The sequence below is a fragment of the Leifsonia sp. NPDC058248 genome, assembly GCF_042881905.1.
In the GTDB taxonomy this organism is placed as follows: Bacteria; Actinomycetota; Actinomycetes; order Actinomycetales; family Microbacteriaceae; genus Leifsonia.
The window spans coordinates 1-185,282 of the sequence record NZ_JBHVXB010000006.1 but is presented as its reverse complement, the minus strand read 5'-3'; the positions used below and the strand labels follow the sequence as shown (position 1 = coordinate 185,282).

Sequence of the window (185,282 nt, the reverse complement as noted above, 5' to 3'; positions counted from 1 at the left end):
GCTCACCGCCCGCGCCGCGCGCCGCGCTAGGCTCGAGCCGCGCGGTCTCGGCGATGGGGCGCCGCGCCCGGGCCCATGTCGTGTTCCGGGGACTCCTCTCCAACCTGCCCGAGGACGCGCTTCGCGTTCGTGCGGTACACGCGCTCGAGCAGCTCCGGATCGAGGTCGAGCGCCGAGACGTTCCACCGCCCCTGGCCGGGGATCTCGCTCCCGGGGTCGTACGAGAAGCCTTCGTCGGCGGTTTCGAAGAACCGGTAGTTCAGCCGGTACGCGTCGGCGTCGGCCGGATAGGCGTCCGTTCCGAACAGCACCTGCTCCGGATGCGCGGCCAGCAGTCGCGCGAATCGGCGCGGCTGCCGTCCGAGCTCGGCCATCCGGCCCGCCGTGTCGATCGTGTAGTTCGGTGCCGCCGCGAGCAGACGTTCGACGCGGTCGAGGTCTTCGGCCGCGCATCCGGCGTGCGCCCCGATGAAGGTCGTGCCGGGGCAGGCCAGCACCAGGGCGGCGTGCGCGTCGAGCAGGGCGTCGAAGGTCGGGTACCGCTCGGTGTCGCCGAACCACCATTCAGGGACTCCGGTGAGCTCGTCCAGCCGCTCGTTGCGGCGGTCCGCCGGCGCGAAGAACGCGATCGGGTCCGCGGTGTGGATGAGCACCGGAAGCCCGAGCCCGCCCGCGTGCCGCAGCACCGAGATCACCCGGGGGTCGTCCGGAGCGATGAGGCTGCCGTCGGAGTCGCGGACCGTGAGCCCGAGGTCCTTCCACACCTTCACGCCCCGCGCGCCCCGCGCTGCGCTGTCGTCGAGGGACGCCCGGAGCGCGTCGGCCCCGCCCGGTTCGCCGAGTCTCGCCCAGTCCACGTGGCAGAACGTGACGAAACGCCCCGGATGCGCGCGGTCGTAGCGGTCGACGTTGGCCGTGACCTCGTCTCCCCAGAGCCCGTCGAGATTGACGATCGTCTCGACGCCGCACTCATCCATCATCGCGACGAGCGCCGCGACGTCGTCGAACATCCACTCGCCGTCGTTCAGCCACCGCCCGAGGTGGTTGTGCACATCGATCACGGGGGCGAGGGGCCGTTCGACCACGGTCTGCGTCACCCGCAGCTCGCTTCGCGGAGCCCAGTCGGCGAGGCGGAGTTCCGCGAGCAGTGACCAGTCGGGATCGGGCATCTGTAACCTCTCTGTAACAAACAATCAGTAAGACTGAGCGAACTGGACATTTTTGTTGTCAAACGCTCACTGTGCGCCAATGATAAGTCCAACGCGCGGAGCAGCGCGCCTCATGGACCGACCACAGGAGCATCCCCTCGTGACACTGACCTCCCGCGAAATCACCAGTCAGCCAGCGATCTGGCGGGAGGCCCTCGCCGGGCATTCCGAGCGCGCGACCGCGCTGCTCACCCTGCCGGGCTCACGGGTGCTCGTCCTCGGCTGCGGCACCTCGGCGTTCGTCGCCGAGTCGTTCGCGGCGCTGCGTGAGGCCGCCGGCTTCGGCGAGACCGACGCGGCCTACGCCTCCGAGCCCTGGCCGTGGCGCAACTACGACGCCGTGATCGTGCTCAGCCGCTCCGGCACCACGACCGAGGCGATCGACGCGCTCGACCGCGTTCCGGCCGGTGTGCGCACCATCGCCGTCACCGGCGTCGCCGACTCGCCGGTCGCCGAGCGGGCGGGCGACGTGCTCCTGCTCGACTTCGCCGACGAGGAGTCGGTCGTCCAGACGCGCTTCCCCACCACCTTCCTGCTCCTCGCCCGCGCCGCCTTCGGCGAAGACGTCAGCGCCCTGCCCGACCAGGCGGAGGCGGCGCTCAGCCGACCCCTCGGCATCGACGTCGCCTCGTTCTCGCACTTCGTCTACCTCGGCAGCGGATGGACGTACGGGCTCGCGCAGGAAGCCGCCCTGAAGATCCGCGAGGCCGCACAAGCGTGGGCCGAGTCGTACCCGCTGCTCGACTACCGCCACGGACCGCTCGCCGTCGCCGATTCGCGCTCGCTGGTCTGGATCATCGGCCGTGTCGAGCCCAGCCTCGTCGACGACATCGAGTACACCGGCGCGACGGTCGTGTCGGGCTCCCGCGACCCCTTGGTCGAACTGGCGGATGCTCAGCGCCTCGCCGTCGCCATCGCAGAGCTCCGCGGGCTCGATCCCGACGCCCCGCGCAACCTCACCCGCTCGATCGTCCTCAGCTGACCCGAGTCTCCACAGCACCGAGAGAGGAACCGAAGATGTCACTCCCACTCAGAACCAGCACGAAGGCCAGGAGGGCGTTGCGCCTCACCGGCGTGATCGCCGTCGCGGCAGCCGCTGTCGCCCTCTCCGGTTGCAGCGGATCGCAGGGGTCCACCACGCTCGACACCAAGGCGAAGGTGAAGATCGAGGTGTGGTCGGGCCAGGTCGACGCCGCCCAGACGGCGATCGAGGGCCTCGCCCACGAGTTCGAGAAGGCGCACCCCAACGTCACCATCGACCTCTCGCCCGGCGCCTCGTCGACCGACCAGCTGCTGCAGAAGCTCTCGGCCGGCTTCGCCGGCAATCAGTACCCGGACATGTCGTACGCGTTCGGTTCGTGGGCCGGCCAGCTGGAGGCATCCGGCCGCACGCTCGACCTCTCGAGCGACGTGAAGAAGCCCGAGGTGAAGTGGGACGAGTTCACCGCCGCGGCACGCGGGACCGCCCAGCCGACCGGCAAGAAGGTCATCGGCTTCCCGGCGGTGGTCGACAACATCGGCCTCCTCTACAACAAGACCCTGTTCGACAAGGCCGGTCTCGCATACCCGACCGCCGACTGGACCTGGGACGACTTCCGCGCCGCAGCGAAGAAGCTGACGGACTCCGCCAACCACATCTACGGCTACGGCTACTCCGTCTCCGGCAGCGAGGAGACGACCTGGCAGTTCTGGCCGCACCTGTGGCAGAACGGCGGCTCCATCCTCTCGAGCGACGGCACCAAGTCGGAGTTCGCATCGCCCGCGGGCGTCGACGCCCTGACCTTCCTCCAGTCGATGGCCGTCGATGACAAGAGCGTCTACCTCGACCAGACCGACACGAAGTTCGGTCAGCTGTTCGTCAGCAACCGCATCGGCATGATCACCTCGGGTCCGTGGCAGCTGTCCGACCTCAAGATCGGCGGCACCAAGTACGGAGTCGTGCCGCTGCCCGGCACGAACGGCGACCACCAGACGGTCTCCGGGCCGGACATCTGGGCGCTGTTCGACCACAAGGATGCCAACCGCGCTTACTGGACGACCCAGTTCGCCCAGTGGCTGACCTCGGCCGAGCAGGACGAGCGCTTCAACGTCGCCGTGGGCAACCTGCCGCTGCGATCGTCGGAGGCGACGTCGGACGCCGTCATGAAGGAGGCGGCGACCTATCCGGGCTACGACGTGTTCGTCGCCAACTCGAAGAACGTCAAGGAGACGCGGCCGACGACCAAGGGCTACGCCGACCTCTCGGTGGCGATCGGCAAGGCGATCTCGTCGGTCCTCCAGGGCCAGGGCGAACCGCAGCCCGCGCTCGAGCAGGCCGCCAAGACCGCCGACAGTGAGATGACGAAGTAGGAGTGGGCGGGAACACACTGATGGCCGACACCGCCGCTCCCACGATCGGGAGAGAAAATGCACCGGATGCGACGGGGTCGCGTCGCGTCCGGCGCCGGCAGGGGCTCAAGGCGGCGCTGACCGGATGGGGGTTCGTCGCTCCCGCGACCATCATCATCCTGGGCCTGTCGATCTTCCCCGCGGTGTGGGCGTTCATCCTGTCGCTGCAGAGCTGGGACGGTTTCAGCCCGGCGACCTGGGTGGGCGCCGCGAACTACGTGCAGCTCATCAGCGACGCCGACTTCTGGAACGCGGTGCGCAACACGCTCGGGTTCACCGTGCTGTTCGTACCCGCCTCGGTGCTGCTGGGGCTCTTCCTCGCGGTGGCGCTCAATCGGCGCATCCGGTGGATGGGGTTCTATCGCACCGCGATCTTCGTGCCGTTCGTCGCGTCGGCTGCGTCGACGGGCATCCTGTCGACCTACCTGTTCAGCCCGCAGTTCGGGCTCGTGAACAACGTCCTGCGGGTGCTGCACCTGCCCCAGCAGGGCTGGCTCGACGATCCGCACCAGGCGATGCTCGTGATCGCGATCATGTCGCTCTGGGGATCGGCCGCATTCACCACGGTGATCTACCTGGCCGCGCTGCAGGACGTGCCGGCGGACCTGATCGAAGCGGCTCGGATCGACGGCGCCAACCCCTGGCAGACCTTCTGGCGGATCGTCTGGCCACAGCTCGCGCCGGTGACCGTGTTCGTGACCATCTGGCAGACGATCCAGGCGATCCAGCTGTTCGACCTCGTCTACACGACCACGCGCGGCGGCCCGCTGGATGCGACCAAGACCATCGTCTACTTCCTGTACGACAAGGCGTTCCGCTCCCTCCAGTTCGGCTACGGATCGGCGGCGGCGTACGTCTTGTTCGCGGCCACCCTTCTCATCACCATCTTCATCGTCGTGTATTCGCGGCGTAAGGGTTCGGAGGCGTTCTGATGACCACGGTTCTGGATGAGGTGGCGACGTCGTCCCTCGACGTGGCGGCCAGTGTGGGCGCGACGCCCGGACGCCGCAGGCGGCGGTTGAGCGGCTGGCACTTCGTGCTGTTCCCGATCGCGATCCTGTTCCTCGTGCCGTTCGTGCAGATGGCGCTCGCGTCGTTCTCGCCGGCGAAGGAGCTGGTCGCGTTCCCGCCGCCGTTCATCCCGTCGCACTTCACGATCGACGGCTATGTGAAGCTGTTCGGCCAGACGGACATCCTGCTCTGGCTCGGAAACACGATCCTGGTCTCCGGCACGGCGATCCTCTCCAACCTGGTGCTGTGCTCGCTGGCCGGCTACGGGTTCGCCCGCCTGAAGTTCGCCGGCCGCAATTTCGGGTTCCTGATGATTCTCGCGACGATCATGATCCCCACCCAGCTGCTCATGATCCCCACCTACATCCTCTTCGCCACCCTCGGGCTCCTGAACGGATTGGGAGCCGCGATCGTGCCGTGGCTGGCGACGGCGTTCGGGATCTTCCTGATGCGGCAGTTCTTCCTCTCGCTGCCGGCCGAGCTCGAAGAGGCCGGGGCGATCGACGGCTGCAACCGGTGGCAGATCTTCTTCCGCATCGTTCTGCCGCTGGCACGTCCGGCGCTGGCGACGCTCGCGATCTTCACTCTGCTCGGAGCGTGGAACGACCTGGTCTGGCCCCTCATCGCGATCAACAACCAGCAGTCCTTCACTCTGCAGCTCGGCATCGCGAACTTCCAGGGCGCGCACCAGACGGACTGGAGCCTGATCATGGCGGGCAACGTCATCGCGACGCTCCCGCTCATCCTGTTCTTCCTCTTCGCGCAGCGTCAGTTCATCGCGACCATGACGTTCTCCGGCCTCAAGGGATGAGCGGGGTCGACGTCCTCGTCGTCGGCGACGCCAACCCCGACCTGCTGCTCACCGGCGACACCGTCCCACGGTTCGGGCAAGTGGAGCAGCTGCTCGACGGCGCGGACCTGCTGCTCGGCGGCAGCGCGGCGATCGTCGCTAGCGGTCTCGCCCGGCTGGGCGTGCGGACGGCGCTGGCGGCGGTGGTCGGCGCGGACCAGTTCGGCCGGTTCGTGCTCGACCGCCTCGAGGAGCGCGGGGTCGACACGTCGGCGGTCATGGTGTCGGGCGACACTCCGACCGGGCTGTCGGTGATCCTCTCCGAACCGCACGACCGCGCGATCCTCACCCTGCCGGGTACGATCCCGGAGCTCACCGTGGACGCCGTGCGGGCTGCGGTCGAACAGCTCGCACCGAATCACGTGCACGTCGCCTCCTACTTTCTGCAGCCGACCCTGGCCGACCGGATGCCCGAGCTGTTCGTGTGGCTCCGTGCGCGCGGGGTGACGATCAGCCTCGACACGAACTGGGACCCGGCAGGGCACTGGACCGGGCTGGAGGAGCTGCTGCCGCTGGTGAGCGTGTTCCTGCCGAACGCCGAGGAGGCGCTGGCGGTCGCCGCAGCCGTCACGCGGGAGCCCGCGGACGGGATCGAGAAAGCGGGGGCCGCGCTCTCCGCTCTCGGCTGCCGCGTCGTGGTCAAGGCCGGTGCCGAGGGCGGTGTCGCGTTCGAGCGCGGTGTGTTCGCGGGGCGGGCATCCGGACTCGTGGTGGACGTGGTCGACACGACGGGCGCGGGCGACAGCTTCGACGCCGGATACCTCGCGGCCCTGATGGGCGATGCGACGACCGAGCGGGAGCGCCTGCGGTGGGCGGCCGCGGCGGGATCGCTCTCGGTGCGCGGCCGTGGGGGAACGGCGACGCAGGCCACCGAGTCGGAACTGGCCGCGGTGCTGTCGCCGGCACCTGCACCGGCGCGCACGCGCTGATCAGCCCGCAGAGCCGTCGGTGAGCAGGGCGGGGCACGTTCCGGAGGCGTCGGCGGCGAGCTCGAAATGCCAGGACTCATTGGCGTAGATCTGGCAGAGGCCGTACTCGGCCCCGAAGCGCACGAGCCAGTCCATCGCGTCGGCTGTCGCGATGTCGACCGCCGCGCCGTGCACGTGCTTCGACTGGTCGGCGGGTTTCACCCAGCGACTCGCCTCCTGCGCGCTCCCGTACTGGGCGACGGCCTGGTCGAACAGGTACTGCTGATAGCGCGTGCTGCGCCAGCCGTCGGCGATGGTGAAGGCGACGTGGCGCTCGGCCGCCGCAGCGGCGGCACGACCCAGCGCATCCCGGAGGCGGCCGTCGAGGCGGGTGACCGCGGGCACGTCGTCGGTCAGCGCCACGCTGCCTCCCGTGGGAATGTACCCGTCCTGCGGCCCGAGCCGGCCGGCGTCCGAGACGTGAGGCACGGATGCCGCGGCGGAGCCCTGCGCATCGAGGGGCGTGCATCCGGCGAGAGCGGTGATGAGGATGCCCGCCGCAAGGGAGGCGAGGATGGTTCGGAGGCGCACGGCTGGTCCTTTCGGGTCGGAGTCCAGCCTGTTCGACCAGGGGGACGTCGCGAATCCGCTCAGCGATGCATCCGCCTCGGTCGCTCGGATGACCATCGGCCTGCCTGCCGCGGAGGCCGGCACGGCGTAGCTTTGCGTTATGAGTCGCATTCCAGGTCGTCTGCGCTTCAACCACGCGCACGTCGTCACCACTCGCGAGAAGCTCGACCAGGGCCGGGCGGCGCGGGCGACGGTGCCCCGTACCTCCCATGCCCGCTACCAACCGGATGCTCACCGCGATCCCCTGGGCGTGCTCGAGCGTCAGAACGAGAAGCGCCTGCCCGACCTGGTGCCGCTGCGGATGTCCCGGATGCTGCAGGATCCGTTCGCCTTCTATCGCGGAACCGCTGCCATCCAGGCGGCCGACCTCGCAGGCGGGCCGAACACGGGCGCGACCGTGGCGATCTGCGGCGACGCGCACATCGGCAACTTCGGGCTGTTCGCCTCACCGGAACGGTCGATGGTGTTCGACCTCAACGATTTCGACGAGGCGACCCTCGGGCCGTGGGAGTGGGACGTGAAGCGGCTGGTGACGAGCGTCGTGATCGCCGCTCGCGCGCGCGGCGCCGGCACGGAGGAGGTGCGCGAGGCCGCCTCGCGAGCCGCTGCCGCCTACCGCAACGGTCTGCGCGAAGCGCTCCGGGTGGATGTCGTCGAACGGTTCTTCCGTGCCGCCGTCGTGAACGACGGACACCAGTTCGGCAAGGCCAGCCGGGTGGTCGTGCAGGCCGCGATGAAGGCGGCCGACAAGCGGACCGCGAAACGCCTCATCGCGCGCATCACCGAGACAGCCGAGGACGGCTCGGTGCGGGTGATCGAGAGCCCGCCGAGGCTCACCCACGTCGGGCCGGCCATCGAACGGCGGGTGAGCGAGGTGATCGAGCGGTATCGCACGACGGTCACCTCCGACATCTCGCTGCTGCTCGCACAGCACACGATCACCGACGCCGCCCGCCGCGTCGTCGGCGTGGGCAGTGTCGGCACGCAGTGCTACATCGTCGTGCTCACCGGACCGGCGGGCGAACCCCTCGTGCTGCAGGTGAAGGAAGCGACGGACTCGGTGATCCACGAGTTCGGCCACGTTCCCGTCGGCACGGTCGACGGCGTCGACCCCGTCATCCTGGCAGCGAACCCCGGCTACCGCGTCACGGCTCACCAGCGCATCCTGCAGGCCGTCTCCGACCCCTTCCTCGGTTACCTGACGGTCGCGGGGATCGGCTTCTACGTCCGCCAGTTCCGCGACAAGAACGTCTCCTTCCCGATCGCCGCCATGCCCGCCGAGGCGTTCACCGAGTATGTGACCGCGTGCTCGACCATCCTCGCCCGCGCCCACTCCCGCAGCCCCGACGGCGCCTTCATCGCCGGCTACATCGGCACGGGCTCGGCGTTCGCGGACGCGGTCGTCGACTGGTCGCACGCATACGCAGACCAGTCACTTCTCGATTTCGAGGCGCTCCAGGAAGCCGTCGACGCCGGGCGATTCACGGTCGCGCCGCGACCGTAGCGGCGGGGCCGCCGATCCGCCACCGATGCTGGACGGGACGGCATCCGGGCTGGTAGCGTCCTGAAGTCCGTGAAACCTGCGAGGAGGTGAGACCCATGAACGCTGTATCCCTTGGGTGCTCCCCGTCCTCTTCACGGCTGGGCGATTGACGTAGTTGTCGCCGGGAGCGCCTCGACAGGCACTCCCGAAAGGTAACAACTATGCATTTCACTGCACAGACATCGTCGAACGGTGTCATCGAACGCGATTTCACACTGGATGACGTGACCGGCGTCTTCTGGTCGCCCGCATCCGGCTCCGATCATGCGCCGCTGGTGCTGCTGGGCCACGGTGGCGGGCTGCACAAGAGGGCTCCGGGGCTCGTGGCACGTGCCCAGCACCTGGTGACGACCGGCGGCTACGCCGTGGCCACCATCGACGCACCGGGGCACGGCGACCGGACGCGATCGGCCCAGGACCGACGGTGGGTCGCCGCCATGCTGCGGGCTCGGGCCGAGGGCGAGCCGATCGGGCCGATCGTCGCCGACTACAACAGCGCCCTGGCAGAGCGTGCCGTACCGGAATGGCGGATGGTCCTGGATGCTCTCCAGGGGCTGCCTGAGGTCGGCGCGGATGGAGGGGTCGGCTACAGCGGCATGACGTTGGCCTCCGCCATCGGATTGCCGCTCACTGTGATCGAACCCCGGATCACCGCCGCGATCTTCGGCGGGGTCCTGGTGTACGAGTCGCTGGTCGAGGCGGCGAGGCGGATAACCGTGCCGATCCAGTTCCTGCTCCCGTGGGACGACGCGGAGATCGACCGTCAGTCCGGCCTGGAGCTGTTCGACGCCTTCGGCTCGACGGAGAAGACGTTGCACGCCAACCCGGGCGGGCATCACCAGGTCCCGTGGTTCGAGGCCGAGGACTCGATCGGGTTCTTCGCGCGGCATCTCGGCTCGGCCCGTTTGACGCTCGCCTGAGCCGGCGCGGCATCGGCGTCCGGCGCATCAGCCGGGCGCCGGTGCCCTCGGGGGCACGGAGCTAGCGTCCGGGCATGACGCTGCACAGCAGGTCGAGCGCTCCCTCCCAGGCACTGTCGGAGATGGCCGAGTAGTTGATGACGAGACCGTCGTCGACCGTCGACGGGTCGAGCGCTTCGTGGCGGTACTCCGCCATTCCGCTCACGATCAGCCCGCTGGCGGCCGCCGCTCGGAGAACCGCGCCCTCCGTTCCGGCCGGGAGTTCGAGAACGGCCTGCAGCCCAGCCGCCATGCCTCTCACCCGCACGTCGGGCGCGCGGCGCGCCAGGGCGGCGATCAGCTGGTCGCGGCGTCGCCGGTAGTTCTGCCGTCGCGAGCGGACATGGCGGTCGAATGCGCCGGACGCGATGAACTCCGCGAGGGTGAGCTGGTCGAGCACGCTGACCGTCTCGACGCGCCCCTTGGCCGCCAGCACGTCCCGGAGAAGGCTCTCCGGAAGCACCATCCAGGCAACGCGGAGTGCCGGTGCCAACGACTTGCTGGCCGTGCCGAAGTAGACGACGCGCTCGGGGTCCAGGCCTTGGAGTGCGCCCACCGGCTTGCGGTCGTAGCGGAACTCGCCGTCGTAGTCGTCTTCGAGGATGAAGCCATCGGTGCTGCGTGCCCAGTCGAGCACAGCAGCACGGCGTTCCGGGGACAACGCGACACCCGTCGGGAACTGGTGGGCGGGGGTCAGCAGCACGGCGCCGACCTCGAGGTCGCGGAGCTCCCGGATGCGCGCACCCTGATCGTCGACGGTCAGCGGCGGGATGCGAAGGCCGGCTTCCGAGAGGAGGGCGCGGTAGAGGTCGAGACCGTAGCTTTCGACCGCGATCGCCTGTGCGCCTCTGCCCGCGAGCGCCTCCGCGACCAGCGCCAGACCGTGGTGGAATCCCGAGCAGATGACGATGCGCTCCGCCTCCGTCTGCACCCCGCGAACGCGAGAGAGGTAGCCGGCGAGAGCAGTGCGCAGTTCCATCCGGCCGGCCGGGTCGCCGTACCCGAACGCGCTGTAGGGGGCGGCTGCGAGGGCGCGCCGGGCGGCGGCGAGCCACTGCTGGCGGGGAAACTCGGCGAAGTCCGCCGAGCCGGGCACGAGCCCCTGGATGGCTCTGCGGTCATCCGGGCCGGTCACTGCCGCTGCTGTCGGCTCGGTGAGCGGACGCACCAGGGTCGCGACGCGTGTGCCCGATCCCTGTTGCGCCGTGAGCCAGCCTTCGGCGACCAGTTCTGCGTAGCATTCGGTCACCGTGCTTCGTGCGATGCCGAGGTCGGTGGCGAGCACCCGGGACGCGGGCAGACGAGTGCCGGCGACCAGGCGTCCCGATCGCACCGCGTCACGGAGCGCGTCGGTCAGACTTGCCCGCAGCCGGGGGCCCGTGACGTCGACGAGAAGGTCCAGCCCAGCACGCGATCTCGGACTATCCGCTGAAGTGGTCTGCGTTTTCGACATGATAGTGGACCATACTCCCATACCGCTTGGTGCGTACAGTCGAGTCATCATCCTCGAATCCACCACGAAAGCAGGTACTTCCCGTGTCCAGAATCTTCCTCGCCGGCGCATCCGGTGTCATCGGTACGCGTCTCATCCCCCTGTTCGTCGACGAGGGCCACGTCGTCGGCGGCATGACCCGATCGGCCGGCAAGGCTGACCGACTGGCCCAGCTGGGCGCAGAGCCGATCGTGGTCGACGTCTTCGACCGCGAGGCGCTCATCCGGGCGGTCGTGGACTTCGAGCCCGACGTCATCGTGAACGAGCTCACGGATCTGCCCGACGACGTGACGAAGATCGGCGATCACGCCCAGCTGAACGCTCGGATCCGAACCGAGGGCAACCAGAACCTGATCGAAGCAGCCCGCGCGAGCGGCGCGCCGAGGATTCTGGCCCAGACCGTCGCCTGGCAGCTGCCCGACGGCCCGGATGCTCTGGCTGTCGCCGAACTGGAGCGAGCGATTCTCGCCGAAGGCGGCGTGGTCCTGAGCTACGGCCAGTTCTACGGACCCGGAACCTACAACGAGCAGCAGGTCCCCGCCGAGCCCCGCGTGCACATCGACCGCGCAGCGGAACGGACTGTGGAGCTCTTGGACAGCCAGTCCGGCGTCGTCGTCATCACCGACTGACGCTGCCGGCTCAGGAGCATCCCATGTCCACAACACCCGGTCTCGACCAGACCCCGGCGCCTCGCCGGTTCACGCTTCCCCGTCAGCCGGCGTTCGTCGGCACGGCGCTCGGGTTCACCAGCCTCTATCTGGCGGCCGGCGTCCTCACTCCTTTGCTCGTCGTCTACCGAGAGCAGTGGGGATTCCCGCCCTCGATGCTGACGGTCGCGTTCGCCGCCTACGCGATCGGCTTCCTGGCCGCGGTCCTCACGTTCGGATCGCTGTCCGACCACGTCGGTCGACGGCCTGTGCTCATCGGTGCGCTTCTCGTGCAGGTCGCGGCAACGGTGATCTTCCTCGTCGCTCCCGACATCGGCTGGGTGATCGCCGGCCGGATCGTCCAGGGTGTCGCAAGCGGCGCGGCGACCGCCGCCTTCACGGCCGCACTGGTCGAACTGTCGCCGCCGGCGCGGAGGTCGCTCGGCGCGACTCTCGGCAGTGTCGGGCTCACGGGCGGCCTGGCCGTCGGCTCGCTCATCGCCGGGGTGGCGATCCAGTTCATCCCGGATGCCAACACCGTCATCTTCACCGGCCTGCTGGTGCTGACGATCATCGCAGTGGGGGTGGCGCTGTTCTCGCCCGAGACCGCACGGCGCACCCCCGGGGCCGTCCGATCGCTGATCCCACGCGTCTCGGTCCCGCGCACGGCGCGCCGAGAATTCGTTGCGGCGGCTCCCGTCGTGGCGGCGGTGTGGATGCTCGCAGGACTTTCCGGCGGGCTCGCACCCAGCATGGTCCGCAGTGTGTTCCACCTCGACAGCGGCGTCCTGAACGGCGTCGCCGGCTTCATCACCCCGGCCGTCTCCGTCATCACGGGCTTCGCCCTCGCGCGGGTGGCCCCGCGACGAGCGATGACGATCGGCATCATCGCAGCGATCGCCGGGTCGCTCGGGATCATCGGCGGCGTCTTCGCGGGAAGCCTGGCGCTCATGTTCATCGGCCAAGCCATCGCCGGCGTCGCGTTCGGTGCATCCTTCACCGCGGCGCTCGGGCTGATCATTCCGCTCGTCGCGCCCCAGCAGCGGGCGGGGGTCGTCGCCGCGATCTATGTGGTGTCGTACACCGCCTTCGGGGTGCCGATCATCGTCGAGGGCCAGCTGGTCGGTGTCGTCGGCGAGGTGCCCGCCGTCGTGGGCTATGCGGCGCTGACGATCCTGCTGGCCGTGATAAGCCTGTTCGCTCAGGCCGTCACGGGCCGACGAACTGCGGCGGACTCGAGCGGTGGGCGCACCGCCGGCTCCGTGGATGCCCGCCCGGCCTCGGCCGCTCCGACGCGCTGACGCGAGTGGTGCCGACGCCGAGTCAGTCGACCAGCAGCACGAGCTTGCCGCGCACCCGGCCGGCTTCGCCGACGCGGCCGTAGGCGACAGGGTCGACGCCGAGCTGGTCGAGCGCACGTGCCGCCGTCTCGACCGCGGCCGGCAGTGCGGCTGCGCCGGCGAAGTCCAGCGAGGGCGGGATCGGAGCGTAGGAGGACAGCACGGCCCATTCCGCCTGGGCCGCCCAATACGGGTAGGCGCCGAAAACGCGATCGCCGAGGGCAGCATCCGTCACCCCCTCACCGAGTTCGTCGACGACACCCGCCGCCTCGTAACCCATGGTCTGCGGGAGTTCCTGGTCCAGCAGACCCTGGCGCTTCATCCAGTCGCTCGCGTTGATGCCGGCGGCGCGCACCGCGATCCGGATTTCGCCGGGGCCCGGATGCGGGTCCGGAAGGTCCACGAGCTCGAGCACCTCCGGGCCGCCGAAGCGGCTGAAACGCGCTGCTTCACCGACCTCTCCCTCGCCGTCAGATCTCGACGTCGCTGCCCATTGTGACGGTGCGGAGCGGCGGAAGCCCGAAGCGGGCGGCCGGGTCCGCCGCGTTGTGCGCGAGCGCGATGAACAGTGATCGGCGCCACCGGACCATGCCCCCTTTCCGGCTGGTCCGGATCGCCCCTCGGGAGATGAAGTACGACGCGTATTTGAAGTCGGTGGCCTTGAGCGGGAGGACGCCGGCATGACAGGCGGCGCGGAGCGCACGGGGGATGTCCGGCTCGTCCGAGAAGCCGAAGCGGATGCTCAGATGGTCGATGCCGTCGTCCGAAAAGCCGAGATCGTCGTAGGCGAACGCCTCCAATACCGGCACGTGCGGTATCGACGCTGTCGTCACCGACACGATGATGACGTGCTCGTGGAGAACGTGGTTGTGCTTCACGTTCGCGCGCAGGGCCAGCGGCGTGCTGTCCTTGTTCGGATGCGGGAAGATCGCTATCCCGGGAACCCTCGGCAGGTGTTGGGCACGGACGTCCTCGATGAACTCGGAGAGGGCACCCTCCTTCGTCTTCCGATCGTTCAGAACGAGCAAACGGCCCCGGCGCCACGTCGTCATGACGGTGATGACGGCGGCGGCGATGAGCAGGGGCACCCACCCTCCGTTGAAGATCTTGGGGAGGTTGCCTGCGAGGAACGCCAGTTCCAGCCCGCCGAAGACGACGGCCGCGGCGACGATCTTCCAGGGTTCCCACTGCCACAGGGGGCGTGCGACGAGCAGGAGCAGCAACGTGTCGACGACGAGCGCTCCCGTCACGGAGATGCCGTAGGCGGTGGACAGCCGATCGGAGGAGCCGAATGCGAGCATCACGGCCATGACGCCGATGAACAGCAGCGCGTTGACGGCGGGCAGATAGATCTGGCCGCCTTCGCGCTTGGACGTCTGCCGGACGGTGAGCGGCGGGAGCAGACCGAGCTGTACGGCCTGCCGAGTGAGTGAGAAGGCTCCGGAGATGACGGCCTGGCTCGCGATCACGGTCGCGGCGGTCGCCAAGATCACCACCGGGAGTCGCCCCCACTCCGGGATCAGCAGGAAGAACGGGTTGGCCTTCGCAGCGGGATCGTGCAGGATGAGCGCGGCCTGGCCCAGGTAGTTGATCGTGAGCGCCGGGAAGACGAGGAAGAACCAGGCGCGGCGAATCGGCGAGCGACCGAAGTGTCCCATGTCGGCGTAGAGCGCCTCGGCTCCCGTGATGACGAGGACCACCGCTCCCAGTGCGATGAACGAGATCGCCGGATGCGCGACGATGAAGACGACCGCGTAGGTCGGCGACAGACCGAGCAGAACCGCCGGATCCTTGATCACCATGGCCAGGCCGGCCACGGCCATGACGACGAACCACAGCACCATGATCGGGCCGAAGAGCACGCCCACCTTGCCCGTCCCGAAGCGCTGAACGGCGAAAAGGCCGACCAGGATCACGGCTGCGATCGGAATCACCAGCTGCCCGATGGCCGGCACCGTGACGTGGAGGCCCTCCACTGCGGAGAGAACACTGATCGCCGGCGTGATGATCGAGTCGCCGTAGAACAGGGACACGCCGACGATGCCGATCACGAGGAGTATCCCGGCGCGCCCGGCGCGTTTGGCGTACAGCCGCTGGGCGAGCGCCGCCAGCGCCATCACGCCGCCCTCGCCGTCGTTGTCCGCGCGCATCAGGATGCCGAGGTATTTGATGGAGACGATGATCGTGATGCTCCAGAACATCAGCGAGATGACGCCGAACACGTCTTCCTGGTTGGCGCGAACGGCGCCGTTGTCGAGCTGGAAGACCGTCTTCAGCGCGTACAGCGGGCTGGTGCCGATGTCGCCGAACACGACGCCCAACGCGGCGATCGCGGTCGCCACCAGCGCCCTCGAGCCGTGGTGGACGACGTGGGGCGCCCCCGGCGTCTCTTTCTTGGCGGCATCGGCGCCGCCCGGTCCGGCCGAAACCGTCACTGGACTCCTCTGTCGACTGCGATGGGTCGGGTCATGCGACCCGGTGGAACGATGTGCCCCGCATTCGCGCAACGTTACCCCTGCTCCGCCCGACCACCCCGGCGCGTCGCGAGATTCCGCGCGGGACGGCGAAGTGCGGCGCATCGCGGGATCGGCGTATGTTCGGGGCGTGGACCATCGAAGCCGACCAGCCCTCGTCCGCCCGTGAGCACGCCCTTCGTCGCGTTGCTGCGCGGGATCAACGTGGGCGGCAAGAACCTCATCGGCATGGCCGACCTCGCCGACTGCTTCCGTGACGCGGGCTACCAGGATGTGCGCACCTACAGCCAGAGCGGCAACGTGCTGTTCGCTGCCGATCGCGCGGTCGGGCCGCAGCTCGAGGATGCCGTCGAGCGGATGCTCGGAGCGCGCTTCGAGGTCCCGATCCTCGTCGTGGCGCGGTCGCGGGACGAGCTCGCTGCGACGATCGCCGCGGCGCCCCCGGACCACGGATCCGACCGGCTGCGCAGCGAGGTGTTCTTCCTGAAGCATCCGCTGACATCGGCGGAGGTGTGCGCCGAACTGCCGGAGTTGCGCGAAGGGGTCGACTCGATCGCCCCGGGTCCTGGCGCGCTCTACTTCTCGCGCGTGGCGGCGCAGGCGAGGAAGACCCGGATCACCCGTCTCATGGCGATGCCCGTCTTCCGGCAGATGACCGTGCGCAGCTGGCGGACGAGCACACGGCTCCTCGAGCTGCTGGATGCCGGCTGACGTGCCGGTGCACCGACCACCCCCTTGACACCGATGGCTAATGGTATTAGCTTTACGGCTATGAACACTTTCACCGACAGCCAGGTCCGCTTCCTTCAGCGCCCGGAAGGGCGCGTGAGCTACACCGTCGAGGGCTCCGGCCCGCTCGTCGTCGCCGTCCCCGGAATGGGCGACCTCCGCTCCACCTACCGCGAGCTGGTCGGCCCGCTGGTGGCCGCCGGCTACCGGGTGGCCGTCACCGACCTCCGGGCGCACGGCGAGAGCGACACCACCTTCCGCGATTTCGGCGACATCGCCACCGGGGGAGACCTGATCGCACTGATCGACGAGCTCGGCGGCCCCGCGGTCGCGCTCGGCAACTCGATGGGCGCCGCCTCCGCCGCCTGGGCCGCAGCCGAGCGTCCGGATGCCGTGGCCGGCCTGGTGCTCTACGGCCCGCTCCTGCGCGAGCCGGCCACGAGCGGCTTCGTCCGAGCATCCGTGCACCTGCTGTTCCGCGCGCTGTTCGCCGGTCCGTGGGGCGCCGGATTCTGGGCCGGCTACTACGACAAGAACCTCAACAAGGGACACCGCGCACCTTGGCTCGGCGAGCACGTGGCCGCCATCAAGGCGAACCTCAAGGAGCCCGGCCGCCTGCGCTCGTTCCGCCACCTGGTCCTGCAGCTGACGCACACGGTCGTCGAGCCCCGGCTGGGCGACGTCCGCGCGCCGATGATCACCTTCGTCGGCGAACTCGACCCCGACTTCACGGACCCGGCCGCCGAGAGCGAGTGGCTCGGCACGCTCGGAGCCCAGACCGTCTTCCTCTCCGACTGCGGTCACTACCCGCAGGGTCAGCGTCCCGACATCGCGGTCCCCGCCACCCTCGACTTCGTGAACGCCCTGCGGGACGCGGCCCCGACCGGCGACGACCTGGTCGCTGCAGCCTGGGCCGCGCGTGCCTAGGGCCGGCCTCACCCGTGGCGCGGTGACCGACGTCGCGATCGACGTGGTCGACGCGGGGGGCGCATCCGGATTCGATCGCCTCACGCTCGCCGCGGTGGCCGGAAGCGCCGGCGTCGCCGTGCCCAGCCTCTACAAGCACGTGTCGTCGCTCGACGACCTCCGACGTCTCGTCGCGACGGTCTCGATCAGCGAGCTGACGCGGGTGATCGCGGGGGCGACCATCGGGCGTTCCGGCGCAGAGGCGCTGCGCGAGGCGGCGGATGCGGTGCGAGCCTGGGCTCACGAGCATCCGGGGCGCTACGCGGCCACCCAGGTGTCGCCCGACCGCTCCGATCCCGCCGACGCCGAGCTGGCCGAACGGGCCGCGGAGACCATCGCCGTGCTGAGCGGCGCGCTCCGCGGCTTCGATTTGGCCGAGTCGAAGACCGTCGACGCGATCCGGATGCTCCGCAGCGCGATCCACGGTTTCGTCATGCTCGAGTTGAGCGGAGGGTTCGGCCTGCCCGACGACCTCGACCAGAGCTTCCGGCTGCTGATCGACGGGGTCATCGCCGCCATCGCGCGGCTCTAGCGTCGCGCGTCGCCCGTCGCCCGTCGCGCCCGGACCGCGACCCTGGCGCGCCCATTCATGCAAAAAGTGCGGTTCAGCCGGGGCGGAACCGCACTTTTCGTACGAAAGGTGTGCTGGGGAAGATCCTCAGCCGCGGGCGCGACGCGAGCCGTTGCCGCGGCCGGTGCCTCCACCGACGAGGCTGCCGACGCGGATTCCGCCGCCGTTGCCGGTGCCGGAGCCGCCCGAGCGCTGTCCGCCGGAGCGCTGTCCGCCGGAGCGCTGAGCGCCCGTCCCGGCCTGAGCCGGAGCACCGTGAGCAGCTGCGCCGCCGGCCGATCCACCGTGGCCGGACGCCGGGCGACCCGAGCGGTCGCGACGCGGACGTCCCTCGGCCGAGTCGGCACGAGCGCCGTCGCGACCGCCACCGGCGTTGCCGCCCGCAGCGCCACCGCGACCGCCACGGCCACCGCCGTTGCCGCCGTTCTCGGGGCGACCGTCGCGGCCGGCGCGCTTGCGGCGCGCGTTGGCGCCCTGCGACTGTCCGCCGCCACCGCCGCCACGCGGGTTCTCCTCACGGGGAACCGGCTTCACGAACGCGGCCACCTCGCCGACCAGCTTCACCACGGCGGGCGAGGTCGCCTCGACCGTCTGCGGCTGGACGTTGATCTCGGCCTTGCGGAGAAGGGTCTTCACGTCGGACTTCTGCGAGGTCATCATGACGGTGACCACGTCGCCCGAGCTGCCGGCACGAGCCGTGCGGCCCGAGCGGTGCAGGTACGCCTTGTGCTCCATGGGCGGGTCGACGTGGACGACGAGCTCGACGTTGTCGACGTGCACACCGCGGGCGGCGACGTCGGTCGCGACCAGGACGCGCACATCCCCGGCGCCGAACGCGGCCAGGTTGCGGTCACGGGCCACCTGCGAGAGGTTGCCGTGCAGGTCGACGGACGGGATGCCCGACGCGGTGAGCTGCTTGGCCAGCTTCTTGGCGTGGTGCTTGGTGCGGGTGAAGAGGATGCGGCGGCCCGTTCCGGAGGCGAGCTTCTCGACGAGGTCCTTCTTGGCCTCGGCGGTGGTCACCTCGAAGACGTGGTGGGTCATCGCGTCGACGTGGCTGGTGGCCTCGTCGACCGAGTGCAGCACCTCGTTGTGGAGGAAGCGCTTGACGATCTTGTCCACGCCGTTGTCGAGGGTGGCCGAGAACAGGAGGCGCTGGCCGCTGTTCGGGGTCTTGTCGAGGATGCGCGTGACGACGGGCAGGAAGCCGAGGTCGGCCATGTGGTCGGCCTCGTCGAGCACGGTGATCTCGACTGCGTCGAGGGTGACGAAGCCCTGCTTCATGAGGTCTTCGAGGCGGCCGGGGCACGCGACGACGATGTCGACGCCGTCCCGGAGGGCCGCGACCTGGCGCTGCTGGGAGACGCCGCCGAAGATGGTGGTCGACTTCAGTCCGTACGCGTCGGCGAGCGGCTGCATGACGGCCGAGATCTGGGTGGCGAGCTCGCGGGTGGGGGCGAGCACCAGGCCGAGGGGACGACCCGAGCGGCGACGGCCGCCGGCGAGCTTGCCGCCGAGGCGCGCGACCATGGGCAGCGCGAACGCGATGGTCTTGCCGGAGCCGGTCTTGCCGCGGCCCAGCACGTCGCGTCCCGCGAGCGTGTCGGGCAGGGTGTCGGCCTGGATGGGGAACGGCTCGCTCTTGCCGTCGGCCGCGAGAACGGCGACGAGCGGCGCGGGAACGCCGAGCGAGGAGAAGGAGTTTTCAGACAAAGGTGGTGCCTTTCCGGCATCAGGACCCGCACGTCGCCTGCCCGCAGTTCGGGTGGCGCGACGGTGGGGATGAATGGCGAAGGTGCCGAGCGGCACGATCGTTCGCCGTAGAAAGAAGTCGACGCTCACGGGGCGGTTGCCCGGCGCGGCGCGTGGTGCGTTCTGCGACGCAGGGAGTCCATCGTGGACTCGCAAGTGATCACAGTCTACAGGATCGGGCTCTGAGCGTCTTCCAGGCTGGAGGAAGTAGACTTTCGGCCCGAATCGAGAGGTGGTCTGCGTGCAGGAATCGGAGCTCGAACGCGAGCGTGCAATCGTCGCCGACCTGTACGTCCGCCTCGATGAACTGCGTTCCGAAACCGAGGAACGGCTGACCCGCGTTCGGCGGGAGAGTGTCGGCGGAAACCATCAGGCGCGCAGCGAGCGCGACGCCTTCGCTCGCCTCTACGAGGACCAGCTCGCGCAGTTGCGCGACGTCGACGCCCGGCTCGTCTTCGGCCGCCTGCTGCTCGACGAGCCCCCCGACGGCGACGCCCACCGCTACATCGGCCGCGTCGGACTGCGCGACGACGACCAGCACTCTCTTCTGATCGACTGGCGTGCACAGCAGGCCAGCGCGTTCTACCAGGCCACGGCGAGCGAGCGGATGGGCGTGCGCGCACGCAGGCATCTCACGATGAGCGGCCGCCAGGTCACGCGCATCGACGACGAGGTCTTCGACGAGGCACTGCTCGACGGCAGCGCAGCGGGCAGCGAGGTCGTGCAGGGCGAGGGCGCGCTGCTGGCCGCGCTCACCGCACAGCGCACGGGCCGGATGCACGACATCGTCGCGACCATCCAGGCAGAACAGGACCGCATCATCCGCTCCGACCTGCGCGGGGCACTCGTCGTGCAGGGCGGTCCCGGCACCGGCAAGACCGCTGTCGCTCTGCACCGGGCCGCCTACCTGCTGTACGCGAACCGCCAGCGGCTGAGCACATCCGGAGTTCTCGTCGTCGGGCCGTCGACCGCGTTCCTCCGTTACATCGAGGCCGTGCTGCCGTCGCTCGGCGAGACAGGCGTCGTCATGCAGACCCTCGGCGAGCTGTACCCGGGGGTGGAGGCGGCCGTCGACGACGAGCCGGCTGCGGCGAAGCTCAAGGGCTCGGCGCAGATGGCGCGGCTGCTGTCGCGGGCCGTGCGGTCCCGGCAGAAGGTTCCCGCAGAATCGCAGACCGTCGACATCGACGGCGAGCGTCTCGTGGTCGAGCCCGACCTGATCGCCCGCGCGATCGCCAAGGCGCAGCGCGGCGGCAAGCCGCACAACCTCGCGCGGGTCGTCTTCGTCAAGCAGGCGCTCGGCGAGCTGACCGAGAAGCTCGCCTCGCAGCTGCGCGCGAGCGGGTCCACCATCGACGAAGCCGACCTGAAGGTGCTCCGCGAAGACCTGCGAACCTCCTACGACGTGCGCGTGCTGCTGAACACGGCCTGGCTTCCGCTCACGCCGGAGAAGTTCATCCAGGACCTGTACGCGCGTCCGTCGTGGTTCGCCGAGCTCACCCCGCGCTGGACTCCGGCCCAGCGTGCCGCACTCGCCCGCGAGCGGTCGGCGCCGTTCACGGTCAGCGACGTCCCGCTCCTCGACGAGGCGGCCGAGCTCCTCGGCGCGTTCCCGGGCAGACCGGATGCCGGAGCGCGCGAACGGGACCGCCAGCGCAAGCGCGACCTCGAGAACGCGCGGGCGGCCATCCGGAACATGGGCGTCGAAGGACTCGTGCGCGCCGAGCAGCTGGCCGACGGCTTCGCCGAGCGCGTCGACTTCGGGACCACCGCGGAGCGCGCCGCCGCCGACCGCACCTGGACGTACGGGCATGTCGTCGTCGACGAGGCGCAGGAGCTGTCTCCGATGCAGTGGCGCCTGCTGGTGAGGCGCTGCCCGATGAAGTCGTTCACGATCGTCGGCGACATCGCCCAGGTGGCGTCGCCGGCCGGCGCGACCAGCTGGCAGTCGGCGCTCACGCTGTCGTTCAAAGACGCCTGGCGGCTGGAGGAGCTGACGGTCAACTACCGCACCCCGGCGCAGATCACCCGCGAGGCGGAGCGGCTGGCCGAGTCGGCGGGACTGCCGATCACGCCGACCCGCGCCGTGCGCGAAGGCGACTGGCCGATCCGCCGGGTCTCGGCGAACGGGAGCGGGCTGGGGGAGTCGGTGGCAGAGGCGGTCGCGGCCGACCGGGCGATCGACTCGGCGGGGACGGTGGCCGTGATCGCCGCGGCGGCGGCAGTGGATGCGGTGGGCGCGGCCGTCGAGCGGCGTTTCGGCACCCAGGCGGCACGCGGGGCGGCCGGTCTCTCCCGTCCGATCGCGGTGCTCACCGGATTCGAGGCGAAGGGGCTGGAGTTCGACGCTGTCGTGCTGGCCGATCCGGATGCCCTGGTCGCGGAGTCCCCGCGCGGCGCCGCCTCCCTCTACGTGGCGATGACGCGGCCGACGCAGCGCCTCACGCTCGTCACGCGCTGAGCTCCATCCGCTGTCTCGCCGCTGTCTCGCGTTGTCTCGCTGTTGTCTCCCGGTTGGTAACGACGGAGATTCCGCGGCCGAACGGCCGGAATCTCGTCGCCTGCCTCTGCTGACCGGCGTGTCGCCCGAGATCTCCGTCTTTACCAACCGAATCCCGCCTGTTCTCAGGAGCCGGCGGTCGGCACAGGCCGGAAACTCCTGTATTCAGGAGCGTGGCGATGGGGTCAGTAGATGCCGGAGTAGCGCTCGCCGACGGGGATCTCGATCGGGAGCGTGTTGCCCGCCTGGGCGAGCGGGCACGCCCACGCCGGGTCGTACGCGCAGCTCGGGTTGTACGCGAAGTTGAAGTCGAGCACCAGAGTGGCCTCGCCGTCGGAGGCGTCGATGCCGAGGTCCGCGCCCTTCACCGTGTCGATGAGGTAGCGGCCGCCGCCGTAGGTGCCGCCGTGTTTGCCGGCCAGGGCGTCCTTGATCGGCACGAACAGCCCGCCGCTGTACGAGGTGAGCCGCCACACATCCAGCGTTCCCGCGAACGGGACCCGCACGGTGCCGAGCAGTTCGAACGGCACGACCCCGTCCGTTCCGGTCTCGACGTCCATCCGCCGGGGTTCTCCGGCGGGCACGATCGGCAGCTCGAACCGCCACTCCGGGTCGTACGGCATCACGGGCAGTCCGGTGAACTGGTCGCGGTCCTCGGGGAGGAGCGGGGTGGCCGGATGCGACGAGAAGAGGTCGTTGCGGCAGGAGATCCAGTGCGCGTGGGCGGCCACGGGGTCGGTCGCCGCCAGCTGGCGCACCGACGAGTAGAGCCCGAACACCCGGCGTCGCCAGTCGGCGATGTGCACTGCGGTGACGGCGCGGGCCGCCATCTCGGGGGATCCGATCTCGGCGTCGGTCATGGTGTGTGCTCCTCGGGTTCGGGTTCGGGTTCGGGTTGTGGGGGATCGTAGGCCCAGGTCGGCGCCAGCCGGCGGAGGCGGAGCCCGCGCCACTGCCAGAAGGCCCAGAGCGTGTACCAGGCCACCGGGGTGAGCACACCGGCGCGCACGATGAGCTGGTCGCGGTAGAGGGTCCGCATCCGGCCGTCGGCGTCGGGTCCGGCCGGGTCCGGCGCGATCGCCATCCTGTGGTCGAGGTGCGGGATGGCCGAGAGCAGCCCTCCGGTGCCGCCGCCGGTGTCGCGCAGGATGCGCACCCCCGGTTCGCGCGCGCCGCCCGTCGTGAGCCGGATCGCCTGCGTGCCGACCGTGAAAGCGCCGAGTGCACGCACGCTCACGCGGTGCTCCCCGCCGCCCCACACGGTCGGGAAACCGCCCGGGTCCTCCGAGCGGAAGTCGAGCCAGGGCAGCGCCACCTCACGGAAAGCGGTCGGGCTCTGCAGAGCGCGCCAGGCCGCATCCGGATCGCAATCCAGCGTGAACTTGAGGAGAACGCGCATGCACCAAGTGTCGCCCATCCGGAACGCCGGAGCACCGTCGCGCCGCCGATTCGCTGCTCGCGAACGTCGACGGCTGACCGGATCGGTCGCCGGACCCGTCGACGGCCGACCGGATCAGCAGGCCGCGGCCCGCTCCAGCAGAAGGGTGCGCTCGCGCTGGTTGGACGTGAGCGCGGCCGCCCGCTCGAACTCCTGCCGGGCTTCGGCGGTTCGTCCGAGCCGCACCAGCAGGTCGGCGCGCACGCTCGGCAGCAGGTGGTATTCCGAGAGGGCCCCGTCGATCACGAGCCGGTCGACCACCTCGAGCCCGGCCTCCGGACCGTACGCCATCGACAGCGCGACCGCCCGGTTGAGCTCGACCACGGCCGACGGATTCAGCTCGGCGAGGGCGCTGTAGAGCGCGACGATCTCCTCCCAATCCGTCGCGTCGGCGGTCGGCGCCGTGGCGTGGCAGGCGGCGATGGCGGCCTGGAGCGCATACGGCCCGCGACCTCGGGCCAGCTTCTCGGAGCGCGCGAGCGCGTCCACGCCGCGACGGATCAGGATGCGGTCCCAGCGTCCGCGATCCTGGTCCTGCAGCAGAACGGGCTCGCCCGACGCGGTGGTGCGGGCTCCCAGGCGGGAGGCCTGGAACTCCATGAGCGCGACCAGCCCGTGCACCTCGGGCTCCCGCGGCGTGAGCTCGGCGAGGACGCGGCCGAGCCGCAGCGCCTCCTGGCAGAGTGCGGGGCGCATCCAGTCGTCGCCGGCCGTGGCCGAGTACCCCTCGTTGAAGATCAGATAGACGACCTCGAGCACCGACCCGAGGCGGGCTGGGAACTCCGCGCGGTCGGGCACCTCGAACGGCACACGCGCGGCCGTCAGTGTGCGCTTGGCCCGCACGATGCGCTGCGCGATCGTCGAGACGGGGGCGAGGAACGCCCGGGCGATCTCCTCCGTCGAGAGGCCGCCGAGCAGCTTCAGCGTGAGGGCGACCCGCGACGGCTTCGTGAGCACGGGGTGGCAGGAGATGAAGACGAGACGGAGGAGGTCGTCGTCGATCGTCTCCTCGGCGGCGAGGGCGGGATCGTCGGCGCCCTTCTCGATCTCCAGGTCGTGCGCGAGCTGCGCGTACCGCTCGCCGAGGCGTTCCTGCCGCCGCCAGCCGTCGATGGCGCGTCGTTTGGCGACCGCGGTGAGCCAGGCTCCGGCATTGCGGGGCACCCCCGAGTCCGGCCACTGTTCGAGGGCGGCGACGAGGGCATCCTGCGCCAGCTCTTCGGCCACGCCGACGTCGCCGACGAGGCGGGCGAGCACCGCGATGAGCTTGCCCGACTCGATGCGCCAGACCGCCTCGATCGTGCGCTGCGTCTCGGCCGCGTGCATCCGGATGCCCGCGCCCGCCTCCTCGTCCGGGCTCACGCCGTGCGCGACTCGCCGTGCTCCTCGCGCCACGCCTTCTCCTTCTGGACGTACTCGTTGTCCTGGTCGAACTCCGAGACGTCGAAGACGCGGCGCACCTCGACGCGTCCGTCGGAGAGCGGGATGCGGCGCGCCCACTCGAGCGCCTCCTCCTTGGTCGCGGCCTGGATGATCCAGAAACCGGCGACGAGCTCTTTCGTCTCGGTGAACGGGCCGTCGGTGACCACGCGGTCGTCGCCGGCGTACTCGACCCTGGCGCCCGCCGAGCTGGGGTGCAGTCCCTCGCCGGCGAGCAGGACGCCGGCCTTGATCAGCTCGTCGTTGTACGCGCCCATCTTGTCGAGGTCTTCGCTCGACGCGGCTCCGGTGGCGTTCTCGGTCTCCTCGGTCGCGTTGAGGATGAGCATGTACTTCATGGTGATCGTCTCCTTGTCGTGGTGGAGGGCTGACCCGCCCTCTACCATCACGTCGAACGGGCGAGGCCGTTTTCGACATCGCCGGCGGAATCGCGTGGGTCCAGTCTGACGGCGTGACGGTGGCATGCGCTAGAACTGGACCATGGCGATCCGGTACTGGCTGGGAGTCGTGCAGCGCGATCACGTGCTGCGCGGTGTGGCCGCGGGCATCGCCCAGGTCAACCACGGGGCGAAGGCGCCACTCGAGCGGATGCACGCGTCCGACGGTTTCGTGTACTACTCGCCGAAGACGTCGTATCCCGACGGCGAGCCGCTCAAGGAGTTCACGGCGATCGGCCGCATCGCCGACGACGAGGTGTACCAGCTCACCCAGGGGCCCACGATGCGCGGCCCCGCGGGGGACTTCCGCCCCTGGCGCCGGCGGGTGGAGTTCGAGCACGAGGCCGTCTCGGCGCCGATCCGGCCGTTGCTGCCCGTGCTCGAGTTCACACGCGAGAACCCGAACTGGGGCTATCAGCTCCGTCTGGGCCTGATCGAGATCTCGCGGCACGACTTCGACCTGATCCGCCGGCAGATGCGCCGCCCGTCACCCGACGAAACGCAGCGGGGCGCCCGCTCGCGCCGGGCTACGATGGCCCGGTGACCCAGCACGCCACCGATCAGCACGCCAGCTCGCAGCACGCCGCCACGCCGGCCGTCCCGGCCTCCCGCACCCAGGCGAAGTACCAGCTCCGGTTCGACTGGGGCGCCGACGGCGCGGCGGCGATCGCGCCCGATGCCGACGTCGTGGTGTGGGTGGATGTGCTCGCGCCGGCCCCGGGGTCGGACGACGCCGTCGCCGTGACCGACCCGCTCGCGCTGCCCGGCATCCCCGCCGCCGCGGCCGTCGTCGCGGGCGGGCTCACCACCGCCTCCGCCGTGGCTGGCTGGGTCCTCGACGAGCAGGTGGCCCTCGGACGCCGCGCGCTGATCTCGATCGTGGCCGCAGGCGGCAGCAGCGCATCCGGAGCCCTTCGCTTCGCTGTGGAGGACCAGCTCGCCGCCGGAGCGATCATCGACGCGCTGGCCGCCGTCGGCATCGACTACTCGTCCCCGGAGGCCGCCGCCGCGTGCGCCGCCTTCACCGGCCTGCGCGGCGCCGTCGCGCATCTGCTCACAGCGTCCGTCTCCGGCCAGGAGCACATCGCCGCCGGGCTCACCCCCGCCGAGGTGGCGCCGTTCGGGCGGCTCGACTCGGAGTCGGCTGTGACGATCCTGCGAGGCGTGACACGCGCGGAATGATCGGTCCACCTCTCGCGTTCCGGCACGCAGGAGGTATTACCCATGAAAGCTGTTCTGAACGACACCGTCATCGCTGAAGCCCCGAAGTCGGAACTCATCCACATCGAAGGAAACTGGTACTTTCCGCCGTCGAGCGTGAACACCGACCTTCTCGAGCACAGTGCCACGCCCTACACCTGTCCCTGGAAGGGAGAGGCTCAGTACTTCTCCGTGAAGAACGGCGAGGCGCTGCTTCAGGATCGCGCGTGGAGCTATCCCACGCCGTATCCGAGCTCTTTCGACCGCGTCGGCAAGGACTACAGCAACTACGTCGCGTTCTGGAAGGACGTGCAGGTCGTCGAGTAGACGCCCCCGCACCGTCCCTCACCGAGAAACCCCTCCCGATCGGGAGGGGTTTCTCGCGTCGGGGTTACGATTCCACCACGGTCCACGCAGTCACGAGGGAGGCGGCGACATGGTGCGAGTCACGACTGTGCGGGTCCGCGTCGCGGCGACGACCGTCGTGGCCGCCGTGACCGCGATCGCCGTGCTGGCCGGATGCTCCGCGCCGACGCCGACGCCGCGCGTGACGAACACCGCGACGCCGACACCGCGCCCCACACCGACCAGCACCGCGATCGCCATCCCGGCCATCCCGTGGCAGCCCGGCGATCAGACGACGACGCTGTCGAGCGGCCTGCAGGCGCCCTGGTCGATCGTGCCCCTGGCCAGCGGCTCGACGCTGATCAGCCAGCGTGACGACGGCACCGTGCTCGAGCGGATGCCGCAGGGCGAGCTGCGGACCGCGGGCACCGTCCCGGGTGTGGTTCACGACGGAGAGGGCGGCCTGCTCGGCCTGGCCGTGCAGAAGGTGTCAGCGCCCCCGTTCCTCTACGCATACGAGACGACCGAGAACGATAATCGCGTGGTGAGGATGCCGCTGACCGGTGTTCCCGGGAGTTACGAGCTCGGCGCCCCGGAGGACGTGATCACGGGCATCCCGAAGGCCTTCAACCACGACGGGGGCCGTCTCGCGTTCGGTCCGGACGGCATGCTCTACATCACCGCAGGCGACGCCGGCGACTCGGCGAACGCGCAGAATGTCTCGTCGCTCGCGGGCAAGATCCTGCGGGTAACGGCCGAGGGCGGCGTCCCGGCCGGCAACCCGTTCCCCGGCTCCCCGGTGTGGTCGTACGGGCACCGGAACCCGCAGGGCATCGGCTGGGACTCGCGCGGCACGATGTGGGCGAGCGAGTTCGGGCAGAACACCTGGGACGAGCTGAACATCATCACGCCGGGCTCCAACTATGGCTGGCCCGACGTGGAGGGCATCGGGCACGACCCGAAGTACACGGACCCCGTCTACCAGTGGCCGACCGACCAGGCGAGTCCGAGCGGTCTCGCGGTGGTGGGCGACACGATCTTCCTGGCCGCCCTGCGCGGGGAGCGGCTGTGGACGGTCTGGTCGACGGCCGGGCATGCCCCAGTGACGGTGAAGGCCTTCTTCGACGGCACGTTCGGGCGGCTGCGCGACGTGGTGAGTCATGGCGACTCGCTCTGGATCCTGACGAACAACACCGATGGGCGCGGCAACCCGCGCGACGGCGACGACAAGCTCATTCAGGTTCCGCTGGTCGCGGCGCAGTCGTTCAAGCGCCCCGGATGACGGAAGGGCGGACGAGTCCGCCGACGCGGCGCACAGACGGCCGGGCATCCAGGGATGCGGGTTAGTCTGGGGGCCAACCACGATCTGGAGCAGAACCCTGAGCATCATCCTCGGATACGATCCGTCCACCCTCCGCGAGCGCGTCGACCTGCGTGCGGCCGGCCTGCGACTCGACGAGCTGGGGAGCATGCGCAGCCTGAGCGCGCTGAACGAGAAGGCTGTGCTGCTGCGCCTGCTCAACCGGCTGGACGAGGCGATGGTCGTGGCCAACGAGGCCGTGCGGCAGGCGCGCTTCACCGGCGATCGCGAGCAGCTGCTGGGGGCTCGCGTGCGCCGTGCGCAGGTGCTGCAGTTCCAGGGCAAGATCGACGAGGCCATCACCGAGCTCACCGGCTGCGTGGACGAGGCGCGCGCCCACGAGTGGACCGCCCTCGAGGCGTTCGCGGTGCAGAACCGCGGCAAAGCCCATTTCGACGCCAAAGACTACGAGAACGCTCTCGCCGACGTGACCGCAGCCGTGTTCCTGCGCGAGAAGATGGGCGCCTCGCCGAGCGACATCGAGAGCTCGCTGATCGCCGTTGCCGTCGTCCAGTCGTTCCTCGACGAGAGCAGGGCGGAAGGGTCCCCGGAATCCGATCGCGATGCCGACTGATCCCGTTCTGTCGTGCGCGGGCTCTGGAAGGCCGGTGACGTCAACGCGTAGTATGCGGGACATGATGGAACCCGTCGGCGCCCTCCCGCACTGTGGTGGAGAACGCTGATGGCCGAACTCGATCGGGTGCGACGGTGGGCGAATGCCCTGATCGCGCTGCATCTCGACCAGACCGTGTGGGCGTTCGACTTCGACAACGCCAAGACGCGCGCCGGGCTCTGCAACTACACCGCCAAGCGCATCACGGTCTCGCGCTACCTGGCCTCGCGCTACGACGACGACGAGATCCACCAGATCCTCCTGCACGAGGTGGCGCACGCGCTCGCCGGGTCGCGGGCCGGGCACGGTCCTCGCTGGCGTTCCATCGCCCTGCAGCTCGGCTACGAGGGCAAGCGGCTGCACGGCGGCGCCATCGCGGACGACCTGGCGCCGTGGGTGGGCACCTGCCCCAACGGCCACACGCATTACCGCTATCGCAAGCCGGCCCGCGCCCTCGCCTGCGGTGCCTGCTCACGTCGTTTCGACGCCGCCAATCTCATCTCGTGGCAGCACCGCGAAGTGACGTCGGCGCAGCGGCGCATGGCGGCCTCCGCCGCGAGCGAGGGCGACGACCTGGAGCGCCGCCGGGCCTGAGCCGTCCGGTCTGGGCCGCCGGCTCCAGCGAATCAGGCGACCGGCGCCGCCAGTCGTGCGTCGAGGTTCGCCCGCACGGCCGGCCATTCCTCCCGGAGCACCGAGAACACCGCGGTGTCGCGCCAGCTGCCGTCGGCACGTCGTTGCGTGTGCCGCAGCACGCCTTCCGGCGTGGCCCCGAGACGCCGGATGGCCGCCTGGGACCGCTCGTTGAGCACGTCGGCCTGCAGTCTCACGCGCTCGAACCCGTGGTCGAACGCCGTTCCGAGCAGCTGTCGTTTCGTCTCGGCGTTGACGCGCGTCCCCCAGACCTCGGGGGCGTAGGCCGTCCATCCGATGTGGGCCGCCCCGTTCGCCAGGTCGAAGTCGCCGAGCGTCGTCGTCCCGACCACTCGGTCCGCGTGATCGCGGAGGCACACGACGTACACGTTGCCTGCGCCCCACTGCAGGTAGCCGAGGATGAACTCGTGCCATTCCTCGTAGGTGTCGCGGTAGGCGGCGGTTCCGCCTCCCCAGCCGCCCGCGAAGACCTCCGGATGCCCGATCGCGTCGAACAGCTCGGGAAGGTCTTCGCGTTCGAGGGCGCGCAGGCGAACGGTCGCACCGTCGAGCGGACGCGAGGGGTCGGGGCGGGTCGCGATCATCCGCTCATTATGGCTCAGGCGAGCTCGGCTTCGAGCCGGTCGAGCACGGCGTGCCAGTGCGCGAGCAGCTCGGTGCGCTCGGCCTCGGATGCGAGCCGTTCCTGGTGGATGCCGATGGTGGTGCCGCTCGCGGCGGCGACCACAGTGAGCTGCAGCGTGCTGTCGTGGGTCCAGCCGTCGGGCCTCCAGGTGAGGCGGAGCCGCCGCTCGGGGGTGAAGACGCGCAGCTCGCCGATGGTCCCGTCGGCCGTGCGATAGGACGCCTTGGGCTCGTGGGGCAGCGTCGCGTCTCCCAGCCAGGTGGGGAGGCCCGCGCCGATGAGGTGGCTCCAGACCGCTCCGAGCGGCGCCGCGACCGTTCGGCGGGCTCCGAGTTCCCAGCCGGTGTCGCGGGTGAGTCCGACAGGGGTGATTTCTGTCTCGATCATGTAACCGACTATATTGGTTACATGGCGACGGAAGCGATACTCCCCCGAGGTACCGGGCAATGGTTCGACTCGGACGACGGCCAGCACTGGTGGTTCGACTCGGGCTCGCTCGCCCTCGACTTCGCGTACACCGGCGGTCTCGACCGCACCGGGCGCGAGTGGGAGACGGTCCATGATGCCAGAGAACTGAACGAGTGGCTGACCGAGCGCTTCCCCGACGTGGCCCCGACGGCCGGCGGGCGCGAGTTCACCGACGCCAGCACCCTCCGCTCCGCGATCGGGCGGCTCGCCCGGCAGTCCAGCGTGGGCGAGACGCTCGCGCCCGACGACGTCGACATCGTCAACCTCTTCGCCGCCACCCCAGACATCCCGCCCGTGCTCTCCGGCGGCGCGCGCCAGGCCGGCCGCACCAACGCCCGTCCGCATCAAGCACTCGGAACCATCGCGCGCGACGCCGTGCGCCTGTTCGGCTCCGAGGGGGGAGGCCGCATCCGGGAGTGTTCGGCCGACGACTGCCGGCTCGTCTACCTCGACACGTCGCGCAGCGGCAACCGTCGCTGGTGCTCGATGCAGCGCTGCGGCAACCGGGCGAAGGTGCGTGCGCACCGCGCGCGGGCGGCGGCCGAGTAGACCACCGCCCGCCCGCGGCTCACGCGGCGACGACCGACTCCTCCTCGTCGGCCGTGACGGCGACCGTTTCGTCGGCGATGCGACGGCGGCGCACGCTGAGCAGGTGGCTGACACCGATCAGCAGGATGCCCGCCGTCGCCCACAGTGCCAGGCGGAGCCCGTCGAACCCGAACGACTGGCCGGGGAAGTAGGTCAGCGCGCGCGCAGCATCCAGCCAGGCGGCGCCGTTCCAGAACGTGTTGAGCCCGGCGAAGAACGCCGGCTGCATGGCCTGGGGGAAGATTCCGCCACAGGTGGTGACGTTGAGCATGACGAAGAGCAGGGTCAGCGCCGGCGTCGTCCACTTGCCGATGATCGGGTGGAGGCCCACGCCGATCGTGACGATGCCGAAGACGTAGAGCGAGGCCAGCAGCCAGATGCTCCACTCGTTGCCGTCGAGCACCTGGAAGATCGGACCGGCGACGATCGCACCGATGCCGGCGATCACGAAGGAGACGGCGGCGCAGACGGCCACGCGCCAGCCGATGCGGAGCCGTGCCGTGACGGCCGAGATCGCGATCGCGCTGGCATACGATCCCACGCTCAGTGCGACCATCAGGAAGAAGAGGCCCTGGCCGGTCAGGTCGTGCTCTCCCACGGGTCGCACGTCGTCGACGGTCACCGGCAGCTGCTGCTCGTACGCGATGGGCAGGAAGATCTTCTCAGCCGCCGACGCCATCGTCTCGGAGGAGGCGGACGAGACGATGATCGTCGCGTGCGTCGCATCCACCTCGTAGGCGGCGGCGAGCTTCTGGTGCTCGACCTGATCGCGCGCCTGCGCCGCGGTCGAGACCGTCGTGACGTCGAGGGCGGCCGGCGCCTTGTCGTTCAGGGTCTGGGCGAACACCTGCGCCGCGGGTCCCTGGCCGACGATGGCGACGGGGAGGTCGTGCAGTTCGGGCTGGTGGAAGGCTCCGAGGTAGGCGAGCGCCATTCCGGCCGCCAAGAAGACGGGGATCAGGAGGTGGGAGCCGAGGGACTTCCACAGGTTCGCCGACGGCCAGAACCGGGGGCGCTGAACCGGGGGGAGCAGGGGTGAGACGCGGTGAGCGGACATGCAGGTCCTGTCTGGGGAGAGAAGGCGGAGGGCGCAGAGTTGCGCAATGCAACCTACAACCCTATGTTGCGCAATGCAACCTGAGCGCTAGGCTGGGGCCATGAACGCCGCCAGCCGCGACACGTCGATCGCCCGGGTCCAGGAGGAGCTCACCACGATCGCCCGGCGGGGAACCGCCCGGGTGCGCCGCGAGAATGAGGCCCTGTCGTTCGTCGACCAGTCGCTCCTCAGCTACATCGCGGCCAACCCCGGCTGTCGAGCCGTCGAGATCGCCGCCCACTTCCGGCTCAACCGCTCCACCGTGTCGCGACAGCTCGGCGCGCTCGCCGAATTCGGGCTCATCGCCACCGCCGACGCCGGCGCGCCCGGACGGGGACGTGGGCAGGCGCTCCACCTCACCGCAGCAGGCGAGAGCGCGATGCGGGATTCCTCCGACACCGTGCTCGCCGCCCTCACGGAGCGGCTCTCCGGCTGGGCCGCCTCCGACATCGAGAACTTCGCACGGATGCTCGAGCGGTACAACGACATCGGCGACGACTGACCGGCGCAACGCGCCCGCGTTCGGCACAATGGAGGCGTGGACCGTTCCATCGACCTCAACAGCGACCTCGGTGAGTCGTTCGGCGCCTGGACGATGGGCGACGACGCCGCGATGCTCCGGCTCGTGACCAGCGCGAACATCGCCTGCGGCTTCCACGCCGGCGACGCCTCCACCATGCTCGCCACCTGCCGGCTCGCGGCCGAGAACGGCGTCACGGTCGGCGCGCATGTCTCGTACCGCGATCTCGCCGGCTTCGGGCGCCGGGCGATGGATGTCCCGGGCGACGAGCTCTACGGCGAAGTCCTCTACCAGCTGGCCGCTCTGAGCGGGATCGCCCGGGTCGCCGGAACACGCGTCGCCTACGTGAAGCCGCACGGGGCGCTCTACAACCGCATCGTCGCCGACCGTGCGCAGGCCGGCGCCGTCGTGCGCGCCGTCGCCGACTTCGATCCGGCGCTGCCGCTGCTCGGCCTCGCGGGCTCCGCCGTGGCCGACGAGGCGCAGGATGCCGGGCTCCGTTTCGTGCGCGAAGCCTTCGTCGATCGGGGCTACCTCGCCGACGGGACACTGGTGCCCCGGGGACGCCCGGGCGCCGTCCTCTCCGGTGACGCCGAGATCGCGGTGCGCGCGGTCCGCCTCGTGGTCGACGGCTCCGTCGCCGCCGCCGACGGCACCGAGATCGGGGTCGAGGTCGACTCGCTGTGCGTTCACGGGGACACCCCCGGCGCGGTGACGATGGCCGCTGCGGTCCGCTCGGCCCTCGCCGCCGCGGGAGTGCGGGTGGAGGCGTTCTGATGCCGGATGGCCGCCGCATCCTGACGTACGGAGCCGGTGCGCTGCTCGTCGAGCTCGCCCGGATGGACGAGGTGCTCGCCCTCTACGAGGAGCTCGCGCGCACGCGGCCGGCCGGCGTGGTCGACCTCGTGCCCGCCGCGCGCACCATCGGTGTCACCGTCGACCCCGCCGTGCTCCCGCTCAGCGCCGCCCACAGCTGGATCGCCGCCGCGACCCCGGACGGGCCGTCGTCCGCTGCGGATCGGCCGGCGGTCGACATCCCCGTGCGCTACGACGGCGAGGATCTCGGCGCCGTCGCCGCCCTGCTCGGGATGCCGGAAGCCGACCTGATCGCGCTGCACACCGCATCCGTCTGGCGCGTCGCCTTCTGCGGGTTCGCGCCCGGCTTCGGTTACCTCGTCACCGACCACGACCGCCTGGTGGTGCCGCGACGGGCGACGCCGCGCACCGCGGTCCCCGCAGGTTCCGTGGCGCTGGCCGGAGAGTTCAGCGGAGTCTATCCGCGCTCCAGCCCCGGCGGCTGGCAGCTGATCGGCACGACGGATGCCGTGCTCTGGAACGCGGACGCCGCGCCCTCCGAGCATCCCGCCCTCCTCACCCCCGGAACGACGGTGCGCTTCGTGGAGGCGACGTGAGCGTGCGCATCCTCGACCCCGGCCCGCTCGCGGTGATCGAAGACCTCGGCCGGCCCGGGCTGGCCGACATCGGCGTCAGCCCGTCCGGCGCACTGGACCGCGGGGCACTGCGCCTGGGCAACCGGCTGCTCGGCAACGACGAGGGATGCGCGGGGATCGAGATCCTGCTCGGCGGTTTCGCCGCGCGGTTCGAGGCGCCCGCCTGGTTCGCGGTCACCGGCGCCCTCGGAGTGCTCGAGCTCGACGGACGCCCGGTCGATCCCCATGACGCCGTCTCTGCCGAGGCGGGCACGACTCTGCGGATCGGCTTGCCGGTCTCGGGGGTCCGCAGCTACCTCACGGTGCGGGGAGGAGTCGACGTTCCGCGCTCGCTCGGGTCGCGCTCAGCGGATGTGCTGTCGGCGCTCGGGCCCGGCCGGCTGCAGGCGGGCGACGTCGTGCCGGTCGGCGAGCATCCGGCCGTGCCTGTGCCGCTGCTCGACTTCGTCCCCGTCGCACCGCTGCCCGAGGGGGTCGTCGAGGTTCGCGCCCACCGGGGACCGCGCGCCGACTGGTTCCTGCCGTCGGCGATCGAGGCGTTCTACGGGCGCGAATGGGAGCTGAGCGCCGAGGGCAACCGGGTGGGGGCGCGGCTCGATCCGGTGCGTGTTCCGGCACACCGGGCGGGCGCCGAGCCCCGGCCGTCGCCCGCGCTCGAGCGGGCCATCCTGAGCGAGCTGCCCAGCGAGGCCATGATCACCGGAGCGGTGCAGGTGTCGCCGGATGGGCGTCCGACCGTGCTGCTCGCCGACCATCCGGTGACCGGCGGCTACCCGGTGATCGCCGTCGTGACCGACGCGTCGCTCGACCTCTTCGCGCAGCTGCGCCCCGGCCAGCGCGTCGCCTTCCGCCACGCCTGACCCGGGCGCGGTCAGTCGCGGCGCGTGCCGGACTGGAAGATGCTGCGCGCGGGCGGCGGAGAGGGCACGCTGGTCGCGTCCGTCACCACGGGCGCGCCGGCGGCGAACGCCTTCAGCTCGGCGCCGGCGACGGCCTTGGCGGGATGCGGGCCACCCGCCAGCAGCCGCGGCAGCCAGTCGAGGGGGAGCGACGCATTCGAGCCCACCAGCACCACATTGCCGAACCGGCGGCCCTTGAGCACCTGGGTCTCGGCCAGGGCTGCCACATTCTCGACGACCGCGCCGAGCGTCGCCACCTGGCTGCGGGCGAAGGTGAGCGGCGGCCCGTCCGCGACGTTCACCAGGACGATTCCGCCGGGCGCGAGGAGCGACACCGCCGAGCGGTAGAACTCGACACTCGTCACGTGGGCGGGCGTGCGGGCCCCGCTGAAGATGTCGATCACGAGCAGATCGACCGAGCCGCGCAGTCCGCCGGGCAGCTTGCCCACCACCTCGCGGGCGTCGCCGTGCCGGATGCGCACCTGCGCGTACCGCGGCAAGGGGAGGTTCTCACGGACGAGGTCGACGAGATTGCTCTCGAGCTCGACCACTTGCTGGCGCGAGCCCGGACGGGTGTAGGCGATGTAGCGCGGCAGGGTGAGTGCGCCGGCCCCGAGGTGCACCGCCGTGATCGGCTGTCCGGGCTCGCCGATCAGGTCGATGACATTGCCCATGCGCTGGATGTACTCGAAGAACAGCTGCGTCGGGTCGTCCAGGTTCACATGCGATTGAGGCGTGCCGTCGACCACCAGCTGGAACGACCCGGGCACGAAGCGATCCGGCTCGATCACGGCGCGGTATCCGCTCTCCTTCAGGACGACCGACGGATTCTCTGCCACGGAGTCAGCCTAGTCTCCACCCGCGTCTCCACCCGCGGGTGGTGCCGCCGCCGGCCCGCTGTCGCGAGACTCGAAGAGCGCCGGCAGTCCCGGCCCGACGACTTCGAAAGGCACCAGTCCCATGACGCTCCAAATGCTCGGAAACGCGCTCCTCATCATTGTGCTGATCGGGTGGATCGGGTTCCGCCAGCTGACCTGGCATCCCGTCTCCATCGCCCGGATGTGGCGGGTGCCGGCCATCATGGCCCTGGTCGCGATCGTGATGCTCGCCGACACGGTGAAACCGACGTCTCTGACCCCGCTCGACCTGTCGGTCCTGGTCGTCGAGGTCGCCATCTCACTCGGCATCGGTGCCTGGATGGGCGCGATCGCGCACTTCCGCCGCCTGCCGGAGCCGGTCGCCACCGGCCGGGACGGACGCGACCTCGCCACCTACGAGTCGCGCACCGGCGGCTGGGGGCTGATGCTCTGGGTCCTGGTGATCCTGGTACGCATCGGCATCGATGTGGCAGCGGGCATGGCCGGTTCGCATCTGGCCGCCTCCACCGGCGTCATCCTGCTGATGCTCGCCGCCAACCGTGCCGCCCGCACGGTCGTCTTCGCGAGCCGACTCGATCGGCACGCCGCTGTCACAGCATGATGGAGGCGTGAACACTTCGACGTCGCCGAACTGGTTGGCCTTCGCGCTCAACCTGGTCGGCGGTGTCGTCGTCGGCTACTCGCTCATCGTCGATGACACCGAGGGCCGGCCGACCTGGGTGCTCGTCGTCGCCCTCGTCTCGGTCGCAGCGTGGATCGCCCGCGGGATCGTCGTGCTCCTGTCCGGTGCCGGCCGGACCGCCGTCGCACTGAGCGTCGTCGCCGCGCTCGCCGGCGGCCTGGTCGCCGCTCCGACCAACGGGGTCGCGGTGGTGCCGGCAGCGGTGGGGGTGCTCGCGGTCGTCAGTTCGGTCGGCACGCCGATCGTGATCGGCTTCGGGCTCTCGCTGGTGACGATCGCGCTGATCGCAGTAGGAGCGGTGCCGTTCGGCTCGTCCGTCGCCGCGGTGCTGGCGATGATGGGCGGGGTCCTCCTGGCCATGTTCGCCGGGCTAAGCCGCCGGCAGTTCCGGCAGTCGGAGGCGCAGGCCGCCGAACTGCGCGAACAGGAGGTCGCCCTGCGGGAGGAGGCGTCGCGGGTGGCGATCGCGCGGGACCTGCACGACGTGCTCGCCCACAGCCTCGGCGGTCTGGTCATCCAGCTCGATGCCGTGGAGGCCCTGCTCGAGTCGGGCGATGTCGGCGAGGCCGGCAGGAGGGTGACGGATGCCCGGGGCCTGGCAGCCTCGGGGTTGAGCGAGGCCCGCCGTGCCGTCGCGGCGCTGCGCGGCCCGGACGGTGCGCCCGCGGGCGAACCCGTCTCACCCGACGACTTCGCGGCCTCCGTCGCCGAGCTGCTCGCCGCCCACCGGTCGCTCGGAGCCGTCGCCGATCTGACGGTCGCGGGGGAGCCGGTGCCGCTCTCCGATGCTCAGGCCTCCGCCCTGGAACGCGCCCTGCAGGAGGCCTTGAGCAACGCCCGCAAGCACGCGCCCGGCGAGCCGATCCGGGTGGCGCTCGACTGGCTCGCTCCGCAGCGGGGGCAGGACGGCCGGGTGCGCCTCACCGTCTCCAATCCTCTCGCCGACGGAGCGCACCCGTCTCTGGGCCGGACGGGCGGCGGCCACGGTCTCGACGGGATGCGCGAGCGGTTCGCGTCCCTCCCGCTCGGCGGCACGGCTTCGGCCGGCGTCCGCGGCGACCGGTTCGTCGTGACCGCGGAGGCCGCGCTGTGAGCGCCGAGCGGGGTGGCGCCGGGCCGGCGGGTGCCGCCGAGCCGGTCATCCGGGTGGTGGTCGCCGACGATCAGGCGATCATCCGCGACGGTCTGGCGACGGTGCTCTCCCTGCTGCCCGACATCGAGATCGTGGGGGAGGCGGCCGACGGCGAGCAGGCGGTCGCGCTCGCCGTGGCGGAGCATCCGGATGTCGTGCTCATGGATCTCCGGATGCCCGTGCTCGACGGTGTCGGAGCGACCGAGCGCATCGTCCGCGAAGTGCCGGGCACGGCGATCCTCGTGCTCACGACCTTCGCCGACGACGACTCGATCCTCGGAGCGCTCCGCGCCGGGGCCCGCGGCTACCTCACCAAGGATGCCGGCCGCGCCGAGCTGGCCGCCGCCGTGCGGGCCGTCGCCCGCGGCCAGTCGACCTTCGCGCCCGAAGTCGGCGCCCTGCTCGTGAGCAGTCTCACCTCCGTCGCAGTCCACCCGCCGACGACGCCCGCGGATGCCCTGGTCGGGCGGTTCCCGCAGTTGACCCCGCGCGAGGCCGACGTGCTCTCGCTGGTCGGCGACGGCCTGAGCAACGGCGAGATCGCCGCGACTCTCTTCGTCAGCGTCGCCACGGTCAAGACCCACATCAACGCGATCTTCGCCAAGCTGGCCGTGCGCGACCGGGCTCAGGCCATCGCACTCGTCCGCTCCTAGGCCGAGCGCTCGTGTCGGGCGGCGCGCTCAGGAGGCACGAGCGCAGCGCATGAGAGCACTGTGCGAGCACGGTGCGTGTCGGCAGCGAATCGCCGGCGGGCGATGGTGCAGGAGAGCCGGGCGGGGGATGATCGGGGAATGGCGCAACGTGTGTTGGTGACCGGCGGTTCCGGGTTCGTGGGGGCGCATTGCGTTCTCGCGCTGTTGCAGGCGGGCTATGAGGTGCGCACGACCATCCGGACCCCGGCCCGCGCCGCGGACGTGCGGTCGCAGCTCGCGACCGGCGGCCTCGACGACGCCGGCGACGCGCTCACGTTCGCGGTGGCCGACCTGACCTCTGACGACGGCTGGGCGGAGGCGGTGGCCGGCTGCGACTCCGTGCTGCACGTGGCCTCCCCGTTCCCGACGATGCAGCCGAAGGACGAGAACGAGCTCATCGTGCCGGCCCGCGAGGGAGCGCTGCGCGTGCTCCGGGCGGCTCGGGATGCCCGGGTGAAGCGCGTGGTGCTCACCTCGTCGTTCGCCGCGATCGGCTACGGGCACCCGCCGACCGAGCGGACCTTCACCGAGGAGGACTGGACCGACCTCGGCAGCGGCATCCCGGTGAGCGCGTACGTGAAGTCGAAGACGCTCGCCGAGCGCGCGGCGTGGGACTTCATCGCCCGCGAGGGGAACGGGCTCGAACTGGCGACGGTGAACCCGGTGGGCATCCTGGGCCCTGCGCTCGGCCGCGACTACTCGTCATCGGTGCAGCTCGTCAAGTCGATCGTGGACGGCCGGCTCCCGCGCCTGCCGCGCGTCTCGTTCGGCATCGTCGACGTGCGCGACGTCGCGTCGCTGCACCTGCTGGCGATGACGCGTCCCGAAGCGGCGGGGGAGCGGTTCCTCGCGATCGCCTGCGACGTGATGAGCGCGCCCGAGGTCGCCCTGCTGATCCGCGGGCACCTCGGCACCGCCGGCCAGAGGATCACCACCAAGGTCATGCCCGACTGGGTGCTGAAGTCGCTGGCGCCGTTCAGCCGCACCGTCCGGGGAGCGCTTCCCGACATCGGGGCGGTCCGCCGGGCATCCGGAGCCAAGGCCCAGCGGATGCTCGGCTGGTCGCCGCGCTCTCGCGAGGACGCGATCTTCGGGACCGTCGACTCCCTCGCCGCCCAGTCGCGGCAGGGGGCCTGACCGCGCCTGACCGGGGATTTTGCACGGGAACAGCGAGTCGGCGACGGAGGAATAACCGGGAAGAAGTTGGGGTTATACAGGAGTCGGCGCGCATGGTCAAGAAAATAACTGGACACGGCGCGTCAATTTGACATATAGTGGTTCTTTGCGCTCCCTGACAAACATCTGCCTTCATATTGCGGTCGGCTCTGCTATTCGGATGTGCGCGCCTGGGCTCCAGAAGGAGTCAGATAGGCGCCGACACGCATCCCTGGGAGTTCTCGTTCACACACACTACTCACTGGACCGACAGTAACTGAGGCCCGACGGGGCCCACGGAGGTTATTTCCTTGGCTGCTGCGCGCAACGCAACCAATAACGACAAGACACCCAAGAACGGACGAAACGCATCTCGTCTCTCGTTCGCAAAGATCACAGACACCCTCACCGTTCCCGACCTGCTCGCACTGCAGACCGAGAGCTTCGACTGGCTCGTCGGAAACGACGCCTGGAAGGCTCGCGTCGCCGAGGCTGAAGCTCAGGGTCGTCAGGACCTGCCCGGAAACACGGGTCTCGAGGAGATCTTCGAAGAGATCTCTCCCATCGAAGACCTCGGTGAGACGATGCAGCTCTCCTTCACGAACCCCTTCCTCGAAGAGAAGAAGTACTCGATCGACGAGTGCAAGGAGAAGGGCAAGACCTACTCCGCTCCTCTCTACGTCGAGGCCGAGTTCATGAATCACCTCACCGGTGAGATCAAGACGCAGACCGTCTTCATGGGCGACTTCCCCCTCATGACCGAGAAGGGCACCTTCGTCATCAACGGCACCGAGCGTGTCGTGGTGTCGCAGCTCGTCCGCAGCCCGGGCGTCTACTTCGAGCGCACGCCCGAGAAGACGTCGGACAAGGACATCTACTCGGCTCGCATCATCCCGAGCCGCGGTGCCTGGCTCGAGTTCGAGATCGACAAGCGCGACCAGGTCGGCGTTCGCATCGACCGCAAGCGCAAGCAGTCCGTCACCGTGTTCCTCAAGGCACTCGGTCTGACGAGCGAGGAGATCCTCTCCGAGTTCAAGGGCTACCAGTCGATCGAGCTCACCCTCGAGAAGGACGCCATCCTCACGAAGGAAGAGGCGCTCAAGGACATCTACCGCAAGCTGCGTCCGGGCGAGCAGGTCGCTGCCGAGGCTGCGCGTGCGCTCCTCGACAACTTCTACTTCAACCCCAAGCGGTACGACCTGGCGAAGGTCGGTCGCTACAAGATCAACCGCAAGCTCGGTATCGACGCCCCGCTGACCGACTCGGTCCTGACCGTGAGCGACATCATCGCCACGATCAAGTACCTCGTCGCGCTGCACGACAACCAGACCACGTTCTCGGGTGTCCGCGATGGCAAGGCCGTCGAGATCCGTCTCGACGTCGACGACATCGACCACTTCGGCAACCGTCGCATCCGTGCCGTCGGCGAGCTCATCCAGAACCAGGTCCGCACCGGTCTGTCGCGCATGGAGCGCGTCGTCCGCGAGCGCATGACCACGCAGGACATCGAGGCGATCACGCCGCAGACCCTGATCAACGTGCGCCCCGTCGTCGCCGCGATCAAGGAGTTCTTCGGAACCAGCCAGCTGTCGCAGTTCATGGACCAGAACAACCCGCTCGCGGGTCTGACGCACAAGCGCCGCCTCTCGGCCCTCGGCCCGGGTGGTCTGAGCCGTGAGCGCGCCGGCGTCGAGGTCCGTGACGTCCACCCGTCGCACTACGGCCGCATGTGCCCGATCGAGACCCCGGAAGGCCCGAACATCGGCCTGATCGGTTCGCTCGCATCGTTCGCGCGGATCAACTCGTTCGGTTTCATCGAGACCCCGTACCGTCGCGTCGTCAAGGGCAAGGTCACCGAGACCATCGACTACCTCACGGCGAGCGAGGAGGACGACTTCATCGTCGCCCAGGCCAACGCTCCGCTGACCGCTGACAGCCACTTCGCAGAAGACCGCGTCCTGGCCCGTCAGAAGGGCGGCGAGGTCGACCTGGTCCCCGCCGAGGAGATCGGCTACATGGATGTCTCGCCGCGCCAGATGGTGTCGGTTGCGACCTCGCTGATCCCGTTCCTCGAGCACGACGACGCCAACCGCGCTCTCATGGGTGCGAACATGCAGCGCCAGGCGGTGCCGCTCGTCCGCAGCGAGAGCCCGCTGGTCGGAACCGGTATGGAGGGCTACGCAGCCATCGACGCCGGCGACGTGCTCATCAACGACAAGGCCGGTGTGGTCTCCGAGGTCTCGGCAGACGCCGTCACCATCCAGCTCGACGAGGGCGGGACGAAGACCTACTACCTGCGCAAGTTCGACCGCTCCAACCAGGGCACGTCGTACAACCACCGCGTGATCGTCAGCGAAGGCGACCGGATCGAGGAGGGTGAGGTCATCGCCGATGGCCCCGCCACCGAGAACGGCGAGCTCGCACTCGGAAAGAACCTGCTCGTGGCGTTCATGCCGTGGGAGGGTCACAACTACGAGGACGCGATCATCCTCAGCCAGAACCTGGTGAAGGACGACACCCTCTCCTCGATCCACATCGAGGAGTACGAGGTGGATGCCCGCGACACCAAGCTGGGCAAGGAAGAGATCACCCGAGACCTGCCGAACGTCAGCCCGGACCTCCTGGCCGACCTCGACGAGCGTGGAATCATCCGCATCGGCGCCGAGGTCCGCCCCGGCGACATCCTCGTCGGCAAGGTCACGCCGAAGGGCGAGACCGAGCTGAGCGCCGAGGAGCGTCTGCTCCGCGCGATCTTCAACGAGAAGAGCCGCGAGGTCCGCGACACGTCGCTCAAGGTCCCCCACGGCGAAGAGGGCACCATCATCGGTGTCAAGGTCTTCGACTCGCAGGACGGCGACGACGAGCTCGGCTCGGGCGTCAACCAGCGCGTCGTGGTCTACATCGCCCAGAAGCGCAAGATCACCGCGGGTGACAAGCTCGCCGGCCGCCACGGCAACAAGGGTGTCATCTCCAAGATCCTTCCGGTCGAAGACATGCCCTTCCTCGCCGACGGCACGCCGGTCGACGTCATCCTCAACCCGCTGGGCGTGCCCGGACGAATGAACTTCGGCCAGGTGCTCGAGATCCACCTCGGGTGGATCGCCAAGCAGGGCTGGGAAGTCAAGGGCAAGCCGAAGTGGGCAGCTCGCCTCCCCGAGGCCGCTCACAGCGCCGCCCCGAACACCAAGGTCGCGACCCCGGTGTTCGACGGTGCTGCGGAGGAGGAGATCGCCGGTCTGCTCGACTCGACCACCGTCACCCGTGACGGCGACCGTCTCATCGGTTCCACCGGTAAGACGCAGCTGTTCGACGGTCGTTCGGGAGAGCCGTATCCGGACCCCGTCTCGGTCGGCTACATGTACATCCTGAAGCTGCACCACCTGGTCGACGACAAGATCCACGCGCGTTCGACCGGTCCGTACTCGATGATCACCCAGCAGCCGCTCGGTGGTAAGGCGCAGTTCGGTGGACAGCGATTCGGTGAGATGGAGGTGTGGGCACTCGAGGCGTATGGCGCCGCGTATGCACTGCAGGAGCTCCTGACCATCAAGTCGGATGACATTCTCGGCCGCGTGAAGGTCTACGAGGCCATCGTCAAGGGTGAGAACATCCAGGAGCCGGGCATCCCGGAGTCCTTCAAGGTGCTCATCAAGGAAATGCAGTCGCTCTGCCTGAACGTCGAGGTCCTCTCGGCCGACGGCCAGACGGTCAGCCTGCGCGACGCGGACGACGAAGCGTTCCGTGCCGCTGAAGAGCTCGGCATCAACATTTCCTCGCGCTTCGAGTCTTCGTCCATCGACGAGATTTGAGCCAGACCATTACTGACGAAACTTTTTCCAAGAAAGAGGGAAAATTGCTCGACGCAACAACTTTTGATGAGCTGCGTATTGGCCTGGCCACCGCTGACGACATCCGTCGCTGGTCCTACGGTGAGGTCAAGAAGCCCGAGACGATCAACTACCGCACCCTGAAGCCCGAGAAGGATGGTCTGTTCGGTGAGCAGATCTTCGGCCCGAGCCGTGACTGGGAGTGTTCGTGCGGCAAGTACAAGCGTGTCCGATTCAAGGGCATCGTCTGTGAGCGCTGTGGCGTGGAGGTCACCAAGTCCTCCGTGCGCCGCGAGCGCATGGGCCACATCGAGCTCGCCGCTCCCGTGACCCACATCTGGTACTTCAAGGGTGTCCCCAGCCGTCTCGGCTACCTGCTCGACATGGCGCCGAAGGACCTCGAGAAGGTCATCTACTTCGCCGCCTACATGGTGATCGAGGTGGATGAGGAGGGCCGTCACGCCGACATGCCCGGCCTTGAGAACGAGCTGCGTCTCGAGATCAAGACCCTCTCCGACCAGCGCGACAGCCGCATCGCCGACCGTCTCCAGCGTCTCGAGACCGATCTCGCCGCGCTCGAGGAGGAAGGCGCCAAGGCCGACCAGAAGCGTCGCGTCAAGGACACGGCCGAGAAGGAAATGGGCCAGATCCGCAAGTCCTACGACGAGGACATCGCCCGTCTCGAGCGTGTGTGGGAGTCCTTCCGCACCCTCAAGGTCGGCGACCTCAAGCCGGAGGACGCGGACTTCAACGAGCTCGTCGACCGTTTCGGCCTGTACTTCGAGGCCTACATGGGCGCCGAGGCGATCAAGCGTCGCCTGCTGGCGTTCGACCTGGCCGCCGAAGCCGAGCTTCTGCGCGACCAGATCGCGAACGGCAAGGGACAGAAGAAGATCCGCGCGATCAAGCGTCTGCGCGTCGTCTCCTCGTTCCTCGCCACCGGCAACTCGCCGGCCGCGATGGTGCTCGACGTCGTCCCGGTGATCCCGCCGGAGCTGCGCCCGATGGTGCAGCTCGACGGTGGCCGCTTCGCGACGAGCGACCTGAACGACCTGTACCGCCGCGTGATCAACCGCAACAACCGTCTGCGCCGCCTGCTCGACCTCGGGGCTCCCGAGATCATCGTGAACAACGAGAAGCGCATGCTGCAGGAGGCCGTCGACGCGCTGTTCGACAACGGCCGCCGCGGCCGCCCCGTGACGGGTACCGGCAACCGCGCCCTGAAGTCCCTGAGCGACATGCTCAAGGGAAAGCAGGGTCGTTTCCGCCAGAACCTGCTCGGAAAGCGCGTGGACTACTCGGGCCGTTCGGTCATCATCGTGGGTCCGCAGCTCAAGCTGCACCAGTGCGGTCTGCCCAAGCAGATGGCTCTGGAGCTGTTCAAGCCGTTCGTGATCAAGCGCCTGATCGACCTGAGCCACGCTCAGAACATCAAGGCCGCCAAGCGCATGGTGGAGCGTTCGCGCCCGCAGGTGTGGGACGTGCTCGAGGAGATCATCCGCGAGCGCCCCGTTCTGCTGAACCGCGCACCCACCCTGCACCGCCTCGGCATCCAGGCCTTCGAGCCTCAGCTCGTGGAGGGCAAGGCCATCCAGCTGCACCCGCTCGTCTGTGCTGCGTTCAACGCGGACTTCGACGGCGACCAGATGGCTGTCCACCTTCCGCTGTCGGTCGAGGCCCAGGCAGAGGCGCGCATCCTGATGCTCGCTTCGAACAACATCCTGAAGCCGTCCGACGGCCGCCCGGTGACCCTGCCCACCCAGGACATGATCATCGGTCTGCACCACCTCACCACCATCCGTGAGGGTGCCGAGGGTGAAGGCCGCGCGTTCTCGTCGGTGTCCGAGGCGATCCTCGCCAAGGACCAGGGTTCGCTGCACCTCAACTCCAAGGTGAAGATCCGTCTGCAGGACTACGTTCCTTCGGATGCGGCCGACACCGGCGTCGAGGGCGTCACCGCCATCGTCGAGACGACCCTCGGTCGCGCCCTCTTCAACGAGGCGCTGCCGGCGGACTACCCGTACGTCGAAGAGGTCGCGGACAAGGGCGTCATCTCCGGCATCGTGAACGCTCTCGCCGAGCGTTACCCGAAGGTGGAGGTCGCCGCGACCCTCGACCGGATCAAGGACGCCGGTTTCTACTGGGCGACCCGTTCCGGTGTGACCGTCGCGCTGAGCGACATCCTCACGCCGCCGAACAAGCCGCAGATCGTGGCCGGCTACGAGAAGAAGGCCGCCAAGGTCACCGCCGAGTTCGAGAAGGGTCTCACGACCGACCTCGAGCGTCGTCAGGAACTGGTGAAGATCTGGACCGAAGCGACCAACGAGGTCGCCGAGGCCATGCGCGCCAACTTCCCGGCCGACAACACCATCAACCGGATGGTCACGTCGGGCGCCCGTGGTAACTGGCTGCAGGTGCGCAACATCGCCGGTATGCGAGGGCTCGTGAACAACCCGAAGGGTGAGATCATCCCCCGTCCGATCATTTCCTCGTACCGCGAGGGTCTGTCGGTGGCGGAGTACTTCATCGCGACGCACGGTGCCCGTAAGGGTCTGGCCGACACGGCCCTCCGTACCGCCGACTCGGGCTACCTGACCCGTCGTCTGGTGGACGTCTCGCAGGACGTCATCATCCGTGAGGACGACTGCGGCACCACCAAGGGCCTCGATCTGCCGATCGCAGCCCCGGGTGCCGACGGAGTGCTCGTCCGCGACGCCAACGTCGAGAACTCGGTGTTCGCCCGTACCCTGGCCTCCGATGCCGTGTCCCCCGAGGGCACCGTCGTGGCGAAGGCCGGCGACGACGTCGGAGACGTGCTCATCGACAAGCTGGTCGCTGCCGGTGTCACCGACATCAAGGTCCGTTCGGTGCTCACCTGTGAGTCCGCGGTCGGTGTCTGTGCTGCCTGCTACGGCCGCTCGCTCGCGACCGGAAAGCTCGTCGACATCGGCGAGGCCGTCGGCATCATCGCGGCCCAGTCGATCGGTGAGCCGGGAACCCAGCTGACCATGCGTACCTTCCACACCGGTGGTTCCGCATCCGCTGACGACATCACGCAGGGTCTGCCCCGCGTGCAGGAGCTCTTCGAGGCCCGTACCCCCAAGGGTGCGTCGCCGATCGCAGAGGCAGCCGGACGCATCACCATCGAGGACACGGAGCGTAGCCGCAAGGTCATCCTGACCCCCGACAGCGGTGACGAGCCGCACGTCTACCCGGTGCTCAAGCGCTCGACCCTCCTCGTCGAGGACGGTCAGCACGTCGAGCTCGGCCAGCAGATCATCGTCGGCGCCGTCGACCCGAAGGAAGTTCTTCGCGTCAAGGGCGTCCGTGAGGTGCAGAAGCACCTCGTCGGTGGTGTGCAGGGCGTCTACCGCTCGCAGGGTGTTCCGATCCACGACAAGCACATCGAGGTCATCGTCCGCCAGATGCTGCGCAAGGTCACCGTCGTCGAGCACGGCGACACCGACCTCCTGCCCGGCGAGCTGGTCGACCGCTCGAAGTACAACGAGCTCAACCGTGCTGCTCTGACCGCCGGGAAGAAGACCGCTTCTGCCCGCCAGGAGGTCATGGGTATCACCAAGGCGTCGCTCGCAACCGAGTCGTGGCTGTCGGCCGCGTCCTTCCAGGAGACCACCCGCGTCCTGACGCAGGCGGCCATGGAGGGCAAGTCCGACCCGCTGATCGGTCTGAAGGAGAACGTGATCATCGGAAAGCTGATCCCGGCCGGTACCGGTCTGGCTCGCTACCGCAACGTCACGGTCGAGGCCACCGAGGAGGCGAAGGCGGAGCGTTACCCGAACCGCATCTTCGCCGACGACTCGGCCTTCAGCGAGAACGACCTGAGCTTCGTCGACTTCGACAGCTTCAGTTCGGACGACTACACCCCCGGAACCTACAACTAAGCGTTCCGCACGACGGACGGCCCCCGGTGCTTCGGCACCGGGGGCCGTCCTCGTTAAGGGTCGGGACGTCGTGCGCCGCGATGCGAGAATGGGAGCATGTGGCGGCAGCTTCTCGAATACACGGACACCATCGGACGCGCGATGGTCGGTGTCGCGGGAGTGCTGCTCGTCGTCGCCGTGCTGAGTTTCGTCGCCGGCATCGTGCAGGCCTCGACCGGTCACGCCGCCGCCACCCTGCCGTTCTGGCTCACCACGATGGGCTGCGCCATCATCGCCGGCATCCTCGTGTACCTCGCGAGCCGGCGCGGCGACTTCCGGCGCCGCTGACCCGGGGGCGGCTCGCCGCCCACTTGCGCCATAGCACACCTGACCCCCGCAAGCGTGGCACCACTACGCGGGTCTGTTGTCCACGGGACTCCTGCGAATAGTGTGACAACGCTTCACCCCGACCGAAGCACCGAGTGCCCCGGCACTCACATCGCCGCACTCTGCCGAGGAACCCGAACCTCTCCGGCAGCGTCCTTGAACAAGGAGGCATCCGTGGCGTCAATGACGGAGATCCTGATTCTCCATGGCCATCTGCCGATCGAGTACCTGGACTCGGTCACGAGCGAGCCCGCAGCCGACGAGGCCGCCGTGCGCTTCCTGCTCGAACGCGGCGCCATCAGCGAACTTCAGCTCACCAAAGCCCGAGCCGCCCAGGCGGGCCTCCCGTTCGTCGAGCTCGTCGACTACGCCGTCGACCGCACGGCCGTCGCCCTGATCAGCGGAGCCATCTGCCGCCGCCACTCGGTGCTGCCGATCGCGGTGACCGACGGCACGCTCATCCTGGCCATGTCCGACCCCGGCAACGTGTTCGCCGTCGACGACGTGCGAGCAGCGGCCCGGATGCGCGTCGCGCCCGTCGTCGCAGAGCAGTCCGACCTGCTTGCAGCCATCGACCGGTACATCCGCGCCGACGACGAGCTCAGCGACCTCACGACGACGCTCGAAGAGGAGAACGCCCCCGCCGACGACCTGTCGTCGAGCATCGGCGACGCCTCCGAGGACGACGCGCCGATCGTTCGCTTCGTGAACCTGCTGGTCAGTCAGGCGATCCAGGACCACGCCTCCGACATCCACATCGAGCCCGCAGAGCACGACGTGCGGGTGCGCTACCGCATCGACGGTGTGCTCCACGCCATGCAGAGCGCTCCGAAGAGCATCCAGAACGGTGTCATCTCGCGTCTGAAGATCATGAGCGACATCGACATCGCCGAGCGCCGCAAACCGCAGGACGGCCGCATGTCGGTCGTGCACGGCGGTCGCCAGATCGACCTGCGCGTCGCCACCCTGCCGACGGTGTGGGGCGAGAAGGTCGTCATGCGAATCCTCGACAACACCAACACCGGCATGACGCTGCGCGACCTCAACCTGCTCGAGCGCAACGCCGAGACGTACAAGAAGTCGTACTCCAAGCCCTACGGGATGATCCTGGTCACCGGTCCGACCGGGTCCGGCAAGTCGACCACCCTCTACACGACGCTCAACGCGGTCGCCCGCCCCGAGATCAACGTGATCACGGTCGAAGACCCCGTCGAGTACCGGATGCCCGGGATCAACCAGGTGCAGGTGAATCCCAAGGCCGGCCTCACCTTCGCCAGCGCGCTGCGCTCCATCCTGCGAAGCGACCCGGATGTCGTGCTCCTCGGTGAGATCCGCGACCACGAGACCGCCCAGATCGCCATCGAGGCGTCGCTCACCGGCCACCTCGTGCTCTCGACCCTGCACACCAACGACGCGCCGAGCGCGGTCACCCGCCTCACCGAGATGGAGATCGAGCCGTTCCTGGTCGGCTCGGCGCTCGACTGCGTGGTCGCCCAGCGACTCGCACGCCGACTCTGCGATCGCTGCAAGCAGCCTGCCCAGTACACGGCCGACGACCTGCGCGCACTCCGCTTCGGCGTTCAGCCGGACGAGCAGCCGCCCGTCGTCTACGCACCCGTCGGCTGCGCCACGTGCTCGAACACGGGCTACCGCGGTCGCATCGCCGTGCACGAGGTGATGGCAGTGAGCGAGGAGATCGAACGTCTCGCCGTCGCCAGGGCCTCGAGCGCCGAGATCGGCCGCGCCGCGCGGGAGCAGGGGATGCTCACCCTGCGCGAGGACGGCTGGGAGAAAGCCAAGCTCGGACTGACGTCCGTCGAAGAGATCTTGAGGGTGGTCGCTTAGTGAATGAATCAGAGTGGGGAGAGCCCATGAGCCAGCCGATCTACGAGATCCCGGTGACTCCGCCCGGCCAGGACGCCGACGGCTGGCATCCGGGCACTCCGGTGCCACTGCCGGAGACGTCCGTGGGGGCGCCGCCGTCGGCGTTCGATGCGCTGCTCGGGCTGACGCCGCCTAGCGCTCCTCCGGTCGCTCCTCCCGTGTTCGACGGGCCGCAGCCGATGGCTCCGGTGTTCGACGTGTCGCCGCCGGTCGCCGCCCCCGTCTTCGACGTGCCGCCGCCGATCGCGGCTGCCCCGATCGCGGCTGTGGCGCCTGTCTCGGCCGTGCCGCCGGTGATCGGCGCCCCGCCCGCGACCCTGCCGCTCCCGATGGCCGCACCGGTGGGCTTTCCGCCTCCCGTCACCGAACCGATCCCGGCGCCGGCGCCGGCCGCTGTGCCCGTCGCATCGGCTCCCGTCTTCGCACCGCCGGCATCCTGGTCTCTCACATCCGAGCAGACCCTACCCGCCGCTCAACGCCTCGTGCCCGCGGGCCGCCGCGCCGCCGAGCCCGCGCCGGAGCCGATGTCGGACGCCGCCGCTCATCCGCGGGAGCCGGAACCCATCGACGAGAAGCTCACCACGGCCGAGCGTGAGGCGCTCGAGCGTGCCGACCGCGAGCTCGTCGCCGCGCTGCACGAAGTCGTCTACCAGCGGGCATCCGACCTGCACATCACTGTGGGAGCCCCGCCGACCATCCGCGTCGACGGTGCCCTGCGCCCCGCCGCCGGCACCGAGCCGTGGAACAACGACCGCACCATGAAGGCCCTCACGAGCCTGCTCAGCGAGCGCCAGCTCGAGATCTTCCAGCGCGAGCTCGAGCTGGACTTCGCCTTCACGGTCTCGGCGAACGCCCGTTTCCGTGTGAACTTCTACCAGCAGCGCGGATCGGTGGGTGCGGCCTTCCGTCTCATCCCGACCGAGATCAAGCAGCTCAAAGAGCTCGGCATCCCCGAGAGCATCGGCGGCTTCTCGCAGCTTCCTCGTGGTCTCGTGCTGGTGACCGGCCCGACCGGTTCGGGCAAGTCGACGACGCTCGCCGCGCTGGTCGACCTGGTCAACAGCACCCGCGCCGACCACATCGTGACGGTCGAGGACCCGATCGAGTTCATGCACGTGCACAAGATGGCGATCGTCAACCAGCGCGAGGTCGGCCACGACACGCACAGCTTCAACAACGCCCTCAAGCACGTGCTGCGCCAGGACCCGGATGTCATCCTCATCGGCGAGCTCCGCGACCTCGAGACCATCTCGGTGGCCCTCACCGCCGCCGAGACCGGCCACCTCGTCTTCGCCACGCTGCACACCCAGGATGCCGCCCAGACCATCGACCGTGTGATCGACGTCTTCCCGCCGCACCAGCAGGATCAGGTGCGCGCGCAGCTGGCCGGAACCCTCCAGGGCGTCGTCTGCCAGACCCTCGTCAAGCGCGCAAACGGCCGAGGCCGCGCTGTCGCCACCGAGGTCCTGATGATGACCCCGGCTATCGCCAACCTCATCCGCGAGGGCAAGACCTACCAGATCGCCTCGATGATGCAGGCCGGCCGCGACTCAGGGATGCACACCATGGACCAGCACCTGGCCGACCTGGTCAACAGCGGCATCATCACGCGCAAGGCGGCCCTCGAGAAGGCGCACGACGTCGAGGGCATCCACCGGCTCATCCAGCGCGTCGAGTCGCCCACAGAGGCGTCTGCGCGCGCGATCGCCGCCAGCGGGCCCGACTTCGGAGACAACTTCTCCGGGATGGTGAGGTAATCGTGGCAGGTGCAACCGCGTACGCGTACAAGGGACGCGACGCCGCAGGCAAGATCGTCAAGGGGCGGGTGGATGCCCCCGGAGAGGCCGCGGTGGCCTCGCGATTGCGAACCATGGGTCTGTCCCCGATCTCGATCGAAGAGGCGCCGGAAGGCACCGGACTGAACCGCGAGATCAGCATCGGGTTCGGCAGCGGGGTGAAGCTCAAGGACCTCGCGATCATGAGCCGTCAGATGGCGACCATGATCGGTTCCGGGCTCTCGTTGCTCCGAACACTGAACATCATCGCCGAGCAGACCGAGAACAAGAAGCTCGCGACGATCATGGGCCACTTGCGCGATGAAGTCGAGACGGGGGTCTCGATCTCGGACGCCATGCGCAAGCACGCTGAGGTGTTCCCTCCGCTCATGATCAATATGGTGCGCGCGGGCGAGACCGGCGGCTTCCTGGATGCCGCCCTCGAAGCGATCGCCACGAACTTCGAGAAGGAGGTCAAGCTCCGCGGCACGATCAAGTCGGCGCTGACCTATCCTGTGATCGTCCTCATCATGTCGCTGGTGGCGGTGGTCGCCATGCTGTTGTTCATCGTGCCGGTCTTCGAGGCCATGTTCAAAGGGTTGGGTGGACAACTGCCCCTGCCGACCATGGTGCTCGTCGAGCTCTCGCACGCGATGGTGTGGGTCGCGCCGGTGCTGATCATCGGCGGAGTCGTGGGCGGCATCTGGTGGTCGCGCAACAAGCACACCGAAAAGGTTCGGATGCGCGTCGACCCGATCAAACTGAAGCTGCCGGTGTTCGGGCCCCTGCTCAAGAAGATCGCAGTCGCCAGATTCAGTCGCAACTTCTCTAACATGATCGGCGCGGGCGTGCCCATTCTGCAGGCCCTCAAGATCGTGGGGGAGACGAGCGGCAACTGGGTGATAGAGAACGCGCTCGTGAAGGTCGCCGATTCCGTGCGACAGGGAGAGTCCATCGCCGCCCCGCTCTCGGAGCAGCCGGTCTTTCCTGCCATGGTGACTCAGATGATCGCCGTGGGGGAGGACTCAGGCTCGCTGGAGACGATGCTCGACAAGATCGCGGACTTCTACGACCAGGAGGTCGAGTCCGCCACCGAACAGCTCACCGCCATGATCGAACCTCTCATGATCGCGTTCCTCGGAGTGGTGATCGGCGGCATGGTCATCGCGCTCTACATGCCCATCTTCCAAATTTCCAGCCTAGTCAAATAGGACCCCCCAACTGGGAGCCGCCTCACCGTTTTCTCCCCCTTACTGGGGTAAAAACTGAGGGAAATTCCCCCCTTTCGTGGGATTCTGCCGGGAGTTTTCTCCCAAATAGCATCAAGCCAACGGACGGGACTCGCCCCATCCGACCCCGCATTCCCGACCGAATGGACACCGCAATGTACTTCCGAATCATGGGCAAGCTGAACGCCCGTCGCAAGGGCCTCCTCGAAGAGAACGAAAAGGGCTTCACGCTCATCGAACTCCTCGTGGTGGTCATCATCATCGGCATCCTCGCCGCGATCGCCATCCCCGTGTACCTCGGCATCCAGGACAACGCGAAGGACTCGGCAGTCAAGTCCGACATCACCAACGGCAAGACCGCGGTGATCGCGTGGATGAACGACAACCCGGGCAAGACCTACGCTGACGCCGGCACCGCGCTGTTCACCGGCACGGGGCTCAATGCCACCAACGCCGCGAAGTACGGGGCGACTCAGAGCACCAACACCACGTCGCTCGCCTTCACGTCGCCCGGCAGCACGTTCTGCATCGTCGGAGTCAGTGCAAGCTCAGGTACCACCAGCTACAACGTCACCGACACCACAGGCGCTCTCAAGGGCGCGACCTGCGGTGTGAACACTCCATAACCCCACTCCCGTGAAAACGGGGCGTCGCGGACTGCGACGCCCCGTTTTCGCAGCAAGACACGATCCACCATCCACCATCCCAACCCGACAAAGGGAGGTGAACCATGAAAGCACTGCGCGCCAGCCTTCGCACCGCACGCGACCCCGAAGCCGGAGTCAGCCTCATCGAAGTGATCGTCGCAATGATGATCTTCGCGATCATCTCCGTCGGCGTCGCGTACGCCCTGCTCTCGTCGTTCGCCATCACCAACGACTCCCGCTCCCGCGCCGTCGCCACCAACCTGGCCGCGCAAGAGATCGACCTCGATCGATCGGCCGCGGACATCTTCGCGCTCCAATCGACGCTCGACACTGCGCCGAAGACCGTGCAAGTGCCAAGCGGCGCCGGCATCACCTACTCGATCGAGCGGGACGTGAGTTGGGTCTACAACTCCGGCAGCGACGTCGACTGCAACGCGTCCGCAGCGAGTTCGCTGCTCTACAAGCGCATCCACGTATCCATCACATGGCCCAAGATGGTCGGCGCCCCCGTCGTCGCGGACACTCTCTTCGCTCCGTCGTCGAAGATCAGCGTGGACACTCTCGGCACTATCCTCGTCTCGACCAAGTCGGCGACCGGCGCTCCGGTGTCAGGCGTATCCGTGTCGGTCTCGCCCAATCCAGGTTCCACACCCGTTGCGACCGACATCATGGGCTGCAGCTACGTCGTCAAGGTGCCGGCCGGTACGTACACGGTCAGCATCTCCAAGGCGGGATTCATCGACCCACTGCAGAAGCTTGCGCCGTCCCGCACCGTGACAGTCACAGCCGGAACCAGCACCTCGGCCGGCTTCACCTACGATCAGGCGGGAACGGTCGGTCTGACGTATCCCAGCGGGGGTGTCCAGATCCCCAACAATCTGATTGACACATTCTCGAGCTCGAACGGTGTGTATAGCAGCCCGGCGACCACCCCGAGCTCACTCCAACTTTTTCCGTCCACGCAATACGACGCTTTCGCCGGCGCGTTCGTGGCGAAGACCGACACCAACGCCGGCTGCATCTCTCCGGACTCCGGTCAGTGGCCCGACACGACCGACGGCCTTGGCCACACCCTCAGCGCGCCTGCGCCGCAGACGATCTCCTTCGATGCCGGGGCGAACATTTCGGCGCAACGATTCCCCATGGGCACCGTCACCGTGACGAATGTCGCGGGCACCCTGAACAACCTGTTCCTCGTTGCGACGAGCGCTGCGCCGTTCGTGGCCGGGGACCCCGGCTGCACGGGCAAGCCGCAGTCGTTGGCGTTCACTACGACGCTCGGAAAATCGAAGGGCAGTAATCTCACGCTGGCGCTGCCGTACGGCGCCTGGACGCTCGCATGGGGAACGAGTGCGAACCCGACAACGGTCGTTCCCTCTTCGAATCTGTCAGCTCCGAGCGGTGCGACAGGAACGAAGATCGGACTGGCCGGGGCTTTCACTCTCGACCCGCGGGTGGTGGTCCCGTGAGCATCCGCGGCCGCTGGGGCCGGTTGCGCGACGACGAAGCCGGCATCAGCCTCATCGAGTGGATCGTCGCGATGTTCGTCTTCGGCATAGTCATCACGCTCATCGCGAATCTCTACGTGAGCACAGTCAATGCTCTCGGCACCGCGCAGAACACCAACCAGAACACCCGCTCGGCGACCAATGCGATGAACGAGGCGGCTCGCATGGTCCGCGCCGGCACCGACAACCCCATTCTGGGCACTGGAGTCGGAACACCACCTCCGAACGACCCGGCGTTCGTCTATGCGCGGAACGAATCCGTCCTCTTCTACGCCTTCATCAACCTGACGGGCACCGCACAGAAGCCGATCATGGTGCGTCTGCGCGTCGAATCGGGCACTCGGAAGTTCACCGAGACCATCTGGCCCGCGACCGACCTGGGCAACGGCTACTGGTCATTTCCATCCGAGTCCACAGCGCCTCAGTCGACGCGCATCCTTGCCGACGCGATTGCCACACGGGGTACAGGCAAGCCGTGGACCTTCACCTACCTCGACGCGACCAATACTCCGATTGCGATGTCGTCGGCGACGGTGGCGACGGGCGAGATCACCAGCGCGGCGGCTCGTGCCACGATCGCGTCCGTTCAGGTCACGCTCACCGTGCAGTCCAGCCTGACGGACGCCACTCACACTGTCACCTTGCAGAACACGGTCGGCCTACCCAACCTCGGACTGAACAGGACGATCTCATGATGACCCGTATCGCAGGTTGGTTCCGGGCGATCCGCGATGGGCGCGATGACGGCATGGCCCTCATCACCGTGGTCATCTTCGGAACGGTCCTGGTGATGCTCGTAGCGACCGCGGCGGCCTTCGCTTCGAGCGGCGCGATCAACTCGCGCACCCAGGACGACTGGAACGCTGCGATGTCGGCCGCGTATGCCGGCGTCGAGGATTACAAGAGCCGCCTCGCCAACGACACCACCTACGTGCAGTACCGCAATTCCGCGTCGACGTTCAGTGCGAGCAGTACGGGCGGCCTCCCTCCGACGACCAATCCGGCATTCGGCGTGGGGACGGGCGGCAGCTGGGCTAATGTCTCCTCGGGAACCCCCGGCACCCTCACCCGATCGTATTTCCGGTACGAGGTCGACAACTCACAGTATTCCGCGTCCGGCACAGTGAAGCTCCGCTCTACGGGCAAGGTCGGCAACGAAGTTCGGTCGATCGTCGTGAATGTGCGCCAGCAAGGCTTCATCGACTTCCTCTACTTCACCGACTTCGAAGTGAAGGATCCAGCGCAGTCCAGCCTGGCTTGCAACACCTCGAGCGGTAAGCCCAACTACGCCTGGTTCTACTCGACCAACGTTCACGACAGCGACTGTACCGAGATCCAATTCGGCCCCAATGACGTCATCAACGGGCCGTTGCACTCGAATGACACCCTGTTGATCTGCGGCGCGACCTTCATCGGGCCCGTCACGACGTCGAATCCGAAGAGTCCCTTCTACAGGAAGGTCAGCGGCTGCAACAACCCGACGTGGAGCACCATGTACGGGCCCCCAACGCTGGACGCGACGATCGGCATGCCGCAGACCAACCTCCAGATGAAATCGGAGACTCGGACCGACCTCGATTCGGTCAAACGGCCCGGTTGCCTGTACACGGGCCCAACGGTCATCACCTTCCTCACAGGCGGCAAGATGAACGTCAAGTCGCCGTTCAGTAAATGGATGCAGGTCCACGGCGACCCGCCGACCGGAGGGGATCCCGCGCCGATGTGCGGCACGGCAGGCAACGTTGCGAACGGCCTCGGCTCCAAGGCTGGAGCGACCATCGACGTCATCCCGCAGAACCTGATCTACGTTCAGGATGTCCCGAGCACCTCGGATCCCAACGCCACGGCCGTCGGGACCTGGCCGGCCAACTTCACCTGCCTCAACACGACGAGCAAGACCGGCTGGCAGATCGACACGACCCGCTTCCCGCTGGCGACGGAGACGGTGCCCTCCGCGTCCCCCTCGCACTACGGCTGTCGCAGCGGCGATGTGTACGTGCAAGGAGTGGAGCACGGGCAAGTCACCGTCGCGGCCCAGAACTACGTGTACATCACGGGAGACATCACGTACCAGGACAAGACCAAGGACATGCTGGGGATCGTGGGAAACAACGCGGTGTGGGTATGGAATCCGTTCAATGACACCACTCCGCTTCTCGCAAAGGACCGCACGATCTACGCCGCCATCCTCTCCGTTGGCCACACCTTCATGGTGCAGAACTACGACCAGGGGAACTCGAGCGGCCGCGGCTCTCTGAACATCTACGGCGCGATCGCTCAGGAGTTCCGTGGGACGGTGGGTACCGCCGGCGGTCAGGGGTACATCAAGAACTACAATTATGACTCACGGTTCAAGTACACGGCGCCCCCGAAGTTCCTGTCACCGGTGTCCACGACCTATGGCGTCAGCACCTTGGTGGAGGTACCGAAAGCCTTCAAGGCGGACGGGAGCGTGGCCGGATGACCATTGAACAGAGTGGGTTCTGGCTCGTCGCGCTCGCCGCCGTAGGCGGGATCCTGGGTCTCGCGATCGGATCGTTCCTCAATGTCGTCGCCTATCGTGTTCCGGCAGGACTGTCCGTGGTGTCCCCGCCCAGCGCCTGCCCCGACTGCGGGACGGAGATCCGCCCGTATGACAACATCCCCGTGATCTCGTGGCTCGTCCTCCGTGGTCGCTGTCGCGATTGCCGTGGACGCATCAGCGCCCGCTATCCCGTCGTGGAGGCGATCACGGGAGTGTTCTTCGTGTTCGTGGCGGTTGGCTTCGTGCCGGCTGTCGAGGCGGCAGCCGCACCTGCAGCGCTCGTGGGAGCGGCCCTCGAACTCATCGCCTTCCTCTATCTCGCGGCGATTAGCGTCGCTCTGGCAGCTATCGATCTCGACGTCCACACCCTGCCGAACAAGATCGTGCTGCCCGCCTATCTCGTGGGCGGCGGACTCCTGGCCGGTGCCGGACTGTTCACGGGCCGTCTCGACGCTCTTCTGGGAGCGCTCGTCGGTCTCGTCGCGCTCTTCGTCCTCTACCTCGTACTCGCGCTGGCACGACCGGGGGGAATGGGTTTCGGCGACGTCAAGCTGGCCGGAGTTCTCGGTCTGTACCTCGGCTATCTCGGCTGGGGGCCACTGGTTGTCGGCGCCTTCGGCGCGTTCGTGCTCGGTGGACTGTTCGGAATCGCGCTACTCGTCGTGCGACGCGCTCGACGTGGTAGCGGCATCCCTTTCGGACCGTGGATGCTCGCGGGCGCTTGGACAGGGATCTTTTTCGGCGAGACGCTCTGGAACGGCTACCTCGCACTCGTCGGACTCGCGTAGCGGTACAGGGAACAAGGAGGAACACATGGGATCGAGCGTCGTCGGGGTCGACATCGGAAGCGCGGCAATACGCGCGGTCGAGGTGAGCGACCCGGGAAAGCCCAAGCCGACACTTGTGCGCCATCACGAAGTTCTCCTGCCGGAAGGCGCTGTCAGCCGGGGCGAGGTGCTCGAACCGAACACCGTGGCTGCTGCGCTCAAGAGCTTGTGGAGCCAGGGCGGATTCAAGAGCAAGAACGTCGTGCTCGGGATGGGGAACCAGCGGGTGCTGGCCCGCGACCTCACCGTGCCCAAGATGTCTCAGTCACGGATCCGCGAGAGCCTGCCGTTTCATGTTCAGGAGTTGCTCCCCGTGCCCGTCGCGGAGGCACTCCTTGACTTCTACCCCGTATCCGAGTCGATGAGCGACTCCGGACCGGTTGTCAATGGCCTGCTGGTCGCAGCAGTCAAGGACGCTGTGCTCGGAAACGTCAAGGCCACTCAGCTCGCCGGACTCACGACCGTCGACGTCGATCTCATCCCCTTCGCACTCACCCGTGTCCTCGTCGGTCGTGCGAACGCCACAGGCAACGTCGCGCTCATCGAGATCGGCGCAAACACCACCAGCGTCGTCATCGCCGCTGGGGGAGTCCCCCAGTTCGTCCGCATCATCCCGACCGGCGGAGCCGACCTCACGCAGGCTTTGCAGTCGGAGCTCGAAATCGAATTCGGGGAGGCGGAGCGCCTCAAGGCGGCGGTCGGACTGGCGAAGCAGGTCTCGACGATCGAGGAGCATCGCGCGGTCGAAATCATCTACCGCGTGACCAGCGACCTCTTGACCAGCCTGCGCAACACCGTCAGCTATTTCGTGAACACTCACCCGGCGATGCCGGTGGGTGAACTCGTCGTGACCGGAGGAGGGGCTCATCTTCCCGGTCTGATCGATGCGCTGGGTGAGATGACGCGACTGCCTGTCGCGCTGGGAGATCCGTTCCGAACCGTGTCACTTTCGCGTTCCCTCAACGCCGAGGTGCTCCGGCATAGCAGGTCCAGATTAGCCGTCGCCCTCGGGCTGGCACTAGGGAGCGCAGCATGAGCATCACGGTGAGGCGTCCGTCCGATGCCGAAACGGACGAACTCGAGACGCCTGCTACGACGAAGAAGTCGAAGGGCGGGGCGAGACGGGACGGCGCGAAGGCGTTGAAGGCTGGCAAGAAGCCGAAAGGAGTGCCGAAGGAGTCCAAGCCATCGTCGGCGGCGGTGAAGCCGACGACGCCTCGCGGAGAGGTTCTCGTCGTAGGTGGCCAACCGCGCGTCGATCTTCTTCCTCCTGAGGTCCGGGCTGCGCGCAAAGCCAAACGCACGCGGCGGGCACTCGGATACGGAGTCCTCAGCACGGTGATCGTCATGGTTCTGGCAGCCGGCGCTGCCTTCGCCTTCAACGTCGCAGCTCAGGCTCGCATGCTGATTGCCCAGTCGGAGACAGCCTCGATCCTCGCTCAGCAGCAGGAGTTCGTCGTGGTGCGTGCGGTTCAAAGCCAGTTGGGAATCGCGCAGGCGGCCCAGCAGGTCGGCGCCTCGACAGAGATTGACTGGAAGTCCTATCTCAGCCGTGTGCAGGCCACGCTGCCGGGCGATGTCTCGATGCAGAAAGTGACGGTCGACTCCTCGACTCCCCTCGCGATCTACACGCAGGCGACAGCGCCGCTGCAGCCGTCGCGAGTCGCCACACTCACCTTCTCGGCGTCGAGCCCGAACCTCCCGCAGGTGCCGACTTGGCTTCGGTCCCTGGCGAAACTCCCGGGGTACGCCGACGCGACACCCGGGACCATCACGCTGGACAAGACGACGAACCAATACACCGTGAACATCACGATGCATATCAACGATGCGGCGTTCGACAAGCGCTTCCAGCCGAAGGGAAAGTAGCGATGGACAAGACACGTATCTGGATCATCGGAGCGGCGGTTGTGATGGTCGTCATCGTCGCACTGGGATGGGTCGTCGCGATCCAGCCGCAGCTGGACTCGGCGTCCGCAGCCGACACGCAGACCGCGTCGATCGCGAAAACGAATGCACAGAGCGCGGCGGCGCTCGAACAGTTGAAGAAGGACTACAAGAACCTTCCGGCCCTGCAGTCCAAGCTCGCGACTCTGCAGAAATCGGTGCCTTCGGACCAGTCGATCCCGTCGTTCGTCGATGAGCTGTACGGGATCGCAGCGAAGAACGGCCTCACAATCACCAACTGGACCGCCGCTGACGCGCAGGCTTACAAGCCTGTCCAACCGGTGGCCGGGAGCGCTCCGTCTGCGACTCCGTCGCCGTCGGCGACGCCGACCCCGGCTCCGTCCGTAGCACCCACTCCGGCGGTGGCCGGCCCGACCGCGGGCGTCCCTCCGGTGGTCAACTCGCTCATCACTGCCGCGAATTTCGCAGCCGTGCCCGTCACTGTGTCTGTGAACGGACCGTACGCAAACATTCTGGAGTTTCTTCACGGGACGCAGACCGGTGATCGCCTGTTCCTGGTTACGGCCTTCTCATCCGCTCCCTCGACCAGCGGGCCGGGTTTCGACGGTACGGTCAGCGGTCTTATCTACGTACTCACCCAGCCGGAGGCCGCCGCGGCCAAGAAATAGGGAGAGCGCCCGCGCCGAACACCCTCCCTGGACTTCGACCGCCTCGTTGCTACAGTGGGCACCACTGACGGACGCCCGACCGGGCCGATCGAGGAGTGGCACATGAGCAACACGACGCCGGAAGCACCGAACGCAGGTTCGGGCGACGCCGCCGCGCAGGCCGACTCGGCGACGGGCGAGGTGGTCGCGCCCGCGACGGCGCCGGCCGAAACCGCGGCTGCCGCGCCCGCTGCAGCCGCGCCCACCTCTGCGAAGGATGCCGCAGCGGAGCCGCACGACACGGATCCGGGTGTCGTCGACCCGCCGTCCAAGCCTGTCTCCGCACGCGGCCACGTCAACCACCCGGAGGACGGCAGCCCGGCCACCCCGGCCGCCCCGAAGACGCGAGCCTCGGCGAAGTCGCGCACCGCGGCCCCGACGCCGGTCGAACCCGAGCCCGTGGTCACCACGAACGACGATGTCGCCGCCGCCGTCGCGCGCACCAACACCGGCGACGTCGAGGCGACACCTGCTGCTGCCGCCGGATCCGCGACCATCGACACCGCCTCGCCCGCCGAGTCGGCCACCCCGGTGATCGTCGCAGCGGAAGCTGCCACGGCCGCCACGGCAGCCGCTGCAGTCACGCCATCCGCCGCAACGACGGCGACCGCCGCAGCAGCGACGACCGCTCCCGCCGCATCCGCCCCCGAAGCAGCCTGGGCGGCCGGGTCCGCCGCGGCTCCGACCGCCGCGTACGCGCAGCAGGTCACTCCTATTTATGTTCAGCGCCCCGAGCCGCCGAAGAAGAAGAGCAACCGCGGCTTCGGCATCCTGTACGCCCTCGTCGGCACGCTCGCGTTCGCCATCCTCTGGGCGGCCGCGGTGGTCATCGTCGGCAACATCTTCACGCCCGGCGCCGAGCTGGTAGACAACCTGCTCCTCTTCGTCCGCTCGTGGCAGGGGTGGACGCCGGTCGTCGTCTTCTTCGTCGGCATGGTCGTCCTCATCCAGATCCTCAACCGCGCACGCTGGTGGGCGTACATCCTCGGCGGCCTCGTCGTCGCCGTGCTGGTCTACTTCTCCTTCGTCGGCGCCGCTCTGATGGACAACGACATCACCAAGCTCACGCCGAACGAGGCCGGGGTGCTCGTGAGCCGTCTCTGGGTCAACCCGTTCGCCGTGCTCGCCGGCGTGATCGCCCGCGAGGTCACCATCTGGACCGGAGCGTGGCTCGCCGCGCGCGGACGCAAGCTGAAGATCCGCAACGCCGAAGCGCAGGCCGACTACGACCAGCGACTGGCCGACGCACAGAACCAGGCGGTCGCCGCCTACGCCACGCCCGCGCAGAACGGGTACTGATCCACGGAGCGCCATGCGTGACGATCGCGCGTACGCCGCCGCGGTGGCGGCCTTCGCCACGTTCCTCTATCTGGCGATCGTCGTGGCGGCGTTCGGCCTGATCTCCCTCGCCACGAACACCGAGGTGATCGCCGACCCTTCGGTCGGAACGCTGGTCGGGCCGATCATGACCGGTGCGGCCACGCTGACCGTGTTCGCCTGCCTGCTCTCCACCGGGATGCGCGTCCCGGCCGACCAGCAGCGGATCCGGCCTCTCCTCGCGCTCGCCGTCGGGCTCGCCGCCTACTTCGTGTTCGCAGCAGCCGGCGGTATCGCAGGGGCGATCGGCGCCCCGGCCCAGCCGCTCCACTACTTCCTCTTCTTCTTCGCGCAACTGGGCAGTTGGTCCTCCTTCACGGTCGGCATCGCCGCCGTCTTCGTCACGCTCCTCTACCAGCTGGTGCTCGTCGGGCGTTTCCGCCAGCGCGGCCGCCCGCGCTGGCCCTGGGAGAGGGACGACGAGGAATAGCCCGCGGACTGCGAGCACTCAGCCCACGCGCACCTACTCTCCGTATGCTGTTCCGGTGCTCTCGGCGCGCCGGTGAGCCGCGCATCCATTTGACCGCAAAGGTCGCGGGAGCTAAGATTTATCGGGTGTGCGCTCTGTCGCGCGCTCGTTCGGTGCCCAGAAATGGGCACGGCGAGTGAGCTGGCACGTACTCATCCGATGGGCCGGAACAACCGCACGGTAGTTCCACGCCCCCACGGCATATCGATGACCATCACGAACCATTCTGCCCGGTCGTCGATTTTCCCCGAGAATCCAGTCGAACCCTCACGGGCTCAGTCCGGCTCGGAAACAGAAACACCTGTCACCGTGCAGTCCATATAAGGAGAAGTTCAGTGCCAACCATTCAGCAGTTGGTTCGGAAGGGCCGTAGCCCCAAGGTCACGAAGACCAAGGCTCCCGCCCTGAAGTCCAACCCCCAGCAGCGCGGCGTCTGCACCCGCGTCTACACCACCACGCCCAAGAAGCCGAACTCGGCTCTGCGCAAGGTGGCTCGCGTCAAGCTCTCGAACGGTACCGAGGTCACGGCCTACATCCCCGGTGAGGGCCACAACCTGCAGGAGCACTCGATGGTGCTCGTCCGTGGCGGTCGTGTGAAAGACCTCCCCGGTGTCCGTTACAAGATCGTTCGCGGCGCCCTCGACACCCAGGCTGTCAAGAACCGCAAGCAGGCTCGCAGCCGCTACGGCGCGAAGATGGAGAAGAAGTAATGCCTCGCAAGGGACCGGCTCCTAAGCGCCCCGTCGTCGCAGACCCCGTCTACGGCGCCCCGATCGTCAGCCAGCTCGTCAACAAGATCCTGCTCGACGGCAAGAAGGGCATCGCTGAGCGCATCGTCTACGACGCGCTCGAAGGCGTCGCCGCCAAGAACGGCCAGGATGCTGTCGCGACCCTCAAGAAGGCGCTCGACAACGTGCGCCCCACCCTCGAGGTCCGCAGCCGCCGCGTCGGCGGCTCGACCTACCAGGTGCCGGTCGAGGTCAAGCCTCACCGCGCCAACACCCTCGCGCTGCGCTGGCTCACCAGCTACGCCAAGGGTCGTCGTGAGAAGACCATGACCGAGCGTCTGACCAACGAGATCCTGGATGCGTCCAACGGTCTCGGCGCCGCCGTCAAGCGTCGTGAAGACACGCACAAGATGGCCGAGTCGAACAAGGCCTTCGCGCACTACCGCTGGTAACACCGGCTTAGGCAATACAGCGCCGGTCCCGGTTGTTGTACCCCAATGGGGCGCGACACCCGGAACCGGCGCCCCTTCCACTTTCTAATCTTCGGAGGAACCCTGTGGCACAGGACGTGCTCACTGACCTGAACAAGGTCCGCAACATCGGCATCATGGCCCACATCGATGCCGGCAAGACCACTACGACCGAGCGCATCCTGTTCTACACGGGCGTCAACCACAAGATCGGTGAGACGCACGACGGCGCCTCGACGACCGACTGGATGGAGCAGGAGAAGGAGCGCGGCATCACCATCACGTCCGCGGCCGTGACCTGTTTCTGGAACAAGAACCAGATCAACATCATCGACACCCCGGGCCACGTCGACTTCACCGTCGAGGTGGAGCGTTCGCTCCGCGTGCTCGACGGCGCTGTCGCGGTGTTCGACGGCAAGGAGGGCGTCGAGCCCCAGTCCGAGACCGTCTGGCGCCAGGCCGACAAGTACAACGTCCCGCGCATCTGCTTCGTCAACAAGATGGACAAGCTCGGCGCCGACTTCTACTACACGGTCGACACCATCGTCAGCCGCCTGGGCGCGAAGCCGCTCGTGCTGCAGCTGCCGATCGGCTCGGAGTCCAACTTCGAGGGTGTCGTCGACCTCGTCGAGATGCGTGCCCTGACCTGGCGCGGTGACGCCAAGGGTGATGTCCAGATGGGCGCCAAGTACGCCATCGAGGAGATCCCCGCCGACCTCGTCGAGAAGGCGCAGGAGTACCGTCAGGCCCTCCTCGAGACCGTCGCCGAGACCGACGACGCGCTGCTCGAGAAGTACTTCGGCGGTGAGGAGCTCACGGTCGCCGAGGTCAAGGGCGCCATCCGCAAGCTCACCGTCAACAGCGAGATCTACCCGGTGCTCTGCGGCTCGGCCTTCAAGAACCGTGGCGTTCAGCCGATGCTCGACGCCGTGATCGACTACCTCCCGTCGCCGCTCGACGTGCCCGCCATCGAGGCGCACGACCCGCGCGACGAAGAGAAGGTCATCCTGCGTCACGCCGACGCGTCGGAGCCGTTCTCGGCTCTCGCGTTCAAGGTCGCGGTTCACCCGTTCTTCGGTCGTCTCACCTACGTTCGTGTCTACTCCGGTCACGTCAACAGCGGCGCCGGTGTCGTGAACTCGACCAAGGGCAAGAAGGAGCGCATCGGAAAGATCTTCCAGATGCACGCCAACAAGGAGAACCCGGTCGACTTCGTCACCGCGGGCAACATCTACGCCGTGATCGGCCTCAAGGACACCACCACCGGTGACACCCTGTGCGACCCGGACAACCAGGTCGTCCTCGAGTCGATGACGTTCCCGGAGCCCGTGATCGAGGTCGCGATCGAGCCGAAGACCAAGGCCGACCAGGAGAAGCTGGGCACCGCGATCCAGAAGCTCGCCGAAGAGGACCCGACGTTCCGCACCGAGCAGAACCAGGAGACCGGTCAGACCGTCATCAAGGGAATGGGCGAGCTCCACCTCGACATCCTGGTCGACCGCATGAAGCGCGAGTTCAACGTCGAGGCGAACGTCGGCAAGCCCCAGGTGGCCTACCGCGAGACGATCCGCCGCGCCGTCGAGAAGTACGACTACACGCACAAGAAGCAGACCGGTGGTTCTGGCCAGTTCGCCAAGATCCAGATCACGATCGAGCCGATGGACGTCACCCCCGAGACGAGCTACGAGTTCGTGAATGCCGTCTCCGGTGGTCGCGTTCCCCGCGAGTACATCCCGTCGGTCGACCACGGCATCCAGGACGCCATGCAGGTCGGCGTCCTCGCCGGCTTCCCGACGGTGGGCGTCAAGGCGACCCTCGTCGACGGCGCTTCGCACGACGTCGACTCCTCGGAGATGGCGTTCAAGATCGCCGGCTCGATGGCCTACAAAGAGGCCGCGCGCAAGGCGAACCCTGTGCTCCTCGAGCCGCTCATGGCGGTCGAGGTCCGCACGCCGGAAGAGTACATGGGCGATGTGATCGGTGACCTCAACTCACGACGAGGCCAGATCCAGTCGATGGAGGACGCGAGCGGGGTCAAAGTCATCCGCGCGAACGTTCCGCTCTCGGAGATGTTCGGATACATCGGTGACCTGCGGTCGAAGACCTCGGGCCGCGCGGTCTACTCGATGAGCTTCGACAGCTACGCGGAGGTCCCGAAGGCTGTGGCCGACGAGATCGTCCAGAAGAACAAGGGCGAGTAGTAGCAGAGCCCCTGACAGATTTGGGATGCCGGAGCGCTGGCCTACCAGCGTTCCGGTATCCCGGATCGACCAAGTAACATAGGTAAACAATCCCGTAGAGTTGCCGGTCGGAAACCATCGACCGGGGTTTCTACACGAGAGTCCTGAGGAGGACCCAGTGGCTAAGGCCAAGTTCGAGCGGACTAAGCCGCACGTCAACATCGGAACCATCGGTCACGTCGACCACGGAAAGACCACGCTCACGGCGGCTATCTCGAAGGTGCTTGCTGACAAGTACCCGTCGGCCACCAACGTGCAGCGCGACTTCGCGTCGATCGACTCGGCTCCGGAAGAGCGGCAGCGTGGTATCACGATCAACATCTCGCACGTCGAGTACGAGACCCCGAAGCGCCACTACGCGCACGTTGACGCCCCTGGGCACGCCGACTACATCAAGAACATGATCACCGGTGCCGCTCAGATGGACGGCGCGATCCTCGTGGTCGCCGCCACCGACGGCCCGATGGCTCAGACCCGTGAGCACGTTCTGCTCGCCAAGCAGGTCGGCGTTCCGTACCTGCTCGTCGCGCTGAACAAGTCCGACATGGTCGACGACGAGGAGATCCTGGAGCTCGTCGAGCTCGAGGTCCGCGAACTGCTCTCCAGCCAGAACTTCGATGGCGACAACGCCCCCGTCGTGCGCGTCTCGGGCCTCAAGGCGCTCGAGGGCGACGAGAAGTGGGTCGAGTCGATCGTCGAGCTCATGGATGCCGTCGACAACTCCATCCCCGACCCCGTGCGCGACAAGGACAAGCCGTTCCTGATGCCGATCGAGGACGTCTTCACGATCACCGGTCGTGGAACCGTCGTCACCGGCCGCGCCGAGCGTGGAACCCTCGCCATCAACTCCGAGGTCGAGATCGTCGGCATCCGCCCGACGCAGAAGACCACGGTCACCGGTATCGAGATGTTCCACAAGCAGCTCGACGAGGCATGGGCCGGCGAGAACTGTGGTCTGCTCCTCCGTGGCACCAAGCGCGAAGACGTCGAGCGCGGCCAGGTCGTCGTCAAGCCGGGTTCGGTCACGCCGCACACCGACTTCGAGGGCACCGCCTACATCCTGTCCAAGGATGAGGGTGGCCGTCACAACCCGTTCTACGCGAACTACCGTCCGCAGTTCTACTTCCGTACCACCGACGTCACCGGCGTCATCACGCTGCCCGAGGGCACCGAGATGGTCATGCCCGGCGACACCACCGACATGACGGTCGCGCTGATCCAGCCGATCGCCATGGAAGAGGGCCTCGGCTTCGCCATCCGTGAGGGTGGCCGCACCGTGGGTGCTGGTACCGTCACGAAGATCGTCAAGTAGTCTTCTTCGACTGACCAGAAAAGGGGTCGGGCCTTCGGGCCCGGCCCCTTTTCTCATGCCCGGGGGATATCGGCTCGCACATGCCGAATGTAAAATGTATGGTGGAAGAGTACGGGATGACCGGGGATCATCCGCCACCCACTCTTAGAGGAGACTCTTCGTGCGTCCTCGTCGTCTTGTTCCCGGAGCCCTCGTCGGCGCCCTGATCCTCGCTGTCGTGGTCGCCCCGTCGGCCTCCGCGTCGCCTGGGCAGGCGGTGAACGACAAGACCTCCATCGCCCTCGAGGAGATCGTCTCGACGCTCGCGGGCCCGGGGGTCAGCGTGTCGAACGTGTCCTACGCGGGTGACGACCGCGCCGTCGGCATCTTCGCGGGAATGTCCTCTATCGGAATCGAAGGGGGAGTGGTTCTGTCCACGGGAACGGCCACGAGCGCGCTTCCCGGGCCGAACACCGATCCGAGGGGCACGACCCGATTCGATACGCCGGGTGACGCGGAACTCGACGCCCTCATCGGCGACGCCACGGTCGATGCGAGCGCCATCGAGTTCGATTTCGTCCCCCGCTCCGACTCGGTGTCGATCGACTACGTCTTCGGGTCGGAGGAGTACAACATGTTCGTCGGCTCCGCATACAACGATGCATTCGCTCTGTTCGTCAACGGACAGAACTGCGCTGTGATCGATGGCGCTCCCGTCTCGATCAACACGATCAATGGCACTGCGCGGCCCGACCTCTTCGTCGACAACACGGACGCGTCGGTCGACACGGCGCTCAACGGCTTCACGCGCCCGCTCAGGTGCACGACCCCGGTGCGTCAAGGGGTGGTGAACCACGCCAAGCTCGTCATCGGCGACGTCGCCGATTCCAGGTATGACTCGACGGTGCTCATCGCCGGCGGCGGGTTCTACTCCAACAGGGCTCCGACGGCGGGCGACCTGAGCTTCACCATGACGTCGGGCGCGACCGCATCGGTTGCCTTCCCGGGCGCCGACGACGAGGAGGACGAGCTCACCTACTCGATCGATTCCGCTCCGGCGCACGGCGAGGTCGAGTCCACCGAGGACGGTGTGACCTACACTCCAGCCGCCGGCTTCGTCGGCACGGACACGTTCACCTTCACGGTGAGCGACGGTGTCACGGTCTCCGATCCGTACACGGTGACCATCGTTGTGAGTCCACCGGTGCCCGCCGACTCCGCCCCGGTCAACTCCGCACCCGTCGTGGCCCACGTGACCTACACCGTGGTGCAGGGCGAGCAGTCGTCCGTTCCTGTAGTCGCGATCGATGCCGACGGCGACGAGTTGACCTATGAGATCGTCGAACCCACCGCTCACGGAACGCTCAGCGGCAAGGGGCGCGCCTTCAGCTACCGGTCGGCAGAGGACTTCGTCGGGGTCGACGGGTTCACCGTCCGCGTTGTGGATTCGGCGGAGGCATCCGGTGTCGGGCACGTGACGCTCGACGTGGTCGCGCGGCCCGTGCCGCCCATCGTCTCGGGCGCGATGCCGGTCTTCCCGAACGGAGCCCGCGCTTCTCTCGGGACGTTGCCCTCGACGGGCGTGGACGCGGGTCCGGCCATCGTCTCCGCTCTTGTGCTCGTCGGGGCTGGCGCCGGGTTGATCGCGCTCACGCGCATCCGGAGGCGCGCACGACGCTCGTGACCCGATCGGGCCTCGGCGGTGAGGTGGCAGCGCAGAGAAGTCGACCTTCGACCTCGCGAAACTTTTGTGCAGGTGTATCGTAAATTGAGAAAACCTCAATATCTCTTCCGAGGGATGACTCGCGCTTGCCAAGGGGGTATGACCATGCGACGTCACAACAACCACTCCGTCCCTTCCGGTCTTCGGAAAGAACCCGATCTCCGGTCGCCGTTGACCATCGCCGGCACCTGGGCAGCGCGCATCGTCGCACCAGCCATCGTGCTCGCCCTCGCCGTCACCGGCTTCACTGCGCCCGCGTACGCCGACGACGCGCCTCCCGCCGACCAGACGACGGCGACCGCCCCCGCCGATCAGGCGGCAGCGGCGCCGGCGCCGGCGCCCGCGGACCCTGCACCTGCTCCGGACCCGGCCCCTGCGCCTGACCCGGCACCGGCACCAGCGCCCGACCCGGCCCCAGCGCCTGACCCTGCGCCGGCTCCCGCGCAGGACCCCGCACCCGCGCCGGAGGCTGCGCCCGCGCCCGCGACGGACCCGGCCCCGGCGGCCGATCCGGCCCCGGCGACCGACGGCACAGCCTCCACTCCGGCCTCACACCCGTCGGCGCCGCTGACCGCCCCACGAGCCGTCGTCGCGGCCGCGACGACGAATGCCACGCTCACCATCGTCAAGAACATCGAGAACGCGTCCGGAGCACTGGTCGACGCGACGCCGGCCGGCTGGAAGTTCACCGCCGAAAGCACGGCGCTGACTCCCAGCCCGCAGTCCCTCACCACCACCGACGCGACAGGCGCCGTCACCTACAACCTCACCGTCCCGGCCGGAGCGCCGGCGTCGGTGACGGTCACGGAGACGCAGCAGGCCGGTTTCGAGCTGGCGCCGCAGGACGGGGCCAATGCGGTCTGCGTCTATGCGAACGGCGTGGTCGTCAACGTCGGGACCACGGGATTCACGGTCCAGGTGGCCGCCGGCATGACGGCGCGCTGCGTCGTGGTCAACAGGCAGGTCCCCGTCGTACCGCACTGGACGCTCACCAAGACCGCCGACCCGGCGAGCGGCACCGTCGTGCATCCGGGCCAGACCATCACCTACACGCTGACCGCCACCAATGACTCGGGTGCGATCGTCACGGGCGCATCCGCGCTCGAGAAGCTGGGGAACGTACTCGACCACGCCACATTGAGCGGTGTGCTGCCTTCAGCCCTCAGCCTTGCCGGTACCGACGGGACGTGGCAGGTGCCGACGCTGGCGCCGGGAGAGACGAGGACGGTCTCCTTCAGCGTGGTCGTCGACGCGAACGCGGGCGGGGCGATCATCGACAACGTCGTGACGCCGGGCCCGGGTGGCACGTGCGTGCCGTACGGCCCGGAGAACGGCCCGGGTTGCGAGACGACGCACCGGGTCCCGCTGGTGAACCTCGCGATCGTCAAGACGCACTCCACCGCTGACGGCGGCCCGGGCGGCGTGGTCGACTCCGGCAAGGGCGACCTGATCGACTACCTGCTCACCGTCAGCAATGCCGGTCCGGATGACGCGACCGGTGTCACCGTCAGCGACCCGCTTCCCGCGGGTGTCACCTATGTCGACGGTTCGCTCTCCGGTCCGGCCGGCTGGACGGGATCGGTCACCGACGGCGTGCTCACGATCGTCTTCGCAGGCACGCTCAACACGGGCGACAAGGTCGACCTCACCTTCCAGGCCACCGTGGGGACGCTCACCCGCCCCGGCAACGACTCGCCCTATCCCGACCTGGAGAACAGCGCCTGCGTGACGAGCGCCGAGTACGACTCCGACACGTCGGACAACTGCTCGACCGACATGACGAAGGTGAAGGCCATCGCCGTGACGACGCAGTCGCTCTGCGTGAACGACGCGCCCGTCGTCTCCTACTCGCTGACGCCGTTCAACATCACGTCGACTCCGACGATCGCGCTCATCTGGTGGACGACCGCCGGCTACGCCGCGCATGATCCGAGCATCCCGGCGGCAGACGAGGCGGCATTGCTCGCCGACGGCGCGCAGCAGGTCGACTACATACCGGTTCCCGCCGGATGGATGAACGGCCAGACGATCAGCGGCACCCAGCTCTGGCCGGGGGCGAGCGTCGATGCGAACGGCCGCGGCAACGGCTGGCCGGGATGGCGGCAGCTCGGCGACGGCACGTGGGTGCTCGACCCGGCCGCACCGTTCTACGATCTGCGCAACGACGCGGTCGTCGAGGTGAGGATCAACCCCACGACCGCCGCCACGGTGGCCTACCCGCCGGCGTCGACGCATTGCACGCCGACCTCGGTCACGACAACGACCACCGCCACGACGGGAACGACCACCGTCGGGCTCGCCGCGACCGGTAGCGACGTGGGGGGCCCGGCACTCGCGGCCCTCGCGCTGATCGGTCTCGGAGCCGCCGTCCTGTTCCGGATGCGCCGCAGAAGCGGAGACCAGCGCTAGGGGGTTTACCTCTCCGTGATACGGACGCACAATGTATGGACCGTTCATTCCGGACGGACCGCCGACGAAGGGAGCGCGTATGGGTATCCACAACCTCGCAAACCAGGCCAAGCCGCTGACAGGGCCTCGGGCGGAAAGTTCGGGCACCGCGTGAGCGGATCCAATGGCATCAGAAGGGAGTGACGGCGCGAGGCGTCACTCGAGCGGGACCGGCGGAGAACGCCCGGTCCCGCTCCTTCTTTTTGTGCGGATGCGGCACCCGATTCGGGCGCTCACGGCGTGGCGCGACACGCCCGGGTTGCAGCGGAGCCAAGAGTCTGGCAAACTTGTCTAGTTCAACATTTCGGAACGAGTGCTCATACGTGTGCTCCGAACGGATCACTGCCAGGCAGTGCATAGCCCACCGCGAGGTCGTCAATTCGACCGGCGGCAGATGGTTAGGCCGCGGGTAGAAGAACAAAGCTTAATCGATCACCTTCGGGAACATGGGTCATCCATGTCTCCGATTCGGGCGACACGCCCGAGCGCGGGGGTCGGTGAGTTGACAGAAGAAAAGTGTTGCAAGAGCAGCGGCGTAACGCCTGGCGTTCGTCACCCGCGTCCAATGCGAGGCCGGTTCCTTCGGGTATCGGGCTCGTACGACGCCATAACAAGAGAGTGAGTCAGACATGGCGGGACAGAAGATCCGCATTCGGCTTAAGTCGTATGACCACGAGGTCATCGACACCTCGGCGCGCAAGATCGTCGACACCGTGACCCGCGCGGGCGCGACCGTGGTCGGCCCCGTGCCGCTTCCCACCGAGAAGAACGTGGTGTGCGTCATCCGTTCGCCCCACAAGTACAAGGACAGCCGCGAGCACTTCGAGATGCGCACGCACAAGCGCCTCATCGACATCATCGACCCGACGCCCAAGGCCGTCGACTCGCTCATGCGTCTCGACCTGCCGGCCGACGTCAACATCGAGATCAAGCTCTAGGGGGGATCATGTCTGCTATCGAGACCAAGATTTCCAGGGGCCTGCTCGGCAAGAAGCTCGGCATGACCCAGGTGTGGGACGAGAACAACAAGCTCATCCCCGTGACCGTGATCGAGATCACCCCGAACGTGGTCACCCAGATCCGCACCCCCGAGGTCGACGGCTACAACGCTGTGCAGATCGCGTTCGGCCAGATCGACCCGCGCAAGGTCACCAAGCCGTCCGCCGGTCACTTCGACAAGGCCGGTGTCACCCCCCGTCGTCACCTCACCGAGGTCCGCACCGCCGACGCCGCCGACTACGCGGCCGGCCAGGAGCTGACCGTCGACGCGACCTTCGAAGCCGGCCAGCTGGTCGACGTCGTCGGAACGTCGAAGGGCAAGGGCTTCGCCGGTGTCATGAAGCGACACAACTTCAAGGGTGTCTCCTCTTCGCACGGTTCGCACCGCAACCACCGCAAGCCGGGTTCCATCGGCGCCTCTTCGACCCCGAGCCGTGTCTTCAAGGGCATGCGCATGGCCGGTCGTATGGGTGGCGAGCGCGTGACCGTCCTGAACCTCAAGGTCCAGGCCGTCGACGCCGAGAAGGGCCTCCTGCTGGTCAAGGGCGCCGTTCCCGGCGCACGCGGCCGCATCGTTTTCGTCCGCAACGCAGTGAAGGGGGCCTAGTCGTATGGCTACCTCGATTGACGTCCTCGATGTCAAGGGCAAGAAGGCGGGCTCCGTCGAGCTGCCCGCCGACCTGTTCGACGTCCAGACCAACATCCCGCTGATCCACCAGGTGGTCGTCGCCCAGCTCGCCGCAGCGCGCCAGGGCACCCACAAGACCAAGCGTCGTGGTGAGGTCTCCGGTGCCGGCCGCAAGCCGTTCAAGCAGAAGGGAACCGGTCGCGCTCGTCAGGGCTCGATCCGCGCCCCTCAGATGACCGGTGGTGGCATCGTCCACGGACCGGTGCCCCGCAGCTACGCGCAGCGCACCCCCAAGAAGATGATCGCCGCCGCTCTGCTCGGTGCACTCAGCGACCGCGCCCGCGGCAGCCGTCTGCACGCTGTGGAGTCGCTCGCTCTCGGTGAGACCCCGTCGACCAAGGCCGTGGTGGAGTACCTCACCGGTGTCGCCACCTCCAAGCACGTCCTGATCGTGCTCGAGCGCGACGACGCTGTGAGCGCCAAGAGCGTCCGCAACATCCCCACCGTGCACACGCTGCACTACGACCAGCTGAACGCCTACGACGTCCTGGTGAGCGACGACATCGTCTTCACCAAGGGCGCCCTCGAGGCCTTCATCGCTTCGAAAACAGCAAGCACAGCGACCAAGAAGGAAGAGGTGGACGCGTAATGGCCGTCAACAAAGACCCGCGCGACGTCATCATCGCTCCGGTCGTCTCTGAGAAGAGCTACGGACTCATCGACGAAGGCAAGTACACCTTCCTCGTCGACCCGCGTTCGAACAAGACCGAGATCAAGCTCGCCATCGAGAAGATCTTCAAGGTCGAGGTCGCGTCGATCAACACCCTGAACCGTCAGGGCAAGACCCGCCGCACCAAGTTCGGTGCCGGCAAGCGCAAGGACACGAAGCGTGCGATCGTCACGCTGAAGTCCGGTTCCATCGACATCTTCACGGCAGTTGGCTAAGGCCGGGATCTAGAGGAAAACAGACATGGCTATTCGTAAGTACAAGCCCACGACCCCCGGTCGTCGCGGTTCGAGCGTTGCCGATTTCGCTGAGATCACCCGGTCGACGCCTGAGAAGTCGCTGCTTCGCCCGCTCTCCAAGACCGGTGGCCGCAACAACCAGGGCCGCATCACCACCCGCCACATCGGCGGTGGGCACAAGCGTCAGTACCGCGTCATCGACTTCCGTCGTAACGACAAGGACGGCGTCAACGCCAAGGTCGCTCACATCGAGTACGACCCCAACCGCACCGCACGTATCGCGCTGCTCCACTACGTGGACGGCACCAAGCGCTACATCCTGGCCCCGAACAAGCTGTCGCAGGGCGACATCGTCGAGTCGGGTGCAGGCGCGGACATCAAGCCGGGCAACAACCTGCCGCTGCGCAACATCCCGACCGGTACCGTGATCCACGCGATCGAGCTCAAGCCGGGCGGCGGCGCCAAGATGGCCCGCTCCGCCGGAGCTTCGGTTCGTCTCGTCGCCAAGGACGGCCCCTACGCGCAGCTCCGCCTGCCGTCGGGTGAGATCCGCAACGTGGATGCCCGCTGCCGCGCCACCATCGGCGAGGTCGGCAACGCCGAGCAGTCGAACATCAACTGGGGCAAGGCCGGCCGTATGCGCTGGAAGGGCGTCCGTCCGACCGTCCGTGGTGTTGCCATGAACCCGATCGACCACCCGCACGGTGGTGGTGAGGGCAAGACCTCCGGTGGACGTCACCCGGTCAGCCCGTGGGGCCAGAAGGAAGGCCGCACCCGCCACCCGAACAAGGAAAGCGACAAGCTCATCGTTCGTCGTCGTACCGCCGGCAAGAAGCGTAAGTAGGAGTAGAAGATGCCACGCAGTCTCAAAAAGGGCCCCTTCGTCGACGACCACCTGCTTCGCAAGGTCGTCACGGCGAACGAAGCCAACAGCAAGAACGTGATCAAGACCTGGTCGCGCCGCTCGATGATCGTCCCGGCCATGCTGGGTCACACCATCGCGGTGCACGACGGTCGCAAGCACATCCCGGTGTTCGTCACCGAGACCATGGTTGGGCACAAGCTCGGAGAGTTTGCTCCCACCCGCACCTTCCGTGGACACGTGAAGGACGACAAGAAGGGTCGTCGCCGCTAACGCGGTGGCGTAAGGAGGAGAGAAATGGTGGAGTCGATCGCACGCGTGCGTCACATCCGCGTGACCCCCCAGAAAGCTCGTCGCGTCGTCAACCTGATTCGCGGCAAGCAGGCACAGGAGGCCCTGGCCATCCTGAAGTTCGCACCGCAGGGTGCGAGCGAGCCGGTGTACAAGCTCGTCGCCTCGGCGATCGCCAACGCGCGAGTCAAGGCCGACGCTTCGAACACCTACCTGGACGAGCAGGACCTCTACGTGAGCAGCGCATTCGTTGACGAGGGCACGACCCTCAAGCGTTTCCAGCCGCGCGCTCAGGGGCGGGCCTTCCGCATCAACAAGCGCACCAGCCACATCACGGTCGTCCTCGCGACGCCGGACGAGGTCCAGGCTGCCAAGTCAAAGGCCAGCACTTCGAAGAAGGCGAGCAAGTAATGGGTCAGAAAGTCAATCCATACGGCTTCCGTCTGGGAATCACCACCGACCACGTGTCGCGTTGGTTCTCCGACAGCACCAAGCCGGGCCAGCGTTACAGCGACTACGTCGCAGAGGACGTCAAGATCCGTCGTCTGCTTCAGACGTCGCTCGACCGCGCGGGAGTCTCGCGCATCGAGATCGAGCGCACCCGTGACCGTGTCCGCGTCGACATCCACACCGCCCGTCCGGGCATCGTGATCGGTCGCCGTGGCGCCGAGGCCGAGCGCATCCGCGCCGACCTCGAGAAGCTCACGAAGAAGCAGATCCAGCTGAACATCCTCGAGGTGAAGAACCCCGAGGCCGACGCTCAGCTCGTCGCTCAGGGCATCGCCGAGCAGCTCTCCGCACGTGTGGCCTTCCGCCGCGCGATGCGCAAGGGTCTGCAGGGCGCCCAGCGCGCCGGCGCCAAGGGTGTCCGCATCCAGGTGTCCGGCCGTCTCGGCGGCGCTGAGATGAGCCGCTCGGAGTTCTACCGCGAGGGCCGCGTGCCCCTGCACACGCTCCGCGCCAACATCGACTACGGCTTCTACGAGGCCAAGACCACGTTCGGTCGCATCGGTGTCAAGGTGTGGATCTACAAGGGCGACATCACGAACAAGGAACTCGCTCGCGAGCAGGCGAACACCAAGTCGACCCGCCCCGAGCGCAACGACCGTCCGCGTCGCGGCGGACGGGGCAACGCCCCGGCCGAGACCGCGCCGGCGGCGGCAGGAGTTGAGGCATAACCATGTTGATCCCACGTAGAGTCAAGCACCGCAAGCAGCACCACCCCGGCCGTTCCGGCCAGGCCACTGGTGGCACCAAGGTGTCGTTCGGTGAGTTCGGCATCCAGGCCCTGACCCCCGCGTATGTGACGAACCGTCAGATCGAGTCCGCTCGTATCGCGATGACCCGTCACATCAAGCGTGGTGGAAAGGTGTGGATCAACATCTACCCCGACCGTCCGCTCACGAAGAAGCCTGCCGAGACCCGCATGGGTTCCGGTAAGGGTTCGCCCGAGTGGTGGGTCGCCAACGTCAAGCCGGGCCGGGTCCTCTTCGAGGTCTCGGGCGTCAACGAGGAACTTGCTCGTGAGGCGATGACCCGTGCAATTCACAAGCTGCCCCTCAAGGCACGCATCATCAAGCGCGAGGAGGGCGACGCGTAATGGCGATCGGATCCAAGGAGCTCGCATCCGTCGAGCTCGACACTTTCGAAGACGAGCGACTCGTCGACGAGCTGAAGAAGGCTAAGGAAGAGCTGTTCAACCTGCGCTTCCAGTCGGCCACCGGCCAGCTCGAGAGCCACGGCCGCCTGCGTGCGGTCAAGCGCGACATCGCTCGTATCTACACGGTCATCCGTGAGCGTGAGCTCGGCATCCGGGCCACCCCGGCCCCCGCCGAGGTCGCTCCCAAGGCCGAGAAGAAGACCACCAAGGCCAAGAAGGAGGCGGCTCCGGCCGCCGCCGAGGCCGAGACTGAGACTGAGGAGGCCAAGTAATGGCTGAGACCACCAAGGCTGCGGCCGCGGAGTCGGCGGCCGACGAGGCCCTCGCTCGCGGTTACCGCAAGGCCCGCCGCGGTTACGTGACCAGCGACAAGATGGACAAGACCATCGTCGTCGAGGTCGAAGACCGCGTGAAGCACCCCCTGTACGGCAAGGTCATCCGCCGCACCTCCAAGGTGAAGGCGCACGATGAGAACAACACCGCCGGCATCGGCGACCTCGTCCTCATCAACGAGACCCGTCCGCTGAGCGCCTCCAAGCGGTGGCGCCTGGTTGAGATTCTGGAGAAGGCCAAGTGATTCAGCAGGAGTCCCGACTCAAGGTCGCCGACAACACGGGAGCGAAAGAGCTGCTCACCATCCGTGTTCTCGGTGGCTCGGGTCGCCGTTACGCCGGCCTGGGCGACACGATCGTCGCCACGGTCAAGGACGCGATCCCCGGCGGCAACGTCAAGAAGGGCGACGTCGTCAAGGCTGTCATCGTGCGCGTGGTCAAGCAGACCCGTCGTGCCGACGGCTCGTACATCAAGTTCGATGAGAACGCCGCAGTGATCTTGAAGAACGACGGTGACCCCCGCGGCACCCGTATCTTCGGACCGGTCGGTCGCGAGCTTCGCGACAAGAAGTTCATGAAGATCATCTCGCTGGCACCGGAGGTTATCTAAGTCATGGCGAAGAACATCAAAAAGGGTGACCTCGTCCAGGTGATCTCGGGCGCGAGCCAGGCTCGCGGCGGAGACAAGGGCAAGCAGGGTCGCGTCATCGAGGTGCAGGTCGAGAAGAACCGCGTCATCGTCGAAGGTGTCAACTTCGTCACCAAGCACGTGCGCGTCGGCCAGACGCAGCGTGGCACGAAGACCGGCGGCATTGAGACGCACGAGGCTCCGATCCACGTTTCGAACGTGGCGCTCGTCGACCCCGACACCAAGAAGCCGACCCGCGTCGGCTTCCGCTCCGAGACCGTGACGAAGGACGGCGTCTCCAAGACGGTCCGCGTTCGTTACGCCAAGAAGTCAGGTAAGGACCTGTAATGACCGACACTGCAACCGCTGCTGGCAAAATCCAGCCGCGTCTCAAGCAGAAGTACAAAGACGAGATCTCGGCTCAGCTGAGCAAGGACCTCGGCTTCACCAACCCGCACCAGGTGCCGGGCCTCGTGAAGATCGTCGTCAACATGGGTGTCGGCGAGGCAGCTCGCGACGGCAAGATCATCGACGGCGCGGTCACCGACCTCACCAAGATCACCGGCCAGAAGCCGCAGGTCACCAAGGCTCGCAAGTCCATCGCGCAGTTCAAGCTGCGCGAGGGTCAGCCGATCGGTGCACACGTCACGCTGCGCGGCGACCGGATGTGGGAGTTCCTCGACCGGCTGCTGTCGCTCGCGCTTCCCCGTATCCGCGACTTCCGCGGTCTCTCGGACAAGCAGTTCGACGGCACCGGCAACTACACCTTCGGTCTCACGGAGCAGGCGATGTTCCACGAGATCGACCAGGACCGGATCGACCGTGTTCGCGGAATGGACATCACTGTGGTGACCACCGCGAAGAACGACGAAGCGGGTCGCGCGCTGCTCAAGGCGCTGGGCTTCCCCTTCCGTTCGAACGAGACCGTCTAGTTCTCACCCTGTCGGGCCGGCCGATCCGGCCGGCCCGCTTCCACCACAGGTCGTCAGTCGTGTAACGGCTGAACGAAACCTGGTGAACAAAGGAAACACCGAAATGACAATGACAGATCCGGTCGCAGACATGCTGACCAGACTGCGCAACGCGAACTCGGCGCACCACGACACCGTGTCGATGCCGCACTCGAAGCTCAAGGCGCACATCGCCGACATCCTCAAGGCCGAAGGTTACATCGCCGGCTGGGAGGTCTCGGATGCACGCGTGGGACAGACTCTGACCCTGAGCCTCAAGTTCGGACCGAACCGCGAGCGTTCCATCGCCGGAATCAAGCGCGTCTCGAAGCCCGGCCTTCGCGTCTACGCGAAGTCGACTGAGCTCCCCAAGGTGCTCGGCGGGCTCGGCGTCGCCATCCTGTCCACCTCCTCCGGTCTTCTGACCGACCGGCAGGCTGAGAAGAAGGGCGTGGGTGGGGAAGTCCTCGCCTACGTGTGGTAGTTCGTCATGTCGCGTATTGGAAGACTCCCCATCGACATCCCCAGCGGTGTCGATGTGAACATCGACGGCCAGGCCGTCACCGTCAAGGGCCCGAAGGGTGAGCTCTCGCTCACCGTCGCGAGCCCGATCGAGGTCAAGCTGGAAGAGGGCAAGGTGCTCGTCACCCGTCCCGACGACGAGCGCGCATCGCGTTCGCTCCACGGCCTGACCCGCACCCTGATCAACAACCAGATCATCGGCGTCACCGAGGGCTACTCCAAGGGACTCGAGATCGTCGGCACCGGCTACCGCGTCGCGCAGAAGGGTGCGGGCGTCGAGTTCGCGCTCGGTTTCTCGCACCCGGTGAACGTCGAGCCGCCCGCGGGCATCACCTTCACCGTGGAGGGCAACAACAAGCTCACCGTCAGCGGCATCGACAAGCAGGCCGTCGGTGAGGTCGCCGCCAACATCCGCAAGATCCGCAAGCCCGAGCCCTACAAGGGCAAGGGTGTGCGCTACGCCGGCGAGGTTGTCCGTCGCAAGGCCGGAAAGGCTGGTAAGTAACCATGGCTCTCGGAACCAGAGGAAAGAGCAAGTCCGCAGCGCGTGACCGTCGTCATGCCCGGCTTCGCAAGAAGGTCGAGGGCACCGCGGTCCGTCCGCGTCTGGTCGTCAACCGTTCGGCCCGTCACGTCTTCGTGCAGGTCGTGGACGACGCCCAGGGTCACACCCTCGCGTCGGCGTCGACCATGGAGGCGGACCTCCGCAGCTTCGACGGTGACAAGACCGCCAAGGCGCGCAAGGTCGGCGAGCTCGTCGCCGAGCGCGCGAAGAGCGCGGGCATCGAGGCCGTCGTATTCGACCGTGGTGGCAGCAAGTACGCGGGTCGCGTCGCTGCTGTCGCCGAGGGAGCTCGAGAGGGTGGATTGAACCTGTGAGCGAAGCAGAGAACAACAAGGAGCAGACTGTGGCCGCAGAGGCGCCGGTGGAGACCGCCGCATCCACGACCAGCACCCAGAACGAGCCTCGTGAGGCTCGTCGTGGTGGCCGTGAGCGCAACCCCAACCGTGATCGCGGTAGCCGCGACCAGGACAAGAGCCAGTTCCTCGAGCGCGTTGTGACCATCAACCGCGTCTCGAAGGTCGTCAAGGGTGGTCGTCGCTTCAGCTTCACCGCTCTGGTGGTCGTCGGAGACGGCAACGGACTGGTCGGCGTCGGCTACGGCAAGGCCCGTGAGGTCCCGCTGGCGATCTCGAAGGGCGTCGAAGAGGCGAAGAAGAACTTCTTCCGCGTCCCCCGCGTCGGAAACACCATCCCGCACCCCGTGCAGGGTGAGGCCGCTGCCGGTGTGGTGCTCCTGCGCCCCGCCGCCGCCGGTACCGGTGTTATCGCCGGTGGCCCCGTGCGCGCCGTGCTCGAGTGCGCCGGCATCCACGATGTCCTCAGCAAGTCGCTCGGCTCGTCGAACACGATCAACATCGTGCACGCGACCGTCGCGGCCCTGCAGCAGCTCGAGGAGCCTCGCGCTGTCGCTGCGCGCCGTGGACTCGACTACGACCAGGTCGCCCCCGCGCGTCTGCTTCGTACCGAGGCAGCGCTGGCCGAGGCCGCCGCTACCGCGAAGGCAGGTGCCTGATGGCTGCTCGTCTGAAGATCACGCAGATCAAGTCCAAAGTAAGTGAGAAGCAGTACCAGCGCGACACGCTTCGCAGTCTGGGACTCAAGCGCATCGGTGATGTCGTCGTTCGTGAGGACAACTCGCAGAACCGCGGGTACGTCAACACCGTCGCTCACCTGGTGAAGGTCGAGGAGATTGACTAATGGCTGACGATAAGGAAGCAACCACGAAGGCTGCTGCTAAGCCGGCCGCCGAGAAGAAGGCTCCGGCCAAGGCCGCTGCCGCGAAGGCTCCGGCCAAGGCCGCTGCTGCGAAGGCGCCGGCCAAGGCCGCCGCCGACAAGCCCGCTGCCGTGAAGAAGGCGCCCGCCAAGGCCGCCTCCTCGTCCAAGGCCGCGGCTTCGAAGGACGAGACCACCGCGGCCAAGGCTGAGAAGCCCGCCGCCAAGGCTCCCGCCAAGAAGGCCGATGCCCCGGAGACTCGCGAGCACGTGCTCAAGGTCCACCACCTGCGCCCCGCAGCCGGTTCCAAGAAGGACCGGACCCGCGTCGGACGTGGTGAGGGCTCCAAGGGTAAGACGGCCGGCCGCGGTACCAAGGGAACCAAAGCGCGCTACTCGGTGCGCCCCGGTTTCCAGGGTGGCCAGCTGCCGTTCTACATGCGGGCTCCGAAGCTTCGCGGCTTCAAGAACCCGTTCCGCGTCGAGTACCAGGTCGTGAACCTGGAGAAGCTCGCCGAGCTCTACCCGTCGGGTGGTGACGTCACCGTCACCGATCTCGTCGCTAAGGGCGCCGTTCGCAAGAACGAGAAGGTCAAGGTTCTCGGCAATGGCGACATTGCGGTTAAGCTGAACGTTGCGGTCGACAAGGTCTCCGGCTCCGCCGAGCAGAAGATCGTCGCCGCAGGTGGTTCCGTCAAGTAACCACCAGGATCGCTGGAACCGCCGGTTCCGAGCGACCCCGTAAAGTAGTGCAGTCGGGTGACCAGGTCATCTGGTCACCCGGCTGACTCCTTACAGGAAAGCAGGACGCAACTTGTTTAGCGCCGTCGCGCGGATATTCCGCACGCCAGATCTTCGCCGGAAGATCGCCTTCACTCTGGGCATCATCGCCCTGTTCCGTCTGGGATCGTTCATCCCGGCACCGTTCGTCGACTTCGGCAACGTACAGGCCTGTCTCGCAGCCAACCAGGACACCTCCGGTCTCTACTCGCTCGTCAACCTGTTCTCGGGTGGCGCGCTCCTCAAACTCTCGATCTTCGCGCTCGGCATCATGCCGTACATCACCGCGTCGATCATCGTGCAGCTCCTGCGCGTGGTCATCCCACGGTTCGAGACCCTCTACAAGGAGGGCCAGGCCGGCCAGGCCAAGCTCACGCAGTACACGCGTTACCTCACGATCGCGCTCGGTGTGCTCCAGTCCACCACGCTGATCACGGTGGCCCGCAGCGGCGCCCTGTTCGGCACGACCGCCGTCTCGCAGTGCACCCAGCTGATCACGGACGACTCCTGGTACGCGATCATGCTCATGGTCGTCACCATGACCGCCGGCACCGGCCTCATCATGTGGATGGGCGAGCTCGTCACCGAGCGCGGCATCGGCAACGGCATGTCGCTGCTCATCTTCACGTCGATCGCCGCTCAGTTCCCCAGCTCGCTCTGGGCCATCGCGCAGTCGCAGAACGTCGAGACCCTGATCGTCGTGCTCGCCATCGGGTTGCTGATCGTGATGGCGGTGGTGTTCGTCGAACAGTCGCAGCGGCGCATCCCTGTGCAATACGCAAAACGGATGGTCGGCCGGCGCACGTACGGCGGAAACAACACCTACATCCCGATCAAGGTCAACATGGCCGGCGTCGTGCCCGTGATCTTCGCGTCCTCGCTGTTGTACCTACCGGCGCTGATCGCGCAGTTCAACCAGCCGGCCGCCGGCAAGGCGCCCGCACCCTGGGTGACCTGGATCACGAACTACCTCACCAAGGGCGACCACCCGCTCTACATGCTGCTGTACTTCCTCCTCATCGTGGGCTTCACGTACTTCTACGTGGCCATCACGTTCAACCCGGAAGAAGTGGCCGACAACATGAAGAAGTACGGCGGATTCATCCCGGGCATCCGTGCCGGCCGACCCACCGCCGAGTATCTCGACTACGTGCTCACCCGCGTGACGCTCCCCGGAGCGATCTACCTGGGGTTGATCGCGCTGATACCTCTGATCGCCTTCGCGGTGCTGGGCGCCAGCCAGAACTTCATGTTCGGGGGTACGTCAATCCTGATCATCGTCGGTGTCGGTCTCGAGACGGTCAAGCAGATCGACTCGCAGCTCCAGCAGCGGCACTATGAAGGGCTCCTGCGATGACCCGGATGCTGATCGTAGGACCTCCCGGAGCAGGCAAGGGAACGCAGGCGTCGCGCATCACGGCCACCTACGGGATCCCCGACATCTCCACAGGCGACATCTTCCGCGAGAACATCAAGAACGAGACGCCGCTCGGCGTTCAGGTCAAGAACATCGTGGATGCCGGCGACTACGTTCCCGACAGTCTCACCAACGAGCTCATCACCAACCGTCTGATGGAGGACGACGCCCGCAACGGCTTCCTCCTCGACGGCTACCCGCGCACGCCGGAGCAGGTCCACTACCTCGACGCGCTGCTGCAGAGCAACGACCAGAAGCTCGACGCTGTGATCCAGCTCGTGGCCGACCAGGACGAGATCGTCTCCCGCCTCACCAAGCGTGCGCAGGAGCAGGGTCGCGCCGACGATTCGGAGGAGGCCATCCGGCATCGCCAGCAGGTCTACCTGCGCGAGACTTCCCCTCTGGTCGACGTCTACCGCGACCGTGGCCTGCTGGTCGAGGTCGACGGCCTCGGCAACGTCGACGAGGTGGCGGAGCGCATCAAGTCGGCGCTGTCCGCGCGCGGCATCATGCCCGTCGCCGAGCGCGACGAGTCGGTGGCGTAGGAGCGTTGGTCTTCAAGCGTTCGATCTACAAGTCGCCCGCGCAGCTCCGGCTGATGGTGGCGCCCGGTCTGGCGACCGCAGCCTCCCTCGACGCCGTGCAGAATGCGGTGTCGGCCGGAATGTCGACGCTCGAGCTCGACGAGCTCGCCGAGCAGGCGATCCTCGCGGCCGGCGGGAAGCCGAACTTCAAACTGGAGCACGGCTACCACCACACGATCTGCTCCTCGGTCAACGACGAGGTGGTCCACGGGATCCCGGGTTCGCGCATCCTGCAGCCCGGCGACATCGTCTCGATCGACAGCGGCGCGATCCTCGGCGGCTGGAACGGCGACGCGGCGCGCAGCTTCGTGCTCCCCGACCCGGCCCGTCCGGCGGTGGTCGCTCAGCGGCGGACGCTCTCCGACGTGACCGAGCAGTCGCTCTGGCAGGGCATCGCGCGTCTCGCGACCGCCTCTCACCTCAACGAGGTGGGGGAGGCCGTCGAGGACTACATCCTCTCGCAGGGCGAGTACGGCATCCTGACCGACTACATCGGCCACGGCATCGGGCGCCGGATGCACGAGGACCCGCCCGTCTTCAACTACCGTGTGCGGGCGAAGGGCCCGGAGGTCAAGCCCGGGCTCGTCGTCGCCATCGAGCCCATGGTCGTGCTCGGTGCGCCGGACACCTACGTGAAGGATGACGGCTGGACCGTCGCCACGGAGGACGGCAAGCCGGCCGCGCACTGGGAGCACAGCGTCGCGGTGCATGACGACGGCATCTGGGTGCTCACGGCGGCCGACGGCGGGGCGGCCGGTCTGGCGCCCTTCGGCATCGTTCCGACAGCGATCGCGTAGTGCGCTCGCGCAGGGCGAACGCGGATCATACACAAGGATTCGCCAAACGCCAGTTAATCCCATAAGATTGATTCTTGGTGTCTTGGGCGCGCTTTTGTGTGCCCGACACCACTATCAACGCATGACCAGCAATCAATACTTTTAGCGACAGTGAGGCTATGGCCAAAAAAGACGGTGTCATCGAGATCGAAGGATCTGTTGTCGAAGCGCTGCCCAACGCGATGTTCCGCGTCGAGCTGACGAACGGCCACAAGGTTCTTGCCCACATCTCCGGCAAGATGCGTCAGCACTACATCCGAATCCTCCCCGAGGACCGGGTGATCGTGGAGCTGAGTCCATACGATCTGACCCGCGGCCGGATCGTCTACCGCTACAAGTAACGACTGCTGTAAGTAACGGCCGCGCCACCGGGTAGCCCCTGGCGCGGTACGAGGACAGCGAACAAAGGTACACAACAACATGAAGGTCAAGCCTTCCGTCAAACGAATCTGCGACAAGTGCAAGGTCATCCGTCGCAACGGACGGGTCATGGTCATCTGCGAGAACCCGCGCCACAAGCAGCGCCAGGGTTGATCGCGGTTCGGCCGGCGGGATCCGTCCCGCCGGCCGCCACAACTCAACAGCCACAACTCAATTCAGATAGAAGGCAACTCCAGATCCCACTTCGGTGGGGGACACCCTCGGTCGGAGGCCGGGGCACCCGAGTTGCTGCAGACCTCCACCCACTCACAGGAGAAAGCCACAATGGCACGTCTAGCAGGCGTTGACATCCCGCGCGAGAAGCGCGTGGAAGTCGCACTCACTTACATTTACGGCGTCGGCCGCACGCGGGCTCTGAAGACCCTCGCCGACACCGAGATCGACGGCAACATCCGCGTCAAAGATCTGAGCGACGAGCAGCTCGTCGCGCTCCGCGACTACATCGAAGGCAACTTCAAGGTCGAGGGTGACCTCCGCCGCGAGGTGGCAGCCGACATCCGCCGCAAGGTCGAGATCGGCAGCTACGAAGGTATCCGCCACCGCAAGGGCCTCCCGGTCCGCGGTCAGCGCACCAAGACCAACGCTCGTACCCGCAAGGGACCGAAGCGCACCGTGGCCGGCAAGAAGAAGGCTCGCTAGGCCTTAGCCAGCAGCCTCGCCTTTAGGATTCAGGAGAAATCATGGCAGCACCCAAGTCGGCCGTTCGCAAGCCGCGCAAGAAAGAAAAGAAGAACATCGCTGTGGGCCAGGCCCACATCAAGAGCACGTTCAACAACACGATCGTCTCGATCACCGACACCACCGGTGCGGTCATCAGCTGGGCGTCCTCGGGTGGCGTCGGCTTCAAGGGCTCGCGCAAGTCGACCCCGTTCGCCGCGCAGCTCGCTGCCGAGTCGGCCGCGCGCCAGGCTCAGGAGCACGGCATGAAGAAGGTCGACGTCTTCGTCAAGGGCCCGGGTTCGGGTCGCGAGACGGCGATCCGCTCGCTTCAGGCCGCGGGCCTCGAGGTCGGTTCGATCAACGACGTCACCCCGCAGGCGCACAACGGCTGCCGCCCGCCGAAGCGTCGTCGCGTCTAAGCTGTGCATCCTTTCGCGCAAGCGAGCGGCGGCGGCCGGTAGAACCGGCCGTCGCCGCTCGTGCGCGACACAACTCAATACCTACATCACGCAAGTGTCATATAGCGGACACTTAGCCGAAAGGAATCAACAGTGCTGATTGCACAGCGTCCTACGCTCGCCGAAGAGAACATCTCCGAGTTCCGCTCGCGGTTCGTGATCGAGCCCCTCGAGCCGGGCTTCGGTTACACCCTCGGCAACTCGCTTCGCCGCACCCTCCTCTCCTCGATCCCCGGCGCTGCCGTGACGAGCATCCGCATCGACGGTGTGCTGCACGAGTTCAGCACCGTCCCGGGTGTGAAGGAAGACGTCACCGAGATCATCCTGAACATCAAGGGTCTCGTCGTCTCGAGCGAGCACGACGAGCCGATCACGGCCTACCTGCGCAAGACCGGCTCCGGCCAGGTCACGGCGGCCGACATCTCCGCACCCGCGGGCGTGGAGATCCACAACCCCGAGCTCGTCATCGCGACGCTCAACGACAAGGCCAAGTTCGAGGTCGAGCTCACGATCGAGCGTGGCCGTGGCTACGTCTCGGCGACCCAGAACCGCAACGAGTACAGCGAGGCCGGTCAGATCCCGATCGACTCGATCTACTCGCCCGTGCTCAAGGTCACGTACCGCGTCGAGGCCACCCGTGCCGGCGAGCGCACCGACTTCGACCGCCTCGTGGTCGACGTCGAGACCAAGCCCGCGATCACCCCTCGCGACGCCATCGCCTCGGCCGGTCGCACCCTGACCGAGCTGTTCGGCCTCGCCCGCGAGCTGAACACCGCCGCTGAGGGCATCGAGATCGGCCCGGCTCCGGTCGACGCCGTGCTCAGCTCCGAGCTGTCGATGCCGATCGAAGACCTCGACCTCTCTGTGCGCTCGTACAACTGCCTCAAGCGCGAGGGCATCAACACGGTGAGCGAGCTCGTGTCGCTCTCGGAGACGCAGCTGATGAACATCCGCAACTTCGGCCAGAAGTCGGTGGATGAGGTCAAGGACAAGCTGACCGAGATGGGTCTTTCGCTCAAGGATTCGGTCCCCGGCTTCGACGGCGCCCACTTCTACAGCGGGTACGAAGAAGACGAGACCACCATCTGAGGCTTGTCTTCTCGACGACCCCGATGACACATCAACACTGCCGACTTTCAACACTGGAGATAACCGATCATGCCTAAGCCCACCAAGGGCCCCCGCCTCGGAGGCGGCCCCGCGCACGAGCGCCTGATGCTCGCCAACCTGGCTGCCGCGCTCTTCACGCACAAGAGCATCAAGACCACCGAGACCAAGGCGAAGCGCCTGCGTCCGCTGGCAGAGCGTCTCATCACGTTCGCCAAGCGCGGCGACCTGCACGCCCGCCGTCGCGTGCTCGCCACCATCCACGACAAGTCCGTGGTGCACGAGCTCTTCACCGAGATTGCTCCGCTCGTCGCCGAGCGCGAGGGCGGCTACACCCGCATCACCAAGCTGGGCTTCCGCAAGGGTGACAACGCCTCGATGGTGCAGATCGAGCTCGTTCTCGAGCCGGTCACCCCGAAGGTGAAGTCGACCAAGTCGAGCACCACCGCCGCCCCGAAGGCTGCCCCGGCCGCCGAGGAGGCTCCGGTGGAGGAGACCTCGACCGAGACCGAGGCCGCTGAGGCCGAGGTCGTCGAAGAGACCACGGCTGACGCCGAGGTCGCCGAGACCGAGACCACCTCCGAGGCCGAGGCCGAGAAGGCCTAGTCTTCTCACGGGTTCACAAAGGGCCCCGCATCCGATTCGGATGCGGGGCCCTTGGCTGTTCGACGCTCACCTCCCCCGGCGAATAGGCTGTCGGAATGGCTGAGAAGATCGCCGATCTGAAACCGGTGCGCGAGAGGATGCGGGCCCCGGCCACCCACACGCCCCGGCATCCGCTCATCGTCGAGTGGCGCCCTCTCACCGAAGGCGATCTCGAGGTCGCGCTCGCCCTCCAGCAGGCGATCGACGCGGCGGACCACCCGAACTACCTGACCACCCGCGAGGAGCTCGAGGAGGAGCTGACGTTCTCGTTCGTCGACCTCGAGCAGGATTCGCTGATCGCATTCACCGCGGACGGCCGCGCGGTCGCTGCGACCATCGTGGTGATGCCACCGCTGCAGGAGACCCTGGTGCGCTCGTTCCTGAACGGCGGCGTGCATCCCGAATTCCGTGGCCGGGGGATCGGACGCGAGCTGCTGGCGTGGCAGCAGACGCGTGCTCAACAGCAGCTCGCAGGCTCTGACAAGGCCCTGCCCGCCTGGATGCTCGCCTACGCCGACGAGCGCGCACCGCAGAACGTGCGCCTGCTGAAGCGTGCCGGGTTCGAAGTGGCCCGCTACTTCGTGGCGCTCGAACGGGAGCTGAGCGAACCCGTTCCGGAGGTGGAACCGGCCCAGGGCATCCGGATCGTGCCGTATTCACCCGAGCGGTCGGCGGCGACGCTCGCCGCCCGCACCGACTCGTTCCGCGACCATTGGGCCAGCCAGCCGCTGAGCGAGGAGCAGTGGACGTCGTGGCTCGCCGGATCCTTTCGACCGGACATCTCGTTCCTCGCCGTCACCGACGGTCCGAGCGGCGAGGAGGTCGTCGGCTTCGTGCTCTGCCAGGTGGTCGAGGACGACTGGGAGAGCCAAGGGTTCACCGGCGCCTACATCGGGATGGTCGGAACCACGCGGGCATGGCGAGGCAAGCGGATCGCGCCTGCGCTGCTCGGGCGCACACTGCAGGCCTGCGCCGACCTGGGCTGGGACAAGGTCACGCTCGACGTGGACGCCGAGAACCCGTCCGGGGCTTTCGGGCTCTACATGCGGATGGGCTTCACGCAGACCAACTCGGAGACCTGCCTGATCCGCGAGTTCTGAGGTCTGCCTAGAATTGTCTGCGTGACGAACGAGCCCAAGACCCGATTCCGGCTCGACATCGCCTACCAGGGCACGGACTTCAACGGCTGGGCGGTGCAGCCGGGCCTGCGAACGGTGCAGGGCGAGCTCGAGTCGGCCATCGCCACGATCTTCCGCCGCTACGGGGCGGTGCCCGCCCTGATCGTTGCCGGGCGAACCGATGCGGGGGTCCATGCCGTCGGCCAGGTCGCGCACGTCGACTTGACCGGACAGCAGGTCGCCGCGCTGCTCAAACCGAGAGGCAAGGCGGTGGTGACGGATGCGGCGACAGCGCTCGCACGTCGGATCAACGGCATCCTGGGTCCCGTCCCCGACATCGTTCTGACGGCGGTGACGCAGGCGCCGGAAGGCTTCGACGCACGATTCTCGGCGATGTGGCGCCGCTATGAGTACCGTGTCGCCGACAGCCTCTCGCTGCGCGATCCGCTCCAGCGGCATCGCACGTCGTGGTTGCCGACCGAATTGGATGTGGAGTCCATGGACGCCGCGGCGATGAGCCTGCTCGGACTCCACGACTTCGCCAGCTACTGCAAGCCCAGGGACGGCTCGACGACCATCCGGACCCTCCAAGGTTTCGGCTGGCGCCGCGACCCCGATGGTGTGCTCGTGGCGGACGTCAAGGCGGACGCGTTCTGCCACAGCATGGTGCGCGCTCTGGTCGGCGGCTGCGTGACCGTGGGGGAGGGCAAGCTGCGGGTGGAGGACCTGGTCACGCTCCGCGACGAACGCGCTCGCACCAGTGCGTTCCGGGTGATGCCCGCCCGCGGTCTCACTCTGATGCAGGTCGGCTATCCGGAGGACGTCGGGATGGCGATCCGTGCGGCACAGACCAGGGCGATGCGGTCGCTCTGAGCTCGGCCCTGGGCTCAGCCCTGAGGCGTCGAGGTCTCCGCCCCGCGAATCGCCCGCAGCACGCGGCGGGTGAAACGCTTCGTCCCTCGGATCGGGGTGCCGATTGCGAGCGCTCTCGCGCCCAGACCGCTCCGGTCGTCGGCACCGAGCGCGATCCTGCGTTCCCAGGAGCGGCGGAGCGCGCCGCCGCGGTTCCGTCGCACGACAGCGCGCCGGGGGAGCTCGCCACGATCCCGGAGTGCGATGAGCCCGGCCGCCCGCGCCGCCCAATCGTCGGATGACGCCGGGTGGAAGTAGTTGTCGTCCAGCAAACGCTAGGATCGCCGAGCGTCCGCGAGCTTGCCGAGCGGAGAATGCCAGGCGACTCGTGGGCGAACCGGACGAGACCGGGTTTGACGGCGGTCCGCCCGCTCGCGTACTATTGATCTTTGGTGTCCGCGCCCTGGTGGCGTGACACACGAACGTGAGCCCTCCGAAGGTTCGGTTTCCGTCTGATCAAGCCGGAAACCGTCATGGAGCGGGATTCACGAACACCTCCGTTCGATACAGAAAGCAGCCACTACTGTGACGCGCACTTACACCCCGAAGGCAGACGAGATCCAGCGCGACTGGGTCGTCATCGACGCGACTGACGTCGTGCTCGGCCGTCTCGCCAGCCACACCGCCGCTCTCCTCCGTGGAAAGCACAAGCCGACGTTCGCTCCGCACATGGACAGCGGCGACTTCGTCATCATCGTGAACGCCGACAAGGTCGCCCTCACCGGCGCCAAGGCGGCTCAGAAGAAGGCCTACCGTCACTCCGGTTACCCGGGTGGCCTCTCGGCCGTGACCTACGCGGAACTCCTCGAGAAGAACCCGATCCGCGCTGTGGAGAAGGCCGTCCGCGGCATGCTCCCCAAGAACTCGATCGGCCGCGCCCAGCTCCGCAAGCTGAAGGTCTACACCGGCAGCGAGCACCCGCACGCCGCCCAGCAGCCGAAGCCGTACACCCTCGGCCAGGTCGCTCAGTAGCGACCAACAGACCCTTCAGACTTAGAGACAAAGGATTATCACCATCGTGGCGAAGATCGCAGACAGCATCGAGTCGGCTCCGGCCGACAACGTCGAGTCCTACTCGACCGAGACCCCGGCAGGCGAGGCCCCCCAGGCCCAGCGTCCCGTCCTCACCGTTCCCGGTGCGGCCGTCGGCCGCCGCAAGGAGGCCATCGCCCGCGCGCGCCTGGTTCCCGGCTCCGGCACCATCACGGTCAACGGCCGTGAGTTCGCCGACTACTTCCCGAACAAGCTGCACCAGCAGCTGATCACGGACCCGTTCAAGGTTCTCGACCTCATCGGCGGCTACGACGTCGTCGCCCGCATCACCGGCGGCGGCCCCTCGGGTCAGGCCGGCGCTCTGCGCCTGGCGATCGCTCGTGCGCTCAACGAGATCGACCGCGAGAACAACCGTGCCATCCTGAAGAAGGCCGGCTTCCTCACTCGTGACGCTCGCGTCATCGAGCGCAAGAAGGCCGGTCTCAAGAAGGCCCGTAAGGCGTCGCAGTTCTCCAAGCGCTAAGCGTTTCGAGCGCTTAGGCTTCGGATTCATGCCACGCCTTTTCGGAACCGACGGAGTCCGCGGACTCGCGAACGGTAGCCTCACAGCCGACCTCGCGCTCGGCCTTGCTCAGGCAGCTGCTGCTGTCCTGACGCAAGGCCGCAGCGCGGAGGCGCGGCGTGCCGCCGGCAGACGACCGGTCGCCATCGTCGCCCGCGACCCTCGTGTCTCGGGCGAATTCATCTCCGCCGCTGTCGCGGCGGGCCTCGCCAGCTCGGGCATCGACGTGCTCGACGCCGGCGTCATCCCCACCCCTGCGGCGGCGTTCCTGATCGCCGACATCGACGCCGACTTCGGCGTCATGGTGTCCGCGTCGCACAATCCGGCTCCCGACAACGGGATCAAGATCTTCGCCCGGGGCGGCACCAAGCTTCCGGATGTGGTCGAGGACCGCATCGAGGAACACCTCTCGCTGGAGAAGCTCGCGCCCACCGGCGCCGCTGTCGGACGCATCCGCCGCTTCGCGGACGCCGAAGACCGCTACGTCGTGCACCTGCTCGCGAGCCTCCCGCACCGCCTCGACGGCATCCATGTCGTGCTCGACTGCGCCCACGGCGCGGCGGCCGGCGTCTCGCCCGAGGTCTTCACGGATGCGGGCGCCCGCGTCACCGTCATCGGCGATTCGCCCGACGGCATGAACATCAACGACGGTGTGGGCTCCACGCACCTCGACAACCTCGCCAAGGCGGTCCTCGCCGCCGGCGCCGATGTCGGCATCGCGCACGACGGCGACGCCGACCGCTGCCTGGCCATCGACGCCAACGGCAACGTCGTCGACGGCGACCAGATCATGGCGATCCTCGCGCTCGGCATGGCGGAGCGCGGGAAGCTGCGCGACAACACTCTCGTGGCGACCGTGATGAGCAACCTCGGTCTCAAGCTCGCGATGCGCGAGCACGGCATCCGGGTGGTGGAGACCTCGGTCGGCGACCGTTATGTGCTCGAGGAGATGAACGAGCACGACTTCTCCCTCGGCGGCGAGCAGTCGGGCCACGTGATCATGCGCGAGTTCGCGACGACGGGCGACGGAATCCTCACCGGACTCCACCTGCTCAGCGAGATGGCGCGCCAGCGCAAGTCGCTGGCCGAACTCGCCCAGGCGATGACGGTGTACCCGCAGGTGATGGTGAACGTCAAGAACGTCGACCACCACGCGGTGCACACCGATGAGCCGCTGCAGGAGGCCGTGCGGGCTGTGGCGGAGACCCTCGGGGACTCCGGCCGCGTGCTCCTGCGTCCGTCGGGCACCGAGCCGCTGGTCCGCGTGATGGTGGAGGCTGCGGATCAGTACACCGCCGAGCGCCTCGCGCACGAGCTCGCCGACGTGGTGCGCGAACGCCTGGGCCTCTGACCGGATCCCGCCGGGATCGTCAGCGCGTCTTCGGACGCGCCGGCTTCTCGCCCGACTTCTCCGCGGCCTTCTGCGCTGCGACGAAGTCGGCGACCGAGAAGGCGTGCTCGCGATCTGGCAGCATGTCGCCGCCGTAGAGCCCGGCGAGCAGCTCGGCCGGGTCGACGTTGAGAGCGGTGGCCAGGCGCACGATCGTGTGCAACTCCGAGTTCGCCTCGCCGCGCTCGACCCGCCCGTAGTTCGTCACGTGCATGTCGGCGAGGTGCGCGATGGTCTCCTGGCTCATCCCGAGCGCCACCCGCGCCTCGCGGACGCGCGCGCCGAAGAGCTCGGCAGCACGGGAACGGGGAGCGGGCATACCTCATGACTACGGCACCCTGGTGCAACAGACCAGAGTCGTGACACCTGTGGTCTAACGACCCCAGGTGCAGGAGTCAGAGCTTGCGCAACAGGACTGAGCTCACCGTGTGGTCGGCGTCCTTTCGCAGCACCAGCTTGGCGCGCGAGCGGGTGGGCCGGATGTTCTGCGTGAGGTTGGGCTCGTTGATGCTCGTCCAGATGCCGGCGGCGCGCTCACGGGCCTGCTCGTCGGTGAGCGAGGCGTAGCGGTGGAAGTACGACTTCGGGTTGGCGAAGGCTCCGCGCTGCAGCTTGAGGAAGCGCTCCTCGTACCAGCGCGCGATGTCGCGCGTGCGAGCATCCACGTAGACGCTGAAGTCGAAGAGGTCGCTCACGGCCAGCCGGTTGCCGCCACCGGCCGGCTGCAGCACGTTGAGGCCCTCGACGATGAGCACATCGGGGCGCCGGACGACGATCTCGGCATCCGGGACGATGTCGTAGCTGAGGTGCGAATAGAACGGCGCGCGCACCTCGGCCGCGCCGCTCTTCACCGCGGTCACGAAGCGGAGCAGCGCGCGGCGATCGTAGGACTCCGGGAATCCCTTGCGTTCCATCAGGCCGCGGCGCTGCAGTTCGGCGTTGGGGAGGAGGAAGCCGTCGGTCGTGACCAGTTCGACGCGGGGCGTGTCGTCCCAGCGGGAGAGGAGCTCGCGCAGCAGGCGGGCGATGGTCGACTTGCCGACCGCCACCGAACCGGCGACGCCGATCACGAACGGTGTGCTGGCCGACCGCTCGCCGAGGAACTCGCTGGTGACGCGATGCAGCTGCTTGGCGCCGCCGACATAGAGGTTGAGCAGCCGGCTCAAGGGCAGGTACACCTCTTCGACCTCGCGCATGTCGAGGGGATCGCCGAGGCCGCGGAGCTGCACGATCTCGGTCTCTTTGAGGGGTAGACGGGTGCTCTGGGCGAGCTCTGCCCAGTCGGCGCGGCCGAGTTCGACGAACGGGGACGAATCGCCATTCCCTGTGGATCCGCCTTGTGCTGCGCCGTTCACCGCCATAGGCGACAAGTCTAGGGTGTGCGCCCAGGCTAAAATCGGGTGCATGTGTGGAATCGTCGGGTACGTCGGTACTGATAAGAGCCTCGAGGTACTCCTCGGCGGACTGAAGCGTTTGGAGTACCGCGGATACGACTCCGCCGGTATCGCGGTCATCGCGCCCGATGGCGCCCTGAACACCGCGAAGAAGGCCGGGAAGCTCTCGGTGCTGGTCGACGACCTGAACGAGCACCCCATCCCGAACGGCGGAACGGGCATCGGGCACACCCGGTGGGCGACCCACGGCGGCCCGACCGACCGCAACGCGCACCCGCACCTGGGAGACGAAGGCCGGCTGGCCGTCATCCACAACGGCATCATCGAGAACTTCGCGACCCTGAAAGACGAGCTGCTCGACGAGGGGTTCGCTTTCGAGTCCGAGACGGACACCGAGGTCGCCGCGGCGCTCCTCGGCCGCGAGTACCGCACGACGGGCGACCTCAACGAGGCGTTCCGCCGGGTCGTGTCGCGTCTCGAGGGCGCCTTCACCCTCCTCGCCCTGCACCAGGACTCGCCGCACGTCGTCGTCGGCGCCCGCCGCAACTCGCCGCTCGTGATCGGGCTGGGCGACGGCGAGAACTTCCTGGGCTCCGACGTCGCCGCGTTCGTCGAGCACACCCGCAACGCCGTCGCCATCGGCCAGGACCAGATCGTCACCATCACGCCCGACAGCGTCACGGTCACCGACTTCGCCGGCAACCCGGTCGAGGTCGAGCCGTTCGAGGTGGCCTGGGACGCGTCCGCCGCCGAGAAGGGCGGCTGGTCCAGCTTCATGGCGAAGGAGATCGCCGAAGAGCCGGATGCCGTGGCCAACACCCTGCGAGGCCGCCTCGTCGACGGCGCCGTGCACATCCCGGAGCTCGAAGCGCTCGGCGATGACGTGCTCGCCTCCATCGACCGCATCACGATCATCGCGTGCGGCACCGCGGCTTACGCCGGCATGGTCGGCTCGTACGCCATCGAGAAGTGGTCGCGCGTTCCCGTCTCGGTTGAGCTCAGCCACGAGTTCCGCTACCGCGAGCCGGTCATCACCGACCGCACCCTCGTCATCTCGATCAGCCAGTCCGGCGAGACCATGGACACACTGATGGCCGTCAAGTACGCCCGCGAGGCAGGGGCCAAGGCCCTCTCGGTGTGCAACACGCAGGGTGCGACCATCCCGCGCGAATCCGATGCCGCTCTCTACACGCACGCGGGCCCCGAGGTCGCGGTCGCGTCGACCAAGGCCTTCGTCGCGCAGATCACGGCGCTCTACCTGTTCGGCCTCCACCTGTCCCGGGTGCGCGGCACGCTCAGCGACGCCGCGCAGCGCGACGCGATCGCAGAGCTCGCCGCCGTGCCCGACAAGATCGCCACCGTGCTCGAGTCGCACGACACCATCGCGCAGCTCGCCCGCTGGATGTCCGACACGCGTTCCGTGCTGTTCCTCGGCCGCCACGTCGGCTACCCGATCGCCCTCGAAGGCGCGCTCAAGCTCAAGGAGCTCGCCTACATCCACGCCGAGGGCTTCGCGGCCGGCGAGCTCAAGCACGGCCCCATCGCTCTGATCGAGCCGGGCCAGCCGGTGTTCGTCGTCGTGCCCAGCCCGCGCTGGTCCGACGAGATGCACAAGAAGGTCGTCTCCAACATCCAGGAGATCCGTGCCCGCGGCGCCCGGGTGATCGCGATCGCCGAGGCCGGCGACGCCTCGGTGCTTCCGTTCGCCGACGAGGTCATCCGCATCCCGCTCGCCGAGCCGCTGTTCGAGCCGCTGCTCGCCGTCGTGCCGCTGCAGATCTTCGCCATGGAGCTCTCCGCGGCCAAGGGTCTCGACGTCGACCAGCCTCGCAACCTGGCCAAGTCGGTCACGGTCGAATAGCGCGGTGCAGCTGTGATCGCCGGTATCGGGGTCGATGTCGTCGACCTGCAGAGGTTCACCCGGGCGGTCGAGCGCACGCCGCGCCTGCGCGAGCGACTGTTCGCGGAGGCCGAACGTGCCCTGCCGGTGCACTCTCTGGCGGCGCGTTTCGCCGCCAAGGAGGCCCTCATCAAGGCGCTCGGCGGATCCGAGGGCGTGCGCTGGCACGATATGGAGATCGTCGCCGACGAGGAGCGCAACCCCGGCTTCCTGCTGCACAACGTGGTCGAACGCGACGTGCGGGAGCGCGGCATCACGCGCATCCACGTGTCGATGAGCCATGACGCCGGAGTCGCGATGGCGTTCGTGGTGACCGAGAAGGACGAACGTGCCTGAGACCCCCGAGTTCCGCGAGGCAGTGATCGATCTGGGCGCGCTGACCGCGAACGTGGAGCACCTCCGCGACGTGATCGGCACCGAGCACGTGATGGCCGTCGTCAAGGCCAACGCCTACGGGCACGGCGCGGTCGAATGCGCTCGTGCCGCACTGGCGGGCGGCGCCGACTGGCTCGGAGTCGCGGACGTGAGCGAAGCACTGCAGCTGCGCGACGCCGGCATCGACGCGCCCGTGCTGGCCTGGCTGCACGATCCGGATGCCGACTTCCGTCCTGCGATCGAGGCCGGCGTCGACCTCGGGGTGTCGTCGGTGACGCAGCTCGACGCTGTTGCCGTGGCGCGACGCGCTCTCGTCGAAGCGGGCCGGCTGCACGGTCAGGCCTTCGTGCAACTCAAGCTGGAGACCGGCCTCAGCCGCAACGGCATCTCCGAGCCCGACTGGGCGGCCGCGTTCGCCCGCGCCCGGGAGCTCGAGCGGGCCGGGGAGATCGTGGTGCGCGGCGTGTTCAGCCATGTCTCGAACGCCTCGCCCGACGACGACGCCGAGGCGGTCGCCGTCTTCACCCGCGGTCTCGCCGAAGCGGAGGCCGCGGGCCTCACCCCGGAGTTGCGGCACCTCGCGGCGTCGGCGGCCGCGCTGAGCATCCCGGATGCCCGTTTCAACCTGGTCCGGCTCGGCATCAGCATCTACGGACTGTCGCCGTTCGCCGGTCGCACCAGCGCCGAGCTCGGACTCTCCCCAGTCATGACGCTGCGCGGTCGGGTGGCGGCCGTGCGCCGGGTTCCCGGCGGCACCGGGGTCTCGTACGACTACACGTATCGCACGAAGGGCGAGTCGACGCTCGCGCTGGTCCCGCTCGGGTACGCCGAGGGCATCCCGCGTCACGCCTCCAGCCGTGCGACCGTGTCGATCCGCGGTGAGCGGTTCCGGATCAGCGGGCGCGTCGCGATGGACCAGTTCGTCATCGACGTGGACGACCACGACGTTCAGGTGGGCGACGAGGTCGTGCTGTTCGGCGACCCGTCGACCGGCGTGCCGTCAGCGGACGACTGGGCGGAGGCCGCCGGCACCATCAACTACGAGATCGTGACCAGGATCGGCGCTCGCGTGCGCCGCACGTTCGTGGGACGGCCGTGACCGGCTACCTCTGGCCGCCGGCCTCGCGCGTCGTGCCCACCTCCGCGGAGATGCACACGCTCGGCATCGAGCTCGCCGCGATCCTCCGCCCGGGCGACCTGGTGGTGCTGAGCGGCCCGCTCGGCGCCGGCAAGACGACGCTGACGCGCGGGATCGGCGACGGCCTCCAGGTGCGCGGGCCGGTGACCAGCCCGACCTTCGTCCTCGCCCGCACGCACCCGAGCCTGGTCGGTGGCGCCCCTTTGGTGCACGTCGACGCGTACCGGCTCGGCAGCGCTCTCGAGCTCGACGACCTCGACATCGACTTCGTGCGATCGATCGTCGTGGTCGAGTGGGGGAGCGGGATGCTCGAGGGCGTCGCCGAGTCGTGGCTGGAGGTCGACATCGTCCGGCCCACCGGAGCCGCCGGCGCCGGCGCTGCCGCGGTTCCGGACGCCGACCTGCCCGGTGGCGAGGCGCCCCCGCGCGCCGACGACGACGATCCGGCCGAAGACGCCGACATCGAAGACGCGAGCGACGACGAACTCGACGCCGACGAGCCCCGGCAGGTCACCGTGACCGGCTACGGTCCGCGCTGGAAGCCCGCCGCGCGCCCCTAGCCCTCCCGGCCGTCCCGTCCCCGTCCCGCCCCCGTTCCCGTCCCAACGGCCGCCGTTTGCCACTAGCTGTCGCCAACACGCCCGGGATGACGACGACAAGTGGCGAACGACGCACACCACCCGGCGCACACGCACAGCACCGGCCGAGCGGCCCGCTCGCTTAGGCTGGAACCATGCTTCTCGCGATCGACACGTCCGCCGGCACCAGCGTCGCCGTCGTCGACCGCGACGGGGGAGTGCTCGCCGAGCGGTCGCAGTCCGACACGATGCGGCACGCCGAAGTGATCGGCGATCTCATTCAGGCCGTGCTGCGCGAATCCGGGGTGGCGGTGTCGTCGCTCTCCGGGGTGGCCGCCGGAATGGGACCGGGCCCGTTCACCGGGCTGCGCGTCGGAATCGCTGCCGCCAAGGCCTTCGCCTTCGGGGCACGAAAGCCCCTCGTTCCCGTGGTCAGTCACGACGCCGTGGCGTTCGAGCGCTACGGCGCCGGTCACGAGGGCGGGCTTCTGGTGGTGACGGATGCACGCCGCCGCGAGCTCTACTGGACGGCCTACGTGGGTGTCGACGAGGCTGGCCTGCCGATCCGCGAAGACGGCCCCGGGCTCAGCAGACCCGACGCTCTGCCGCATCCGGCCCTGCACCGGTTCGACGCCCAGGTCGTCTCCGCCGGCGCCCTCGGGATGCTCGCCGAGCAGCTCTACGCGAACGGCCGCCGGTTCGCGGCCGACGAACCCCTGTACCTCCGCTCTCCCGACGTCACGCTCTCGAACGGCCCGAAGCGGGTGAGCGCGTGACCGCCTGGCAGCTCCGGCGGGCCACCCGCGACGACGTCTCGGCGATCATGGAGCTCGAGCGGGCGACCTTCACCACCGATGCCTGGTCCGAGCGATCGATGCGGTCGGAGGTGGGCAGCGAGCACACCTACTATCTGGTGGCGTTCGAGCCCGAGCATCCGGAGCGCATCGACGGCTACGCCGGACTGCTGGCCCCCGACGGCGCCGCCGAAGGCGACATCCAGACCATCGCGGTCGCACCGGATGCACGCAGGCACGGGCTGGGCCGCACCCTGATGCTCGCCCTGGTCGGCGAGGCGCGCAAGCGCGGTGCACGCGAGGTCTTCCTCGAGGTGAGGGCCGACAACCCCGGCGCCCAGACGCTCTACCGGTCGCTCGGATTCGAGCAGATCGGCGTGCGCCCGCGCTACTACCAGCCCGACGACGTGGACGCGATCGTGATGCGCCTCACCGTCCCGACCCCGGAGACGACCATCGCATGAACCGCGAGAACCCTCTCGTCCTCGGCATCGAGACCTCCTGCGACGAGACCGGCATCGGGATCGTCCGGGGAACGACCCTGCTGTCGAACACCATCGCCTCGTCGATGGACGAGCATGCGCGTTACGGCGGTGTGGTGCCCGAAGTGGCGGCGCGGGCGCACCTGGAGGCGCTCACACCCACGCTGCGCACCGCCGTCGCCGACGCGGGCATCGACCTCGCCGACGTCGACGCGGTGGCGGTGACCAGCGGACCGGGACTGTCGGGGGCGCTGATGGTCGGCGTCGGCGCGGCGAAGGCGCTCGCCCTCTCGATCGGCAAGCCGATCTACGCGGTGAATCACCTCGTCGGCCACGTCGGCGCCGATCTGCTCGACGCGGCCGGCGGCCCCGGGCATCCGGTCGAGCTGCCCACGATCGCCCTGCTCGTCTCGGGCGGCCACACGTCGCTGCTGCTGGTGCGCGACCTCGTCACCGATGTCGAGCTGCTCGGGGAGACCATCGACGACGCCGCCGGCGAGGCCTTCGACAAGGTGGCGCGGGTCCTCGGCCTGCCCTACCCCGGCGGCCCGCAGATCGACCGCGTCGCGGCCGGCGGCGACCCCAAGGCCATCCGTTTCCCGCGTGGCCTCACGAAGCCCAAAGACCTCGAAGCGCACCGCTACGACTTCTCGTTCTCCGGGCTGAAGACCGCGGTCGCCCGATGGGTCGAGCAGCGCCAGGATGCGGGGGAGCCTGTGCCCGTCGCCGACGTCGCCGCGAGCTTCCGTGAGGCGGTCGTCGACGTGCTGCTGACCAAGGCGCTCGCCGCCTGCCGCGACTACGGGGTTCCGCGGCTGCTGCTCGGCGGCGGCGTGGTGGCGAACGCTCGTGTGCGCGAGGTGGCCGCAGAACGGACGGCCGCCGCGGGAGTCGCGCTGCGCATCCCGGCCCTGTCGTTGTGCACCGACAACGGGGCGATGATCGCAGCGCTCGGAGCCCAGCTCATCATGGCCGGCCGCGAGCCGAGCGAGCTCTCGTTCGGGGCTGATTCGACGCTGCCGGTCACGGAGATCCAGGTCGCTCGCTGACACGTCGTACCAGGGTCCCCAATTGGAGTGACGACCGGTTCCGGATGCCCTCAGCGCCGTAGTCTGGAGGCACAGCGCGCGTCGGGGGAGTCCGTTGACACCCTTGGGGCCGCCTGCCACTATGGCTGCGATACAGCTACTTCTCAGAATTCTAAGGAGATTGGCCCCATGACCGATCCGAACGTGCCCGCCGAGCCGACGGAACCCGACGCCCAGAACGGCGCCGTTCCGCCCGCTCCTGCGGATGACACCACCGGCGCCGTTCCGCCCGCGCCCGCGGCGTCGGGACCCGCTGCCCCGGGCGCCCCGGCCGACGGTGCTCCCGCCGCCCCGGTCCCGCCTGCTCCGCCCGCTCCGCCCGCTCCGCCTGTCGCGCCCGGCTACTACGGCCAGCAGCCCGGCTACGGTCAGCCGCCCGCCGCCCCGGCCTACGGTCAGCAGCAGCCGTACGGGCAGCAGCCGTACGGCCAGCAGCCCTACGGCCAGCAGCCGCCGTATGGTCAGCAGCAGCCCTACGGCGCGCCGGCCTACGGTCAGCCGGCCCCCGGCTACGCGCAGCCCTACGCTCCCCAGGCCAAGTCGCCGATCCTGAGCATCCTGTCGATGGTCGGCGGCATCATCGGCATCGTCCTCGGCTGGGTCTACGGCCTCGGTTTCCCCTTCGGCGTGGCCGCCGTGATCCTGGGCTTCATCGGCCGCAAGAAGGAGCCGGCGGCCAAGGGCTTCTGGCTCACCGGCATCATCACCGGTTTCGTCAGCATCGTCATCGCGCTGGTCGTCTGGGCGGTTCTGATCGTCGCGCTGATCGCGCTGTCGGCGTACCGCACGAACCTCCAGTACTGATTCGGGGACTCGTCCTCGAACGCAGGCCGGCCGGCGCTCAGCGCCGGCCGGCTTCTGCTGTTCCAGGAGCCGGAATGCGGTTCGCCCTCAGCCGTCGAGACGCTCGACGAGCAAAGCGGTGTGCTTGCCGCCGACCCGGGTGAGCACGATGGTCGCGGACTCCCCGCCGCTCAGCGACAGCCGCTTGCGCAGGGCGGCGGGGTCGACATCCACCCCCCGCTTCTTGATCTCGAGGGTGCCGATGCCGCGCTCCTTGAGGGCCCGTTTGAGGTCGCGCTCCTGGAACGGGAGCTGCTCGAGCACACGGAATCCCGCGGCGAACGGCGTCTGCGCGGGGGCATCCGTGGTGAAATAGGCGATCCCGTCGCTCACCATGCGGGCGTCGAGCGAGCGGGCGAGGTCGCCGATGAGCCGGGCCCGGATGACCGCCCCGTTCGGCTCGTACAGGTACGCGCCGAGGGTGCCGGTCTCCACATCGTCGCTGTCGGACGCCGCCGTCAGCTCGTGCGCCTCGTCGCCGTGGAGCACCAGAGCAGCGCGCCGGATGCCCGGCCGGGCGAGCGCGCCGAACCAGAGGCCCATCTCGACGAGCTGGCCGTCGACGGAGATCCACTGGGCCTCGGCTGTCGACGGGATGAGGTCGCGGTCGAGTCCGGGCCCGAGCTTCACGCCGACCGAGCGCCCCGTTGCCAGCTCGAAAGCGAAGCCGAGGCTCGGCGAGTACTCGTCGGGGTCGGTGAGACGCGACGTCTGCCCGTGACCGGCCGTGCGGCGCGCGGGGTCGAGGAACACGCCGTCGACGCTCCGCAGGTCGGCGTCTTCGGCACGGCCGAGCTGAACGGTGGCGTTCGGGAAGGGCGCCAGGTTGAAGCTGGCGATCGCGGCGGTGACCTCGTCGGCCTCCACCGCCGTCACCTCGAGCTCGAGCGCGGCGAGAGCCATCGCGTCCCCGCCGATCCCGCAGCCGAGGTCGGCGACATGGTCGAGCTGGGCGGCCGCGAAGCGGCCCGCGTGCCGGGCGGCCACAGACAGGCGGGTGGCCTGCTCGAGCCCGGCCTCGGTGAACAGCATCCGGTCGGCGAACGGACCGAACTTGACCCGCGCCCTGGCGCGCAGCTTGGACTGCGTGAGCACGGCGGCGACGAGGCCCGGCGGGTGGCCCGCTTTGCGTAGATCGCTCACCAGGCGGAGCACGTCGGCCTTCGAGGTGTACGGCGGAAGGGAATCGAGCAGTCGCAGACCTTCGGCCGACAACAGCTCCAGCAGTTCCGACCGTTCCATGCCTTCACGCTACCCTCTTGGCACTCACGTTGCGTGACTGCTAACGAACCCTCTAAACTCGTGTTAGCACTCTCAGTGCGAGTGTGCTAACTCCAGTCTTAGTTCAAGCCAGTGTTTAGTTGAAGAAAGAGGTCAACCGTGTCGGTCTCCATCAAGCCGCTCGAGGATCGCATCGTTATCAAGCAGGTCGAGGCTGAGCAGACCACTGCTTCCGGTCTCGTCATTCCCGACACCGCCAAGGAGAAGCCGCAGGAGGGCGAGGTCATCGCTGTCGGCCCCGGCCGCATCGACGACAACGGCAACCGCGTCCCGATCGACGTCGTCGTCGGCGACAAGGTCCTCTACTCCAAGTACGGCGGAACCGAGGTCGCCTTCTCCGGCGACACGTACCTCGTGCTCTCCGCTCGCGACGTTCTGGCCGTCGTCGTCCGCTGACGACTCGGCTCTGAAGGGCCCGGATGCTTCGGCATCCGGGCCCTTCGTCGTCTCGCGGATGCCGGCCGGCCGTCTGCGCGGTGCGTAGACTCACAGGAATGTCCCAGAGCGAAACCGAATCGGCAGCCGTCACGGCCGCACCGTTGTCCGAGCACCGTCGCTCCGGGATGATCTACGCCATCTCGGCGTATGTGCTGTGGGGCATCCTGCCCATCTACTTCCTGTCGCTCGTGCCCGCCAGCGCGTTCGAGATCGTGGCGTGGCGGGTGCTGTTCTCGCTGGTGTTCTGCGCGATCCTGCTCACGGTCACGCGAAAGTGGCGCGCGTTCGGCGTCCTGCTGCTCAACAAGCGCGTCGTGTTCACGATGGGCGTCGCGGGCGCCCTCATCTACGTCAACTGGCAGACCTATGTGCTCGCCACGGTCTCCGGGCACGTGGTCGAAGCAGCGCTCGGGTACTTCATCAACCCGATCGTCACCGTCTTCCTCGGCGTGCTCGTGCAGCGCGAGAAGCTCCGCGTGGCGCAGTGGGTCGCGGTCGGGGTCAGCGTGGTCGCGGTGATCGTGCTCGCGGTCGGGTACGGGTCGATGCCGTGGATCGCCCTCATCCTGGCCTTCTCCTTCGGGTTGTACGGGCTGATCAAGAAGCGGGTCGGCGGCTCGGTCGACGCCGTCTCCGGCCTCACTCTCGAGACCATCTGGCTCAGCCCGGTGGCCATCGTCCAGCTCATCGTCGTGGGCGCCACCGTCGGAATCACGATCGGCACCATCAGCCCCTGGCACACCGTCGCCATGATCGGCACCGGCGTCATCACCGCCGTTCCGCTGCTGTTCTTCGCCGCCGCCTCCCGACGACTGCCGCTGATCTACATGGGATTCATCCAGTACTTCGCGCCGTTCATCCAGTTCCTGGTCGGTGTCGTGCTGCTGCACGAAGCCATGCCGCCGGAACGCTGGGTCGGGTTCAGCATCGTGTGGCTGGCCCTGCTCATCCTCACCGTCGACATGATCTTCGCCGCGCGCTCCAACCGGCGGGCAGCCGAACTCGACATCGCGACCGTGGAATAAATCCCCAGGGTTCTGCCGTTAGCATTGCCAATACCGCTTGTGAATTCATTGGCCGCGGCGCCGGTGGCGGGCGGATTCTCCCGTTCCTCGCGACGCTTAAAGGGGTGAAATGGATCAGACGGATCCGTTCGGCTTCATCGGTTTGACCTACGACGACGTGATGCTCCTCCCCGGGCACACCGACGTCATCCCCAGTGAGGCGGACACGTCCTCGCAGCTCACCAAGCGCATCCGGGTGGCCTCCCCGCTGCTGTCGAGCGCGATGGACACCGTGACGGAATCGCGCATGGCCATCGCAATGGCACGCAACGGCGGCCTCGGCATCCTGCATCGCAACCTCTCGATCGAAGACCAGGCGGCGCACGTCGACAAGGTCAAGCGGTCCGAGTCGGGCATGATCACGAACCCGGTGACCACGACACCCGACGCCACCGTCGAAGAGGTCGACCTGCTCTGCGGCCAGTTCCGTGTGAGCGGGCTCCCGGTCATCGAGGGCGACGGCACCCTCGTCGGCATCATCACCAACCGCGACATGCGGTTCGTCTCGCCGTTCGAGCGCACCACCACGTACGTCCGCGATGTGATGACGCGTCAGCCGCTCATCACCGCTCCGGTCGGAATCGACCCGGACTCCGCGATCGCCATCTTCGCGCAGCACAAGATCGAGAAGCTGCCGCTGGTCGACGCCGACGGCAAGCTCCGCGGCCTGATCACCGTCAAAGACTTCGACAAGAGCGAGCAGTACCCGAACGCCACCAAAGACGACGAGGGCCGCCTCCGCGTCGGCGCCGCCATCGGCTTCTTCGGCGACGCCTGGGAGCGCGCGATGACGCTGGTCGACGCGGGCGTCGACGTCCTCGTGGTCGACACCGCCAACGGCGACAGCGCCGGCGTGCTCGACATCATCCGCCGCCTCAAGGCGGAGCCGCGTGCCTCGCACGTCGACGTCATCGGCGGCAACGTGGCGACGCGCTCGGGCGCCCAGGCGCTCATCGACGCCGGAGCGGACGCCATCAAGGTGGGCGTCGGACCGGGCTCGATCTGCACCACGCGCGTGGTCGCCGGAGTCGGCGTCCCGCAGGTCACGGCCGTCTACGAGGCTTCTCTCGCCGCCCGCGCGGCCGGTGTCCCGCTCATCGCCGACGGCGGTCTGCAGTATTCGGGCGACATCGCCAAGGCCCTCGTCGCCGGAGCCGACACCGTGATGCTCGGCTCCCTGCTCGCCGGAACGGCCGAGTCGCCCGGCGACCTGGTGTTCGTCAACGGCAAGCAGTTCAAGAACTACCGCGGGATGGGCTCGCTCGGCGCGCTGCAGACCCGCGGCAAGAAGACCTCGTACTCGCGCGACCGCTACTTCCAGGCGGATGTGCCGAGCGACGAGCAGCTCATCGCCGAAGGCATCGAGGGTCAGGTCCCGTATCGCGGCCCGCTCTCGGCCGTCGCCTACCAGCTCATCGGCGGACTCCGCCAGTCGATGTTCTACGTGGGCGCTCGCACCATCCCCGAGCTCAAGGAGCGCGGCAAGTTCGTGCGCATCACCGCGGCCGGGCTCAAGGAGTCCCACCCGCACGACATCCAGATGGTGGTCGAGGCGCCCAACTACCGCCGCTGACCTTCCCGCCCACCGCCCCCCGCTGACCGGCGATTCCGCTGCGGTCCGCCGATCCGCAATCGAGTCCGGACTTGTTGGGTCGAAACTCCGCGTTTCGACCCATTGAGTCCGGACTCGATCGCGTTGCGGAGCGCGATCAGGGTGCGACAGCGGCCAAGCGGAGGATCGCCTCGGTGAGTACGGACGGCGAGCACGCGAAATTGAGCCGCGCGAAGCCGGCGCCCGGGGAGCCGAAGTCGGGGCCGGGCAGGAGCGCGACCCGGGCCTGGTCGAGGGCGACGGCGCTCGGGTCGTCGCCCCAGCCGAGCTCCCGGAAGTCGAGCCACGCCAGATAGCTCGCCCGGGGTTCCCGGTAGCGCACTTCGGGCAGGTACTGGGCCAGCAGCGTCGTGAGCAGGGCGCGGTTCGCCTCGACGGCCTCGAGGACGTCGTCGAGCCAGGGCCCGCCCGCGGTGTACGCGGCCTCGGAGGCGATCCGGCCGAACAGGCTCGTCCGCACCTCGACTTCGTACGGAAGGCCGGAGAGGAGGTCGCTCATCCGGTCGCCCGCTGCGACGAACAGGGCGCACTTGAGCCCGGCGAGGTTCCAGGCCTTGCTCGCGGCGTGGGCGGCGATCCCGTGCTCCCGTGCGGCGTCGGAGACACTGAGGAACGGCGTGAAGGCGGCATCGGAGTGGGTGAGCGGTGCGTGCACCTCGTCGCTCACCACCACGGCGTCGTACCGGGCGGCCAGCTCGGCGACGGCGGCCAGCTCGGCCGCCGTGTGCACGAGCCCGACCGGATTGTGGGGATTGCAGAGCAGGAATGCCCGGGCGCCGGACGCGAACGCCCGCTCGATCCCGGCGAGGTCGAGGGACCATCCGGCGCCGTCGTCGAAGCGGAGCGGAACCTCCTCGACGACTCCGCCCGCCTCCGGCACCATGCCGAAGAACGGCGGATAGACGGGCGGGGTGATGATCACGCGGTCGCCCGGGCGGATGACCAGCCGCAGGGATTCCACGATGACGACGCTCACATCCGTCGTGGTCGTGACGCGCTGCGGGTCCACCTCCCAGCCCCACGTCGACGACGCGTAGGCGGCGAATGCACTCTGCACGTGGCGGTCGGGGCCGACGTACCCGGTGTCGGAGCGCTTCACGGCGTCGATGAGGGCGACGGCGATCGGCTCGGCGAGCGGGTAGTCCATCTCGGCCACGAACAGCGGAAGCACGTCATCCGGATACGCACGCCACTTCTCGCTCGTCCGTGTGCGGAGTCTCTCCAGGGGGTCGGCCGCGATCGTCATGGTCCCACTCTGCCCGTATCCGCCCGAAGACGCATCCATGTCGCCCTCGCCATAGACTGATCGGGTGAGTATGGAGATTGAGATCGGACGCGCCAAGCGCGCTCGCCGCGTGTACGCCTTCGACGACATCGCGGTGGTGCCGAGCCGGCGCACCCGCGACCCCGAGGATGTCTCGGTGTCCTGGTCGATCGACGCGTACCAGTTCTCCATCCCGTTCCTGGCGGCGCCGATGGATTCCGTCGTCTCCCCGACGACCGCCATCATGATGGGCCAGCTGGGCGGTCTCGGCGTCCTCGACCTCGAGGGCGTGTGGACCCGCTACGAAGACCCGGAGCCGCTGCTCGCGGAGATCCGGCAGCTCCCCGCGGGCAAGGCCACCTCGCGCATGCAGGAGATCTACTCCGAGCCGATCAAGCCCGAGCTCGTCACCAGCAGACTGGCCGAGATCCGCGAAGCGGGTGTCACGGTCGCCGGCGCACTGTCGCCGCAGCGCACCCAGGAGCTCTACGAGACGGTCGTCGCTGCAGGCGTGGACCTGTTCGTCATCCGCGGCACTACCGTGTCGGCCGAGCACGTGTCGAAGAACGTCGAGCCCCTCAACCTCAAGAAGTTCATCTACGAACTCGACGTGCCGGTGATCGTCGGCGGCGCCGCGACCTACACCGCAGCGCTGCACCTCATGCGCACCGGTGCGGCCGGCGTGCTGGTCGGCTTCGGCGGCGGAGCGGCGTCCACGACCCGCTCGACGCTCGGAATCCACGCCCCCATGGCCACGGCGGTCGCGGATGTGGCCGGAGCGCGCCGCGACTACATGGACGAGTCGGGTGGCCGCTACGTGCACGTTATCGCCGACGGCGGTCTCGGCAGCTCTGGCGACATCGTGAAGGCGATCGCGTGCGGCGCCGACGCGGTGATGCTCGGATCCACGCTCGCGCGCGCGACGGATGCACCCGGCGGCGGCTGGCACTGGGGCGCAGAGGCGCATCACGCGCAGCTGCCCCGTGGCAACCGTGTCGCGGTCGGTCAGGTGGCTCCTCTCGAGGAGATCCTCTACGGGCCGGCGCCGGTCGCCGAAGGCACCGCCAACCTGGTGGGCGCTCTGCGGCGCTCCATGGCCACCACGGGCTACTCGGACCTGAAGGAGTTCCAGCGCGTCGAAGTCGTCGTCGCGCCGTACAACGCGCACTGAAGTCGGCCGATGACGGCCGAGAGAGGGAGAGAACGATGGTCACGACCAGATCCACCTCACACCCTGCCGTGTCGTCCACGTCACGGCTCGGTCCGGCTGAACGCGCCGACGCGATAGCGGCGCTGAAGGAGACCGAGCTCGACATCCTCGTGATCGGCGGCGGAATCGTCGGAACGGGGAGCGCTGTCGACGCGGTGACCCGCGGTCTCAGCGTCGGTCTCGTCGAGGCCAGGGACTTCGCATCCGGAACCTCGAGCAGGTCGTCGAAACTCGTGCATGGCGGCATCCGCTACCTCGAGCAGCTCGACTTCCGGCTGGTGCGGGAGGCTCTGATCGAGCGCGGCCTGCTGCTGCAGCGCATCGCGCCGCACCTCGTGAAGCCGGTCCGCTTCCTCTACCCGCTCAAGAAACGCGTCGTCGAGCGTGCCTACGTGGGCGCCGGGATGCTGCTCTACGACATCTTCTCGTACACCGGTCTGCGGCCGCCGGGAGTGCCGCACCACCGTCACCTCACCAAGCGGCAGGTGATGCGGGCCATTCCGAGTCTCGCGAGCGACGCTCTGATCGGTGGGATCACGTACTACGACGCGCAGGTGGACGACGCCCGCTATGTCGCGAACCTCGCCCGTACGGCGGCCCACTACGGCGCGCATGTCGCCAGCCGGGTGCGCGTGGAGGGCTTCATCAAGGTCGGTCAGCGCGTCGTCGGCGTTCAGGCGCACGACCTCGAGACCGGGGAGCGCTTCGAGATCCGCGCCAAGCAGGTGGTGAACGCCACCGGTGTCTGGACCGACGACACCCAGGCCATGGTGGGCGAGCGCGGACAGTTCAAGGTGCGCGCCTCGAAGGGCATCCACCTCGTCGTGCCGCGCGACCGGTTCCAGTCGAAGATGGGCCTGCTGCTGCGCACGGAGAAGAGCGTGCTCTTCGTCATCCCGTGGGGGCGGCACTGGCTGGTCGGCACGACCGACACGGACTGGCACCTCGACAAGGCGCACCCGGCCGCGACCGCGGCCGACATCGACTACGTGCTCGCGCACGTGAACGCCGTTCTCGCCGTCCCGTTGACCCGGGAAGACGTCGAGGGTGTCTACGCCGGCTTGCGTCCGCTGCTGGCGGGCGAGTCGGAGCAGACCTCGAAGCTGTCGCGCGAGCACCTCGTGGCGCACTCGGTACCCGGCCTCGTCGTGATCGCGGGCGGCAAGTGGACCACCTACCGGATCATGGCGAAGGATGCGATCGACGCGGCCGTCGACGCGCTCGACGGCAAGATCGCCGCAAGCACGACGGACGAGATCTCCCTCGTCGGCGCTGAGGGCTACCAGGCCGCCTGGAACCGGCGCAGCCGGATCGCGCAGGAGAGCGGCCTGCACGTCGCACGGATCGAGCACCTGCTCAACCGGTACGGAACACTGGCCGAGGACATCCTCGACCTGATCCGCGACGATCCCTCGCTCGCCGATCCCCTTCCCGGCGCCGACGACTACGTGGGGGCGGAGGTCGTCTACGCGGCCACCAGCGAGGGTGCGCTGCACCTCGAAGACGTGCTCGCCAGGCGCACCCGTATCTCGATCGAGGCGTGGGACCGCGGCGTCTCCGCAGCGCCCGTGGCCGCTCGCCTGATGGCCGGAGTGCTCGGCTGGGACAAGGCCCGAGAAGAGCGCGAGGTGCAGACCTACCTCAAGCGGGTGGCCGCCGAGCGAGCGAGCCAGCTGCAGCCGGACGACGAGTCCGCCGACCGCATCCGGCTCGAGGCGCCCGACATCGTCGACGTCGACGCGGCGGCGGCGAAGGCGGCCAAGGAGGCGCGCGCCGCGGCCAGGGCTCGCGCCCCGAGGAAGCCCGCCGCGGCGAAGACGCCGGCGGAGAACCCGGCGGAGAACCCGGAAGGCGGGGCGCCCGCCTCCGAGTAGTCGCAGCCCCTACACCATCCACCCCGGAGCCGCCTTCAGGCGGCTCCGGTACGATTGTGGGACTGCCCCCAAGCAAGTGGAGACGGAACATGGTTGACGTTCGACGGGTCAAACTGCCCGGGGTCGGGGTGCTGCACACCTTCGTCACAGACGATGGCGGAAAGGTCGGTGTGATCGCACACCGCTCGGGCCACAGCGACCTGATCACGTTCTCAGACAACGAAGACGGCGCCGATGTGACCAAGGTGTCACTGCGCCTCAGCGAAGACGAGGCGCACACGCTCGCCGAACTCCTGGGCGGCACGCAGATCACCGAAGCGCTCAGTGCGCTCGACCAGATCCCCGGGCTCAGCATCGACTGGTTCTCCGTCGACTACGACGACTACATCGCCGGCCAGCCGCTCGGCGCACCCGCCGACCGCGGCCTCGTCGGCCTCACGGTCGTCGCGGTGGTGCGCGGCGAGTCCGCCAACCCGGCGCCGGCGCCCGACTTCAAGGTCTTCCCCGGCGACACGCTCGTCGTCGCCGGCTCGCCCGAGAAGGTGGGCAAGGCCTTCACCTTCTTCCGCACCGGTGAGCTGCCCGCTCGCGCCACCGCAGACGCGCCGCCCTGGGGATAGTCGATGCATCTCGGCGAAGACCTCATCGTTCTCGGCGTCCTCCTGCTCGTGGCCTACGTGCTCGGGCGTCTCGGCAAGCTGGTGGGTCTCCCCGCGATTCCCGTCTACATGATCGTCGGGCTGCTCGCCAGCCCGCACACCGGCTGGTTCCCGCTCAACTTCGAGTCGAACTACATCGAGCTGATCGCGATCTTCGGATTGATCCTGCTCCTGTTCAATCTCGGGCTCGAATTCGATCAAGACGAATTCTTCGGCAACTTCGGCAAGCTCATCATCTCGGGTGGGTCGTACATCGTCGTCAACATGGGCGCCGGCCTGATCTTCGGGTTCATGGTCGGATGGGGCACACGCGAGGCGCTGATCATCGCGGGGATGACGGCCACCTCGTCGAGTGCGATCGTCACCAAGCTGCTCATCGAGCTGAAGAGGCTCGCCAACAAAGAGACGCCGATGATCCTCGGCGTCACCGTGGTCGAAGACATCTTCATCGCGATCTACCTCGCGATCGTCTCCGTCGTCCTGAGCGGCGAGACCGACTTCTGGCCGATCGTCGCCAAGCTGGCCATCGCCTTCACCTTCCTCGTCGTGATGTTCACGATCGCGCGCTGGGGCGGGCGCTACGTCTCCCGGCTGTTCCGCACCAAAGACGACGAGCTCTTCACGATCCTCTTCTTCGGCTTCGCCGTGCTCTTCGCCGGCATCGGCGAGGTGCTGGGCGTGACGGACGCGATCGGCGCCTTCCTCATCGGACTCGTGCTGGGCGCGACCAAGTACCGCAAGAAGATCGAGAACATCGCCGTCCCGCTGCGCGACGTGTTCGCGGCGTTCTTCTTCCTCAACTTCGGTCTGGCGCTCAACCCCGCCCAGTTCCCCGAGGTCCTGGTCCCCGTGCTGCTCGCCGTGCTGCTGACGATCGTGCTGAACATCCTGGCGGGGCAGTTCGTGGCGTGGATCAACGGGATGGGCATCCAGGCCGGCATCAACACCACCGTGATCCTGCAGAATCGCGGCGAGTTCGCCCTGATCCTCGCCACCCTCTCGCTCAGCGCCGGATTGGATGCCCGCATCCAGCCGTTCGCCGGGCTCTACGTGCTCATCATGGCCGTGATCGGTCCGGTGCTCGCAGCAAACTCAGAGAAGATCGGTGGGATGATTCTGCGGACCGGCAAATCATCGAAGAAGCGTGCCAAGAAGCTGCACGATCCCATGTTCGACGAGGAGATCGCGCTCGTGGAGGCCGCAACGGCCGACCCCGAACCCGACTCCGAGTCGCGGTCCGACGACACCAGGAAGGCCATCGACCGCGTCGTCGAGCAGGCCATGCAGCAGCAGGACACCACCAGGGACCGAAAGCGGGACTGAGACATTAGCGAGACCACCGGCAGCGGAGAGACCACGCTGTTCCAGATGATGCTGCGCCCGCGCTGGATCGGCGCGCTCGTCCTGGCGCTGGCGCTCGCCGCCGGATTCGCGTGGCTCGGCCAATGGCAGCTCGAGCGCGCCGTCGAATCGGGCACCGTGATCGACGCCCCGAGCGAGACGGTGCTGCCGCTCGCGCAGGTCGCGAAGCCGAACGGACCGATCACCGACAAGGCCACCGGGCAGCTGGTGACGGTCACCGGCACGTTCGTCCCCACGGACTACGAGCTGCTCCAGGGCCGGCTGAACAAGGGCACGGCCGGGTGGTGGGTCGTCGCGCACGTGACGGTCGAGGATGCCGCATCCGGGCATCCGGTCGCCCTCGCGGTGGCGCGCGGCTGGGCCGCCGACAAGCCGACCGCCGAGTCCGCGATGGCGCGGCTCGCGAACGAGGAGTCGGTCCCGCAGGAGATCGTAGGGAGGTTGCTGCCGACGGAGGCCCCCGAGGTGCCCACCGACAAGAGCCATCCCACGGTGATGACCACGATGTCGGTGGCCGCGCTCTACAACCTGTGGTCGGGCGTCGACGGCGTCGACGTGTACTCCGCTTACGTGGTCGAGCGCACCCCGCCGCCCGGGCTGGTGAAGATCGACTCGCCGCCGCCCATCCAGGAGAGCACCCTCAACTGGCTCAACGTCTTCTACGCGGCCGAGTGGATCATCTTCGCCGGGTTCGCCATCTTCTTCTGGTACCGGCTGGTGAAGGACGCGAAGCAGCGCGAAGACGAAGAACGCGAGCTCGCACAGGAAACGGCCCTGGCGGCCGGGAAAGTAGAATAGGACCATGCCCCTCGCTCCCAAGCCCGAAGACTTCCCGAAGATCCGCGGGGCGCTCCGGTTCTACCAGGTCTTCGCCTACATCACCGGCATCATGCTCCTCCTGCTCTGCGTGGAGATGATCATCAAGTACGGGATGGGCTACCAGCTCTTCGCGTTCAGCAACTACGGGGTGTTCGCCTTCGTACCGGTCAACGCCGCGGTGGCTCCCACCGGGGTCGACCTGAGCACGGGCATCCTGATCGCTCACGGCTGGCTGTACGTGGTGTACCTGTTCTCCGACTTCCGGCTCTGGAGCCTGATGCGGTGGAACTTCGGGAAGTTCGTGGCGATCGCCCTCGGTGGCGTCATCCCGTTCCTGTCGTTCTTCGTCGAAGCCCGCATCACCAAGCAGGTGAAGTCGTACCTGGCCGGCCGAGAGGCCGAAGCAGCGACCCTCGTGGAGGCATCAAATTAGCACCGACCCCGTATTCACCGACATCCTGGGCGCGGCCGACTCGGCCAACCCGTCGGGACCGGTTCTCGTCGTCGACTTCGGTGCGCAGTACGCGCAGCTGATCGCGCGGCGCGTCCGCGAGGCGAGCGTCTACTCCGAGATCGTGCCGCACACCGTCACCGCGTCCGAGGTCGCCGCCAAGCGCCCGTCGGGCATCGTGCTCTCCGGCGGTCCGTCCAGTGTCTACGAAGAGGGCGCCCCTCAGCTCGACCCGGCGATCTTCGACCTCGGTGTGCCCGTGCTCGGCATCTGCTACGGCTTCCAGGTCATGGCGACCACGCTCGGCGGCGAGGTGGCGCACACCGGCCTGCGCGAGTACGGCTCGACCGACGTGACCATCACGGACTCGGGCGTGCTGCTCGACGGTCAGCCCGGTGAGCAGACCGCCTGGATGAGCCACGGCGACTCCGTGTCGAAGGCGCCGGAAGGCTTCCAGGTGCTCGCGTCCACCGCTTCGACCCCGGTCGCCGCGTTCGCGAACGACGAGCGACGGCTGTACGGCGTGCAGTGGCACCCCGAGGTCAAGCACTCGGCTTACGGCCAGGCCGTGCTCGAGAACTTCCTGCACCGCGCCGCAGGCATCCCGGCCGACTGGAACAGCGGCAACGTGATCGCCGACCAGGTCGCCGCGATCCGTGCCCAGGTGGGTTCGGGCAAGGTCATCTGCGGCCTCTCCGGCGGGGTCGACTCGGCCGTCGCTGCCGCTCTCGTGCACGAGGCCGTCGGCGACCAGCTGGTCTGCGTGTTCGTCGACCACGGCCTGCTGCGCAAAGACGAGCGCCGGCAGGTCGAGGAGGACTACGTGCAGGCCACGGGCGTCCGCCTCGTCACCATCGACGCCGAGAAGCAGTTCCTCGACGCGCTGGCCGGCGTCAGCGACCCCGAGACCAAGCGCAAGATCATCGGTCGCGAGTTCATCCGGACCTTCGAGCAGGCGCAGGCCGATCTGATCGCGGAGGCGGCCGGCGAAGGCGACCCCATCCGATTCCTCGTGCAGGGCACGCTCTACCCGGATGTCGTCGAGTCCGGCGGCGGAACCGGCACCGCGAACATCAAGAGCCACCACAATGTGGGCGGACTCCCCGAAGATCTCCAGTTCGAGCTCGTCGAGCCGTTGCGCACCCTGTTCAAAGACGAGGTCCGCGCGATCGGCCGCGAGCTCGGCCTGCCCGAAGCGATCGTCGGACGCCAGCCGTTCCCCGGCCCGGGCCTCGGCATCCGCATCGTCGGCGAGGTCACCAAGGAGCGCCTCGAGCTGCTGCGCGACGCCGACGCCATCGCGCGCGCCGAGCTCACCGCCGCCGGGCTCGACAACGAGATCTGGCAGTGCCCGGTCGTGCTGCTCGCCGACGTGCGCTCGGTGGGCGTGCAGGGCGACGGCCGCACCTACGGCCACCCGATCGTGCTGCGCCCGGTGTCGAGCGAAGACGCGATGACCGCCGACTGGACCCGCCTGCCGTACGACGTGCTGGCGAAGATCTCCACGCGCATCACGAACGAGGTCGACGGCGTCAACCGCGTCGTGCTCGACGTCACGTCGAAGCCGCCGGGAACCATCGAATGGGAGTGACCCTCCCGTACACGTGAAAAGGGCCGGAATGCTGATGCATCCCGGCCCTTCGCGTTGTGCGGCGCCGCGTTGTGCGGGGCTGCGCAGTGCCGTGCTAGTTGCGCGCGATCGCGAAGATGCGGAGCAGTTCGAGGTAGAGCCAGATGACGGTGACCATGATGCCGAAGGCACCCGTCCAGCCGTAGACCCGGGGAGCCCGGTTCTTCACGCCCTGCTGAATGGCGTCGAAGTCGAGGACCAGCGAGTACGCGGCCATGATGACGACGAGGATGCCGACCACGATTCCGAGCGGGATGCCGAAGATCTTGACGTCGCCGCTGAGGCCGAACGGGCTGGTGGTCGCGCCGGTCCAGACGAGCACGACGTTCACGAGCGAGAACACGAGGTAACCGACCATCGCGATCAGGAAGACCTTGGTGGCCTTGGCCGAGGCGCGGATCTTGCCGCTGGCGAAGAGGGCGAGTGTGACGCCGACGACCACGATCGTGGCGATGACGGCCTGCAGGACGATGCCGCCCCATGTCGCCTCGAAGTACGCGGAGATGCCGCCCACGAAGAGCCCCTGCACGCCCGCATAGGCGAGGATCAGGGGCGGTGAGGGCTTTCTCTTGAAGATGTTCACGAGGGCCAGCACGAAGCCGACGATCGCAGCCGGGATCCAGATGCCGGGAACGACCCAGCCGATGACCGCTCCGACCACCAGGATGCCGAAGCTGATGGCCGTCTTGACGACCGTGTCTTCGACCGTCATGCGGTCGGTGTCGACCGAGGTCGCCGACGGCGACTCGTACATCTGCTGAAGCTTGTCTGCGCTCAGCGTCGCGTTGGCGGCCGATCCGTTCTGGAAGGCCGGGCTCTGCGAGAAGGCCGGGTTTGAGGTGGCCATGGGTTCCTCTGCTCACGTAGTGGGTCCGGGAAGTCCGGGTGCTCAGTCCAATCTATCGAGTTGGTTTCTGAGAGGTCTGACAGATTGCCGAGAATCCAGCAAGAAAGCGCCCCAGCGTGCCAGCCAGGCCGCTGCCACGACGACAAAGGTGCTCACCAGCACGGACACCCAGGCCATCGAGTAGTCCGGGACGACGCGGGCGAGAACGACGCTCGAGGCGATGGGCAGGGCGAGCACCGCGTACGACACGAGGGGCCGCAGGCGCACCAGGAGCCACGCCGCCAAAGGCACAGCGAAGCACCAGGCGAACGAGGCTCCGCCGAGCATCAGCCACGTGAATCCGAGCACCGGGACGACCACGGCGACGCGCCGTCCGATGGTCGACGGGAGGACGGCCCACCCCGCGGGCTGAAGCAGAGAGCCCGCCAGCAGGAACGGCAGGCTGTACGCGCTGGTGACGAGCACCAGACCGGTGCCGACGCAGATCAGCGCGAGGCCCACGAGGAGCCGGGGCCGGTAGGCGCCCCACCGCAGCTTCAGGCGGCCGGCGGGTTCGCGCCAGCCGTCACGTTCGGGCGATTCCGGGGCGGACACGCGTTGATTCTGTCACCCGGACGAGCGGGCGACCAGCCCCCGAGCGCGGGCTAGTATCACTCCATGCGTGCGCATGCGGCCCCTCTGATCATCGGTCACCGCGGTGCGCCCGGATACCGCCCCGAGCATACGAGGGCGGCCTACGATCTCGCCTTCGCATTGGGGGCGGATGCGGTGGAGCCCGACGTGGTCGCGACGAAGGACGGCGTGCTGGTGCTGCGGCACGAGAACGAGATCTCGGGCACGACCGATGTCGCCGAGCATCCGGAGTTCGCGGACCGCCGCGCGACCAAGGAGATCGACGGCGTCGTGCTCACGGGGTGGTTCACCGAGGACTTCACCTGGGCCGAGCTGGCCACCCTGCGCGCTCGCGAGCGGCTCGGCGCGATCAGGCAGGCGGGCACCACGTTCGACGGGCGGTACCCACTGCTCCGGATGCGCGACCTCTTCGATCTCGTCGACGGCGCCTCCGAGGACGCGGCCCGACTGCTCGGAATCATCGCCGAGCTCAAGCACGCGACCTACTTCGAGTCGATCGGCCTTCCGCTGGACGACCTCTTCGCCGCCGAGCTGAGCGACGCGGGGTGGGCGGACAACCCCGAGCTCGTCGTCGAGAGCTTCGAGAGGACCGTGCTCGGTCAGCTGCACCGCCGCGGGTTCCGCGGCAAGCGCATGTATCTGCTCGAAGCCGAAGGCGCGCCCGCCGACCGCGTCGCCCGCCTGGGAGCGGCGGCGCCGGGATACTCGGACGACCTGACGGCGCGGGGATTGTACTCGCTGGCGGCGGCGTCGCCGTCGGAGCGCGTGGACGGGATCAGCGTCGATGTCGGTCAGGTGCTCGCCTCCGGCTCTGTGGCGGTGGCGCTGTTCGACGACGGCGACGATGTCGGGGCGGTCACGTCCGACCTGGTCGACACGGCGCACTCGGCCGGGCTGGGAGTGTTCTGCTGGACGCTCCGGCCGGAGAACGCGCTGATGCCGGAGGGATTCCGCAGCAGTGGCGGCGACGGCGACTGGGGCGACTGGCGCCGGCTGTTCTCGATCATCGTGAACTCCGGCGTCGACGGAGTGTTCGCCGACCATCCGGATCTGGCGCTCGCTGTGCGCGACGGCCGCTAGCGTCGCCGGATGACGGTGGTGGCGGGTAAAATCGATGGAGACATGACGAGCCTCTCCGACCGCGACACCTCGAACTCCGCCACCCCGATCATCCTCGACGGACGGCAGGGTGGCCGCTCCGGCGACGGCGGCTCGGAGTCGGCCCACGATCGCCTGTTCGCGGGACTCAATCCGCAGCAGCGCGTGGCGGCCGAATACCGCGGTGCGGCCCTGCTCATCGTCGCGGGCGCCGGGTCGGGAAAGACCAGCGTGCTCACGCGTCGCATCGCCGGGCTCATCGAGAGCCGCGAGGCGTGGCCGAGCCAGATCCTCGCGATCACGTTCACCAACAAGGCCGCCGCCGAGATGCGCGAGCGGGTGGAGGCGCTGCTCGGCGGGGCGTCCCAGGGCATGTGGATCTCGACGTTCCACTCGGCGTGTGTGCGCATCCTGCGTCGCGAGGCCGAGACGATCGGCAAGACGCCCAGCTTCACGATCTACGACTCGGGCGACACCCGCGCCCTTCTCAAGCGCATCATCAAAGGGCTGGACGCCGACACGCTCGGTTTCACGGTCGCGGGCGCCTCCGGCCGCATCTCCAAGCTCAAGAACGAGCTCACCGACATCGAGACCTACGCGCGCTCGGCCAACCTGAGCGATCCGCAGGAGGTGATGTTCCTCGAGATCTTCCGGCAGTACACCCGAGCGCTACGCAGCGCCAACGCGTTCGACTTCGACGACCTGATCGCCGAGACCGTCTTCCTGTTCCGGGCGTTCCCCAAGGTCGCGGCGCTCTATCAGCGGCGGTTCCGGCACATCCTGGTCGATGAGTACCAGGACACAAACCACGCGCAGTACGCGCTGATCCGCGAGCTCACCATGCCCATCGCGCCCGCCATCGCGGACGAGCTGGAGGCGCAAGGGCACCACGTCGAGCGGATGCGGGATGCTCTCGGAGTCATCCCGGGCGCCTCCCTGACCGTGGTCGGCGACTCCGACCAGTCGATCTACGCGTTCCGCGGTGCGGACATCCGCAACATCGTCGAATTCGAGCGCGACTTCCCGGGGGCCAAGGTGGTGCTGCTCGAGCAGAACTACCGCTCGACGCAGAACATCCTGAGCGCGGCCAACTCGGTCATCGCCAACAACTTCGACCGCAAAGACAAGAAGCTGTGGACGGCCGTCGGCGACGGCGACAAGATCATCGGGTTCACCGGATACTCGGGACACGACGAGGCGCAGTTCGTCGCCGACGAGATCGAGAAACTGCACTCCGCCGGCATGGCGTACAAAGACATCGCGGTGTTCTACCGCACCAACGCCCAGACCCGTGCGCTCGAAGAGATCTTCATCCGCTCGGCCCTGCCGTACCGCATCATGGGCGGCACCAAGTTCTACGAGCGGGCCGAGATCAAAGACGCGATGGCGTACCTCATCGCGGTCGCCAACCCCGACGACGCTCTCGCGCTGCGGCGCATCCTGAACACCCCGAAGCGCGGCATCGGGCCGGCCACCGAAACCCAGCTGGCCAGTTACGCGGAAGACAACGGGGTGAGCTTCCGGCAGGCGATGCGCGACGCCGGCTCGCTGGGCCTCGGCCCCAAGGTGACGGGCGCCATCCTGCAGCTCGCCGGCCTCCTCGACGAGGCGACGCTCAAGGTCGACCCGAGCAACCCGGTCGGCGTCTCGCCCGTGGCCGACGTGCTCACGTTCCTCCTCGACCAGAGCACGTACCTCGACGTGCTGCGCAACAGCAGGGACCCGCAAGACGAGGCGCGTGCGGAGAACGTGGACGAACTCGTCGCGGTCACCCGCGAGTTCGCGCGCAACAACCCGGACGGCGGGCTGATCGACTTCCTCACCGAGGTGTCCCTGGTCGCCGCCGCCGACGAGATCGACGACTCCAGCGGAACGGTGTCGCTGATGACCCTGCACACGGCGAAGGGTCTCGAGTACGACGCCGTGTTCCTCACCGGTATCGAGGAGGACCTGCTGCCGCACCGCATGTCGGCGAACGAACCGGGCGGCCCTGCCGAGGAACGTCGGCTGTTCTACGTCGGCATCACCCGCGCCAAGAAGCGGCTGTTCCTGTCGCTCGCGATGACGCGCGCCCAGTTCGGCGAGACCGCGGTGGCGATGCCGAGCCGGTACCTGCAGGAGATCCCCGCCGATCTGATCGACTGGAAGCAGTCGCCGGGCACTGCGAACGGCCGCGGCGGAACGCAGTCGCGGGCCCTCAACGCCCGCCGCCCGGGGATCGGCTCGGGGTCGGGCTCCGGAGGCTCTGGCTCGCGCTGGAACGACAGCATGACGTCGGGCGGCTTCTCCACCTCGGGATCCGGCGGAGCGCCGGATCGTCCGAAGGCCGAATGGCCCAACCGGGTCACCGGCCAGGTGCGCGACAACGGCGACCTCGAGCTGGTGACCGGGGACCGCATCCGGCACACCGACTTCGGCGACGGCCGTGTCACCGCGGTGACGGGTATCGGCCCCAAGCGAGTCGCGCACGTGCAGTTCGAAAAGGTGGGCGCGAAGAAGCTCCTCATCAAGATCGCCCCCATCGAAAAACTGTGAGGGCCTCGGCGCCCGGAGCCGGTGGCGACGCTGCGGCGCACCCCGAGACCCGGAGGCCGGTGCTGTCGACCTTGAGCGTCGAGGTGGGCCTTCGGGCGGCGCTCGCCGTGGCTGTTCCGCTGGTGATCCTGCTCGTCGTCCAGCGGCTCGACCTCGCCGCCTACGCGACGTTCGGAGCGATGACGGCGCTGTACGGCCGCAATGAGCCGTACCGCCTCCGCATCCGGAGCGTGACGGTCGGCGCGGTCGTGCTCCTGCTGTGCATCGCGCTCGGCACGGTGGTCGCGGCGCTCGGCGAACCGCTCTGGCTCCTGGTGCCGCTCCTCCTCCTGGTCGTGGCCGGCGGAACCGTGCTCGCGTCGACGTTCCAGCTGCTCCCGGCCCAGCCCCTGTTCTTCGTCTTCGCGCTGCTCGTCTGCGCAGCCGTTCCGACTCCCGCCGATGAGATCCTCCTGAGAGTCGGCCTCGCCGCGGCGACCGCCGCCTTCTCGTGGCTGCTCACGATGTCCGGGTGGGTGCTCCGGCGGACGGGTCGCGCCGACGGAGGAGGGATCGCTCCGTTCCTCTACAAAGAGCTGCGCCGCCGCCCGGGCATCGATCGGAGCGCTGTCCGCGACCCGCGGGTGTGGCTGACGGCGGCGCAGAACGTGCTGGGCGTGCTCATCGCCGGAGGGATCGCGCTCGCCTTCGGACTCGGTCACGCATACTGGGCGGTCGTGAGTCTCGTCGCCGTCATTCCGCCGGCGCGTGCCGCGCACTCGATCTCACGGTCCGTCCACCGGATCGCCGGCACGATCGTCGGTGTCGGGGTGACGGCGCTCCTGCTCTTCTGGGCGCCGCCACCCCTCGTCGTGATCGTCGTGATCGTTGTGTGCCAGGTGGTCACCGAGACCCTCGTCGGACGCCACTATGGCCTCGCGCTGGTCTTCATCACGCCGATGGCGCTGTCGGTCTCGTACCTGGCGAGCCCGGTTCCGTTGACCGGACTCGTCGTCGATCGCGTGCTCGAGACCGTGCTCGGCGCCACGGTGGGCATCCTGCTCGTGCTCGTCGCGCGCGGGGTGGAACGCCGGGCCGCGTTCGGCGACGTGGGCGACTCGGGCGACCAGCGCGCCTCGGGCGACCAGCGCGCCTCGGGCGGCTAGGGCGACTGCCGCATCCGATCGCGCAGGCGCCTCAGGTAGAGCTCCTTGGGCCGGTGGCGGAGGCCGGCCGGAACGAGCGGGTAGATCCGTGACGTCCAGCGCATCCACGCGTCGAATCGTCGCTGCGCGCGATCGTTCCAGGCGAGCCCGAACTCGGCGCGCAGTCTCGGTGGAAGCAGGCCGGCGGTGACGAGTCGGGCCTGCGGCAGCAGCATCCGGAGCCACCACGGGACGCCTCGCGGATAGAGCAACTGCCGGGCGACCTCCCTGGTGGCCGGCGTCGGCCGCAAAGTGGCGAGCGTGGTCTCCCAGTATTCGGCGAAGGCGCGGCGGTCTGCCGGCCAGAGCTCGGCCGGAACCTGCAGCCCCGAGCCCACGACGGCGAAATCGCGGTAGAGGCGTTCGGCCTCGTCGGGGGGAAGCCGGCCGAACAGCCGTTCGTAGAGGGTGACCATGGAGTCGTAGAGCGTGGCCGCCACCCAGAGTTGCAGGTGCGGGTCGAACGCGTTGTACGCGGGCTCGTCCCCGTGCGCAGCGGCGTGGACCGGCGCGTGAGCGCGGTTCACGGATCTCCTCACGTAGGCGAGCTCGTCCGGCGACGCGAAGACCGACGCGTAGACGTAGGTCATGGTCGCGTGCAATCTGTCCATCATGCGGTCGGCGAAGTCGCTGTGCTCGACCACACCGCGGCCGACGGCCGGGTGAGCGATCTGCAGAAGGAGCGCCCGCCCGCCGCCCGCGAGGTTGAGGGCCTCGGCGGCGACGTCGGTGAGGGCGTGACGGGACGTCTTGGTGCGCACGGAGCCATCTTGCCCGGCCTGCCTGCGAGGTGGCGGGAAGGCGACGCGCACGGGCGTGAGTGCCGGCGCCGGCTGCCGCTTTATCACTCGGTGACGCCGTCGATCGCTCGCCCAGTCGCGCGCCGGCCGAGTGCGACTGCAAGTGCGATCGCCCCGCCTACGGTGAGGGCTCCGCCGCCGATCCAGGCCGTCGCGGAGTACTCCGAGCCGGTGGCGGCGAGGACGGGCAGGGGTGCGGACGGAGGGGCGATGACAGGTGCGGTCACGCTGGTGATCTCAGAGGCGACTCCGAACGAGGACTGCCACGGTCGAAGCCGGGAACCGCCGTGGTCGGCGGGCGTGCGGGCGGGATCGATCCTCTCGACCCAGACGTAGTGGCCGGGTCCCGGCAGCGAGCATCCGGGCGTCTCGTACTCGCCGGGGCCGGCGACGACCACCTCGACCGTGCAGACCACCGGGGCGCCGTCCGGGGCCGTCGGCGCGGGCGAGATGGAGTCGGGGAACGGTCCGAGCAGAGTGCTCTCGATGGTGGCCTCGACCGGCTTCAGCCCCTCAGGCGACGACCACACCGCCCAGGTGGGGAGGAGTCCGTCGGCCGGGTCGACCGCGACCGTCAGCTTGTCGGTGATGGTCGCGCCGGGAGTCGCCTCGGCGGCGCTGGTGACGGTGCTGACCACGGGCTGGAAGGGAAGCGGGGAGACACCGGTCGCCTCGACCGCGGCAGACGCCTCGGCGGTGGCGGGGATCGCGACGAGGAGCGACTGCGCGTCGCCGTTGGCCACGGCTACGCGAAGACGATCGCCGTAGGGCAGTCCGTCGAGGGTGGCCTCGGCGGTGACGGAGACCGTCTGGTCCGTGCCGGTCGGAGTGATGGCGACGTCTATGCCGCTGGGCACGACGGCCGACCCGGCGCCGTCTTCGAAGACCGCCCCGGTGAGCTCGACGCGCGCCCGGTGGCTCTCCGGCGGGAGCATGATCGTTCCGGTCAGGCGGTCGACCGCGAGTTCGACGCGGACGCGGCCCGGGCCGGCCTCGGAGAGTTCGACGGTCGCCGTCGCGCTCACGGCACGTGAGGCCTGGCGCCCGGCCTCGTCGACCATTGCGTGGGCCCGGTCGAGCACCGCTCGCGCGTCGGCTCCCGCCCTCGAGGCGTACGACTCCGGTGATTTTCCGTTGAGTCCCGCGATGATCCAGGTGGCGAGCTGGCCCGCTGCGGCCGTGGTGCGGTCCGACGTGCCCGCCCACGTGCGGGAGACGTAGGCGAGCTGGGCGGCCTGTTCCGGTGTGAACCAGCCGAGAGCGGCGCCTTCGGCGTAGTCCGCCGCATGACCGACCGGACTCGGGCGCCCGGCGTGGAGGCAGAACCCTTGGGAGCCGTCGTCGAGCGAGTACGACCCCAGCCACCAGCCGTCGCTGGAGAGATAGCCGGGGCCGTGCCCGTCGGCCGAGAGTGCGTCGGCGCGTGACGCCGAGTGCACGACCGAGATGAAGACGAGGAACGCGAACAGCGCGAACGCTGCGACGGTTGTGGTGATGCGTTGTGTCATGGCTCCACGGTCGTCGAACCGTCTCGCGGGAGGAGCGGGGATCCGCGAATTGTGGACAGCATCCGGCGCGTGCGGGCTGTGGAGGAGGGCGGTCTGCGACAACCGGCCGGTGCGCGGGCGTTCAGCCGGACGCGCTAGAGTTCTCCCTGGCGAAATTATCTCGGCGTCGAGCTATCTCGCGTTGGAAACCGCCAGAAAACCACAAAGGCGTACGTCACGAGCGCGCGCGGCACCAGCGGATTGGATAACCGTGGATCTATACGAGTATCAGGCCAGAGACCTGTTTGAGCAGTACGGGGTCCCGGTGCTTCCGGGCATCGTCGCGGACACTCCCGAGGAGGTGCGCGCAGCCGCCGAGAAGCTCGGCGGAGTCGTCGTCGTCAAAGCGCAGGTCAAGACCGGTGGTCGTGGAAAGGCCGGCGGCGTCAAGGTCGCGAAAAACCCGGACGAGGCGGAGGAAGCGGCTCGCGCCATCCTGGGCCTCGACATCAAGGGACACGTCGTCCGCCGTGTGATGGTCGCCGGTGGCGCCCGCATCGCGCAGGAGTTCTACTTCTCGGTGCTGCTCGACCGGGCCAACCGCACCTACCTCTCGCTGACCAGCGTCGAGGGCGGCATGGAGATCGAGCAGCTCGCGGTCGAGAAGCCGGAGGCGCTCGCCCGCGTCGAGGTCGACGCGATCGCCGGGATCGACACGGCGAAGGCCACCGAGATCGCGAAGGCCGCCGGATTCCCCGACGAGCTGATCGAGAAGGTCGCAGCCGTCTTCGTCAAGCTGTACGACGTCTACAAGGGTGAGGACGCGACACTCGTCGAGGTCAACCCGCTCGTGCTCACTGAGGAAGGCGACATCATCGCCCTCGACGGCAAGGTCACGCTCGACGAGAACGCCGACTTCCGTCACCCGGGCCACGAGGCGCTCGAAGACAAGGACGCCGCCGACCCGCTCGAGGCCAAGGCCAAGGCGAGCAACCTGAACTACGTGAAGCTCGACGGACAGGTCGGCATCATCGGAAACGGCGCCGGGCTCGTCATGAGCACGCTCGACGTGGTCGCGTACGCCGGTGAGAAGCACAAGGGCGTCAAGCCCGCCAACTTCCTCGACATCGGTGGCGGAGCATCCGCCGAGGTCATGGCCGCGGGGCTCGACGTCATCCTCAACGACCCGCAGGTCGAGAGCGTGTTCGTCAACGTCTTCGGAGGCATCACCGCCTGCGACGCGGTCGCGAACGGCATCGTCAAGGCCCTGCAGATCCTGGGCGACGAGGCCAACAAGCCGTTGGTCGTGCGACTCGACGGCAACAGGGTCGAAGAGGGTCGCCGCATCCTCATCGAAGCCGCGCACCCGCTGGTGACGCTGGCGCTCACCATGGACGAAGGCGCCGACAAGGCCGCCGAACTGGCTGCGAAGTAAGGGCGCGAGAACAACAATGTCTATCTTCCTCAACAAGGATTCCAAGGTCATCGTGCAGGGCATCACCGGCGGTGAGGGCACCAAGCACACCGCCCTCATGCTGAAGGCCGGCACGCAGGTCGTGGGCGGCGTCAACGCCCGCAAGGCCGGCACCACCGTCACGCACGGCGACGTCGAGCTGCCCGTGTTCGCCACGGTCGCCGAGGCCATCGAGAAGACGGGCGCCGACGTCTCGATCGCGTTCGTCCCGCCCGCGTTCACGAAGGATGCCGTGATCGAGGCCATCGACGCCGAGATCCCGCTCCTCGTCATCATCACCGAGGGCGTTCCGGTGCAGGACTCGGCCGAGTTCTGGGACTACGCGCAGAAGAAGGGCAACACGACCCGCATCATCGGGCCGAACTGCCCCGGCATCATCAGCCCCGGTGAGTCGCTCGTCGGCATCACCCCGGCCAACATCACCGGCAAGGGTCCGATCGGCCTCGTCTCCAAGTCGGGGACGCTGACCTACCAGATGATGTTCGAGCTCCGCGACCTCGGCTTCTCGACCGCCATCGGCATCGGCGGCGACCCGATCATCGGAACGACGCACATCGACGCCCTCGCAGCCTTCGAGGCCGACCCCGAAACGAAGGCGATCGTGATGATCGGCGAGATCGGCGGAGACGCAGAGGAGCGGGCCGCCGAGTACATCAAGGCGAACGTGACCAAGCCTGTCGTCGGCTACGTGGCCGGCTTCACGGCTCCCGAGGGCAAGACCATGGGTCACGCCGGGGCCATCGTCTCCGGATCGGCCGGCACCGCTCAGGCCAAGAAGGAGGCCCTCGAGGCCGCCGGCGTCAAGGTCGGCAAGACCCCGAGCGAGACCGCCGCGCTCCTGCGCGAGGTGTACGCCGCGCTCTGAGCGCAGACGTAGTGCACAGCTTTCGGGCCCCGTGGAGTCATCCACGGGGCCCGAATTCTTTCTGACGGCATCCGGATGCGGCGCTACAGTGAGCACTACGAGGGAACGGGGTCGACATGGCACGGGAGACCAGCGCGGAGTTGCTCGCACGGATCGCGCAGCTCGAGAGCGACAACGCAGCGTTGCGCGACAGCCTCGAGCATGCGCAGACAGAGCCCGTCCCGCCGCTCGGCGGCGACGCAGGCACGATCACGGCACCCCCGGTCAAGCGCAAGCGCAGCTGGGGGTGGACCCTCCTCGCCGTCGTCCTCATCGTGATCGGGGCGATCCTCGCGCCCGTCGCGGTCGTCGCATCCTGGGCCAAGGTGCAGCTCACCGACACCAACACGTTCGTCGCCACGTACTCCGAGCTCGCCAAGGACCCGGGGGTGCAGGCCTTCATCACCGACCAGACGGTCAAGGTGATCCAGGAGAACGTCGACATCCCCGCCATCACGTCCCAGGTCATCGACGGCATCACCGCGCTCGGCACGGGTCCTGTCGCCACCAAGGCTCTGGAGTCCCTGAAGGGTCCCGCTGCGCAGGGGATCGTCTCGCTCGTGCACTCGACGGTCGGCAACTTCGTGCAATCCGACGCCTTCGCCGACGTCTGGCAGACCGCGCTTCGTGCCAGTCACCAACAGCTCGTCGCCACCATGCAGAACGATCCGAAGGCGGCCATCGCCGTCGGATCCGACGGGTCGGTCGGGGTGCAGCTGGGCCCGATCATCGACCGGGTCAAGCAACTGCTGATCGCGCAGGGCCTCGACTTCGCGTCGCAGATCCCGACCGTCGACCGCACCGTCACCATCGCACAGAACTCGTCGCTGCCCACCCTCCAGCTCTTCTACGGGGTCGCCGTCGCCGCGGGCGCGTGGCTTCCCTGGATCGCCCTCCTCTTCCTGGCGGCCGGAGTGCTCGTCGCCCGGCGACGCGCCCTGGCTCTCGTCTGGGCGGCGGTCGCACTGGCGATCTCGATGGTCGTGATCGTCGGCGGGATCAGCATCGGGCATCTGGTCTTCGTCTCCTCGGTCTCGCCGTCGCTGATCCCGGCACCGGTCGCGCAGACCGTGTACGCCACCGTGACGACGGCGATGAGGGACACGGGGGTCGCCGTGCTGGTGCTCGCGATCGTGGTCGCCCTGGTGGCGTGGTACTCCGGGCCCTTCGCCGTGTCGCGCCGTCTCCGTGGGTTCTTCGGCGCCGGCACCACCTGGGTGCGCGAGGCCGCCGAACGCCATGGCATCACGACCGGCCGGGTGGGGGAGTGGATCTACGCCCAGCGAGCGCTCCTGCGGGCAGCGGTGGCCGTCATCGCTGCAGCCGTCGTGCTCTTCGTGAGACCGCTGACGACGGGGCTCGTCGTGTGGACGCTCGTGATCGCTGCTCTGGTCATCGTCATCCTGGAACTCGTCCAGCGACCGGTCATCACCGTTCCGGAGACAGCCGACGACGAGACGCCCGTCGTCACCGTACCCTGAGCGCGCGAAGTGTCGGGGCCGCGCCGTGACCGCGGACCGGTAGGCTCCGTTCGGTCATGAATCGAACAACCGTCGCCCTGCTCGCCGCACTGGAGGCGGTCATCGTCGTCGCGATCGGGCTCGGCATCAGCCTGGTGCCGCTCACCGTGCTGTGGGCGGCTCAATATCATCTCGCCGCCGACTGGTTCGTCTTCTGGCGCACTGCTGCCGACATCTGGCTGGTCGGGCACGGCGTCAACCTCACGGTCGCTCTGGATGCACAGCTCGGGGCCACCCTCGGGCTTCCCGGCGCGACGGTGCCGTTCCAGATCACCATCGCCGCCCTCGGCTTCGCGGCGCTGACCGCCGGACTCGGCGTGCGGACCGGGCTGCGGGCATCCGAGACGCCGTTCCGTTCGACGGGGGCCGTCAGCGCGCTCATCGCCTTCGGGCTGCTCTCCGCCGTCATCACGCTCACCGCGGTCAGCGAACCGGTGAAGCCGTCGATCTGGCAGGGCATCCTGCTGCCGCCGCTGGTGTATGCGATCGGCATCGTCAGCGGGATCGTCTTCGCAGCGCACAGAGCCCCGGCAGCCGACGATCGACCAGCCGACCGCGGCCGGGTCGCTGCGATGTTCAGGAGCCTGCTCGACGCGGTGCCGGTCACCGCGCGGACCATCGCGGGCGCCGCCGTGCGTGCGGGGACGGCAGCGACCGCCCTGGTCATCGCCGGGTCGGCGCTCATCCTCGCCATCCTCATCATCGGCAACTTCGGCACCATCATCGGCCTGTACGAACAACTCCAGGCGGGCGCGCTCGGCGGCGCCGCTCTCACGATCGCCCAGCTCGCCCTGCTGCCGAACGTGGTGATCTGGCTGGCCTCATGGATGATCGGACCGGGATTCGCGATCGGCACCGGCTCCTCGGTCAGCCCCATCGGCACCGAGCTCGGACCGATCCCGGGACTGCCGCTGTTCGGCGTCATCCCCGCGGGCGGCTACGCGTTCGGCCTGATCGGCGTGCTCGTGCCGATCGTCGCGGGATTCCTCGCCGCCGCCCTGCTCCGCTCGCGCATCGAGTCGGCTCGCGCCCAGCACGGCGCGTCCGCCCTCTTCCTGACGGCGCTCGGCATCGGTATTGTTGCGGGCATCGAACTCGGTCTGCTCGCGTGGTGGTCGTCGGGGGCGATCGGTCCGGGACGGCTCCACGACGTCGGGCCGAATCCGTGGCTCGTCGGTTCGCTCGCAGCCGCGGAGGTTGCTGTGGCTGCAGTCATCGGTCTGATGGCAGGAGGGCGCGCGAGACGATGAGCCCGTGGCACCTGCCCTTCCGGATTCCCAAGCTGGAGATCGCGCGCAGGTCGACCGAGGCGAGTCCACTGGTCGACAGCCCGTCCGCTCAGCTCCAAGAGTTCCTGGTCAAGCTGGGAGGCGCTCTGCTCTCCGTCGGAACGGCCGCCACCGACATCCAGCGCACGCTGAGACGCGTCGCGATCACCCTGGGCTCGCCGAACACGGCGCTGATCGTCTTCCCGGCCCTGATCTTCGTGGGGATGCCCGAGGAGAAGGACACCCGCTTCGAGGTCGCGGAGTCGTCCGGCGGCGAGGTCCGGTTCGATCGCGCAGCGCGCATCTACTTCGTCGTCGATCAGGCGACCGCCGGTCACCTGACGGCCGGCCAGGGCATCGAGGCGATCGATGCCATCCTCGCGGCGAAGCCCCGCTTCAACCTCGTCGTCCGCATTCTGGGACACGGGCTGGCCGCTGCCGGGGTCGGTCTCGTGCTTCTGGGCGCCGAGCCGCTCAGCGTGGTCTACGGATTCGTCCTTGGCGTGCTCGTCGGGCTCGCGAAGCTCCTGGTGAAGCCGGGCACGTATGCGGCGATCCTGTTGCCGATCGCCTCCGCGTTCCTGCTCGCCCTGGTCGTGTTCGCGGCGGCCAACGTCCAGCTCGTGGGGGAGCCGCTCCAGGTGCTGGTGCCCCCACTGGTCACGCTGCTTCCCGGGGCGGCGCTCACCACGGGCATCCAGGAGCTCGCGGCCGGCGACATCATCGCCGGGTCGAGCCGGCTGGTCTCGGGCATCGCACAACTGATCTTCCTCGCGTTCGGAATCGTCGCCGCCCTCACCATCACCGGTGTGCCCGCCTCCGTCGCGCTCTTCACGACGCACCCGGCGCTCGGCGCGTTCCAGCCCTGGACGGGGGTGCTGCTCTTCTCGCTAGGGATCTTCTTCTACTACTGCGGGCCGCGTCGCTCGTTCTACTTCCTCACGCTCGTGCTGCTCGTCGGCTACGGCAGCCAGCTGGTGGGCGCGGTGCTCCTGGGCAGCGCGTTCAGCGGGTTCTTCGGCGCGTTGGCGCTCACGTTGGTGGCCTACCTCGTCCAGTCGATCCCCGGAGCACCGCCGGCGGTCGTCTGCTTCCTGCCCGCCTTCTGGCTGCTCGTTCCCGGCGCCACCGGCCTCATCAGCCTGACGCAGAGTGTCACGGGAAGCAACGTCGACGCCTCCAGCCTCACCGCCCTCGTCGGCTCCATCGTCGCGATCGCGCTCGGGGTGCTTTCGGGCACCGCGCTGTTCCGGCAGATCTTCCGGGTCGCCCCCGCCCGCTGGGGTCTGCGGCTGGTCTGAGGCCGGTTACCTGCCCGCTAGGCTGGTGGCGTGCTCTCGATTGTCGTGCTGATCTCCGGCGGCGGGTCGAACCTGCGTGCCCTCCTCGAAGCGTCGGAAGACGCAGAGTTCCCGGCGCGCGTGGTCGCCGTCGGCGCCGATCGTGACGCCGACGGTCTCGCCCACGCCGAAGAGTTCGGCATCCCGTCGTTCACGGTTCCGTTCTCGTCGTTCGACGATCGCGAGGCGTGGGGGGATGCCCTGCTCGAGCAGATCGCGCAGTGGCAGCCCGACCTCGTCATCCTCTCCGGCTTCATGCGCCTCGTCCCGCCGCGCGTGGTCGACGCGTTCTCGCCGCACCTGATCAACACGCACCCCGCCTACCTTCCCGAGTTCCCCGGTGCACACGGGGTCCGGGATGCCCTCGCGGCCGGTGTCACGCAGACCGGGGCCAGCCTCATCGTGGTCGACAACGGCGTGGATGCCGGCCCCATCATCAGCCAGGAGCGCGTGGACGTGCATCCGGGTGACACCGAAGCCGCGCTCCATGAGCGCATCAAACCTGTGGAGCGACGGCTGCTCATCGACGCCGTGCTCGACATCGCCAACGGACACATCGACCTCAAGGAGCTCGCCAGAGTATGAGTGGACCCCGCCACGACGCCAGCCTCTACCGCGAACGGGACATCGTTCCCATCCGCCGCGCACTGATCTCGGTCAGCGACAAGACCGGACTGCTCGACCTCGCGAAGGCGCTCGCGGAGTCGGGCGTCGAGATCGTGTCCACCGGAACCACCGCGTCCACCATCCGCGAGGCCGGCTACGAGGTCACCGACGTGGCGAGTGTCACCGGTTTCCCCGAGTCGCTCGACGGCCGCGTGAAGACCCTGCACCCGGCGATCCACTCCGGACTGCTGGCCGACCTGCGTCTCGAGTCGCACGAGGAGCAGCTGAAAGACCTCGAGATCAAGCCGTTCGAGCTCGTGGTGGTCAACCTCTACCCGTTCATCGAGACCGTCGCATCCGGCGCCGTCGGCAACGATGTGGTCGAGCAGATCGACATCGGCGGCCCGGCGATGGTGCGGGCGTCGGCCAAGAACCACGCGAACGTCGCGATCGTGGTCTCGCCGTCGAACTACGGGCTGATCCTCGACGCGCTGGCCGCCGGAGGCACGTCGTTCGAGCAGCGCCGCGCGCTCGCCGCCGCGGCGTTCGCCCACACCGCCTCCTATGACGGAGCCGTCGCGGCCTGGTTCGCCGGCGACGCGCCCTCGACCGACGACTTCGCGGAGCACTTCGCCGTGCAGGCCGAGCTGAAGCAGACCCTCCGCTACGGCGAGAACTCGCACCAGGCGGCCGCGCTCTACGTCGACCCGGCGGGCCACGGCATCGCCCAGGCCACCCAGCTGGGCGGCAAGGAGATGTCGTACAACAACTTCGTCGACGCGGATGCTGCGCTCCGAAGCGCCTTCGACTTCAGCGAGCCCGCGGTCGCCATCATCAAGCATGCGAACCCGTGCGGCATCGCCGTGGACGACGACATCGCCGTCGCCCACCAGAAGGCCCACGCCTGCGACCCGGTGTCGGCGTACGGCGGCGTGATCGCGGCCAACCGCATCGTGACCCTCGCGATGGCGGAGACCGTGAAGGGCATCTTCACGGAGGTGCTCATCGCGCCCGCCTACGAGCCCGAGGCGCTCGAGCTGCTGCAGACCAAGAAGAACCTGCGCATCCTGCAGCTTCCCGAGAACTACGGGCGGTCGCGCACGGAGTTCCGCCAGCTCTCGGGCGGCGTGCTCGTGCAGGACGCGGACCGCTTCGACGAGTTCAGCTCGGCCGGCTGGACCCTCGTGTCCGGCGAGGCGGCCGACGCCGCGACGCGTGCCGACCTCGAGTTCGCGTGGAAGGCCTGCCGCGCGGTCAAGTCGAACGCGATCCTGCTGGCCCACGACGGCGCCTCCGTCGGGGTCGGCATGGGCCAGGTGAACCGGGTGGACTCGTGCAATCTCGCCGTCGAGCGCGCGGGCGACCGCGCCGCCGGATCGGTCGCCGCCTCCGACGCGTTCTTCCCGTTCGCGGACGGCCCCGAGATCCTCCTCGCCGCCGGCGTGCGCGCCATCGTGCAGCCGGGCGGCTCGATCCGCGACGACGAGGTCATCGAGGCCGCGCAGGCCGCCGGCGTGACGATGTACTTCACGGGGGAGCGGCACTTCTTCCACTGAGTCGCGTGCCGGTGGGCACGTGATTCAGGCCGAGAGCCGGCCGCCTGACCTCAGGCGGCCGGCTTCTCCTTGAGGCCGGTCAGCGAGAGCACGCCCTCACGGACGTACGGCGCCAGGGTCCGGGTGTAGCTGGACGTCACGTGGTTCGCGTCGCGGTAGACGATCACGTCGCCGATGACGGGCGCGCACGAGCGCTCGCGACAGAAGTAGCGCGAGAGATCGAGCAACGAGGCGCCCGGCACGCGAGATACCGCCTGCGGCTGGCCGTCGAAATAGTGGAATGCGGTGTCTTCGTCGTTGGCGCAAGCGGTTGCTGCCGTTGACTGATGCTCGTCGATGCACTTCAGGTAGTCGACCCGCGGGCGGGGGTTGTCCTTGATCGCCACGATCCGAGTGCCGCGATCCGCGACCGGCTTCCAGACGGCCACAAACCCGTCGATCACGGTGTCTTTCATCGATCTGCCTGACGCGGCGACGATGTGCGACGTCGCGGAATAGCTGGTGATGACCACATCGTAGGGTTTGATCGTCGTGAGGCGGTGTTCGAGCTTCTGCTTCCAGCTCTCGCAGCTCTGGACCCAGGCGGGCGTGTTCTCCTGCACGGCTGTGCTCCAGATGCAGCCGGTCTTGCCATACACGTCGAAGTGCCACCGGTTCTTCGCCGCGAGTGCCTTGAGCGCAGCGAGGTACTGGTTGCTGTGAGAGTCCCCGACCAGGGCCACGCTGAGCGCGGCTCCCTTTGCGGGTCCCTCCGAGCAGACTTTGAGCCGGTCGTCACCGTCGCGGCTCCAGCAGTCGATCGAGTTGACGTCGTCTGTCGGGGCGGCGTCCACGCCGGGTACGAGGGAGCCGGGTAGTTTCACGTCGGCGCAGGCCGGGTTGCCGAGCACCGCGGCGCCGAGGCACGACCCGTCTTCCGCAAGCAGGGCTAGTGCCGCCTGTCGGTCGTCGGCGATCCGATTGGTGATCAGGGTGGATCCGGTGGTGACGACCGTGAGCGTGACCGCCATGGCGACGGCCGTCAGGAGGAGGGTGAACCGCGGGCGTCGCGTCGTCAGCCACGTTGCCGACCGGGCGGGGTCCTCGACGTAGCGCTTGGTGAGAGCGGCAAGGACGACGGACAGGACAGCGACCGCCAGATGCCCGACCGCTCCCGGAGTGCCGAGCAGCGCGATGGCGAACACGGCGAGCGGCCAGTGCCAGAGGTAGAGGCTGTAGGAGATGTCGCCGGCGTATTGCACCGGGCGCAGACCCATGAGCGGACGAGGCGACCACCTCGGCTGCGGATTTCCTGCCGCGATGACGGCGACGGTGCCCAGGACCGGCAGCAGAGCCGCCCAGCCAGGGAACGGTGTGGCGCCGGTGTACGCAAGGAACGTCAGCGCGATTGCAGCCAGACCCAACCAGGAGAGGATCGATCTGCCGATCGCGAAACGGGTGGACCGTACCAGGAAAAGTCCGAGCAGTCCTCCGGCGGCGAACTCCCAGGCGCGCGTCTGGGTCGTGAAGTACGCGGGACCCGGATTCCACGCAGTCTGGACGATGCTCGTCCCCAAGGACCCGACGAGGACGAGGCCGAGCACGATCGCGAGTACAGTCCGTCTGTGCTGAGGCCAGAACTTCGTCGACAGCCACCAGCCCACAAGGAGCAGGACAGGCCAGATCAGGTAGAACTGCTCCTCGACCGAGAGCGACCAGTAGTGCTGCGTGGGGCTGGCGATGTCGATGTTCTGTGCGAGGTAGTCGACCGAGTTCGCAGCGAGCAGCCAGTTTTCTACGTAGAGCGCCGAAGCGCCGATCTCCTGGAGGACCTGGGACCAGAATCGATCCGGCAGCAGCACGAACGTCAGTACCGCCGTCACGGCCAGTACGAGGAAGGCGGCCGGCAGCAGACGGCGGGCTCGGCGCGCGTAGAAGGCACCGAACCGGATACGTCCGGTCGCGTCGAGCTCGCGGAGGAGGTGGGTCGTGATCAGGAATCCGGAGATGACGAAGAACACATCCACACCGGCGTAACCGCCGCGAAGGACGCCGGGGAACAGGTGATAGATGACCACACCGGCGACCGCGATGGTGCGCAGTGCCTGAATCTCCGGAAAGACCCGGCTTGCTGTCGTGGTCCGAGCGCCGGATCGAGACTCGGTGCTGGTCGGCATCGCTCTCCATGTCGTCCATTGATATCGACCGTCCGGTCGTGCGACGGTCAGCGTATCAGCCGGACGGCCCATGCCCCCGTCGCCACCGGTCGCCGTGCCGACCGGTGGTGTGTCGATGACCGGGCGATTTTCCTGAGATAATCAACAGACATCAACTTTCTTGGGGGCGATCGGCGTGCCTCAGAACACATGAGGAGGAGCCCGTGCGGGACGGCACATCCGACGAGCGGGCGCGCGACGACGACGCTGCGGCGTACTCGGCTCAGGAGGGCGAACTGCGCGAACAGCTCGCTGCAGCACGGGCCGAGCTCGTCGAGGCGAAGGAGTTGGCCGAGTCCTATCGGCTGGCCGCGAAGGCGCGAGCCGAGCAGATCACCGAGCTGCTGGTGCGCGCTGAGGCGTCGCCTGCGCTCGCCCAGACCCGCGAACTCCGACGCTTGCGCGAGCTGGAGAAGCGCTGGGCCGTGCGTGTTGTGGTGACCTCACTCGAGCCGCTCGAGCGCCCGTATCAGGCGCTGAAGGGTCGGCTGCGCGGGGGCGGCGCCAAGCGTGGTTGAGGCTCGTACCGATGTGATCGTCCGAGAGTTCCGGTCACGCGAGGGTTTCGAGAGCGCGGAGATGCTCGGCCGTCTCGCGACGGCGCCCGATGTCGTCATCGCGATTCCCGTCTTCAACGGCGGCGAGACGGTGCGGGACTGCATCCGGTCGGTTGTCAACCACACGCACGGCCGTCGCATCCTCGTGATCGATGACGGTTCGGATGACGAGGCAACCTCGAGGATTCTTGACGAACTCGCCGAGGCGTACCCGATCGAGGTCATCCGCAACCCCGGGAACCTGGGCTATACGCGCACGGCCAACCGGGCCATCGAACTCGCAGGCGACTCCGACGTCGTTCTGCTCAACAGCGACACCGAAGTCGGGCCGCTCTGGATCGAGCGTCTGCGCTGGACCGCGTACTCCCTCAACAATGTCGCGTCCGTCTCCGCCGTCTCCGACAACGCCGGGGCGATGGCGATGCCCGTGGCAGGCGTGGCGAACGAATGGCCGGCCGAGCTCAGCACGACGGACGTCGCCCGCACCGTCTCCCACGCGATCAATACGCTCTCTCTCGAAGCGCCGACCGGTCACGGATTCTGCATGTATCTCCGGCGAGACGCGATCGCCGCTGTCGGGTCGTTCGATGTCGCCAACTTCCCGCGGGGGTACGGCGAGGAGAACGACTGGTGCATGCGCGCTGTCGGCGCCGGCATGTACAACCTCGTCGCTCCGAACGTCTTCGTCCGCCACGCGCAGGGAGTCTCCTTCGGCGAGTCACGGCAGAAGCTCATCGCCCAAGCGCGTGAGGTCGTGGATGCCCTCCACCCGTCGTATCGCCCGCTCGTCGGGCAGTGGATGGCTTCGGAACCCATGGCGGACTTGCGTTCGAAGTTCGCGACAGCCCAGCGGGACGCGCTGACCGCGGACATCCGCCCACGCATCATGTACGTGATCCACTCCTCAGGCGGCGGCACGTCGGAGACCAACCGTGATCTCATGGACGGCCTGCTCGAGGTGCAGGAGTCGTACCTCCTCGTGGTGAGCGATCGGCTCGTGCGATTCGAGCGTTGGCGCGGGGGGTCCTCGGTGGTGCTCTCGGAGTGGCGTCCGCGTGAGCCGTTCAGCCTGCGGGACACCTGGCGGCCCGACTACGCGACGTTCGTGGCCGACGTGATCATGAAGCACGCGATCGAGCTCATCCACATCCGCCACCTGATCAATCAGCCGCTGACCACGGTGCCCGAGCTCGCGCGGCTGATGAACGTGCCGTTCATCCTGTCGACGCACGACTTCTACTACATCTGCCCGTCCGTGCACCTCCTCGACCAGAACCACACGTTCTGCGGTGGCGTCTGCACCCCCGGCGAAGGGCCGTGCACTCTGCCGACCCCGTTCACCCGCGGGGCCCCGGACCTCAAGCACAACTGGATCACCGAGTGGAAGCGTCGCGCGCATTCCGTCCTCGACGCGAGCCGGGCCGTGATCGCGACCACGCCCAGCGCAGCGCGGATCTACGCGGAGAATTACCCGACCCAGGCGGAGAAGCTCACGCTCATCGAGCACGGCCGCGACCTCAGCATGAGCTGGGACGTGCTCCGCGAGGGGCGTGAGCGACGGCCAGGACCGCTGAGGATCGCGGCTCCGGCGACCTGGGACCCCCACAAGGGAACCGCGTACGTGCGGCGTCTGGTCGAGCTCACCGATGGCTTGGTCGAGTGGCACATCATGGGGAACGGCTCGAACTTCGTCGGCGACGAAACCGTCGTCCATGGCCGGTACACGCGCTCCGGGATGCGCGAGCTCCTCGATCAGATCGACCCGGACTTCATCGGACTGTTGTCGATCTGGCCCGAGACCTATTCGCACACGCTCACCGAGGCCTGGGCACTCGGCGTCCCCGTGGTCGCGACAGACAGCGGCGCGGTCGCCGATCGCATCCGGCAGCACGGAGGCGGCGAACTCTTCCCGATCGACAGCCCGGAGAGCGCCGCAGCATACATTCTCGAGCGGGCGGCAGAGCTCCGCCGGGGCGAACTCACCCACCGCGCGGTCCCGCGTCGTTCGATTCGTTCGCGGCTCTCGATGGCTCAGGACTACGCGTCGCTCTACGACGCCACCCGCGAGAACCTGGCGCGGCCGACCGTCGGCTACATCGTCCGCGGCGAGGCCGGCTTGCACACAGGATCGACGCACGTCCGTCTCCGTCGCCGCATGCGTGCGGCAGCGGCCGCCGGACTCCGGTTCCGCGCTGTGAATGTGTCCGACCTTCTGGCCGGCGCGGACCGCACGGCCTACGATGCGATGCTCGTGCAGCGCGACGCCATTCCTGCCGAGATGGTCGAGGAGTTCCTGGAGTACCGCCGCACGCAGGGCATCCCGCTCGTCGTCGAACTGGATGACGACCTGCTGTCACCGCACGCCCGCGAAAGGCTGATCGAGCACGGCTACGACAGCGACGCACTCGACGCGCTGGGACGACTCGTCGCCGACGCCGACGAGGTCATCGTCAGCACCGAGGTACTGGCTGAGCGTCTGCGCACGGAAGCGGCACGGATCACGATCACGCAGAACGAGCTGGACTCCAAGCTCTGGGCGCCCCGCGAGGAGACCGACGAAGAGACCGCCGCTCGCGCGAAGGTCGCGAGCGTGGTCTACATCGGCAGTACGACCCATGGCGAGGATCTCGAACTCCTGCGGCCCGTGTTCGAGGGTCTCACCCTGCCCGATGGACGGTCGGTGCGCCTCTCGGTCATCGGAGTAACGACGACCGATGACGAATGGTACGACCGGATCCCCATTCCCCGCGGAGCGACCCAGTACCCCCGGTTCGTGTCCTGGCTGCGTTCGATCTCGTCGGCGTGGGACCTCGGTGTGGCACCACTGGCGGACACCGGGTTCAACGCCGCCAAGAGCGATCTCAAGTTCCTCGAGTACTCCCTGCTCGGCCTGCCGACAATCGCGTCGGCCGTCGCCCCGTACGAGGGCCTCGCCGATGTCGGGCTCACCCTGGTCTCCAATGACACGGATGCATGGCGTGCTGCCATCGTGTCCGCATTATCCGATCGGCAGGCGTCGCAGGAGAGGGCGCGCACGGCCGAGGAATTCGTGCGGGCCAACCGCACGATCGTGAACGGCGGAGCGACCGCCGAGTGGGTTTCGCTGTTGCGCCGCGTCGCGACACGGACCCCCGCGGACGCATGAAGGAAGGCGGGCAGGATATGACGGCAGACAAGCCGGTGGTGGAGGTTCGAGCACGCACGAAGCGGGCGAGCCTCGCCGCGATCATCGACGAGCAGGAGCGGCAGGCGAAGGATCTCTCGCGCGTGTCACGGACGGTCGAGATCGGGATCATGGACAAGCTCGAGGAGATCGGCCGCAGGCTCGAAGAGCTCGACACCGAACTCGCGAAGATCGTCGCGATGGCCGGCACCATCCGGGCGATCAACAACCGCGCCGACCAGACGCTGACGCTGCTGCAGGCGACGGCCTCCGAGGACACGGCGGGCGACGCCACCACGACCGACGCCGAGTAGCGCGCAGTCGAGCAGCCGAGGCGAGGACGTCTACTGCGGCGTACGCCCGACGAGTCGACGCACGGCACCCTTGGCGTGGCCGACGAATCGGGGCGCAATCTGCTCGGCCCGTCGGATCAGGCGCCGCGCGAGCACCTCGCGCGGCGCCCCGGCATCGTTGAGGTAGCCGGGTTCCGCCGTGATCGAGGCCCACCGCGCGCGCAGCGCCTCAAGGTTGCTCGGCGTGCGTGCGGCCGTCACCATCGAATCCGGATCGAGTGCGACCACCATCGCCCCCGGAATGTGCGTCCGGTCGCTCTGCACCAGGATCCGCAGGCAGGTGCGGTTCAGCATGGCGCGCTGATGGCTGTCAGCGACGCCGGCTCCCATGCCGGCATCCCAGACTCCGTTGAGGTGCTCGCGCGCGACGATGCGGGTGCCGGAGAACCGGCGCTTCGTCTCTCTCATCCGCTTGGCCGGGACCGACACGGTCAGCGCCACGCCATCGCGTGCACCGAGCTGGGCGACCAGCCGGCCGATCTGCTCGGGGTCCGGGTCGGCTGCCCGACTTTCCGAGCCCATGCCGTCTGCGCCGAGATCGATCAACAGCCGCGAGACGGCGTCTGCTGGAACGAGTGCGTCGGCGAACACGTCCACCGGGTCTCGATCCACGTAGATGTACTTCTGGACGGCCTTCGTGTACTCCGGGTAGCGCGAGACCACGATCTTCTCGTGCGCCGAGCGCAGCGCCTCGCGACGGGCGCCCTGGAAACTCCGCGCGCCCTGGTGGAAGACCACGGCGCGATGGGCGATCAGGGAACGGTAGCCGGCCCGTCCGATCCGCAAGCAGAAGTCGTTCTCCTCGCCGTAGCCCGGCGCATAGATCTCGTCGAAGAGACCGAAGCGCTCGATGAGGTCGCGTCGAATCAGAATGCAGAAACCCATCGCCACCGGCGCGTAGCTGAACGGGGGGAGATCGTCGGCGAGTGCGGCGTGGACCGCCGCTGTACGTGTGATCGACCGGCCCCGCGACGGGTCCCGTAGGGCGAAGGGGAGGCTCGCGACGGTCGCGTTGTTGCTTCGCGGGCAGATCGCGCCGTGTGCATCCGAGGAATGGAGGATGCGGGAGAGCTCATCGAGGAAGCCGGGGGTCACAAGGGTGTCGCTGTTGAGCAGGAGGATGTCGTTGCTCGTGCGGTCGATCTCGAGCACCGCCCGATTGCAGTTGCCGACGAAGCCGAGATTCTGCTCATTGCGATGGTGACGGATGCTCGGCTGTCCGGAGATCCGTGCAAGCAACGCGGCCTCGATCGCGTCGGCCTCTGGGCCGTTGTCGTTCATGAGCAGCACGCGGTGCGTGGCCAGGTCGACGTGCTCGATGATCGAGTCGACGCATTCGAGGACGGATGGCAGGTCGCCGTACACCGGAACAACGATGGTGACGGCGTGCGCCACCCGACTCTTGCCGGCCGTCACCGTGCGATCCGGCGCCGCAGTGCGGCGAGGGGGCGTTTGACGACGGCGCCGAGCCGCCCCCGCAGCCGAGTCCGGATGAAGGAGAGCGTGATGCGCGGCCCGCGGCCTGCAGTGGCGAAGTAGTGCCCCGGAAGCGAGAACCAGTACCGGGCGATGTTCGGGAGGCGGTACGGCTCGGCCGATGCCGTGCGCTTCAGACGCTCGATGGCATTGGCGTTGCTGAACTCGTGGTCGATGAGCTCACGCGCGCGAGACTCCGCAGCGGTTGCGTATGCGGTGCGCAGCTCGGGATCCCGCGCGTAGCGTTCGAGTGCGTCGGCCAGAGCAGTGGTGTCGTCGGGGTGGAAGAGGAAGCCGGTCGTTCCGTCGCTGACCAGCTCGGCGCTTCCGCCCAGTTCGGACGCCACGACCGCCTTGCCGGCCAGCATGTATTCGAGCGTCGTGCGCCCGAACGCCTCGATGCCGGACGGTGTCACGCAGACGTCGGCGGCGGCGATGAAGGGGAAGGGGTTGGCCTGCTCACCCGTGATCACGACCTGATCGCCGACCCCGAGCCGCGCAGCGCGGCGGGTGAGGGACACGTCGTAGTCCGGACGCTCCTGGCCGCCGACGAGGCAGAGGCCGACGCGGAGACCACGCTCACGCAGGATCCCGAGCGCCTCGATGACGCGCCACTGTCCCTTGGAGTCCGCCAGGCGTCCGACGACAGTGACCGCGAGGTCGATGCCGTCGCCGAACGGCCGGATGGCCGGTGGCTCGGTCGCTCGCACTTTCTGGGCGGCCGCGTCGATGCGGGGGTACACGACCTGAACGTCCGACACGTCGATGTAGGCGCCGATGTGGTCGCGCAGGGCGATCGAGTTGGTGAAGACGGCCTGGGACATGAGGGCGATGTCCTGGAAGGTGTTCTCCCGGCCGATCTGGAATGCAAGGCCATGATCGAGGTCGCCGAACTCACGGATGAACCAGGCGTGAGGCACTCCGACGACGGCAGCGGCGAAGGCCGCCCACGGAGCGACGAGTGTGTTGGTCACGACGAGGTCAGGGCGGCGCTGCTCCATCATCTCGATGATCTCGAGGGTGGACCGGTAGTCGTCGTTCGCGAAGAAGGTGATCTCGCTCTGCGGGGGAGTGTCGTTCGGGATCGTCCACCCCCGGTATCGGAACGATCGGTACGCCCAACCGCGCTCCTCGAGCGCGTCCACGAACTTGCCGCGGGGGGCCTTGGTGATGAACACTGCTTCGAATTCGGGGTCGGATGCGTACCAGTCTTCGACGAGCGCCATCATCGAACGCTCAGCGCCGCCGAGGTTGATCGGGGCGGTCGAGTGATTGACGAAGTAGACAAGCATGTCGACCAATACTATCGGCGCTTAAAGCATTCACAGCGCACACGCTATAAGGTAGAAAGTCGCGCCTCAGCGCGCACTGGTCTCCCCAATCCGAAAGCATGAACGTGAACAGTCTGAGAGAGCTCTGGGCCTCCCGCGAGCTCCTGGCCAATCTCGTGATGCGCGAGGTGAAGGGCAAGTATCGTCGTACCTTCTTCGGTCAGCTGTGGTCGCTGATCAACCCGCTCGCCACCATGCTCGTGTACACGGTGGTGTTCTCGCTGATCCTGCAGGCCAACCCGGCGGTCGGAGACCCGAGCGGTCTGGACATCTACCCCCTCTGGCTGATGTGCGGACTCCTCCCGTGGACCTTCTTCAGCCGGGTCGTGAACCACGGCCTGCAGTCGATCACATCCAACGCGTCGCTGATCAAGAAGGTCTACTTCCCCCGCCTCGCCCTTCCGCTCTCCGTGACCGGGTCGACCGGGTTCACCTGGCTCAACGAGATGGGCCTGCTCATCGTCATCCTGATGCTCTTCGGGGCGTGGGTGCTTCCGTGGATCCCGCTGGTGCTGGTGTTCATGGTGCTCCTGGCCCTGTTCGCCACGGGGCTGGCGATGGCGTTGTCCATCCTCACAGTGCACTTCCGCGACACCCAGCACTTCACGACGATCGCGCTCCAGATGTGGATGTACTTCACACCGATCATCTACCCGATCACACTTGTCGAGTCGGCCGCGGACAAGGTCGGGCCCTGGGTGCTCACGGTGTACCGGCTGAACCCGATGGAGCGGTTCGTCTCGGTATTCCGCAACCTCCTCTACGACAACCGGTGGCCCGCCATCGACGACACCCTCTGGTGCTTCGGCTGGGCGATCGTCGTCTTCGCCATCGGCTTTGTCGTCTTCACCAGGAACGAACGCAGATTGGCGGTCCTGCTATGAACGACGTCGCTGTTTCGGTCGATCATCTCTCACTCAAGTACCGCCTGTACCGCGAGCGGAACAACGCGCTCAAGACCGCACTGCTGCGGGGCCGCAAGTCCGTGTACGAAGACTTCTGGGCGCTACGGGACATCTCGTTCGAAGTCCCGACGGGCACGACGTTCGGACTGGTCGGGCGCAATGGCTCGGGCAAGTCGACGCTGCTCAAGTGCCTCTCCCGCATCCTGTACCCCGACAAGGGCGGTTTCCGGGCGAACGGCAAGATGGCGTCGCTGCTCGAGCTCGGCAGCGGGTTTCATCCGGAGCTCTCCGGCCGCGAGAACGTGTTTCTGAACGGGTCGATCCTCGGGATGAGCCGCAAGGACATCTCCCGGAAGTTCGACGAGATCGTGGACTTCTCCGGTATCGAGAAGTTCATCGACCAGCCGGTGAAGAACTACTCGTCGGGCATGTACGTACGCCTCGGCTTCGCGGTGGCGATCAACGTCGAGCCCGACATCCTGGTCGTCGACGAGGTGCTCGCAGTCGGCGACGCGGAGTTCCGGGAGAAATGCGCGCAGAAGTTCCGCGACTTCAAAGAGGACGGACGCACGGTCATCCTGGTCACGCATTCCATGAGGAACCTCAAGGACATGTGCGATTCCGCGGCCTGGCTCGACAAGGGGCAGCTGCGCAAGGTCGGAGACGCCGACACGGTCATCGCCTCGTACGAGCGGGCGCTGAAAGACGGTCGCTGACTCAGCTCGCGAGGCGGACGGCTGCTCTGCGGAGTGCGTCATCCAGGTCGGAGCCCAGGAGGCCGTCGGCGACCGGCAAGTAGCCGGCGGGCTCGGCGTCTCGTGCGTTCCGGATCGCCTGCACGAGAGCCGCGCCGAGGCTGGGTGTGTCCGCCGAGACGGCGGAGATCCGCGGGTGCAGCGCGGACCGGCCACCGCCGAAATCGTTCGTGACGGCGTGCGCCCCCGAGATCGCCGCGTCGAAGGGCGGGTGGCTGGGATGCGGGCTCTGCTGAAGAGAGAGGGCTACGTCGACGGTCGCGAGGAACCGGAAATACTCGTCCCAGGCCAGCCGGCCCTTGCTGCGCAGGACCGCCCCGTTTCCCAGGGGGACGTCGTCGTGCTGTTCGCCAAGCGAATAGAACTCCGTCTGCGCGGCGTCGGCACCGAGCTCGACGGTCGCCGCCTTCAGGGCGGAGACCCCGAGCGCGAAGAGGTTGCGGTGCTTCGAGCGGCGACCGTAGAACAGCACCCGTGCGCCGGGCGTGCGCTCGCGCAGAGCGGCCGCCTGCTGCAGCCGCGTCGATTCGAACGTAGGTGCGAAGACGAGTTCGCGCGGGACGTCGAGGCCTGCCTCATTGAGGTGCATCCAGAGCGGTGTCGAGTTCACAATGGGGACGAAGCCTGCACGATACGTGGCCTCGGCCAGCACCGATTCGGTCGACCAGGCGGTGAAGCCCGGCTCGTAGTCCTGGATCAGATAGGCCACGCGCGAGCGGTCGATCACGCCGATGTCGCAGGCGACTTGCACGGCGTGGGCCGTCTTGGAATGCGTCGCCAGCCAATAGTCGGATGCCGAGTACGGTTCGGCCCTGATGGTCTCGCGAGTGACGACGACAAGTCGAGTGGATCCGACGATCGGCCGAGCGGCCTTCTCTGCCGCGGCACGCGAGTTGTCGGTCGAGGTCGGATCGAGCATCACGATGCGCAGTCCGACGCCGAGGATGTCTGCGAGCCGGGCCGCCGCGGTCAGCGCAGTGTGCACGCCCGCGAAGACGCCCGCGGTGCGAACCTCGCCGATCACGAGGTTGAGCATCGGCGGGGCGTCCTGGTCGATGCGGATGCCCGTGAGCGCGAGGCTCGTCTCGGCCAGGCGCGCATACGGGGTGGCCGTGAGCGGAGCCGCCAGCTCGTCTTCGCGGATGAGTGCATCGCGCCTGCGATCGAAGCCGTCGACCTTGAGCGCCTCCCGCAATCGTGCGCGCTGCGCGCCGCTGGTCAGGAAAGCGCTGTTGGTGTGGAGGAAGTCGCCGGCGATCGCGGCGAGTTTCTTGAGATTCACGATGGTCCGAGGTTACCGGTCGAGCGCATCCGCGACGTTCACACGGCTCCCGTTTCACGTGGAGGCGGCACGATCGCTGTGGTGGATTCGTCGTAGGCCCTCAGATGGGCGAGCGCTGTGGCGTTCCAGTCGAAGGTGGAGGCTCGCGCGATGGCACGCGCCGACATGTCGGTGCGCAGCTCGTTGTCATCGAGAACCTGGAGCATCGCGGCCTGCAGGGATGTCGCGTCGGTCTCGCTGTACAGCACGGCGTCTCCGCCGACCTCGGGAATCGCGAGGTTCCGCGTCGTGATCACGGTCGCGCCGCACGACATCGCCTCGACGACCGGGAGGCCGAACCCTTCTCCGAAGCTCGGGTACACCACCGCGACCGCACCGCCGAGCAGTGCCGACAGATGTTCCACTGCGACGTAGCCGAGAGAGGAGACGCCCGAATCGGTGCCCATGGCGTCGAGCCGGGACAGGACTTGCACATCCCAGCCGCGCGCACCGGCGACGAGCAGTCTCGGTGAGGCATCGCCGAGCTCTTCACGGACCGCGCTGAACGCGTCGATCAGCGAGCCCACGTTCTTACGCGGCTCGATGGTTCCGAGATACGCGAACCACTCGTGGTGATCGTCGAGGTCGTGTGCCGCGCGGAACGCGTCGATCTCCTCCGGTGTGGGCGGATGGAACCGGGAGACGTCGACCCCCAGATGGGCTACCGACACGACGCCGTTCGGGACACCGAGGTACCGGTCGAGCTCGCCCGCCGTGGTCGCGCTCGGAACGACGATCGCGTCGGTGTGGCGCCAGGCCCGGCGGATCCACGCACGGAAGTAGAGGCGCTTGAGGCCGGTGTGCACGAGCGGGTGGCTGAAGAACGTGGCGTCGTGAAGGGTGACGACGCTGCGGCCGCTCCAGGCCAGCGGGTAGCTGTAGTGCGGAGAGTGGATGACCGTGATCCGCCGGCGAGTGGCCCTCAACGGAAGGATGAACTGTTCCCAGAGCATCCGGATGGGGCGCACCCGGAGCGCTCGTGAGGTCGTCAGGATCGTCGCCCAGGGAACGATCGCGGCGACGGTGGGAGCATCGTCCGGCTGGCAGGCGACGAAGAGGTGGATGGCGTCAGGCGGGAATCCTTCGAGGACTCCGTAGATGTAACGAGCGACCCCACCGTGGTTCGCGGGTATGGCTGTTGCATCAATGAGCACTCGAGGTCGACGAGACACAGCTTCCTTCCGGTATCAAGGGGGTGGCTCTGTCAAAACGTACATGCAGATGTGCAGAAATCCTATTCGTTCTACCGTCGGCGTTCGTGGCAAAATAGTCGTCGGCCCACCAGGCCACCCGCTTTGCCGTCACGATCCCACAAGGAGACACCGATGTCTGTCATGCCCATCGACCTGGTCGAAACGACTGGAACGAACCTGCCGCACGAAACGCTGCATGTGGTCAAGGGAAGGCGGAGCGGTCTCACCATCAGCGTTGCCGTGCACTCCACTGTTCTCGGCCCGGCGCTGGGCGGCTGCCGGGTCTGGACGTACGACAGCTGGGCGGAGGCGGTCAACGACTCGCTGCGTCTCGCCGAGGGCATGACGCTCAAGAACGCGGCCGCAGGCCTCAACCGGGGCGGCGGCAAGTCGGTCGTCTACGTCCCGCGCGGCACCGTGCTCACGAGCGAAGAGCGCCGTGACGTGATGCTCGACCTCGGCGATGCGGTCGAGAGCCTGGGCGGCGCGTACATGACGGCCGAGGATGTCGGAACGTCCGCCGAGGACATGGCGCTCGTCGCCACGCGCACCTCGCACGTCTGCGGCCTCCCCTCCTCGGAGGGCGGGGTCGGCGAGCCGAGCGACGCGACGGCCGCCGGCGTGTACGCCGGACTGCTCGCGACCCTCGAGAGGGCGTTCGGCAGCAGAACCGTGGCCGGCCGACGCGTGACCGTGCTCGGGCTGGGGCACGTCGGCTCGATCATCGCGATGCGTCTTGCGCGCGAAGGCGCGGTCATCACGGTCACGGATGTGAACCCGGCCAAGCGCACGCTGGCCGAGTCGCTCGGTGCGACCTGGGTGGAGCCGCACGAGGCCCACGCGGTCGAAGGCGACCTCTTCGTCCCCGCCGGCGTCGGTGGCGTCCTCACCGATCAGGTGATCGACGAGCTGCGCGTCGCCGCGGTCGTCGGTCCGGCCAACAACCAGCTCGCGCACCGCTCCGGCGCAGCGCGTCTCGCTGCGCGCGGCATCCTGTGGGCGCCGGACTTCGTCGTGAACGCGGGCGGCGTGATCTTCCTCTCGATGATGAGCGAGGACGAGCCGTCGGCCGGGGCGACCCAGCAGCGCGTCGAGCAGATCGGCGACACGATCACCGAGATCTTCGCCGTCGCCGATCAGCGCGGGATCACCACGCTGGAGGCCGCCGAAGAGGTCGCGCTCGAGCGTCTGCGCGAACCAGCGAACGCATAGGAACGCTCCGATAGGTTGGTTCCCATGACGACTTCGTGGGGCCGCCGGCTCATCGCATCCCTGTCCGCCGCTGTGGCGGTCGCCGCCATCGCCTTCATCGCGTCCGTGGTGGTGCTGCTGACGGCGAACGGGCTGGCGTCGACGATCCTGCCGAACGCCGCGGAGTTCATGATCTTCAACGCGCTCGCCGCGCTGGTGCTCACGTTCGCCGCGGCGCTCCTCGGCGGTCTGGACCGTCGCTGGATCGCCGTGGTCACCGGCATCGTCGTCGGGCTCGTCAGCGTCGTGCTCGGAACCCTGGTGCTCTACTCGGTGCTCGGCGCAGCGCTCAACTCGACGGCCTGGGGACAGCTCTGGTCGTCGCTGATCGGCATCAACCTGCCGTTCTGGCTCGCCGTGGCCGTCGTCACGCCGACCGCCGGTCTCGCGGTCTACCGTTCGATCGAGGGCACGCGTGGCGCGCGGGCCGGCGCCACGGTCGCGCTGGTGCGCATCCCGGCCTCCAACCTCTCCGAGGGTCTCGTCACGCACATCGAGCGCGAGAGCGTCGACGCCGAGCTCGCCGACAAGCAGTGGGACGCCTACGTGGCCGCTCTGTCCGAGGCCGGCTGGCAGACCGTCGAGGTCGCGAGCGCCGACGGTCTCGCCGACGCCGTCTTCGTGGAGGACACCGCCGTGGTCTTCGGCGACACGGCCGTGATCTCGCTGCCGGGCGCCGATTCGCGCCGCGCGGAGACCGCAGGCACGGAGGCCGCGCTGCGCGCCCAGGGCCTGCACATCGAACGCATCGAGGCCCCCGGAACGCTCGACGGCGGCGACGTGCTCAAGGTCGGCTCGACGGTGTACGTCGGCCGTGGGGGCCGCACGAACGCGGAGGGCATCCGTCAGCTGCGCGCGCTCATCGCGCCGCTCGGCTACACCGTGGTCGCCGTTCCGGTCACCAAGGCGCTCCACCTGAAGACGGCCGTCACCGCCCTGCCCGACGGCACGGTCATCGGCTACGAGCCCCTGGTCGACAACACGTCGATCTTCGAACGCTTCCTGCCGGTCCCGGAGGCCCACGGCACCGCCGTCGTCGTCCTGTCGGAAGACACGGTGCTGATGTCGTCGTCGGCGCCGAAGTCGGTCGCCCTGATCGAAGACCTCGGCTACACCGTCGTCCAGGTCGACATCTCCGAGTTCGAGAAGCTCGAGGGATGCGTGACGTGCCTCTCGATCCGCATCCGCTGACGTTTCTTCGATCCGCTCTTGTGCTGAGCTGAGGTTGAGTCGTAGGCTGTAGGGCTGCCTAGGCGGCATTACGTGAATCGCATTCGGGCTAGGGAGGACGCCATGACAACGACAGGACCTACACGAACCGTGACCGTGTTCGAACCCGTCGCCGTGGCCGCGCGCGGAGCCGCGCCGTCTCCGGATCTCGCCCCCGCCTGGTAGGTCCCAGGCTCTCCAGCGCTTCCGGCTGATCGTCGCCGGCCGACCGTCCCAGGTTCGAGAAGGAACCCGGGAACGACACAGATCGGCGACCTCTCAGCGACCCTTCCGGCGCGTCCATCGGCGTCCGTCCAGTGCCGACCGACACTGCGCCGACCACTGCTCCGGCAGCGTGCCGACCTCAGCAAACTCAGTCTCAGAAGAATCGGATCACAATGTCTTTCCCCGCTGAAAATCAGCACCCACCCCACAAAAAACAGAAAGTGAAACGCCCCAGCACCGCACGCACCCTGGTGCGCATCCTGCCGTTCGCCAAGTCCGCTGCCCCGCGCATCCTGCTCGGCATGGTGGCCGCGCTGCTCGCGAGCCTCGTCGCGCTAAGCATCCCGCAGGTGCTCCGCTGGCTCGTCGACGGCCCGCTGGCGACCGGCGACTCGGCCCAGGTGTGGCCGGCCGCCCTGCTCGTCGTGGGCCTCGGCGCCGCCGAGGCTGTCTTCATCTCGCTGCGTCGCTGGTTCGTGCTCACGCCGGGCACCCACGTCGAGGCGAAGATGCGCAACGGACTCTACGCGCAGCTGCAAGACCTGCCCGTCGCCTTCCACGACCGCTGGCCGAGCGGCCAGCTGCTCTCTCGTGCGGTGAGCGACCTCAACCTCATCCGTCGCTGGATCTCGTTCGGTGTCGTGCTGCTCGTGGTCAACGTGGTGACGATCGTCGTCGGATTCGCGATCCTGGTCTCCTGGAACTGGCTGCTGGGATCGATCTTCCTGGTCTGCTCGATCCCGCTCTGGATCTACGGCTTCATCTTCGAGGGCAAGTACTCGGTGATCGCACGCCGCAGCCAGGACCAGGCGGGCGACCTGGCGACGGCCGTCGAGGAGTCGGTGCACGGCATCCGGGTTCTGAAGGCCTTCGGCCGTGGCAAGCATGCGCTCTCGCGCTTCGAGTCGCAGGCCGAGGAGCTGCGCGGCACCGAGATCGAGAAGGCCAAGGCGATCGCGGGCATCTGGCTGTGGCTGCTGCTCGTGCCCGACGTGGCGTTCGGCATCTGCCTGGTGGTCGGCGTCTGGCTGGCATCGCAAGGCGAGCTCTCCGTGGGCGAGCTGGTGGCGTTCTTCGCCACGGCGACCGTGCTGCGGTTCCCGGTGGAGTCGATCGGCTTCCTGCTGTCGATGACCTTCGACACCCGCACGGCGGCCGACCGGTTCTTCGAGGTGATGGACGAGTCCAACACCATCGCGGACCCCGAGCAGCCTCAGAAGATCGAGGAGCCTCGCGGCGAGCTCGTCTTCGACGACGTGCACTTCCGGTACCAGGACTCGCCCGAGCGGTTCCCCGACCTGCTGAACGGAATCGACCTCCGGGTCGAGCCGGGGGAGACGATGGCCCTCGTAGGCCTCACCGGATGCGGCAAGTCGACGCTCACGGCCCTCACCACGCGTCTGTACGACGTCACCGGCGGGTCGGTGCGTGTCGACGGCGTCGACGTGCGCGACCTCACCCGATACGACCTGCGCAAGAGCATCGCGATGGCGTTCGAGGACGCCACGCTGTTCTCGGCGTCGGTGCGGGAGAACGTCCTGCTCGGACGCGACGACCTCGACGTGCGGTCGGCGGAGGCCGATGCCGTGCTCGCCGAGGCCGTCGAGATCGCCCAGGCCGGCTTCGTCTACGACCTGCCGGACGGCGTCGAGACGAAGGTCGGCGAGGAAGGCCTGAGCCTCTCCGGCGGCCAGCGTCAGCGTCTTGCGCTCGCGCGCGCGGTCGCGGCCAGCCCGTCGATCCTCGTGCTCGACGACCCGCTGTCCGCACTCGACGTCGACACCGAGGCGCTCGTCGAGGCGGCTCTCCGTCGGGTGCTCGCCGCGACCACAGCGCTGGTCGTGGCGCACCGCCCCTCGACCGTCATGCTCGCCGACCGGGTGGCACTGCTGGAGGACGGCCGCATCACCGCGGTCGGAACCCACCACGACCTCCTCGGGTCGAGCGAACACTACCGATTCGTCATCTCCAGTCTGGAAGACGATCAGAACAACGAGATCCTTCAGGAGGTGAACCTGTGAGCAACGCATCCGTGATCGGAGTCGAAGGCGAAGAGCGCAACGACTTCACCAAGGACGAGAGCCGGCAGATCCGCCAGCGCTCGCTGCATCTGCTGGGTTCGCTGATGCGTCCCCTGCGACTGCGGTTGATCCTGACCGCCGTGGTGGTCGTGATCAGCACGGCCGCGCAGGTCGCCGGACCGGCGATCATCGCGTTCGGCATCGACAACGGGCTTCCGGCCCTGATGAAGCAGGACTGGATGCCGCTGGCGCTCGCCGGTGTCGCCTACCTGTTCACGGGCATCATCGGCGCCGTGCTGATCGCGTGGTACACGGTGCTCAGTGCGCGCATCAGCCAGGCGATCCTGATCGACCTGCGCAAGCGGGTGTTCCTGCACACCCAGCGGCTCAGCCTCGAGTTCCACGAGTCGTACACGTCCGGCCGAATCATCTCGCGCCAGACGAGCGACCTGGACTCGATTCGCGAGCTGCTGGACTCGGGCATCAACCAGCTCGTGCAGGGCTTCCTGTACATGCTGTTCATCGCCATCGCGCTGTTCACGCTCGACTGGATCAGCGGTGTCGTCCTGCTCTGCTCGCTGGTGCCGCTCTACCTGCTCACGCGCTGGTTCCAGAAGCGCTCGCAGGTGCTGTTCCGCATCTCGCGGGTGGCGTCGGCGAAGCTGATCGTGCAGTTCGTGGAGACGATGACGGGCATCCGCGCCGTCAAGGCGTTCCGCAAGGAGAAGCGCAACGAGAAGGAGTTCGGCGGTCTCGTCGAGGACTACCGCGACGTGAACGCCCGGGTGATCCAGCTGTTCGGGATCTTCGATCCCGGCCTCGTGATGATCGGGAACCTGACCGTGGGCGTCGTGCTCCTCATCGGCGGCTTCCGCGTTGCCGACGGCCAGCTGGCGATCGGTGTGCTGCTCGCCACCTTGCTGTACACCCGCCGGTTCTTCGACCCGATGGAGGAGATGGCGATGTTCTACAACTCCTACCAGTCGGCGGCGGCGGCGCTCGAGAAGATCTCGGGTGTGCTGGAGGAGGAGCCGACGGTCCCCGATCCGGTGAAGCCGGTGGACCTGTGGGATTCGACGGGTCACGTGCGGTTCGACAGTGTGGAGTTCGCGTACAAGAAGGACCGCGTCATCCTGCCGAACTTCAGCCTGGACATCCCGTCGGGCCAGACCATCGCGCTCGTCGGCTCGACCGGCGCGGGCAAGTCGACGCTCGCCAAGCTGATCTCGCGGTTCTACGACCCGAGCGACGGCGCGGTGACCCTGGACGGAGTGGATCTGCGCGATCTGCACCCGAAGGACCTGCGCCGTGCCATCGTGATGGTCACCCAGGAGGCCTACCTGTTCAGCGGGTCGGTCGCCGACAACATCGCATTGGGCAAACCGGATGCGACGCGTGAGGAGATCATGGACGCCGCGCGCGCCGTGGGCGCCGACGAGTTCATCCGGGGTCTGCCGAACGGCTACGACACCGACGTGAACAAGCGCGGTGGACGCGTATCGGCCGGACAGCGTCAGCTGATCTCGTTCGCGCGCGCATTCCTCGCCGACCCGGCGGTGCTCATCCTCGACGAGGCGACCAGCTCGCTGGACATCCCGAGCGAGCGACTGGTGCAGGAGGCGTTGCAGACGCTGCTCTCCGATCGCACCGCGGTGATCATCGCGCACCGGCTGTCGACGGTCGCGATCGCCGATCGCGTGCTGGTGATGGAGCACGGCGCGATCGTGGAAGACGGTACTCCCGACGACCTGATCGCCGGGACCGGCCGGTTCGCCCAGCTGCACGCCGCCTGGCGGGACTCGCTGGTCTAGCAGCCGCCGGGATTCGGTGGGGAACGCGGGAGATCGGTGGGGAACGCGGGGGAAGCCTCCCCGCGTTCCCCGCCGCCGCGGTCGTCCTCAGGCTGAGGGGTTGGGTTGATCAGCCTGCCGACGACCGGGCTCTGGCTCCGAGCGGCCCGCCGTGCAGGACGCGATGCCTGCTCGAACCGACCGTGCGGAAGAACGGGAAGCGGAACAACGGGCCGGATCGCTCGTCGTCGTCGCCCACGACGGCCACGTCGGCGCCGTCGTCGATGCAGTCGCTCGCGATCAGCGGGTCGACATCGTGCTCGACCGTGCCGCCGATCACCGTGATGCAGCCGGTGGTGACGGCACGGCCGGCGGAGGCCGTGATCGCCACACGCGAGGTGGCCGGCGCGATCAGCGCCCGGATGGCGCGGGCCAGCTCGGCCCGCTCGCCGGGTGTCCCGCCGGCACGCCCCGGGAAGTCGTCTCCGAGGTCGACCACGTCGAACCGGGTTCTCGTCGCCGCCTCGATGTCGGCCATCAGCGCGACCGTGCGTGCGAGCTGTGCGACATAGTCGGACGCGCTCGCGTCCGCCGCCGGACTCGACGAGAAGCCTGCGATCCGCACGCCCAGGCTCTCCGCGTCGTGGAAGAGTCGCAGCGCATCCTCTGCCCGGACCCCGCGTGGCAACGCATGCGCGTGGGCGGGTGCAGCCGGACGCAGACGCACCAGCAAGCGCAGGTCGGCCGGGTAGCCGACGAACTTCTCCACGTCGGATTCCCCGTCGACGACGAACCGCCGCACGCCCGCGTTGTACGCGGCCAGCACCTCGTGCGGATGCGTCACCGTTGTGGCGTGCAGCACGCGGGTCTGATCGGCGTGCGCTGCAGTGAGGGCGGCCAGGGCGCTGTCGTGCGACACCTCGAAGAACCCGTCGTCGGCCGCGACGGCCTCGATCAGAGCCGGATGCGCGAGAGCGCTCACGTCGTAGTGCACGTCGACCGTGGGGAACGCCTCGCACAGCGAACGGTACTGGCGCGCCGCCCGGGCGATGTCGAGGACGACCAGCGGCAGCCCGTGGTGGGCCACGAGGCCGGCGAGGTCGGGCTGGTCCATGTCCACCGCCACGCGAGGAGGCGCCGACTCGGGTGCGGCGCTCGTCCTGACGGGTCGGGTTGTGGTGAACATGGGCCTTTCTCCTCGCTGTTCCGCCGAGACCAGGGGATACCGTCTGTCGGGTCGGCCGGCATCCCTCGGGTTCTGGTCGGCGTATATCTCATGCTGGCCCCGGGCGCACCAGCCCGCATCCGGGGGGTCACCCCATTAATCTGGGTGGTAGCACGGATACGATTTCGGGGCTGCGCACGCCATGATTATCTGCATGTGCCTCCGTGTTGTGATCGTCGACGACCACGCACGATTCCGCGCGCAGGCGGCCGAGCTTCTGAAGCTCGAACGCTTCATGGTGGTCGGAGACGCCGACACCGGTGAGCGGGGCGTCGAGCTCAGCCGCCGCCTCGCGCCCGATGTGGTGCTGCTCGACGTGGGTCTTCCCGACGCGAACGGTTTCGACCTGGTCCACGCGATGCATGCCACGGGCGCCGCCGTCGTGCTCACCTCGAGCCGGGCATCCGCCGACTACGGCCGCCGCGTCGTCGAGAGCGGAGCCGAGGGGTTCATCGCCAAGGGCGAGCTGAGCGGCGACGCGATTCGCAGCCTGCTAGGGTGAGCGCGTGTTAGCGGGTGACCTCAACGAATCGCGCGCGCTCCGGGTCGCTGTCGCCGACGACGCCGTCCTGCTGCGTGAAGGCATCGGCCAGATCCTCCGCGCCGGCGGCGTCGATGTGGTCTCCTCCGTCGACACCGCCGAAGAGCTTCTGCAGGTCGTCGAAGCCGATCCCGGCATCGACGCGGTCGTGCTCGACATCAAGATGCCGCCGACCCACACCGACGAGGGGCTGCGCGCGCTCGAACAGCTGCGGGCATCCGGATCGTCCGTCGGCGTCCTGCTGCTCTCGATGTACACGACGGCGGCGTACGCCATCCGCGCGATGAGCGCCGGGAGCGGCACCGGGTACCTGCTGAAAGACCGGGTCGCCGATGCGGGAACCCTGGTCAACGCGGTGCGGAGCGTCGCGGCCGGCGGATCGGTGGTCGACCCCGAAGTCGTCGCGCTCCTCGTCTCGGGCCATACGGCGGAGGCCTCCCTCGACGCGCTCTCGGCCCGCGAACAGGACGTCATCCGGCTGATGGCCGAAGGCAAGTCGAACGCCGGCATCGCCACGGACCTCCACCTGAGCCTTCGCACGGTCGAATCGCACATCGGGCACATCATGTCGAAGCTCGACGTCGAGGACTCCGCCGAAGGACACCGCCGCGTGCTCGCCGTGCTGCGGTTCCTCGGCCGGGACACCTGACGTGAACGCCGGGCGCATCGCGGTTCGCACGCTCGCGGTGATCGTCGCGGTGGCCTCCAACGTGGCCGCCCAGGTGGTGAGCGCGATCACCGGCGACTACGGCCCCCGGCCGCAAGGGGTGGGCTGGGCGATCGTGTTCATCGTGGTCGGCGTCGACTACGCAGTGTGCGCGATCATCGCGTGGAAGATCGTGCGCAATCCGGTCCCGGGCTGGCTGATGGTCGGGGCGTCCGTGTTCTGGACCGCCGGGGCCTGGTACCCGGTGACGCGGGACAACGGATGGGTGTGGCCGGTGGTCGAGGGCGTCACCGATCTGTGGGCGCCGCTGGTGGGCATCCTGGTGCTCGTGTACCCGACGGGACGGCTCGTCGCCCGCTTCGACCGCGTGCTCGTGGTGGCGGTGCTCTGCGCTTTCGCGGTGCGGTTCGCGGGCATCCTGCTGTTCTCGTCGCCCACGCCGGCCGAGTGCGGCTGCGCGACCAACGCCTACGCGATCGTGCCGAGCGACGGAGCCGATTTCTGGCTGGGCGTCGCGTGGCGCGTCGTCGGCCTGGGGCTGATGCTCACGGTCGCGGTGCGGCTCATCATGCGCTGGTTCCAGAGCACCCTGCCGGCGCGACGGGTGGCCTTCGTGATGCCGCTCGCGATCCTGCTCTGGTGCTATGGGACGGTGCAGGACTCGCTGAGCTTCACCCTCGGCTGGCAGAGCGGCTGGCTGCAGTTCGTCCCGCCGATCGCCATCGCCCTGATCCCGCCCTCGTTCGTCGGGGGAGTGCTCTATGCACGCGGCCTGCGCTCCCGGGTCGCCGACCTGGTGATCGTGGCGCGCGACAAGGTCGACCGAACGCTCTGGGAGTCGAGCCTGGCACGCACCCTGCACGACAGCTCCCTGCGGGTGTTCTGGTGGGACGAACAGCTCAAGGGGTACGAGACCTCGGACGGCGACCGGATGCCCGACGGGGCCCCCGCCGACAGGCCGGGCCGTTCGACCCTCGCGATCGACTCCGACCAGGGTCCGATCGCGCTCATCGAGCACGACGTCGCCCTGAGCCAGGACGACAGGCTGCTCGACGCGGTCTCATCGGCCCTGCTGCTCTCGGTGGACAACGACCGCCTGCGTCAGCGCCTCGAGCGCACGCTCCAGGAAGTGCGCGATTCCCGCCTGCGCATCGTGGAGGAAGGCTATCTGGCGCGGCGGCGCCTCGAGCGCGACCTGCACGACGGCTCGCAGCAGCAGCTCGTGTCACTCGCGATCGGACTGCGCATCGCCACCTCGAAAGCGCAGGCCGCGGGCAACGACGACCTCGCCTCCGACCTGGAGCGTGCCTCGGCCCAGCTGGCGGACGCACTGCGCGAACTTCGCGAGCTGGCCCGCGGAATCCACCCGACCGTGCTCACCGACGGAGACCTGCGCTCGGCCATCGAGGAGCTCGCCGTGCGCAGCCACCTTCCCGTCGAGATCCACATCGAGGTCGGGGAACGGCTGAGCGAGGTGATCGAGGAGACGATCTATTACTGCGTCTCCGAATGCCTGACGAACGCCGCCAAGCACTCCTCGGCCCGCAACTGCGCCGTCACCGTGACAGCGACCGGCGGAACGGTCTCGGTCGTCGTCAAGGACGACGGCCAGGGCGGGGCGCGGATCGAGCCCGGAGGCGGGCTGGAAGGCGTCCGTGACCGGGTGGAGGCGGTCGACGGTCACGCCGAGGTGCAGTCGGTGGCCGGCCTCGGAACGATCATCGAGCTGACCATCCCGGTGCCTGTCGCCGTCTCGTAAGGCGCCTCAGCTGGTCTTGGAGGTGGGGATCGCGGCGTAGATCTGGTCGCCGATCGCGAAGGCGGTCCACCCGCCGGGGCAGCTCACGCCCTGCTTCGGCAGCGCGGCGACCGGCCACCAGCTGTCCTGGATCTGGGTGGTCGGCAGCGGCGCCGCCTTCTCGCACGTGCCCTTCACGAAGTGGGTCTTGGACGTGTACGTGAGGATGGCGCCCTTGCCCTGCGTGTCGTAGTCCACCCGGATGATGCTGGCATCGGCGGGGATGAACGCGGGAGATCCGAAGGAGGCGGTCGCGCTCGGAGTGAACTCTTTCGCCGAAGCGAAGATGGCGGAGTCGACATGCGGGGTGAACGCGCTGATGACCGAGCATCCGGTGAGACCGATCGCGAGAGTCGAAACGGAGACGGCGAGGCCGGCGAGACGGATACGGTGCACGAAAGACTCCAGTACGGCAGGTGGGTAGAACTCCAGTACATCCTATGAAGCTGTGGGGTTCATCGGCCGAACGGATGATCTTGTCACGGCGTGTAGCGCGCCGCCCGCAGGTCGACGCGGTAGACCGCCGTCCCGACGCCGAGCAGCGGGGTGGACTCCGCCCGGTAGTGCTGCAGCGCGATGTGCTCGTGATTCGCGGGGGGATGCCCGCTCGCGCGCACGACGCGCCACCACGGCACGTCGGAGCCGTAGTACGCCATGATCTGCCCGACCATCCGGGCTGCGCGGGAGCCGAGAGTCGCTGCGACGTCGCCGTACGTCATCACGTGCCCCGGGGGGATGCTGTCGACGACCGCGAGCACGCGCTCGACGAACGGCGGCTCGTCAGAGGTGGAGGGCACCGATCGTCTCGCCGTACTGGGTCTCGCCGGAGGGCTCGAAGCCGCTGCGGATGAAGAACTGCTCGGGGCCGAGCTCGCCGGACTCCCAGATGACGTAGAGGCGCGCGAGGCCGCGGGAACGGGCCTCATCGGCCAGCGCGTGCACGGCGAAGGTGCCGACGCCGCGGCCCTGGTCGTCGGCATCCACGTTGATGCGCCACAGGATCGAGCGGAACTCCTCGTGCTCGGCGTCGGGGTCGAAGTTGCCCATGATGAACCCGACGACGTCGTCGCCGTCGAGCACGACGCGCTGCCAGGAGGTGGCCGGATTGCTCACGACGGCTGCCGCCGAGTACGAGACCGGCGACACGAACTGCTCCTGGCCTGGTTTCAGGCTGAGCGCGTTCGCCGCCACGATGTTCGACGCGTTCAACTCTTCAAGTCTCAACTCAGCCATAGCGAAAGGGTAACGTGCGGGTACGTTTCAGGCATAGTCGCGCTTTCAGCTGACAGCGGATCCATAGTCGCCGTGAGGACGCCGGGAAGAATTGTCTCGACGTCAAGATAGTTGCGCGGCTCCGGTAAGCTGTTCTCGGCCAAAAGATGGCACAGACTTGAGGAGATCCATTGGAAAAGATCACGGTTGACGGCACCGTCGTCGAGCTCGACGGCGACGAGATGACCCGCATCATCTGGCAGTCCATCAAAGACTCGCTGATCCACCCCTACCTCGACGTGAACCTCGAGTACTACGACCTCGGGATCCAGAAGCGCGACGAGACCGACGACCAGATCACCGTGGATGCCGCCAACGCCATCCTGAAGCACGGTGTCGGCGTCAAGTGCGCGACGATCACGCCCGACGAGGCCCGCGTCGAGGAATTCGGCCTGAAGAAGATGTGGCGGAGCCCCAACGGAACGATCCGTAACATCCTCGGCGGCGTCGTCTTCCGCGAGCCGATCATCATCTCGAACATCCCGCGCCTGGTGCCCGGCTGGAACAAGCCGATCGTCATCGGCCGTCACGCCTTCGGCGACCAGTACCGCGCCACCGACTTCACCTTCGACGGCCCCGGCACTCTGACGCTGAGCTTCACGCCGAGCGACGGGGGAGAGGCCCAGTCGTTCGAGGTCTACCAGGCGCCCGGCGCCGGCGTCGCTCTGGCGATGTACAACCAGGACGCGTCGATCCGCGACTTCGCGCGCGCGTCGTTCAACTACGGCCTCGACCGCCAGTACCCGGTGTACCTGTCGACCAAGAACACCATCCTCAAGGCCTACGACGGCCGCTTCAAAGACCTCTTCCAGGAAGTCTTCGAGGCCGAGTACAAAGACAAGTTCGACGCCGCCGGTCTCACCTACGAGCACCGCCTCATCGACGACATGGTCGCCTCGAGCCTCAAGTGGGAGGGCGGCTATGTCTGGGCCTGCAAGAACTACGACGGCGACGTGCAGTCCGACACGGTGGCGCAGGGCTTCGGCTCGCTCGGCCTCATGACGAGCGTGCTCACCACGCCCGACGGCAAGGTCGTCGAGGCGGAGGCGGCGCACGGAACCGTGACGCGCCACTACCGTCAGCACCAGCAGGGCAAGCCGACGTCGACCAACCCGATCGCCTCGATCTACGCCTGGACGCGCGGCCTCGCGCACCGCGGCAAGCTCGACGGCAACCAGGCGCTGATCGACTTCACGCACACCCTCGAAGACGTCGTCATCAAGACGGTCGAGTCGGGCAAGATGACCAAGGACCTCGCGCTCCTGGTCGGTCCCGACCAGCCGTACCAGACGACCGAGGAGTTCCTCGCGACCCTGAGCGACAACCTCAAGACGCGCCTCGGCTAGTCTCCGTCAGCGAGTGGATGGGCCCGGTGGGATGCTCCCGCCGGGCCTTTCTGCGCCGCCCTTGGTTTGGTCGGCGGGGCGAGAACGCCCCGCGCTTCGCTGCGCGACCGGCGGCGACTCGGTTCCATCACGAGTCCTGCGCAATCGCCGACGACGGCTATGGGTGGCCATGGAGCTCCGCGACAGGGCCGCGGCCGTCGGCAATTATGCGACGCTGGGCAGTCTGATGCGTCCTCCGGGGCGTGGTCGCTGGTGGGGGTCGATATGCGGCGGTGGGATGAAGTAGGGGACGTTGTCGCGCACGTGAATGTCCCATTCGTCTTGGTGAACCCAGTGGTGGTGGGAGCTGCAGAGCAGGATGCCGTTGGATAGGTCGGTGGGGCCGTAGTCGGCGTCCCACCAGCGGATGTGGTGCGCTTCGGTGTAGGAGGGTGGGTGAGGGCAGCTGGTCCAGGCGCAGCCTCCGTCGCGCTCGGCGAGGGCGAGTCGCTGCGCGCGACTGAACAGGCGGTGCTTTCTCCCTAGGTCCAGGACTTCACTGCGGCTGCTAAGAACGGCGGGGATGAGATGGGCGTCGGCAGCCATCCGCCGCGCAGTGCCGGCGCTGATCGGGCTGGGGATGCCGTCAACCTGCCCGACGCCGGTACCGGATTGCAGGGTGGCCAGGTCGATTCGGACCAGCGCCGTCACCGCGGGCTTGCCGTTCCCATCGCCGGTGCAAGTGGCGAGGTGCCGGAAGGCTTCCACAGCTACATCGGACCGGATCTGCGCCAGGCTCCGAGTCTCTGAAACGTCAGCCTCGGGGTCAGGGTCGGGGCCTCTGACGGTCGTGTCGTGGAATCGCACGGCTCGGAGTTCGTGGCCGACCATTGTGTCGATGGCGGTGACGACATATGCGGCGGATTCGGGGTTCAGGTACCAGTCGAGATGGGTCATCCCATCGCTCGTGGTGTTGATCGTCAATGACCGCCGCTGATGCTGGCGCCGCTCCCGGGGGAGGATGCCGTCCTGATCGAGCCGGTCGCGGACCTCTCCAGCCAGAGTGCGGAGTTCGGTGGCGGTCAGGTTCGGTGCGTGCTGTACAAGTATCAGCTCAGCCAGCTGCTGGTCGGTGCGGCCGCAGGCGGGGGCGGCCTTGCCGAGTTCGCGGACGATCACCGCCGCCTGATCCACACTCACCCACCCCGACCCGGCGGTGGCACCGTTGAACGGTGCGGAGAGCGCAGCCGCAAGCACGGGGAACGACGCCGGCAACACCTCACCGGTCAGGCCGACGCGGGGAGCGGTCGCCGCACCGACCAGGCAGTACTGACGGGCGGCCGGGACGGGGATCTGCCACCGCTCCGCAAGCAAGATTGCGGGGCTACCGTGACCGGCACGCGACACGGGGTTCTCGGAACCCACGAGCGTCGACCGGGAGACCAACTCGCCGACCGCCTTAAGTTTGACCGCGTCCAGAACCGCCTGCACATCCCCGAGCGCCGTCAACAGACTCAGAAGCTCATCACGTCCCAGCTGCCCCGACTCTGCACATTGCGAGAGCGCCTCCCTCAACACAGCAGCAGCGGCGGCGGGGGTGGTCATGAATCAAGTTCACCATGTACCACTGACACTTTGACCGGCAAATTCGGGCCTTGATCAGGTATTTGTCAGTGGATAACTTGCCCGGAAGCCCGCCTGTGGAGAAAAGTCGGCACTAGCACATACAGCTTCGATTTTCCGGACGCATCCGAATGTTACAAGTCGGTAAACCTCGCAGAAAGGGAGCCTGAAGACTTGCGCTCATTTTGTTCGTAAGCTTTACTAACAAACATGACCCCATCGGATGTGCAGCGAGGCACCGCGGCCGGCACCGCGGACCAGGGTGCCCAGCCCGCTCCATCCGCCCCCGGATTCACGCCGGGCCGGGCGCTCCGCCCGAAGGTCAAAGTGCTTCCCGAGCATGCCCGCGGCCACAACCGCTCGCTCGTGCTGCAGACCCTCTACCGATCGGGCCGGCGCAGCCGCGCCGACATCGCCCGTGAGACCGGGCTGACCCGGGTCACGATCTCCGACCTGGTCGCCGAACTCCTCGTCGAAGGGCTCGTCGTCGAGCTCGGGCAACGCGAATCCGCCCGGCCCGGCAAACCGGCCGTGCTCCTCGACATCAACCGCACGGCCTACCAGATCGTCGGCGTCGACCTGAGCGAGCACGCCACCTTCCGCGGCGCGGTCCTCGACCTCGACGGCACCATCCTCGAACGCGCCGAGGTCCCCCTCGAGAGCGCGACCGGCGCCGAGGCCACCGCCAAGGTCGTTCAGCTGGTCGACGACCTGCTGGCCCTCGTGACGGCGCCGATCCTCGGCATCGGAGTCGGCTCGCCCGGTGTGGTCGACCTCACCGGCACCGTGCTGACCGCCCCCAACCTCGGCTGGGTCGACGAAGCCCTCCAGCAGCGTCTGCAGGAGCACACCGGGCATCCGGTCGTCGTCGCCAACGACGCCAACGTCGCCGTGCTCGCCGAGCACGGATACGGCGATGCCGCCGGCGACATGATGCTCGTCACGGTCGGTCACGGCGTCGGCGCCGGGCTGCTCGTCGCGGGCGCGCTCGTCTACGGCAGCCGCTTCGCAGCCGGCGAGATCGGCCAGGTGATGGTCGGCACCGACCTCGGCCTCGAGGCGACCTACAACCGCGACCAGGTCCTCGAGCACTGGCTCAGCGTGCCGCAGCTGCAGCAGCGCATCCGTGAGGCAGAAGCGGCCGGTTCGGACGCCACCCCCATCCTGCGGGAGGCAGGGCAGCGCCTCGGCATCGCCCTCGCCCCCGTCGTCGGAGCGCTCAACCTCTCGGAGATCGTGCTGAGCGGACCGACCGAACTACTCGATGGCGCACTCGCCGAGGCGACCATCCAAACGCTCCGGAGCAGGACGATGGCCGAATTCCACGGCGATCTCACGCTGCGGATGACCACGCTCGGGCAAGACATCGTCCTGCGCGGCGCGGCCGTACTCGTCCTCTCCGGACAACTCGGGGTCTCGTAGAACAGCACCGCAGCACCCGAAACATCGACCCCAGCACCACGGTGTGGCAATCGCACACATCGACCACCTAAGAAAGGAACAGCAATGAAGAGAAAGCTCGTTGGCCTCGCCGCTGTGGCTACGGCTTCCGCTCTCGTGCTCGCCGGATGCTCCGCCGGAGGCGGCGCATCCGCTCCCAGCACGGACGGCAAGGGTAAGACCGTGACCCTGTGGCTCGTCGGCCCCGACACTCCCGACCCGCTGCGCACCTATCTCAAGACGGAATTCCAGAAGGAGACCGGCGCGACCCTCAACATCCAGCAGCAGGACTGGGGAGACATCGTCACCAAGCTGACGACGTCGCTGCCCGACGAGAACAACACGCCGGATGTGACGGAGATCGGCAACACGCAGTCGCCGACCTTCACCAACGTCGGCGCGTTCCTCGACATCTCCGACATGTACAAGGACCTCGGCGGTTCCGACCTCCTCCAGTCCTTCGTCGACGCCGGCAAGGTGGACGGCAAGAACTACACGCTGCCGTACTACTTCGGTTCGCGCTACGCCTTCTACCGCAAGGATGTCTGGTCTGCTGCGGGCGTCTCGGCACCCACCACCCTCGATCAGTTCAACACCGATGTCGCCACCATCACCGCCAAGAACCCGAAGGGAATCAAGGACTTCTCGGGCTTCTACCTCGGCGGCCAGGACTGGCGCAACGGCATCTCCTGGATCTTCGCCAACGGTGGTGACATCGCCAAGCTGGAGAACGGCAAGTGGGTCGGCACTCTCGACTCCGAGGGTTCGCTCAAGGGCCTCCAGCAGCTGCAGGACCTGTACAAGAACGCCTCCAAGGCTCCGAACGACGCCAAGGATTCGAACCAGTACATCTACCTGAACGACAGCGACCAGCTGACCGACGCCGACGGCAAGAAGACCGCTGACACGTCGCTCGCCGCCGCCACCATCATGGCTCCGGGCTGGGCGCACTGGTCGATCGGCGACGCCTCCACCAAGGACGACAAGGTCGTCCGCACGTGGAACGACGACACGTTCGGCACGTTCGCGCTGCCGGGCAACGACGGCAAGCCGGCCCCGGTCTTCGCCGGCGGCTCGAACATCGGCATCTCGGCCAAGTCCAAGAACCCGGGCCTGTCCAAGACCCTCCTGAAGATCATCTTCTCGAAGGAGTACCAGGAGATGCTCGGCAAGAACGGCCTCGGCCCGGCGAACAGCAAGTACACGTCCTCGCTCGGCGACGACCAGTTCGCGAAGGCTCTCATCGAGTCGGCGTCGAACTCGAAGCTGACCCCGGCGGCTCCCGGCTGGGCGGCTGTCGAGGCGGGCAACGTGATGGAGGAGTTCTTCAGCAAGATCAAGGACTCGTCCGACCTGAAGGGCCTCGCCCAGGAGTACAACACCAAGCTCAACGCTCTGATGAACGTCAAGTCTGGTAAGTGATCCGACCGTAATAACGAGCAGGCGGGGGCGCGGAAGACCCTTCCGCGCCCCCGCTCCTGCCCTCAGACTCTCAGGAAGGAGGAAAGACGTGACAACCACCCAGGAGCCCGTGAAGGCCGCCCCGCGCACGCCGCAGGCGTCGCCCGTGCGCAAGAAGCGCATCCAGTTCACCCCGTACGCCCTGCTGATCCCCTCCGTCGCCATCCTCATCCTCGCGCTGGGCTATCCCATCGTGTGGCAGCTCATCACCTCGATGCAGAGCTTCGGGCTCGCCCAGCAGTTCGGCCAGCCGGCGCCTTTCGTCTGGTTCCAGAACTACATCACGCTGTTCTCGGACTCGTACATGTGGGTCGTCGTCGGCCGCTCGATCGCGTTCTGCCTCGTGACGGCCGGCGTCACCGTCGTCATCGGCATCGGTCTCGCCCTGCTGATGAACGCGGTCAACAAGGCCGTGCGCATCACCCTTCAGATCTCGATGCTGCTGGCCTGGGCGATGCCCGTCGTCGCGGCGATGACCGTCTGGAACTGGCTGTTCGACTGGCGGCGCGGTGTCGTCAACTACACGCTGTCGTCGTGGGGGCTGGACTTCCAGAACCACAACTGGCTGCAGAACCCACTCTCGTTCTTCTTCGTCGCGATGGTCATCGTGGTCTGGATGAGCGTCCCGTTCGTCGCCTTCTCGGTGTATGCCGGCCTGACGCAGGTCTCCGGCGAGGTGCTCGAAGCGGCCCAGATGGACGGCGCGAAGGGCTTCCAGCGCCTCCGTTTCATCATCCTGCCGATCATCCGGCCGGTGCTCGGCATCGTGCTGCTGCTCCAGATCATCTGGGATCTGCGGGTCTTCACGCAGATCAAACTGCTGCAAGACAAAGGTTCGATCGCGAGCGAGACCAACCTGCTCGGCACCTACATCTACCAGCTCGGCGTCGGCTCCAGCGACTTCGCGATGGCGAGCGCCGTCTCGGTCTTCGTCCTCATCCTGACCGTCGCGATCAGCTGGTTCTACGTGCGCACCCTGCTCAAGGAGGACGAGTCGTAATGTCTCAACTCACTATCCGGGCCGAAGCCCCTGCCGACGTCACCGGACCCCGCAGATTCAAACGCAGGATCAAGCCGTCTCGCGTGGTCCTCGGCATCCTCGGTGTCGTGATCTCGCTGATCTGGGTGTTCCCGGTCTACTGGATGGTCAACTCGTCCCTGCTGCCCGACGTGGTCCTGCAGGGCGGCGTTCCCACGTGGCTCCCGTTCGGCGGCTCGTTCGACAACTTCGCCGCGGTCATCAACGGGGGGAGCTTCTTCCCGGCGCTCGGCATGAGCCTCATCATCGCGATCGTCACCGTCGTGTTCTGCATCGTGTTCGCGTTCCTCGCCGCCCTGGCGATCAGCCGCTTCAAGTTCCGCGGTCGCGGGGGTTTCGTGCTGGCCGTGCTGCTCATCCAGATGCTCCCCGCGGAGGGCCTGTTCATCGCGCAGTACAAGCTCATGGGAAGTCTGGGGCTGCTCAACACGGTCATCGGCGTCAGCATCATCTACATCGCCGCTGTCGTCCCCTTCACGATCTGGATGCTGCGCGGCTTCGTCGCGGGCATCCCGGCCGACCTCGAGGAGGCTGCGATGGTCGACGGTCTCAGCCGCACGCAGGCGTTCATGCGGATCACCTTCCCCCTGCTGGCTCCCGGCCTCGTCGCCTCCGGTGTCTACGCGTTCCTCCAGGCGTGGAACGAGTTCACGGTGGCTCTCGTCATCCTGCAGCAGAACTCCAGTCAGACCCTGCCCCTGTGGTTGCGCGGGTTCATCCAGCAGTCGGCATCGCGCGCGACCGACTGGGGCCAGGTCATGGCCGCGTCGACCCTCGTCGCCGTTCCGGTGATCATCTTCTTCCTCTTCGTGCAGGGCCGGATGACCAGCGGCCTCGTCAGCGGGGCGGTGAAGGGGTGAGCGGGCCGTCCGTCACCGAACAGAGCCTCCCCGCAGTCAGCCTCCGCCGCCAGGTCGCAGCGACCCTGCTCCCCGGTTTCGCGGGGACGACTCTGCCCTCCTGGCTGGCGGCCCGGCTGCGCGACGGACTCGGGGGAGTGTGCGTGTTCGGCCCGAACATCACGTCGCTCGCCCAGCTCCGCGAGCTCACCGACGCGATCTACGCCGCGAACCCAGATGCGATCGTCGCGATCGACGAGGAGGGCGGCGACGTCACCCGCCTCTACTACGAGAGCGGGTCGCCGTATCCCGGAAACGCAGTGCTGGGCCGCTGCGGCGACGCCGCGTACACCGAGTCGGTCGCGCGCCGGGTGGGCTGGGAGCTGCGCCGCGCCGGCTGCAACCTCGACTTCGCACCGGATGTCGACATCAATTCGAACCCGGACAACCCGGTCATCGGCGTGCGCAGCTTCGGCTCCTCGCCGAAGGTCGTCGCCGAGCAGGGCGCGGCGTGGACCCGCGGGCTGCAGTCGGCGGGCGTGGCCGTCTGCGCCAAGCACTTCCCCGGACACGGTGACACCGCACAGGACTCCCACCTCGTGCTTCCGGAGGTCGATCTGTCGCTGGAGCAGCTGCGCGAGCGTGAGCTCCGTCCGTTCCGCGCGGTGATCGAGGCCGGAGCGCGCAGTGTCATGACCTCGCACATCCTGCTCCCGCAGCTCGACGCCGAGCGGCCCGCCACGTTCAGCCCGGCGATCATCGAGGGGTTGCTGCGCGGCGAGCTCGGCTTCACCGGAGTCGTGGTGAGCGACGCCCTCGACATGAAGGGCGCGAGCGGTGAGACGGGCATCCCGGAGGCCGCCGTGCTGGCGCTCGCCGCGGGTTGCGACTTGCTCTGCATCGGCACCGAGAACACCGACGATCAGCTCAGCGACATCGAGGATGCGATCGTGACGGCCATCGAGAGCGGTCGCCTGGCCGCGCCGCGCGTCGCGGAAGCGGCGGAACGCGTGCTCGGTCTGGCAGCCGAGCTTCACCGCGCGCGGGTGGAGACCCCGGTGCCGGACGACGCGTATGCCGGGTCTATCGACCCGGCCGACATCGCGGCCGCCATCGAGACGTTCGACATCGCTCCGCATGCGGTCGATCGCGTGCGCGCGCACCGCGGACGGTACTCGGTCGTGCGGATCGAGACCGTGGCGAACATCGCGGTCGGCGTCGCCCCGTGGGGACCGTTCGCCGAGGCCGCCGCCGATCCGGACTCGGAGGTGGCCCGCGCGTTCTCGGCCAACCCGCTCGTCGTGTTCACCGAAGGCGACCACCCCGACCTCGTGCTCGCCGCCAAGTCGCCGGTGCTCGTGATCGGCAAGGACAACCATCGTCACGCCTTCGCGCGCGAGGCCATCGACCGGCTGCGCGCCGAGCGCGACAGCGTCGTCGTCGTCGACATGGGCTGGCCGAGCGACGACCGCGCCTATGCCGACGTCGCGACGTTCGGCGCTTCGCGCCTGGTCGGCCGCGCCCTCCTGTCGTACCTGGACTCCGGCTCGTGAGACTCGGGATCGACATCGGTGGCACCAAGACGGATGCGGTGGCCATCGACGATGCGGGCGGCCTGGCCCAGCGCATCCGGCTCGCCACCGGGTTCGGCTCGACGGCGGTCGTCGAGACCGCCGTGACCGCGGTGTCGCGCATCGGAGAGCTCACGGGGCTCCCGGCGAGCGGATTCACGTCGATCGGCATCGGCATCCCGGGCATGGTCAGCTCCTCCGGCCATGTCTCGCACGCCGTGAACCTCGGCCTGGAGGGCCTCGAGCTGGCCGGCGAGCTGGCCGGCCGGCTCGGCGTGGGGGTGCGGATCGAGAACGATGTGAACGCGGCCGCGGTCGGCGCGTACCACCTGATGTCCCTCGACGGCACGATGGCCTACCTCAATCTCGGGACGGGACTTGCCGCCGGCATCGTCGTCAACGGTGCGCTGTGGCGCGGCGCGAACGGGATCGCGGGTGAGATCGGGCACATCCCGGTCGACCCGAACGGCGCGCTCTGCGCCTGCGGCCAGCGCGGCTGCCTCGAGACGGTCGCGAGCGGGTCGGGCGTGGCCCGGCAGTGGCGCACCGACGATCCGTTCCCCGTTCGCTCACTGTTCGCCGCCGCAGCGGACGGAGACGCCGGGGCGAGGGCGATCAAGGCTAGGCTTGCTGAGGGCATCGCCGCCGCGGTGCGGGTCCTCGTGCTCACCGTCGACGTCGACTCCGTCGTCATCGGGGGCGGCCTCAGCCATCTCGGGGACCGGCTGCTGTGCGATGTCCATGAGGTGCTCGACGAGTGGGCGCAGGCCTCGCCGTTCCTGGCGTCGCTCTCGCTGCCCGAGCGTGTGCGCCTCATCCCCGAAGGATCACCGGCCGCCGCCATCGGTGCGGCACTTGTAGGAGAGAGCTAAGTGGCAGAGATCGTCGTCGTTTCCGACCAGCAGCAGGCGGGCGAGCTCGCCGCGCAGACCCTGGTCGACCTCATCGTGCGCACACCGGATGCCGTGCTCGGCCTCGCCACCGGGTCCACGCCGCTCGCGCTCTACCGCGCCCTCACGGCGAAGGTCTCCGCGACGGGCGTGGACGTCTCGCGCGTGCGCGGGTTCGCGCTCGACGAGTACGTCGGCCTGCCGGAGGGCCATCCGGAGAGCTACCGTTCGGTGATCACCCGCGACGTGGTGGAGCCTCTCGGGCTCGACCCGTCGCTCATCCACGTGCCCAACGGCTCGCTCAACGGCATCGAGCACGCAGGCGCCGACTACGAGCGGGCGATCGCCGAGGCCGGCGGAGTGGACGTGCAGATCCTCGGAATCGGCACCGACGGTCACATCGGCTTCAACGAGCCCGGCTCGTCGTTCGCGTCGGCCACCCGCGTCAAGACGCTCACCGAGCAGACCCGCCGCGACAACGCCCGCTTCTTCCCGTCGGAAGCCGACGTGCCGATGCACTGCATCACGCAGGGGCTCGGCACCATCCTGCGCGCCCGGCACCTGCTGCTGCTCGCCTTCGGCGAGGGCAAGGCCGAGGCGGTCGCCGGAGCCGTCGAGGGGCCCGTCTCGGCGAGCAACCCGGGCTCGGCCATCCAGCTGCACCCGCACGCGACGGTCATCGTCGACGAGGCCGCCGCGTCACGCCTGCGCAACCTCGACTACTACCGGTACGCCTACGCCAACAAGCCGGAGTGGCAGACGCTCTGACCCCGTCCGCTCCGCAATCGAGTCCGGAGTAGATCGCGTTCTGAGCCCCTCCGCTCGGCGATTAACTCCGGACTCAATTGCTGGGGGACTCGGAGAGTCAGACGAGGGGGAGGCCGGCGGCGAAGACGCGCCGCACGTTCCACTCGTGGTCGAGGATGACTGCGTCGGCCGCGTAACCGGCGTGCAGCCGCCCGAAGCGGTGGTCTTCGCCGAGCACGCGCGCCGGCGTCAGCGTGAGCGCCTCCACCGCGCGGGTCGGCTCCAGGCCGACGAGCGAGACCGCGTTGCGAAGCGCGACGTCCTGCGTCAGCGTCGAGCCGGCGATCGTGGACGTCCCCGAGAGCACGGCGAGCCCGTTGCGCACCGTCACGTTGAGGGAGCCGAGCCGGTAGTCGCCGTCGCTCGCCCCCGCAGCGGCCATCGCATCCGTCACCAGGGCCACGCGGCCCGGCGCCGACGCGAAGGCCAGTTTGGCGACCTTCGGATGCACGTGCAGGCCGTCCAGGATGAGTTCGAGGGTGACTTCCGGATTCTCGAAGGCGGCGACGATCGGGCCGGGAGCCCGGTGGTGAATGCCGTTCATCCCGTTGAACGCGTGGGTGAGCATCCGGGCCCCCACCTCGAACGCGCGAGCGGCCTGGTCGTAGTCGGCCGCGGTGTGCCCGATCGCGACCACGACGCCGGCCTCGATGAAGACACCGATCGTCTCGAGGGCGTTGGGCAGCTCGGGCGCGATGGTCGCGACGCGCATGGTTCCGCGGGATGCCCCGATGAGCTCCTCGACCATCTCGGGTCCAGGCTCGCGGAGGAAGGCCGCGTCGTGCGCGCCCCGGCGCTCGACGGCGAGGAAGGGCCCCTCGAGGTGGGAGCCGAGCACGAGCGGGTCGGCCGCCGCGATATCGGCGACGATCGAGAGGCTCTCCCGCAGCGACGCGAGCGGGTTGGCGACGTGCGAGACCAGAGAGCGGGTGGTGCCGTGCGCGCGGTGGGTGGCGAGGGCCTCCAGCATCTGCTCGGGTCCGTCGTCGAACGGATGACCGCCGCCGCCATGGCAGTGCAGGTCGATGAACCCGGGGGTCAGCCAGTGGCCGCCGGCGTCGACGACCTCACGGCCGGGCGCCTGGGCTGCGGCGTGCCAGCCGGTTCCCGAGCCCGTCGCGACGATCGTATCTTCGTTGGAGACGAACCAGAAGTCGTCGACGAGACCGTCGGCGTCGACCTTGCGTGCGCTGTGTACGACGAGGCCGGTCATGATGTCGTGTCTCTCATCGGAACTCGGCGCGTCCGTTGATCACGCCGCTGACCGTCGCGATCACCGCGAACACGATGGCGACGACGGGCTGCCCGAGATCCCACCAGGCGAAGGCGGCCGCGAGCATGACGACGATCTCGACGAGCGCCTTGACGAAGGGATCGACGCGGAGCACCGCCTTCGGCGACCGGAACAGCCCCCAGAGCACGATGGCGATGAGCGGTGCGCCGATGCCGATCACGATGGTCCACGGCAGTGGCCAGGCGACGAAGCCCCAGAAGCCCAGCGAGAAGATCGCGAACAGCTCCAGCACGAACCGGAGGACGTCGTTCGGTCCGATCTTGATGTCGCTGTGCTGGCTCGGTGCGTCGGTCACGTGGACATTCTAGGCGGCGGCGTCAGCGGAAGATGATGGTACGCGCCCCGTCGAGCAGAACCCGGTCTTCGGCGAACCATTTGACCGCCTGGGTGAGTGTGCGGCTCTCCTCGTCCTGACCGATTGCGACGAGCTCGGACACGCTGCGCGAGTGGTCGACGCGCACCACGTTCTGCTCGATGATCGGGCCCTCGTCGAGGTCGCTCGTGACGAAGTGGGCGGTCGCGCCGATCAGCTTGACGCCGCGCGCGTGCGCTTGGCGGTAAGGGTTCGCGCCCTTGAAGCCGGGGAGGAACGAATGGTGGATGTTGATCGCGCGGCCGGCGAGACGCTCGCACAGCTCGGGCGACAGGATCTGCATATAGCGCGCGAGCACGACCAGCTCGATGTCGTGCTCCTCGACCGCCTCGAGCACGCGGGCCTCGAAGGCCGCCTTGCCCGCCGCATCCGTCACCGGCCGCGACTCGAAGGGGACGCCGTAGAAGCCGGCGAGGTCGCGCAGCGCGCCGTGGTTCGAGAGCACGAGCGGGATCTCGACGGGCAGCTGACCGGCGCGCTGGCGGAACAGCAGGTCGTTGAGGCAGTGCGCGGCCGTGGAGGCGAGCACGAGGGTGCGGAGGGGCCGGCCGACGTTGTCGACGTTGTGGATCATCCCGAACGCGTCGACGACAGGGGCGAGCGCCTGCTCGAACTCGTCCCGTGTCGCCTCGGACTCCACCTGGAGTCGCATGAAGAAGCGGCCGGTGTCGGTGCTGGTGAACTGCTGGCTCTCGGTGATGTTGCCGCGCGCCGACACGATCGCGCCGCTGACGGCGTGGACGATTCCGGGCTTGTCGGCGCAGCTGAAGGTGAGCACCCAGTGGTTGGGCTGGGCTTCGGCGGCGGGGGCGATGGAAGCAATCACCCGTTCAGGGTAGCGGGATCGGCGGCGACTATTGGAAAGGCCCGACGCCGCTGTCTGCCATTGACGGCGAGGGGCTGGGTGAAGTTGGATCGGTGCATGACAAGCCTCGGAGAGGACAGACCCGACGCGCCGCCCGCGCCCGGACCCGTGCAAGGGCTCGGCGTGGAGCTGAACGGGCTCAACACCATCCACGAGAGCGAACGGAAAGGGCACGCCCGCGACCTGTTCTGGCCGTGGTTCGGCGCGAACGTGTCGGTGTTCGGCCTCAGCTACGGCTCGTTCCTGCTCGGGTTCGGCATCTCGTTCTGGCAGGCGACCATCGTCGGCGTCGCCGGCATCGTGATCTCGTTCCTGCTCTGCGGATTCATCGCGCTCGCGGGCAAACGCGGCTCGGCGCCCACGATGGTGCTGAGCCGGGCCATCTTCGGTGTCGACGGCAACAGGCTCCCCTCCTTCCTGTCGTGGCTGCTCACGGTGGGCTGGGAGACCGTGTTGACGTCTCTGGCCGTGCTCGCCACCGCGACCGTCTTCACCCAGCTGGGCTGGGAGGGCGGGGTCGCCACCCAGGTCGTCGCGCTCATCGTGGTCGCGGCCCTGATCATCGCCGGCGGCGTCATCGGGTTCAACCTCATCATGCGGATGCAGATGATCATCACGATCGTCACGGGCGTCCTCACCGTGGTCTACATCGTGCTCGTTCTCGGCCACATCGACCTCGGTGCGGTCGCGGCCCTGCCGGCCGGCGACACGCCGCACGTGATCGGCGGCTTCGTCTTCATGCTCACCGGCTTCGGTCTCGGCTGGGTGAACGCGGCGGCGGACTACTCGCGCTACCTTCCGCGCTCGACGCGGAGCAGCGGCGTGGTCGGCTGGACGACCTTCGGGTCGTCGCTGGCGCCGATCGTCCTGCTGATCTTCGGAATCCTGCTCGCCGGCTCGTCGAAAGAGCTCAACACGGCGATCGCCGCCGACCCGATCGGCGCCCTCGCATCGCTGCTGCCGCCATGGTTCCTCGTGCCGTTCGTGATCGTCGCCGTCCTCGGCCTCGTCGGCGGCGCCGTACTCGACATCTACTCGTCCGGCCTCGCCCTGCTGAGCGTCGGGCTGAAGGTGCCCCGGTACGTGGCGGCCGGCATCGACGGCATCATCATGACCGCGGGAGCCGTCTACGTGGTGTTCTTCGCCGGCAACTTCCTCGGGCCGTTCCAGGGGTTCCTCATCACTCTCGGCGTGCCGATCGCCGCCTGGTGCGGCATCTTCGTCGCCGACATCCAGCTGCGCAAGCGCGACTACGCCGAGAAGGAGCTCTACGACCGCCGCGGCCGCTACGGCAGTGTGCGCTGGGTGCCGATCTCACTCGTCGTGATCGGTACCGTGGTCGGCTGGGGACTCGTCACCAACACGTTCGCGCCATGGCTCGCCTGGCAGGGCTACCTGCTCGGCCCGATCGGCGGCAAAGAGGGCGACTGGGCGTTCGCGAACCTGGGCGTGCTGGTGGCTCTGCTGATCGGCTACCTCGGCACCCTGATCTTCAGCCGCGCGGCGATCCGCCGGGAGGAGGAGCGGTGAGCGAGCAGACGCTCGTCGTCGTCGACATGCAGTACGTGTTCGGCGATCCCGCCAGCGAATGGTTCACCCCGGCGTTCGTCGAGGCCGCCGAAGTGATCGGACGCATGCTCCCGGCGTTCGGCGATCGGGTGGTCTTCACACGGTTCGTCGCTCCCGAGCATCCGGTGGGCGCCTGGGTGCCGTACTACGAGCAGTGGCCGTTCGCACTCGTGCCCGCCGACGATCCGCTCTACGATCTGGTCGCGCCGTTCCGGGCGACCGGGCATCCGGTGGTCACGGAGACGACGTTCGGCAAGTGGGGCCCCGACCTGGCGGACGCGCTCGGAGACAGCGACGAGATCGTGCTCGCCGGGGTGTCGACCGACTGCTGCGTGCTCTCGACGGCGCTCGGGGCGGCGGATGCGGGAGTGCGGGTCCGCGTGGCGGCCGACGCGTGCGCGGGGCTCAGCGAGACCGACCATCAGCGTGCCCTCGACGCGATGGCGCTGTACGCCCCGCTGATCGAGATCTCTGACTCCCAGCGCGTTCTGGCGGGCATCCGCTAAACTGCTTGATGGTCGTCGAACGTCGTGCGGCCCTGGGCGCGCACATCAGCGCGTAGTCGACCTGCCGTTCGTGGTGAAACCGGAATGGGCGGGGAACGCCATTCGTTGGACAGCCTCGTCATGTCTGCCACTTCAACGTCGCCACTGAAAACCGTACCGAAATTCCCCTGGGTGGGGTTGATCGCTCTCGCCGGCGCCGTCTTCCTCTCCGTCACCAGCGAGATGATCCCCACCGGGCTCCTGCCCGACATGAGTGCCTCGCTCGGGGTGAGCGAGGCCCAGATCGGCCTGCTCGTCACGGTGTTCGCCTTCACGGTGGTCATCACCAGCACGCCGCTCACCGCCCTGACCAAGCGCTGGCCACGGCACGGGATGATCGTGGGCATCCTCATCGTGCTGGCCGTCAGCAACCTGCTCACCGCCGTCGCGCCCGACTACACGTTCGTCGTGATCTCGCGCATCCTCGGCGGCGTCGCGCACGGGATGTTCTGGTCGATCGTCGGCGCCTACGCCGGCCACCTCGTGCCCAAGGAGCAGATCGGCCGCGCCGTCTCGATCACCCTCGGCGGCGGCACCCTCGCCTTCGTGCTCGGCGTTCCGCTCGGCACGTTCGCCGGCCATCTCTTCGGCTGGCGGCTGTCGTTCGCGTTCCTGGCGGTGCTGATGCTGGTCGGGGCCGCGCTGGTCTGGAAGTTCCTTCCCGCCGTGGAACGTGACGAAGACACCCGGCCGCGTCGCGTGCGCGGCACCGCCCGGCCGAAGGACGCCACGATCCTCGCCGTGGTGATGGTGTGCCTGGTGGCCGCGGTGACCATGATCGGCCACTACTCCTTCTACACGTTCGTCGTCCCGTTCCTCACCGACGCGATGGGTGTGCCCTCCGGGAACGTGGGCGGTTTGCTGTTCTTCTACGGCATCGCCGGCGCCGGCGGTCTGGTGATCGCGGGCTCGGTGTTCGGTCCGCGCCCGCAGCTGGGACTCATCCTGGCGCTCGTCGTCACGGGGATCTCGGTGGTGGCGCTCGCGGTGTTCGCCGCGATTCCGGTGCTCGCCATCGGGGCCTTCGTGCTCTGGGGGCTGTCGTTCGGCGCACTGCCCCCGCTGTTGCAGACGCGGCTCCTGCACACGTCGTCGCCGGCGTTCCGCGACACCGCGAGTGCGCTCTACACGACGTCGTTCAACATCGGGATCGGCGGCGGCGCGCTGCTCGGCGCGGTGATCTTCGACGCGGGCGGCCTGATGACCCTGCCGTACCTCTACATCGGCCTGCTCGCCGTGGCGCTCGTGCTCGTCGTCGTGATCGGCCGCGTGACGCGGGCCCGGCAGCTGGCGTAGCCGGCGGCCGCCGGCGCGCGATCGCCGAGAAGCGGCGGGTCGCTACGGTCCCAAGTTGTCCACATCCACGCACGCTGGCAGGTCGTGAGTCGTTCCAAAGTGTCGTTATGCGGGCGATTTCGGGGCCTTTAACGACAATTTGGAACGACTCACGAGCGCGGGCCGGAGTGAGGAGTGGGTGTCGAGCTCGCACCGGCGGACGCCGCCGCCGGGCCTGTGCGGCGCCCGTCGCGACGGGAGGCGAACTCGTCGGCGATAACAGCGACCGCGAGCACGAGGTTCACGAGCCACGACAGCACCAAAGCCGACAGCAGGGGCGCGAATCCGAAGAGCACGGCCAGGAGCGCGATGCCCATCAGATGCCCGTACAGCCAGCGCCCTCCGACCGCGCGACGGAACAGGACATTGCCGAGCAGGTAGGCGGCCGACGAACCGCAGGCCAGGCCGGCCACCCAGATGCCGGCGGCGTCCGACGGATGCTCGAGCACGAGGCCGTCCGCCACCGCCGCCAGCACCACGCCGAACACCATCAGCACAGGGATGTATGTGTAAGCCGTCTGGGCGATCATCCCGCGCTCGGACGCCCGCGAGATGTAGTCGCTGCCGCCGCGTTCGCCGTGGTTGAAGTAGAGCAGCCAGAGCAGCACGGTCCCAGTGAAGGCGGCGAGGAAGGCCAACCCGTGCTCCAGGTCGAGCGGATGCTCGCTGAACGACGTGCCGGTGACGATGATCGACTCGCCCAGCACGATGATGAGGAAGAGACTGACCCGCTCGGCCATGTGCTGGCCGGACACGTTCCACGTCGACAGCGGTGAGCCGCCGAGCCCGGGGATCCAGAACCGGATGCGCGGCCCGACGTAGTCGACCAGGAGCGCCGCGAGCCACCACCAGAGCCTGGCGTCCTCCGGCGCGAGCGCCCCGGCGATCCAGAAGATGCCGGGCAGGATGTGCCACAGCGTGATGCGCACGAAGTTGACGGCGTGCTCGGGCTGGGTGCGCGCGAAGGCGAGCATCGTGAACACGCTGCGACCGAGCTGCATCAGCACCATCGAGCCGGCGAACAGGAGTGCTTTGGCGCCGAAGGCCTCGGGAATCGCGCTCGACATGAGCATCCCGAGCAGCATGAGCACGATGAACAGGCCGCGCACCCAGCCGGTTTCGGGGTTGAGCCAGTTGGCTGCCCAGGTCGTGAACACCCACACCCACCAGACGGCCGCGGTGAGCATGATCGTGTGCACCAGGTCGATGCCGGACTGCTCGTGGAGCAGGATGTGGGAGATCTGTGTGACGGCGAAGACGAACACCAGGTCGAAGAACAGTTCGACGTAGGTGACGCGGTGGGACTCGTGTCCGAGGTCGGGTCTGATGAGGTCGCGCGCGAAGCCGACGGGTGTCATGCGCGCAATCGTAGCGACCCGCGGGGATTAGCGTCCGGCGGGTTTCCCGGCCGTCCAGACCTGCAGCACGCGGAAGTCATCGTCGAGCATCACGGCGTCGGCGGCGTAGCCGGGTTCGAGGCTGCCGAGGTCGTGTCCCCGGCCGATCGCGGTGGCGGGAGTGGAGGTGAGCGCGAGCACAGCCTCCTCGATGCTGACGCCGACCTCGGTGACCGCCCGGCGGAGCGCATCGTCGAGGGTGAGGGTGGATCCGGCGATGGAGCCGCCCTCGGTGAGGCGCGCGACGCCGTCTCTCACGGTGACCGACAGCGACCCGAGACCGTACTCCCCGTCGCTGCTGCCGGCCGCCGCCATCGCGTCGGTGATGAGCGCGATGCGCCCGGGAGCCCCGGAGAAGGCGAGGCGGACGACCTCCGGATGCACGTGGATCCCGTCGTTGATGATCTCCAGCGTGACGCCCGGCGTGCGGGCGGCGGCGCCGACCGGGCCCGGAGCGCGATGGTGGATGCCGTCCATGCCGTTGAAGGCATGGGTCAGGATGCTCGCCCCGGCGTCGAAGGCGGCCAGCGTCTGCGCATAGTCGGCTCCCGTGTGCCCGACGGCAACGGCGACTCCGGCTGCGCTGAACGCACGCACCGCCCCCAGCCCGCCGGGCAGCTCGGGCGCCAGGGTGATCTGGCGCAGGGTTCCTGCGGCGGCGTCGAGCAGTCGCTCGATGTCGCCGGAGGTCGCCGATCGCAGCAGAGCCGGATCGTGGGCCCCTTTGTGCCCCACCTCCAGGAACGGGCCTTCGAGGTGCGAGCCGAGGATGCGCGGGTCGTGGGGCATCAGCCCGGCGACCGTGGCGACGCGTTCCGCCAGCACCTCGACCGGGGCGGTGACGAGCGAGACCACGAACCGGGTGGTGCCGTGCGCCTGGTGCAGGTCGAGGCCGGTGCGGATGCCCTCCGGGCCGTCGTCGAAGGCGGCCCCGCCTCCGCCGTGGTTGTGGATGTCGACGAATCCGGGGGTGAGCCAGGCTCCGTCGGCGTCGACGACCGCGGTGGGCTCGCCGCCCTCCTCGAACGCGCGCCAGCCGTCTCCCACGCCTGTCTCGGCGATGGAGTCGCCGGCGAACCGCACCCACGCGTCCGGGCGCACACGCCCGCCGCTGACCAGCCGAGCAGAGTGGATGAGGGTCGCGCCGCTCACGCGACGATCACCTCGATGCCCTGGTCCACGAAGGACGCCCGCTGCTCGTCGGTGATGCCGCTGTCGGTGATGAGGGTGTTCAGGATCTTCGCCCCGCCGAGCGTCGCGAATGCCTTGCGCCCGATCTTGCTCGAGTCTGCGACCACGACCGCACGCGTCGCGCGGCGGGCCATCAGGGAGTTCACGCTGGCCTCGCCCTCGTCGTGCACGGTCGCGCCGATGATCGGGTCGATGCCGTTGACCCCGATGAAGGCGATGTCCATCGTGATCTTCTCGAGCACGACGTCGCTGTACGGGCCGACCAGCTCGTACGATCGGGCGTGCACCACGCCGCCGGTGACGACGGTCTTGATCTGGGGGCGCATCACGAGCTGGGCGGCGATGTTGATCGCGTTGGTGACGACCGTCAGGTTGGGATGCGGCGACGGCTCCATGAGGTCGGGTCGCGAGCCGAGCACCGTGGCGACCGCCGTGCTGGTCGTGCCTCCGCAGAGCCCGACGACGGCGCCGCGCGGCACGAGGGCGCTCGCGGCCAGCGCGATCCGCAGCTTCTCGGGCGCGTGCTGCTCCTTCTTGTAGCGGATGGGCAGGTCGTAGGCCACGGACTGGCCGACGGCGCCGCCGCGCGTGCGGGTCAGGAGCTGTTGCGAGGCCAGGGCATCGAGGTCGCGGCGGGCGGTCGCCGCGGAGACGTCGAGCTTGACCACGAGGTCGTCCACGTCGATCTGGCCGGACTCGGCGAGCAGGTCCATGACGGCGTTGAGCCGCTCCGCTCGGTTCATGGGGTCGCTCCTTCGGACACGGGTTCCGTCACGGCGAAGAGCGTGAGGAGGCGTGCCGCCTCGGCAGCCACCGCGGAGCGTCCCTCGCGCACATAGCGGCGCGAGTCGACCACCTCCGGATGCTCGCTCAGGTAGCGGCGCACGGCATCCGTGAAGAAGCCGTTGAGGTGGGTGGAGACGTTGACCTTGGTGATGCCGGAACGGATCGCCGACACGATCGTCTCATCCGAGGCGCCCGATGAACCGTGCAACACGAGGGGAACCGGCACAGCGGCGTGGAGCCGCGCCACCAGGTCGAGGTCGAGCGCGGCCGTGCGCTCGGTCATGGCGTGCGAGCTGCCGACCGCGACGGCGAGGGCGTCGACGCCGGTCTCGTCGACGAAGCGCCGTGCCTCCTCGGGGTCGGTGCGCACGCCCGGTGCGTGGGCGCCGTCCTTGCCGCCGATCTCGCCGAGCTCGGCCTCGACGAAGACATCGTTGGCGTGGGCGTATTCGACGACCCGGACCGTCGCCTCCACATTCCGTTCGTAGTCGAGCGCGGCGCCGTCGAACATCACCGAGCCGAAGCCCAGGTCGATGGCCTGCCTGGTGAGCTCCTCGTCTTCGGCGTGGTCGAGGTGCACGGCGACGTGGGCCTGCGATCCGGCCGCGACGGCGAGGGTGGCGAGGGCGATCGGCTCGAGCCCCCCGTGGTAGGCCACGCAGTTCTGCGAGATCTGCAGGATGACCGGGAGCGCGGCATCCTCGGCGGCGGCGACCAGGGCCTCGGCGGTCTCCAGGTGGATGACGTTGAAGGCTCCGACCCCGGTTCGACGGGCGACGGCGGCATGGAGGAGGTCTGCGGTGGGGACGAGCGGCATCGTTCGGCTCTCTGTGGTCAGGCGGACAGCACGAGGCGGGCCTCGAGTTCCGGATAGGAGGGGTGGAGGTCGCCCGCGAGCGGGGCGAGCACGGCTGCGGCGGACCAGGCGGTGGCCCGGCTGACGATCGCGGCCGGATCGGTCAGTCCCTCGGCGAGACAGCTGGCGACGGCGGCGACCGCTGCGTCGCCCGCGCCGGTGGCGTTGCCGCGCAGCGGCTGGGGGAGAGCGGCTCGGAGGGAGCCGCCCGGGGCGTCAGAGGTGATGGCGAGCATCCCGTCTTCGCCGAGCGAGACGAGCACCAGTCGTGCGCCGAGCTCGAGGAGCCTGGCCGCTCCGGCGACCGGGTCGGCCTCTCCGGTGCTCTCGGTGAGCTCGCGGCGGTTCGGCTTGAGCACAGTCGCACCGGCCTCCGCGGCGAGGAGCAGCGCGGGGCCGGTCGCGTCCACGATGCTCGGGATGCCGCGCGCGGCGGCGACCTGGACGAGGCGCGCGTAGAAGTCGTCCGGCGCATCCGGAGGCAGGCTTCCCGACCCGACGAGGCAGGTGGCCGGAACGGCGAGGCGCTCGACGGCGTCATGAAGGGCAGCCCACTCGGCGGGCGAGAGAGCTCCGCCGGTCTCGTTGAAGATCGTCGTGTGCCCGCTGGTCTCGTCGACGATCGCGACGCTGCTGCGGGTCGGCGCGGCGACCGGCACGAGCTCATGGGGCAGGCCGCTCGCGAGCAGGTCGTCGGCGAGCCGCAGGCCGGAGGGGCCGCCGGCGGTCGTGAGGGCGAACGCGGCGCTGCCGGTCTGCGCGATCACGCGTGCGACGTTGAGGCCCTTCCCGCCGGCGCGGACGGCCGGAGGCGCGACACGATGGGTCTCGCCGACGTCGAGCGACGCCACCCGGTAGGTGAGATCGATGGCCGGATTGGGGGTGACGGTGAGGATCACGCGGTGGCCTCCAGCGATGAGCGCTCGGGTGCGTCGAGCTGGTCGCGGGCGCGGAGGGCGGCGCCGATCACGCCGGCGTCTTCGCCGATGCTCGCGCGCAGCAGCACGGGGCGTCGCTGGAAGGTGAGCAGAGCATCCAGTCGTTCTGCGAGCGGCTCGAAGAGGGCCGCGCCCGCCTGCGAGAGCCCGCCGCCGATCACGATCGCCTCCGGGGCGAGCAGCGCGACGGTGTGCGACAGGTCGAGGGCGAGCGCGTCGAGGGCGCTCTCCCAGATGAGCCGGGCGTCGTCGTCGCCGGCCTGCGCGCGGTCGAGCACGTCTTTCGAGCCGGTGACCGGGATGCCCGTGCGGGCTCTGTACCGCCGCGCGATCGCCGCCGCCGAGGCCACCGCTTCGAGGCAGCCGCGACCGCCGCAGGCGCACTCCGGCCCGTCCGCCACACGCGAGTGGCCCATCTCGCCGGCCATGCCGCCACCGGCATACAGTCTTCCGTCGATGAAGATCGCGCCGGCGATCCCGGTGCCGATCGCCATCACGACCACGTCGCGGAACGGTGCGGCGGCGCCCAGCCGATGCTCCGCCTCGCCGGCGCCGCGGACATCGTGGCTGAACGACACCGGCAGGCCGACCGCGTCCGCCACGCGATCGCGGAACGGGTAGTCGCGCCAGCCGAGGTTCTCGGAGAAGACGCCGACGCCGGCCTCGTCGTCCACATGGCCCGGGACGAGAAGACCGACTGCGCGCGGCGCGATGTCCGCGTGCTCGGCCCGGAACCGCTCGGACAGCCGCGCGACCGCCTCGACCACCAAGTCGGCTGTCCTGTCGCCGTCGAGGGGAGTGCGGATGCGCTCCAGCGCCCGGATCTCGCCGGCCTCGTCGATCAGCGCGGCCTTCATATCGGTGCCGCCCACGTCGAACGCCAGCACAGCGTGGCCGGCACCGAGAGCGACGGTGCCGGAGCGGAGGGGGGTGGGCGACACTGCGTTCACGAGGCCAGAATGACAGATCGCGTGAGGTTGCGCGGACGATCCGGGTCGAGTTCGAATCGGCGTGCACGCGCGAGAGCGACGCGCTGCGCGCGCACCAGGTCGGCGAGTCCGTCGAGGGGGGCGTTCTCGAAGCGGGCGCCGGTGTTCGCCACATCAGCGGCCAGTCCGTCGGGAGCCTCGCCGAACATCCAGGTCACCCGCCCTGGAGCAGCGATCGAGATCGGCCCGTGACGGTACTCCTTGGCCGGGTACGACTCCGTCCACGACTGGGACGCCTCGCGCATCTTGAGGGCCGCCTCGTGGGCCAGGCCGACGGTCCAGCCGGCTCCGAGGAACGAGTACTGCTCGGCGGAGACGAGATCGGCGTCGAGCTCTTCCGCGACGGCCGCCGCGGCATCCTCGATCGCACGGTCGAGGTTCTCGCCGAGCGACGCACGAACGAAGGCGAGGGCCGTGGTGGCGAACCGGGTCTGCACGACCGACTGCTCGTCGGCGAAGGGCAGCTTCACCACGTCGTCGACGAGGTCGACGAGCGGCGCCTCCGGGTCGCCGACGATGCCGACGGTGCGCGCAGTGCTTCGGGATGCGCGCACAGCGTCGAGGAGTTCGAGAACCTCGGTCGTCGTGCCCGAGCGGGTGATCGCGACGATCGCGTCGTAGTCGCGGGCGTCGAACGGTCGGGAGACGCCCGGCGCCTCTGAGGCGGCGAACGCGTCGGTGACGCCGAGTCCGGCGCTCTCGCGGAGCGCGGCGTACGACTGGGCCATGAACCAGGAGGTCCCGCAGCCGACGACAGCGATGCGCTCGCCCGACGCGGGAAGGAGCTTCTGCTCGGCTCGCAGCTCGACGGCGCGCGCCCAGGTCTCCGGTTGCGAGCGGAGCTCCGCCTCCATGTGCTCACCCAGCGGGGATCGTTCCGTCACTGCATCGTCTCCTGTTCAGTCGTCCTTGATGAGTCAATGATTACTTATGAGCGATATGTCTGTCTAGTGATCATCTTCAATCGTGATCGACCGATCCCGGGCATCCGGATGCGGCGCGTGTAAACGACGTGTAACGATCTCGGGCACTTTCCTTGACGTATTCCTGGCAGCGCGCAATGATTCGATCATCAATTGAATGCAAATGGTTATTTGCGGCGCAAATGAGTCATAAAGCATCATCCCAGGCGCACCGTCGCGCAGAGGTACTTCGAAATTCAGCGACGGACGTTCCATTCGAGAGTGAGGAAGTCAATGAAGAAGTCTCTGCGGTGGGGAGCCGCTGTCGCAATGGCGACAGCCGCCACCATGACGCTCGCATCCTGCGGGTTCGGCGGCGGATCCGGCAGCGCGTCGGGCGGCGCCCAGACACTCGACCTCATGGTCGCCAGCTACTCCGACAACACCAAGGCGGAGTGGCAGCAGATCATCAAGGACTTCGAGGCGAAGAACTCCGGCATCACGGTGAACCTCGACGTCGAATCCTGGACCGACATCAACAACGTCATCAAGACCAAGGTGCAGGCGGGCAAGCAGCCCGACATCCTCAACATCGACGCCTTCGCGGGCTTCGCGGCCGACGATCTGCTCTACCCGGCCAAGGACATCGTGTCGTCGAAGACGCTGGACGACTTCCAGACCGCCTTCAAAGACAACGCGAGCATCGACGGGACGCAGTACGGCCTGCCGTTCATCGCCTCCGCTCGCGCGCTGTTCTACAACAAGGACCTCTTCACCAAGGCCGGCCTCACCGACCCGCCCAAGACCTGGGCAGAGCTCGAAGCCGACGCAGCCAAGCTGAAGGCCTCCGGGACGGTCGGCTACGGCATGCCCCTCGGAGCCGAAGAGGCCCAGGCCGAGACCGCGATCTGGTTCTACGGAGCGGGCGGCGGCTACGGCGACGCCAAGAAGCTGACCATCGACAGCCCGGAGAACGTCACCGGAGCCACCGAGATGCAGAAGCTCATCAAGGCGGGCGTCACCGAGGCCAACCCGGGATCGACGAACCGCACGCCGCTGATGAACGTGTTCATCCAGGGCAAGGTCGGCATGCAGATCGGACTCCCGCCGATCGTCGCCCAGATCAAGGACAAGAACCCGGCGCTGCAGTACGGCATCGCGCCCATCCCCACCAAGGACGGCTCCGCGTTCACGCTCGGTGTCGCCGACCACCTGATGGCGTTCAAGAACAAGACCGACAAGACGGCCTCGATCAAGAAGTTCCTCGACTACTTCTACAGCGCGCCCGTCTACAGCAAGTGGGTCGGTGCGGAAGGCTTTCTGCCGACCACCAAGACCGGCGCCGAGGCGATGGCCTCCAACGAGACCATCAAGCCGTTCCTCGACCTGCTGCCGAACGCGAAGTTCTACCCGTCGACCAACGCGAACTGGGCTGCGGCGCAGGGCGCCATCCAGAGCCAGATCGGTCAGCTCGGCCAGGGTGCGAACCCGGCGGACCTGCTGAAGTCGATCCAGGCGAAAGCCGACGGCAAGTAACCGAACGGTATGAGTAACACCATCGAGACACCTCAGACGGGGGCGGCCACCGGCCGTCCCCGTCGCGGGGCGAACGGACGGCCGCGACCGGGCGGAGGAGCCGTCGACCTCTGGCACGCGGTCCCGTGGACGCTGCCCGCCCTCATCCTCATCTTCGGAGTCGTGCTGTTCCCGGCCGGCTACATGATCTTCAACTCCACCCGGCGCATCTCGGTGGCGGGCGTCGACCACGGCTCGGTCGGCCTCCAGAACTTCGTCACCGTGCTCTCCCGGCCCGAGCTTCCGGGCATCCTGTTCAACACGCTGCTCTGGGTGGCATCGGTCGTCGTGCTGACCGTCGTGATCTCGCTGGCGCTCGCGCAGTTCCTCAACAAGAACTTCCCGGGGCGGCAATGGGTCCGGATGGCCATCCTGGTGCCCTGGGCGGCCAGCGTGGTGATGACCACCACGGTCTTCGTCTACGGTCTCGACCCGTTCTACGGCATCATCAATAAGTTCCTGGTGGACATCCACCTGCTCGCCGAGCCTTTCGGGTTCACGAAGGAGCCGATCCCGGCGTTCGCGTCGTCGATCGCGATCGCGGTGTTCGTGTCGCTGCCGTTCACCACCTACACGCTGCTCGCCGGACTCGCGGGCATCCCGGGCGACATGCTCGAGGCGGCGAAGGTCGATGGGGCGGGGGCGATGCGCACCTACTTCGGCGTCACCCTGCCGAACCTGCGCAACGCGATCGCGCTCGCGAGCCTGATCAACATCATCAACGTGTTCAACTCCCTCCCGATCCTCAAACTGATGACCGGCTCGATCCCGGGCTACAAGGCCGACACGACCACGACCTACGTGTTCAAGCTGTTGCAGAACGAGCAGCGCATCGACCTGTCGAGCGCGCTGAGCGTGATCAACTTCCTGATCGTGCTGGTGGTCGTCGCCCTCTACCTGTGGATCGTGAAGCCGATGAAGGAGGTCTCGTGACCGCACCGGCCCCCGCCTCCATCACGCTCGACGGCCCGGGTGCACCGGCGAGACCCGCGCGGCGCCGGCGGTCGCCGCAGAGCCGGTTCTCCGGACGCGTCGTCGGCCGGATGATCGCCGGACTCGTCATCGCGCTCGTCTTCGTCATCCCGTATCTCATCATGCTGATCGGGTCGTTCAAGAGCCGGGACAACATCCTCGCGGTGCCGCCCACCTATCTGCCGAGCACGTGGCATCCCGAGAACTACATCACGATGTGGTCGACGCCCGAGACGCCGCTGCCCGAGAACCTGATCTCGACCATCGTGATCTCGGTGTTCGCCACGGCGCTCGTGCTGCTGGTCTGCGTGCCGGCCGCGTACTACACAGCGCGGTTCCGGTTCTTGGGGCGCGGGGTGTTCCTGTTCCTGGTGATCGTGACGCAGATGCTGCAGCCGACCGTGCTCGCCACGGGTCTCTTCAAAGAGATGGTGGCGATCGGGATCAACGACACGTGGCTGGCGATGATCCTCATCAACGCGGCGTTCAACCTGGCGTTCGCCATCTGGATCATGCACAACTTCTTCGCCGGTGTTCCGAAGGAGATCGACGAGGCCGCGCAGCTCGACGGCGCGGGCAAGTGGACGGTGCTCTTCCGGGTGCAGCTGCCGCTGGTGTGGCCGGGCATCGTCACGGCGATCATCTACACGTTCGTCGCGTCGTGGAACGAGTTCGCGGCGAGCCTGGTGATCCTGTCGACGGATGCGAACCAGCCGCTGTCGGTCGCGCTCACGAAGTTCGTGGGCCAGTACGACGCGGCGTGGCAGTACGTGTTCGCGGTCTCCGTGGTCGCGGTCATCCCGGTGGTGATTCTGTTCATGCTCATCGAGAAGCGTCTCGTCGGCGGCCTCACGCAGGGCAGCGTCAAGTAGCCGCGAGCCCCGCCCCGCAGTCGAGTCCTGAGTTGCTGGGTCGAAAGCCGCGCTTTCGACC

General features: G+C 68.1%; 180 protein-coding genes and 1 pseudogene. 138 read left to right on the top strand and 43 right to left on the bottom strand.

Going from position 1 to position 185,282, the window contains the following annotated elements; genetic code table 11:
* Positions 1-26: 26 nt before the first annotated feature.
* Positions 27-1,169, bottom strand: coding sequence for an amidohydrolase family protein (locus ACFVV5_RS11730; protein WP_387243736.1), 1,143 nt, complete (start codon positions 1,167-1,169; stop codon positions 27-29).
* Between the two features lie 139 nt (positions 1,170-1,308).
* On the opposite strand from ACFVV5_RS11730, the gene ACFVV5_RS11725 reads away from it, so the two are divergent.
* Genes ACFVV5_RS11725 through ACFVV5_RS11705 form a run of 5 tightly spaced genes read left to right on the top strand, consistent with a single transcriptional unit; the run spans position 1,309 to position 6,386 of the window.
* Positions 1,309-2,190, top strand: a complete 882-nt coding sequence (locus tag ACFVV5_RS11725) for an SIS domain-containing protein (protein ID WP_387243733.1) — start codon at positions 1,309-1,311, stop codon at positions 2,188-2,190.
* 35 nt (positions 2,191-2,225) lie between these two features.
* Entirely contained in the window at positions 2,226-3,557 is a 1,332-nt protein-coding gene (locus ACFVV5_RS11720) for an ABC transporter substrate-binding protein (RefSeq protein WP_387243730.1), read from the top strand.
* A gap of 20 nt (positions 3,558-3,577) precedes the next feature.
* The gene (locus ACFVV5_RS11715) at positions 3,578-4,528 is read left to right on the top strand and encodes a carbohydrate ABC transporter permease (RefSeq protein ID WP_387243727.1); all 951 of its coding nucleotides are present in this window, start codon (positions 3,578-3,580) and stop codon (positions 4,526-4,528) included.
* On the top strand, positions 4,528-5,418 hold the full coding sequence (locus ACFVV5_RS11710) for a carbohydrate ABC transporter permease (protein ID WP_387243724.1): 891 nt from the start codon (positions 4,528-4,530) through the stop codon (positions 5,416-5,418). The genes ACFVV5_RS11715 and ACFVV5_RS11710 overlap by 1 nt, the downstream gene beginning before the upstream one ends.
* Positions 5,415-6,386: a carbohydrate kinase family protein gene (locus ACFVV5_RS11705; RefSeq protein ID WP_387243721.1), complete on the top strand. Its 972-nt coding sequence runs from the start codon at positions 5,415-5,417 to the stop codon at positions 6,384-6,386. Before ACFVV5_RS11710 ends, ACFVV5_RS11705 begins: the two co-directional genes overlap by 4 nt.
* Here ACFVV5_RS11705 and ACFVV5_RS11700 read toward each other — a convergent pair whose 3' ends face one another.
* On the bottom strand, positions 6,387-6,956 hold the full coding sequence (locus ACFVV5_RS11700) for a M15 family metallopeptidase (RefSeq protein WP_387243718.1): 570 nt from the start codon (positions 6,954-6,956) through the stop codon (positions 6,387-6,389).
* A 139-nt stretch (positions 6,957-7,095) separates the two neighbouring features.
* On the opposite strand from ACFVV5_RS11700, the gene ACFVV5_RS11695 reads away from it, so the two are divergent.
* A complete protein-coding gene (locus ACFVV5_RS11695; RefSeq protein WP_387243715.1) occupies positions 7,096-8,499 on the top strand; it encodes a DUF2252 domain-containing protein in 1,404 nt (467 codons plus the stop codon).
* A 200-nt stretch (positions 8,500-8,699) separates the two neighbouring features.
* The gene (locus ACFVV5_RS11690; RefSeq protein ID WP_387243712.1) at positions 8,700-9,458 is read left to right on the top strand and encodes an alpha/beta hydrolase; all 759 of its coding nucleotides are present in this window, start codon (positions 8,700-8,702) and stop codon (positions 9,456-9,458) included.
* Between the two features lie 61 nt (positions 9,459-9,519).
* On the opposite strand, the gene ACFVV5_RS11685 is transcribed toward ACFVV5_RS11690, so the two are convergent.
* Positions 9,520-10,950, bottom strand: coding sequence for a PLP-dependent aminotransferase family protein (locus tag ACFVV5_RS11685; RefSeq protein ID WP_387243709.1), 1,431 nt, complete (start codon positions 10,948-10,950; stop codon positions 9,520-9,522).
* Positions 10,951-11,033: 83 nt separating this feature from the next.
* On the opposite strand from ACFVV5_RS11685, the gene ACFVV5_RS11680 reads away from it, so the two are divergent.
* Positions 11,034-11,618 carry an SDR family oxidoreductase gene (locus tag ACFVV5_RS11680; RefSeq protein ID WP_387243706.1) on the top strand — a complete coding sequence of 195 codons (585 nt, stop codon included), beginning with the start codon at positions 11,034-11,036 and terminating at the stop codon, positions 11,616-11,618.
* Between the two features lie 23 nt (positions 11,619-11,641).
* Entirely contained in the window at positions 11,642-12,937 is a 1,296-nt protein-coding gene (locus ACFVV5_RS11675; protein WP_387243703.1) for an MFS transporter, read from the top strand.
* Positions 12,938-13,031: 94 nt separating this feature from the next.
* Here the strand turns inward: ACFVV5_RS11675 and ACFVV5_RS11670 are convergent.
* Positions 13,032-13,391: pseudogene (locus ACFVV5_RS11670) on the bottom strand (alcohol dehydrogenase catalytic domain-containing protein); the annotation flags it as partial.
* A 55-nt stretch (positions 13,392-13,446) separates the two neighbouring features.
* On the bottom strand, positions 13,447-15,411 hold the full coding sequence (locus ACFVV5_RS11665) for a potassium transporter Kup (protein ID WP_387243700.1): 1,965 nt from the start codon (positions 15,409-15,411) through the stop codon (positions 13,447-13,449).
* 204 nt (positions 15,412-15,615) lie between these two features.
* Between ACFVV5_RS11665 and ACFVV5_RS11660 the strand changes: the two genes are divergently transcribed.
* Genes ACFVV5_RS11660 through ACFVV5_RS11650 form a run of 3 tightly spaced genes read left to right on the top strand, consistent with a single transcriptional unit; the run spans position 15,616 to position 17,677 of the window.
* Positions 15,616-16,161, top strand: a complete 546-nt coding sequence (locus ACFVV5_RS11660) for a DUF1697 domain-containing protein (RefSeq protein ID WP_387243697.1) — start codon at positions 15,616-15,618, stop codon at positions 16,159-16,161.
* A gap of 60 nt (positions 16,162-16,221) precedes the next feature.
* The gene (locus ACFVV5_RS11655; protein ID WP_387243694.1) at positions 16,222-17,106 is read left to right on the top strand and encodes an alpha/beta fold hydrolase; all 885 of its coding nucleotides are present in this window, start codon (positions 16,222-16,224) and stop codon (positions 17,104-17,106) included.
* Positions 17,099-17,677, top strand: coding sequence for a TetR/AcrR family transcriptional regulator (locus tag ACFVV5_RS11650; protein ID WP_387243691.1), 579 nt, complete (start codon positions 17,099-17,101; stop codon positions 17,675-17,677). Before ACFVV5_RS11655 ends, ACFVV5_RS11650 begins: the two co-directional genes overlap by 8 nt.
* A gap of 126 nt (positions 17,678-17,803) precedes the next feature.
* Here the strand turns inward: ACFVV5_RS11650 and ACFVV5_RS11645 are convergent, their stop codons facing one another.
* Complete coding sequence (locus ACFVV5_RS11645) at positions 17,804-19,429, bottom strand: DEAD/DEAH box helicase (protein WP_387243688.1); 1,626 nt, start codon at positions 19,427-19,429, stop codon at positions 17,804-17,806.
* A 280-nt stretch (positions 19,430-19,709) separates the two neighbouring features.
* Between ACFVV5_RS11645 and ACFVV5_RS11640 the strand changes: the two genes are divergently transcribed.
* Complete coding sequence (locus tag ACFVV5_RS11640) at positions 19,710-21,929, top strand: HelD family protein (protein ID WP_387243685.1); 2,220 nt, start codon at positions 19,710-19,712, stop codon at positions 21,927-21,929.
* A 224-nt stretch (positions 21,930-22,153) separates the two neighbouring features.
* Here ACFVV5_RS11640 and ACFVV5_RS11635 read toward each other — a convergent pair whose 3' ends face one another.
* The 4 genes from ACFVV5_RS11635 to ACFVV5_RS11620 all read right to left on the bottom strand — a co-directional run bounded on the left by ACFVV5_RS11635 (position 22,154) and on the right by ACFVV5_RS11620 (position 25,184).
* The gene (locus tag ACFVV5_RS11635; RefSeq protein WP_387243682.1) at positions 22,154-22,828 is read right to left on the bottom strand and encodes a DUF1684 domain-containing protein; all 675 of its coding nucleotides are present in this window, start codon (positions 22,826-22,828) and stop codon (positions 22,154-22,156) included.
* Positions 22,825-23,367 (bottom strand): hypothetical protein, encoded by a 543-nt coding sequence (locus tag ACFVV5_RS11630; protein ID WP_387243679.1) that lies wholly within the window; start codon positions 23,365-23,367, stop codon positions 22,825-22,827. Before ACFVV5_RS11630 ends, ACFVV5_RS11635 begins: the two co-directional genes overlap by 4 nt.
* Before the next feature lie 114 nt (positions 23,368-23,481).
* Positions 23,482-24,732, bottom strand: coding sequence for an RNA polymerase sigma factor (locus ACFVV5_RS11625; protein ID WP_387244148.1), 1,251 nt, complete (start codon positions 24,730-24,732; stop codon positions 23,482-23,484).
* A 32-nt stretch (positions 24,733-24,764) separates the two neighbouring features.
* Positions 24,765-25,184 (bottom strand): YciI family protein, encoded by a 420-nt coding sequence (locus ACFVV5_RS11620; RefSeq protein ID WP_387243676.1) that lies wholly within the window; start codon positions 25,182-25,184, stop codon positions 24,765-24,767.
* A 142-nt stretch (positions 25,185-25,326) separates the two neighbouring features.
* On the opposite strand from ACFVV5_RS11620, the gene ACFVV5_RS11615 reads away from it, so the two are divergent.
* From ACFVV5_RS11615 to ACFVV5_RS11590, 6 genes are all read left to right on the top strand, one after another.
* The gene (locus ACFVV5_RS11615; protein WP_387243673.1) at positions 25,327-25,827 is read left to right on the top strand and encodes an EVE domain-containing protein; all 501 of its coding nucleotides are present in this window, start codon (positions 25,327-25,329) and stop codon (positions 25,825-25,827) included.
* Complete coding sequence (locus ACFVV5_RS11610) at positions 25,824-26,465, top strand: hypothetical protein (RefSeq protein WP_387243670.1); 642 nt, start codon at positions 25,824-25,826, stop codon at positions 26,463-26,465. The genes ACFVV5_RS11615 and ACFVV5_RS11610 overlap by 4 nt, the downstream gene beginning before the upstream one ends.
* A 42-nt stretch (positions 26,466-26,507) precedes the next feature.
* The gene (locus tag ACFVV5_RS11605; RefSeq protein WP_387243667.1) at positions 26,508-26,810 is read left to right on the top strand and encodes a DUF427 domain-containing protein; all 303 of its coding nucleotides are present in this window, start codon (positions 26,508-26,510) and stop codon (positions 26,808-26,810) included.
* A gap of 109 nt (positions 26,811-26,919) precedes the next feature.
* Positions 26,920-28,110 carry a PQQ-dependent sugar dehydrogenase gene (locus ACFVV5_RS11600; RefSeq protein ID WP_387243664.1) on the top strand — a complete coding sequence of 397 codons (1,191 nt, stop codon included), beginning with the start codon at positions 26,920-26,922 and terminating at the stop codon, positions 28,108-28,110.
* Positions 28,111-28,297: 187 nt separating this feature from the next.
* Positions 28,298-28,762 (top strand): hypothetical protein, encoded by a 465-nt coding sequence (locus ACFVV5_RS11595; RefSeq protein ID WP_387243661.1) that lies wholly within the window; start codon positions 28,298-28,300, stop codon positions 28,760-28,762.
* A 108-nt stretch (positions 28,763-28,870) separates the two neighbouring features.
* A complete protein-coding gene (locus ACFVV5_RS11590; protein WP_387243658.1) occupies positions 28,871-29,395 on the top strand; it encodes a SprT-like domain-containing protein in 525 nt (174 codons plus the stop codon).
* A 32-nt stretch (positions 29,396-29,427) separates the two neighbouring features.
* Here ACFVV5_RS11590 and ACFVV5_RS11585 read toward each other — a convergent pair whose 3' ends face one another.
* Together ACFVV5_RS11585 and ACFVV5_RS11580 are read right to left on the bottom strand one after the other, a co-directional pair.
* Positions 29,428-30,039, bottom strand: a complete 612-nt coding sequence (locus ACFVV5_RS11585; RefSeq protein WP_387243655.1) for a GNAT family N-acetyltransferase — start codon at positions 30,037-30,039, stop codon at positions 29,428-29,430.
* 14 nt (positions 30,040-30,053) lie between these two features.
* Complete coding sequence (locus ACFVV5_RS11580; protein WP_387243651.1) at positions 30,054-30,467, bottom strand: SRPBCC domain-containing protein; 414 nt, start codon at positions 30,465-30,467, stop codon at positions 30,054-30,056.
* Between the two features lie 21 nt (positions 30,468-30,488).
* On the opposite strand from ACFVV5_RS11580, the gene ACFVV5_RS11575 reads away from it, so the two are divergent.
* Complete coding sequence (locus tag ACFVV5_RS11575) at positions 30,489-31,097, top strand: CGNR zinc finger domain-containing protein (protein WP_387243648.1); 609 nt, start codon at positions 30,489-30,491, stop codon at positions 31,095-31,097.
* Between the two features lie 19 nt (positions 31,098-31,116).
* On the opposite strand, the gene ACFVV5_RS11570 is transcribed toward ACFVV5_RS11575, so the two are convergent.
* Positions 31,117-32,193 carry a hypothetical protein gene (locus ACFVV5_RS11570; RefSeq protein WP_387243646.1) on the bottom strand — a complete coding sequence of 359 codons (1,077 nt, stop codon included), beginning with the start codon at positions 32,191-32,193 and terminating at the stop codon, positions 31,117-31,119.
* 100 nt (positions 32,194-32,293) lie between these two features.
* Here ACFVV5_RS11570 and ACFVV5_RS11565 point away from each other — a divergent pair, with 100 nt between their 5' ends.
* Genes ACFVV5_RS11565 through ACFVV5_RS11550 form a run of 4 tightly spaced genes read left to right on the top strand, consistent with a single transcriptional unit; the run spans position 32,294 to position 35,063 of the window.
* The gene (locus tag ACFVV5_RS11565) at positions 32,294-32,734 is read left to right on the top strand and encodes a MarR family winged helix-turn-helix transcriptional regulator (RefSeq protein ID WP_387243643.1); all 441 of its coding nucleotides are present in this window, start codon (positions 32,294-32,296) and stop codon (positions 32,732-32,734) included.
* A gap of 48 nt (positions 32,735-32,782) precedes the next feature.
* Positions 32,783-33,529 carry a LamB/YcsF family protein gene (locus tag ACFVV5_RS11560; RefSeq protein ID WP_387244145.1) on the top strand — a complete coding sequence of 249 codons (747 nt, stop codon included), beginning with the start codon at positions 32,783-32,785 and terminating at the stop codon, positions 33,527-33,529.
* Entirely contained in the window at positions 33,529-34,164 is a 636-nt protein-coding gene (locus ACFVV5_RS11555) for an allophanate hydrolase subunit 1 (protein ID WP_387243640.1), read from the top strand. Before ACFVV5_RS11560 ends, ACFVV5_RS11555 begins: the two co-directional genes overlap by 1 nt.
* Complete coding sequence (locus ACFVV5_RS11550; RefSeq protein WP_387243637.1) at positions 34,161-35,063, top strand: biotin-dependent carboxyltransferase family protein; 903 nt, start codon at positions 34,161-34,163, stop codon at positions 35,061-35,063. The genes ACFVV5_RS11555 and ACFVV5_RS11550 overlap by 4 nt, the downstream gene beginning before the upstream one ends.
* Positions 35,064-35,074: 11 nt before the next feature.
* Here the strand turns inward: ACFVV5_RS11550 and ACFVV5_RS11545 are convergent, their stop codons facing one another.
* Positions 35,075-35,941 carry a spermidine synthase gene (locus ACFVV5_RS11545; RefSeq protein WP_387243634.1) on the bottom strand — a complete coding sequence of 289 codons (867 nt, stop codon included), beginning with the start codon at positions 35,939-35,941 and terminating at the stop codon, positions 35,075-35,077.
* Between the two features lie 121 nt (positions 35,942-36,062).
* On the opposite strand from ACFVV5_RS11545, the gene ACFVV5_RS11540 reads away from it, so the two are divergent.
* From ACFVV5_RS11540 to truA, 57 genes are all read left to right on the top strand, one after another.
* A complete protein-coding gene (locus ACFVV5_RS11540; protein WP_387243631.1) occupies positions 36,063-36,581 on the top strand; it encodes a hypothetical protein in 519 nt (172 codons plus the stop codon).
* Between the two features lie 7 nt (positions 36,582-36,588).
* Positions 36,589-37,755, top strand: a complete 1,167-nt coding sequence (locus ACFVV5_RS11535) for a sensor histidine kinase (protein ID WP_387243628.1) — start codon at positions 36,589-36,591, stop codon at positions 37,753-37,755.
* Positions 37,752-38,447 carry a response regulator gene (locus ACFVV5_RS11530; RefSeq protein ID WP_387243625.1) on the top strand — a complete coding sequence of 232 codons (696 nt, stop codon included), beginning with the start codon at positions 37,752-37,754 and terminating at the stop codon, positions 38,445-38,447. The genes ACFVV5_RS11535 and ACFVV5_RS11530 overlap by 4 nt, the downstream gene beginning before the upstream one ends.
* A 138-nt stretch (positions 38,448-38,585) precedes the next feature.
* Complete coding sequence (locus ACFVV5_RS11525) at positions 38,586-39,623, top strand: SDR family oxidoreductase (RefSeq protein ID WP_387243622.1); 1,038 nt, start codon at positions 38,586-38,588, stop codon at positions 39,621-39,623.
* A gap of 329 nt (positions 39,624-39,952) precedes the next feature.
* On the top strand, positions 39,953-43,450 hold the full coding sequence (gene rpoB / locus ACFVV5_RS11520) for a DNA-directed RNA polymerase subunit beta (RefSeq protein WP_387243619.1): 3,498 nt from the start codon (positions 39,953-39,955) through the stop codon (positions 43,448-43,450).
* 44 nt (positions 43,451-43,494) lie between these two features.
* Positions 43,495-47,370, top strand: a complete 3,876-nt coding sequence (locus tag ACFVV5_RS11515) for a DNA-directed RNA polymerase subunit beta' (protein WP_387243616.1) — start codon at positions 43,495-43,497, stop codon at positions 47,368-47,370.
* 96 nt (positions 47,371-47,466) lie between these two features.
* Positions 47,467-47,697: a hypothetical protein gene (locus ACFVV5_RS11510; RefSeq protein ID WP_387243613.1), complete on the top strand. Its 231-nt coding sequence runs from the start codon at positions 47,467-47,469 to the stop codon at positions 47,695-47,697.
* A 213-nt stretch (positions 47,698-47,910) separates the two neighbouring features.
* Positions 47,911-49,581: a GspE/PulE family protein gene (locus tag ACFVV5_RS11505; protein WP_387243608.1), complete on the top strand. Its 1,671-nt coding sequence runs from the start codon at positions 47,911-47,913 to the stop codon at positions 49,579-49,581.
* Positions 49,582-49,607: 26 nt separating this feature from the next.
* Entirely contained in the window at positions 49,608-51,377 is a 1,770-nt protein-coding gene (locus tag ACFVV5_RS11500; protein WP_387243605.1) for a PilT/PilU family type 4a pilus ATPase, read from the top strand.
* Between the two features lie 2 nt (positions 51,378-51,379).
* On the top strand, positions 51,380-52,606 hold the full coding sequence (locus ACFVV5_RS11495) for a type II secretion system F family protein (RefSeq protein WP_387243602.1): 1,227 nt from the start codon (positions 51,380-51,382) through the stop codon (positions 52,604-52,606).
* A 173-nt stretch (positions 52,607-52,779) separates the two neighbouring features.
* Positions 52,780-53,250: a type IV pilin protein gene (locus ACFVV5_RS11490; RefSeq protein ID WP_387243599.1), complete on the top strand. Its 471-nt coding sequence runs from the start codon at positions 52,780-52,782 to the stop codon at positions 53,248-53,250.
* A 104-nt stretch (positions 53,251-53,354) separates the two neighbouring features.
* Positions 53,355-54,740: a prepilin-type N-terminal cleavage/methylation domain-containing protein gene (locus ACFVV5_RS11485; RefSeq protein ID WP_387243596.1), complete on the top strand. Its 1,386-nt coding sequence runs from the start codon at positions 53,355-53,357 to the stop codon at positions 54,738-54,740.
* The gene (locus ACFVV5_RS11480) at positions 54,737-55,474 is read left to right on the top strand and encodes a PilW family protein (protein ID WP_387243593.1); all 738 of its coding nucleotides are present in this window, start codon (positions 54,737-54,739) and stop codon (positions 55,472-55,474) included. Before ACFVV5_RS11485 ends, ACFVV5_RS11480 begins: the two co-directional genes overlap by 4 nt.
* Entirely contained in the window at positions 55,471-57,243 is a 1,773-nt protein-coding gene (locus ACFVV5_RS11475; protein WP_387243590.1) for a hypothetical protein, read from the top strand. Before ACFVV5_RS11480 ends, ACFVV5_RS11475 begins: the two co-directional genes overlap by 4 nt.
* Positions 57,240-58,091: a prepilin peptidase gene (locus tag ACFVV5_RS11470; protein ID WP_387243587.1), complete on the top strand. Its 852-nt coding sequence runs from the start codon at positions 57,240-57,242 to the stop codon at positions 58,089-58,091. The genes ACFVV5_RS11475 and ACFVV5_RS11470 overlap by 4 nt, the downstream gene beginning before the upstream one ends.
* 25 nt (positions 58,092-58,116) lie before the next feature.
* Positions 58,117-59,166, top strand: a complete 1,050-nt coding sequence (pilM, locus tag ACFVV5_RS11465) for a type IV pilus assembly protein PilM (RefSeq protein WP_387243584.1) — start codon at positions 58,117-58,119, stop codon at positions 59,164-59,166.
* Positions 59,163-59,999, top strand: coding sequence for a hypothetical protein (locus ACFVV5_RS11460; protein WP_387243580.1), 837 nt, complete (start codon positions 59,163-59,165; stop codon positions 59,997-59,999). Before pilM ends, ACFVV5_RS11460 begins: the two co-directional genes overlap by 4 nt.
* 2 nt (positions 60,000-60,001) lie before the next feature.
* Complete coding sequence (gene pilO / locus ACFVV5_RS11455; protein WP_387243576.1) at positions 60,002-60,706, top strand: type 4a pilus biogenesis protein PilO; 705 nt, start codon at positions 60,002-60,004, stop codon at positions 60,704-60,706.
* 102 nt (positions 60,707-60,808) lie between these two features.
* Positions 60,809-62,044, top strand: coding sequence for a hypothetical protein (locus ACFVV5_RS11450; protein ID WP_387243573.1), 1,236 nt, complete (start codon positions 60,809-60,811; stop codon positions 62,042-62,044).
* Between the two features lie 13 nt (positions 62,045-62,057).
* Entirely contained in the window at positions 62,058-62,552 is a 495-nt protein-coding gene (locus ACFVV5_RS11445) for a DUF6121 family protein (protein ID WP_387243570.1), read from the top strand.
* Positions 62,553-62,926: 374 nt separating this feature from the next.
* Positions 62,927-63,301, top strand: a complete 375-nt coding sequence (gene rpsL, locus ACFVV5_RS11440; protein WP_055811472.1) for a 30S ribosomal protein S12 — start codon at positions 62,927-62,929, stop codon at positions 63,299-63,301.
* Positions 63,301-63,771: a 30S ribosomal protein S7 gene (gene rpsG, locus ACFVV5_RS11435; protein WP_387243567.1), complete on the top strand. Its 471-nt coding sequence runs from the start codon at positions 63,301-63,303 to the stop codon at positions 63,769-63,771. The genes rpsL and rpsG overlap by 1 nt, the downstream gene beginning before the upstream one ends.
* Before the next feature lie 104 nt (positions 63,772-63,875).
* Positions 63,876-65,990: an elongation factor G gene (gene fusA / locus ACFVV5_RS11430; protein ID WP_387243564.1), complete on the top strand. Its 2,115-nt coding sequence runs from the start codon at positions 63,876-63,878 to the stop codon at positions 65,988-65,990.
* A 157-nt stretch (positions 65,991-66,147) separates the two neighbouring features.
* Positions 66,148-67,341, top strand: coding sequence for an elongation factor Tu (gene tuf, locus ACFVV5_RS11425; protein WP_387243561.1), 1,194 nt, complete (start codon positions 66,148-66,150; stop codon positions 67,339-67,341).
* A 160-nt stretch (positions 67,342-67,501) separates the two neighbouring features.
* Positions 67,502-69,004, top strand: coding sequence for a choice-of-anchor L domain-containing protein (locus ACFVV5_RS11420; protein WP_387243558.1), 1,503 nt, complete (start codon positions 67,502-67,504; stop codon positions 69,002-69,004).
* A gap of 138 nt (positions 69,005-69,142) precedes the next feature.
* Positions 69,143-71,452, top strand: coding sequence for a hypothetical protein (locus ACFVV5_RS11415; protein ID WP_387243555.1), 2,310 nt, complete (start codon positions 69,143-69,145; stop codon positions 71,450-71,452).
* A gap of 668 nt (positions 71,453-72,120) precedes the next feature.
* On the top strand, positions 72,121-72,429 hold the full coding sequence (gene rpsJ / locus ACFVV5_RS11410) for a 30S ribosomal protein S10 (RefSeq protein WP_005050520.1): 309 nt from the start codon (positions 72,121-72,123) through the stop codon (positions 72,427-72,429).
* An 8-nt stretch (positions 72,430-72,437) separates the two neighbouring features.
* Complete coding sequence (gene rplC / locus ACFVV5_RS11405; protein ID WP_387243552.1) at positions 72,438-73,097, top strand: 50S ribosomal protein L3; 660 nt, start codon at positions 72,438-72,440, stop codon at positions 73,095-73,097.
* A 4-nt stretch (positions 73,098-73,101) separates the two neighbouring features.
* Positions 73,102-73,767, top strand: coding sequence for a 50S ribosomal protein L4 (rplD, locus tag ACFVV5_RS11400; RefSeq protein ID WP_387243549.1), 666 nt, complete (start codon positions 73,102-73,104; stop codon positions 73,765-73,767).
* Positions 73,767-74,063, top strand: a complete 297-nt coding sequence (gene rplW, locus ACFVV5_RS11395) for a 50S ribosomal protein L23 (protein WP_387243546.1) — start codon at positions 73,767-73,769, stop codon at positions 74,061-74,063. The genes rplD and rplW overlap by 1 nt, the downstream gene beginning before the upstream one ends.
* A 25-nt stretch (positions 74,064-74,088) precedes the next feature.
* Positions 74,089-74,928, top strand: coding sequence for a 50S ribosomal protein L2 (gene rplB, locus ACFVV5_RS11390; RefSeq protein WP_387061917.1), 840 nt, complete (start codon positions 74,089-74,091; stop codon positions 74,926-74,928).
* 9 nt (positions 74,929-74,937) lie between these two features.
* On the top strand, positions 74,938-75,219 hold the full coding sequence (gene rpsS, locus ACFVV5_RS11385; RefSeq protein ID WP_157157198.1) for a 30S ribosomal protein S19: 282 nt from the start codon (positions 74,938-74,940) through the stop codon (positions 75,217-75,219).
* A 24-nt stretch (positions 75,220-75,243) separates the two neighbouring features.
* Entirely contained in the window at positions 75,244-75,648 is a 405-nt protein-coding gene (rplV, locus tag ACFVV5_RS11380) for a 50S ribosomal protein L22 (RefSeq protein ID WP_387243543.1), read from the top strand.
* A complete protein-coding gene (gene rpsC, locus ACFVV5_RS11375; protein ID WP_387243540.1) occupies positions 75,648-76,415 on the top strand; it encodes a 30S ribosomal protein S3 in 768 nt (255 codons plus the stop codon). Before rplV ends, rpsC begins: the two co-directional genes overlap by 1 nt.
* Positions 76,416-76,417: 2 nt before the next feature.
* Positions 76,418-76,837 (top strand): 50S ribosomal protein L16, encoded by a 420-nt coding sequence (gene rplP / locus ACFVV5_RS11370; protein WP_271175709.1) that lies wholly within the window; start codon positions 76,418-76,420, stop codon positions 76,835-76,837.
* Positions 76,837-77,169 (top strand): 50S ribosomal protein L29, encoded by a 333-nt coding sequence (gene rpmC, locus ACFVV5_RS11365; protein WP_387243536.1) that lies wholly within the window; start codon positions 76,837-76,839, stop codon positions 77,167-77,169. The genes rplP and rpmC overlap by 1 nt, the downstream gene beginning before the upstream one ends.
* Positions 77,169-77,474, top strand: a complete 306-nt coding sequence (gene rpsQ / locus ACFVV5_RS11360; RefSeq protein WP_387243533.1) for a 30S ribosomal protein S17 — start codon at positions 77,169-77,171, stop codon at positions 77,472-77,474. Before rpmC ends, rpsQ begins: the two co-directional genes overlap by 1 nt.
* Positions 77,471-77,839: a 50S ribosomal protein L14 gene (gene rplN / locus ACFVV5_RS11355; protein WP_271175706.1), complete on the top strand. Its 369-nt coding sequence runs from the start codon at positions 77,471-77,473 to the stop codon at positions 77,837-77,839. Before rpsQ ends, rplN begins: the two co-directional genes overlap by 4 nt.
* Positions 77,840-77,842: 3 nt before the next feature.
* On the top strand, positions 77,843-78,205 hold the full coding sequence (gene rplX / locus ACFVV5_RS11350) for a 50S ribosomal protein L24 (protein WP_387243530.1): 363 nt from the start codon (positions 77,843-77,845) through the stop codon (positions 78,203-78,205).
* Entirely contained in the window at positions 78,205-78,789 is a 585-nt protein-coding gene (gene rplE, locus ACFVV5_RS11345; RefSeq protein ID WP_387243527.1) for a 50S ribosomal protein L5, read from the top strand. The genes rplX and rplE overlap by 1 nt, the downstream gene beginning before the upstream one ends.
* A 103-nt stretch (positions 78,790-78,892) precedes the next feature.
* Complete coding sequence (gene rpsH, locus ACFVV5_RS11340; RefSeq protein ID WP_387243524.1) at positions 78,893-79,291, top strand: 30S ribosomal protein S8; 399 nt, start codon at positions 78,893-78,895, stop codon at positions 79,289-79,291.
* Between the two features lie 6 nt (positions 79,292-79,297).
* The gene (gene rplF / locus ACFVV5_RS11335) at positions 79,298-79,834 is read left to right on the top strand and encodes a 50S ribosomal protein L6 (protein ID WP_387243522.1); all 537 of its coding nucleotides are present in this window, start codon (positions 79,298-79,300) and stop codon (positions 79,832-79,834) included.
* Positions 79,835-79,836: 2 nt separating this feature from the next.
* Entirely contained in the window at positions 79,837-80,208 is a 372-nt protein-coding gene (rplR, locus tag ACFVV5_RS11330; RefSeq protein WP_271175701.1) for a 50S ribosomal protein L18, read from the top strand.
* A 29-nt stretch (positions 80,209-80,237) separates the two neighbouring features.
* The gene (rpsE, locus tag ACFVV5_RS11325) at positions 80,238-80,906 is read left to right on the top strand and encodes a 30S ribosomal protein S5 (RefSeq protein ID WP_387244143.1); all 669 of its coding nucleotides are present in this window, start codon (positions 80,238-80,240) and stop codon (positions 80,904-80,906) included.
* A complete protein-coding gene (gene rpmD / locus ACFVV5_RS11320) occupies positions 80,906-81,091 on the top strand; it encodes a 50S ribosomal protein L30 (RefSeq protein WP_271175700.1) in 186 nt (61 codons plus the stop codon). The genes rpsE and rpmD overlap by 1 nt, the downstream gene beginning before the upstream one ends.
* On the top strand, positions 81,091-81,810 hold the full coding sequence (rplO, locus tag ACFVV5_RS11315; RefSeq protein ID WP_387243518.1) for a 50S ribosomal protein L15: 720 nt from the start codon (positions 81,091-81,093) through the stop codon (positions 81,808-81,810). The genes rpmD and rplO overlap by 1 nt, the downstream gene beginning before the upstream one ends.
* 112 nt (positions 81,811-81,922) lie before the next feature.
* Positions 81,923-83,245 carry a preprotein translocase subunit SecY gene (gene secY / locus ACFVV5_RS11310; RefSeq protein ID WP_387243514.1) on the top strand — a complete coding sequence of 441 codons (1,323 nt, stop codon included), beginning with the start codon at positions 81,923-81,925 and terminating at the stop codon, positions 83,243-83,245.
* Complete coding sequence (locus ACFVV5_RS11305) at positions 83,242-83,850, top strand: adenylate kinase (protein WP_387243511.1); 609 nt, start codon at positions 83,242-83,244, stop codon at positions 83,848-83,850. Before secY ends, ACFVV5_RS11305 begins: the two co-directional genes overlap by 4 nt.
* A 5-nt stretch (positions 83,851-83,855) precedes the next feature.
* Entirely contained in the window at positions 83,856-84,686 is an 831-nt protein-coding gene (gene map, locus ACFVV5_RS11300; protein ID WP_387243508.1) for a type I methionyl aminopeptidase, read from the top strand.
* Between the two features lie 158 nt (positions 84,687-84,844).
* Positions 84,845-85,066: a translation initiation factor IF-1 gene (gene infA, locus ACFVV5_RS11295; RefSeq protein ID WP_021759551.1), complete on the top strand. Its 222-nt coding sequence runs from the start codon at positions 84,845-84,847 to the stop codon at positions 85,064-85,066.
* 79 nt (positions 85,067-85,145) lie between these two features.
* On the top strand, positions 85,146-85,259 hold the full coding sequence (gene rpmJ / locus ACFVV5_RS11290) for a 50S ribosomal protein L36 (RefSeq protein WP_267181943.1): 114 nt from the start codon (positions 85,146-85,148) through the stop codon (positions 85,257-85,259).
* Positions 85,260-85,430: 171 nt separating this feature from the next.
* On the top strand, positions 85,431-85,805 hold the full coding sequence (gene rpsM / locus ACFVV5_RS11285; RefSeq protein WP_387243504.1) for a 30S ribosomal protein S13: 375 nt from the start codon (positions 85,431-85,433) through the stop codon (positions 85,803-85,805).
* A gap of 41 nt (positions 85,806-85,846) precedes the next feature.
* Positions 85,847-86,245, top strand: coding sequence for a 30S ribosomal protein S11 (gene rpsK / locus ACFVV5_RS11280; protein ID WP_055821293.1), 399 nt, complete (start codon positions 85,847-85,849; stop codon positions 86,243-86,245).
* A 132-nt stretch (positions 86,246-86,377) separates the two neighbouring features.
* Entirely contained in the window at positions 86,378-87,373 is a 996-nt protein-coding gene (locus ACFVV5_RS11275; RefSeq protein WP_387243501.1) for a DNA-directed RNA polymerase subunit alpha, read from the top strand.
* 69 nt (positions 87,374-87,442) lie between these two features.
* Positions 87,443-87,997 (top strand): 50S ribosomal protein L17, encoded by a 555-nt coding sequence (rplQ, locus tag ACFVV5_RS11270; RefSeq protein WP_387243498.1) that lies wholly within the window; start codon positions 87,443-87,445, stop codon positions 87,995-87,997.
* A gap of 95 nt (positions 87,998-88,092) precedes the next feature.
* A complete protein-coding gene (locus ACFVV5_RS11265; RefSeq protein WP_387243495.1) occupies positions 88,093-89,136 on the top strand; it encodes a GNAT family N-acetyltransferase in 1,044 nt (347 codons plus the stop codon).
* A 21-nt stretch (positions 89,137-89,157) separates the two neighbouring features.
* Positions 89,158-90,027, top strand: a complete 870-nt coding sequence (gene truA / locus ACFVV5_RS11260; protein ID WP_387243492.1) for a tRNA pseudouridine(38-40) synthase TruA — start codon at positions 89,158-89,160, stop codon at positions 90,025-90,027.
* 14 nt (positions 90,028-90,041) lie between these two features.
* Here the strand turns inward: truA and ACFVV5_RS11255 are convergent, their stop codons facing one another.
* Positions 90,042-90,338 carry a hypothetical protein gene (locus tag ACFVV5_RS11255; protein WP_387243488.1) on the bottom strand — a complete coding sequence of 99 codons (297 nt, stop codon included), beginning with the start codon at positions 90,336-90,338 and terminating at the stop codon, positions 90,042-90,044.
* Positions 90,339-90,591: 253 nt separating this feature from the next.
* Between ACFVV5_RS11255 and rplM the strand changes: the two genes are divergently transcribed.
* The 3 genes from rplM to glmM are packed head-to-tail and all read left to right on the top strand — an operon-like array spanning position 90,592 to position 92,972.
* Positions 90,592-91,038: a 50S ribosomal protein L13 gene (rplM, locus tag ACFVV5_RS11250; RefSeq protein WP_387243485.1), complete on the top strand. Its 447-nt coding sequence runs from the start codon at positions 90,592-90,594 to the stop codon at positions 91,036-91,038.
* Between the two features lie 46 nt (positions 91,039-91,084).
* Positions 91,085-91,582, top strand: a complete 498-nt coding sequence (rpsI, locus tag ACFVV5_RS11245) for a 30S ribosomal protein S9 (RefSeq protein ID WP_387243482.1) — start codon at positions 91,085-91,087, stop codon at positions 91,580-91,582.
* Between the two features lie 28 nt (positions 91,583-91,610).
* A complete protein-coding gene (glmM, locus tag ACFVV5_RS11240; protein WP_387243479.1) occupies positions 91,611-92,972 on the top strand; it encodes a phosphoglucosamine mutase in 1,362 nt (453 codons plus the stop codon).
* A 19-nt stretch (positions 92,973-92,991) separates the two neighbouring features.
* On the opposite strand, the gene ACFVV5_RS11235 is transcribed toward glmM, so the two are convergent.
* Positions 92,992-93,330 carry a helix-turn-helix domain-containing protein gene (locus ACFVV5_RS11235; RefSeq protein ID WP_387243476.1) on the bottom strand — a complete coding sequence of 113 codons (339 nt, stop codon included), beginning with the start codon at positions 93,328-93,330 and terminating at the stop codon, positions 92,992-92,994.
* 76 nt (positions 93,331-93,406) lie between these two features.
* The gene (coaA, locus tag ACFVV5_RS11230) at positions 93,407-94,372 is read right to left on the bottom strand and encodes a type I pantothenate kinase (protein ID WP_387243473.1); all 966 of its coding nucleotides are present in this window, start codon (positions 94,370-94,372) and stop codon (positions 93,407-93,409) included.
* 43 nt (positions 94,373-94,415) lie between these two features.
* On the opposite strand from coaA, the gene glmS reads away from it, so the two are divergent.
* From glmS to ACFVV5_RS11190, 8 genes are all read left to right on the top strand, one after another.
* Entirely contained in the window at positions 94,416-96,266 is a 1,851-nt protein-coding gene (gene glmS, locus ACFVV5_RS11225; protein ID WP_387243470.1) for a glutamine--fructose-6-phosphate transaminase (isomerizing), read from the top strand.
* Positions 96,267-96,278: 12 nt separating this feature from the next.
* The gene (locus ACFVV5_RS11220; protein WP_387243467.1) at positions 96,279-96,641 is read left to right on the top strand and encodes a holo-ACP synthase; all 363 of its coding nucleotides are present in this window, start codon (positions 96,279-96,281) and stop codon (positions 96,639-96,641) included.
* Entirely contained in the window at positions 96,634-97,779 is a 1,146-nt protein-coding gene (alr, locus tag ACFVV5_RS11215) for an alanine racemase (RefSeq protein WP_387243464.1), read from the top strand. Before ACFVV5_RS11220 ends, alr begins: the two co-directional genes overlap by 8 nt.
* Positions 97,780-97,829: 50 nt before the next feature.
* On the top strand, positions 97,830-98,378 hold the full coding sequence (tsaE, locus tag ACFVV5_RS11210; RefSeq protein ID WP_387244140.1) for a tRNA (adenosine(37)-N6)-threonylcarbamoyltransferase complex ATPase subunit type 1 TsaE: 549 nt from the start codon (positions 97,830-97,832) through the stop codon (positions 98,376-98,378).
* 173 nt (positions 98,379-98,551) lie between these two features.
* Positions 98,552-99,172: a tRNA (adenosine(37)-N6)-threonylcarbamoyltransferase complex dimerization subunit type 1 TsaB gene (gene tsaB, locus ACFVV5_RS11205; protein WP_387243462.1), complete on the top strand. Its 621-nt coding sequence runs from the start codon at positions 98,552-98,554 to the stop codon at positions 99,170-99,172.
* A gap of 47 nt (positions 99,173-99,219) precedes the next feature.
* Positions 99,220-99,654 (top strand): ribosomal protein S18-alanine N-acetyltransferase, encoded by a 435-nt coding sequence (gene rimI / locus ACFVV5_RS11200; protein WP_387244136.1) that lies wholly within the window; start codon positions 99,220-99,222, stop codon positions 99,652-99,654.
* Positions 99,651-100,721 carry a tRNA (adenosine(37)-N6)-threonylcarbamoyltransferase complex transferase subunit TsaD gene (gene tsaD / locus ACFVV5_RS11195; protein WP_387243458.1) on the top strand — a complete coding sequence of 357 codons (1,071 nt, stop codon included), beginning with the start codon at positions 99,651-99,653 and terminating at the stop codon, positions 100,719-100,721. Before rimI ends, tsaD begins: the two co-directional genes overlap by 4 nt.
* 168 nt (positions 100,722-100,889) lie before the next feature.
* A complete protein-coding gene (locus ACFVV5_RS11190) occupies positions 100,890-101,564 on the top strand; it encodes a DUF4190 domain-containing protein (RefSeq protein WP_387243455.1) in 675 nt (224 codons plus the stop codon).
* A gap of 87 nt (positions 101,565-101,651) precedes the next feature.
* On the opposite strand, the gene ACFVV5_RS11185 is transcribed toward ACFVV5_RS11190, so the two are convergent.
* On the bottom strand, positions 101,652-102,845 hold the full coding sequence (locus ACFVV5_RS11185; RefSeq protein ID WP_387243452.1) for an SAM-dependent methyltransferase: 1,194 nt from the start codon (positions 102,843-102,845) through the stop codon (positions 101,652-101,654).
* Positions 102,846-102,983: 138 nt separating this feature from the next.
* Here ACFVV5_RS11185 and groES point away from each other — a divergent pair, with 138 nt between their 5' ends.
* The 3 genes from groES (at position 102,984) to guaB (ending at position 105,959) form a co-directional block, all read left to right on the top strand.
* Positions 102,984-103,280, top strand: a complete 297-nt coding sequence (gene groES, locus ACFVV5_RS11180; RefSeq protein ID WP_387243449.1) for a co-chaperone GroES — start codon at positions 102,984-102,986, stop codon at positions 103,278-103,280.
* 98 nt (positions 103,281-103,378) lie between these two features.
* Positions 103,379-104,347 carry an EamA family transporter RarD gene (rarD, locus tag ACFVV5_RS11175; protein ID WP_387243446.1) on the top strand — a complete coding sequence of 323 codons (969 nt, stop codon included), beginning with the start codon at positions 103,379-103,381 and terminating at the stop codon, positions 104,345-104,347.
* 109 nt (positions 104,348-104,456) lie between these two features.
* Positions 104,457-105,959 (top strand): IMP dehydrogenase, encoded by a 1,503-nt coding sequence (guaB, locus tag ACFVV5_RS11170; RefSeq protein WP_387243443.1) that lies wholly within the window; start codon positions 104,457-104,459, stop codon positions 105,957-105,959.
* A gap of 136 nt (positions 105,960-106,095) precedes the next feature.
* Here the strand turns inward: guaB and ACFVV5_RS11165 are convergent, their stop codons facing one another.
* Positions 106,096-107,244: a MalY/PatB family protein gene (locus ACFVV5_RS11165; protein WP_387243440.1), complete on the bottom strand. Its 1,149-nt coding sequence runs from the start codon at positions 107,242-107,244 to the stop codon at positions 106,096-106,098.
* A 70-nt stretch (positions 107,245-107,314) separates the two neighbouring features.
* Here ACFVV5_RS11165 and ACFVV5_RS11160 point away from each other — a divergent pair, with 70 nt between their 5' ends.
* The 7 genes from ACFVV5_RS11160 (at position 107,315) to guaA (ending at position 115,228) form a co-directional block, all read left to right on the top strand.
* Positions 107,315-108,433: a GuaB3 family IMP dehydrogenase-related protein gene (locus ACFVV5_RS11160; RefSeq protein ID WP_387244133.1), complete on the top strand. Its 1,119-nt coding sequence runs from the start codon at positions 107,315-107,317 to the stop codon at positions 108,431-108,433.
* A 35-nt stretch (positions 108,434-108,468) separates the two neighbouring features.
* Complete coding sequence (locus ACFVV5_RS11155; protein ID WP_387243437.1) at positions 108,469-110,346, top strand: glycerol-3-phosphate dehydrogenase/oxidase; 1,878 nt, start codon at positions 108,469-108,471, stop codon at positions 110,344-110,346.
* Positions 110,347-110,435: 89 nt separating this feature from the next.
* Positions 110,436-110,966, top strand: a complete 531-nt coding sequence (locus tag ACFVV5_RS11150; protein ID WP_387243434.1) for a cation:proton antiporter regulatory subunit — start codon at positions 110,436-110,438, stop codon at positions 110,964-110,966.
* A gap of 3 nt (positions 110,967-110,969) precedes the next feature.
* The gene (locus tag ACFVV5_RS11145) at positions 110,970-112,328 is read left to right on the top strand and encodes a cation:proton antiporter (protein ID WP_387243431.1); all 1,359 of its coding nucleotides are present in this window, start codon (positions 110,970-110,972) and stop codon (positions 112,326-112,328) included.
* Positions 112,329-112,373: 45 nt separating this feature from the next.
* Positions 112,374-113,165 carry an SURF1 family protein gene (locus tag ACFVV5_RS11140; RefSeq protein WP_387243428.1) on the top strand — a complete coding sequence of 264 codons (792 nt, stop codon included), beginning with the start codon at positions 112,374-112,376 and terminating at the stop codon, positions 113,163-113,165.
* Positions 113,166-113,169: 4 nt separating this feature from the next.
* Positions 113,170-113,619, top strand: coding sequence for a DUF3817 domain-containing protein (locus ACFVV5_RS11135; RefSeq protein ID WP_387243425.1), 450 nt, complete (start codon positions 113,170-113,172; stop codon positions 113,617-113,619).
* Between the two features lie 25 nt (positions 113,620-113,644).
* Positions 113,645-115,228 carry a glutamine-hydrolyzing GMP synthase gene (gene guaA / locus ACFVV5_RS11130; RefSeq protein WP_387244130.1) on the top strand — a complete coding sequence of 528 codons (1,584 nt, stop codon included), beginning with the start codon at positions 113,645-113,647 and terminating at the stop codon, positions 115,226-115,228.
* Between the two features lie 94 nt (positions 115,229-115,322).
* On the opposite strand, the gene ACFVV5_RS11125 is transcribed toward guaA, so the two are convergent.
* Together ACFVV5_RS11125 and ACFVV5_RS11120 are read right to left on the bottom strand one after the other, a co-directional pair.
* Positions 115,323-116,114 carry a Bax inhibitor-1/YccA family protein gene (locus tag ACFVV5_RS11125; protein WP_387243422.1) on the bottom strand — a complete coding sequence of 264 codons (792 nt, stop codon included), beginning with the start codon at positions 116,112-116,114 and terminating at the stop codon, positions 115,323-115,325.
* Positions 116,115-116,156: 42 nt separating this feature from the next.
* The gene (locus tag ACFVV5_RS11120) at positions 116,157-116,708 is read right to left on the bottom strand and encodes a hypothetical protein (RefSeq protein WP_387243420.1); all 552 of its coding nucleotides are present in this window, start codon (positions 116,706-116,708) and stop codon (positions 116,157-116,159) included.
* Between the two features lie 63 nt (positions 116,709-116,771).
* Between ACFVV5_RS11120 and ACFVV5_RS11115 the strand changes: the two genes are divergently transcribed.
* From ACFVV5_RS11115 to ACFVV5_RS11105, 3 genes are read left to right on the top strand one after another with little or no spacing between them, the layout of a single operon-like run.
* On the top strand, positions 116,772-117,827 hold the full coding sequence (locus tag ACFVV5_RS11115) for a glycerophosphodiester phosphodiesterase family protein (RefSeq protein ID WP_387243418.1): 1,056 nt from the start codon (positions 116,772-116,774) through the stop codon (positions 117,825-117,827).
* Positions 117,828-117,869: 42 nt separating this feature from the next.
* Positions 117,870-120,380, top strand: a complete 2,511-nt coding sequence (locus tag ACFVV5_RS11110) for an ATP-dependent helicase (RefSeq protein WP_387243415.1) — start codon at positions 117,870-117,872, stop codon at positions 120,378-120,380.
* A complete protein-coding gene (locus ACFVV5_RS11105; RefSeq protein ID WP_387243412.1) occupies positions 120,377-121,525 on the top strand; it encodes an FUSC family protein in 1,149 nt (382 codons plus the stop codon). Before ACFVV5_RS11110 ends, ACFVV5_RS11105 begins: the two co-directional genes overlap by 4 nt.
* Here the strand turns inward: ACFVV5_RS11105 and ACFVV5_RS11100 are convergent.
* Complete coding sequence (locus tag ACFVV5_RS11100; protein ID WP_387243409.1) at positions 121,522-122,325, bottom strand: oxygenase MpaB family protein; 804 nt, start codon at positions 122,323-122,325, stop codon at positions 121,522-121,524. The genes ACFVV5_RS11105 and ACFVV5_RS11100 overlap by 4 nt on opposite strands.
* A gap of 83 nt (positions 122,326-122,408) precedes the next feature.
* Complete coding sequence (locus ACFVV5_RS11095) at positions 122,409-123,872, bottom strand: hypothetical protein (protein ID WP_387243406.1); 1,464 nt, start codon at positions 123,870-123,872, stop codon at positions 122,409-122,411.
* Positions 123,873-124,122: 250 nt separating this feature from the next.
* On the opposite strand from ACFVV5_RS11095, the gene sucC reads away from it, so the two are divergent.
* The 7 genes from sucC to purH all read left to right on the top strand — a co-directional run bounded on the left by sucC (position 124,123) and on the right by purH (position 132,519).
* A complete protein-coding gene (sucC, locus tag ACFVV5_RS11090) occupies positions 124,123-125,286 on the top strand; it encodes an ADP-forming succinate--CoA ligase subunit beta (protein WP_387243403.1) in 1,164 nt (387 codons plus the stop codon).
* A gap of 16 nt (positions 125,287-125,302) precedes the next feature.
* Positions 125,303-126,190, top strand: a complete 888-nt coding sequence (gene sucD, locus ACFVV5_RS11085; RefSeq protein WP_387243400.1) for a succinate--CoA ligase subunit alpha — start codon at positions 125,303-125,305, stop codon at positions 126,188-126,190.
* A gap of 116 nt (positions 126,191-126,306) precedes the next feature.
* Positions 126,307-127,710 carry a hypothetical protein gene (locus ACFVV5_RS11080; RefSeq protein WP_387243397.1) on the top strand — a complete coding sequence of 468 codons (1,404 nt, stop codon included), beginning with the start codon at positions 126,307-126,309 and terminating at the stop codon, positions 127,708-127,710.
* A gap of 56 nt (positions 127,711-127,766) precedes the next feature.
* Positions 127,767-128,999 (top strand): DUF6350 family protein, encoded by a 1,233-nt coding sequence (locus ACFVV5_RS11075; RefSeq protein WP_387243394.1) that lies wholly within the window; start codon positions 127,767-127,769, stop codon positions 128,997-128,999.
* The gene (locus tag ACFVV5_RS11070) at positions 128,996-130,318 is read left to right on the top strand and encodes a threonine/serine exporter ThrE family protein (RefSeq protein WP_387243391.1); all 1,323 of its coding nucleotides are present in this window, start codon (positions 128,996-128,998) and stop codon (positions 130,316-130,318) included. Before ACFVV5_RS11075 ends, ACFVV5_RS11070 begins: the two co-directional genes overlap by 4 nt.
* A gap of 30 nt (positions 130,319-130,348) precedes the next feature.
* On the top strand, positions 130,349-130,942 hold the full coding sequence (gene purN / locus ACFVV5_RS11065) for a phosphoribosylglycinamide formyltransferase (RefSeq protein WP_387243388.1): 594 nt from the start codon (positions 130,349-130,351) through the stop codon (positions 130,940-130,942).
* A complete protein-coding gene (gene purH, locus ACFVV5_RS11060; protein WP_387243385.1) occupies positions 130,939-132,519 on the top strand; it encodes a bifunctional phosphoribosylaminoimidazolecarboxamide formyltransferase/IMP cyclohydrolase in 1,581 nt (526 codons plus the stop codon). Before purN ends, purH begins: the two co-directional genes overlap by 4 nt.
* Before the next feature lie 50 nt (positions 132,520-132,569).
* On the opposite strand, the gene ACFVV5_RS11055 is transcribed toward purH, so the two are convergent.
* Positions 132,570-134,675 carry an acyltransferase family protein gene (locus tag ACFVV5_RS11055; RefSeq protein WP_387243382.1) on the bottom strand — a complete coding sequence of 702 codons (2,106 nt, stop codon included), beginning with the start codon at positions 134,673-134,675 and terminating at the stop codon, positions 132,570-132,572.
* A gap of 203 nt (positions 134,676-134,878) precedes the next feature.
* Here ACFVV5_RS11055 and ACFVV5_RS11050 point away from each other — a divergent pair, with 203 nt between their 5' ends.
* The 3 genes from ACFVV5_RS11050 to ACFVV5_RS11040 are packed head-to-tail and all read left to right on the top strand — an operon-like array spanning position 134,879 to position 138,748.
* On the top strand, positions 134,879-135,232 hold the full coding sequence (locus ACFVV5_RS11050; RefSeq protein ID WP_387243379.1) for a hypothetical protein: 354 nt from the start codon (positions 134,879-134,881) through the stop codon (positions 135,230-135,232).
* Positions 135,225-138,416: a glycosyltransferase gene (locus tag ACFVV5_RS11045; RefSeq protein ID WP_387243376.1), complete on the top strand. Its 3,192-nt coding sequence runs from the start codon at positions 135,225-135,227 to the stop codon at positions 138,414-138,416. Before ACFVV5_RS11050 ends, ACFVV5_RS11045 begins: the two co-directional genes overlap by 8 nt.
* A gap of 17 nt (positions 138,417-138,433) precedes the next feature.
* Positions 138,434-138,748: a hypothetical protein gene (locus tag ACFVV5_RS11040; protein WP_387243374.1), complete on the top strand. Its 315-nt coding sequence runs from the start codon at positions 138,434-138,436 to the stop codon at positions 138,746-138,748.
* A 30-nt stretch (positions 138,749-138,778) separates the two neighbouring features.
* Here ACFVV5_RS11040 and ACFVV5_RS11035 read toward each other — a convergent pair whose 3' ends face one another.
* Together ACFVV5_RS11035 and ACFVV5_RS11030 are read right to left on the bottom strand one after the other, a co-directional pair.
* Positions 138,779-140,203 (bottom strand): glycosyltransferase family 2 protein, encoded by a 1,425-nt coding sequence (locus ACFVV5_RS11035; protein ID WP_387243371.1) that lies wholly within the window; start codon positions 140,201-140,203, stop codon positions 138,779-138,781.
* Positions 140,200-141,555, bottom strand: a complete 1,356-nt coding sequence (locus ACFVV5_RS11030) for a glycosyltransferase family 4 protein (protein ID WP_387243368.1) — start codon at positions 141,553-141,555, stop codon at positions 140,200-140,202. Before ACFVV5_RS11030 ends, ACFVV5_RS11035 begins: the two co-directional genes overlap by 4 nt.
* A 104-nt stretch (positions 141,556-141,659) precedes the next feature.
* Here ACFVV5_RS11030 and ACFVV5_RS11025 point away from each other — a divergent pair, with 104 nt between their 5' ends.
* Both ACFVV5_RS11025 and ACFVV5_RS11020 read left to right on the top strand, forming a co-directional pair.
* Positions 141,660-142,478, top strand: a complete 819-nt coding sequence (locus ACFVV5_RS11025; protein WP_387243366.1) for an ABC transporter permease — start codon at positions 141,660-141,662, stop codon at positions 142,476-142,478.
* On the top strand, positions 142,475-143,215 hold the full coding sequence (locus ACFVV5_RS11020; protein ID WP_387243362.1) for an ABC transporter ATP-binding protein: 741 nt from the start codon (positions 142,475-142,477) through the stop codon (positions 143,213-143,215). Before ACFVV5_RS11025 ends, ACFVV5_RS11020 begins: the two co-directional genes overlap by 4 nt.
* 1 nt (position 143,216) lies before the next feature.
* On the opposite strand, the gene ACFVV5_RS11015 is transcribed toward ACFVV5_RS11020, so the two are convergent.
* Positions 143,217-144,536, bottom strand: a complete 1,320-nt coding sequence (locus tag ACFVV5_RS11015) for a hypothetical protein (protein WP_387243360.1) — start codon at positions 144,534-144,536, stop codon at positions 143,217-143,219.
* A 38-nt stretch (positions 144,537-144,574) separates the two neighbouring features.
* The gene (locus tag ACFVV5_RS11010; protein ID WP_387243356.1) at positions 144,575-145,729 is read right to left on the bottom strand and encodes a glycosyltransferase family 4 protein; all 1,155 of its coding nucleotides are present in this window, start codon (positions 145,727-145,729) and stop codon (positions 144,575-144,577) included.
* A gap of 171 nt (positions 145,730-145,900) precedes the next feature.
* Here ACFVV5_RS11010 and ACFVV5_RS11005 point away from each other — a divergent pair, with 171 nt between their 5' ends.
* The 4 genes from ACFVV5_RS11005 to ACFVV5_RS10990 all read left to right on the top strand — a co-directional run bounded on the left by ACFVV5_RS11005 (position 145,901) and on the right by ACFVV5_RS10990 (position 152,285).
* Positions 145,901-146,980 (top strand): Glu/Leu/Phe/Val dehydrogenase dimerization domain-containing protein, encoded by a 1,080-nt coding sequence (locus ACFVV5_RS11005; RefSeq protein ID WP_387243354.1) that lies wholly within the window; start codon positions 145,901-145,903, stop codon positions 146,978-146,980.
* Between the two features lie 24 nt (positions 146,981-147,004).
* The gene (gene ddaH, locus ACFVV5_RS11000; protein ID WP_387243350.1) at positions 147,005-148,210 is read left to right on the top strand and encodes a dimethylargininase; all 1,206 of its coding nucleotides are present in this window, start codon (positions 147,005-147,007) and stop codon (positions 148,208-148,210) included.
* 416 nt (positions 148,211-148,626) lie between these two features.
* Positions 148,627-150,474 (top strand): ABC transporter ATP-binding protein, encoded by a 1,848-nt coding sequence (locus ACFVV5_RS10995; RefSeq protein WP_387243347.1) that lies wholly within the window; start codon positions 148,627-148,629, stop codon positions 150,472-150,474.
* On the top strand, positions 150,471-152,285 hold the full coding sequence (locus ACFVV5_RS10990) for an ABC transporter ATP-binding protein (RefSeq protein WP_387243344.1): 1,815 nt from the start codon (positions 150,471-150,473) through the stop codon (positions 152,283-152,285). The genes ACFVV5_RS10995 and ACFVV5_RS10990 overlap by 4 nt, the downstream gene beginning before the upstream one ends.
* A gap of 109 nt (positions 152,286-152,394) precedes the next feature.
* On the opposite strand, the gene ACFVV5_RS10985 is transcribed toward ACFVV5_RS10990, so the two are convergent.
* Complete coding sequence (locus ACFVV5_RS10985) at positions 152,395-153,450, bottom strand: hypothetical protein (RefSeq protein WP_387243341.1); 1,056 nt, start codon at positions 153,448-153,450, stop codon at positions 152,395-152,397.
* Between the two features lie 193 nt (positions 153,451-153,643).
* On the opposite strand from ACFVV5_RS10985, the gene ACFVV5_RS10980 reads away from it, so the two are divergent.
* Genes ACFVV5_RS10980 through ACFVV5_RS10970 form a run of 3 tightly spaced genes read left to right on the top strand, consistent with a single transcriptional unit; the run spans position 153,644 to position 156,456 of the window.
* The gene (locus tag ACFVV5_RS10980; protein WP_387243338.1) at positions 153,644-153,991 is read left to right on the top strand and encodes a response regulator transcription factor; all 348 of its coding nucleotides are present in this window, start codon (positions 153,644-153,646) and stop codon (positions 153,989-153,991) included.
* A gap of 4 nt (positions 153,992-153,995) precedes the next feature.
* Positions 153,996-154,679 carry a LuxR C-terminal-related transcriptional regulator gene (locus tag ACFVV5_RS10975; protein WP_387243335.1) on the top strand — a complete coding sequence of 228 codons (684 nt, stop codon included), beginning with the start codon at positions 153,996-153,998 and terminating at the stop codon, positions 154,677-154,679.
* Position 154,680: 1 nt separating this feature from the next.
* The gene (locus tag ACFVV5_RS10970; protein ID WP_387243332.1) at positions 154,681-156,456 is read left to right on the top strand and encodes a sensor histidine kinase; all 1,776 of its coding nucleotides are present in this window, start codon (positions 154,681-154,683) and stop codon (positions 156,454-156,456) included.
* A 6-nt stretch (positions 156,457-156,462) separates the two neighbouring features.
* On the opposite strand, the gene ACFVV5_RS10965 is transcribed toward ACFVV5_RS10970, so the two are convergent.
* The 3 genes from ACFVV5_RS10965 to ACFVV5_RS10955 all read right to left on the bottom strand — a co-directional run bounded on the left by ACFVV5_RS10965 (position 156,463) and on the right by ACFVV5_RS10955 (position 157,728).
* Positions 156,463-156,891 carry a hypothetical protein gene (locus tag ACFVV5_RS10965; RefSeq protein WP_387243329.1) on the bottom strand — a complete coding sequence of 143 codons (429 nt, stop codon included), beginning with the start codon at positions 156,889-156,891 and terminating at the stop codon, positions 156,463-156,465.
* Between the two features lie 83 nt (positions 156,892-156,974).
* Positions 156,975-157,292, bottom strand: a complete 318-nt coding sequence (locus ACFVV5_RS10960; RefSeq protein ID WP_387243327.1) for an MGMT family protein — start codon at positions 157,290-157,292, stop codon at positions 156,975-156,977.
* On the bottom strand, positions 157,276-157,728 hold the full coding sequence (locus tag ACFVV5_RS10955; RefSeq protein ID WP_387243324.1) for a GNAT family N-acetyltransferase: 453 nt from the start codon (positions 157,726-157,728) through the stop codon (positions 157,276-157,278). The genes ACFVV5_RS10960 and ACFVV5_RS10955 overlap by 17 nt, the downstream gene beginning before the upstream one ends.
* 170 nt (positions 157,729-157,898) lie before the next feature.
* Here ACFVV5_RS10955 and ACFVV5_RS10950 point away from each other — a divergent pair, with 170 nt between their 5' ends.
* The gene (locus tag ACFVV5_RS10950) at positions 157,899-159,113 is read left to right on the top strand and encodes an NADP-dependent isocitrate dehydrogenase (protein WP_387243321.1); all 1,215 of its coding nucleotides are present in this window, start codon (positions 157,899-157,901) and stop codon (positions 159,111-159,113) included.
* A 204-nt stretch (positions 159,114-159,317) separates the two neighbouring features.
* Here the strand turns inward: ACFVV5_RS10950 and ACFVV5_RS10945 are convergent, their stop codons facing one another.
* Positions 159,318-160,697: a DUF222 domain-containing protein gene (locus ACFVV5_RS10945; protein WP_387243318.1), complete on the bottom strand. Its 1,380-nt coding sequence runs from the start codon at positions 160,695-160,697 to the stop codon at positions 159,318-159,320.
* Positions 160,698-160,925: 228 nt separating this feature from the next.
* On the opposite strand from ACFVV5_RS10945, the gene ACFVV5_RS10940 reads away from it, so the two are divergent.
* From ACFVV5_RS10940 to nagB, 7 genes are all read left to right on the top strand, one after another.
* On the top strand, positions 160,926-162,137 hold the full coding sequence (locus ACFVV5_RS10940) for an ROK family protein (protein ID WP_387243314.1): 1,212 nt from the start codon (positions 160,926-160,928) through the stop codon (positions 162,135-162,137).
* 84 nt (positions 162,138-162,221) lie between these two features.
* On the top strand, positions 162,222-163,577 hold the full coding sequence (locus ACFVV5_RS10935) for an extracellular solute-binding protein (RefSeq protein WP_387243311.1): 1,356 nt from the start codon (positions 162,222-162,224) through the stop codon (positions 163,575-163,577).
* A 109-nt stretch (positions 163,578-163,686) separates the two neighbouring features.
* Entirely contained in the window at positions 163,687-164,616 is a 930-nt protein-coding gene (locus ACFVV5_RS10930) for a carbohydrate ABC transporter permease (RefSeq protein ID WP_387244127.1), read from the top strand.
* Positions 164,616-165,515, top strand: a complete 900-nt coding sequence (locus ACFVV5_RS10925) for a carbohydrate ABC transporter permease (RefSeq protein WP_387243308.1) — start codon at positions 164,616-164,618, stop codon at positions 165,513-165,515. The genes ACFVV5_RS10930 and ACFVV5_RS10925 overlap by 1 nt, the downstream gene beginning before the upstream one ends.
* Positions 165,512-167,047: a glycoside hydrolase family 3 protein gene (locus ACFVV5_RS10920; RefSeq protein ID WP_387243305.1), complete on the top strand. Its 1,536-nt coding sequence runs from the start codon at positions 165,512-165,514 to the stop codon at positions 167,045-167,047. Before ACFVV5_RS10925 ends, ACFVV5_RS10920 begins: the two co-directional genes overlap by 4 nt.
* Positions 167,044-167,937 (top strand): ROK family protein, encoded by an 894-nt coding sequence (locus ACFVV5_RS10915; protein ID WP_387243302.1) that lies wholly within the window; start codon positions 167,044-167,046, stop codon positions 167,935-167,937. The genes ACFVV5_RS10920 and ACFVV5_RS10915 overlap by 4 nt, the downstream gene beginning before the upstream one ends.
* On the top strand, positions 167,938-168,723 hold the full coding sequence (nagB, locus tag ACFVV5_RS10910) for a glucosamine-6-phosphate deaminase (protein ID WP_387243299.1): 786 nt from the start codon (positions 167,938-167,940) through the stop codon (positions 168,721-168,723).
* Between the two features lie 97 nt (positions 168,724-168,820).
* On the opposite strand, the gene nagA (ACFVV5_RS10905) is transcribed toward nagB, so the two are convergent.
* The 3 genes from nagA (ACFVV5_RS10905) to purU are packed head-to-tail and all read right to left on the bottom strand — an operon-like array spanning position 168,821 to position 171,255.
* A complete protein-coding gene (nagA, locus tag ACFVV5_RS10905; protein WP_387243296.1) occupies positions 168,821-169,975 on the bottom strand; it encodes an N-acetylglucosamine-6-phosphate deacetylase in 1,155 nt (384 codons plus the stop codon).
* Positions 169,976-169,988: 13 nt separating this feature from the next.
* Positions 169,989-170,351 carry a YrdB family protein gene (locus ACFVV5_RS10900; RefSeq protein ID WP_387243293.1) on the bottom strand — a complete coding sequence of 121 codons (363 nt, stop codon included), beginning with the start codon at positions 170,349-170,351 and terminating at the stop codon, positions 169,989-169,991.
* A gap of 22 nt (positions 170,352-170,373) precedes the next feature.
* Positions 170,374-171,255 carry a formyltetrahydrofolate deformylase gene (gene purU / locus ACFVV5_RS10895; protein WP_387243290.1) on the bottom strand — a complete coding sequence of 294 codons (882 nt, stop codon included), beginning with the start codon at positions 171,253-171,255 and terminating at the stop codon, positions 170,374-170,376.
* A gap of 96 nt (positions 171,256-171,351) precedes the next feature.
* Here purU and ACFVV5_RS10890 point away from each other — a divergent pair, with 96 nt between their 5' ends.
* From ACFVV5_RS10890 to ACFVV5_RS10880, 3 genes are all read left to right on the top strand, one after another.
* Positions 171,352-172,824 (top strand): purine-cytosine permease family protein, encoded by a 1,473-nt coding sequence (locus tag ACFVV5_RS10890; protein ID WP_387243287.1) that lies wholly within the window; start codon positions 171,352-171,354, stop codon positions 172,822-172,824.
* On the top strand, positions 172,821-173,369 hold the full coding sequence (locus ACFVV5_RS10885; RefSeq protein ID WP_387243284.1) for a cysteine hydrolase family protein: 549 nt from the start codon (positions 172,821-172,823) through the stop codon (positions 173,367-173,369). Before ACFVV5_RS10890 ends, ACFVV5_RS10885 begins: the two co-directional genes overlap by 4 nt.
* 171 nt (positions 173,370-173,540) lie before the next feature.
* Entirely contained in the window at positions 173,541-174,704 is a 1,164-nt protein-coding gene (locus tag ACFVV5_RS10880; RefSeq protein ID WP_387243281.1) for an MFS transporter, read from the top strand.
* A 149-nt stretch (positions 174,705-174,853) separates the two neighbouring features.
* On the opposite strand, the gene ACFVV5_RS10875 is transcribed toward ACFVV5_RS10880, so the two are convergent.
* Genes ACFVV5_RS10875 through ACFVV5_RS10845 form a run of 7 tightly spaced genes read right to left on the bottom strand, consistent with a single transcriptional unit; the run spans position 174,854 to position 181,754 of the window.
* Complete coding sequence (locus tag ACFVV5_RS10875) at positions 174,854-176,101, bottom strand: low temperature requirement protein A (RefSeq protein WP_387243278.1); 1,248 nt, start codon at positions 176,099-176,101, stop codon at positions 174,854-174,856.
* A gap of 27 nt (positions 176,102-176,128) precedes the next feature.
* On the bottom strand, positions 176,129-177,292 hold the full coding sequence (gene nagA, locus ACFVV5_RS10870) for an N-acetylglucosamine-6-phosphate deacetylase (protein WP_387243275.1): 1,164 nt from the start codon (positions 177,290-177,292) through the stop codon (positions 176,129-176,131).
* Entirely contained in the window at positions 177,289-178,074 is a 786-nt protein-coding gene (locus tag ACFVV5_RS10865; RefSeq protein WP_387243272.1) for a DeoR/GlpR family DNA-binding transcription regulator, read from the bottom strand. The genes nagA (ACFVV5_RS10870) and ACFVV5_RS10865 overlap by 4 nt, the downstream gene beginning before the upstream one ends.
* Positions 178,071-178,934: a ketose-bisphosphate aldolase gene (locus tag ACFVV5_RS10860; protein ID WP_387243269.1), complete on the bottom strand. Its 864-nt coding sequence runs from the start codon at positions 178,932-178,934 to the stop codon at positions 178,071-178,073. Before ACFVV5_RS10860 ends, ACFVV5_RS10865 begins: the two co-directional genes overlap by 4 nt.
* 17 nt (positions 178,935-178,951) lie before the next feature.
* Complete coding sequence (locus ACFVV5_RS10855; RefSeq protein WP_387243266.1) at positions 178,952-179,872, bottom strand: 1-phosphofructokinase family hexose kinase; 921 nt, start codon at positions 179,870-179,872, stop codon at positions 178,952-178,954.
* The gene (locus ACFVV5_RS10850) at positions 179,869-180,861 is read right to left on the bottom strand and encodes an ROK family protein (protein WP_387243263.1); all 993 of its coding nucleotides are present in this window, start codon (positions 180,859-180,861) and stop codon (positions 179,869-179,871) included. The genes ACFVV5_RS10855 and ACFVV5_RS10850 overlap by 4 nt, the downstream gene beginning before the upstream one ends.
* Complete coding sequence (locus ACFVV5_RS10845) at positions 180,858-181,754, bottom strand: SIS domain-containing protein (protein ID WP_387244124.1); 897 nt, start codon at positions 181,752-181,754, stop codon at positions 180,858-180,860. Before ACFVV5_RS10845 ends, ACFVV5_RS10850 begins: the two co-directional genes overlap by 4 nt.
* A 342-nt stretch (positions 181,755-182,096) precedes the next feature.
* Between ACFVV5_RS10845 and ACFVV5_RS10840 the strand changes: the two genes are divergently transcribed.
* Genes ACFVV5_RS10840 through ACFVV5_RS10830 form a run of 3 tightly spaced genes read left to right on the top strand, consistent with a single transcriptional unit; the run spans position 182,097 to position 185,221 of the window.
* On the top strand, positions 182,097-183,338 hold the full coding sequence (locus ACFVV5_RS10840; RefSeq protein ID WP_387243260.1) for an extracellular solute-binding protein: 1,242 nt from the start codon (positions 182,097-182,099) through the stop codon (positions 183,336-183,338).
* Positions 183,339-183,347: 9 nt separating this feature from the next.
* Positions 183,348-184,310, top strand: a complete 963-nt coding sequence (locus ACFVV5_RS10835; protein ID WP_387243257.1) for a carbohydrate ABC transporter permease — start codon at positions 183,348-183,350, stop codon at positions 184,308-184,310.
* On the top strand, positions 184,307-185,221 hold the full coding sequence (locus ACFVV5_RS10830; protein WP_387243254.1) for a carbohydrate ABC transporter permease: 915 nt from the start codon (positions 184,307-184,309) through the stop codon (positions 185,219-185,221). Before ACFVV5_RS10835 ends, ACFVV5_RS10830 begins: the two co-directional genes overlap by 4 nt.
* Positions 185,222-185,282: the final 61 nt, after the last annotated feature.

What these genes read in the sequence shown, in the direction of transcription:
- ACFVV5_RS11055 (WP_387243382.1), bottom strand. Translation starts at nt 134,675, where the DNA reads ATGCCGACCAGCACCGAGTCTCGATCCGGCGCTCGGACCACGACAGCA.
- ACFVV5_RS11580 (WP_387243651.1), bottom strand. Translation starts at nt 30,467, where the DNA reads ATGATCGAGACAGAAATCACCCCTGTCGGACTCACCCGCGACACCGGC.
- guaB (WP_387243443.1), top strand. Translation starts at nt 104,457, where the DNA reads ATGGATCAGACGGATCCGTTCGGCTTCATCGGTTTGACCTACGACGAC.
- ACFVV5_RS11135 (WP_387243425.1), top strand. Translation starts at nt 113,170, where the DNA reads ATGCCCCTCGCTCCCAAGCCCGAAGACTTCCCGAAGATCCGCGGGGCG.
- ACFVV5_RS10835 (WP_387243257.1), top strand. Translation starts at nt 183,348, where the DNA reads ATGAGTAACACCATCGAGACACCTCAGACGGGGGCGGCCACCGGCCGT.
- rpsQ (WP_387243533.1), top strand. Translation starts at nt 77,169, where the DNA reads ATGGCTGAGACCACCAAGGCTGCGGCCGCGGAGTCGGCGGCCGACGAG.
- ACFVV5_RS11570 (WP_387243646.1), bottom strand. Translation starts at nt 32,193, where the DNA reads ATGTCCGCTCACCGCGTCTCACCCCTGCTCCCCCCGGTTCAGCGCCCC.
- ACFVV5_RS10925 (WP_387243308.1), top strand. Translation starts at nt 164,616, where the DNA reads ATGTCTCAACTCACTATCCGGGCCGAAGCCCCTGCCGACGTCACCGGA.
- rplE (WP_387243527.1), top strand. Translation starts at nt 78,205, where the DNA reads ATGACCGACACTGCAACCGCTGCTGGCAAAATCCAGCCGCGTCTCAAG.
- ACFVV5_RS11510 (WP_387243613.1), top strand. Translation starts at nt 47,467, where the DNA reads ATGTGGCGGCAGCTTCTCGAATACACGGACACCATCGGACGCGCGATG.
- purH (WP_387243385.1), top strand. Translation starts at nt 130,939, where the DNA reads ATGAGTGGACCCCGCCACGACGCCAGCCTCTACCGCGAACGGGACATC.
- ACFVV5_RS11595 (WP_387243661.1), top strand. Translation starts at nt 28,298, where the DNA reads ATGCGCAGCCTGAGCGCGCTGAACGAGAAGGCTGTGCTGCTGCGCCTG.
- ACFVV5_RS10935 (WP_387243311.1), top strand. Translation starts at nt 162,222, where the DNA reads ATGAAGAGAAAGCTCGTTGGCCTCGCCGCTGTGGCTACGGCTTCCGCT.
- ACFVV5_RS11450 (WP_387243573.1), top strand. Translation starts at nt 60,809, where the DNA reads ATGAGCAACACGACGCCGGAAGCACCGAACGCAGGTTCGGGCGACGCC.
- ACFVV5_RS11540 (WP_387243631.1), top strand. Translation starts at nt 36,063, where the DNA reads ATGACGCTCCAAATGCTCGGAAACGCGCTCCTCATCATTGTGCTGATC.
- pilM (WP_387243584.1), top strand. Translation starts at nt 58,117, where the DNA reads ATGGGATCGAGCGTCGTCGGGGTCGACATCGGAAGCGCGGCAATACGC.
- ACFVV5_RS11475 (WP_387243590.1), top strand. Translation starts at nt 55,471, where the DNA reads ATGATGACCCGTATCGCAGGTTGGTTCCGGGCGATCCGCGATGGGCGC.
- ACFVV5_RS10845 (WP_387244124.1), bottom strand. Translation starts at nt 181,754, where the DNA reads ATGGAGGCGGAGCTCCGCTCGCAACCGGAGACCTGGGCGCGCGCCGTC.
- ACFVV5_RS11695 (WP_387243715.1), top strand. Translation starts at nt 7,096, where the DNA reads ATGAGTCGCATTCCAGGTCGTCTGCGCTTCAACCACGCGCACGTCGTC.
- ACFVV5_RS11190 (WP_387243455.1), top strand. Translation starts at nt 100,890, where the DNA reads ATGACCGATCCGAACGTGCCCGCCGAGCCGACGGAACCCGACGCCCAG.
- ACFVV5_RS11485 (WP_387243596.1), top strand. Translation starts at nt 53,355, where the DNA reads ATGAAAGCACTGCGCGCCAGCCTTCGCACCGCACGCGACCCCGAAGCC.
- ACFVV5_RS11110 (WP_387243415.1), top strand. Translation starts at nt 117,870, where the DNA reads ATGACGAGCCTCTCCGACCGCGACACCTCGAACTCCGCCACCCCGATC.
- ACFVV5_RS11635 (WP_387243682.1), bottom strand. Translation starts at nt 22,828, where the DNA reads ATGACCGACGCCGAGATCGGATCCCCCGAGATGGCGGCCCGCGCCGTC.
- ACFVV5_RS11590 (WP_387243658.1), top strand. Translation starts at nt 28,871, where the DNA reads ATGGCCGAACTCGATCGGGTGCGACGGTGGGCGAATGCCCTGATCGCG.
- nagA (WP_387243296.1), bottom strand. Translation starts at nt 169,975, where the DNA reads ATGACCGGCCTCGTCGTACACAGCGCACGCAAGGTCGACGCCGACGGT.
- sucD (WP_387243400.1), top strand. Translation starts at nt 125,303, where the DNA reads ATGTCTATCTTCCTCAACAAGGATTCCAAGGTCATCGTGCAGGGCATC.
- rimI (WP_387244136.1), top strand. Translation starts at nt 99,220, where the DNA reads ATGGAGCTCGAGCGGGCGACCTTCACCACCGATGCCTGGTCCGAGCGA.
- ACFVV5_RS11115 (WP_387243418.1), top strand. Translation starts at nt 116,772, where the DNA reads ATGCGTGCGCATGCGGCCCCTCTGATCATCGGTCACCGCGGTGCGCCC.
- rplP (WP_271175709.1), top strand. Translation starts at nt 76,418, where the DNA reads ATGTTGATCCCACGTAGAGTCAAGCACCGCAAGCAGCACCACCCCGGC.
- ACFVV5_RS11185 (WP_387243452.1), bottom strand. Translation starts at nt 102,845, where the DNA reads ATGGAACGGTCGGAACTGCTGGAGCTGTTGTCGGCCGAAGGTCTGCGA.
- ACFVV5_RS11040 (WP_387243374.1), top strand. Translation starts at nt 138,434, where the DNA reads ATGACGGCAGACAAGCCGGTGGTGGAGGTTCGAGCACGCACGAAGCGG.
- ACFVV5_RS10860 (WP_387243269.1), bottom strand. Translation starts at nt 178,934, where the DNA reads ATGCCGCTCGTCCCCACCGCAGACCTCCTCCATGCCGCCGTCGCCCGT.
- pilO (WP_387243576.1), top strand. Translation starts at nt 60,002, where the DNA reads ATGGACAAGACACGTATCTGGATCATCGGAGCGGCGGTTGTGATGGTC.
- rpsS (WP_157157198.1), top strand. Translation starts at nt 74,938, where the DNA reads ATGCCACGCAGTCTCAAAAAGGGCCCCTTCGTCGACGACCACCTGCTT.
- ACFVV5_RS11630 (WP_387243679.1), bottom strand. Translation starts at nt 23,367, where the DNA reads ATGCGCGTTCTCCTCAAGTTCACGCTGGATTGCGATCCGGATGCGGCC.
- ACFVV5_RS11165 (WP_387243440.1), bottom strand. Translation starts at nt 107,244, where the DNA reads ATGACGATCGCGGCCGACCCCCTGGAGAGACTCCGCACACGGACGAGC.
- ACFVV5_RS10980 (WP_387243338.1), top strand. Translation starts at nt 153,644, where the DNA reads ATGTGCCTCCGTGTTGTGATCGTCGACGACCACGCACGATTCCGCGCG.
- ACFVV5_RS10985 (WP_387243341.1), bottom strand. Translation starts at nt 153,450, where the DNA reads ATGTTCACCACAACCCGACCCGTCAGGACGAGCGCCGCACCCGAGTCG.
- ACFVV5_RS10840 (WP_387243260.1), top strand. Translation starts at nt 182,097, where the DNA reads ATGAAGAAGTCTCTGCGGTGGGGAGCCGCTGTCGCAATGGCGACAGCC.
- rpmD (WP_271175700.1), top strand. Translation starts at nt 80,906, where the DNA reads ATGGCTGCTCGTCTGAAGATCACGCAGATCAAGTCCAAAGTAAGTGAG.
- rplQ (WP_387243498.1), top strand. Translation starts at nt 87,443, where the DNA reads ATGCCTAAGCCCACCAAGGGCCCCCGCCTCGGAGGCGGCCCCGCGCAC.
- ACFVV5_RS10995 (WP_387243347.1), top strand. Translation starts at nt 148,627, where the DNA reads ATGTCTTTCCCCGCTGAAAATCAGCACCCACCCCACAAAAAACAGAAA.
- ACFVV5_RS11155 (WP_387243437.1), top strand. Translation starts at nt 108,469, where the DNA reads ATGGTCACGACCAGATCCACCTCACACCCTGCCGTGTCGTCCACGTCA.
- ACFVV5_RS10875 (WP_387243278.1), bottom strand. Translation starts at nt 176,101, where the DNA reads ATGACACCCGTCGGCTTCGCGCGCGACCTCATCAGACCCGACCTCGGA.
- ACFVV5_RS11675 (WP_387243703.1), top strand. Translation starts at nt 11,642, where the DNA reads ATGTCCACAACACCCGGTCTCGACCAGACCCCGGCGCCTCGCCGGTTC.
- rplV (WP_387243543.1), top strand. Translation starts at nt 75,244, where the DNA reads ATGGTGGAGTCGATCGCACGCGTGCGTCACATCCGCGTGACCCCCCAG.
- ACFVV5_RS10945 (WP_387243318.1), bottom strand. Translation starts at nt 160,697, where the DNA reads ATGACCACCCCCGCCGCCGCTGCTGCTGTGTTGAGGGAGGCGCTCTCG.
- rplF (WP_387243522.1), top strand. Translation starts at nt 79,298, where the DNA reads ATGTCGCGTATTGGAAGACTCCCCATCGACATCCCCAGCGGTGTCGAT.
- ACFVV5_RS11005 (WP_387243354.1), top strand. Translation starts at nt 145,901, where the DNA reads ATGTCTGTCATGCCCATCGACCTGGTCGAAACGACTGGAACGAACCTG.
- ACFVV5_RS11460 (WP_387243580.1), top strand. Translation starts at nt 59,163, where the DNA reads ATGAGCATCACGGTGAGGCGTCCGTCCGATGCCGAAACGGACGAACTC.
- rarD (WP_387243446.1), top strand. Translation starts at nt 103,379, where the DNA reads ATGTCCCAGAGCGAAACCGAATCGGCAGCCGTCACGGCCGCACCGTTG.
- ACFVV5_RS11140 (WP_387243428.1), top strand. Translation starts at nt 112,374, where the DNA reads ATGATGCTGCGCCCGCGCTGGATCGGCGCGCTCGTCCTGGCGCTGGCG.
- ACFVV5_RS11070 (WP_387243391.1), top strand. Translation starts at nt 128,996, where the DNA reads ATGAGCCCGTGGCACCTGCCCTTCCGGATTCCCAAGCTGGAGATCGCG.
- ACFVV5_RS11690 (WP_387243712.1), top strand. Translation starts at nt 8,700, where the DNA reads ATGCATTTCACTGCACAGACATCGTCGAACGGTGTCATCGAACGCGAT.
- ACFVV5_RS10890 (WP_387243287.1), top strand. Translation starts at nt 171,352, where the DNA reads ATGACAAGCCTCGGAGAGGACAGACCCGACGCGCCGCCCGCGCCCGGA.
- ACFVV5_RS11470 (WP_387243587.1), top strand. Translation starts at nt 57,240, where the DNA reads ATGACCATTGAACAGAGTGGGTTCTGGCTCGTCGCGCTCGCCGCCGTA.
- ACFVV5_RS11415 (WP_387243555.1), top strand. Translation starts at nt 69,143, where the DNA reads ATGACCATGCGACGTCACAACAACCACTCCGTCCCTTCCGGTCTTCGG.
- ddaH (WP_387243350.1), top strand. Translation starts at nt 147,005, where the DNA reads ATGACGACTTCGTGGGGCCGCCGGCTCATCGCATCCCTGTCCGCCGCT.
- rplC (WP_387243552.1), top strand. Translation starts at nt 72,438, where the DNA reads ATGTCTGCTATCGAGACCAAGATTTCCAGGGGCCTGCTCGGCAAGAAG.
- ACFVV5_RS11730 (WP_387243736.1), bottom strand. Translation starts at nt 1,169, where the DNA reads ATGCCCGATCCCGACTGGTCACTGCTCGCGGAACTCCGCCTCGCCGAC.
- tsaD (WP_387243458.1), top strand. Translation starts at nt 99,651, where the DNA reads ATGAACCGCGAGAACCCTCTCGTCCTCGGCATCGAGACCTCCTGCGAC.
- ACFVV5_RS10865 (WP_387243272.1), bottom strand. Translation starts at nt 178,074, where the DNA reads ATGAACCGAGCGGAGCGGCTCAACGCCGTCATGGACCTGCTCGCCGAG.
- rpsJ (WP_005050520.1), top strand. Translation starts at nt 72,121, where the DNA reads ATGGCGGGACAGAAGATCCGCATTCGGCTTAAGTCGTATGACCACGAG.
- ACFVV5_RS11615 (WP_387243673.1), top strand. Translation starts at nt 25,327, where the DNA reads ATGGCGATCCGGTACTGGCTGGGAGTCGTGCAGCGCGATCACGTGCTG.
- glmS (WP_387243470.1), top strand. Translation starts at nt 94,416, where the DNA reads ATGTGTGGAATCGTCGGGTACGTCGGTACTGATAAGAGCCTCGAGGTA.
- ACFVV5_RS11150 (WP_387243434.1), top strand. Translation starts at nt 110,436, where the DNA reads ATGGTTGACGTTCGACGGGTCAAACTGCCCGGGGTCGGGGTGCTGCAC.
- ACFVV5_RS11555 (WP_387243640.1), top strand. Translation starts at nt 33,529, where the DNA reads ATGCCGGATGGCCGCCGCATCCTGACGTACGGAGCCGGTGCGCTGCTC.
- rplW (WP_387243546.1), top strand. Translation starts at nt 73,767, where the DNA reads ATGGCCGTCAACAAAGACCCGCGCGACGTCATCATCGCTCCGGTCGTC.
- ACFVV5_RS11710 (WP_387243724.1), top strand. Translation starts at nt 4,528, where the DNA reads ATGACCACGGTTCTGGATGAGGTGGCGACGTCGTCCCTCGACGTGGCG.
- ACFVV5_RS11705 (WP_387243721.1), top strand. Translation starts at nt 5,415, where the DNA reads ATGAGCGGGGTCGACGTCCTCGTCGTCGGCGACGCCAACCCCGACCTG.
- glmM (WP_387243479.1), top strand. Translation starts at nt 91,611, where the DNA reads ATGCCACGCCTTTTCGGAACCGACGGAGTCCGCGGACTCGCGAACGGT.
- ACFVV5_RS11720 (WP_387243730.1), top strand. Translation starts at nt 2,226, where the DNA reads ATGTCACTCCCACTCAGAACCAGCACGAAGGCCAGGAGGGCGTTGCGC.
- rplO (WP_387243518.1), top strand. Translation starts at nt 81,091, where the DNA reads ATGGCTGACGATAAGGAAGCAACCACGAAGGCTGCTGCTAAGCCGGCC.
- ACFVV5_RS11525 (WP_387243622.1), top strand. Translation starts at nt 38,586, where the DNA reads ATGGCGCAACGTGTGTTGGTGACCGGCGGTTCCGGGTTCGTGGGGGCG.
- ACFVV5_RS11490 (WP_387243599.1), top strand. Translation starts at nt 52,780, where the DNA reads ATGTACTTCCGAATCATGGGCAAGCTGAACGCCCGTCGCAAGGGCCTC.
- ACFVV5_RS11500 (WP_387243605.1), top strand. Translation starts at nt 49,608, where the DNA reads ATGAGCCAGCCGATCTACGAGATCCCGGTGACTCCGCCCGGCCAGGAC.
- ACFVV5_RS11605 (WP_387243667.1), top strand. Translation starts at nt 26,508, where the DNA reads ATGAAAGCTGTTCTGAACGACACCGTCATCGCTGAAGCCCCGAAGTCG.
- tsaE (WP_387244140.1), top strand. Translation starts at nt 97,830, where the DNA reads ATGCACACGCTCGGCATCGAGCTCGCCGCGATCCTCCGCCCGGGCGAC.
- ACFVV5_RS11265 (WP_387243495.1), top strand. Translation starts at nt 88,093, where the DNA reads ATGGCTGAGAAGATCGCCGATCTGAAACCGGTGCGCGAGAGGATGCGG.
- ACFVV5_RS11685 (WP_387243709.1), bottom strand. Translation starts at nt 10,950, where the DNA reads ATGTCGAAAACGCAGACCACTTCAGCGGATAGTCCGAGATCGCGTGCT.
- ACFVV5_RS11145 (WP_387243431.1), top strand. Translation starts at nt 110,970, where the DNA reads ATGCATCTCGGCGAAGACCTCATCGTTCTCGGCGTCCTCCTGCTCGTG.
- rplB (WP_387061917.1), top strand. Translation starts at nt 74,089, where the DNA reads ATGGCTATTCGTAAGTACAAGCCCACGACCCCCGGTCGTCGCGGTTCG.
- ACFVV5_RS11095 (WP_387243406.1), bottom strand. Translation starts at nt 123,872, where the DNA reads ATGACACAACGCATCACCACAACCGTCGCAGCGTTCGCGCTGTTCGCG.
- infA (WP_021759551.1), top strand. Translation starts at nt 84,845, where the DNA reads ATGGCCAAAAAAGACGGTGTCATCGAGATCGAAGGATCTGTTGTCGAA.
- ACFVV5_RS11620 (WP_387243676.1), bottom strand. Translation starts at nt 25,184, where the DNA reads ATGAAGTACATGCTCATCCTCAACGCGACCGAGGAGACCGAGAACGCC.
- ACFVV5_RS11235 (WP_387243476.1), bottom strand. Translation starts at nt 93,330, where the DNA reads ATGCCCGCTCCCCGTTCCCGTGCTGCCGAGCTCTTCGGCGCGCGCGTC.
- ACFVV5_RS11075 (WP_387243394.1), top strand. Translation starts at nt 127,767, where the DNA reads ATGAATCGAACAACCGTCGCCCTGCTCGCCGCACTGGAGGCGGTCATC.
- ACFVV5_RS11655 (WP_387243694.1), top strand. Translation starts at nt 16,222, where the DNA reads ATGAACACTTTCACCGACAGCCAGGTCCGCTTCCTTCAGCGCCCGGAA.
- ACFVV5_RS11565 (WP_387243643.1), top strand. Translation starts at nt 32,294, where the DNA reads ATGAACGCCGCCAGCCGCGACACGTCGATCGCCCGGGTCCAGGAGGAG.
- ACFVV5_RS11445 (WP_387243570.1), top strand. Translation starts at nt 62,058, where the DNA reads ATGCGTGACGATCGCGCGTACGCCGCCGCGGTGGCGGCCTTCGCCACG.
- ACFVV5_RS11585 (WP_387243655.1), bottom strand. Translation starts at nt 30,039, where the DNA reads ATGATCGCGACCCGCCCCGACCCCTCGCGTCCGCTCGACGGTGCGACC.
- ACFVV5_RS11305 (WP_387243511.1), top strand. Translation starts at nt 83,242, where the DNA reads ATGACCCGGATGCTGATCGTAGGACCTCCCGGAGCAGGCAAGGGAACG.
- coaA (WP_387243473.1), bottom strand. Translation starts at nt 94,372, where the DNA reads ATGGCGGTGAACGGCGCAGCACAAGGCGGATCCACAGGGAATGGCGAT.
- ACFVV5_RS10955 (WP_387243324.1), bottom strand. Translation starts at nt 157,728, where the DNA reads ATGGCTGAGTTGAGACTTGAAGAGTTGAACGCGTCGAACATCGTGGCG.
- ACFVV5_RS11625 (WP_387244148.1), bottom strand. Translation starts at nt 24,732, where the DNA reads ATGCACGCGGCCGAGACGCAGCGCACGATCGAGGCGGTCTGGCGCATC.
- tsaB (WP_387243462.1), top strand. Translation starts at nt 98,552, where the DNA reads ATGCTTCTCGCGATCGACACGTCCGCCGGCACCAGCGTCGCCGTCGTC.
- ACFVV5_RS11575 (WP_387243648.1), top strand. Translation starts at nt 30,489, where the DNA reads ATGGCGACGGAAGCGATACTCCCCCGAGGTACCGGGCAATGGTTCGAC.
- ACFVV5_RS11125 (WP_387243422.1), bottom strand. Translation starts at nt 116,114, where the DNA reads ATGGCCACCTCAAACCCGGCCTTCTCGCAGAGCCCGGCCTTCCAGAAC.
- rpsK (WP_055821293.1), top strand. Translation starts at nt 85,847, where the DNA reads ATGGCAGCACCCAAGTCGGCCGTTCGCAAGCCGCGCAAGAAAGAAAAG.
- rplR (WP_271175701.1), top strand. Translation starts at nt 79,837, where the DNA reads ATGGCTCTCGGAACCAGAGGAAAGAGCAAGTCCGCAGCGCGTGACCGT.
- rpsC (WP_387243540.1), top strand. Translation starts at nt 75,648, where the DNA reads ATGGGTCAGAAAGTCAATCCATACGGCTTCCGTCTGGGAATCACCACC.
- rpsH (WP_387243524.1), top strand. Translation starts at nt 78,893, where the DNA reads ATGACAATGACAGATCCGGTCGCAGACATGCTGACCAGACTGCGCAAC.
- rpmJ (WP_267181943.1), top strand. Translation starts at nt 85,146, where the DNA reads ATGAAGGTCAAGCCTTCCGTCAAACGAATCTGCGACAAGTGCAAGGTC.
- ACFVV5_RS10940 (WP_387243314.1), top strand. Translation starts at nt 160,926, where the DNA reads ATGACCCCATCGGATGTGCAGCGAGGCACCGCGGCCGGCACCGCGGAC.
- ACFVV5_RS11030 (WP_387243368.1), bottom strand. Translation starts at nt 141,555, where the DNA reads ATGCTTGTCTACTTCGTCAATCACTCGACCGCCCCGATCAACCTCGGC.
- rpsG (WP_387243567.1), top strand. Translation starts at nt 63,301, where the DNA reads ATGCCTCGCAAGGGACCGGCTCCTAAGCGCCCCGTCGTCGCAGACCCC.
- ACFVV5_RS11160 (WP_387244133.1), top strand. Translation starts at nt 107,315, where the DNA reads ATGGAGATTGAGATCGGACGCGCCAAGCGCGCTCGCCGCGTGTACGCC.
- rplX (WP_387243530.1), top strand. Translation starts at nt 77,843, where the DNA reads ATGGCGAAGAACATCAAAAAGGGTGACCTCGTCCAGGTGATCTCGGGC.
- ACFVV5_RS11020 (WP_387243362.1), top strand. Translation starts at nt 142,475, where the DNA reads ATGAACGACGTCGCTGTTTCGGTCGATCATCTCTCACTCAAGTACCGC.
- rpmC (WP_387243536.1), top strand. Translation starts at nt 76,837, where the DNA reads ATGGCGATCGGATCCAAGGAGCTCGCATCCGTCGAGCTCGACACTTTC.
- rpsM (WP_387243504.1), top strand. Translation starts at nt 85,431, where the DNA reads ATGGCACGTCTAGCAGGCGTTGACATCCCGCGCGAGAAGCGCGTGGAA.
- rplD (WP_387243549.1), top strand. Translation starts at nt 73,102, where the DNA reads ATGGCTACCTCGATTGACGTCCTCGATGTCAAGGGCAAGAAGGCGGGC.
- ACFVV5_RS11080 (WP_387243397.1), top strand. Translation starts at nt 126,307, where the DNA reads ATGGCACGGGAGACCAGCGCGGAGTTGCTCGCACGGATCGCGCAGCTC.
- ACFVV5_RS11715 (WP_387243727.1), top strand. Translation starts at nt 3,578, where the DNA reads ATGGCCGACACCGCCGCTCCCACGATCGGGAGAGAAAATGCACCGGAT.
- ACFVV5_RS11600 (WP_387243664.1), top strand. Translation starts at nt 26,920, where the DNA reads ATGGTGCGAGTCACGACTGTGCGGGTCCGCGTCGCGGCGACGACCGTC.